General features: G+C 70.3%; 209 protein-coding genes and 6 pseudogenes (2 of these 215 only partly in view). 117 read left to right on the top strand and 98 right to left on the bottom strand.

The window, feature by feature from the left end:
• From OG302_RS10575 to OG302_RS10540, 8 genes are all read right to left on the bottom strand, one after another.
• Positions 1–1450: the 5' portion of a CotH kinase family protein gene (locus OG302_RS10575; protein ID WP_371526547.1), read on the bottom strand. 302 nt of this gene lie to the left of the window's left edge; only the first 1450 of its 1752 coding nucleotides appear in the window; its start codon is at positions 1448–1450; the stop codon falls past the left edge of the window.
• Between the two features lie 106 nt (positions 1451–1556).
• Positions 1557–2120: a hypothetical protein gene (locus OG302_RS10570; protein ID WP_371526546.1), complete on the bottom strand. Its 564-nt coding sequence runs from the start codon at positions 2118–2120 to the stop codon at positions 1557–1559.
• Between the two features lie 34 nt (positions 2121–2154).
• A complete protein-coding gene (locus tag OG302_RS10565) occupies positions 2155–2589 on the bottom strand; it encodes a hypothetical protein (protein ID WP_371526545.1) in 435 nt (144 codons plus the stop codon).
• Positions 2590–2622: 33 nt separating this feature from the next.
• On the bottom strand, positions 2623–3426 hold the full coding sequence (locus OG302_RS10560) for a hypothetical protein (protein WP_371526544.1): 804 nt from the start codon (positions 3424–3426) through the stop codon (positions 2623–2625).
• 66 nt (positions 3427–3492) lie between these two features.
• Positions 3493–3945: a hypothetical protein gene (locus OG302_RS10555; RefSeq protein WP_371526543.1), complete on the bottom strand. Its 453-nt coding sequence runs from the start codon at positions 3943–3945 to the stop codon at positions 3493–3495.
• A gap of 20 nt (positions 3946–3965) precedes the next feature.
• Complete coding sequence (locus OG302_RS10550; protein ID WP_371526542.1) at positions 3966–5279, bottom strand: hypothetical protein; 1314 nt, start codon at positions 5277–5279, stop codon at positions 3966–3968.
• Positions 5280–5552: 273 nt separating this feature from the next.
• Positions 5553–7079, bottom strand: coding sequence for an aspartate aminotransferase family protein (locus OG302_RS10545; RefSeq protein ID WP_371526541.1), 1527 nt, complete (start codon positions 7077–7079; stop codon positions 5553–5555).
• Positions 7080–7827: 748 nt separating this feature from the next.
• Positions 7828–9141 carry a phytase gene (locus OG302_RS10540; protein WP_371750086.1) on the bottom strand — a complete coding sequence of 438 codons (1314 nt, stop codon included), beginning with the start codon at positions 9139–9141 and terminating at the stop codon, positions 7828–7830.
• 315 nt (positions 9142–9456) lie between these two features.
• Between OG302_RS10540 and OG302_RS10535 the strand changes: the two genes are divergently transcribed.
• The 6 genes from OG302_RS10535 (at position 9457) to OG302_RS10510 (ending at position 16943) form a co-directional block, all read left to right on the top strand.
• Entirely contained in the window at positions 9457–11190 is a 1734-nt protein-coding gene (locus tag OG302_RS10535) for a PP2C family protein-serine/threonine phosphatase (RefSeq protein ID WP_371526540.1), read from the top strand.
• Complete coding sequence (locus OG302_RS10530; RefSeq protein ID WP_371526539.1) at positions 11187–12344, top strand: B12-binding domain-containing protein; 1158 nt, start codon at positions 11187–11189, stop codon at positions 12342–12344. Before OG302_RS10535 ends, OG302_RS10530 begins: the two co-directional genes overlap by 4 nt.
• A complete protein-coding gene (locus OG302_RS10525) occupies positions 12341–12709 on the top strand; it encodes an STAS domain-containing protein (RefSeq protein ID WP_371526538.1) in 369 nt (122 codons plus the stop codon). Before OG302_RS10530 ends, OG302_RS10525 begins: the two co-directional genes overlap by 4 nt.
• 480 nt (positions 12710–13189) lie before the next feature.
• A complete protein-coding gene (locus tag OG302_RS10520) occupies positions 13190–13597 on the top strand; it encodes a hypothetical protein (RefSeq protein WP_371526537.1) in 408 nt (135 codons plus the stop codon).
• Positions 13594–15735 (top strand): bifunctional polysaccharide deacetylase/glycosyltransferase family 2 protein, encoded by a 2142-nt coding sequence (locus tag OG302_RS10515; RefSeq protein WP_371526536.1) that lies wholly within the window; start codon positions 13594–13596, stop codon positions 15733–15735. The genes OG302_RS10520 and OG302_RS10515 overlap by 4 nt, the downstream gene beginning before the upstream one ends.
• A gap of 14 nt (positions 15736–15749) precedes the next feature.
• Complete coding sequence (locus OG302_RS10510) at positions 15750–16943, top strand: LCP family protein (protein WP_371526535.1); 1194 nt, start codon at positions 15750–15752, stop codon at positions 16941–16943.
• A gap of 30 nt (positions 16944–16973) precedes the next feature.
• On the opposite strand, the gene OG302_RS10505 is transcribed toward OG302_RS10510, so the two are convergent.
• Positions 16974–18269 carry a phosphatase PAP2 family protein gene (locus OG302_RS10505; protein ID WP_371750085.1) on the bottom strand — a complete coding sequence of 432 codons (1296 nt, stop codon included), beginning with the start codon at positions 18267–18269 and terminating at the stop codon, positions 16974–16976.
• A gap of 223 nt (positions 18270–18492) precedes the next feature.
• The gene (locus OG302_RS10500) at positions 18493–19332 is read right to left on the bottom strand and encodes an alpha/beta fold hydrolase (protein ID WP_371526534.1); all 840 of its coding nucleotides are present in this window, start codon (positions 19330–19332) and stop codon (positions 18493–18495) included.
• A 71-nt stretch (positions 19333–19403) separates the two neighbouring features.
• On the opposite strand from OG302_RS10500, the gene OG302_RS10495 reads away from it, so the two are divergent.
• On the top strand, positions 19404–20357 hold the full coding sequence (locus OG302_RS10495) for a GlxA family transcriptional regulator (RefSeq protein WP_371526533.1): 954 nt from the start codon (positions 19404–19406) through the stop codon (positions 20355–20357).
• Between the two features lie 92 nt (positions 20358–20449).
• Here the strand turns inward: OG302_RS10495 and OG302_RS10490 are convergent, their stop codons facing one another.
• The 8 genes and pseudogenes from OG302_RS10490 to OG302_RS10455 all read right to left on the bottom strand — a co-directional run bounded on the left by OG302_RS10490 (position 20450) and on the right by OG302_RS10455 (position 27415).
• The gene (locus OG302_RS10490) at positions 20450–21238 is read right to left on the bottom strand and encodes an ABC transporter permease (RefSeq protein WP_371526532.1); all 789 of its coding nucleotides are present in this window, start codon (positions 21236–21238) and stop codon (positions 20450–20452) included.
• Positions 21235–22233 carry an ATP-binding cassette domain-containing protein gene (locus OG302_RS10485; protein WP_371526531.1) on the bottom strand — a complete coding sequence of 333 codons (999 nt, stop codon included), beginning with the start codon at positions 22231–22233 and terminating at the stop codon, positions 21235–21237. Before OG302_RS10485 ends, OG302_RS10490 begins: the two co-directional genes overlap by 4 nt.
• Positions 22234–22454: 221 nt before the next feature.
• The gene (locus tag OG302_RS10480; RefSeq protein WP_371526530.1) at positions 22455–22844 is read right to left on the bottom strand and encodes a DUF1048 domain-containing protein; all 390 of its coding nucleotides are present in this window, start codon (positions 22842–22844) and stop codon (positions 22455–22457) included.
• 2 nt (positions 22845–22846) lie between these two features.
• The gene (locus OG302_RS10475) at positions 22847–23176 is read right to left on the bottom strand and encodes a PadR family transcriptional regulator (protein WP_371526529.1); all 330 of its coding nucleotides are present in this window, start codon (positions 23174–23176) and stop codon (positions 22847–22849) included.
• A 94-nt stretch (positions 23177–23270) separates the two neighbouring features.
• On the bottom strand, positions 23271–24947 hold the full coding sequence (locus tag OG302_RS10470) for an amidohydrolase (protein WP_371526528.1): 1677 nt from the start codon (positions 24945–24947) through the stop codon (positions 23271–23273).
• Between the two features lie 25 nt (positions 24948–24972).
• Positions 24973–25815, bottom strand: a complete 843-nt coding sequence (locus OG302_RS10465; protein ID WP_371526527.1) for a mycofactocin-coupled SDR family oxidoreductase — start codon at positions 25813–25815, stop codon at positions 24973–24975.
• A gap of 98 nt (positions 25816–25913) precedes the next feature.
• Positions 25914–26099: pseudogene (locus tag OG302_RS10460) on the bottom strand (CorA family divalent cation transporter); the annotation flags it as partial.
• Positions 26100–26641: 542 nt separating this feature from the next.
• On the bottom strand, positions 26642–27415 hold the full coding sequence (locus OG302_RS10455; protein WP_371526526.1) for an HNH endonuclease: 774 nt from the start codon (positions 27413–27415) through the stop codon (positions 26642–26644).
• 1203 nt (positions 27416–28618) lie between these two features.
• Between OG302_RS10455 and OG302_RS10450 the strand changes: the two genes are divergently transcribed.
• Together OG302_RS10450 and OG302_RS10445 are read left to right on the top strand one after the other, a co-directional pair.
• Complete coding sequence (locus tag OG302_RS10450; RefSeq protein WP_371526525.1) at positions 28619–29551, top strand: hypothetical protein; 933 nt, start codon at positions 28619–28621, stop codon at positions 29549–29551.
• A 102-nt stretch (positions 29552–29653) separates the two neighbouring features.
• A pseudogene (locus OG302_RS10445) lies at positions 29654–30271 on the top strand (ISKra4 family transposase); the annotation flags it as partial.
• Positions 30272–30439: 168 nt separating this feature from the next.
• Here the strand turns inward: OG302_RS10445 and OG302_RS10440 are convergent.
• Positions 30440–31612 carry a magnesium and cobalt transport protein CorA gene (locus tag OG302_RS10440; RefSeq protein WP_371526524.1) on the bottom strand — a complete coding sequence of 391 codons (1173 nt, stop codon included), beginning with the start codon at positions 31610–31612 and terminating at the stop codon, positions 30440–30442.
• 225 nt (positions 31613–31837) lie between these two features.
• On the opposite strand from OG302_RS10440, the gene OG302_RS10435 reads away from it, so the two are divergent.
• Positions 31838–33079, top strand: coding sequence for a winged helix DNA-binding domain-containing protein (locus OG302_RS10435; RefSeq protein ID WP_371526523.1), 1242 nt, complete (start codon positions 31838–31840; stop codon positions 33077–33079).
• A 51-nt stretch (positions 33080–33130) separates the two neighbouring features.
• On the opposite strand, the gene OG302_RS10430 is transcribed toward OG302_RS10435, so the two are convergent.
• Both OG302_RS10430 and OG302_RS10425 read right to left on the bottom strand, forming a co-directional pair.
• On the bottom strand, positions 33131–33778 hold the full coding sequence (locus tag OG302_RS10430; protein WP_371526522.1) for a LysE family translocator: 648 nt from the start codon (positions 33776–33778) through the stop codon (positions 33131–33133).
• 78 nt (positions 33779–33856) lie between these two features.
• Positions 33857–34693 (bottom strand): response regulator transcription factor, encoded by an 837-nt coding sequence (locus OG302_RS10425; protein WP_371526521.1) that lies wholly within the window; start codon positions 34691–34693, stop codon positions 33857–33859.
• A 149-nt stretch (positions 34694–34842) separates the two neighbouring features.
• On the opposite strand from OG302_RS10425, the gene OG302_RS10420 reads away from it, so the two are divergent.
• Both OG302_RS10420 and OG302_RS10415 read left to right on the top strand, forming a co-directional pair.
• Positions 34843–36552, top strand: a complete 1710-nt coding sequence (locus tag OG302_RS10420) for an AMP-binding protein (RefSeq protein WP_371526520.1) — start codon at positions 34843–34845, stop codon at positions 36550–36552.
• Between the two features lie 53 nt (positions 36553–36605).
• Positions 36606–38246 carry an AMP-binding protein gene (locus tag OG302_RS10415; RefSeq protein WP_371750084.1) on the top strand — a complete coding sequence of 547 codons (1641 nt, stop codon included), beginning with the start codon at positions 36606–36608 and terminating at the stop codon, positions 38244–38246.
• Here OG302_RS10415 and OG302_RS10410 read toward each other — a convergent pair.
• From OG302_RS10410 to OG302_RS10400, 3 genes are read right to left on the bottom strand one after another with little or no spacing between them, the layout of a single operon-like run.
• Entirely contained in the window at positions 38209–38763 is a 555-nt protein-coding gene (locus OG302_RS10410) for a GNAT family N-acetyltransferase (RefSeq protein WP_371526519.1), read from the bottom strand. The two genes, OG302_RS10415 and OG302_RS10410, sit on opposite strands and share 38 nt — an antisense overlap.
• An 18-nt stretch (positions 38764–38781) precedes the next feature.
• Positions 38782–39588, bottom strand: a complete 807-nt coding sequence (locus OG302_RS10405) for a hypothetical protein (protein ID WP_371526518.1) — start codon at positions 39586–39588, stop codon at positions 38782–38784.
• 24 nt (positions 39589–39612) lie between these two features.
• Complete coding sequence (locus OG302_RS10400) at positions 39613–40602, bottom strand: serine/threonine-protein kinase (protein ID WP_371526517.1); 990 nt, start codon at positions 40600–40602, stop codon at positions 39613–39615.
• 262 nt (positions 40603–40864) lie between these two features.
• Here OG302_RS10400 and gcl point away from each other — a divergent pair, with 262 nt between their 5' ends.
• Together gcl and OG302_RS10390 are read left to right on the top strand one after the other, a co-directional pair.
• Positions 40865–42652 (top strand): glyoxylate carboligase, encoded by a 1788-nt coding sequence (gene gcl / locus OG302_RS10395; protein WP_371750083.1) that lies wholly within the window; start codon positions 40865–40867, stop codon positions 42650–42652.
• Positions 42653–42757: 105 nt separating this feature from the next.
• Positions 42758–43966, top strand: a complete 1209-nt coding sequence (locus OG302_RS10390; RefSeq protein WP_371526516.1) for a Shedu anti-phage system protein SduA domain-containing protein — start codon at positions 42758–42760, stop codon at positions 43964–43966.
• A gap of 361 nt (positions 43967–44327) precedes the next feature.
• Here the strand turns inward: OG302_RS10390 and OG302_RS10385 are convergent, their stop codons facing one another.
• The 3 genes from OG302_RS10385 to OG302_RS10375 form a co-directional block, all read right to left on the bottom strand.
• Positions 44328–45785, bottom strand: coding sequence for a catalase (locus OG302_RS10385; protein WP_371526515.1), 1458 nt, complete (start codon positions 45783–45785; stop codon positions 44328–44330).
• Between the two features lie 212 nt (positions 45786–45997).
• Entirely contained in the window at positions 45998–46888 is an 891-nt protein-coding gene (locus OG302_RS10380) for a 2-hydroxy-3-oxopropionate reductase (protein ID WP_371526514.1), read from the bottom strand.
• A 75-nt stretch (positions 46889–46963) separates the two neighbouring features.
• Positions 46964–47791, bottom strand: coding sequence for a TIM barrel protein (locus tag OG302_RS10375; RefSeq protein WP_361838875.1), 828 nt, complete (start codon positions 47789–47791; stop codon positions 46964–46966).
• Between the two features lie 125 nt (positions 47792–47916).
• Between OG302_RS10375 and OG302_RS10370 the strand changes: the two genes are divergently transcribed.
• The 9 genes from OG302_RS10370 (at position 47917) to OG302_RS10330 (ending at position 56616) form a co-directional block, all read left to right on the top strand.
• The gene (locus OG302_RS10370; protein WP_249586930.1) at positions 47917–48177 is read left to right on the top strand and encodes a hypothetical protein; all 261 of its coding nucleotides are present in this window, start codon (positions 47917–47919) and stop codon (positions 48175–48177) included.
• On the top strand, positions 48174–48542 hold the full coding sequence (locus tag OG302_RS10365; RefSeq protein WP_371526513.1) for a helix-turn-helix domain-containing protein: 369 nt from the start codon (positions 48174–48176) through the stop codon (positions 48540–48542). The genes OG302_RS10370 and OG302_RS10365 overlap by 4 nt, the downstream gene beginning before the upstream one ends.
• Positions 48543–48699: 157 nt before the next feature.
• Positions 48700–49212, top strand: a complete 513-nt coding sequence (gene uraD, locus OG302_RS10360; RefSeq protein WP_371526512.1) for a 2-oxo-4-hydroxy-4-carboxy-5-ureidoimidazoline decarboxylase — start codon at positions 48700–48702, stop codon at positions 49210–49212.
• A complete protein-coding gene (uraH, locus tag OG302_RS10355) occupies positions 49212–49601 on the top strand; it encodes a hydroxyisourate hydrolase (RefSeq protein WP_160507956.1) in 390 nt (129 codons plus the stop codon). The genes uraD and uraH overlap by 1 nt, the downstream gene beginning before the upstream one ends.
• A gap of 5 nt (positions 49602–49606) precedes the next feature.
• On the top strand, positions 49607–50530 hold the full coding sequence (gene pucL, locus OG302_RS10350; protein ID WP_371526511.1) for a factor-independent urate hydroxylase: 924 nt from the start codon (positions 49607–49609) through the stop codon (positions 50528–50530).
• A 67-nt stretch (positions 50531–50597) separates the two neighbouring features.
• Complete coding sequence (locus tag OG302_RS10345; protein ID WP_371526510.1) at positions 50598–52010, top strand: nucleobase:cation symporter-2 family protein; 1413 nt, start codon at positions 50598–50600, stop codon at positions 52008–52010.
• Between the two features lie 48 nt (positions 52011–52058).
• Entirely contained in the window at positions 52059–53447 is a 1389-nt protein-coding gene (locus OG302_RS10340) for an 8-oxoguanine deaminase (protein ID WP_371526509.1), read from the top strand.
• Between the two features lie 371 nt (positions 53448–53818).
• The gene (locus OG302_RS10335; protein WP_371526508.1) at positions 53819–55177 is read left to right on the top strand and encodes a nucleobase:cation symporter-2 family protein; all 1359 of its coding nucleotides are present in this window, start codon (positions 53819–53821) and stop codon (positions 55175–55177) included.
• 233 nt (positions 55178–55410) lie between these two features.
• Positions 55411–56616 (top strand): MFS transporter, encoded by a 1206-nt coding sequence (locus OG302_RS10330; RefSeq protein WP_371526507.1) that lies wholly within the window; start codon positions 55411–55413, stop codon positions 56614–56616.
• A 136-nt stretch (positions 56617–56752) separates the two neighbouring features.
• On the opposite strand, the gene OG302_RS10325 is transcribed toward OG302_RS10330, so the two are convergent.
• The 3 genes from OG302_RS10325 to OG302_RS10315 form a co-directional block, all read right to left on the bottom strand.
• Positions 56753–57397: a LysE family translocator gene (locus OG302_RS10325; RefSeq protein ID WP_371526506.1), complete on the bottom strand. Its 645-nt coding sequence runs from the start codon at positions 57395–57397 to the stop codon at positions 56753–56755.
• Positions 57398–57541: 144 nt separating this feature from the next.
• Complete coding sequence (locus OG302_RS10320; RefSeq protein WP_371526505.1) at positions 57542–58387, bottom strand: chitosanase; 846 nt, start codon at positions 58385–58387, stop codon at positions 57542–57544.
• Positions 58388–58535: 148 nt separating this feature from the next.
• A complete protein-coding gene (locus OG302_RS10315) occupies positions 58536–60728 on the bottom strand; it encodes an alpha-N-acetylglucosaminidase (RefSeq protein ID WP_371526504.1) in 2193 nt (730 codons plus the stop codon).
• A 233-nt stretch (positions 60729–60961) separates the two neighbouring features.
• Between OG302_RS10315 and OG302_RS10310 the strand changes: the two genes are divergently transcribed.
• Positions 60962–61315 (top strand): winged helix-turn-helix transcriptional regulator, encoded by a 354-nt coding sequence (locus OG302_RS10310; RefSeq protein ID WP_371526503.1) that lies wholly within the window; start codon positions 60962–60964, stop codon positions 61313–61315.
• Here the strand turns inward: OG302_RS10310 and OG302_RS10305 are convergent.
• Complete coding sequence (locus tag OG302_RS10305; RefSeq protein WP_371526502.1) at positions 61284–61703, bottom strand: hypothetical protein; 420 nt, start codon at positions 61701–61703, stop codon at positions 61284–61286. The genes OG302_RS10310 and OG302_RS10305 overlap by 32 nt on opposite strands.
• A 278-nt stretch (positions 61704–61981) precedes the next feature.
• Between OG302_RS10305 and OG302_RS10300 the strand changes: the two genes are divergently transcribed.
• The 9 genes from OG302_RS10300 (at position 61982) to OG302_RS10260 (ending at position 69175) form a co-directional block, all read left to right on the top strand.
• Positions 61982–62416: a cupin domain-containing protein gene (locus tag OG302_RS10300; protein WP_371526501.1), complete on the top strand. Its 435-nt coding sequence runs from the start codon at positions 61982–61984 to the stop codon at positions 62414–62416.
• A complete protein-coding gene (locus OG302_RS10295; protein WP_371526500.1) occupies positions 62413–63480 on the top strand; it encodes a methyltransferase domain-containing protein in 1068 nt (355 codons plus the stop codon). Before OG302_RS10300 ends, OG302_RS10295 begins: the two co-directional genes overlap by 4 nt.
• A 50-nt stretch (positions 63481–63530) precedes the next feature.
• On the top strand, positions 63531–64835 hold the full coding sequence (locus tag OG302_RS10290) for a beta-ketoacyl-[acyl-carrier-protein] synthase family protein (RefSeq protein WP_371526499.1): 1305 nt from the start codon (positions 63531–63533) through the stop codon (positions 64833–64835).
• Positions 64832–66073 carry a beta-ketoacyl synthase gene (locus OG302_RS10285; protein WP_371526498.1) on the top strand — a complete coding sequence of 414 codons (1242 nt, stop codon included), beginning with the start codon at positions 64832–64834 and terminating at the stop codon, positions 66071–66073. The genes OG302_RS10290 and OG302_RS10285 overlap by 4 nt, the downstream gene beginning before the upstream one ends.
• Entirely contained in the window at positions 66052–66480 is a 429-nt protein-coding gene (gene acpS / locus OG302_RS10280; protein WP_371526497.1) for a holo-ACP synthase, read from the top strand. The genes OG302_RS10285 and acpS overlap by 22 nt, the downstream gene beginning before the upstream one ends.
• A gap of 50 nt (positions 66481–66530) precedes the next feature.
• Entirely contained in the window at positions 66531–66788 is a 258-nt protein-coding gene (locus tag OG302_RS10275) for an acyl carrier protein (RefSeq protein ID WP_371526496.1), read from the top strand.
• 5 nt (positions 66789–66793) lie between these two features.
• Positions 66794–67237, top strand: a complete 444-nt coding sequence (locus OG302_RS10270; RefSeq protein WP_371526495.1) for an SRPBCC family protein — start codon at positions 66794–66796, stop codon at positions 67235–67237.
• 7 nt (positions 67238–67244) lie between these two features.
• Positions 67245–68258: a PfkB family carbohydrate kinase gene (locus OG302_RS10265; RefSeq protein WP_371526494.1), complete on the top strand. Its 1014-nt coding sequence runs from the start codon at positions 67245–67247 to the stop codon at positions 68256–68258.
• A gap of 71 nt (positions 68259–68329) precedes the next feature.
• Positions 68330–69175, top strand: coding sequence for a cyclase family protein (locus OG302_RS10260; RefSeq protein WP_371526493.1), 846 nt, complete (start codon positions 68330–68332; stop codon positions 69173–69175).
• Between the two features lie 96 nt (positions 69176–69271).
• Here OG302_RS10260 and OG302_RS10255 read toward each other — a convergent pair whose 3' ends face one another.
• Positions 69272–69937 carry a response regulator gene (locus OG302_RS10255; RefSeq protein ID WP_371526492.1) on the bottom strand — a complete coding sequence of 222 codons (666 nt, stop codon included), beginning with the start codon at positions 69935–69937 and terminating at the stop codon, positions 69272–69274.
• Between the two features lie 374 nt (positions 69938–70311).
• On the opposite strand from OG302_RS10255, the gene OG302_RS10250 reads away from it, so the two are divergent.
• Together OG302_RS10250 and proP are read left to right on the top strand one after the other, a co-directional pair.
• Complete coding sequence (locus OG302_RS10250) at positions 70312–72192, top strand: alpha-L-fucosidase (RefSeq protein WP_371526491.1); 1881 nt, start codon at positions 70312–70314, stop codon at positions 72190–72192.
• Between the two features lie 182 nt (positions 72193–72374).
• Positions 72375–73898 carry a glycine betaine/L-proline transporter ProP gene (gene proP, locus OG302_RS10245; RefSeq protein ID WP_371526490.1) on the top strand — a complete coding sequence of 508 codons (1524 nt, stop codon included), beginning with the start codon at positions 72375–72377 and terminating at the stop codon, positions 73896–73898.
• A 6-nt stretch (positions 73899–73904) separates the two neighbouring features.
• Here proP and OG302_RS10240 read toward each other — a convergent pair whose 3' ends face one another.
• Positions 73905–74150: a DUF397 domain-containing protein gene (locus tag OG302_RS10240; RefSeq protein ID WP_371526489.1), complete on the bottom strand. Its 246-nt coding sequence runs from the start codon at positions 74148–74150 to the stop codon at positions 73905–73907.
• Positions 74147–74971, bottom strand: coding sequence for a Scr1 family TA system antitoxin-like transcriptional regulator (locus OG302_RS10235; protein ID WP_371526488.1), 825 nt, complete (start codon positions 74969–74971; stop codon positions 74147–74149). Before OG302_RS10235 ends, OG302_RS10240 begins: the two co-directional genes overlap by 4 nt.
• Positions 74972–75127: 156 nt before the next feature.
• On the opposite strand from OG302_RS10235, the gene OG302_RS10230 reads away from it, so the two are divergent.
• The gene (locus tag OG302_RS10230) at positions 75128–75562 is read left to right on the top strand and encodes an ATP-binding protein (RefSeq protein ID WP_371526487.1); all 435 of its coding nucleotides are present in this window, start codon (positions 75128–75130) and stop codon (positions 75560–75562) included.
• A gap of 20 nt (positions 75563–75582) precedes the next feature.
• Here OG302_RS10230 and OG302_RS10225 read toward each other — a convergent pair whose 3' ends face one another.
• Positions 75583–76515 (bottom strand): hypothetical protein, encoded by a 933-nt coding sequence (locus OG302_RS10225; protein WP_371526486.1) that lies wholly within the window; start codon positions 76513–76515, stop codon positions 75583–75585.
• A gap of 114 nt (positions 76516–76629) precedes the next feature.
• Complete coding sequence (locus tag OG302_RS10220; protein WP_371526485.1) at positions 76630–78135, bottom strand: MFS transporter; 1506 nt, start codon at positions 78133–78135, stop codon at positions 76630–76632.
• 75 nt (positions 78136–78210) lie between these two features.
• Between OG302_RS10220 and OG302_RS10215 the strand changes: the two genes are divergently transcribed.
• On the top strand, positions 78211–78606 hold the full coding sequence (locus tag OG302_RS10215; protein ID WP_371526484.1) for a winged helix-turn-helix transcriptional regulator: 396 nt from the start codon (positions 78211–78213) through the stop codon (positions 78604–78606).
• A 47-nt stretch (positions 78607–78653) separates the two neighbouring features.
• On the opposite strand, the gene OG302_RS10210 is transcribed toward OG302_RS10215, so the two are convergent.
• From OG302_RS10210 to OG302_RS10160, 11 genes are all read right to left on the bottom strand, one after another.
• The gene (locus tag OG302_RS10210; protein ID WP_371526483.1) at positions 78654–79466 is read right to left on the bottom strand and encodes an SAM-dependent methyltransferase; all 813 of its coding nucleotides are present in this window, start codon (positions 79464–79466) and stop codon (positions 78654–78656) included.
• Between the two features lie 103 nt (positions 79467–79569).
• On the bottom strand, positions 79570–79992 hold the full coding sequence (locus OG302_RS10205) for an acyl-CoA thioesterase (RefSeq protein WP_371526482.1): 423 nt from the start codon (positions 79990–79992) through the stop codon (positions 79570–79572).
• Positions 79993–80034: 42 nt separating this feature from the next.
• Positions 80035–80682 carry a hypothetical protein gene (locus tag OG302_RS10200; RefSeq protein ID WP_371526481.1) on the bottom strand — a complete coding sequence of 216 codons (648 nt, stop codon included), beginning with the start codon at positions 80680–80682 and terminating at the stop codon, positions 80035–80037.
• A 103-nt stretch (positions 80683–80785) separates the two neighbouring features.
• On the bottom strand, positions 80786–81691 hold the full coding sequence (locus tag OG302_RS10195) for a TIGR03619 family F420-dependent LLM class oxidoreductase (protein WP_371526480.1): 906 nt from the start codon (positions 81689–81691) through the stop codon (positions 80786–80788).
• Between the two features lie 120 nt (positions 81692–81811).
• Positions 81812–82396, bottom strand: a complete 585-nt coding sequence (locus tag OG302_RS10190) for a TerD family protein (protein WP_371526479.1) — start codon at positions 82394–82396, stop codon at positions 81812–81814.
• Positions 82397–82449: 53 nt separating this feature from the next.
• On the bottom strand, positions 82450–83043 hold the full coding sequence (locus OG302_RS10185) for a histidine phosphatase family protein (protein WP_361838809.1): 594 nt from the start codon (positions 83041–83043) through the stop codon (positions 82450–82452).
• Positions 83044–83120: 77 nt separating this feature from the next.
• Positions 83121–83915, bottom strand: coding sequence for a hypothetical protein (locus OG302_RS10180; RefSeq protein ID WP_371526478.1), 795 nt, complete (start codon positions 83913–83915; stop codon positions 83121–83123).
• On the bottom strand, positions 83915–85222 hold the full coding sequence (locus OG302_RS10175) for a VWA domain-containing protein (protein WP_371526477.1): 1308 nt from the start codon (positions 85220–85222) through the stop codon (positions 83915–83917). Before OG302_RS10175 ends, OG302_RS10180 begins: the two co-directional genes overlap by 1 nt.
• 84 nt (positions 85223–85306) lie before the next feature.
• On the bottom strand, positions 85307–86542 hold the full coding sequence (locus OG302_RS10170; protein WP_371750082.1) for an FAD-dependent monooxygenase: 1236 nt from the start codon (positions 86540–86542) through the stop codon (positions 85307–85309).
• A 35-nt stretch (positions 86543–86577) separates the two neighbouring features.
• The gene (locus tag OG302_RS10165) at positions 86578–87186 is read right to left on the bottom strand and encodes a peptidase (protein WP_371526476.1); all 609 of its coding nucleotides are present in this window, start codon (positions 87184–87186) and stop codon (positions 86578–86580) included.
• Positions 87187–87209: 23 nt separating this feature from the next.
• Positions 87210–88421 carry a pyridoxal phosphate-dependent aminotransferase gene (locus tag OG302_RS10160; RefSeq protein WP_371526475.1) on the bottom strand — a complete coding sequence of 404 codons (1212 nt, stop codon included), beginning with the start codon at positions 88419–88421 and terminating at the stop codon, positions 87210–87212.
• Positions 88422–88505: 84 nt separating this feature from the next.
• Between OG302_RS10160 and OG302_RS10155 the strand changes: the two genes are divergently transcribed.
• The 15 genes from OG302_RS10155 to OG302_RS10085 all read left to right on the top strand — a co-directional run bounded on the left by OG302_RS10155 (position 88506) and on the right by OG302_RS10085 (position 111415).
• Positions 88506–89159: a winged helix-turn-helix transcriptional regulator gene (locus tag OG302_RS10155; RefSeq protein ID WP_371526474.1), complete on the top strand. Its 654-nt coding sequence runs from the start codon at positions 88506–88508 to the stop codon at positions 89157–89159.
• Between the two features lie 260 nt (positions 89160–89419).
• Positions 89420–90241 (top strand): IclR family transcriptional regulator, encoded by an 822-nt coding sequence (locus OG302_RS10150; protein ID WP_371526473.1) that lies wholly within the window; start codon positions 89420–89422, stop codon positions 90239–90241.
• A 303-nt stretch (positions 90242–90544) separates the two neighbouring features.
• The gene (locus OG302_RS10145; protein WP_371526472.1) at positions 90545–90925 is read left to right on the top strand and encodes a LuxR C-terminal-related transcriptional regulator; all 381 of its coding nucleotides are present in this window, start codon (positions 90545–90547) and stop codon (positions 90923–90925) included.
• A 226-nt stretch (positions 90926–91151) separates the two neighbouring features.
• Complete coding sequence (locus tag OG302_RS10140; protein WP_371750081.1) at positions 91152–92696, top strand: acyl-CoA carboxylase subunit beta; 1545 nt, start codon at positions 91152–91154, stop codon at positions 92694–92696.
• Positions 92693–92941 (top strand): acyl-CoA carboxylase epsilon subunit, encoded by a 249-nt coding sequence (locus OG302_RS10135; RefSeq protein ID WP_371526471.1) that lies wholly within the window; start codon positions 92693–92695, stop codon positions 92939–92941. The genes OG302_RS10140 and OG302_RS10135 overlap by 4 nt, the downstream gene beginning before the upstream one ends.
• 67 nt (positions 92942–93008) lie before the next feature.
• Positions 93009–94298 carry a wax ester/triacylglycerol synthase domain-containing protein gene (locus tag OG302_RS10130; protein WP_371526470.1) on the top strand — a complete coding sequence of 430 codons (1290 nt, stop codon included), beginning with the start codon at positions 93009–93011 and terminating at the stop codon, positions 94296–94298.
• A 48-nt stretch (positions 94299–94346) separates the two neighbouring features.
• A complete protein-coding gene (locus OG302_RS10125; RefSeq protein ID WP_371526469.1) occupies positions 94347–95810 on the top strand; it encodes an MFS transporter in 1464 nt (487 codons plus the stop codon).
• Between the two features lie 61 nt (positions 95811–95871).
• Complete coding sequence (locus tag OG302_RS10120) at positions 95872–97224, top strand: NAD(P)/FAD-dependent oxidoreductase (RefSeq protein WP_371526468.1); 1353 nt, start codon at positions 95872–95874, stop codon at positions 97222–97224.
• 104 nt (positions 97225–97328) lie between these two features.
• Positions 97329–98819, top strand: coding sequence for an acyltransferase domain-containing protein (locus OG302_RS10115; protein WP_371526467.1), 1491 nt, complete (start codon positions 97329–97331; stop codon positions 98817–98819).
• 54 nt (positions 98820–98873) lie between these two features.
• Entirely contained in the window at positions 98874–104960 is a 6087-nt protein-coding gene (locus OG302_RS10110; RefSeq protein WP_371526466.1) for an SDR family oxidoreductase, read from the top strand.
• Between the two features lie 19 nt (positions 104961–104979).
• A complete protein-coding gene (locus tag OG302_RS10105; RefSeq protein WP_371526465.1) occupies positions 104980–107394 on the top strand; it encodes a KR domain-containing protein in 2415 nt (804 codons plus the stop codon).
• Between the two features lie 73 nt (positions 107395–107467).
• Positions 107468–107887, top strand: coding sequence for an ester cyclase (locus OG302_RS10100; RefSeq protein WP_371526464.1), 420 nt, complete (start codon positions 107468–107470; stop codon positions 107885–107887).
• A gap of 177 nt (positions 107888–108064) precedes the next feature.
• Positions 108065–108988 (top strand): SDR family NAD(P)-dependent oxidoreductase, encoded by a 924-nt coding sequence (locus OG302_RS10095; protein ID WP_371526463.1) that lies wholly within the window; start codon positions 108065–108067, stop codon positions 108986–108988.
• Positions 108985–110484: a cytochrome P450 gene (locus OG302_RS10090; RefSeq protein ID WP_371526462.1), complete on the top strand. Its 1500-nt coding sequence runs from the start codon at positions 108985–108987 to the stop codon at positions 110482–110484. The genes OG302_RS10095 and OG302_RS10090 overlap by 4 nt, the downstream gene beginning before the upstream one ends.
• Before the next feature lie 25 nt (positions 110485–110509).
• Positions 110510–111415, top strand: coding sequence for a HipA family kinase (locus tag OG302_RS10085; protein ID WP_371526461.1), 906 nt, complete (start codon positions 110510–110512; stop codon positions 111413–111415).
• A gap of 114 nt (positions 111416–111529) precedes the next feature.
• On the opposite strand, the gene aceB is transcribed toward OG302_RS10085, so the two are convergent.
• Positions 111530–113149: a malate synthase A gene (aceB, locus tag OG302_RS10080; RefSeq protein ID WP_371526460.1), complete on the bottom strand. Its 1620-nt coding sequence runs from the start codon at positions 113147–113149 to the stop codon at positions 111530–111532.
• Between the two features lie 226 nt (positions 113150–113375).
• On the bottom strand, positions 113376–113987 hold the full coding sequence (locus tag OG302_RS10075) for an NTP transferase domain-containing protein (protein WP_371526459.1): 612 nt from the start codon (positions 113985–113987) through the stop codon (positions 113376–113378).
• A 198-nt stretch (positions 113988–114185) separates the two neighbouring features.
• On the opposite strand from OG302_RS10075, the gene OG302_RS10070 reads away from it, so the two are divergent.
• Entirely contained in the window at positions 114186–114500 is a 315-nt protein-coding gene (locus OG302_RS10070; protein WP_371526458.1) for a DUF5955 family protein, read from the top strand.
• 402 nt (positions 114501–114902) lie between these two features.
• Here the strand turns inward: OG302_RS10070 and OG302_RS10065 are convergent, their stop codons facing one another.
• Both OG302_RS10065 and OG302_RS10060 read right to left on the bottom strand, forming a co-directional pair.
• Complete coding sequence (locus OG302_RS10065) at positions 114903–115604, bottom strand: ABC transporter ATP-binding protein (protein ID WP_371526457.1); 702 nt, start codon at positions 115602–115604, stop codon at positions 114903–114905.
• On the bottom strand, positions 115601–116692 hold the full coding sequence (locus OG302_RS10060; protein WP_371526456.1) for an ABC transporter permease: 1092 nt from the start codon (positions 116690–116692) through the stop codon (positions 115601–115603). The genes OG302_RS10065 and OG302_RS10060 overlap by 4 nt, the downstream gene beginning before the upstream one ends.
• Before the next feature lie 219 nt (positions 116693–116911).
• Here OG302_RS10060 and OG302_RS10055 point away from each other — a divergent pair, with 219 nt between their 5' ends.
• The gene (locus OG302_RS10055) at positions 116912–118138 is read left to right on the top strand and encodes a sensor histidine kinase (RefSeq protein WP_371526455.1); all 1227 of its coding nucleotides are present in this window, start codon (positions 116912–116914) and stop codon (positions 118136–118138) included.
• Between the two features lie 8 nt (positions 118139–118146).
• Complete coding sequence (locus tag OG302_RS10050; protein ID WP_371526454.1) at positions 118147–118788, top strand: response regulator; 642 nt, start codon at positions 118147–118149, stop codon at positions 118786–118788.
• 63 nt (positions 118789–118851) lie between these two features.
• On the opposite strand, the gene OG302_RS10045 is transcribed toward OG302_RS10050, so the two are convergent.
• Positions 118852–119667 carry an IclR family transcriptional regulator gene (locus tag OG302_RS10045; protein ID WP_361838737.1) on the bottom strand — a complete coding sequence of 272 codons (816 nt, stop codon included), beginning with the start codon at positions 119665–119667 and terminating at the stop codon, positions 118852–118854.
• Positions 119668–120073: 406 nt separating this feature from the next.
• Here OG302_RS10045 and allB point away from each other — a divergent pair, with 406 nt between their 5' ends.
• Together allB and alc are read left to right on the top strand one after the other, a co-directional pair.
• Positions 120074–121408, top strand: a complete 1335-nt coding sequence (allB, locus tag OG302_RS10040; RefSeq protein ID WP_371526453.1) for an allantoinase AllB — start codon at positions 120074–120076, stop codon at positions 121406–121408.
• A gap of 5 nt (positions 121409–121413) precedes the next feature.
• Entirely contained in the window at positions 121414–122529 is a 1116-nt protein-coding gene (gene alc / locus OG302_RS10035; protein ID WP_371526452.1) for an allantoicase, read from the top strand.
• An 85-nt stretch (positions 122530–122614) separates the two neighbouring features.
• Here alc and OG302_RS10030 read toward each other — a convergent pair whose 3' ends face one another.
• Positions 122615–123355, bottom strand: a complete 741-nt coding sequence (locus OG302_RS10030) for an SDR family oxidoreductase (protein WP_361838729.1) — start codon at positions 123353–123355, stop codon at positions 122615–122617.
• A 200-nt stretch (positions 123356–123555) separates the two neighbouring features.
• Here OG302_RS10030 and OG302_RS10025 point away from each other — a divergent pair, with 200 nt between their 5' ends.
• The 3 genes from OG302_RS10025 (at position 123556) to OG302_RS10015 (ending at position 125470) form a co-directional block, all read left to right on the top strand.
• Entirely contained in the window at positions 123556–124470 is a 915-nt protein-coding gene (locus tag OG302_RS10025) for a DMT family transporter (protein ID WP_371526451.1), read from the top strand.
• Between the two features lie 44 nt (positions 124471–124514).
• Entirely contained in the window at positions 124515–124949 is a 435-nt protein-coding gene (locus OG302_RS10020; RefSeq protein WP_371526450.1) for a hypothetical protein, read from the top strand.
• A 92-nt stretch (positions 124950–125041) separates the two neighbouring features.
• Positions 125042–125470: a ribonuclease domain-containing protein gene (locus tag OG302_RS10015; protein ID WP_371526449.1), complete on the top strand. Its 429-nt coding sequence runs from the start codon at positions 125042–125044 to the stop codon at positions 125468–125470.
• 28 nt (positions 125471–125498) lie between these two features.
• On the opposite strand, the gene OG302_RS10010 is transcribed toward OG302_RS10015, so the two are convergent.
• Positions 125499–125705, bottom strand: coding sequence for a hypothetical protein (locus tag OG302_RS10010; RefSeq protein WP_371526448.1), 207 nt, complete (start codon positions 125703–125705; stop codon positions 125499–125501).
• A gap of 159 nt (positions 125706–125864) precedes the next feature.
• Between OG302_RS10010 and OG302_RS10005 the strand changes: the two genes are divergently transcribed.
• A complete protein-coding gene (locus tag OG302_RS10005) occupies positions 125865–127073 on the top strand; it encodes a sensor histidine kinase (RefSeq protein WP_371526447.1) in 1209 nt (402 codons plus the stop codon).
• Here OG302_RS10005 and OG302_RS10000 read toward each other — a convergent pair.
• Positions 127044–127808 carry a thioesterase II family protein gene (locus OG302_RS10000; protein ID WP_371526446.1) on the bottom strand — a complete coding sequence of 255 codons (765 nt, stop codon included), beginning with the start codon at positions 127806–127808 and terminating at the stop codon, positions 127044–127046. The two genes, OG302_RS10005 and OG302_RS10000, sit on opposite strands and share 30 nt — an antisense overlap.
• A gap of 238 nt (positions 127809–128046) precedes the next feature.
• On the opposite strand from OG302_RS10000, the gene OG302_RS09995 reads away from it, so the two are divergent.
• Positions 128047–128718, top strand: coding sequence for a response regulator (locus OG302_RS09995; protein ID WP_371526445.1), 672 nt, complete (start codon positions 128047–128049; stop codon positions 128716–128718).
• 36 nt (positions 128719–128754) lie between these two features.
• Here OG302_RS09995 and OG302_RS09990 read toward each other — a convergent pair whose 3' ends face one another.
• Positions 128755–129798: a Gfo/Idh/MocA family oxidoreductase gene (locus tag OG302_RS09990; protein ID WP_371526444.1), complete on the bottom strand. Its 1044-nt coding sequence runs from the start codon at positions 129796–129798 to the stop codon at positions 128755–128757.
• Positions 129799–129925: 127 nt separating this feature from the next.
• Between OG302_RS09990 and OG302_RS09985 the strand changes: the two genes are divergently transcribed.
• A complete protein-coding gene (locus tag OG302_RS09985; RefSeq protein WP_371750080.1) occupies positions 129926–130675 on the top strand; it encodes a GntR family transcriptional regulator in 750 nt (249 codons plus the stop codon).
• Between the two features lie 40 nt (positions 130676–130715).
• Here the strand turns inward: OG302_RS09985 and OG302_RS09980 are convergent, their stop codons facing one another.
• Positions 130716–131276 (bottom strand): Dps family protein, encoded by a 561-nt coding sequence (locus OG302_RS09980; protein ID WP_371526443.1) that lies wholly within the window; start codon positions 131274–131276, stop codon positions 130716–130718.
• A gap of 102 nt (positions 131277–131378) precedes the next feature.
• Positions 131379–132245 (bottom strand): SigB/SigF/SigG family RNA polymerase sigma factor, encoded by an 867-nt coding sequence (locus OG302_RS09975; RefSeq protein ID WP_371526442.1) that lies wholly within the window; start codon positions 132243–132245, stop codon positions 131379–131381.
• Between the two features lie 172 nt (positions 132246–132417).
• On the opposite strand from OG302_RS09975, the gene OG302_RS09970 reads away from it, so the two are divergent.
• From OG302_RS09970 to OG302_RS09935, 8 genes are all read left to right on the top strand, one after another.
• Positions 132418–132591: a CsbD family protein gene (locus tag OG302_RS09970; RefSeq protein WP_361838700.1), complete on the top strand. Its 174-nt coding sequence runs from the start codon at positions 132418–132420 to the stop codon at positions 132589–132591.
• A 191-nt stretch (positions 132592–132782) separates the two neighbouring features.
• Positions 132783–133784 (top strand): sugar ABC transporter substrate-binding protein, encoded by a 1002-nt coding sequence (locus tag OG302_RS09965; protein ID WP_371526441.1) that lies wholly within the window; start codon positions 132783–132785, stop codon positions 133782–133784.
• A gap of 95 nt (positions 133785–133879) precedes the next feature.
• Positions 133880–134893 (top strand): sugar ABC transporter substrate-binding protein, encoded by a 1014-nt coding sequence (locus tag OG302_RS09960; protein ID WP_371526440.1) that lies wholly within the window; start codon positions 133880–133882, stop codon positions 134891–134893.
• Complete coding sequence (locus tag OG302_RS09955; RefSeq protein ID WP_371526439.1) at positions 134890–135960, top strand: ABC transporter permease; 1071 nt, start codon at positions 134890–134892, stop codon at positions 135958–135960. The genes OG302_RS09960 and OG302_RS09955 overlap by 4 nt, the downstream gene beginning before the upstream one ends.
• Positions 135957–136778, top strand: coding sequence for an ATP-binding cassette domain-containing protein (locus tag OG302_RS09950; protein ID WP_371526438.1), 822 nt, complete (start codon positions 135957–135959; stop codon positions 136776–136778). The genes OG302_RS09955 and OG302_RS09950 overlap by 4 nt, the downstream gene beginning before the upstream one ends.
• Before the next feature lie 213 nt (positions 136779–136991).
• A complete protein-coding gene (locus OG302_RS09945; RefSeq protein ID WP_361838686.1) occupies positions 136992–138149 on the top strand; it encodes an ROK family glucokinase in 1158 nt (385 codons plus the stop codon).
• Between the two features lie 3 nt (positions 138150–138152).
• Positions 138153–138770: a sugar kinase gene (locus tag OG302_RS09940; protein WP_371526437.1), complete on the top strand. Its 618-nt coding sequence runs from the start codon at positions 138153–138155 to the stop codon at positions 138768–138770.
• A 53-nt stretch (positions 138771–138823) separates the two neighbouring features.
• Complete coding sequence (locus OG302_RS09935) at positions 138824–140122, top strand: sulfite oxidase (RefSeq protein WP_371526436.1); 1299 nt, start codon at positions 138824–138826, stop codon at positions 140120–140122.
• Positions 140123–140126: 4 nt separating this feature from the next.
• Here OG302_RS09935 and OG302_RS09930 read toward each other — a convergent pair whose 3' ends face one another.
• From OG302_RS09930 to OG302_RS09920, 3 genes are all read right to left on the bottom strand, one after another.
• Entirely contained in the window at positions 140127–141062 is a 936-nt protein-coding gene (locus tag OG302_RS09930) for an ornithine cyclodeaminase family protein (protein ID WP_371526435.1), read from the bottom strand.
• Positions 141063–141121: 59 nt separating this feature from the next.
• The gene (locus OG302_RS09925) at positions 141122–143197 is read right to left on the bottom strand and encodes a TerD family protein (protein WP_371750079.1); all 2076 of its coding nucleotides are present in this window, start codon (positions 143195–143197) and stop codon (positions 141122–141124) included.
• A 144-nt stretch (positions 143198–143341) separates the two neighbouring features.
• Positions 143342–144181 carry a helix-turn-helix transcriptional regulator gene (locus OG302_RS09920; protein WP_371526434.1) on the bottom strand — a complete coding sequence of 280 codons (840 nt, stop codon included), beginning with the start codon at positions 144179–144181 and terminating at the stop codon, positions 143342–143344.
• A 196-nt stretch (positions 144182–144377) separates the two neighbouring features.
• Here OG302_RS09920 and OG302_RS09915 point away from each other — a divergent pair, with 196 nt between their 5' ends.
• On the top strand, positions 144378–145442 hold the full coding sequence (locus tag OG302_RS09915; RefSeq protein WP_371526433.1) for an aldo/keto reductase: 1065 nt from the start codon (positions 144378–144380) through the stop codon (positions 145440–145442).
• Positions 145443–145723: 281 nt separating this feature from the next.
• Positions 145724–145933 carry a DUF6243 family protein gene (locus OG302_RS09910; RefSeq protein WP_371526432.1) on the top strand — a complete coding sequence of 70 codons (210 nt, stop codon included), beginning with the start codon at positions 145724–145726 and terminating at the stop codon, positions 145931–145933.
• A 178-nt stretch (positions 145934–146111) separates the two neighbouring features.
• On the opposite strand, the gene OG302_RS09905 is transcribed toward OG302_RS09910, so the two are convergent.
• Together OG302_RS09905 and OG302_RS09900 are read right to left on the bottom strand one after the other, a co-directional pair.
• The gene (locus tag OG302_RS09905; protein WP_371750078.1) at positions 146112–146387 is read right to left on the bottom strand and encodes a hypothetical protein; all 276 of its coding nucleotides are present in this window, start codon (positions 146385–146387) and stop codon (positions 146112–146114) included.
• 5 nt (positions 146388–146392) lie between these two features.
• A complete protein-coding gene (locus tag OG302_RS09900) occupies positions 146393–146944 on the bottom strand; it encodes a DUF5994 family protein (RefSeq protein ID WP_371526431.1) in 552 nt (183 codons plus the stop codon).
• 663 nt (positions 146945–147607) lie between these two features.
• Between OG302_RS09900 and OG302_RS09895 the strand changes: the two genes are divergently transcribed.
• Positions 147608–148594 carry an acyl-CoA desaturase gene (locus tag OG302_RS09895; RefSeq protein WP_371526430.1) on the top strand — a complete coding sequence of 329 codons (987 nt, stop codon included), beginning with the start codon at positions 147608–147610 and terminating at the stop codon, positions 148592–148594.
• Positions 148595–148668: 74 nt separating this feature from the next.
• Positions 148669–149082, top strand: a complete 414-nt coding sequence (locus tag OG302_RS09890; RefSeq protein ID WP_371526429.1) for a DUF5994 family protein — start codon at positions 148669–148671, stop codon at positions 149080–149082.
• 23 nt (positions 149083–149105) lie between these two features.
• Here OG302_RS09890 and OG302_RS09885 read toward each other — a convergent pair whose 3' ends face one another.
• Positions 149106–149972: a helix-turn-helix transcriptional regulator gene (locus tag OG302_RS09885; protein ID WP_371526428.1), complete on the bottom strand. Its 867-nt coding sequence runs from the start codon at positions 149970–149972 to the stop codon at positions 149106–149108.
• Positions 149973–150158: 186 nt separating this feature from the next.
• Between OG302_RS09885 and OG302_RS09880 the strand changes: the two are divergent.
• A pseudogene (locus OG302_RS09880) lies at positions 150159–150930 on the top strand (SDR family oxidoreductase).
• 38 nt (positions 150931–150968) lie between these two features.
• On the opposite strand, the gene OG302_RS09875 reads toward OG302_RS09880, so the two are convergent.
• Complete coding sequence (locus OG302_RS09875) at positions 150969–151328, bottom strand: hypothetical protein (protein ID WP_361838653.1); 360 nt, start codon at positions 151326–151328, stop codon at positions 150969–150971.
• A 508-nt stretch (positions 151329–151836) separates the two neighbouring features.
• On the opposite strand from OG302_RS09875, the gene OG302_RS09870 reads away from it, so the two are divergent.
• On the top strand, positions 151837–152238 hold the full coding sequence (locus OG302_RS09870; protein WP_371526427.1) for an STAS domain-containing protein: 402 nt from the start codon (positions 151837–151839) through the stop codon (positions 152236–152238).
• Positions 152239–152902: 664 nt separating this feature from the next.
• On the opposite strand, the gene OG302_RS09865 is transcribed toward OG302_RS09870, so the two are convergent.
• The 7 genes from OG302_RS09865 to OG302_RS09835 all read right to left on the bottom strand — a co-directional run bounded on the left by OG302_RS09865 (position 152903) and on the right by OG302_RS09835 (position 159372).
• Complete coding sequence (locus tag OG302_RS09865) at positions 152903–153472, bottom strand: hypothetical protein (protein WP_371526426.1); 570 nt, start codon at positions 153470–153472, stop codon at positions 152903–152905.
• A gap of 162 nt (positions 153473–153634) precedes the next feature.
• A complete protein-coding gene (locus tag OG302_RS09860; protein ID WP_371526425.1) occupies positions 153635–153991 on the bottom strand; it encodes an ANTAR domain-containing protein in 357 nt (118 codons plus the stop codon).
• Between the two features lie 554 nt (positions 153992–154545).
• Entirely contained in the window at positions 154546–155769 is a 1224-nt protein-coding gene (locus OG302_RS09855) for an MFS transporter (RefSeq protein WP_371526424.1), read from the bottom strand.
• 385 nt (positions 155770–156154) lie between these two features.
• Positions 156155–157066, bottom strand: coding sequence for an NAD-dependent epimerase/dehydratase family protein (locus OG302_RS09850; RefSeq protein ID WP_371526423.1), 912 nt, complete (start codon positions 157064–157066; stop codon positions 156155–156157).
• 189 nt (positions 157067–157255) lie between these two features.
• A complete protein-coding gene (locus OG302_RS09845; RefSeq protein ID WP_371526422.1) occupies positions 157256–157702 on the bottom strand; it encodes a carboxymuconolactone decarboxylase family protein in 447 nt (148 codons plus the stop codon).
• Between the two features lie 42 nt (positions 157703–157744).
• Positions 157745–158362: a Type 1 glutamine amidotransferase-like domain-containing protein gene (locus OG302_RS09840; RefSeq protein WP_371526421.1), complete on the bottom strand. Its 618-nt coding sequence runs from the start codon at positions 158360–158362 to the stop codon at positions 157745–157747.
• Between the two features lie 74 nt (positions 158363–158436).
• On the bottom strand, positions 158437–159372 hold the full coding sequence (locus OG302_RS09835; protein WP_371526420.1) for an NADP-dependent oxidoreductase: 936 nt from the start codon (positions 159370–159372) through the stop codon (positions 158437–158439).
• Positions 159373–159610: 238 nt separating this feature from the next.
• Between OG302_RS09835 and OG302_RS09830 the strand changes: the two genes are divergently transcribed.
• Positions 159611–160522, top strand: a complete 912-nt coding sequence (locus tag OG302_RS09830; RefSeq protein WP_371526419.1) for a LysR family transcriptional regulator — start codon at positions 159611–159613, stop codon at positions 160520–160522.
• Here the strand turns inward: OG302_RS09830 and OG302_RS09825 are convergent.
• On the bottom strand, positions 160467–160982 hold the full coding sequence (locus OG302_RS09825; RefSeq protein ID WP_371526418.1) for a DUF2871 domain-containing protein: 516 nt from the start codon (positions 160980–160982) through the stop codon (positions 160467–160469). The two genes, OG302_RS09830 and OG302_RS09825, sit on opposite strands and share 56 nt — an antisense overlap.
• 47 nt (positions 160983–161029) lie before the next feature.
• A pseudogene (locus OG302_RS09820) lies at positions 161030–161263 on the bottom strand (cupin); the annotation flags it as partial.
• 58 nt (positions 161264–161321) lie between these two features.
• On the opposite strand from OG302_RS09820, the pseudogene OG302_RS09815 reads away from it, so the two are divergent.
• Positions 161322–161528, top strand: a pseudogene (locus OG302_RS09815) (response regulator transcription factor); the annotation flags it as partial.
• 5 nt (positions 161529–161533) lie between these two features.
• Here the strand turns inward: OG302_RS09815 and OG302_RS09810 are convergent.
• Together OG302_RS09810 and OG302_RS09805 are read right to left on the bottom strand one after the other, a co-directional pair.
• The gene (locus OG302_RS09810; protein WP_371750077.1) at positions 161534–162259 is read right to left on the bottom strand and encodes a response regulator; all 726 of its coding nucleotides are present in this window, start codon (positions 162257–162259) and stop codon (positions 161534–161536) included.
• A complete protein-coding gene (locus tag OG302_RS09805) occupies positions 162259–163107 on the bottom strand; it encodes a sensor histidine kinase (protein ID WP_371526417.1) in 849 nt (282 codons plus the stop codon). Before OG302_RS09805 ends, OG302_RS09810 begins: the two co-directional genes overlap by 1 nt.
• Positions 163108–163260: 153 nt before the next feature.
• On the opposite strand from OG302_RS09805, the gene OG302_RS09800 reads away from it, so the two are divergent.
• The 7 genes from OG302_RS09800 (at position 163261) to OG302_RS09770 (ending at position 170441) form a co-directional block, all read left to right on the top strand.
• Positions 163261–163971: an ABC transporter ATP-binding protein gene (locus tag OG302_RS09800; protein ID WP_371526416.1), complete on the top strand. Its 711-nt coding sequence runs from the start codon at positions 163261–163263 to the stop codon at positions 163969–163971.
• A gap of 29 nt (positions 163972–164000) precedes the next feature.
• Positions 164001–166280 (top strand): FtsX-like permease family protein, encoded by a 2280-nt coding sequence (locus tag OG302_RS09795; protein ID WP_371526415.1) that lies wholly within the window; start codon positions 164001–164003, stop codon positions 166278–166280.
• Positions 166281–166493: 213 nt separating this feature from the next.
• On the top strand, positions 166494–167138 hold the full coding sequence (locus OG302_RS09790; RefSeq protein WP_371526414.1) for a LysE family translocator: 645 nt from the start codon (positions 166494–166496) through the stop codon (positions 167136–167138).
• Between the two features lie 69 nt (positions 167139–167207).
• Positions 167208–167417 carry a hypothetical protein gene (locus tag OG302_RS09785; RefSeq protein ID WP_371526413.1) on the top strand — a complete coding sequence of 70 codons (210 nt, stop codon included), beginning with the start codon at positions 167208–167210 and terminating at the stop codon, positions 167415–167417.
• A gap of 231 nt (positions 167418–167648) precedes the next feature.
• Complete coding sequence (gene pcaC, locus OG302_RS09780; protein ID WP_371526412.1) at positions 167649–168947, top strand: 4-carboxymuconolactone decarboxylase; 1299 nt, start codon at positions 167649–167651, stop codon at positions 168945–168947.
• Positions 168948–168980: 33 nt separating this feature from the next.
• Positions 168981–169613, top strand: coding sequence for an MBL fold metallo-hydrolase (locus tag OG302_RS09775; protein ID WP_371750076.1), 633 nt, complete (start codon positions 168981–168983; stop codon positions 169611–169613).
• 45 nt (positions 169614–169658) lie between these two features.
• Positions 169659–170441, top strand: coding sequence for an exodeoxyribonuclease III (locus OG302_RS09770; protein ID WP_371526411.1), 783 nt, complete (start codon positions 169659–169661; stop codon positions 170439–170441).
• Between the two features lie 63 nt (positions 170442–170504).
• Here OG302_RS09770 and OG302_RS09765 read toward each other — a convergent pair whose 3' ends face one another.
• A complete protein-coding gene (locus OG302_RS09765; RefSeq protein ID WP_371526410.1) occupies positions 170505–172271 on the bottom strand; it encodes an SGNH/GDSL hydrolase family protein in 1767 nt (588 codons plus the stop codon).
• Between the two features lie 332 nt (positions 172272–172603).
• Here OG302_RS09765 and OG302_RS09760 point away from each other — a divergent pair, with 332 nt between their 5' ends.
• The 5 genes from OG302_RS09760 (at position 172604) to OG302_RS09740 (ending at position 176351) form a co-directional block, all read left to right on the top strand.
• The gene (locus tag OG302_RS09760) at positions 172604–173044 is read left to right on the top strand and encodes a DUF6278 family protein (protein ID WP_361838573.1); all 441 of its coding nucleotides are present in this window, start codon (positions 172604–172606) and stop codon (positions 173042–173044) included.
• A gap of 121 nt (positions 173045–173165) precedes the next feature.
• Positions 173166–173909, top strand: coding sequence for an amino acid ABC transporter ATP-binding protein (locus OG302_RS09755; protein WP_371526409.1), 744 nt, complete (start codon positions 173166–173168; stop codon positions 173907–173909).
• 13 nt (positions 173910–173922) lie between these two features.
• Positions 173923–174831: a glutamate ABC transporter substrate-binding protein gene (locus OG302_RS09750; RefSeq protein WP_371526408.1), complete on the top strand. Its 909-nt coding sequence runs from the start codon at positions 173923–173925 to the stop codon at positions 174829–174831.
• 9 nt (positions 174832–174840) lie between these two features.
• The gene (locus OG302_RS09745; protein WP_371526407.1) at positions 174841–175485 is read left to right on the top strand and encodes an amino acid ABC transporter permease; all 645 of its coding nucleotides are present in this window, start codon (positions 174841–174843) and stop codon (positions 175483–175485) included.
• Positions 175482–176351 carry an amino acid ABC transporter permease gene (locus OG302_RS09740; RefSeq protein WP_371526406.1) on the top strand — a complete coding sequence of 290 codons (870 nt, stop codon included), beginning with the start codon at positions 175482–175484 and terminating at the stop codon, positions 176349–176351. Before OG302_RS09745 ends, OG302_RS09740 begins: the two co-directional genes overlap by 4 nt.
• Positions 176352–176388: 37 nt before the next feature.
• Here the strand turns inward: OG302_RS09740 and OG302_RS09735 are convergent, their stop codons facing one another.
• From OG302_RS09735 to OG302_RS09725, 3 genes are all read right to left on the bottom strand, one after another.
• The gene (locus OG302_RS09735; protein WP_371526405.1) at positions 176389–177993 is read right to left on the bottom strand and encodes a CocE/NonD family hydrolase; all 1605 of its coding nucleotides are present in this window, start codon (positions 177991–177993) and stop codon (positions 176389–176391) included.
• Between the two features lie 127 nt (positions 177994–178120).
• Entirely contained in the window at positions 178121–179320 is a 1200-nt protein-coding gene (locus tag OG302_RS09730) for an Ig-like domain-containing protein (RefSeq protein ID WP_371526404.1), read from the bottom strand.
• 126 nt (positions 179321–179446) lie between these two features.
• Positions 179447–180205, bottom strand: coding sequence for a hypothetical protein (locus OG302_RS09725; protein WP_371526403.1), 759 nt, complete (start codon positions 180203–180205; stop codon positions 179447–179449).
• Between the two features lie 104 nt (positions 180206–180309).
• On the opposite strand from OG302_RS09725, the gene ggt reads away from it, so the two are divergent.
• Positions 180310–182121, top strand: coding sequence for a gamma-glutamyltransferase (gene ggt, locus OG302_RS09720; RefSeq protein WP_371526402.1), 1812 nt, complete (start codon positions 180310–180312; stop codon positions 182119–182121).
• Positions 182122–182221: 100 nt separating this feature from the next.
• On the top strand, positions 182222–182482 hold the full coding sequence (locus tag OG302_RS09715; protein WP_371526401.1) for a helix-turn-helix domain-containing protein: 261 nt from the start codon (positions 182222–182224) through the stop codon (positions 182480–182482).
• A gap of 27 nt (positions 182483–182509) precedes the next feature.
• Here the strand turns inward: OG302_RS09715 and OG302_RS09710 are convergent, their stop codons facing one another.
• Positions 182510–183361: an NAD(P)H-binding protein gene (locus tag OG302_RS09710; RefSeq protein WP_371526400.1), complete on the bottom strand. Its 852-nt coding sequence runs from the start codon at positions 183359–183361 to the stop codon at positions 182510–182512.
• Entirely contained in the window at positions 183358–183825 is a 468-nt protein-coding gene (locus OG302_RS09705) for a nuclear transport factor 2 family protein (RefSeq protein ID WP_371526399.1), read from the bottom strand. The genes OG302_RS09710 and OG302_RS09705 overlap by 4 nt, the downstream gene beginning before the upstream one ends.
• Positions 183826–183943: 118 nt before the next feature.
• Here OG302_RS09705 and OG302_RS09700 point away from each other — a divergent pair, with 118 nt between their 5' ends.
• From OG302_RS09700 to OG302_RS09675, 6 genes are all read left to right on the top strand, one after another.
• Positions 183944–184537: a TetR/AcrR family transcriptional regulator gene (locus tag OG302_RS09700; RefSeq protein WP_371750075.1), complete on the top strand. Its 594-nt coding sequence runs from the start codon at positions 183944–183946 to the stop codon at positions 184535–184537.
• A 106-nt stretch (positions 184538–184643) separates the two neighbouring features.
• A complete protein-coding gene (locus OG302_RS09695) occupies positions 184644–186341 on the top strand; it encodes a hypothetical protein (protein WP_371526398.1) in 1698 nt (565 codons plus the stop codon).
• Between the two features lie 191 nt (positions 186342–186532).
• Complete coding sequence (locus OG302_RS09690) at positions 186533–187375, top strand: nitrilase-related carbon-nitrogen hydrolase (RefSeq protein WP_371526397.1); 843 nt, start codon at positions 186533–186535, stop codon at positions 187373–187375.
• Positions 187372–188655 carry an aspartate aminotransferase family protein gene (locus OG302_RS09685; RefSeq protein ID WP_371526396.1) on the top strand — a complete coding sequence of 428 codons (1284 nt, stop codon included), beginning with the start codon at positions 187372–187374 and terminating at the stop codon, positions 188653–188655. The genes OG302_RS09690 and OG302_RS09685 overlap by 4 nt, the downstream gene beginning before the upstream one ends.
• An 81-nt stretch (positions 188656–188736) precedes the next feature.
• Positions 188737–190140 (top strand): dihydropyrimidinase, encoded by a 1404-nt coding sequence (gene hydA, locus OG302_RS09680; protein WP_371526395.1) that lies wholly within the window; start codon positions 188737–188739, stop codon positions 190138–190140.
• 11 nt (positions 190141–190151) lie between these two features.
• Positions 190152–191168, top strand: coding sequence for a TIGR03842 family LLM class F420-dependent oxidoreductase (locus tag OG302_RS09675; protein ID WP_371526394.1), 1017 nt, complete (start codon positions 190152–190154; stop codon positions 191166–191168).
• Between the two features lie 28 nt (positions 191169–191196).
• On the opposite strand, the gene OG302_RS09670 is transcribed toward OG302_RS09675, so the two are convergent.
• A complete protein-coding gene (locus OG302_RS09670; RefSeq protein WP_371526393.1) occupies positions 191197–191742 on the bottom strand; it encodes a YceI family protein in 546 nt (181 codons plus the stop codon).
• Positions 191743–191829: 87 nt separating this feature from the next.
• Entirely contained in the window at positions 191830–192303 is a 474-nt protein-coding gene (locus OG302_RS09665) for a carboxymuconolactone decarboxylase family protein (protein WP_371526392.1), read from the bottom strand.
• A gap of 221 nt (positions 192304–192524) precedes the next feature.
• Between OG302_RS09665 and sigJ the strand changes: the two genes are divergently transcribed.
• Positions 192525–193484, top strand: coding sequence for an RNA polymerase sigma factor SigJ (gene sigJ / locus OG302_RS09660; RefSeq protein ID WP_371526391.1), 960 nt, complete (start codon positions 192525–192527; stop codon positions 193482–193484).
• A gap of 70 nt (positions 193485–193554) precedes the next feature.
• Positions 193555–193608: pseudogene (locus OG302_RS09655) on the top strand (twin-arginine translocase TatA/TatE family subunit); the annotation flags it as partial.
• 58 nt (positions 193609–193666) lie between these two features.
• Here the strand turns inward: OG302_RS09655 and OG302_RS09650 are convergent.
• Positions 193667–194515, bottom strand: coding sequence for a class I SAM-dependent methyltransferase (locus OG302_RS09650; protein ID WP_371526390.1), 849 nt, complete (start codon positions 194513–194515; stop codon positions 193667–193669).
• On the bottom strand, positions 194512–195549 hold the full coding sequence (locus OG302_RS09645; RefSeq protein WP_371526389.1) for a carboxymuconolactone decarboxylase family protein: 1038 nt from the start codon (positions 195547–195549) through the stop codon (positions 194512–194514). Before OG302_RS09645 ends, OG302_RS09650 begins: the two co-directional genes overlap by 4 nt.
• A gap of 309 nt (positions 195550–195858) precedes the next feature.
• On the opposite strand from OG302_RS09645, the gene OG302_RS09640 reads away from it, so the two are divergent.
• From OG302_RS09640 to OG302_RS09630, 3 genes are all read left to right on the top strand, one after another.
• Positions 195859–196983: a sensor histidine kinase gene (locus OG302_RS09640; RefSeq protein WP_371750074.1), complete on the top strand. Its 1125-nt coding sequence runs from the start codon at positions 195859–195861 to the stop codon at positions 196981–196983.
• The gene (locus OG302_RS09635) at positions 196980–197648 is read left to right on the top strand and encodes a response regulator (protein WP_371526388.1); all 669 of its coding nucleotides are present in this window, start codon (positions 196980–196982) and stop codon (positions 197646–197648) included. Before OG302_RS09640 ends, OG302_RS09635 begins: the two co-directional genes overlap by 4 nt.
• 85 nt (positions 197649–197733) lie before the next feature.
• Positions 197734–198492 (top strand): DUF4232 domain-containing protein, encoded by a 759-nt coding sequence (locus OG302_RS09630; protein WP_371526387.1) that lies wholly within the window; start codon positions 197734–197736, stop codon positions 198490–198492.
• On the opposite strand, the gene OG302_RS09625 is transcribed toward OG302_RS09630, so the two are convergent.
• Positions 198458–199513: a biotin/lipoate A/B protein ligase family protein gene (locus OG302_RS09625; protein ID WP_371526386.1), complete on the bottom strand. Its 1056-nt coding sequence runs from the start codon at positions 199511–199513 to the stop codon at positions 198458–198460. The genes OG302_RS09630 and OG302_RS09625 overlap by 35 nt on opposite strands.
• Before the next feature lie 161 nt (positions 199514–199674).
• Between OG302_RS09625 and OG302_RS09620 the strand changes: the two genes are divergently transcribed.
• Both OG302_RS09620 and arcA read left to right on the top strand, forming a co-directional pair.
• Positions 199675–201132, top strand: a complete 1458-nt coding sequence (locus tag OG302_RS09620) for a basic amino acid/polyamine antiporter (protein WP_371526385.1) — start codon at positions 199675–199677, stop codon at positions 201130–201132.
• A 39-nt stretch (positions 201133–201171) separates the two neighbouring features.
• Complete coding sequence (arcA, locus tag OG302_RS09615) at positions 201172–202434, top strand: arginine deiminase (protein ID WP_371526384.1); 1263 nt, start codon at positions 201172–201174, stop codon at positions 202432–202434.
• Positions 202435–202449: 15 nt separating this feature from the next.
• Here the strand turns inward: arcA and OG302_RS09610 are convergent, their stop codons facing one another.
• Complete coding sequence (locus tag OG302_RS09610; protein ID WP_371526383.1) at positions 202450–203115, bottom strand: hypothetical protein; 666 nt, start codon at positions 203113–203115, stop codon at positions 202450–202452.
• Between the two features lie 44 nt (positions 203116–203159).
• On the bottom strand, positions 203160–204254 hold the full coding sequence (locus OG302_RS09605; RefSeq protein WP_371526382.1) for a chemotaxis protein: 1095 nt from the start codon (positions 204252–204254) through the stop codon (positions 203160–203162).
• Between the two features lie 229 nt (positions 204255–204483).
• Here OG302_RS09605 and OG302_RS09600 point away from each other — a divergent pair, with 229 nt between their 5' ends.
• The 5 genes from OG302_RS09600 (at position 204484) to OG302_RS09580 (ending at position 211030) form a co-directional block, all read left to right on the top strand.
• Positions 204484–206265 carry an alpha/beta hydrolase gene (locus OG302_RS09600; protein WP_371526381.1) on the top strand — a complete coding sequence of 594 codons (1782 nt, stop codon included), beginning with the start codon at positions 204484–204486 and terminating at the stop codon, positions 206263–206265.
• Between the two features lie 161 nt (positions 206266–206426).
• Positions 206427–207257 carry an inositol monophosphatase gene (locus tag OG302_RS09595; protein WP_371526380.1) on the top strand — a complete coding sequence of 277 codons (831 nt, stop codon included), beginning with the start codon at positions 206427–206429 and terminating at the stop codon, positions 207255–207257.
• A 236-nt stretch (positions 207258–207493) separates the two neighbouring features.
• Positions 207494–208903 carry a phytoene desaturase family protein gene (locus OG302_RS09590; protein ID WP_371526379.1) on the top strand — a complete coding sequence of 470 codons (1410 nt, stop codon included), beginning with the start codon at positions 207494–207496 and terminating at the stop codon, positions 208901–208903.
• A 138-nt stretch (positions 208904–209041) separates the two neighbouring features.
• A complete protein-coding gene (locus OG302_RS09585; protein WP_371750073.1) occupies positions 209042–210514 on the top strand; it encodes an AlkA N-terminal domain-containing protein in 1473 nt (490 codons plus the stop codon).
• Between the two features lie 12 nt (positions 210515–210526).
• Positions 210527–211030, top strand: coding sequence for a methylated-DNA--[protein]-cysteine S-methyltransferase (locus tag OG302_RS09580; protein WP_371526378.1), 504 nt, complete (start codon positions 210527–210529; stop codon positions 211028–211030).
• 31 nt (positions 211031–211061) lie between these two features.
• Here the strand turns inward: OG302_RS09580 and OG302_RS09575 are convergent, their stop codons facing one another.
• Complete coding sequence (locus OG302_RS09575; RefSeq protein WP_371526377.1) at positions 211062–211553, bottom strand: NUDIX domain-containing protein; 492 nt, start codon at positions 211551–211553, stop codon at positions 211062–211064.
• 42 nt (positions 211554–211595) lie between these two features.
• Positions 211596–212657: an ADP-ribosylglycohydrolase family protein gene (locus OG302_RS09570; protein ID WP_371526376.1), complete on the bottom strand. Its 1062-nt coding sequence runs from the start codon at positions 212655–212657 to the stop codon at positions 211596–211598.
• A gap of 304 nt (positions 212658–212961) precedes the next feature.
• Between OG302_RS09570 and OG302_RS09565 the strand changes: the two genes are divergently transcribed.
• Positions 212962–214113 carry a glycerate kinase gene (locus OG302_RS09565; RefSeq protein WP_371526375.1) on the top strand — a complete coding sequence of 384 codons (1152 nt, stop codon included), beginning with the start codon at positions 212962–212964 and terminating at the stop codon, positions 214111–214113.
• A 111-nt stretch (positions 214114–214224) separates the two neighbouring features.
• Here the strand turns inward: OG302_RS09565 and OG302_RS09560 are convergent, their stop codons facing one another.
• The gene (locus tag OG302_RS09560) at positions 214225–215451 is read right to left on the bottom strand and encodes a PucR family transcriptional regulator (RefSeq protein ID WP_371526374.1); all 1227 of its coding nucleotides are present in this window, start codon (positions 215449–215451) and stop codon (positions 214225–214227) included.
• Between the two features lie 272 nt (positions 215452–215723).
• On the opposite strand from OG302_RS09560, the gene OG302_RS09555 reads away from it, so the two are divergent.
• The 5 genes from OG302_RS09555 to OG302_RS09535 are packed head-to-tail and all read left to right on the top strand — an operon-like array spanning position 215724 to position 220608.
• The gene (locus OG302_RS09555) at positions 215724–216536 is read left to right on the top strand and encodes an ABC transporter ATP-binding protein (RefSeq protein ID WP_371526373.1); all 813 of its coding nucleotides are present in this window, start codon (positions 215724–215726) and stop codon (positions 216534–216536) included.
• Positions 216533–217351 (top strand): ABC transporter ATP-binding protein, encoded by an 819-nt coding sequence (locus OG302_RS09550; RefSeq protein WP_371526372.1) that lies wholly within the window; start codon positions 216533–216535, stop codon positions 217349–217351. The genes OG302_RS09555 and OG302_RS09550 overlap by 4 nt, the downstream gene beginning before the upstream one ends.
• On the top strand, positions 217348–218238 hold the full coding sequence (locus tag OG302_RS09545) for a branched-chain amino acid ABC transporter permease (RefSeq protein WP_371526371.1): 891 nt from the start codon (positions 217348–217350) through the stop codon (positions 218236–218238). The genes OG302_RS09550 and OG302_RS09545 overlap by 4 nt, the downstream gene beginning before the upstream one ends.
• A gap of 43 nt (positions 218239–218281) precedes the next feature.
• On the top strand, positions 218282–219346 hold the full coding sequence (locus OG302_RS09540; RefSeq protein ID WP_371750072.1) for a branched-chain amino acid ABC transporter permease: 1065 nt from the start codon (positions 218282–218284) through the stop codon (positions 219344–219346).
• Positions 219343–220608 (top strand): ABC transporter substrate-binding protein, encoded by a 1266-nt coding sequence (locus tag OG302_RS09535; RefSeq protein WP_371526370.1) that lies wholly within the window; start codon positions 219343–219345, stop codon positions 220606–220608. Before OG302_RS09540 ends, OG302_RS09535 begins: the two co-directional genes overlap by 4 nt.
• A 68-nt stretch (positions 220609–220676) precedes the next feature.
• On the opposite strand, the gene pssA is transcribed toward OG302_RS09535, so the two are convergent.
• From pssA to OG302_RS09505, 6 genes are all read right to left on the bottom strand, one after another.
• Positions 220677–221531 (bottom strand): CDP-diacylglycerol--serine O-phosphatidyltransferase, encoded by an 855-nt coding sequence (pssA, locus tag OG302_RS09530; RefSeq protein WP_361830357.1) that lies wholly within the window; start codon positions 221529–221531, stop codon positions 220677–220679.
• On the bottom strand, positions 221518–222174 hold the full coding sequence (locus OG302_RS09525) for a phosphatidylserine decarboxylase (RefSeq protein WP_160508247.1): 657 nt from the start codon (positions 222172–222174) through the stop codon (positions 221518–221520). Before OG302_RS09525 ends, pssA begins: the two co-directional genes overlap by 14 nt.
• Before the next feature lie 169 nt (positions 222175–222343).
• Positions 222344–223549 (bottom strand): acyl-CoA dehydrogenase family protein, encoded by a 1206-nt coding sequence (locus tag OG302_RS09520; protein ID WP_371526369.1) that lies wholly within the window; start codon positions 223547–223549, stop codon positions 222344–222346.
• A gap of 4 nt (positions 223550–223553) precedes the next feature.
• Positions 223554–224066, bottom strand: coding sequence for a MaoC family dehydratase (locus tag OG302_RS09515; RefSeq protein WP_361830356.1), 513 nt, complete (start codon positions 224064–224066; stop codon positions 223554–223556).
• A 1-nt stretch (position 224067) separates the two neighbouring features.
• A complete protein-coding gene (locus OG302_RS09510) occupies positions 224068–225033 on the bottom strand; it encodes a CoA ester lyase (protein WP_363209448.1) in 966 nt (321 codons plus the stop codon).
• Positions 225030–226458: the 3' portion of a protein meaA gene (locus tag OG302_RS09505; RefSeq protein WP_371526368.1), read on the bottom strand. It continues 599 nt past the right edge of the window; the window shows 1429 of its 2028 coding nt (coding positions 600–2028); its start codon lies beyond the right edge, outside the window; the stop codon is at positions 225030–225032. The genes OG302_RS09510 and OG302_RS09505 overlap by 4 nt, the downstream gene beginning before the upstream one ends.

The following is a 226458-nucleotide window of genomic DNA, read 5'->3' as shown; positions in this document are numbered from 1 at the left end:
CGCCGAGGAGCTCGGCGACCCGCTCGGGGCCGAACTCCGTGTCCAGGAGGTACTCGAGGTGGTCGAGGTAGTACTGGCAGAAGTCGTGGTTCCGCAGCAGGTTGGTGAACAGCGGCAGTTGGGACACCTCGTGCGGCGCGTGCGTGATCCGGCAGTAGTCGCGGCTCATCGCGGGCCAGTCGAGCAGATCCGTGTACTGCCACGGCGTCGAGAAGAAGTCGATGCCCGAGCTGTTGTCGTAGTCCCACGGGACGAACGTGAAGTACGGGCGTGCCATGAAGCCCGTCGGGTCGCCGAGCCGGCCCGAGTTGTAGAGGTAGTAGTTCGACGGCGTCGCGAAGTAGTTGTCCCAGCTGCCCAGGAGGACGTTGGCGCCCGCCCAGCGCAGGAAAGCGGCCACGTTCAGCACCCGCTCGACCGCGTCACGGAAGGCGTCGGACGTGAACCGGTCGCCGCGTCCCGCCAGTTCGACGCCGTTGATGGCCCGGACGAGCGTGGCGAGGTCGTCATAGGTGTTGGCGGACGGATTGTCCTCGTTCGTCTTCAGGCGGTAGGTACGGTCGTCCTCCCGGCTGCCCGCGGTGAAGTAGTGCCGTCCGCCGTCGCTGCCGTCCGTGCCGGAGCGGTGCTCCAGGGTCGCGCAGCCGACGTCGCCGCAGTACGCCTTGTAGAGGTTGCCCTCGGAGTTCTTGCCGAAGTGGTCCTTCAGGAACTTCTTGTCGACCTGCTCGATGACCGAGTAGAGGCCCATGTAGCGGTCGTTGATCGAGAACGTCGCGTACGTGTGCTGTGCCGCCGGGATGCCCGCGCGTTCCAGGAGCCGCCAGGCGACGGCCTCGCGCATCTGCGACGGGTCGTTGTACATCGCCTTGAGGTTGATCCGCTCCATGCCGTAGAGCCGGTCCTCGCTCTCGCCGACCTCGAAGTTGATCTTCCAGGAGCGCTTGGGGGCGTGCGCGGTCATGTTGCCGCTGTTGACCATCGAGAACGACGGCGTCGCCAGCAGCGTGTCGTCCGGGGTGTCGTTCCTCGCCAGGGTCAGCCGGGCACCCTGCGGCGCCTCCATCACCTCGTCGGCCGTCAGGACGCCGGGCGGCCAGCCGGTGACCTTGACCTGATACATGTCCTGAGCGAAGAACTCCGTTTTGCTCTGGGCCGAGTTGAGGAGCTCGTCGACGATCCGCCCGATCTCGGTGAGCTGCCCGTCCGCGTCCAGGAGCACCAGGCTGCCGTCGGCCGAAGCGCCCGACAGGTCCCCCTGCTCGGCGAGCAACAGGTCGTACAACGTGCTGAACTCGGCCTTCGTCCGCAGCGCGGCATCCGTCGGACCCGACGCCGCGTTGGCCCGCTCGGCGAGCCGCCGCCCGATGCCCGGCGGCAGCGCGGAGACCGCGATGACCTGGTTCTTGAACGCGTCCCGGAACGTGCCCTTGCCGATGGTCCTGTCCACGGTGGCCTCCCTGGGATCCCTGGCGTGAACTTTCCTCTCTACGCCCGGTGCCACATGACCGCCAGGCCGATATCCGGCCTGGCGGTCACGCGTCGCGGGCTCTGCGTCAGACCCCGAGGATCCTGATCGACGGGTGGATGGCCGTGTTCAGGTACAGCTTCTCCTTCTTGCGGTCCTGCTCCAGCTCCATCACGAGCCGGTACCGGTGCACGCCCGGCTTGGCGTTGCTCAGGACCGTGCCCGCCCAGTAGTAGTAGACCGGCGTGAACTTGTCCCGCATGCGGTCCGGCATCCCGTAGATCTTCAGCTCGGTGAAGATCTTCCGCTCGGCCACGTCCTCCTCGTCACCCAGCTCGGTGTCGAGGAACGTGATGTTGTTGATCTTCGGCATGGGAGGCCAGGTGCCGTCCGGGCGCTTCTCCATGTCGAGCGGGCGCACGATCCAGTTCAGGACCTGGCCCTGCTTGCAGACCGTCTCCAGGGACGACGTCCCCTGTCCCTTGCCGCCGATGCTGTTGTCCATCATGTACATCGAGTCGCTCAGCGAGCCCGTCTCCACGGCCCGCTCCATGTTGATGAGCGTCACGATGTTCAGCTGGACCGAGTTGAGCTGGCCGGGATTCTGCTTCTGGTGCTCGGTGCTGGTCGACTTCTGCGCGGTGCTGGTCAACGCTCCTCCTTCTCGTACGCCGTCATGCCGGGCCCTAGCCGACGAGGGACGACGACAGGGTGGTGGCGATCGGCTCGTCCCTCGTGCCCAGCTTGAAGTTGATCTGGTACGTGACGTTCGTGACGTCCCGCTTCACGGTCCCGATCCAGTAGGCGACGTCGGTGCCCGGATAGACCTTCCGCTCCGGCACGCAGATGGAGCTGTCGATCACGATGCTGTCGATGGCCACGAAGGCCTCGCACTCCAACGCGAGCGCGTTCCACAGGAGTTGGTCGCCCTTGCGGGCGCGCGTCTGCAGTTCCTCGGTGCCGAAGCCGGTGGAACCCGCTGACTTGTTCGTGTCGTACATGTACAGGTGGCCCTGCATGTTGCCGGCTGCCAGGGCGCCCACACAGTCCACTACGGCGGTGATCGAGACGGGCCGCTTCGCGGCACCGGTCTCACGCCGCCTGGGCGTGGTGGTCGTCATCTGCTCCTCCTTCTGGCTGAAGTCCGTGCGGGATCAGCGGGTGCCGGCGTCCGGAGGGATGGGCAGCATGCCCACGCCCGCCTTGGTGAAGGCGTTCCGCCGTGGCTCCGAGGTGATCTTGAGGGTCGAGGGACAGGTCAGGTCGACCGCCTCCCAGCGCAGTTCGCCGTTGAGACCCACCAGCTTGTGCAGCTGGATCCGCATCACGTACGAGTAGGTTCCGGGCCGCGAGGTGTCGACGGACGCCGACCAGTACCAGCCGTCGGTGACCAGGTCCGGGGAGCCGTACTCCGCCGGATACATGATCTTCGAGTCCACGGCCTCGCCGTAGATGTCGGTGATCACCGGGGCGGGGTAGGTGTACGCGGCCGTGTTGTCCTCGGTGACGACCTTGCCGGTGACGTCCAGGATCTTCTGCCCGGACAGCCGCCCGCGCGTGCGCCGCGTGGTCTTGACGCGGGCACCGACGGTCTTGCGGACCTGGCTGAGCTGCTCGGTCTGGTCCGTGCCGGCGACCGAGGACTTGCTCGCGAGATCCTGCAGGTCGGCCAGGGCCTGCTCGTCGGTCTGCCGGGCGCGGTCGAACTCGTAGCCGCGGGGCACGGTCGGCGGGATGGAACCGAGGCTGTACGGCAGCCAGTTGAGCACCTGCTCACTGGCCTGCGATCCATCCCTCCAGTAGGAACCGTTGATCGCGGTCACGAGCTCGCCGGTTCCCTGGTTCGTCGAGCCCTGCAGCTTCATGTTGTCGAACAGGTAGGTGTTGCCTTCGAGTGACTCGGACTCCAGCGCACTGCCGACGTCCACGAGCACGATGATCGCCAATTGTTGGGGCATGATTCCGCCTTTGTCGCCGTTACTGGATTCCCGTCCCTTGCCGTCGCGCTCCGGCCGGCACTGGTGCTACTGGCACATCAACGCGGGGGTGTCGATGTGCATGACGCTGTTCTCGCCCTCGTACATCTGGAGTTCCAGGCGGTAGCGGTAGGCCACTCCGGGCGTCAGCCAGTTGGGCACGATGCCCGTCCAGACGTCGAGGTCGAGCTTGTCGCCCTCGGTGTGGTTGCCGTTCTGGACGCCCTGCGCCTGGCCCTGAGTCTGGCCTGAGCTGTGGCTCCCGTTCTCGGGCACGAACGAGATGTTCTTGATCTCGACGGGGGTCTGCAGGTCCACGGCGAGGGCGGACCACGAGACGACCTGCCCCGGCCTGACCACGGTGCACAGGTCCGGCGTCCCCTGGTGGGCGCTGTTCTCCCCGCCGTCGTCCATCATGCAGAGGTTGCCGTTGAGCAGCGTGCTGCCCGAGAGCGCTCCGATGACGTCGACGACCGCGACGATGTTCACTTGCGGCTTCATCCTCACTCCTCCTGTAGGCGCTAGCCCCGGTCCCGCACCAGCGGGACCTTGCCGACGGCCGTCCGCTCGATCTCGGCCGAGAGGCGGGGCACGAACTTGAGCTGGAAGGTGTAACCGGTCTTCTCGATCGACGCGGGGTTCGCTTCTCCGTGGTTGAAGAGCGACAGGGAACGCGGCAGGGCGTTCACGAACACCTGCTGCACCCCGTAGGGCCCAAGAGCCGTGTCCGCCCGGTAGGTCAGGCCGAGCACGTCGTCGACCGAGACGACGAGCGTGATGACCTTGCCCTCGCGGTAGTTCACGAACTGGACCTCGTGCGCCACCTCGTCCAGGTCCACCGCCTCGGCGGCCTTCAGCTCGTCCCGCACCGCGTCGTAGGCGCGAGCCGCCGAGTACTGGCTGTCGTTGATGTGGAGCACGTCGCCGGTGCGGCCCGCGAACTCGAACTGCTGGGTCTTCGGGCCGGGGCCCTCGGTCCTCGGCCGCCGGATCATCCGGTCGCCCAGCTTGAGCCGCAGGAGCGGTGCCTCGTGGGCGTGCAGGCGGGTGACGACGAGTTCGCCCTCCTCGCCCTCGGGGACCCAGCGCCCGTTCTCGTCGACGATCTCGATGAAGTGCAGGCCGGGCACCGCCGAGAGGTGGGGTGAGTCGGGGTCCAGCTGCAGGCCGATGGTCTCGGCCTGGGTGGCGGCGAAGTAGCTGAGGATCGACAGGTTCGGGTACAGCGCCTTTAGCTCCACCCGCTTGCGCTGCGAGAGCACCCCGCTGCCGTACAGGGCGACACGGAAGCTCTCCCTGGACTCCTGGCGCATGCCCACGCCGAGCTCGCTCAGGATCCCGATGCCCGCCGAGATCCCCATCAGGGCCTTGGGGCCCCGGTAGGAGAACATGTGCTCCAGGACCGGGGCGGTGACGGGGCCCGCGCCGACGTAGTTGACGCCGGGCACGTGCTGCAGCACACCGCCCACCATCGTGCCGCTGCTCCACATCTGGTAGTCGGCCAGCGTGGTGAACAGCCACTTGGGGTCGGTGCCCGCGAGGTATGCGGCGAGCTGATAGGCGCCCATGAAGCGGCCCGCGATCTCGTACGTGTCCTTCAACTCCCGCAGGGAGTAAACGACTTCGAGCGGCCGGCCACCGCTGGTGCCGCCGCTGGCCACGATCTCGAACTCGCCGCGGGTGAGGGGTACCACCATGCCGGGCCGTGACTCCATGAAGAAGTCGCGCTGGATGTCCTTGTCCGAGAGCGGGATCTGCTGCCACGCCTCGTACGTCTCGGGGGCGCGCACGGTGCCCGCGTTGCGCAGCCGGTCGCGCCACAGGGGATTGAGCATCGCCGTGTTCACCATTTGCTGCAGGCGACGCAGTACGACGGCTTCCTGAACCTCGTGCGACACCTCGCTGTACGGCGTCTGACAGACCCGTTCGCATTCACGTAACTTGCTCGCGAACGAGGGGAGTGCGGTTACGGCGTCAACTGATTCCGGGTGTAACTCCCGATCGGGGATGAGCCAGTTGGCCAGTTCACGGGTGCCACTGGGCACCGGTGCGATCGGCGGAACGTGTGCGGCCTGTGGAACTTGCGATGTACTCAACATCCGTCCCCTCTAAGCTGTTTCTGTTCCCGCTTCGCTGCTGAGCAGGTCCTGGCCGGTCCTTCTGATTTCGGAGATCAGCATCCGGAAGTGCTCGGCGGTTATCTGATGGTTCATCATGACCACGCGCAGTGCGGCCACCCCATTGACGTTCACCTTGGAGATGAAGAAGTTTCCCCGGAGCTTCACGCTGTTGCGGATGGCGATCTGGAGGCGGTGGACGTCCGCTTTCCTGATCCCGGCCGGGTGATATCGGAAGCACAGGATGTTCGCTTCCGGACGGTGCAGTGTCTCGAAGTCGGGATCGGTCCTGACGATTCCGTGGGCCTCCTCCGTCAACCGGCAGAGATATTCGATCTTCTCCGCGAACAAGGCCCTTCCGAACATGGCCCAGAGCGACCACAGGGTCATGATCATCGGCCGTTTCGTACATTCGAAGTTCTTGCCACCGCTGTCGTACGCGGTGTATATGTCCGGCTCCTCGTCGAACACATAACTGGCCTTCTGCCGGAAGGCGGTGCGGCTCGCCTCCTTGTCCCGGTAGAAGAGCATCGTGCAGGGCGCGGGCACGAACATCAATTTGTGCGCGTCCCAGGTCAGGGAATCCGCCTTGTCGATGCCGCGCAGTTTCTCGCGGAGCGTGTCCGACACCAGGAGGCTCGCTCCGTGGGCACCGTCGACGTGCAGCCAGAGATCCCTCTCCCCGGCCAGGGCGGCGAGTTCGTCGAGCGGGTCGAAGGCGCCCACCGACGTGCTGCCGGCCGACGCGACGAGGCAGAACACCTTGAGGTTCTGCCGCTCAGCCGCCTCCAGGGCGGGCCGCGCGTCCGCCACGGAGATCTGCCCCCGGCTGTTCAGCGGCAGCCGTACGAGCTGGGCCTCGCCGATGCCCATCACACCGGCCGCCCGCGCGACGCTGTAGTGCACGTCCGCGCCCACCGCGATGGCGGGCCGTGGCTGGCCGCGCAAGGAGGAGCCGCCCTCCGACCAGTAGCCGGGCAGCTTCTGGTTACGGGCGGCCAGGAGTGCGGTGAGATTGGCCAGGGACCCTCCTGAGGTGGTCACCATGGTGAACCGCGCCGGATCCCAGCCGATGAAGCGGTTCAGTTCATCGGCCATGATCCGTTCCACCGCGTTGGGCAACTGGGCCGCCTCGTAGAACGAGGCCGGCTGGTTGACCACCGAGCTGACGAAGTCGATGACGCCGGCGAGCGGTACGACGCCCGAGAACTGGCGGCCCATGTAGCCAGGTGAGTGCACCTGGATGCCGGTCCTGATGTACAGGTCGATGATCCCTGCCAGCTTCTCCTCGTCGAACGCCGCCACCTGCTCGCGCTCCGTCGTCATCAGGGCTTTCGCCGCATCCGACAACGTCGCGGGATCGGTCAGTTCGAGCCCCCTGATGGAGAGATCGGAAAGGTGCTTCTCCAGCTTCGCGAGAGCGGTTTCGGAAGTCGCCCGGAACAGCTGGGCGTCGAAGGCCTCAAGAAGTAGTCCGCTCCCGTCGGAAGCGGGGTGGTGCGGTCGAGATTCCGTCACGGGGGTCTCCTTCGGAAAGTCCCTGTGTTGCCCGACATGTAGGTGTGGGGCGGACGCGACCTGCGCAGACTTCTGTTTTTTGAGCATGCCGATGGGCAGTTGGAATTCGAATGCAGATTCGATAGCGACGAGGCGGTCCGGCTGGTCGAGCCGGGCTCCTTCATCTGTTCCGGCGGCGCCCGGTCAGTGGCCTGCCGCACGGATCCCCCTGGAAAAAGCAGCCTTTGGTGTTACAGGCGGCACGGACCCCCCGGTTCTCGCGCCACACCCACACGACCGGCGTCTCCCCCCTGGTGCCCCTCGTGTTTCCCCCCACATGGAGCACCGTAGAGCCAAATGTTTCCAAGAGGTGATCCCTTTCAATGGTCTGTCCAAAAAATGTGCGCACGACCTGATGAGCCGTCAATGACTCTTGGCCACATCTGTATTCACACGCACCTCAGATGTCGGACGGTGCCCTCAACTTTCGGACAGGGGCCCGGTGTTCCGGTTCCAGGCCGCGCAAGGGGTGAAAGAGGAATTCGCCGACGGGATCCCGTCACCGGCGAAGTCTTCTTGCCAGCGTCATGTGACCGACGAGTACGTCGCGTTCCTGGCGGGAGGAGGGTCTTATTCCTGGCGGGTGAAATTCTGGCCATGGTCGCGCCCGCTCACCCCAGGCCAATTAATCGCCTTGGTCGCCATTTACTTGAGCGGGAAAAGAAAAGGGTGGCAGCCCGAGGGGCCGCCACCCTGACCTGCTGCCGCGTCAGTCGTCGACGGCGTCGAGCACGTCGCCCAGATCCACGAACTTGAAGTCGGTGGAGGGGCGTTCGGGGTCGCCGGGCGCGTCGTGACCGTCCTGCACCACGAGCAGCCCGTGCGGATACTTCGCGCCCAGCGGCTTGTTGAGGACCGCGGCACCGTCGCATTCCTCGGAGCCGTCGAGCGTGGCGGAGGCGGCCGTGACGCGGAAGCCGCCCTCGTACTCGTTGCGGTCGGACACCTCGCGGTCGTAGGCGGCGAAGGTGTTGTCGCCCTGGCTGGAGGCCAGCAGATAGCCGTCGCCGTTGCCCTCCTCAAGCAGCGTCAGGCCCTCGACGTCGGCCTTGAGGCGCTTGCCGCCGTAGCCCGGGTCGGTGCCCGCGGTGCACTCCTCGGTCGAGGGGTCGTACGTCCCGGGTATTCCGTACTCGCGCACCTTGTCGACCAGTTGGGGCTTGCCCGTCAGGTCGGCGCGCAGCCGCCAGATGCCGACGTCCTCCTGGCCCGCGTAGAGCGTGCCGTTGGCCGGATCCACGACCATGCCCTCCACCTGCGGCCGTTCGCCCGGTTCGCCGCACGGCGACCACGAAGTACCGTCCGGCAGGCGGAAGTCGGCGGGCAGGTCGAGTGTGCGGACCTTGCGGTAGCCGACCGTTCCGTCGCTCTTCGGGGTCAGTTCGAGGAGCGCGATGCGGGTCCGCTCCCGCTGGCTGACCAGTGCGTACGACCGGCCCGTCGACGGGTCCGTCCACGTCGCGAGGCCGTAGGCGGTGCGCTGCTCGTTGATCTCCTCCTGCGAGGTCGAGAAGACGGGCGGCGCCGACGGGTCGGTCACGTCGGTGAGCGGGCCGCCGGAGCGGTCGCGGTCGATGCGGTAGACGCGCAGCCGGTCGTTGCCGCGGTCGCTGGTGACCGCGAGGTCGGCGCGGCCGGACGGCAGGCGCAGGCCGTGCACCAGGTCGACGTTGTTGAAGCGGCCGGGCGCGTCGTCCGGTCCGGGCGCCGCGGGTGCCGGAACGGACTGCACCTCGCGCGCCGACAGGTCGTACACGCGCAGCCCGCCCTGCTTGGCGGTGGCGACGACCAGACTGCGGCCCGGGTCGGCGGAGTTGCGCCAGATCGCCGGGTCGTCGGCGTCGGCGTTGCCGCCCGCGTCGTCGTCGTGCACGGCGGGGGTCTCGGAGCGCGGTTCGACGGCGGGCAGCGGCGAGGCCGCTACGGCGCCGGAGCCCAGGGGCGCGGTCGCGGCGACCGCCGCGAGGGCCGCGACGAGGGCGACGCGGGTAACGCCGGAACGGGGTCTGCGGGGCTTGGCCATGAAGGGATCCCTTTCTGTCATGGGTACTGCATGACGAATCCACTCTGTGATCTTGCCGTGAAGACTTTCCGTCAAGTGGTGCGACGGGGGGCGGTCCGTGCGGTGAACGGAGGATGTCCGTGCCGATGTGGTGAGTTTGGCCGAACGCGCGCGTGGTACTCGTGCGTCTGGCGGGCCCAGTGCCATAAATCCACGTCAATGAGGTGGAATCCCCGCAAATGGTTTGCTTCCGTCGTGCTCAAGGGAGACGGTCGGCATACGTCCACTGACACGCTTCGGAAGGGAGGTGGGGGTTCGCATCGCGTGCCCAACGCCATGAGCGCACCGAGACAGTTGGAACAGTCGGAAACGAAGACGCGCCTCGCACCACCGGTGCTGGCCGACGCCTGGGTCACCGCGCCGCACCCCGTGGTCGTCGCCGACCGCGCGGGCCGGGTGGCGGCCGCGAACGAGGCCGGAAGGCTTCTTCTGCCGGCTGCGCTGGGCGGCACGGACCTGCGCGAGGCCGTCCCGGAATGGCTGGCCGACGCGCACGCCCGGCTTGCCGCCGCGGACAATCCACCTGCCGATGCGGACACCCCACCTGCCGGCGCGGACATTCCACCTGCCGATGCCCAGGCGCGGCGGGAGCCGGACGTCGTGCGCGGCGAGATCGGTGAGTCGAGCTTCGAGGCCCGCCCGGCCCGCCTCGACGACGGTCACTGGGCATGGTGGCTGGCCGAGGACACGTACCGGCGCAGGGCGGAGGACGACCTCCGCGCCGAACGAAGACGTACGGCCCTGCTCGCCGACGCCTCCCAGCAGTTGCTGGCCTCCCTCAACGTCGAACGCTGCATGGAGGTGACGGCCGCCATGGCGGCAGGGCACCTCTGCGACGCGGCCATAGTGATCGCGCCGGGCCGCGGAAACGTGTACCCCGTGACCCACACCGGACCGGCGGGGGAGGTCACGCACGCCACCCTGGAGGTGGACCTGACGGAGGTGCCCGGCCTCGGCGAGGCGATGCAGGGCTTCCCGCCGGTGCCCTCGCGCTGGATCGACCCCGCCACGCTGCCCGACTGGGCCGTGCCCGCGCACTTCGCCGGCCCGGTGTGCTCGGTGGTGATCACCCCGCTGCCCGGCCATGGTGTGCCCGCGGGTGTCCTGATACTGCTGAGGTCCACCGAGCGCAGTGCGTTCAGCGAGGCCGAGGAGGTCTTCGCCCGGATCTTCGCCGCCCGCGCCGGAGCGGCGGTCTCGGCGGCGCAGCTCTACGCCGAACAGAGCGCCATCTCCCGCACGCTCATGCGTGACCTGCTGCCGCCCGAGCTGCGGCCGGTGAACGGCGTGGAGTTCGCGGGAGGCTATATCGCCGCGGGCGCGGGGGAGTACGTCGGCGGTGACTTCTACGACGTACACGAGGGCCGGACCCCGGAGGACGAGACACTCGCCGTCCTCGGAGACGTCTGCGGCAAGGGCCTGGAGGCGGCGGCACTCACCGGCAAGATCCGCAATACGGTGCAGGCGCTGCGGCCGATGGGCCACGACCACCAGCAGCTGCTGACCCTGCTCAACGAATCGCTGCTGCAGGCCGAGCACACCCGGTTCGCCACGCTGGCCCTCGCCTCCGTGACCCGCCGCGGCAACTCCGTGGACCTGCGGCTCACCAGTGCGGGACACCCGCCGCCGCTGATCGCCCGCGCGGACGGCACCGTCGACGAGGCCGAGACGAGGGGCACCCTGATCGGCGCCCTGCCGCAGGTCACGTCGAATACCGCACATGTCCGCCTCAAGCCCGGGGAGGTGTGCCTCATGTTCAGTGACGGCATCGTCGAGGCCAAGGGAGGGCCGCTGGGAACGGAGTTGTTCGGCGAGGAGCGGCTTTCGTGGGCGCTCTCCGAGTGCTTCGGCATGGTGGCCGAAGCCGTCGTCGAGCGGGTGCAGATGCTGGCCACGCAGTGGGTGGGCCGCGGCCCCCACGACGACATGGCCGTGGTCGCCATAGCCGCACCGCGCCATCAGCACCTCAGCGCCGTGGACGGGCACACCCGAGGCAGGTACACCGGATGACCGCTCCCCTTCGCGATCTGACCGGGAGCCGTGACCAGACCGGCAGCAATGACCTGACCGAGACCCCTGGGGCGCCCGGAGCCTCTGATCCGCTCGGATCCGCTCGTGCACAGCTGTGGAACGACGTGCGCGACGGCGACGAGATCGGCGCCATCCGCACGGTGCGGGCCGCGGTCGAGGCGGGCAACGCGTTCGAGAGCGTCCTGTTGGACCTCATCGCCCCCGTGCAGGCGCGGGTCGGCGTCGAATGGGCGGCGAACCGCATCAGCGTGGCCCAGGAACACGCGGCGACGGCCATCAACGACCGGGTCATCACCCTCACGGCGGACGTCGGCGTGCCTGACCCGGACCCGGCACAGCGGCGCGGACGGATCACCGTCGCCTGTGTGGACGGCGAGTGGCACGCCCTGCCCGCGCGGCTGCTCGCCGAGGTGCTGCGGCTGCGCGGCTGGCAGGTCGACTTCCTCGGCGCCCACACCCCCACCCCGCACCTCGTACGGCATCTGCATCAGCAGGTGCCCGACGTGGTGGCACTCTCCTCGTCGATCCCCACGCACCTCCCGGTCGCCCATGCCGCGCTCACCGCCTGCCAGGCCGTCGGGACACCGGTCCTCGTCGGTGGCGCGGCCTTCGGTCCGGGCGGGCGGTACGCCAAGGTCCTCGGCGCCGACGCCTGGGCGGCCGACGCGCGGGACGCGGCCGATCTGCTGGACCAGGGCCTCGCCCGCCCGGACGTGATGCTCCACCAGGCGGTGGACGACCTGCCCCACCTCATCGACCAGGAGTACTCGATGGTCGCCCGCACGCGGGGCGAGCTGGTCAAGGAGGTGCTCGGCGAACTGGAGCAGCTCTTCCCGCCGATGGCCCGCTACACGGTGCAGCAGCGCCGGCACACCGCGGAGGACATCGCGCACATCGTGGACTACCTGGCCACGGCGCTCTATCTCGACGACGCCGGGCTCTTCACCCGCTTCCTCGACTGGACCGCGGACATACTCTCCGCGCGGCACGTCCCCGCCCACAGCCTTCTCCTCGCCCTGGACGTCCTGGGCCGCAGGCTGTCCGACTTCCCGCGCGCCACGCGCGTGCTGAACACGGCCCGCGAAGCCCTGGCCGCGCGGCCGGAGAGCAACAGGACCGGAGAATCCGTATGACCCGCCCCGTCTCCCGCCTCAGCCTGCGCACCGAGTTCCAGCAGGGCGTCGTGACCGTCCACGTCGGTGGAAGCCTGGAGTTCGGGGTGACGGAGAGCTTCGTCGCCACCGTCACCGAACAACTCGACCGAGCCCTGGCGGGCAGCCGTCCCGTACGGCAACTTCAGGTCAATTGTGCCGAGTTGACGTTCGTGGACTCCATGGGCCTGGCCGCCCTGCTGATGGCCCGCCGCGTCACGGACGCCCGCGGGGTCGCCCTCGTGCTCAGCCGCCGCCCCGAATGCCTGGACCGACTGCTGCGCCTCACCTGCACCTTCGACCACCTCACGGCCTCCACCGCGACCAGGGAGATGCAGGGGGAGTGACGAGGGCCTGACCGCCGGGCATGGCATATCTCACGTCCCGGTGGGAGACCCGCCCAGTCAGGCCTTTTCCCGGCTTCCGGACCAGGGCCGCCTGTTGCCGTGGCACCCGGGTGCCCGAGTAGGGTCAGGGGCTGCGTGACGGCTGACGGCCGCATTCCGGCCTTCCGGTCCTTGTCAGGGCCATGCGTACGTGGTCTGCCCGGCCCCACCCGGCAGAGCGCGCGGCATGTGTGCGTACGGGGAATCCCCGGTGCGCGCCGGGCACCGGGATGCGACTCCTGACGTCTCACGGGCAGTACGGCGGGCCTCCGGGTCCGTTACCCCCCACATAAAGAGCCGCGCGTGCGCGGCCGCAGATCAGGAGCACCAGTGCAGGGCATCCCCCACATAGCCAGCACACCGCACGACGGGCGATCGTCGCCCGCACCACCCCCTGCGCCGATCCCCCCTGCGCACAGATCGAGGCAGCCGGGACGGGACGTGGCGCAGCACGTGCCGCGCCGGGCCACGGCGCCGCACGTGCCCCCGGCAGCCCGGCGTCCCCCGGCCGCCGCCCCCCAACTCCCCGTCTTCATCGACCAGTCGGGCTGGCGCAGGCGGACGCTGCAAGGCATGGCCCTGGTCGTGGGCTGCGCCTGCCTCGGGTATCTGCTGTTCGTCGGCACGCTGCTCAGCGGACTCCTGCGGCCCGTCAGCACGCAGCCGCCGACCACGAACGCGCCGACGTCCTCCGTCCCGGACACCGGAGAGGCGGCCCGCGGCACCGGCGCACCGGCCCGCGCCGAGGCCCACCCGTCGCCCGCCACGGCCCACGCGGACCGCCACGACCGCCACCGCCCGCCGGCCGCCAGATCAGCCCCGCCGCCGACCGGAGACCCGAAGCAGTGAGCCGGCGCACCGCCGCTGTCCGCCGCCCGCCGCGCGGTCACTGGCTCGTGCTCCTGCTGGTCCTCCTGGTGGTCGCCGTCGCCCTCCTCTTCGAGGGCTGGACGACCCACCAGGTCGACGCCGCGCGCACCAAGCCGCTCTGCACGCGGCCGATACCGCGCGCGGCGGACGACGGGAAGCCGCTGCTGCGGTTCGGCCCGAAGGGGGTGACCACCGCGTCCATGCCGCCGGGCACCGTCGCGCTCACCTTCGACGGCGGGCCCGACCCGGAGTGGACGCCGCGCCTGCTCGACCTGCTGCGCAGACACCACGCGCCGGCGACCTTCTTCGTCTACGGGAAGGACGCGGCCCGGCATCCGGCGCTGATGCGACGGATCCTGCGCGAGGGCCACGAGATCGGCTCGTACACGTACAGCGGCGGTGACCTCGGGGTCGCGTCGCCGCTGCGCGCGCGTCTCGAACTGTCCCTCACGCAGACCGCTTTCGCGGGTGCGGCCGGCATCAACACCTCTCTGCTGCGGCTGCCGCACACCACGGCCGCGGACACGCTCTGCGGCCCGCAGTGGCCGGCCGCGAAGCGCGCGGCGGAGCAGGGGTATCTGGTGGTCGCGTCGGACTACAAGTCCCGCAAGCCGTGGCGCGGTCTGGTGTCGCAGCACAGCCAGACCGACCTCGGCTACCGCGAGGCCGAGGCGCTGCTGGAGGACCGCAGGGTCAAGTCGTTCACCACCGTCAGCGGCGGCCTCGGCCGCCCCTCGCTCAACGACGGGGTCCCCGTCGCCCAGGAGGTCGAGGGCGAGGGCCTGATCTGGTCGCAGCGGCTCGGGCGCGCCTTCCTCACCGTGATGGTGTGGACCCTGACCCTCGCGGGTGTGCTCGGCGTCCTGCGGATGCTCCTGTTCGCGCTCTTCGCCCGGCTGCACGTGCGCAGGCTGCACCGGTTCCGGCCGGGCGCGCCACGGCTGCGCGAGGTGCGGGACCCGGTGACGGTGCTGGTGCCCGCGTACAACGAGGAGGCCGGCATCGCCTCCACGGTGTACTCGCTGCTCGCCTCCACCCACCCGGACTTCCAGATCATCGTGATCGACGACGGCTCGACCGATGCCACCGCCGACATCGCCGAGGACATCGACGACCCCCGGGTGACGGTGATCCGGCAGCCCAACGGCGGCAAGCCGAGCGCCCTCAACACCGGTCTGGCGCACGCCAGGCACGACATCGTGGTGATGGTCGACGCGGACACCATCTTCGAGCCCGAGGCGCTGGCCCGCCTGATCCAGCCGCTCGCCCACCCGGCGGTCGGCGCGGTCAGCGGCAACACCAAGGTCGGCAACAGGCGCACCCTGATGGGCAAGTGGCAGCACCTGGAGTACGTGCTCGGATTCAACCTCGACCGGCGGATGTTCGAGGTCCTGGAGTGCATGCCGACGGTGCCGGGGGCGATCGGGGCGTTCCGCAGGGACGCGCTGATGGGTGTCGGCGGTGTCAGCGACGAGACCCTGGCCGAGGACACCGACCTCACGATGGCGCTCTGGCGGGCCGGCTGGCGTGTCGTCTACGAGGAGTCGGCGGTCGCCTGGACCGAAGTGCCGGTCAGCGTGCGGCAGTTGTGGCGCCAGCGCTACCGCTGGTGCTATGGCACGCTCCAGTCGATGTGGAAGCACCGGCACGCGGTGACGGAGGTCGGCCCCGCCGGACGCTTCGGCCGTCGCGTGCTGCTCTACGTCACGCTGTTCCAGATCGTGCTTCCGCTGTGCGCACCGGTCGTGGACATGTTCGCCCTGTTCGGGGCGTTCTTCCGCGACCCGCTGGAGGCGGCGCTCGTCTGGTTCGGTTTCCTCTCCGTCCAGTTGGTGACCGCCGCCTACGCGCTGCGGCTCGACCGCGAACGGCTGAGCGTGCTGTGGGTGCTGCCGCTCCAGCAGTTCGTGTACCGGCAGTTGATGTATCTGGTGGTCATCCACTCCGTGATCACGGCGCTGCTCGGCACCCGTCTGAAGTGGCACAGCATGAAACGGACCGGCACCGCCGACCCGTACCTGCTGCAGGCGCCGACCGGAGAGATGTCCGCCGGGACATCCGCACCCGGAGATCCCCTCGACGGCCCGCCCTCGCGGCGGAGCCTGTCGTCGCCATGACGTGACCAAGGGAGTTGACCATGACAGACCCGCTTGACCAGCGGGCCGGACACACCATGCCCCTGGGGGAGCACGGCTGGGACGGCGACAGCGGCGACAGCGGCGACAGCGGTGCGGCCGTGGCACCGGAGGACGACTCCGCCACGCGTGAGCGTTTCGCCGAACGCCCCAGCTCCCGCTACGGACCCCGGCGGGCCCACGCCCGGCAGTCGAAGAAGCGCAGGAAGCTGCGGCGGGCGGTGCTCGTCCTGCTGACCGGCGTGATCGTCGCGGCGGGCGGCACGTACGGCTGGGCGGAGACGCGGCTCCAGCGTGACGTCGACCTCGGCGCGTACGGGGACCGCCCGGCACCCGGCGAGGGCACCAACTACCTCATCGTGGGCTCCGACAGCCGCGACGGGCTCTCGGAGGACGCCGTGAAGGACCTGCGCGCGGGCGGGGGCGGCGGGCGGCGCACCGACTCGATGATGCTGCTGCACACCGGGGCCAACGGAACCAGCATGGTCAGCCTGCCGCGTGACTCCTGGGTCACCGTGCCAGGCCGCCTGGACACGACGACGGGCAAGACCAAGCGGCCCGAGGGGGACAAACTGAACGCCGCCTTCGCCTACGGCGGCCCCGAACTGCTCGTGCACACCGTCGAGCGGAACACCGGGCTGCGCATCGACCACTACGCGGAGATCGGCTTCGCCGGATTCGTGAACATCGTCGACGCCATCGGCGGTGTCCGGATGTGCCTGGACCGCGACATCAAGGACAAGAAGTCGGGCGCCGACCTGCACAAGGGCTGTCACGTCCTGGACGGCAAGCAGGCGCTCGCCTTCGTCCGCCAGCGGCACCAGGAGAGGGAGGGCGATCTGGGCCGTTCGAAGAACCAGCAGAAGTTCCTGTCGACCCTGGCCCACCAGGCGGCCCGCCCCGACACCCTCTTCGACCCGACGGAGATGGGCCCGGCCATGCAGGCGGGCCTGGACACCCTCATCGTCGACGAGGACATGAGCCTGCGCGACCTCAGCAAGATGTTCCGCGCCGTGCAGAGCGTCTCGGGCGGAAAGGGCAAGCGGATCAACGTGCCCGTGTCCGGCTTCGGCGTCCCCACCTCCAAGGGCAACGTCCTGAAGTGGGACGCCGAGGCGTCGGCCCGGCTCTTCTCCGAGCTGCGGCAGGACAGGCCCGTGACGGAGACAAGGAGCCGGACACGCCGTTGAGGTTCTTGGGATCCGTGAGCCCTTTGAGGCTCACACCATTTCGGGCTGTGGTTCCGGCCGGAGCGCCGGTGGGGGCTTCGGCTCCCACGATCCGGTGGTCCGTACGTAGCCGTAGATCACCGAGGCCGTCGACAGCATGACGAGAGGGCCGTACACCCACGGGTGTGCGGCCATCTCCATGGGCAGGTAGCGGTACGACAGCAGGAGCGCGCCGAAGACCGCCGTGCCGTAGCCGACCAGTTGGACGCCCGACCGGTGCCAGCCGTGGTCGTACGTGCGCAGGGCCGCCTCGATGGTGAGCGCGAACACCACACCGGCAAGGAGATCCACGCCGTAGTGGTAGCCGAAGCCCAGCGTCGCGCCGAGCGTGGCGGTCAGCCAGAACGTCCCCGCGTACCGCAGCAGGCGCGGTCCCTTGCGGGAGTGGATGAAGATCGTGGTGGCCCACGCCGTGTGCAGGCTGGGCATGCAGTTGCGCGGGGTGATCCCGTCGTACGGAACCGGGTGCGGCACGGTGATGGGCGGCGGCGTGTGCGGCCACAGATTTGCCACCGCCCACTGGACGCCGCCGGTGCCGGAGGTGCCGGGACCGTAGGCGAAGATCGGGCCCACCACCGGGAAGATCATGTAGAAGGCCGGCCCGACGAGCCCGATCAGCAGGAAGGTCCGCACCAGATGGTGGCGCGGGAAACGGCGCTCGGTCGCCACGTTGCGCAGCTGGTAGAGGGCGACGGCGACGGCGGCCACCGCGAGCTGGGCGTAGACCAGGTCGAGTACGGGGCTGACCGGGCCGGAGGCCTCAAGGAGCCGGCCCGCCAGCCACGAGGGGTTGCCGAGCGCGTGATCGGCCATCGCCACGTAGGGGTCGAGTACGGTCGGCCGGGTCTTCGCCGTGATGAGCAGCCAGGTGTCACCGGTCTTGCGGCCGGCCACCAGCAGCAGGCCGAGGCCGACGCCCTTGAGGAGCAGAACACGTTGCTCGCCGGTGCGACGCGTGATCGCGAAGACCGCGCAGCCCAGCATCGCCCACAACGCGCCGTTGCCGAAGAACTGCCCCTCGGGCACATCGGCATCGACCAACCACCGCACCAGCACGAAGACCGCGTCGACGCCGACCGCGAAACCGGCGGCGATGAACCGCTGCCGCCAGGTCAGCACCACCATCATCAAGGCCAGACCGCCGTACAGCGGGCCCGGTTTGGGCGGGAAGAGCACTTCCCGCGCCTGGTTGGTGATCGGTCCGGGCACACCGCCGTAGTGACGCGCGGCGATCTCCAGGGCGACGAGGAACCCGAGGGCCACCAGACCTGCCGTGGCCCAGAGGATCACGCGCTGCCGACTCCACGCGGCGGCCTGGATGCTGCCCGAGCTATCCGCACTGTCTGCTTTGTCAACTCTGCGGCTTATTCGCGGAATTATCCGCGAAAATATAGGTATCAATTGTTTGGCCGATTTGGTAGGTGCTGTTGGAGCACATCACCCTTCAGATGACACTGCGTCGTTTCCGGCGAAGGAGGGTGATGGGGCATTCGTCGAGAGGCCGATCATGCTACGCCGTGAGGAAGTCGCCCAGCGCGCGGGCGATCCGGCCCGGGGCGTTCTCCGTGGGGATGTGATCCGCGTCGGGGACGCGGATGAGCGTCGTCCGCGGGATCTCGGAGGCGAACCGCTCGGCGTACTCCACCTTCTCGAAGCCGTCGTCCTCGCCCCAGATCAGCAGCTTCGGCGTCATGGACCGCCGCAGCGCGGGAACGAGACCGAGGGTGTAGCGGCTGTCGGCCGCGCCCGCCATGGCCAGCCAGGAGCGGCGGACCCGCGCCATGGTCCACGGATCCAGGTAGTCAGCGATCCGCTCCTCGGTGGCGGCATCGCCCAGCGCCGCCGTCACCGCTCGACGGCGGGCGGCGAGGACGTCGTCGGCGGTGCTCCCCGCGACGTCCCCCGGGTCCCGGAAGCGAGCCACGTGGGGCGCGGGCCAGGAGTCGTACGTGACGGAGTTGACCAAGGCGAGCCGGGACACCTCAAGGCGGCCGTGGACGAGGAGGTGCTGGGCGACGGCTCCGCCGATGTCGTGACCCGCCACGGCGACCGGCCCGGAGATGCCCAGGGCGGACGCGAAGCGCGCCACCCAGTCCGCGAGGGCAGGGACCGTGGCCGTCTCCGGGGTGAGCTCGCCTCCCGAGCGCCCGAGTCCGGGCAGATCGACCGCTAGAGGCCGCAGCCCCGCGTCGGCGAGACCGCCGAGGACCGGGAGCCAGACCCGGCTCCAGTACGTTCCGTGCAGCAGCAACACGGCCGGGCCGTCCCGCTCCACGGTCAGATAGCTCGCCGTTTCGCCGTCGACCCGGACCGAGGTTCGCAGCACTCCCGCATCGGTGATCCCACTCATGGGTCCACCGTGCCCCGGGCCCGCCACCCGGGCCGAGAGTCCGGAAAGACACCCATGGGTACATTCCTGCCATGAACCTCCATCGGGTGGTGGCGCTGCTCAATCCGCCCCAGTCGCCCTTCGAGCTCGCCTGCGCGGCCGAGGTCTTCGGCACCGTCCCGCAGGGAGTACCGGTCCGCTACAGCTTCCGGACCTGCACCGAGCACCCCGGCCCCCTGCCGACCACGATCGGCTTCGCGATGCTCATCGACGCGGGTCTTGCGGCCCTGCGGGAGGCGGACACCGTGGTCGTCCCCGGCTGGCAGCCGCCCGGCGCACCGGCGCCGCCCGCCGTCATCGAGGCGCTACGGGCCGCCCACCGGCGCGGGGCGCGGATCGTCGCCATCTGCACCGGGGCGTTCGTCCTCGCCCAGGCAGGGCTGCTCGACGGCCGCAGCGCCACCACCCACTGGCGCGACACCGCCCGGCTCGCCGCCGCCTTCCCCGAGGTGCGGGTGGACCCGGACGTGCTCTTCGTCGACCACGGCGACGTGGCGACCAGCGCCGGTACCGGCGCCGGCATCGACCTGTGCCTGCACCTGGTGCGCTCGGACCACGGCGCGGCGTACGCCGCCCAGATCGCCCGGAACATGGTCCTGCCGCCGCGCCGCGAGGGCAGCCAACTCCAGTACGCCGTACGGCCCGTACCGGTCAGGGCGGCGGACGATTCGCTGGCGCCGCTCCTGGACTGGGCCACCTCCCGGCTCCACACCCGGCTGACCCTAGGCAGCCTCGCCGAACAAGCCGGCCTGTCCGGCCGCACCCTCGCCCGGCGGTTCGGCGACCAACTGGGCACCAGCCCGGGACAGTGGCTGCTCGCCCGCCGCATCGACGCGGCACGCGTACTCCTCGAACAGACCGACCTGCCGGTCGAGGCCATCGCGACCCGGGTCGGCCTGGCATCGGCGGTCAACCTGCGCCGCCGTTTCCGCGCGCAGCTGGGCACCACACCCGGCGCGTACCGGCGGACGTTCGGCGAAGCGTGACGGCGGGCCGGCGCACTGCGCGGTGATGCGTCGCCCGGCGCAGCCACGCGCCGCGCCGGGCCGGTTTTCCGGCGTGCGAGCGGTCGCCCCGGTTACTTCAGGGCGCGGTTGAACTGGGAGATGGACCAGCGGTAGCCGAGCGCGATCAGGCCGACGCACCAGGCGATCGCGATCCATCCGTTGTTGCCGATCTCGGTACCGAGGAGCAGCCCGCGCAGGGTCTCGATGGCGGGGGTGAACGGCTGGTACTCGGCGATGGGCTGGAACCAGCCCGGCATCGTGTCCGCCGGGATGAAGGCGCTGGAGATGAGGGGCAGAAGGATCAGCGGCATCGCGCTGTTGCTGGCCGCCCCGGGGCTCGGGCTTGCCAGGCCCATGCCGATCGCGATCCAGGTGAGGGCGAGGGAGAAGAGCACGATCAGACCGAACGCCGCGAGCCACTCCAGGGCGCTGGCGTCGGTGGAGCGGAAACCGATGGCCACGCCGACGGCGCCGACGAGGATCACGCTCAGGACCGACTGCAGCACGCTGCCGATGACGTGCCCGACGAGCAGGGAGCCCCGGTAGATCGCCATCGTGCGGAAGCGGGCGATGAGGCCCTCGGCCATGTCCATGGACATGTACACCGCGGCCCCGATCACGGTGCTGCCGATGGTCATCAGGAGCAGGCCCGGGACGACATAGGCGATGTAGTCGGAGCGGTCCGCGCCGCCGCCGATGCCCGAGCTCATCACGTCGCCGAAGATGTAGACGAAGAGCAGCAGCAGCATGATCGGCGTGAGCAGCAGGTTCAGCGTCCCGGACGGGTAGCGCCAGGCGTGCAGGAGGTTGCGGCGCAGCATCGTGTTCGAGTCACGCAGCGCGGGGGAGAGGGAACTCATCGGACGTTCTCCTTGGACTGGTTGGGGACGTCGGGGCCGGTCAGGGCGAAGAACACGTCGTCGAGGTCGGGGGTGTGCATGCTGAGTTCGTCGGCCTCGATGCCGGTGGAGTCCAGCCAGTCGAGGAGGGAGCGCAGCTCGCCCTGGCTGCCGTTGCTGGGGATGGTCAGCACCAGCGCCTCGTCGTCCGTGGTGACCTCGGTCAGCGACAGGGCGGCGGACTGGTAGGCGTCCGGGTCGGTGAAGCGGAGGCGTACGTGTCCGCCGGGGATGAGCCGTTTGAGTTCTTCGGCGGTGCCTTCGGCGGCGATCTTTCCGTCGTTGAGTACGGCGATGTGGTCGGCGAGTTCGTCGGCCTCTTCGAGGTACTGGGTGGTGAGGAAGACGGTGACGCCGTCCGTGACGAGCTCGCGGATGATGGTCCACATGTTGTGCCGGGAGCGGGGGTCCAGGCCGGTGGTGGGCTCGTCGAGGAAGATGATGCGCGGGCTGCCGACCAGGGTCATGGCGATGTCGAGGCGGCGCTTCATGCCGCCGGAGTAGGTGACGGCAGGCTTCTTCGCGGCTACCACCAGGTCGAACCGCTGGAGGAGTTCGGCGGTGACGCGCTGCCCCTCGCTCTTGGGCAGGTGGTGCAGGTCGGCCATGAGGAGCATGTTCTCCTCGCCGGTGATCAGACCGTCGACGGCGGAGAACTGCCCGGTGACGCCGATCGCGGCGCGCACGGCCTGCGGGTCCTTGGCGAGATCGTGGCCGTTGACGTGCAGCTCGCCGGCGTCGGCGTCGATGAGCGTCGAGAGGATCTTGACGGCGGTGGTCTTGCCGGCGCCGTTCGGGCCGAGCAGCGCGTACACGGAACCGGTGGGGATGCGGATGTCGACGCCGTCGAGCACGGTCCTGTCGCCGTAGGCCTTGCGCAGACCGATGGCGGAGATCGCGGTCTGCGACGCGTCGCGGTCACCCTGACTGGATGTGGACATGACAGATGAAGGCATGGGGGTATCCCGTTTCGGAAGGCGAAGTGGTGAGGGAAGGGAAGTGGGGGAGCCGGGGGACGGCGTCTGAGATGTCCGCGGGCTCTCGGCACCCGCGGGCTCTCGGCACCCGCGGGTCCGCTGTGTGGCTGCGGGGGCGCGGGGATGCGGGGGCGCGGGGGTGCAGGAGGGGAGGGATACGGGGGATAGGGATGTGCGGGTTGGGGTGCGGGATTGTCTGGCTAGGAGGCCTTGCCGCCCGTGCCGTCGTCTTCTCCCGCGGCACGCTCGAGGCTCTTGACCAGCCGCTCCCGCTCCCGGTCGGGGACGTATCCGCCCCTCGTGTAGTTCTCGGCGAACGCCGAGACGAACTCCACGGGGTCATCCCCGACGACGTCGCGGATGGGCGTTCCGTCCGCCGCGGCCTGCTCGAACAGATCCGCAAGGTCCTCGAACGCCGCCGACGCGCTGTCGCCGTCCGCCGGTACGAACAGCATCAGATACCGCTCGATCGCCTCGGCAGCCGTGCGGTGGCCCTCGGGAAGCTTCTTGACACGTGCCCGATACGCCCACCAGCGCTTCTTCGGTCCGATCACCTTCGAGAGGAAACCGTTCTCTTCTGTCTCGGACATGGTCATCTGCCTCCTTCATGAAGCTGTTCCAGTCGTTCTGCGAGGAAGCTCCATGTCCTCCAGAACTCGTCGAGGTACTCCCGGCCCGTCGCGTTCAGGGAATACACCTTGCGCGGCGGTCCCTTCTCCGACGGGACCTTCTCCACGTCGACCAGGCCGTTCTTCTCCACCCTGACCAGCAGCGCGTACACGGTGCCCTCGGAGATGTCGGAGAAGCCCTGCTCCCGAAGCCACGAGGTGATCTCGTAGCCGTAGGCCGACCGTGCGGACAGGACCTCCAGGACGATGCCTTCCAGGATGCCCTTGAGCATCTCCGTTGCCTGCTTGCCCATGGGCACCCTCACCTACTCAGTGTCATTGACTACCGGTACACGGTAACGCTGACTACCGGTACTTGGCAACACTGAATAGCGAGGGTTTCCGGGCTCAGTCCTCCACTGCCTCCGACCGTGGCCGCCGCGCCCCCGCGTCGAAGACCAGTTCACCTTCGACGAACGTCATCTGGACCTCGGTGGCGTGGACTTGGGTGATCGGCACCTCGAAGGGGTTCTGGTCGACGACGATGACGTCGGCGAGCATGCCGGGCTCGATGCGTCCGACGCGGTGCGCCATACGTGCCTGGCGCGCGGAGTTGACCGTGAACAGGTCGAAGGCCTGATCCAGCGTGATGGCCTGGGGCGCCCCGAAGCGTTCGGCGCTGCCCCCTGGCTGCTGCCGCGTGACGAGCGTTTCGATGGCGGACCACGGGTTGACCGACGGCACGACGCACCAGTCCGACCCCGCCACGACCAGTGCGCCGCCGTCCAGCATCTCTCGCACCGGCCAGACGCGTTCGATCGCTGCCGGGCCGACGGCGGTCGCTATGTCGGAGCAGATGGGAGAGGGCTGCCACAGGTAGGGAGAGACCTCGAACGTCGCGCCGATCCGTGACGCACGCTCGATGTCGGCCTTCGCCACGAACGTGCAGTGTCCTACGTTGTGCATGCACGGGCCGGGCCCGTTGGCCGCGCGGGCGGCCTCGATGGCGTCCAGTGCGGCCCTGACCGCCGCGTCGCCGGCCGCGTGGAACTTGACGGTGATGCCCATCCGGTCGAACCGGGTGACCGCCTGCTCCAGGACCGCGGGTGCGATCGCGAGCAGCCCGTGCCGCCGGGCCTCGTCGTCCCGCCCCTCCACCGTGTCCTGGTACGGCTCGATCATCGCCGCCGTATGGCTGTCGGTCGGTACCCCGTCGAGGAAGATCTTCACGCAGTCGGGCGCGATATGGCCGCTCGCGTGCAGGTTGCGGGCCGCGATCACGTCTTCGCAGACGGGATCTACGGGGGACCACACCAGACAGAGGCGTACGCGCTGCCGGACGGCTCCGGCAGCGGCGAGGCGGGTGTAGGCGCGCAGCTCGGCCCGCGGCCCGGCGGTGAATCCGACCGCGGCCTCGGTGAACGACGTGATCCCGTAGGAGAGCATTTCTCCGAGGGCCCACTCCAGAGCCGCCTCGACCTCTACATCGGACGGCTTGGGGGCGGATGCGGCGAGGAGATCGGCGGCGGTCTCGCGCTGGATGCCGCTCGGATGTCCCGCGGTGTCCCGCTCGAAGATGCCACCGGGCGGGTCGGGTGTGCCGGGGCCGATTCCGGTGGCCGCGAGGGCCGCGCTGTTCACCCATGAGCTGTGCCCGCTGGTGTCCTCGAGGAGGACGGGGTTATGGGGGGCGACGGCGTCCAGCATGGTCCGATCCGGGGTGACACCGAGCGCGGACGTGTCCCACTGCCCGCCGAGGACCCACGCGCCCGGGGCGGCCCGGGACACGTGCTCGGCCACGATGCGGAGGGTGGCTGCCAGTGTCGAACCCTGCGGGACCTTGCAGCGGCGTTCGCGGATCCCGGCGTAGATCGGATGCACATGCAGGTCGTGCAGCCCCGGCAGAACGGTCCCGCCACCGAGATCCAGCACCCGCGTGCCCGGCCCGCGCCGCCGCAGCACGTCCTCACGGTCGCCGACCACCTCGATGACACCGGCGCGCACGCTGAGCCCCTTGGCCCAGCCCGACGAGGTCCTGACCTGTCCACCCACCAATATCGTGTCCGCGTACTGATGATCGGTCATGGCGCTCCATCCCCGGCTCGGTGAGTCAGCGGCGGTTGATGAATCCGGCGTCGACGGGCAACGTGACACCGGTGACGTAGCGGGCCTCGTCCGAGGCCAGCCACAAGACGGCATTCGATACATCGACCGCCTCAACCACCGCTACGGGCAAGGCATTTGGCGCCGTCTCGGAGAGAATCGGGTCCTGGGCGACGAACTCGACGATGGCGGGGTCGGTGACCATGGGGGTCGCCACGCCGGTGGGGTGCACGGAGTTCACCCTGATGCTGTGCGGGGCGAGATTGTTGGCGTAGGTGCGCATCAGCCCGACGGCGCCGTGCTTGGAGGCGGCGTAACCGAGCCCGCCGTTGCTCGCCCCACCGATGCCGACGAGCCCGGCGGTGGAACTGACGATCACGATCGAGCCGCCCCGCTCGGCGGCGACCATCGACGGGATGGCCACCTCGACGGTGTGGAAGGTTCCGGTGAGGTTGACATCAAGGGCGTCATGCCACGCCTGCACCCTGTCCTCCACGAGCAGCGGTGCAATCCCGGCATTGGCAACAACGATGTCGATCTGCCCGAACTCATCGAGCCCGGCGTCGTACGCCGCCTGGAGCGCGGCCCGGTCGCGCACATCCGTCTGCCGCGCCACGACACGGCGCCCCAGGGCCCGCACTTCCTCGACGGCGTCGTCCAACTCCTCCGGAGTCGACAGGGGATAAGGCACGGTGTCGACCGACCGGCAGATGTCCACGACGACCAGGTCGGCGCCTTCCTCGGCCATCCGCCGCACATGACTCCGCCCGAGCCCTCCGGCGGCCCCGGTGACGAAGGCGACTTTGCCCTCAAGCCGCCGCGCCCCTAACCGAGTTCCCTCATCGCGCATGACGCGGCTCCCTGCGGCTCCCTGCGGCACCTCGCTATGTCCCAGCGATAGCAGCGCGGACGCGAGGGCGGCAATGGCCCCGGATCGAGATCTCCCGCCTACAGCCAGTCCCGCCGCTTGAAGATGAAGTACAGGCTCACGCAGACCACGGCCATCAGCAGGATCGCGAAGGGATACCCCGCCGCCCACTTCAGCTCGGGCATCGTCTCGAAGTTCATGCCGTAGATCGTGCCGACGAGGGTGGGGGCGAAGAGGATGGCTGCCCACGAGGAGATCTTCTTGAAGACGTCGTCCGCAGGGCGCTGACCTGCGAAGATTGGCCGAACCCCTGCTCTGGCCTGGGGCGATGGGTATTTCCAGCTCTTTCGCCGTGCTGCCCGCTTGCGCGGTCGATTCTCCCCGGGCGCTCCCCAACTGGGCTTGGTATTCCCCGGATCCTCCCCAGCGAGGGCCAGGAGGTCACGAGGGAGGACTAAATCTGAGGGGTTGTTCGGACATGGCTTGGCCGTTACCCAGAGTACTGGGCAGGCCGTCGCAGTCGCTGGGGATAGGGGTTGAACGCTTGGCTCAAGCGAGTTGGGTTCCCAGCGGAGATAGTCCTGGCGCGTACGCTTCGGCCTTCTCGATTCGCTCCTGCTTGCCTGTCTGCATCGCCTTGTCCGTCTGTGTATGCGCTCTCTGGCGTACGCCGGAACCTCAGCCGGACCAGGAACTGGCTGGCTAGCGCTGCACCGCTCCCCCCGCAGCGCTACGTACTGAGCGTCGGCTGTCGAGTCGGAGCGATTCCCGTAGGAGGGTGTGCTGCTCAGTGCGCGGAAGGAGTGCGTCACCGCGCAGCGAGGCCGGTCTCGATGGTCTGTTGCGTGCTGGTCGGAAGGCGAGCCGCGCCTTGGCGGTCGGGCCGTGTGACGTAGCGAGGGGACTTCTTTCTGAGGCGCCACTCCATGACGGTCCGGTCGCCTTTCGACAGGTTGCAGTCGGGGCAGGCCGGGACCAGGTTTCCGATGCCGTCGACTCCGCCCCGGGAGATCGGGACGATGTGCTCCTGATGCAGGGAGGGGGTTCTCTCGCCGCAATAGGCGCAACTTTCCTCGTACTGATTCCACAGCCGTGAGAGATCTCGTTCGGTCACGCTGTACCTTTTGACACGGGCGAGCATCGCCCGGCGCTGGTGGTTCCCGCGACGCTTTGCGGCTCGCACTCTTTCCTGGTTTGCCTCGAAGTAGGCGCGGCGGGAGCACCGGCCCGAGCAGAAGACACGGTGCGCGGTGCTGAGGGGCATCCATTGCCCGCAGTAGCTGCAGGGACGTGAACGAAGAGCGGTACCGACCTGGCGTTTGTACTGGGCCTTCGAATGGCATGACTGCCCGCAGAACTTGGCGTCACCCCGGCGGTGGGCCATGGAGCCACCGCACCACGCGCAGGCATCAGCTTTCGATCTGGGCACGTAGTTGGCGCGATACCAGCAGCCATGACCGCAATACTTGCGAAGCCCGTGCTCCCGCATCTCGATCGGCTGACCGCAGACCGCGCACTCCCGCTCTCGCTTCGCTTCCGCACGCTCGACCTTGCGCCGCTTCGCCTGTGCCCGGTTGTTCATGGTGACCTGGCAGTCGACGGAGCAGTAGAGAGCGAGAACGCCTCGCTCGGCCGGAACGGCCAGACCACAGCCTTTGCAGGCATGGGGTCCTGGGCGCACCTGCGGCTTGTCGAGATCCCGGCATGGCTGGCAGCGCCGAGGCTTGCGCCCCGGCTTGTCGCCGGGTACTTCGAAGGGGATCCCACAGCTCTCACACTGGAGAGTGATCGATACCGGCCGCGCGGAGGCCCTCCGCCTGCGGCGCCTGAGAAGTAGCTCCTCGCGTGACACGGCCGGTTGATGCGGAACATGCCCCTGGTCGTCATAGCGGCACTGCCAGCCGCAGTACCTCGCGCGGGGATGGCGGCTATCGATGTCAGCCCCGCAGACCATGCACGTTCTGTTCCCCCGCAGTAAGCGAATCAGTTCCATGCGGGCCTCGTGATGGGCCCGGGCCTTGCGGGCCGCCGCGGTGGCCCGGTGCTCGTCGGAGCAGTAGCGGGGAGGCGCACCAATACGGTTCGGCCGAACGAACGAGGCCGCGCACTCCTCGCAGATGAGCATGGTGGGGCGGCGTGCTTCCAGGGCACATGTGTCGGAGCAGTACTTCGCAAGTCCATGCCGGTGACTGATGTCCGCCATACATACAGCGCATCTCCTCACGGGGCGTACCTCGTTCTACGTGCATGGCCTGTACGGCACCTGATCCTGACTGGACCGCAAGGTAGACCACGGCACTGACAGTTGTTGTGGGACCAGCGAGTTCTCGGCCTGCCATGTTCATGTGAGCTGTCCTCCGAGTTCGGCCAGGGCTTGGGCGGTTGCGGACAGGGGGGAGCGGGCCGCGTTCGCGTAGCCCGACCGACGCAGAGCGGGCAGCAGGCCAGCAGCGGTTGGAAACGGCGAAGGGTGTAGCTCTCTTCCGGGGACGGCCCCGATGGTTTGAGCTGGGAGATCGTGGTTGTGGGTGATGGCGGCGTGGTCGGGTCTCTACCGGGTGGGTGGAGGAGGCGACGCTGATGGGGTCGTTGATCGGGGAGTTGGAGGCGCGGGAGGCGGCGGCCCGGGTGCGGTCGCCGCCGTCGTCGACGAGTGACGGAACCACCGGGGCCGCACCGTGCCGGGGGTCGAGCGGGGCGGGCCGCCCACCGACTAGCATCGCCGAGTTCGTGCCACCCACCGGCCCGGGCATCGCGGCACGGCGTACAGGGGAGCTGACACGGCATGAGAACGAAGAGCGCAGCGGCGTGGGCGGTAGCGGTGCTGATGCTCGGCGCAGCCTTCAGCGGCTGCGCCGAGCAATCGGTCAGGGGACCGTCCGGCAGCAGCGCGAAGCACACGAAGTCCCACCGCGAACCGGAGGACAAGCCTGATTCACGGGTCGTCGAGGACGACGACGACCACACCGTCCTCGAACTGTCCGACGGCAGGCAGGTGTCCCTCCGCTTCACTCGCCGCGGCCTGGAGGCACAGCATCGCCACGCCTCTGACGACGCCTGGTCCGCCCGGAAGACGGTCTATGAGACCGGCACCAAACCGTGCCACGGCATCAGGGCAAAGGCGTACCGGGACACCGTGTGGCTCGCGGCCGGCTTCGGCGCGTACTGCAGGGACGGCGAAGAACCGCAAGAGGTGATCGCGGCCGTCGCCACCGGGGACCTCTCCTCCTGGACCACCGACCCGACCAAAAACACCATCGCCTGGCCGAAGGCCCGCATCCGCGACGGTGGCGCCCGAGTGGACTTCGTCGATCCCAGCATGCTGGAAACCACCACGCTGACCTGGCGCAAAGGCTCCGGATTCGCCGGGGTGGCCACGAAGTACAAGCCCATCCACCCCTGGTTCGTGGGCCGGTGGCGAGCCAGGGACGGCAGCCAGCAGCTGACCCTCCACCAGGTCGAGCCGGGCAGACGCGCACGCGTGGTCATCGAGTCCCGCACCGGCCCGCGATGCAAGGGCAGCGCCACTGTCTCCGGCATCGACCAGCACGATCTGTCCATGAGCAACTTCAAGCTCGATCAGGGCACCAGGACCGTCAACTGCCCGCCGGAGGAGACCGAGTACTCCTTCGACGTGAAGTCCTCGGACGGCCCGCTGCGCCTACGCAAGATCGGCAACCACCCGAAGACCGTCCTTACCTATGAGCGGGCGGGCTGACGTACGACTGCGCATGAGGGGCGGCGGCGTGGTCGGGTCTCTACCGTGTGGGTGGAGGAGGCGACGCTGATGGGGTCGTTGATCGGGGAGTTGGAGGCGCGGGAGGCGGCGGCCCAGGCCCGCGACCGCGACCGCGACCACGTGCGGACCTGGGTCGTCCTGGTCGACGGCGCCCGCCACCAACTCGACCCGATCCGCGCCGAAGCCGACCGGCGCGGGATCACCGTGTAGGTCCTGCTCGACATCGTGCACGTCAGCGAGTACGTCTGGGCTGCCGCGCACAGCTTCCACCGGCCCGGCACCCCGGCAGCCGAAGCCTGGGTCGCCGGGCATCTGACCACGATCCTCCACGGCCGGCCAGCCGCGGAGATCACCGCGCAGGCGGAGCGGGCCGGCCTGCGCGGAGCGAAACGCGAAGCCGCAGCCACCTGCGTCCGCTACCTGGGCGGCCACCTTGACCAACTCTGCTACGAGACCGCGTTGGCCGAGGGCTGGCCGATCGCCACCGGCCCGATCGAGGGCGCATGCAGGCATCTCATCGGCGACCGTCTGGAGATCACCGGGGCAAGGTGGGGGCTGAGCGGCGCCGAGGCCGTCCTCAAACTCCGGGCGGTGAAGGACAACGGTGACCTCGACGCCTACTTCGCCTTCCATCTCGCCCGCGAGCACGAACGGCTCTATTCCACCTCTGACCAGCACGACTACGACCTCACGGTCTGAACCGCAGGCGTCTCCCGGGGAGAGCTACACCCAACGGCGAATGACGTGCGGCGGGTGATGGCCCGCTCCCCAGCGCCGCGCATTCTCCCCAGATTCTCCCCAGGAGGCCGGGAGAGCCCTTCTGAAAACTTCGCGTACGCGAAGTCGATCAAGCCTACTGGCTCCCCGCTACAGCCAGTCCCGCCGCTTGAAGATGAAGTACAGGCTCACGCACACCACTGCCATCAGCCCGATCGCGAACGGATAGCCGAACGTCCAGTGCAGCTCCGGCATCTCGTCGAAGTTCATCCCGTAGATCGTTCCCACCAACGTGGGTGCAAACAGAATGGCCGCCCACGACGAGATCTTCTTGATCTCCTCGTTCTGTTCGAAGCCCGCCTCCGCGAGCGCTCGCATCTCCGCGTTCTGTTGCTGGGTGACGAGGGTGGAGTTGACCGTGAGGATGTCGGTGAGGGCCTGGCGGAAGCCGTCGACGCGTTCGCTGGTGTGCGTGACGTGGTCGGCGACGTCGCGCAGGTAGCGCTGGAGTTCCTCGTCGGTGCGGTACTTCGCGAAGCCCGCCATCAAGGAGTGCAGCATGGCGACCAGAGGGCGGGTCGCTCGCTGGAACTCGACCATTTCGCGGGAGAGTTCGTAGATGCGGCGGGAGACCGCCGGGTCGCCGCCGAAGACCTCGGTCTCGATCTCGTCGATGTCGTTCTGGACTCCGGCCACGACCGGGGCGTACCCGTCGACCACCGCGTCCAGGATCGCGTAGAGGACCGCCTCGGGGCCGAGCTTGAGGAGTTCGGGGCTCTCCTCCATGCGGCGGCGTACGGCGGTCAGGTCCGGGGCGGCGCCGTGGCGCACCGTGATGACGAAGTCGGGGCCCACGAACACGTGCAGTTCGCCGAAGTCGACTTCCTCCGGAGCGTCCAGATAGCGGGCCGCGCGCAGGACGACGAAGAGGGTCTCGCCGTAGCGCTCCAGCTTCGGGCGCTGGTGCGCCTCCATCGCGTCCTCGACGGCGAGCTCGTGCAGGTCGAACTCGGCGGCCAGGGAGAGGAGTTCGGTCTCCGTCGGCCGGGCGAGGCCGATCCATGCCATGCCGTCGTGCTGCTCGCGCAGCTCCCGGAAGGTGTCGGCGAGCGTGGCCGGCGTCGCGACGCGGACCCCGTCCCGGTAGAGCGCGGCCTGTACGACGCTCGCGGCGTCCTGCGGTCCGGGGGAGGGGGACGCGGGCGTGCCCTCGGGATTTCCGGAGTCCCCGTTCCCTGAGGCCGAGGAGGCCTTGGCCGGGGCGGTGCGCCGCCAGCCGTGCCTCTTCGTGCTCGGTACGGGCCGGGCCCGGCGCTCCGCCATGCTGACTGCCTCCGAATGGCTGTGTGTCGGTGTCGAACGTGCGTCTTGCCAGCTCGAAGCAGGATATACGTGCCAAAAGTCGCGGGCGTGGCGCCATCTCGACCATCTCGACGCCATCCGGTGCACTCCCGATGCACTCCCGATGCGCCCTCTACGCATGCCGCGCGCATCTCCCGGCGCGCTTGCGGACAGAAGATGTCCGCAAGTCCCGCTAGCGTGCGGAGCATGACGAACACGCCGAGTACGCCCAGCAGACCGAGTACGTCGAGTACGTCGCGTTCTCCGAAGACAGGGCGGGCCCAGCACACCGACCCCGTACTCGGCACGCGCGCCCTCAACCGTGCCACCCTCGGCCGTCAGCTGCTCCTGGATCGCTCGGCCGGCCTCTCCGTCGAGGGCGCCGTCGCCCACCTCCTCGGCCTCCAGGCGCAGAACGTGAAGCCGCCCTACTACGCCCTCGCGGCCCGCCTTGAGGGGTTCGACCCGGAGGTGTTGTCCGGGCTTCTCGCCTCGCGCGATCTCGTACGCATCGTCACGATGCGCTCGACCATCCACCTGCACACCGCCGACGACGCCCTCACCCTGCGCCCGCTGGTGCAAGGCGCCCGCGACCGTGAGCTGCACGCCTTCCGCAAGGGGCTGACCGGCGTCGACCTGGAGGAGCTCGCCTCACTCGCCCGCGCCGCCGTCGAGGAGGAGCCCCGCACGATGAAGCAGTTGCGGGAGGTCCTGCTGCCCCGCTGGCCCGACGCCGATCCGCAGTCCCTTGCCGTCGCCGCCCGCTGTTCGCTGCCGCTCGTCCAGGTCACCCCGCGCGGCCTGTGGCGGCGCAGCGGGCAGGTCGCACTCACCACCGCCGAGCACTGGCTCGGCCGCCCGAGCGGGCCGGTGCCCGCGCCCGACGCCACCGTCCTGCGCTACCTCGCCGCCTTCGGGCCCGCATCCGTCAAGGACATGCAGACCTGGGCGGGGCTCACGCGGCTGCGGGAGGCCTTCGAGCGGCTGCGGCCCCAACTGCGTACGTTCCGCGACGAGAACGGCGTCGAGCTCTTCGACCTCCCCGACGCGCCCCGCCCGGACGCGGACACCCCGGCCCCGGCGCGCTTCCTGCCCGAGTTCGACAACCTCCTCCTCTCGCACGCCGACCGCGGCAGAGTCGTGCCGCAGGAGTACAAGGGCCGCACCTGGAAGGGCAACTTCGCCTACAGCGTCTTCCTGGTCGACGGCTTCCTGGCGGGCGTGTGGCGCGTCGAAGAGGGCGGAGGAAAGGGTGGGGGGCGGGGTGCGGGAGCGGCCAAGGAATCCCGCGACTCCGCCGACTCCGCCGTCCTCACCATCGAGCCGTTCGGCACCCTGACCAAGGCCCAGCGGCACGAACTGACCGAAGAGGCGGAGCGGCTCCTTCGCGGCCCCCTGCACCAGGCCGCCACGTACGACATCCGGTTCGGCACGGTCATCGAGCGCTGAACGGCGAAGGCCTCAGTGCTCCACTGGTCCCAGTCCGGCCGGCCGCAGACCTCAGTCCGCCCGGCCCGTAGCCGCGACGGTCACGCCGAGTCCGATCATCGTGACGCCCCCGGCCCCGCCGATCAGCGAAAGGCGCCGCTCCGAGCGTGCGAACCAGGTGCGGGCCGCGGATGCCGTCAGGCCCCACAGGGTGTCCGTGACGAGCCCGATGCTGATCGGGACCAGGCCCAGGATCAGCATCTGCGCGGGCAGATGACCCGCCGCGTGGTCGACGAACTGGGGGAGCACCGCCGCGAAGAACACGATGCCCTTCGGATTCGTCACTCCGACGAGCGCGCCGTCCAGGACCGTACGCAGGTCGGTGCGCGGCTCCCCGGTGGAGGCCGTGCCCATGGACTCGGCCCGCATCTCCTTGCGGTGCCGGAAGGCCTGCACGCCGAGGAAGACCAGGTAGGCGGCCCCCGCCAGCTTCACCGCCATGAACACCGCGGCCGAACGCTCCACGAGCGATCCGACGCCGAACGCGACCGCGAGGACCAGGACGTACGAGCCGAGGAGGTTGCCGAGCGCCGTCGCCACGGCGGTCCGCCTGCCATGGGCCAGGGCCCGGCCGATCACGAACAGGACGCTTGGTCCCGGGATCACGATCACCAACAGCGACATCGCCGCGAAGGCCAGAAAACGGTCCGTGGACACCATGCCCATCACCCCCTTCACGATCCATTGGGTCCATTCCATCCGACACCGGCGAAACCGTCGGTCAACGCTGCCCGCGGCTCACGGCAGCAGCCCCGCCCGGCGGGCCGCCACCACCGCCTCCAGCCTCGTGTGCGCGCCCAACTTCCGCATGGCCGCCCGCAGATACCCCTTCACCGTCTCCGGCCGCAGCCCGAGCCGCTCCGCCGCCACCGCGTTCGTCACGCCCCCGGCCACGCACACGAGGACGTCCACCTCGCGCGGCGCCAGGGACACCGAACGCTCCCGTCCCTGCGGCACAGTCGCCGCCGAGGCCAACCGGCCGCACACCGCCAATATGTCCGCCCGCAATGCCGGGTCGGCGATCCGCGGCGCCAGTTCCCGGAGCGCGCCGTGCGCCTCGCGGACCTGTTCCCAGGCGGCCCCGGCACCGGCCTGCGGCTCCCGCGCCGCCGCGATGAGCGCGTGCACCTCGTCCCGTACGACAAGGGCCTGCTCCACGTCGCGCGCCGCCGCCACCGCCGCCGAGAGCGTCCGGTCGCCCAGCGGCTGGGCCGAGCGCAGGGCCCCGTACAGGACGCCCCGGACCCTGCGCCGTACCACCACCGGCACCGCGAGCACCGAACGCAGGCCCTCCGCGGCCACCGCGACGTCGTACTCATGGCTGATGTGGCGCGAGTCGTGGTAGTCGGTGACCGCGCAGGGACGCGAGAGCGCGACCGCCTTGCCGCCGAGTCCGTTCCCGGACGACACCGCGAGACCGCACAGCGCACGCGTCCCCGTGCCCGTCAGCTCGGCGATCCGCACCTGCCGCTGCCCCTCGACGAGCCCGCCGAAGGCCACGGGCAGCCCCGTGCCGCGCCGCAGCCGCAGCAGCGCGGACCGCATCTCGACCGCCTCGCCTCCGTCAGCCGTCACGCGCAAGACCTTTCGCTTCGGGACACCCCCGTCCGGGGGTGGTGAGACCTGCATCACGAATTACACGATGTTACGTAGCGTCCGGCAATGACTCACGCGATGGGTCCGGCAAAGGTGCCGGGCATCGGACCGGCGACGAGGAGAGCGCAATGACGACGACGGGCACCAGCGGCACGGAACAGTTCCGCACGGCTCGGGACTTCCTGCTGCGGCATCGCGAGGACTACGCCGCCGCCTACGAGGGTTTCGCCTGGCCACGGCCCGAGCGGTTCAACTGGGCGCTCGACTGGTTCGACGTCATCGCCCGGGACAACGACAGGACCGCTCTCCACATCGTCGAGGAGGACGGGCCCGCCACCCGCTTCTCCTTCGCGCACCTGTCCGCCCGCTCCAACCAGGTGGCCAACTGGCTGCGCGACCGGGGCGTCCGTGCCGGTGACCGCGTCGTGGTGATGCTCGGCAACCAGGTCGAGCTCTGGGAGATCGCCCTCGCCGCGATGAAGCTGCGCGCCGTCGTCATCCCGGCGACGCCCCTGCTCGGCCCCGTCGACCTGCGGGACCGCATCCGGCGCGGGCGCGCCCGCCACGTGGTCGTACGCTCCGAGGACACGGCGAAGTTCGACGATGTGCCCGGCGACTACACACGCATCGTCGTGGGCGGCGACCGGCCCGGCTGGATCTCGTACGACGGTGGGGACGGGGTCAGCGCAACCGAATCCGTCTCCGAGGCCTCCCCCGTCTTCGAGCCCGACGGCGTCACCCACGCCGACGACCCCCTGATGCTCTACTTCACCTCGGGCACGACGGCCCGCCCGAAGCTGGTCGAGCACACCCATGTGTCGTACCCCGTAGGGCACTTGGCGACGATGTACTGGATCGGCCTCAAGCCCGGCGACGTCCACCTCAACATCTCGTCGCCCGGCTGGGCCAAGCACGCCTGGTCGAACCTCTTCGCGCCCTGGAACGCCGAGGCGACCGTCTTCATCCACAACTACGCGCGCTTCGACGCGGGCCGTCTGATGGCCGAGATGGACCGGGCCGGGGTCACGTCCTTCTGCGCCCCGCCGACCGTCTGGCGCATGCTCATCCAGGCCGACCTGACCCAGCTCCGGACACCGCCGCGCGAGGTCGTCGCCGCGGGGGAGCCGCTCAACCCCGAGGTCATCGACCAGGTGCGGCGCGACTGGGGTGTCACCATCAGGGACGGCTTCGGGCAGACCGAGACCGCCGTACAGGTCGCCAACTCGCCCGGCCAGAAGCTGAAGGCGGGCTCGATGGGGCGGCCGACGCCCGGCTTCGCCGTCGAACTCCTCGACCCGGTCACCGGAGAGCCGGGAGCGCAGGAGGGCGAGATCTCCCTCGACCTCGCGGCGAACCCGGTCGGCCTGATGGCCGGCTACCACGGCGACCCGGAGCGCACCGCGGAGTCGATGGCCGGCGGCTACTACCGCACCGGCGACATCGGCTCCCGCGACGCCGACGGCTACATCACCTACGTCGGCCGGTCCGACGACGTCTTCAAGGCATCCGACTACAAGATCTCCCCGTTCGAGCTGGAGAGCGCGCTCCTGGAGCACGAGGCGGTGGCGGAGGCGGCGGTCGTCCCCGCGCCCGACGCGCTGCGGCTCTCCGTCCCGAAGGCGTACGTCGTCCTCGCCGCCGGACATGAACCAGGACCGGACACCGCGAAGTTGCTCTTCGAGCATTCACGCGCGGTCCTCGCCCCCTACAAGCGGCTGCGCCGCATCGAGTTCGGCCCGCTCCCCAAGACCGTCTCCGGCAAGATCCGCCGGATCGAGCTGCGCGAGGCCACGGCCGCGGGCTCCGACGCCGAGTACCGCGAGGAGGACTTCCGGTGAGTGAGCGGCCGATGAACGAGGCGATGAACGGGTCGTCGATGGGCGAGCTTCCGATGGGTGAGCTGCCGCACGCCCACGACCTCTCGTACGCCCACGGTGTCAGCACGACGCCGCTGCTCGGTGACACCATCGGGCGCAACCTCGACCGGGCGATCGAGGCCTGGCCCGAGCGGGACGCGCTGGTGGACGTGGCGGCGGGGACACGCTGGACGTACGCCGAGTTCGGCTCGGCCGTTGCGCAGTTGGCGCGCGGCTTCATGGGGGCCGGGGTCGCCAAGGGTGATCGTGTCGGCATCTGGGCCGTGAACTGTGCCGAGTGGGTGCTCGTGCAGTACGCCACCGCGCGGATCGGCGCGATCCTCGTCAACATCAACCCGGCATATCGCGCGCATGAGTTGGAGTACGTGCTCAAGCAGGCCGGGGTGACGATCCTGGTGGCCTCGCAGGCGCACAAGTCGAGCGACTACCGGGCGCTGGTGGACCAGGTGCGGCCCGGCTGCCCCGAGCTGAGGTCCGTTCACTACATCGGGGACGGCTCGTGGGACGAGCTGCTCGATGCGGCCGGAGCGGTGACGGAGAAGGAACTCGCTTCCCGTGAGGGCGAGTTGAGCTGCGATGACCCGGTCAACATCCAGTACACCTCGGGTACCACCGGCTTCCCCAAGGGGGCGACGCTCTCCCACCACAACATCCTCAACAACGGCTACTGGGTGGGCCGGACGGTCGGTTACACGGAACAGGACCGGGTGTGCCTGCCGGTGCCGTTCTACCACTGCTTCGGCATGGTCATGGGGAATCTCGGGGCCACCTCCCACGGCGCCTGCGTCGTCATCCCCGCCCCGTCCTTCGACCCGGTCGCCACGCTGCACGCGGTGGAGCGCGAGCGCTGTACGTCGCTGTACGGCGTGCCGACGATGTTCATCGCCGAGCTGAACCTCTCCGACTTCGCGACGTACGACCTGAGTTCACTGCGCACCGGCATCATGGCGGGCTCACCCTGCCCGGTCGAGGTGATGAAACGGGTGGTCGCGGAGATGCACATGGAGGAGGTCTCCATCTGTTACGGCATGACGGAGACGTCCCCGGTCTCGACGCAGACCCGCCGCACGGACGACCTGGAGCGGCGCACCGGAACGGTGGGGCGCGTGCTGCCGCACATCGAGGTGAAGGTGGTCGACCCGGCCAGCGGCGTGACAGTGCCGCGCGGCACCTCCGGCGAGCTGTGCACCCGGGGCTACGGCGTGATGCTCGGCTACTGGAACGAGCCGTCACGGACGGCCGAGGTGATCGACGCCGGGCGCTGGATGCACACCGGCGACCTGGCGGTCATGCGGGAGGACGGCTACGTCCAGATCGTCGGCCGCATCAAGGACATGATCATCCGTGGTGGCGAGAACATCTACCCGCGCGAGATCGAGGAGTTCCTGTACGGCCACCCGAAGATCTCGGACGTCCAGGTGGTGGGCGTCCCCGACGAGCGCTACGGAGAGGTGCCGCTGGCCTGCGTGATCCTGCGGGACGCGGCGGATCCGCTGACGGTCGAGGAGCTTCGGGCCTTCTGCGAGGGGCAGTTGGCGCACTACAAGATCCCGGCCGGGCTGCGGATCCTGGAGAGCTTCCCCATGACGGTGTCCGGGAAGGTGCGGAAGATCGAGCTCAGGGAGCGGTACGGGGACGGGCCCCACCCCGGGTGAGCTCGCGGCGCATGGCCACGCGCGGCCAGCGGTCGAGGCCGAGCTCGGCCTCGCGGGCGCGGATCCTCCGCAGCCCCGGGGTGAGTTCGGCCTCGCCGAGCACACGGAAGCCGATGCGGGCGTAGTACGGGGCGTTCCACGGGATGTCCGTGAACGTGGTCAGGGTGAGGGCTTCCCTGCCTGCCTCGCGGGCGAGCCCGGCGGTGTGCTCGATCAGGGCCTGGCCGATGCGGCGGTGGGCCGCCCGGGGGTGCACGGTCACCTGCTCGATGTGTTCCGCGGCGTCCACGGGCTCGTGGATGAGGTACGCCAGGAGCAGGGGTGCCGGGGTGGTGCCGTCCGCCTCGGTGGCCACCCAGGCCCGGCCCGCGGTGCGGAAGCTCTCCAGGGTTTCGATGGCGGGGGGCTCGTCGTCCGCGATCGCCGCCATGTCCAGGGTGCGGAAGGGTGCACCGGCGGCGCGTTCGATGTCCTGGAGGGCGGGGAGGTCGGCCTGCGTGGCCGGGCGGATGCGCATCCGGCGAGTATGCCTCGGTCACCCCGAGGCGATCAGCTCGTCCGCCGCGCTGTTCACCGGCTGGGGTATTCCCGCGAGGTCGATGACGAACAGGGGGATGGACAGCGCGTCCGCCCGTGCGCGGGCCGCCCCCTCGTACCCCGCGAGGGAGAAGCAGACGCAGCTCACGGCGTCGGACATCGCGCTGAGCCACACGCACTCCACGTCACGCAGTGACGTCGGCTGCACGGACGGCTCGATCAGGGCGATCACACCCCGCGCCGACACCCGCACCCCGGAAGGCGCCCGCCTGACCGCGCCGCGGACCTCCCCGTACCCGAGCCAGCGCAGATACAGCCCCGCCACCGTCACCGCGTCCCGTGCCGTGCGGACCGGCACCGGCTGGAACGCGGGCCGAGGCGTCGGAGCCGTCCGGGGGAGCGGTATGTGCGCCGGAGCGGCCGGCTGCGCGGGAGCGGTCGGAGCCGCCGGTTCGGTGGGCGGCACCTGAGCGCCCGGGGGCACCTGAGCGGCGGGAGTCGCCGGTGGGGCCGGAGTGGTCGGAGCCTCCGAAGGCGCCTGCACCGCCCGTACCGGAATACGCAGCACCGCCCCGCACCCGCACCCCAGCTCGGGCTGCGGCCACTGGTCGCGGCGCCCGCACGTCCGGCACCGCACGGTCACCCACTCGTCCGCCCACGACCGGTCGGTCACCGGAGCCACCGTCGCGCCGCGCGCGATCGGCGGCACCACGGGGGCGCCGCACGCGCAGGGGTAGGACGGCGGGGCGTACAGATGCTCACGCCGGCAGACCGGGCACCGTACCGGGACGCCGCTGTCCGTCATTACTCTCACCCGTCACCATTGCCGTCACCGCTCGCCGGTTCGTGACGCCCATCGTCCACCAAGTGGGCCCGCCACGGCAGCCGGTTGAGCCAGGAGCAGGGTGCCCGTCAGGGTCAGGGTGCCCGCCAGCGTCAGGGCCCGGCGCCGACTGCCCGGCAGGGGGAGGCCCGCCATGCGCGCGACGGTGCGCGGGGCGGGCCTGGCCGTGGGATGCCGGGCGAGGCAGGCGGTGATGAGGGGCCGCAGTTCCTCCGGCACGTCCGCCATGTCGGCGGCCTCGCCTCGGGCGTCGTAGCCCGCGGCGTCGTAGCCCGCGGAGTCGTAGTGCGCGGCATCGAAGGGCCCGCGCCCCGCCGCCGCGAAGGCGAGGACCGCGCCGAGCGAGAAGACGTCGGACGGCGGCCTCGTCTCACCCCGGGGCGAGGCAAGGACCTCGGGTGCCGTATATCCCCGCGCCTCCGTGAGCCCGGCAGGCGCCCCGCACCCGGCCTGCCCCGTGTCACCGGCCCGCTCCGCGCACCCCGCCACACCGAAGTCGACGACGCGGGGTCCGCCGGTGGCCAGGAGCACGTTCGACGGCCGCAGGCCACCGTGCACGAGCCCCGCCCGGTGGATGTCGTTCAGCGCCCCGGCGAGGGCGTTCGCCAGGACCCGCAGGTCCGGCGTACCGAGGGGCCCGCCCAGATCCCGTACCCACGTGGCGAGCGTCGGTCCGGGGACGTACTCCGTGGCGAGCCAGGGCACCGCGCCGTGCGGGTCGGCGTCGACGAGGGCGGCGACCCGGCGCCCCCGGACCGCGCCGAGCGCCCGGACCTCGCGGGCGAAGCGGGCGCGGAACTCCTGGTCGCGGGCGAGGGAGGCGTGCACGACCCGCAGGGCGGCGGCGCGTCCCGTCCCGTCGTGCGCGAGGAAGACCCGCCCGAGGCGTCCCTGTCCCAGCAGGGGCCCGGCCGTCCAGCGGCCGTGGCTCGGCGGGTCCTGCCCGGCGGGCAGCGTGTCCGGTGCACTGGCCACGGTCGACCCCCCGGTGGTGTGGCCCGAATTCAATGCGAATTCAACGACTGGGACGCGCCCTTCAGGCGGCCCGGTTCCCGGACATCTCTTGACGGTCTCCACCGCACCCCCCTACATTGCTTCCATATAGCAGAACATAATTTCCACAATGCGGAAACAGAAGCTCACCGCGGGGCGCGACGGGAGCCGGATCCGCCAGCCGAACACGCCGGCCGAGAGGTCGGCGCAGCTGTCGAAGCTGTTGTCGAAGCAGGAGAACCCCATGGCTCGTATGACCGCTGTCCGCGCGGCAGTTGAGATCCTCAAGCGCGAGGGCGTCACCAACGCGTTCGGAGTCCCCGGCGCCGCGATCAACCCCTTCTACAAGGCGCTCCAGCAGGGCGGTGGCATCGACCACACGCTCGCCCGCCACGTCGAGGGCGCCTCGCACATGGCCGAGGGGTACACCCGCGCCAACCCGGGCAACATCGGCGTCTGCATCGGTACGTCGGGCCCGGCGGGCACCGACATGATCACCGGTCTGTACTCGGCGATCGGTGACTCGATCCCGATCCTCTGCATCACGGGTCAGGCGCCGACGCACCTGCTCCACAAGGAGGACTTCCAGGCCGTCGACATCGCGACGATCGCCAAGCCGGTCACCAAGATGGCCGTCACGGTCCTGGAGGCCGCGCAGGTCCCCGGCATCTTCCAGCAGGCGTTCCACCTGATGCGCTCGGGCCGCCCGGGCCCGGTCCTCATCGACCTGCCGATCGACGTCCAGCAGACCGAGATCGAGTTCGACATCGACACGTACGAGCCGCTGCCGGTCTACAAGCCGTCCGCGACCCGTGCCCAGATCGAGAAGGCGATCACCTACCTGGTCGAGTCCGAGCGTCCGCTGATCGTCGCCGGCGGCGGCATCATCAACGCCGACGCCTCCGACCTGCTGGTCGAGTTCGCCGAGATCACCAACACCCCTGTCGTCCCGACCCTGATGGGCTGGGGCACGATCCCCGACGACCACGACCTGAACGCGGGCATGGTCGGCCAGCAGACCGGCCACCGCTACGGCAACGCGACGTTCCTGGAGTCGGACTTCGTCCTGGGCATCGGCAACCGCTGGGCCAACCGTCACACCGGCTACAAGCTGGACGTGTACACCCAGGGCCGCAAGTTCGTCCACGTCGACATCGAGCCGACCCAGATCGGCAAGATCTTCGCGCCGGACTACGGAATCGCCTCCGACGCCAAGGTCGCCCTCGAACTCTTCGTCGAGGTCGCCAAGGAGCTCAAGGCCGCCGGCAAGCTGCCCGACCGCTCGGCGTGGGTCGCCTCCCACCTGGAGCGCAAGGAAACCCTCCAGCGCCGCACGCACTTCGACAACATCCCCATGAAGCCGCAGCGCGTCTACGAGGAGATGAACAAGGCCTTCGGCCCGGAGACGCGTTACGTCACCACCATCGGCCTCTCGCAGATCGCGGGCGCCCAGATGCTGCACGTCTACAAGCCGCGGCACTGGATCAACTGCGGCCAGGCGGGCCCGCTCGGCTGGACGATCCCGGCCGCGCTGGGTGTCGCCACCGCGGACCGCGACACCCCGGTCGTCGCGCTGTCCGGCGACTACGACTTCCAGTTCATGATCGAGGAGCTGGCGGTCGGCGCGCAGCACCGCATCCCGTACGTCCACGTCCTGGTGAACAACGCCTACCTGGGTCTGATCCGCCAGGCGCAGATCGGTCTGGACATCAACTTCCAGGTCAACCTGGAATTTGAGAACCAGAACAGCCCGGAGCTGGGCGTCTACGGCGTCGACCACGTCAAGGTCGCCGAGGGTCTGGGCTGCAAGGCCATCCGCGTCACCGACCCGAATGAACTGGGCACGGCCTTCGAGCAGGCCAAGAAGCTGGCCCAGGAGCACCAGGTCCCGGTCGTCGTCGAGGCCATCCTGGAGCGCATCACGAACATCTCCATGAGCCCCACGGCCGACATCAGCGCGGTCAAGGAGTTCGAGGAACTCGCCACGGAGCCGGGCCACGCGCCCACCGCCATCCGGCCCCTGAAGGTCTGACGGCAGCGTCACACAGCTCACTGAAGGGGCGGTCCACCCGGCGGGGTGGACCGCCCCTTCGGCGTTCCCGGGGCATTGTCAGTGGCGCGCGGCACACTGCCCGGCATGGAACCGAGAGCGGACGCGACGCTTGAGCAGCAAGTGGAAGTCGCGGCAGGGGCCGCGCTGGACGCGGGCGTACGAGCCTGCCTGACGGCCGTGGCCGGGCATCTGCGTGGAGGGCCGGGCGGGAGGATCCGGGGTGGCAAGAAGCTCATGGGCCTGCTCGCCGAGGCGCGTGGCAGGGCCGCGGCGCTGGACGAGTGGGATGTCGTACGCCTCGTACAGGATGCCGTGGACTACGCCGATGGGCGCATCCTGAAGCCGGAACTGGACGACCGATTGCGGCTGTTCAAGGACGGCAATCGGCGGGTGAGCCACGAGGAGCCCCTCGGGAGGATCACGGCGGCGGGCTACGCTTACGCGGCGCACGCCGGCGAGGAATTCCTGGACGCGCATCCGGAGGCCGGCGCGCCGGAGCTCATCGGTCACCTACGAGACCTGGAGCGCGATGCGCGGTTTCTGCAGGCACCCCCCGACCGGCCGGGACGCTACGTCGTTCCGCGCGGAACGGCGGAGCTCGCGCTCTGGCTCGAGCGCATCCTGTGCGACGGCCGCATCGACATCGAGGACCCCGCCGAGGCCGCCCGGAAGATCGTCACCTCGCCTGACGCGCTGGCGCTGCTCGCAGCTGATGACGAAGGTCAACTACTGCTCCAGGCGGCGCAGTTGAAGCGACGGTCCGCGGGTCTGGAGGGGTTACGCGAGGTTGTCGAAGACCTTCGATCGTCCGAGCACGACCTCCAGCGAGCCCTGGAAGGCCAGCCCTGGATCTTCGGAGGCCGCTTCATAGGTGAGGCCGTTCAGCGCAGGCTGGTGCCGGGCGACGAAGTGGACATCCCCTTGATCCGCGGCGACGGCACTCTGCACATCGTGGAGCTCAAGCGCGCGATGAGTCTCAGGGGCGCGCTGGTCAAGAGGTACCGCAACGCCTGGGTGCCCACCGCCCAGGTACACGATGCCGTAGGGCAGGCCGTCAACTACCTCGTGGGTCTGGACGAGAACCGTGACCGCATCCGCGAGGAGTTCGGCATCGAGACCCGCAGGGCGAGCGCGCTGGTGCTGATCGGACACCCGGCACAGCAGCCCGATGTGCCGGAGGGCCGGATCAACGAGGCGCTGCGGACGTTCAACTCGCATGTCACCCGCGTCGAGGTGCTCACTTACAAGGAACTGGTCGACAACGCGCACCGCTCGCTCGCCGGGTCGCCGTAGACGGAAGAACGCCGAGTACGGGACCGTCCGTACTCGGCGCTCTGGCTGAGGAGTTGTAGCCGTCCGACCGCGCGCGACTGGCGGAACATGCATACGCGCTGCCGGACGGAGTCAGCGGGGGCCCAGGGGCCCGAGGACGGCTGGGACCGCGGCGGCTGCGAATGGCTCTGCGGGATCCTCTTCCCTCAGGTCGAGAAGGGGATCGCAGGGCCTTTACCACCGCACTGGCTCGCAGAGCCGCCGCGGTCCTCGTCCGGCCCGCTGTTCATCACGGGACCACCCCTCATCCGGGTCCGTGATGGCGCGGGCGCAGCACCGGGGAACTGACCTCCCGTCAATTCCCCGGCGCAGTCGGGGGGTTCTAATCCTCGCGCAGGGCGCGGACAGCCTCCTCCACGCGCTTGCCGTACTCGGCGTCGGCGGCGTGGAAGTGGGCCAGGTTCTTCTCGATGACGTCGTCACGGGTGACCTGCGAGAGGCCGCCCGCGATGTTCGCCACCAGACGGGCCTGCTCCTCGGCCGACATCAGGCGGTACAGCTCGCCCGCCTGGAAGAAGTGGTCGTCCTTGGTGTGCAGCGGCGCCTCGTGCGTGCCCGTGTGGCCGTTGACGGCCAGCGGGGCGGACAGCGGCCGGCCGGTCTCGACCGGGCCGTCGTACGAGTTGGGCTCGTAGTTTTTGCGGTCGCGGCCGTAGGCATTGGACGCCATCAGACCGTCACGGCCGTAGTTGTCCGCGGTGGTCGCCTTCGGCGCGTTCACCGCGAGCAGCGTGTGGTTGACGCCCAGGCGGTAGCGGTGGGCGTCCGCGTAGGCGAACAGGCGGCCCTGGAGCATCTTGTCGGGCGATGGACCGATGCCCGGAACGAAGTTGTTCGGGGAGAAGGCGGCCTGCTCGACCTCGGCGAAGACGTTGTCGGGGTTGCGGTCAAGGACCAGACGGCCCACGCGCTGCAGCGGGTAGTCGCTGTGCGGCCACACCTTCGTCAGGTCGAAGGGGTTGAAGCGGTAGTCCGCCGCCTCCGCCGCCGGCATGATCTGCACGTGCAGCGTCCAGGACGGGTTCACGCCGCGCTCGATGGCCTGCAGGAGGTCCGTCTGGTGCGAGTTGGCGTCCTTGCCCGCGAGCTCGGCGGCCTGCTCCGACGACAGGCTGCGTACACCCTGGTTCGTCTTGAAGTGGTACTTCACGAAGAAGGCCTCGCCGGCCTCGTTCGTCCACTGGTAGGTGTGCGAGCCGTAGCCGTTCATGTGGCGGTACGACGCGGGGATGCCGCGGTCACCCATCAGCCACGTCACCTGGTGCGTCGCCTCGGGGGCGTGCGCCCAGAAGTCCCAGACGTTGTCCGGCTCCTGCTTGCCCGTGAAGGGGTCGCGCTTCTGGGAGTGGATGAAGTCGGGGAACTTGATCGGGTCCTTGATGAAGAACACCGGGGTGTTGTTGCCGACGAGGTCGTAGTTCCCCTCCTCGGTGTAGAACTTCAGCGCGAAGCCGCGCGGGTCACGGACCGCGTCCGCGCCGCCGAGGCTGTCCGCCACCGTGGAGAAGCGCAGGAAGGTCTCGGTGCGCTTGCCGACGGTGTTCAGGAAGTCGGCCGAGGTGTACGCGGTGACGTCGTCGGTCACCTCGAAGTAGCCGTAGGCACCGGAACCACGCGCGTGCACCACACGCTCCGGGATGCGCTCGCGGTTGAAGCGGGCGAGCTTCTCAAGGAGGTGCTGGTCCTGGAGGAGGAGCGGGCCACCGACGCCGGCGGTGGCTGAGTTCTGGTTGTCGGCGACAGGGGCGCCGGACTCGGTCGTGAGCACACGCTTCGACATGGTGGCGGAGTTGACCTTCCGTACGGACTGCTGAAACTGCTGAGGTGACGTGAGCGTAAGTACGCCTGAACAGCTACGTCAACAGTTTGTTGAAGTTTTGGGTGGGGCTTGTCGCGGCTTGCTGATGTGGCTTGGGTTCCGGGCCGCGGCGACGCCTGGGCGCGACAGGACAGGTGTCAGCGCCGCCGCGACCCGGAAGTTTTGAGGAGCTCTTAGAGCTCGGCGCCCGACAGGCGCTCCACGCCGCGCAGCAGCGCGGAGTGGTCGAGGCCGCCGTCACCCTGCGTGCGCAGCGAGGCGACGAGCTGGGCGACCACGGCGCCGACCGGGAGCGAGGCACCGACATTGCGGGCGGCGTCGGTGACGATGCCCATGTCCTTGTGGTGCAGGTCGATCCGGAAGCCGGGCTTGAAGTCGCGGTTGAGGAAGTTGTCCTTCTTGCGTGTCAGGACGGTCGAGCCGGCGAGCCCCCCGTTCAGGACGTCGAGGGCGGCGGTCAGGTCCACCCCGGACTTCTCCAGGAAGACGACGGCCTCGGCGCACGCCTGGATGTTCACGGCGACGATGAGCTGGTTGGCGGCCTTCACGGTCTGACCAGAGCCGTGCGGACCGCACAGCACGATGGTCTTGCCGAGGGCGTCGAGGAGGGGCTTGGCCTCGTCGAAGTCGGCCTGCTCGCCGCCGACCATGATGGAGAGCACGGCCTCGATGGCGCCGGCCTCGCCACCGGAGACGGGGGCGTCCAGGACGCGGATGCCCTTCTCCTTGGCGGCCTTGGCCAGGTCCACGGAGGTCTGCGGGGTGATCGACGACATGTCGACGATCAGCGCGCCGGACCTCGCGTTCTCCAGGATGCCGTTCTCGCCGTACGCGATGGCCTCGACCTGCGGGGACGCGGGCACCATCGTGACGATGACGTCGGCGTCCTTGACGGCCTCGGCGATCGACTTGGCGACGGTTCCGCCGGCGGCCGCGAGGCGGTCCAGCTTGTCCTGCTCAAGGGTGAAGCCGGTGACGGAGTAACCAGCCTTGATCAGGTTCTCGGACATGGGGGACCCCATGATGCCGAGTCCGATCCACGCGATCTTGGGAAGGTTGCTCATGAGGGAGCCTTTCTAGCTACGGGGTGATGCGGGGCAATCGGTGGGTGGGCGGGAAAATCCGCCGCGAAGCGGCGTCTAGTCCGCTGCGGGCAGCCAGCCGAAGGCCTCGGCGCTAGGCCGGTCCCCAGCCTTGTACTCCAGCCCGACGTACCCCTCGTAACCCGCCTTCCGGAGCTGATCCAGCAGCTCCTCCAGCGGCAGCGACCCCGTCCCCGGGGCGCCACGGCCAGGGTTGTCGGCGATCTGCACGTGCCCGGTCTGGGCCACGTACTGATCGATGACGGCCGGCAGGTCCTCACCGTTCATGGACAGGTGGTACAGGTCCATCAGGAACTTGGCGTTGCCGAGCCCGGTGGCCGAGTTCACCTTGTCCACCACGGCGATCGCCGCGGGTGCGCTGACGATCGGGCAGCGCGGCGACTCGGGCTTGTTGAGGGCCTCGATCAGCAGGATCGCGCCGACGCGGTCGGCCTCGCGGGCCGCCGCCGCCAGGTTCTCCAGGGCGAGTTCGTCCTGGACCGCGGGGTCCACGCCCTCCACCCGGTTGCCGTACAGCGCGTTGAGCGCCTTGCAGCCGAGGGACTGGGCGAAGTCCGCCGCCACCGAGAGGTTCGCGCGGAACTTCTCGCTCTCCTCGCCCGGAATCGACAGGGCGCCGCGGTCCGGTCCGGGCAGCTGCCCGGCGTAGAAGTTCAGGCCCACCAGCTGTACGCCGGCGTCCGTGATCGCGGCCCGAAGGGCATCGAGCTCGGACTGCTCGGGGGTGGGGGCGTCGACCCAGGGCCACCACAGCTCGACCGCCGTGAAGCCCGCCGCGGCGGCAGCCGCGGGGCGCTCCAGGAGCGGGAGTTCCGTGAAGAGGATCGACAGGTTCACATTGAAGCGCTGGTCGGAGTATCCCATGGGGCTTCCGCGCTCCTTCCGTATTGCGGAAGTTAATTTCTGTCTGATGGAAGATTGCCGTCGAGGATCCGCCCTTGTCAAGAGGGGGCTGCCGGAAAATCACCACGCGGCAGTAGGTTGTGCGCGTGCGATTGAGAGTGGAGTTCACGACCGAACCCTTCGACCTGGACGAGGCGCCCGCCCATGCGGTGGTGGCCCGTGACGTCATCCAGGGGGCCGAGCTCGACGCCGTGGACGTCGGCCCCTTCGGCAACACCGCGGAAGGCGGCGCGGACGAGGTCCTGACCGCCGTCGACGCGCTGCTGCGCAAGGCCCTGGAGGCGGGCGCGACGCGCGTCTCGCTCCAGGTGAACGTGCTCGGAGAGTCGGGGGAGGCCATCGAATGACCGGTGTCAGAGGCGATCACGGCCCCTTCGTGGCCGCCGTCAAGCCGCTCGTGGACGCCATGGGCGGCGAGATCGTGCCCCCCGACGAGGCGGGCGCCGACGACGTCGTCCTCGCCTGGGAGGGGCAGGACGTGCTGGCCGTGCGGCTTCCGCAGCTCGCTGACTCCCTGGACCACATCCTGCTGGCCCTGGAGCGCAAGCGCGGCGTACCCCTGTCGGAGCTGGACCGCAAGGCGAAGCAGGAGGTCGTACGGATACTTGAGGCGCGAGGCGCCTTCGCCGTGCGGCACGGGGTGGAGACGGTGGCCGGCGCGCTCGGTGTCTCCCGCTTCACCGTGTACAACTACCTCAACCGCTCCACCTGACGTCGCAGGTCGGAGCACCCCTGAAGGCCGCCGTCCGTTAACCGGACGGCGGCCTTTGTTACTCGAAGTTTTCAACAAAGTGTTGACGTGGTGTTTCGGCTGGCGTTAGCTATCCGCAGCCCGTCCAGCACAAGGCCCTATGGCCACGGAGGCACCCGTGACTTCGAGCTCGACGCCGGGCCTTGCCCGGTTCAACGCCTTGCCGGAGAGTGCGGCCACCGCCGCCCTCCACGAGGCCTGCGCCTCATCGGCCTGGGGAAGCAAACTGCTCTCCCAGCGCCCTTTCCCCACCGTCGAAGCCCTCTTCGCCGCCAGTGACGCCGCCACGGCCGAGCTGACCGACGAGGATCTGGCCGAGGCGATGGCCGGGCACCCGCCGATCGGCCGCCCGAAGCCCGGGGACCCCACGTCGTCGCGTGAACAGCGCGGCATGGCGGGGGCCTCCGAAGAGCTCAAGGCAGAGATGCTCGAACTGAACCTGGCCTACCAGGAGAAGTTCGGTCACGTCTTTCTGATCTGCGCCACCGGCGCGACCGGCGAGCAGATGCGCGATGCGGTGAAGACCCGGATCGGCAACACCGCCGAGGAGGAGCGCGGAAACGTGCGCACCGAACTCGGGAAGATCAACCGAATCCGGCTGACCCGTCTCGTAGAAGAGGACAAGGACTGATGAGCACTGACACCACCGCCTCGGTGTCCACGCACATCCTGGACACCAGCGTCGGCCGCCCCGCCGAGGGCGTCGCCATCTCGCTCACGGCCCGCAGCGGCCGTGACGCCGAGTGGGTGGCGCTCGGCGGCTCCGCGACCGACGCGGACGGGCGCTGCAAGGACCTCCCGGCCCTGCCGGAGGGCACGACCCACGTACGACTCGACTTCGAGGTCGAGACCTACTTCTCAAAGAAGCAAGCCGAGGCGCAGCAGGACGCCCCCCGCGTAAGGGACAGCGGTGCGTTCTTCCCGGAGGTGGCGATCACGTTCGCCGTCACGCCGGGCGAGCACTATCACGTACCGCTGCTGCTCAACCCGTTCGGCTACTCCGTTTACCGAGGGAGCTAGCAGACATGCCCACGATTCTCGGCCAGAACCAGTACGGCAAAGCAGAGAACCGCGTCGTCAAGATCACGCGGGACGGCGACACCCACCACATCAAGGACCTGAACGTCTCGGTCGCGCTCTCCGGCGACATGGACGACGTGCACTACTCCGGCTCGAACGCCAACGTCCTGCCGACGGACACCACCAAGAACACGGTGTTCGCCTTCGCCAAGGAGTACGGCATCGAGTCCGCCGAGCAGTTCGGCATCCACCTCGCCCGTCACTTCGTGACGTCGCAGGAGCCGATCAAGGTCGCCCGGATCCGCATCCAGGAGTACTCCTGGGAGCGCATCGCGACCTCGGACAACAACTCCAAGTTCATCGGCTCGGACGAGGTGAACCACTCCTTCGCCCGCAAGGGCCAGGAGCTGCGCACGACGCAGATCACCTTCGACGGCGAGAACTGGGAGATCATCTCCGGGCTCAAGGACCTCACGGTCATGAACTCCACCAACTCGGAGTTCTGGGGCTACGTCAAGGACAAGTACACGACGCTGAAGGAGGCGTACGACCGCATCCTGTGCACCGACGTCTCCGCCGCCTGGCGTTACAACTGGACCAGCGACGCCGACCGGATGCCCAACTGGGAGAAGTCGTACGAGCAGGCCAAGAAGCACATCCTGCAGGCCTTCGCCGAGACGTACTCCCTCTCACTGCAGCAGACCCTCTACCAAATGGGTTCGCGCGTCATCAACAGCCGGAGCGAGATCGACGAGATCCGCTTCTCGCTGCCGAACAACCACCACTTCCTGGTGGACCTCGAGCCCTTCGGGCTGAAGAACGACAACGAGGTCTACTTCGCGGCGGACCGCCCCTACGGCCTGATCGAGGCCACGGTTCTCAGGGACGGCGTCCAGCCGAAGATCCCGGTCGACATGACCAACCTCTGACGCGGGACGCGCGCCCCCGCCCGTCCGCAGCGGACGGGGGCGCGCCACACCGGAGGGAACAGCAGCAATGGCACAGCCTGCAGGAGGGCCTTCCAAAGGTCCGTGTTCCACCCCATCGGACATAGCCGGCGGAGAGTCAACTCCCGCCTGTCACCCGGTGGACGAGAAGCTCCACCCCTCGCGGCTGGTCCCCGCCGCGCTCCAGCACATCGCCGCCATGTACGCGGGCGTCGTCACTCCGCCGCTGATCATCGGGCAGGCCTGCGGCCTCGACACCGTGGCCCAGACCCGGCTCATCGCGGCGGGACTGCTGATCGCCGGACTCGCCACCATCCTCCAGACGCTCGGCGTCAAGGGATTCGTCGGCAACCGGCTCCCCTTCGTCAACGCCGCCTCGTCGGCCGGCATCGCGCCCATCCTCGCCATCGCCGAGACCAACGCCAAAGGCGACCAACTCCCGGCCATCTACGGCGCGGTGATGGTCGCGGGCGTCTTCTGCCTCGCCATCGGCCCGTTCTTCGGCAGGCTGCTGCGCTTCTTCCCACCCCTGGTCACCGGGGTCGTCATCACCCTCATCGGCGTCACGCTGATGCCCGTGCCCGTGAAGTGGGCGCAGGGCGGGGACGACACCGACCCGACGTTCGGCGACATGAAGTATCTGGCGCTCGCCGCCTTCACCCTCGTCGTGATCCTGCTCTTCCAGCGCTTCGGGCGCGGCTTCCTCAAGCAAGTCGCCCTGCTGGCAGGCATGTTCATCGGAACGCTCGCCGCGATCCCGTTCGGCATGGCCGATTTCACCTCCGTGCAGAGCGCCCCGCTCGCCGCGCTGCCGACGCCGTTCGCCGCCGGTGCCCCCACCTTCCAGCCCGCCGCGATCCTCTCGCTCTGCATCGTCATGCTGGTCCTGATGACCGAGTCGGCGGCCGGCATGCTCGCCCTCGGCGAGATCTGCGACCGCGAGACCGACGGGAAGACCATCACCCGCGGCCTGCGCACCGACGGCATCGCGACGCTGCTGGGCCCCGTCTTCGGCGGCTTCCCGACCTCCGCCTTCGCGCAGAACGTCGGTGTCGTCTCCCTGACACGTGTACGCAGTCGCTATGTCGTCGCCGTCGCCGGTGGCGCGCTCATCGTGCTCGGCGCCTTCCCCGTGCTCGGCGCCGTCGTCAACGTGGTCCCCATGCCGGTACTCGGCGGCGCGGGCATCGTCCTCTTCGGCTCCATCGCGGTGAGCGGCATCCGTACGCTCTCCGAGGCGGGCCTGGACGACAGCTCCAACATCATCCTGGTGGCGGTCGCGCTCGGAGCGGGCATCATCCCGCTCGCCGCGCCCACCTTCTACGCCGAATTCCCGGCCTGGGCGCAGACCGTCCTGGGCTCCGGAATCAGTGCGGGAGCGCTGACCGCGGTCCTGCTCAACCTGTTCTTCAACCATCTCGGCACCCGCAGCCCCGCGGCCGCGGCACTCAAATCTTCCTAGGGTCATGCCGTGCCCACATCGCCACCCGTAACAGAAGGAAGAAGCACCATGGCAGCACCGGCAGACCTGCAGCGCATCGTCATCGAGAACTGCGCGATCGCGACCGTCGACGCCGACGACACCGAGTACGCATCGGGATACGTCGTCGTCGCGGGCAACAAGATCGAGTCCATCGGCGCGGGAAAGGCCCCCGAGGGCCTGGAGAACGTCGTACGCCGCGTGGACGGGACCGGTCACCTCGTGACCCCCGGCCTGGTCAACACGCACCACCACTTCTACCAGTGGATCACCCGCGGCCTGGCCACCGACCACAACCTCTTCAACTGGCTCGTCGCGCTCTACCCCACCTGGGCGCGCATCGACGAGCAGATGGTGAAGGCCGCGGCCCAGGGCTCGCTCGGCATGATGGCCCGCGGCGGTGTCACCACCGCGATGGACCACCACTACGTGTTCCCGAAGAACTCCGGCGACCTGTCCGGCGCCATCATCGGCGCCGCGAGCGACATGGGGGTGCGCTTCACCCTCGCCCGCGGCTCCATGGACCGCAGCGAGAAGGACGGCGGCCTGCCGCCGGACTTCGCCGTCGAGACCCTCGAAGGCGCGCTCGCCGCGACCGCCGCCACGGTCGACAAGCACCACGACGCCTCCTTCGACGCGATGACCCAGGTCGCCGTCGCCCCCTGCTCACCGTTCTCGGTCTCGACCGAACTCATGAAGCAGGGCGCAGAGTTGGCGCGCGCCAAGGGTGTACGCCTGCACACCCACGGCAGCGAGACGGTCGAGGAGGAGAAGTTCTGCCACGAGCTCTTCGGCATGGGCCCCACCGACTACTTCGAGTCGACGGGCTGGCTCGGTGACGACGTGTGGATGGCGCACTGCGTCCACATGAACGACTCCGACATCGCCGCGTTCGCCCGCACGGGTACGGGCGTCGCGCACTGCCCCTCCTCCAACGCCCGCCTCGCCGCAGGCATCGCCCGCGTCCCCGACATGCTCAAGGCAGGCGTCCCGGTCGGTCTCGGTGTCGACGGCACCGCGTCCAACGAGTCCGGCGAACTCCACACCGAGCTGCGCAACGCGCTCCTCATCAACCGCCTCGGCGCGCACCGCGAGGCCGCCCTGAACGCACGTCAGGCGCTGCGTCTTGGCACCTTCGGCGGCGCCCAGGTCCTGGGCCGCTCCACGCAGATCGGCTCCCTGGAGGCCGGCAAGCTCGCCGACCTCGTCCTCTGGAAGATCGACGGCATCGGGCACTCCTCGATCGCCGACCCGGTGACCGCCATCGTCTTCGGCGCGGCGGCCCCGGTCACGCTCTCCCTCGTCAACGGCAAGCCGATCGTCGAGGACGGCCGTCTGCTGAACGTCGACGAGGACGCCATCGCCCGCTCCGCGCGGGACGAGGCGCAGCGCCTCGCGCGGATCGCCGCCGAGGCCTGAACCCAAGAACTCCGGTCAGGGGGGACGGCCCCTGACCGGACTTGAGCAGCCGAGCGGGTTGCTCAAGTGCCGCCCCGGAACGTGGCCCAAAGCTTCACGTTCCCGGGGCGGTCAGTACTACCTGGGCGCACCACCACAACTTCATACCGAGCAAGTCCTTGCATCACGCACCACCTCCCAGAAGCGAAAAGTGCCGGCACCGCCCGTACTGGAAAACAACCGGAGGAGCCACAGTGGCCACTCAGCCCAGGTTCACCAAGCAAGGCACCACCCCAGGCACCACTCCAGACCCATCCGAAGTCGACGGCGAGAGCGCCATATCAGGGACACCTGAGATACATCCCGTCGACCAGAAGCTTCCACCGCTCAAGATGGCGACGACCGGCCTCCAGCACGTGGCCGCCATGTACGCGGGCGTCGTCGCCCCGCCGCTCATCGTCGGCGCGGCGATCGGCCTCTCCGCGAAGGAACTCACCTTCCTGACCGGCGCGTGTCTGTTCACCGCGGGCCTCGCCACCTTCCTCCAGACGCTCGGCATCTGGAAGATCGGCGCCCGCCTGCCCTTCGTCAACGGCGTCACCTTCGCCGGCGTCGCCCCCATGATCGCGGTCGTCGAATCGACCGACAACAAGGACGACGCGCTCCCGATCATCTTCGGCGCGGTCATCGTCGCGGGTGTACTCGGCTTCATCGCGGCGCCGTTCTTCTCGAAGCTGGTCCGCTTCTTCCCGCCGGTGGTGACCGGCACGGTCATCACGCTCATCGGCATCTCGCTCATGCCCGTCGCCTTCGGCTGGGCGCAGGGTCCCGTGCCGGGCGCCGACGACTACGGCTCGATGAAGAACCTCGGTCTCGCGGGCATCACCCTCGTGATCGTGCTGCTGCTGCGCCGGTTCACCACCGGCTTCGTCAAGCAGATCGCCGTGCTCCTCGGCCTCGTCATCGGCACGGTCATCGCGATCCCGTTCGGCGTCACGGACTTCAGCCCGATCGGCGACGCGGACATCGTCGGCTTCCCGACGCCGTTCCACTTCGGCGCACCGCAGTTCGCGGCGGCGGCGATCGTCTCCCTCTGTGTCGTCATGGTCGTCTCGATGACCGAGTCCACCGCGGACATGCTGGCGCTCGGTGAGATCGTGGACCGTCCCGCCGACGAGAAGACCATCGCGGCAGGTCTGCGCGCCGACACCCTCGGCTCGGCGATCAGCCCGCTCTTCAACGGCTTCATGTGCAGTGCGTTCGCGCAGAACATCGGCCTCGTCGCGATGACGAAGATCCGCAGCCGGTACGTCGTCGCCGTGGGCGGCGGCTTCCTGGTCCTGATGGGCCTGTGCCCGATGGCCGCCTCGCTCATCGCCGTCGTACCGCGTCCGGTGCTCGGCGGCGCGGGTGTCGTCCTCTTCGGTTCGGTCGCGGCGAGCGGCATCCAGACGCTGGTCAAGGCGAACCTGGAGCGCGACAACAACGTCCTGATCGTGGCGGTCTCGCTGGCCGTCGGCCTCATCCCGATCGCGGCGCCGGAGTTCTACCACGCGTTCCCGGAGACCGCGAAGATCATCCTCGACTCGGGCATCTCCACGGGCTGTGTCGCGGCCGTGCTGCTCAATCTCGTCTTCAACCACATCGGCAAGCGCGGTGAGGACGACGACGTGACCAATCCGATGGAGCCCGGGGGAGAAATCGCTGAACAGAGGGTGCACGAAGGTTCTTCCCCGGCGGCGGCCCACTGACGTAACGTGCGTGACGCCGCCCGCATCACGGAAGTTACTTTCCGGTCGGATTGAGGTCGGTCCCGCCACACGCCTCGTGAACTCCCGCGCGGCAGGGCCGACTTCCGGCGTCACGCACTGAGCCGAGTCGCCGACGGGGTGGCGCGCGGAAATCCGACATCACCCTCGCCGTGGCACGTTGACGTCGGATACGTGCCAGACCGGGACCCGGCGGCGCTGCTGAACTCGGCAGCATGCCCGCACCCACCACGTCACCCCCGTTCACCGAGGCCACCTCCGCCCGCCCAGGTAGGGGCGGTTGGCCGGCCGTCATCGCCGTGACGCTGGGGATCTTCTCCATCGTCACCACCGAGATCCTGCCGATCGGCCTGCTGACCCCCATCGGCGACAGCTTCGGCATCTCGGACGGCACGGCCGGCCTGATGATGACCCTGCCCGGCATCATCGCCGCCGTCGCCGCACCGACAGTGACGGTCACGACCGGACGCGTCGACCGGCGCCGCATGCTCTGTGCCCTGATCCTGGTGCTCGCCCTCGCGAACTTCCTCGCCGCACTCGCGCCCGGCTACTGGCTGATGATGGTCTCCCGGGTCCTGGTCGGACTCGTCATCGGCGCCTTCTGGTCCATCGGCGCGAGCCTCGCCTCCCGGCTGGTCCCCGAGGCACAGGCGGGCCGGGCGACCGCCGTGATCTTCTCCGCCGTGCCGCTCGGCTCGGTGCTGGGCGTGCCCGCCGGCACGCTGCTGGGCCAACTCGTCGGCTGGCACGTCGTGTTCGTCGTCATGGGCGTCCTGACGCTGGCCGTTCTGGCCGCGCTCGTGGTGACCGTGCCGCCCCTGCCCCCACAGCACGTCACCCAGATCGCGGTGCTGCGCGCTCTGCTCGGTGCCCCCCGCGTCCGGGTCGGCCTCGCCGCGACCTTCCTCATCGTGACAGCCCACTTCGGCACGTACACGTACGTCACCCCGTTCCTGGCGGAGGTGACCCACGCGGGCCCCCGGACGGTCACCCTGTTCCTGCTGGCCTACGGAGCCGCGGGCGTGCTCGGCAACTTCCTCGCCGGAGCCTGGGCGCGCCGCGCGCCGCGCGCCACCTTCGCCACGGCCGCCGGCCTGCTCGCCACCGCGACGCTGCTGCTGCCCGCCCTCGGCACGGGGAAGCCGGGCGCGCTCGCGCTGCTCCTGCTCTGGGGCATCGCGTACGGGGCGGTGCCGGTCTGCTCACAGACATGGTTCGTGACGGCGGCGCCGCACGCGCCCGAGGCGGCGTCCGTGCTGTTCACCTCGTCGTTCCAGGCGACGATCTCGCTCGGCGCGCTGGCGGGCGGCATGGTCGTGGACGCCGCTTCCACCACCACGGTCATGACGGTCGGCGGAGTGGCAGCGGTCCTGGCGGCTCTGACCGTCACGCCCGCAGGCCGCAGGCCGCCTTCGGCGTAACGGGCGGGGGGGATGGGCCGGGTCGGGTGGGGGCCGATTGCACAGAAGTCCCGCCTCGGGCCCGCTGCGGGCGCTTTCCGTGGGACTTTCTCGCAATCTCCGGCGGTACGCCCGCGACTCTCCGCCCGCCCCCGTCTCAGGCCGCCGCGGCCGGCGTTCGGTCCGTCGCGAGTTTGATCGCGAGGGCGCCGAGGACCGTTCCCATCACGTAGCGCTGGGCCTTGAGCCACGACGGTCGGCCCGCCAGGAACACCGCGATCGTGCCCGCCGCCATGACGATGGCGAGGTTCACGCCCAGGCTGATGGAGATCTGTATGCCGCCGAGCGCGAAGCCCTGCGCCAGGGTGTGGCCGGCCGTCGGGTCGATGAACTGCGGGATCAGCGAGACGTACATGATGGCGATCTTCGGGTTCAGGAGGTTCGTGAGGACTCCCATGGTGAACAGCCGCCACGGCGAGTCGGGGGCGAGCTCCTGATGGCTGAAGACCGAGGTGCCGCCCGGCTTCAGGGCCTTCCAGGCCAGCCACGCCAGGTATCCGGCACCCGCCAGCTTCACGGCCAGGTACAGCTGGGGTACCGCCAGGAAGACCACGGACAGGCCGAGGTTGGCCGCCGTCAGGTAGATGAGGAAGCCGACGGCCACCCCGGCCAGGGACACCGCCCCGGCGCGCCGGCCCTGGGTGATGCTCCGCGAGACGAGGTACATCATGTTGGGCCCGGGTGTGAGCACCATGCCGAGGGAGACCACTGCGACGCCGAGGACCGCGTTCATTCCGATCATTGGGCAAGCATCGGACGGCCGCACCGTCCGGCACCAGCGAGGAATTCTTCACGCAACTCGTAAGCGCTCCTACATCGGCGCGGGCACCGGGAGGCGGGGTGCCGGTGTGGCGGGGTGCCCGCGCCGATGCGGACGGCGGACGGCTCAGCCGATGCGGTACGGGTCTCCGTACACCTTCCACTCCAGCGGCGTGTTCAGGTTCAGGTTGCCCTTCTTCAGGAACACCCGCTGGGCCGTGTCGACGCGGCTGGTGTCCTCGTGTGCCTCTTCCTGCTTCATCGCCCAGACGCGCGCGTCCAGATAAGCGTTGAGGTAGGTGACCTCGTCGCCGCCCTGGGCCGGTGTCTTGGCCGAACGCAGGGCGCGCTTGCGGATGTTGGCGAAGCTGGTGCTGTCGCCGCCGTTGCCGTGCATGACGATCGCGTCGTAGTACGCGAACTGCCCGAGGACACCGATGCCGTCGGCCTTGCCCTGCTTGACGGCAGGGTTGAAGTAGACGCGGTCACGCTCGTCGTTCTGCGCCTTCTGGAACTCGGAATCCTGGGCGGCCTTCTCCCAGTCGCGCTTGAAGTTGGGGTCGAGGCCGTCGTGGGAGTCGGTGCCGTCCACCTCGCGCAGCGCGGGCAGGTACTTGGCGAGGATGTTGTTCGGCTTGCGCTGGGTGTAGAGCTCGACGAGGTCGAGCATGTCGCCGGTGCCCGAGCAGAAGCCGATGATCCCGGCGGTGTAGCCGCGGCCGTCGTCTATGTCCTCGCAGTAGCGGTAGTAGTCCTTCCACTTGAGGTCGGAGTTCTCGGCGCTGCACACGATCTGCATGGCGATCTCCTTCTTCGCCGGATCGTCGAGTCCGCCCGCCTTGGCGGTGGGCGCGGCGCCCGCCGTCTGCGAGGCGATGACGGGGCCCGCGACGAGCGAGGCGCCGATGAAGCCGAGCAGGGTGCGGCGTGAGGTGTGCAGGCGGGGCGTGGGGGCGCGATGGGGGGTGGGCACGGGACCTCCAAGGTGGGGGAGTTCGTCGATCCGATGACGCTTGGGCTCTTCCGCGTACTGTTAGGAAGGTTTCCTACCAGAGTTCGAGGATGACGTATACCCGTCAAGGGAGGGCGAGTTGGTGATCTTGGAGGCCGTGTCCGCCCGGTCAGCGCGTCCCGGTCAGCCGTTCGCGCACCTGAACAGCGACTTTGTACGTGTCTCCGGTCGGCCGGGCCGCGAGGCGCCCCGGGTCACGAATCCATCCGTCTTCGAGCGCGAACCAGTCCACGGCCTTCGGCTCGCGTCCTTCGCCGAGTGCCGCCCGCAACTCCTTGAAGTACGTGTCCCAGCGCAGCCGGTAGAGCCCGCCGACCAGTCCGGCCCACTCCCGGTTGGCGTAGTCGCGCAGCCCCGCGTCCGCCCCGGCCCGCGTGCCCCACACGGTGAGGAGCGAGAGCTGGTCGTACGCGAGGTGCTCCCGTTCCTCGGCGTCGGCACCCCACGAGCGGGCGTCCGCGACCCAACGCCCCAGGAGGTGACGGGAGTCGGTGGCCACCAGCTTGTCGAGCAGGTCCATGTGACCGAGCCAGGTCCGGGTCAGCCGGTCGAAGCGGGCGGTGTCCCGGTCGTCGTACGCCTGCTTGATCTGGGGGAGGAGGGTGCGGCTGCGGTTGGAGAGCGCTTGGCGGGCCACGTCGAGGAGGTCGCGGCGGTAGGCGGAAGAGGCCCTCAACTCGACGTGGACTGAGGTGAGTTCCCTGAGTGCGGGTTCGAAGTCGGCGAGTGGGTACCGCATCGCCATCGGTGACCAGGCGGCGGCCGACTTCGCCGCGAGGTCGGGGCGTGCGCCGAAGAGGCCGTCCGCGCCCTCGGACCACTCGTCGGCGCGGGTCGTGCCGTACGCGGTGCGGCGCAGGATGTCCCAGGCGGCGGACGCGTGCGGATCGGCGGCGCCGTAGCGGGACACGGCCCAGTCGGCGAACCACTGCTTGAGGTCCAAGTCACCTGTTCGCCAAGCCAGTTCGGAGAAGAGCTCGAAGGCGGCGGGGTTGTTGTCGGCGGCTTCCGGCATCAGGGAGATGCCGCGCTGCGTGCTGCCTTCCTCGGTGCGCCACTTTTCGTAGAGCGCGGCCCAGTCGGGGGTGTTGGCGCCGAGTGTCGTGTGTCCGCCGAAGTTCCAGATCGAGCCGAAGGTGTACGGGGTGTCGTTCCAGTCGGACTCGCGGTCGGTGATCTTCGGGAAGCGGTCGGAGAGGCCGTCGACCACCAGCATCCTCGACTTGTCGACGGCGTCGACGATGGCCTTGGGCGGGTTGCTCTGCCAGCCGAGGATCACCCAGGTGGCGCCGGGATGCGCGTCCTGGAGGGCCGCCTCGACGGCCTTCGCGGCCTCCGGGACCGGCACGTCACCCGGCTTCCCGCCCTCATGGAGAAGATCCATCTTGTACATGGTCGAGGTGCCGAACAGCTCGTCCTGCCGGCGGTAGAAGGCGGCGGCCACCCGGCCGAAGTGTTCGGTGCGCGGGTCGAGCCAGTCGGGCCGCGCGAAGCCGACCCAGTCGCCCTGCGGCACGGTTTTCGCGCCGGGATTCTTCGCTTCGAAGCCGGGCGGGACCGTCCCGAAGTATCCGGGGAGGACGGGGGTCATGCCGAGCTCGCGCAGCCGGTCGGTGATGCGCCGCCCCAACGCGGCTCTCCTGTCCAGGAGTTGACGCGAAACGGGATGCGGGAAGGCGGACATGTTCTGCAGCAGCCACCACGGCTGGTGAGCCGGGGCCGGGATCCACTCGCGCATCTCCTCGTCGGAGTAGCCGAACTCCTGGAACACGCGGTGGTAGAGCGCGTCGGCGCCGACGTACACGAGTACTTCGTTGTAGCCGTGCAGTGCGAGCACGTCGATCTCGCGCTCCCAGTACGACCAGTCGTGGTACGCCCCCGTGTAGCCGTCGTTCGTGTCGTTGAGGACGAAGCGGTGCGGGGCGTTGGCGGTCCTGGTCACGGCCTTGTCGAGGCCGGGAAGCAGGTCGGGCAGGTCGAGCTGAGAGCCCGCCCACGTGATGCTGGCGTGAGCGGAATGTTTCAAGTAGTGACGCAGCCCGGTGAGTTGGACGGCGGGAGTCGGTCCGGCGACGACGATGTGCCCGCGCCGCCCGGAGATCCGAAAGGTGTCGGCGGCACCCGCGGTCGTGAACGTCAGCTGCTGCCAGTGACGGGGCAGCAGCCGCCGGGCGGCATCAACTGCGGCTGCCGCCCCGGAGGCCGGGGTCGCGGCCCCGTCGGCGACGGACCCGGAACAGGCGACGGCGGCGCCGGTGGTTCCGGCAAGAGCGGTGAGGAAGGTGCGGCGGGCCAGGGGCATGACGTAGGGATACCCTCCCGTTTCGACGAAGCCCGCGCGGACGCGGCGGGCAGTGCGAGACGGCGCCACGATGAACCGCGCATGGACCATGGTCAAGATACGGAGAGAGGCCATTGGGCCTACAGAAACGAAAGCGGGGCCTGTCGTGTGTCCGAGGACGGCCCGCTCCGCCGCGCGCCCGCCGACGGCCGCTCTCGCGGCAAAGGTCCATGTGGCAGTGCTAGCGTCGGCGGATGAGTGCTCCCCTGCCCGGTAAGCCGACCCGCGCCTCCACCACCGGGCGGCCTCTGATGGCTGCCCTGGATCTGTTCGGGCGGCGTTGGAGTCTGCGGGTCGTGTGGGAGTTGCGGGGCGAGCCGTTGGGGTTTCGTGCGTTGCAGGAGCGGTGTGACGCCATGTCGTCCAGCGTGTTGCGGCAGCGGCTGACCGAGCTGCTCGAAGCGCGGCTCGTGCGGCAGCTGCCCGACAGTTCCTACGTCCTTACCGCGCTCGGGCGCGATGCCCACCAAGCCCTGCGCCCTCTCGACGCGTGGGCCGAGCGCTGGGCCACCGAGGTCAGCGCCGACTCGGCAGAGGGTCGGCGCTGAGCGCTTCACCCATCCGGGAGACCGCCGCCTTCAGTGCGCTCAGCGGTCGGAGTAGTAGCGTTGCCTCCGTCAACTGGCCGCCCGCGTCTGTCCGTTGGACGAGCGCGCCGTACGCTGACTCCTCACCGACCCTGGCCGTGAAGGTCGTCACGCTCTCCCGGCCATCCCCGCCCGCCGCCCCGGGCTCGGTGAACTCCTGAAGAGGTTCCAGCCCCGCCAGGCACTGCCCGATCTTCGCGAACAGGTGCGCCACGTCGTCCCGCCCGCCGTAGTCGGCCACCGGGCTGTGGAAGACGACGTCCCGCGCGAGTAGAAGCCGGGTCCGGTCGAGCGCGCTCGGTGCGTCCGGTGCGTCCGGTGCCAGCACTTCACGTATGTCTACGCCCATCTGGTTCGCTCCTCCTGGCCGTGTAGAGCTGCATGACCGCCGTCGCTGCTTCGGATTTCGAAGCGGTGGCCTCAGGAGCGTAGCCCCCCAGCCGGGACTTTGTCCCACCCCCGTGGGCCTGCGTCCCCGTCAAGTCCGGTTCCATGTCCCGGTGTTGGCGGCGGTCCCTGCCCATAGATGCGCTCGCCGACGCTGACTTACGTTCGATTTGCGGCGCCCCCAAGGACATGGCGGGAGCGCCCGATCGCCCAGCCACCCCCTTCGAAGAAAGGCAGCACATGAAGCGCGTGCACAGGACCGCGGTCAAGGCCGAAATAGTCCGCGAACCGGGAGCGAAGGAAACCACCCACCGGAAACTCATCGACACACCGGACGGCGCCGACCGCTTCGTCCTCACCGAATTCGAGGTCTCGCCGAACGGCTCCACACCGCCGCATTACCACGAGTGGGAGCACGAGATCTATGTGCTCGAAGGCTCGATGGGGCTCGTCATGCCCGAGCTCGGAAAGACCGAGGAAGTCGGCCCCGGCGACGCCATCTTCATCCCCCGCAACGAACCCCACGGCTTCGTCACGGGACCGGACCAGACCTGCCGGTTCCTGGTCGTCGCACCCTGCGAGCGGCCCCCGGTACGGAACGTCTTCCTCTCCGAGGACCCGTACGAGTACACGCACAACCCCGAGTACGTGAGCCTTCTGGAGGGCGGCAAGTGATTGCCCCGACGGCCGCGGCCCACAGCCGCGCGCTCGCTCCGTACGAGGAAGCGCCGGACCCCGGCCCCCTCCTCGCCCTGAACTTCGGCTTCGCCCGATCCAGGGTGCTCGGCACGGCCCTGGACCTGGGCGTCTTCACCGGCCTCGCCCGGGGCACGCGCGGCACCCGGGGTCTCGCCGCCGAGCTGGGCTGCGACACCGACGCGCTGCGCGCACTGCTCGCCGCCCTGGAGGAGCTCGGCCTGGTCGCGGGCGGCGCGGAGGAGAACTGGGCCCTCACCGCAGCCTCCCGCGCCTACCTCGTCGAGGGTGCCCGGGGCTACCTCGGCGACCACTTCGCCGACGTACTCGCGGAGTGGGACCAGTGGAGCACCCTCACCGAACTGGTGCGGGCCGGCGGGCACGGTGGCGGTGAACTGGGCGAGCCCGAGAACCGGGGCCTGTACCCGGGGATGTTCGCCGGGATCTTCCCGGTGGGCGTGCGCACCGCCTTCCGCGTGGTGCGGGAGCTCGCCCTGCCGGAGGCGGGCCACGTCCTGGACCTCGCGTCCGGCGCGGGGGAGTGGGGCATCGCCCTGGCCGCCGCCGACCCTGAGGCACGGGTGGTGGCCCACGACGCCCCGGAGCTGCTCACCGCCGCGCGGGAACGGGCGGCGGAGTTCGGCGTGAAGGAGCGGTTCCGGTTCGTCCCCGCCGACTTCACCAGGGACTACGCGGGCGACTTCCCCAAGGCGCCCTTCCCCGGCGGCTGCTTCGACACCGTCGTCCTCGCCCACCTGAGCCGCTTCGCGGGCCCGGACGCCACCGAGGGCCTCGTCCAGGAGTGCGCGCGGCTGCTGCGGCCCGGCGGCACCCTCCTGATCGTCGAGGTCATGCGCCAGCAGCCGGGGCTGCCCGCCCTGCACCGCCCGATGATCGCGCTCAGCCTCCTGGTGAACACCGAGGCGGGCGGGGTCCGGGAGGAATCCGCGTATCGCGCGGTCATGGAGAAATGCGGAGTGACGGCAAAGGAGTCCGTCACACCCGGCCTCATCACCGTCCTGACAGGAGAAAGGCGGCAGTGATTCACGTGCGAGAAGTGCCTGAAGCGCGAGAAGTACAAGAACCGCGAGAAGTGAGCGAAGCGCCAGAAGCGCGAGAAGTGGTCGTCACCGGTCTTGGCGTGGTCAGCCCGGCCGGCATCGGCACAGAAGCATTATGGGAAACGATCTCCGCGGGAAAGAGCGTCACCAAACCCCTTTCCGACGTCACGAGTTCGGCGCTCTTCGGCGACTTCGACTTCGTGTCGGACTCGATCGCCGAGGTCCCCGGATTCGAGGACCAGATACCGGCCCTGCCGCCCGAGGTGCGGCGCCTCGACCGGTACACGCAGTTCGCCGTCGCGGCCGTGCTCCAGGCCGTACGCGACGCCGGACTCACCCAGGGCACCTACGACCCGGAACGCGCCGGACTCTCGCTGTCCACGGCGGTCTGCGGCACCCCGAAGATGGAGGAGGAGTTCCTGCGGGTCACCGACGGGGGCCGGGGGCCCATAGACCCGGCCAAGGCGGGCCGCGACCTCTACCTCGCGTCCATGTCGAACACCCCCGGCACGATCCTCTCGGCGCTGCTCGGCATGCAGGGCCCGTGCGTGACCCTGTCGACGGGTTGCATCGGCGGCGTCGACGCGATCGGCCACGCCTACGACGCGATCCGCCACGGGGACGCGGACGTGATGATCGCGGGGGCCACGGAGGCGCCCATCACCCCGGTGACGGTGGCGTCCTTCGAGATCATCAACTGCCTCTCGCGCGCGCACGCCGACCGCCCCGAGGCCGCGTCACGTCCGTACGACGCGGGCCGCGACGGCTTCGTGCTCGGCGAGGGCTGCGGCATCGTCGTACTGGAGTCGCGCGAGCACGCCGAACGCCGGGGCGCAGCCCCCTACTTGACGGTCGACGGCTTCTCGCACACCTCCAACGCCGCGCACATGACCGATCTGCTGTCCGACGGCGAGGATCTGACCCGCGCCATGACACAGGCCGTAGCGGAGGCCGGCCTGCGTCCCCAGGACATCGATCACGTCAGCTCGCACGGCAGCTCGACCCCGCAGAACGACACCTGCGAGACCAGCGCACTCAAGCTCGCCCTCGGTGAGCGCGCCCGGCAGATCCCGGTGAACTCGGCGAAGTCGATGGTCGGCCACGCGCTGGCCGCCGCGAGCGCCATGGAGATCGTGCTCTGCGCTCTCGCGGGCAAGCACTCCTTCGTCCACCCGACCGCCAACTACGAGAACCCCGATCCGACCTGCGACCTCGACTACGTCCCGGGCGAAGGCCGCCCCTGGCACGGCGAGGCGATCCTCAAGGGCGCCAGCGGATTCGCGGGGCTGCACGCCGCGCTCGTCACCCGGGCCGTACGGGAAGGGGCGCACCGATGAGCGTCGTCATCACCGGCATCGGCGCGGTCACGCCCGCGGGCACCGGCATCGACCCCCTCTGGGACAGCGCACGCGACGGCGTCCCGCAAGTCGCTGCCATCGACCGCTTCGACGCCTCGGGGTACGCCACATCGGCCGCGGGCCAGGCGGACTTCGACGCCGCGGCGGAACTCCCGTCCCGCTTCGTCAAGCGCACCGACCGCTTCACGCACCTGTCCGTGCACGCCGTGCGGCAGGCCCTCGCGGACGCCCGCGTCACCGTGGGCGAGGACGCGTCCGCCGAGCGCACCGGCGTCATGGTCGGCAACATCCTCGGCGGCTGGGAGTTCGCCGAGCGCGAGCTGCGCCACCTTTGGACAGACGGGCCGCGCGCGGTCAGCCCCTACCAGGCGACCGCCTGGTTCCCGGCGGCGCCGCAGGGCAACATCTGCATCGACCAGGGCATCAAGGGCCCGGCGCGCACGTTCGTCGCCGACCGGGCCAGCGGCGCGTACGCGCTGATCGGCGGAGCCGAGACACTGCTGCGCGACCGCGCGGACATCGTGATCGCGGGCGGCGTGGAGGCGCCCCTGTCGCCGTACGGCTGGCTCTGCATGGAGACCAGCGGGCTCGGCGCCAAGTCGCGCGGCTCGCTCGGGCCGCACGAGCTGTACCGGCCGTTCGACGCGGGCCACGGCGGCAGCGTCTTCGGCGAGGGCGCGGTGTTCCTGGTCATGGAGCGCCGCGAGCACGCCGAGCGGCGCGGGGCGCGGATCCTGGGCGAGCTGGCGGGCTGGGGCGTGAGCACCGACGGCTACATGCCGTACTACACGGTCGAGCCGACCGGGCAGGTCCTGGGCCGCGCCATGCGGACCGCGACGGAACGCGCCGGGATCTCCGGCAGCGACATCGGAGCGGTCTTCGCGCACGGCTCGGGCATCCCCTTCGAGGACGTGACGGAGGGGTACGCGCTGCACGAGGCCTTCGGCCCGTACGTCGCACGCCAACTCCCCGTGACCGCGCCCAAGTCGGGCTTCGGTCACCTCCTGGGAGCCGCGGCACCCGCCGACGCGGCGCTCGCCCTGCGGGCCATGCGCGACGGCGTGCTTCCGCCGACCGTGAACCTGGACCGCCCCGCACCCGGCATCGACCTCGACCTCGTCGCGGGACAGGCGCGCCCCATGGCCGACTGCGCGCACACGCTCGTGGTCTCGCGCGGCCTGGGAGGTGTCAACGCATGTCTGTTGCTGAGGCGTTGACCGCGCGGGGCGTCCTGCCCCGGTCGTCCGGCATCCGCGCGGTCGGCATCGACATCGTCGACGTCGAGCGCCTGCGCGCGATGGCCGAGCGGCGCGGGCAGCGGCTCGTGGAGCGGTTCTTCACCGTCAACGAACTGGCCCTGTGCGAGGGCACATCGCCGCGCCACCGTGCCTCCTGCATGGCGGGCCGCATCGCCGCCAAGGAGGCCGTGCGCAAGGCACTCGGCGGCCACGGCGAAGGACTGGGCTGGCGGGACGTCGAGATCGGCCGCGAGGCGTCGGGCGCACCGGTGCCCCGGCTGACCGGCCGGGCGGGCGAGGCCTTCCGGCTCGCCGGGTACAGCGGGCTGCACGTGAGCATCTCGCACGAGGCGGGCGTGGCCGTGGCGATCGCGGTCGCCGACTGACCCCCGGCCCGTCATCCCATCCGAACCACCTCAAAGAGCAAGGGAGTTCCATGAACATCCGAGAGAACGTGGTCACCGTCCTGCGCGGTGCGGGCTTCGAGAGCGAGGAGCTGACCGACGACCAGCGCCTGGCCGAGGACCTCGACATCGACTCGACCGAGCTGGTCGAGATCGTCGTCGCCCTCGAACAGCACTTCGGCGTCAGCATCGACGCCGACGCCGAGGGCGGCTTCCGTACCCTCGGTGACCTCGTCGACTGCGTGGAGCGCCTGCTGTCGGCCGGCGTCGCCGCGGCGGTGGGGAGCTGAGGACGATGCCCAGGATCGAGAACAGCGTCGTCATCGAGGCCGACGCCCCGCGCGTCTTCGAGATCACCAACGACATCGGCCGCTGGCCCGACCTCTTCGACGAGTACCGACACGCCAAGGTGGTCTCGGAGGAGCGGGACGGCCGCTGGACCGAGATCCACTTCGAACTGACCAACCCCGAGGGCTCGACGTGGAGTTCCTGGCGGCTCCTGGACCACCGCGAGCTCACGGCGGTAGCCGAGCGGCGCGATCCGCTCTTTCCGTTCCGCTACATGCACCTCAGGTGGAGCTATCGGCAGGTGCCCGAGGGGACCCTGATGACCTGGGTCCAGGACTTCGAGGTCGATGACGCCTTTGATGTCCCGCTGCCGACCGTCGTGGAGCGCATGCAGGTGCACACCCGGCAGAACCAGGCGGGCATCAAGCGGAAGATCGAGTCCGGGATCTGAGGTCACCGTGTCCGTCGCCGCCACCAAGGGCATCGCCAAGCGCATCGCCGTCTCGGGGGTCATCGCGATGGACCACCTCATGACCTTCCCCGGCCGTTTCCCGGAGCGGCCGGCGGCGGACCGGCCGCACGTCGCGTCCCTGGCGTTCCTCGCCGAGCGGCTCGGGATACGCCGGGGCGGTGCCGCCGCCAACATCGCCTTCGGCCTCGGCCGCCTCGGCCTCGACCCGGTCCTGGTCGGCGCGGTCGGCTCCGACTTCGCCGACTACCAGGTGTGGCTCAAGCAGCACGGGGTCGACACCGAGTCCGTCCTCGTCGTGCCGGGCGAGCACACCGCGCGCCACGTGTGCACGACCGACACGGAGGGGGAGCGATTCAGCACCTTCCGGCCGGGGGCCATGGGGGCGTCGTCCGCCCTCTCGCTGCGTTCCGTCGCCGGGCGCACGGGCGGTCTCGGCCTGGTGGTGGTCGCGCCGGGCGACCCGGCCGCGATGCTCCGGCACACCGAGGAGTGCCGGGCGCTGGGGCTGCCGTTCGTGGCCCACCCTTCGTGGCAGATCGGAGGGATGGGCCGCGCGGACCTCAAGTACCTGATCTCGGGGGCGAGTTGCGTCGTCACCGACGAGGGTGATGCGGCGCGGTTGAGGGAAGCCACCGGCTGGAGCGGTCCGCGGATTCTCGAACGGGTCGGGGCGTGGGTGACCACGCTCGGCGCCGCCGGGGTGCGGATCGAGCGCGCCGGTCACACGCCGTCCCTGGTGCCCGGCATCGGCTCGGTCGCCGTGGCCGAGCCGAGCGGGGCGGGGGACGCGCTCCGGGCGGGCCTCATCGCCGGGGTCGCCCAGGGCGCACCGATCGAGCGGGCCGCTCAACTGGGCTGCGTGCTCGCCTCGTTCGCTCTGGAGGCGACCGGAGCACAGGAGTACGCGATGGACGTACGCCGCCTCCTCAACCGGGCCAGGGAGGCCTACGGGCACACGACGGCGGCCGCGATCCGCCGCCTGCTCACCTACGCCGCGTGAGGCGTCACCGGCACGGCAACCGCGTCACCGGCACAGCAACCGACAGAGAAAGAGCGAGGTGCGTTCGGACGATGTACGTGGACCTGAGCATCCCCATCAGCCGCCGGGCACCCGGCGTGGAGTTCGAGCAGTGGCTGCACCAGGACGGCATCCGTCACCTGTCACGCAGGATCAGGGCGCTGCCGGGGGACAGCCGCAAGGACCGGCGGCGCAACTATTGGCGCTGGCTGACCGGAGCCCGCAGGCTGCGCGCAAGTGACCTGCCCGACGGCTGCTTCCTCTCCAACGAGTTCTACCGGATGTCCGTGCACCAGGGCACACACGTGGACGCGCCCTTCCACTACGGCCCCGAGTGCGCGGGCAGTCCCGCCAAGAAGGTTCTCGACCTGCCGCTGGAGTGGTTCCGCGGGCCCGGTGTCGTCCTCGACGTACGGGAGTGCGGCGGGCGCGTCACGGCATCGGACGTCAAGGAGGCGCTGCACGCGGCCGGTTCACGGGTGGGCCCGGGGACGGTGGTGCTCTTCCGCACCGACTTGGATCTGCGCCTGGGCACTCCCGCGTACTACACGGAGTCCACCGCCATCACCCCCGAGGCCGTCGACCATCTCCTTGATCTCGGCGTGAAGGTGCTCGGCACGGACTGCTGGAGTTTCGACGGCCCCGCACGCGCGATGGTGGAATCCTTCTACGGAACCGGGGATCGCGCGGCTCTCTGGCCCACGCATATCCATGGCAGGAAACGCGAGTTCATCCAGATCGAGGGACTGACCCGATTGCGGGACATCCCGCAGGGCGGCGAGTTCACCTTCATGGCCTTCCCCATCGCGCTTGCCGATGCGGGCGCGGCATGGTGCAGGGCGGTCGCCGACGTACCGGAACGTGAAGTACGGGAACGTGAAGTACGGCAACCGCATTGAACGCGCCAATTGCTCCGGCAATTGAGGAAAATCCCGAAGCACTGTAAGGGAGATGCGCCTCCGATGCGTCACGCCCTACGTTTCACGCCCTATGCGTCACGGGTCCGTCGCGAGTCCTCCCTGGCGGCCCAACGAGCGTTTCGCGTACAGGACTGTCTGGACGCGGTTGGGGGTGCCCAACTTGGCGTAGATACGGCTCAGGTAGTTGCGCACGGTCTTCGGGCGGATGCCCAGGGCGGTGGCGATGCAGGCGGTCTCATGGTCCTCGGCGACCAGGGACAGGATCTGCCGCTCGCGCTCGGTCAGCGTCGACAGGGCCGCGTCCTCCCCGCGGTGGCGGCCCGCCATGAGCTGCAGGATCGGGCCCGCCGTGGCCGCGGAGAACGCCGCGCCGTCGCGGTGCACGGCGAGGAGCGTCGCGCGCAGTTCGTCCGCGTCGATGCTGCGGGAGAGATAGGCGTTGGCGCCGGCCACGAAGGCTTCCCGCATATAGACCGGCTGCTGGTTGGAGGAGAGGATGACGATGCGCACGTGGCCGGACTCGCGGCGAATGGCCCGGATCGCGTCCACGCCGCCCGTACCGGGAACGCCGAGTCCCATCACGACGATCTGCGGGCGGCGCCTGTGCAACTCCCTGAGTGCGGCGGCGGCGTCATGGGCGATGGACACCACGCAGAATTCCGTAAACCCGTCGAGAAGCTTTCGGAAGCCTTCGAGGACGAGTTGTTCGCTGTCGACAAGCAGGATCTTTATCGATGACACTGATGGCCCCCCTGGCCCCCGTTGGCCGATTTTCATCGTAGAAGAATTATCTGCCTGATCCGATGCTACACCACACTTACAAAGCCGCTTCCGGTTAATAGTCAATAGTTAGAACACGTGCGGACGACATCGCGCGGCTGTTTGTCGGAGTCACAGATTCCTTTAGCGCATTGATCGGAATTCGCCTGAAATCCTTATGGGGATGAGGGTGAGGGCGAGGGGGTGGACGGGCGGTGGCGTGATCGCCAGTCATCGGAGCGATGGTGTGCGATCACGCCAACATCCGGCCCATCGGGCTCAGTTGGGCGCATTGACATCCGATGTATTCGACCCTACGTTCCCGAGCGACCCCTCAACCTCAGGGAGCCGCCCCCATGCGCACACAGCTCAGCCGCACTCGGCGAAGAGTCGCCGGGATCGCCCTGCTCCTCGCGTCGGCCCTCGCCGCGACCGCCGTCCCCGCGGCGGTCGCGGCCTCGACGGACCCCCCGGCCAGAACGGCAGCAACGGCAGAGACGCCCGCGAAGGCCACGCCGGCCACCGGCCCGGGAACCGACCACGCCACCGACGACCCCTTCACCGCCGACCGCACCAACTGGTGGCGGCAGGACCGCTTCGGCATGTTCATCCACTTCGGCGCGTACTCCAACCTGGAGGGCGAGTACAAGAAGGCCGACGGTTCGGCCTGCCGCGACGCCGAGTGGATCCAGCGCCAGTGCGACATCCCGAAGGCCGAGTACGAGAAGCGGGCCGCGACGTTCAACCCGGCCGACTTCGACGCCAAGGCAGTGGTGAAGGCGGCCAAGGACGCCGGAATGCGCTACATCGTCATCACCTCGAAGCACCACGAGGGCTACGCGATGTGGCCCACGAAGGTCAACGACTGGAACCTGCGCGACCACTCGTCCTTCGACAAGAACCGCGACATCCTCGCCGAGCTGAAGAAGGCATCCGACGACGCGGGCATCAAGCTCGGCTTCTACTACTCGATCTGGGACTGGCACGACCCGGACTTCCCCGACCCGGCCACCTTCCCGAAGTACGAGAAGCGGATGCGCGCCCAGCTCAAGGAGCTGGTCGACAACTACGACCCGGCCCTGCTCTGGTTCGACGGCGAGTGGGACACCGACAAGCCCCACAACCCCTGGACGTCACGGGACGGCGAGAAACTGGAGGCCTACCTCCGTGACCTCGACCCGGACCTGATCATCAACAACCGCGTCGGCAAGCGCCGCGTCGTGGACGGTGACTACGGCACCCCCGAGCAGGAGATCCCCGGCGCCCCGGTCGACGGTCAGCTCTGGGAATCCTGCATGACCCTCAACGACCACTGGGGCTTCGCGGGCTACGACACCCACTGGAAGTCGTCGTCCACCCTGGTCAAGAACCTCCTCTCCACGACGTCCCGCAGTGGCAACTACCTCCTGAACGTCGGCCCCGACGCCCGCGGCCGTGTCCCGCAGCCCTCCGTCGACCGCCTGAAGCAGATGGGCGACTGGCTGCGCACGTCGGGCCAGGGCAACGCGGTGTTCGGCGCCCGCTTCGGCGGACTCGTCGAGGAGCCGTCCTGGGGTTCGGTCAGCCGCAAGGGCGACAAGCTGTACGCGGCGGTCACCCAGTGGCCGGCGTCCGGCGCCGCCCTGCACCTGAAGGCGCGCACGGACTTCCGGGTCACGTCGGCGCGGGTGCTCGGCAGCGACCAGAGGGTGACGGTCACCAAGTCCGGCGACGGTTTCGACCTGAAGCCGTCCGGCGCGGCGACCAACGACACCGCCACGGTCATCGAGCTGAAGGTCGACCCGGGCCCCACGGCCCGCCCCGGCAAGGGAACGGGCCTGAAGCAGGAGATCTTCGACAACGCCGACCTGACCGGCACCCCGAAGATCACCCGCACCGACGCCACCGTCAACCACGCCTGGAAGTACGAGGGCTCACCGGCCGCGAGCATCCCCTCCGACAAGTTCAGCGTCCGCTGGACCGGCACCCTGGAGCCGCGCCGCTCGGAGACGTACACGCTGACGACCGTCTCGGACGACATGGCGCGGGTGTGGGTCGACGGCAAGCTGGTCATCGACTCGTGGTCGCCGCACGAGGCGAAGATCGACAAGGCGCAGGTCGCGCTCACCGCGGGGAAGCGGCACTCGATCAGGATCGAGTACGCGGAACAGACCGGCGAGGCCCACATGAAACTGCTCTGGTCCAGCCCGGGACAGGAGCAGCAGATCGTGCCGTCGGCGCAGTTGTACGCCCGCTGAGCGGCCCGCGGGCCCCTCGCTGAGCGATTCGGGCCCCAAGTCCTGAGGAGTCGGGACTTGGGGCCCCCGCCCCGAGGACCAATGGCGGGCATCTTCCGTTCTCCGAAATAGGCAGTGTGGATCGACGCCCAACTGGGCAGGCGATCGTCCGTCGATCTTTGACCACCCAGGTCAGGCGGTCGATGACAGCCATTGCCGACCGAGAGAGTGACTGCACCGTGAGCGCGCCCGAAGCCCCCGAAATACCTGCACCGCCAGCTCCGGAGGCCGTGGCACGACACCGCACCCTCTTCCGCGCGATCCACCGCCGCAAGAACCCGCGCCTGCGCCAGTCCGACATCACGGTCACCGAGGAAGCCCAGGTCAAGCGGGCGGTCAAGGCGACCGCGCTGGGCAACGCCATGGAGTGGTACGACTTCGGCGTCTACGCCTACCTCGCCGTGATCATCGGCAAGGAGTTCTTCCCCTCGGGCAACGACACCGCGCAGACCCTCTCCTCCCTGGCGACCTTCGCCGCGGCCTTCCTGGTGCGCCCCATCGGCGGCATGTTCTTCGGCCCGCTCGGCGACCGCGTCGGCCGCAAGAAGATCCTCGCGCTCACCATGATCATGATGTCGACGGCGACCCTCGCCATCGGCCTGATCCCCAGCTACGGCACCATCGGCGTCTGGGCGCCGATCCTGCTCGTCCTCTGCCGCATGGTGCAGGGCTTCTCCACGGGCGGTGAGTACGGCGGCGCCGCGACCTTCATCGCCGAGTACGCGCCCGACAAGCGCCGCGGATTCTGGGGTTCCTTCCTGGAATTCGGCACCCTGATCGGCTACACCGTCGCGGCGGTCCTGGTCACGGCCCTGACCATGGGCCTCAGTGATGACTCCATGCAGTCCTGGGGCTGGCGCATCCCGTTCCTGGTGGCGGCCCCGCTCGGCCTCATCGGCCTCTACCTGCGCCTCAAGCTCGACGAGTCGCCCGCCTTCCAGAAGATGGCGGAGGCGGAGAGCGGACCGGCCGCCGAGCGCCAGAAGAAGTCCTTCAAGGACTCGTTCGTCGGCCAGTGGCGGGCGATGGTGCTCTGCATCGCGCTGGTGGCCGCGTTCAACATCACCGACTACATGCTGCTTTCCTACATGCCGACGTATCTGACGGATCTCGGCTTCGGTGAGACCGGCGGCCTGATGTCCATCGTGATCGTCATGCTGATCCTGATGGCGCTCATCAACTCCTTCGGCCGGCTCTCCGACCGCATCGGCCGCAAGCCGGTCCTGATGGCGGGCTCGGTGGGCTTCTTCGTCCTGGCCCTCCCGGCGTTCCTCCTCATCAAGCAGGGCGGCACCGTCGCGGTCTTCTCCGGCCTGCTCATCCTGGGCCTTTGCCTGGTCTGCTACCTGGGCGTCATGTCCTCGTCGCTGCCGGCCCTCTTCCCGACGGACGTCCGCTACGGCTCGCTCTCCATCGGCTTCAACATCTCGGTCTCGCTCTTCGGCGGTACGACCCCGCTGGTGGTCGCCGCGCTGATCGGAGCCACCGGCAACGACCTGATGCCCGCCTTCTACACGATGCTGGCGGGCCTCGTCGGCATCATCGCGGTGGCCGCGATGAAGGAATCGGCCCGCCAGCCCCTGGAGGGCTCCCCGCCGTCCGTGGCCACGGACGAGGAGGCGCGGGAACTGGTGGAGGCACAGCCCTCGTCGCAGCCCCAGTACTGACGGCCGTCAGGCCTGGGCGGCGTACTCCGTGAACGCCGCCCAGGCCTGCGGCGCCAGGGCGAGTTGGGGGCCTGCGGGGTTCTTGGAGTCGCGTACGTGGATGGTGGTGGGGCAGGGGGCGATTTCTACGCAGTCGTCACCTGAGCCGCTGCTGTAGCTGGACTTGTGCCAGGTGAGGGCGACCTCTACACAGTCTCCGTCGCCGCTGCTGCTGTAGCTGCTTTTGAACCAAGCCAGTTCGGGGGTGCTCATGCTGCTCCTCGCATCCGCTGCAACAAGCTCACCGAGTCCTCGAACGAGAGAGCCTGTGGGCGCATCCTGGCATATCGCATCTGGAGCACGCTGATCTCTTTCGGGTCGGAGATGAACTGGCCGCTTCGTTGCCCTTCGGCGTAGGCGAGCCACTTGTTCTCCGGAGTCTCCAAAAGCTGGATGGGACCGGCCAGTCCCGCGTGGTTCTCCCTCACGACCGGCATGATCTGCACCTCGATGTTCCGCCGCTCGGCGAGGCCGAGGACGTGGTCGATGAGCTCCATGGTGACGTGATGCCCGCCCGTGCGGCGCAGGAACATGTGTTCCTCCAGGATGAAGCTGTACGCCGTGTTCGGTCGGTCCGTCAGCAGCTGTTGCCGTTCCATCCGTGCCGCCAGCTGCGCCTCGATCTGCTCGTCGCCCAGCGGCGGAAGCTGATTGACGAAGAGCGTGCGGGCGTAGGCCGCCGTCTGCAACAGGCCGGGGATCAACCGGCATTCGTACGTGTTGAGGGCCAGCGCCTCCTGCTCAAGCAGCGCCCACTGGCGGAACCAGGACGCGAGACCCGGCTTGCGCGACAGCTGGTTCGCGGCGAGCCGCAGGGTGCCGAACGCGTCGAGTGCGGCCTCGCACTGATCGATGAAGCCGACCGGCGGAAGCCGCCTGCCCTGCTCGATCGAGGCCAGGAAGTGCGAGGAGCACCCGACCTCCTCGGCCAGCCCCTCCTGGGTCGCCCCGGCGCGTTTGCGGAAGCTCTTGAGTACCGCGCCGAAGGTCTTCATGCCGTCCGACGGCACAGGCTCTTTGCTGCTTGACGACATCACGGGTAACCCCCGACGCTCGTGTGCTGATCCCCGCCAACAGCCCCATGGTCACGGTCCGTTACCCCACCTGTCCACCCTTTGTACTCGTACGCTGACGGAGCGTACGAGTTTGGTTGCTGGTGCACGGCCACCGGTACGGCCACGGTGGCTGCCATGCCGACCCAAGCCCAACCCGCCACGCCCCTGCGGGAACTCACCCAGCGCCTGAGTTCCACGCCCCGCGGCGCTCGCCTCGCACGCAGGCTGACCAGGTATCACCTGGACAGCTGGGGCATCCCGTACGACAGTGAGCTGTCCGACGCCGTCGAGGCGATCGTCGCCGAGCTCGCGGCGAACGCCGTGACCCACGGCCGCGTGCCCGGCCGTGACTTCGAGCTCCGCCTGGCGCTCCACGCGCACACGCTGCGTATCGAGGTGTCGGACACCCTGAGCGAGCGCAGGCCGTCCGGGGTGACCGAACTACCCGTGCCCGAGGCTGCTTCGGGCCGGGGGCTCGTCATCGTGGCGGCGCTGGCCGACGTGTGGGGCGTGGTCGGGCGGGACGTCGGCAAGACGGTGTGGGCCGACGTCACCGCTCCAGGGCGCTGACCGCCTCGTCCATGCGGGTGTCAGTCGCAGAGGTGGCGCGTGGTGAGGGAGCCGCCCGCGTTCTCGTCGTCCGTGCCGAGGGCCGCGAGGTCGGAGCCGGGGACACAGTGCAGGGCCTCGATCTTGTAACCCTTGAACGTGCCGAGGAGTTCGGGCGACCTGTCGACGGACAGCCGCACCTTTCCGGCGGAGGTGACGGTCAGCTTGCCCGCGTCGCTGACGGCGGAGTCGAACGGCCCGTCGTCACCGGCGTCGGACGCCGAACTGACCAGGATGCGGCCCGACTTGGTTACCTCGATGTCGGAGGCGTGGCGCACGTTCCCCGTCGGGTACGGCGCGCGGAGGGTCGCCTTGTGCACCGCGCCGAACTTCGACTCACCGTAGGAGTTGACCGAGAACCGCGCCGCGTAGAGCGTCGCGGGGCGGTCCGCGCCCTCGCCCCGGTCCGCCCAGACCGCCGCCGTCTTCCCGTGCCGTGAGGTCAGCGTGAAACTCTCGAAGTTGTCGCCCGATCCGATCGACGGCAGCGGTGTGATGTCCAGGACCTCCGCGCTCTCCCCGGCGTCGGTCAGCTTGACGTGGTAGGCGAGCCCGCGGCTGGCCACGGCCACGTACTCGTCGGACGTCCCCGGCACCGCGTCGACCGCCTCCAGGTCGACCGGCTCGATGCCGTCCTGCCAGGTGATCGCCGCGACCTCGGCGGGCCGGCCGGCGCGGTGGGTCACCTCGGCGATGCGGTTCTCGCCGGGCCGCTTGTTGTCGCGTACGACGAGGGCGCGAAGATCGTCACCCGAACGAGAGGTGACGGCGAGCCCGCTGATACCGGACTTCATGTCGTCCCCGACCTGGTGCCACCGTCCTGACTCCGGCTGCGCCGCTGACAGGCCGGTGCTGAGCGCGAGGGCAATTCCCGCGCCCAGTGCGGTCATTGCGGACAGAACGGTCTTACGCATGGTCAGGGACCTCTCGATTGGTGCACGACGCGCGTAGATTCACGGCTGGCCGGACCGTAATGGCCCGGCCATCCGTGAGGCAAGGGGCGTACCCGGATCGGTCTAACAGGCGCTTCACGCCGCCACGTGCTCGCGGTGTTCCTGCTCGACCGCGGCGGTGGCGGGGGTGTGCGCATCGGAGGAGGCGGTCGTCCCGCGCTCCGGGCGGAGCAGTACGGCGGCCAGGGCGAGGCCCGCGGTCGCGATGCCCGTGGCCACCCAGAAGGCGAGGCGGTAGCCGTCGGCCGTGGCCGCCACGGTCTGCCCGCCGTCCGCGAGGAGGGTTTCCGTGCGGCCGGCCGCCAGCGTGGTCAGCACCGCGAGACCCAGTGAACCGCCCACCACCTGCGTGGTGTTGAAGAGCCCGGATGCCAGACCCGCGTCCTCCTCGCGTGCCCCGGACATCGCGAGCCCCGTCACCGCGGGCATCGCCGCCGCGAACCCGGCGCCGAGCAGCAGCATCGCGGGGAGCACGTCGACGACGTACGAACCGTCGGCGGGCAGCCGGCCGAGCAGGGCGAGACCGGCCGTGATGAGGACGAGCCCCGCGAGCAGCGAACGGTACGGGCCGAAGCGGCCGATCACCCTGGCGGACAGGCCCACCATCAGGACACCGATGACCACGGGTGCGGGAAGGAACGCGAATCCGGTCTTCAACTCGCCGTATCCGAGCACCCGTTGGAAGTAGAGCGCGCCGATGTACTGGAAGCCGAACATCCCGGCGATCATCAGGATCTGCACGGCGTTGGCGCCGGTCAGGATGCGGGAGCGGAAGACGCGCAGGCGCAGCAGGGGGCGGGCCGTGCGGGTCTGGCGCACGGCGAAGGCGGCGTACAGGGCGAGGGAGAGTGCGGCGAGCGCGAGCGTGGCGGGCGTCCCGTGCTCCGCGGAGCCGACGATGGTGTAGACGGTGAGCATCAGCGCTCCGGTGACGAGCGCCGCGCCCGGGTAGTCGGCGCCCCCTGCCAGACCCGTGCCGCGGTCGTTGGCCAGGACGCGTACCGCCGCGACGAACGCGACGGCCCCGATCGGCAGATTGATCAGGAAGATCCAGTGCCAGGTGAGGAGTTCGGTGAGCGCACCGCCCAGGAACGTGCCGAGCGCGCCGCCCGCCGCGCCGACCGCGCTGAACACCGCGATGGCCCTGGCCTGTTCGCGCGGCTCGGGGAAGAGCGCCACCAGCATGCCGAGTACGACCGCCGAGGTCATCGCCCCGCCTACGCCCTGCACGGCGCGTGCCGCGATGAGCAGGCCCTGGTCGGTGGCGACTCCGCACAGCACCGATGCCGCGGTGAACACGGCGAGGCCCGAGACGAACATCCGCTTGCGGCCGATGAGATCACCGAGCCGGCCCGCGAGGAGGAGCAGACCGCCGAAGGCGATGAGGTAGGCGTTCACGACCCAGGCGAGGCCCGGCGCCGAGAAGCCGAGGTCGCTCTGGATGGCCGGCATCGCGACGGTGACGATGTTGCCGTCGATGATCGTCATCAGAAGACCCGAGGACAGCACGGCGAGCGAAGCCCGGCGGGAGCGTGGTGCGGTGGGACGTTCCTTGGCCTCGGACACGATGAGAACCTCCATGAACTGCATAGGTGCACGACTTGTAACGGGGTTCATCGTGCGTGACCATGGAGGCCGGGTGAAGGAGGAACTTTGATGTCCCAAGGGAACACCGGTGTTACGGCGCAGGTGGTGAACGCCGAGGCGTGCCCGCTGCGGGAAGTTCTTGACAGGGTGGTGGGAAAATGGAGCATCTCGATCCTGGTCGCGGCGGCCCACGGCCCCATCCGCTTCACCGAGCTGGAGCGCAGCATCGAGGGCATCAGCCGCCGCATGCTGACCCTGACCCTGCGGAACCTGGAGCGCGACGGCCTGCTCACGCGCACGGTATACCCGACGGTTCCGCCGAAGGTCGAGTATGAACTGACGACGATCGCCCAGGAGTTGCACGGCACGCTGCTGACCCTGACGGGGTGGGCGGAGCGGCACCGGGTGACGATCGCGGAGTCGCGCGCGGACTACGACGAGAAGCGGGGGCTGGTGGACGCGTAGCCCCCGCCGCTCGTGGGCGCGCTGCGGGTGGCGAGGTGGCGATGTGGCTACGGCTTGCGGGCCACCGCGCCGTACGCGTCGACCGGTGTGGCGTCCTCGGAGTCGGGGCGCCACCGGGTGACCTGGGAGACGCCGGGATCCACCAGGTCGAGGCCGTCGAAGAAGCCGCCGATCTCCTCCACGCTGCGTACGTGGTAGGGAATCGCGCCGCTCTTGTTGTAAGCGTTCGACGCCGCGATCATGCCCTCGCTGGTGGCGGTGCTGTCGCTGATCACCAGATAGCTGCCGGACGGCAGGCCCGCCATGAGCCGGGACACCAGCTCGCGCGCCTCCTTGTAATCGCCCACGTGGCCAAGGGTGTTGAGGATCATCAGGGCGACCGGCCGGGAGAGGTCGAGGGTCGCGCTCGCCGACTCCAGGATGGCCTCGGGGGAGTAGAGGTCGGCGTCGATGTACGAGGTCTGGCCCTCGGGCGTGCTGGTGAGCAGCGCGCGGGCGTGGGCGAGGACGAGCGGGTCGTTGTCGACGTACACGATCCGGGAGTCCGGGGCCACGCGCTGGGCGACCTCGTGCGTGTTGTCGGCGGTCGGCAGGCCCGTGCCGATGTCGAGGAACTGGCGGATGCCCTGCTCCGTCGCCAGATGCCGGACCGCGCGGCCGAGGAACTGCCGGCTCAGACGCGCCACGTCGACCAGGCCGGGGTGGATCCCCTTGATGTGGTCGCCCAGTTCGCGGTCCTTCTCGTAGTTGTCCTTGCCGCCCACGAAGTAGTTCCAGAAGCGCGCGGAGTGCGGCGTGCTGGTGTCGATGCGCGCGCGTATCTCCGCGGCTGCTTCGGCTTGGGGGTCGCGGTCCGACACGGGGGCCTCCGGTAAGTGATCGGGCTCTGCTGGTACTTGAAAGAACGATCACCCGCCAATCGAGTTCCCGGATTCCCGGATTCCCGGGTTTTCGGGGTGCCGGTCAGAGGCCGATCACCGTCGGGTCGTCCGCCAGCGCCCTGAAGTACTCGCGCGGATCGGTCACCATCTGGCGTTCGGCCAGGTCCAGGAGGCCACCGACGGCGTGCACCTCCGCGGCCTGGGTGCCGTCCGTCTTGCGGATCGACTGCTCGATACGGAACGTCTTGCGCTCGCCCCACACGAAGGTGCAGGTCACCTCCACCTCGTCGCCCGCGCGCAGCTCGCTGAAGTAGCGGATGGTGTTCTCCAGGGCGACCGGGCCCACCCCCTTGGCGAGCAGATCGGCCTGCTCGATGCCCGCCGCGCGCAGCACCGACCAGCGGGCGTGCTCGGCGTACTGGAGGTAGACGGCTTGGTTCAGGTGGCCCTGCGAGTCCGTCTCGTACCCACGGACGCTGATGCTCACGGAAAACTGCTCGGACACGGCATTCCTTTCGACGGTTCCCATCAATGGTTCCAAGATCGCCTAGCTTCTGCGGGGCGAGGCCAGGAGATAGCGCGCGCCATGAGGCCGCTCCGTGTGTTCGCTGACCTGCCAGCCCGCGGCCTCCAGGGCGGTCGCGCACGCCCGCAGTCTCTCGGCTGCCGAATCGCGTACGGCGACGGCCTCGGGCTGCGGTGTCTCGCCCACCCGGTAGCCGTCGGGACCCGGCGGGCAGCCCGCCGCCTCCAGGGCCAGCGCCGCGGCCTGCACCAGATGCGTCCGCTCCCAGGCGCAGGGACGGCCCCGCGCACCGTCCGGATTGGTCATGCGGCGCATCTCCAGGAGGCCCTCCCAGGCGCTGCGTACGTCACGGGCGCGGGCCGCCGGGTTGACCGCGGCGCCCGGCGGCGGCTCGGGCTCGGCGCCGGTGCGGGCGGCGAAGAGACCGGACGCCACGGGAGCCGCCGGGGGAGGGCCGGGAGCTTCGGCGGCGGGAGAGCTCTCCGTGCCCTCCCGTATGCGATGACCCGTGGGCGTCAGGAAATAGGCGTGCGGCGGACGGGGGTGCCGGAAGGCGAGGCGGTGGCGCACGAGTCCCGCGAGCAGTGCCTCGCTCCCGGCCAGCCGTCCCGTCGCCGGGTCGGCGGCCTCGATGATGCGCCGCTGAGCGGCCGTCGGAGGCTTCGTCATGAGCCCACCTCTTCCCCAGGTCCATCTGCCTGGTTCCGATAGTGCCTCGCACCACTGACAACGACCGCCGGACGTCACCTGTCGGTGGATGACGGCTGCCGGCTCAGCGAACCGTTCCCGTGGCGGGGTCGACCACCTTGTCGGCGACGAGCTCCAGCGTGCGCCGGTCGTCGTCTGCGGTGCCGCGCTCGCCGGGCGTGCCGGGGTAGGTGTCGAGCAGCACGTCCGTGGCGCCGAGCCCGGCCAGGGCCTCCAGGTCGGCGCGGAGCTGGTCGACGCTGCCGTGCCCGAGGGGGCGGTCCGCCGTGTCCGGCTGCGGGGTGAGCTTGAGCTGCAGGCGGGGCACCAGGTCCGGGGCGGGGCGCCCGGCGGCCTCGGCCTCCGCCGCGATCCGGGGCAGCGCCGTGCGCACGGCTTCGAGCGTCGGCATGAACGGGTGCCAGCCCTCGCCGAGCCGGGCGGCGCGGCGCTGGGCGGCGGGGGAGTTGCCGCCGACCCAGACGGGCAGGGGCGTCGCGGGGGCGGGGGCGTTGCGGATGTCCTCGTAGGCGACGTACCGGCCCTGGAAGGAGGTCGTCTCCTCGGCCCACGCGGCGCGGATCGCGGTGAGGTACTCGTCGGTGATGGCGCCGCGCTCCTCGAACGGGACACCCAGCGCCTCGTACTCGGCGCGGGACCAGCCGACACCGGCGCCGAGGATGAAGCCCGCTTCGTTGAGCTGGTCGATGTTGGCGGCCAGGCGGGCGGTCTGGAGCGGGTGGCGGTAGGGGATCACGGTGATCGTCGTGCCGAGCCGCAGCCCCGGTACGCGGCCCGCGAGATGCGCGGCGAGCACGAACTGGTCGTAGAACGGGGCCGGATAGACCGCGTGCACGTCGGGGGTGACCGTTATGTGGTCGGAGATCATCGCAAAGCCGAAGCCCAGTTCGCGGGCGTCGGTCGCCTGCCGGACGAGGGAGTCGGGGGTGGTGCCGGAGCCGAAGTTGAGGAGGTTCACGCCGTATCGCATGACGGCAAGTCTTGATGATCTTGGGGGTGCGTGTCGAACCGGGCCGTGTTCGCAGCCGGGCTGGGTCCGCAACCGGGCCGGCCGCGGTGGTGCGACCGGCCCGGACTCCCGCTACGTGCGCTACTTGCTCATCGCGAAGCGCATCAGGGCCTGCTCGTCGCCCTGCTTGATCTTGCCGGTCTCGTTGATGACCTGGAGCTTCCAGGCCGAACCTTCGCGGATCGCCTTGGCCACGGCGCAGCCGTTGTCGTTCGTGAGCAGGCTCGGCCAGATGTCGGCGACCTGCTGGGTGCTGCCGCCCGTGGCGTCGTACACCTTGAAGCTGATGTTGCGCGCGTTCTGGAAGGCGCTGCGCTTCTTGTACGCGGCGGCGACGAACACGATGGACGTGATGTTGTCCGGGACGCGCTCGAACTCGACGGTGACCGTCTCGTCGTCGCCGTCGCCCTTGCCCGTCTGGTTGTCGCCGCTGTGCACCAGCGAGCCGTTGCCCAGCGGGTCAAGGGAGTCGAGGCCCGCGAGGCGCACCGGGTCCGCCCCCGCCATCGCGATGGCGATCAGGTCGAGGTCGGTGCCGGCCTTCTGACGGAGCTTGCCCAGCAGACCGCCGCTGCTGCCGACGGTCGGGTCCCAGGACACCCCTATGGACAGACGGGTCACGCCGCCCAGATCCGCCGGTCCGTCTTCCTTCTTGAGCGTGATCATTCGCGATCCTTCATGGTGGAGAGAGTGCTATATGAGACAGAGTCTGCCTGTTTTCATGGCCGAATGTTCCAGCTCGCCACCACCGGGCGGCCGTGCTCCGTGCTGAGGCGGCAGACCGTTCCCGTGGCCAGCTGGAACAACGACCCACCGGACACCGGCAGTCCGAGGCGCCGGGCCGTCAGCACCCGGAGGAAGTGGGAGTGCGCGAAGAGGACCACGCTGCTCTCGTAGTTGGCGAGCGCGGCGTCGACCTTCGCCAGCATCCGGTCGGCCCGCTCACCGACCTGCTCCGGGGTCTCACCGGGGTGTTCGGCGGGACCCGGCGCCACTCCGTCCGTGAACAGATACCAGTCGGGGCGGGTGCGGTGGATCTCCACCGTCGTGACCCCCTCGTACGCCCCGTAGTCCCACTCGCCCAGGTCGGGGTCCACCCGGGCATCCGGGAACCCGGCCAGCTCCGCCGTCTCCCTGGCACGCGTCCGGGGGCTCGTGAACGCCGCCCCGATCCGGAACCGCCCCACCAGCGATGCGAGCCCCCGCGCCTGCTCCTTGCCGTTCTCGGTGAGCGGGATGTCCGTCCAGCTGGTGTGCCGGCCGTTCATCGACCACTCGGTCTCGCCGTGCCGGACGAGGAGCAGGTCACCCATGGTGCGGAACTTCCTGTCTGTCGAGTCTGTCGGTGGTGGCCGGACCGGCGAGAAGCCCGGTCCGGCCACCACCGAGATTAGATCCCCGCAGGTACGCGCGCCGGGCGGCCCGAGCCGCGCGTCAGGCAGTAGCCCCCGATGCCCGCGAGGGCGCCGAGAACGCCGCCGCCCGCGGTCCACAGCCAGCGGGACGACCACCGGCCCGAGGCCCAGCCGTCCTCCGGCTCACCGGACTCCGCCGCCATCTTCGTGCCGATGCCCGGAACCAAGGGCTCCGCGAGCGCGCCGTCCACCGCTTGCGCACCGCCCGCGTCGCTCGACGTGACCTTCGTCGCTGCCCGCATCGGAAGCCCCAGGTCGTCCGCCTTGAGGCCGGTGACCGTCAGGCGCGCGTAGTACGTGCCGGGCAGCGGGTCGTTGGCCCACGGCTCGGCCAAGGCGCGCACGGTGCGCAGCGTGCAGGACAGCTCGACCGTGGCGGCGTCCTGCGCGGCCGTCTTCGTCTGCGCCCCGAACCGGCACGCCTGGCGGCGCCGCAGCCCGTCGTAGACATCGACCTGCCAGGTGGAGTCGCCGTGCCGGGCGGCGTCCTTCGGCAGCTTCACCGTGGCGTGCACGGTGGGGCGCTGTCCGATGTCCGCGGGGAACGACCAGTACAGGTAGTCGCCGGTGGACGCCTCCGCCGTCGCCTCCTGGTCGGGACGGATCGCCGTCGCCGTACGGAAGGACGTACCGGCCTCGGTCGGCGCGGCGGACTTGTCGCCCGAGTCGTCGGAGTCGTCGGCGAAAGCCGCGCCCGCGGCCCCCGAGAGGGCGAGCAGCGCGGCGCCGGCCAGTAGGCCGGCCCGGCTCAGCACACGTGTCGTACGCATCAGTTGGTCCTCCAGACCGCGAAGCGCCAGCGCGAGACCCAGCCCCAGACCAGACCGGCGACGAAGCCGGTGAGGATCAGTACGCCGAGCAGCCACCAGCCGTTGCCCAGGCCGAAGGACGCCACGTCCGACGCCTCGTCGGGCGCGTCCACCAGGTCGACGGCCAGCTCCACGGGCAGACCCGGGGTCGTCTTGACCGAGGAGGGCGCCGAGAAGGAGTTGCTGACCTGGAGACACACGGTCTCGGCGGCGGGCTCATCGCCGTCACCGCCGTCACCGGCCTCGTCGTCCGACTCCGGCTTCGGATAGCGCAGACCGGTCGAGATCACGTCCGTGCGTCCGTCGCCCGCCTCGGAGCCGCGCACGATCTCGCGCCCGTGCGTCGTCGAGGCGCGCAGCAGCACGCCGTAGTCCTGGTTCACCGCGCGGTCGGCGCCGACGCTGACGGAAGCGCGCAACTCCTGGCCGGGCTTGACGTCGACGCGGTACCAGCGGTGCTCGCCGAACTTCTCCCGGTCGGTGTAGACGCCCGCCTTGAGCTGCGGGGCCTCGGAGCACTGGGCGGCGCCCTCGGCCGCCACCGGAGTGGCGACGGGGTCAGCCGCGCGGTCGACCAACTGCTTGACGCGGCCCGAGAGTTCATCGGTGTGCCGCACCGACGTGTACGTACCGCCGGTGGCCTCCGCGATGCAGCTCAGCTGGTCGCGGGTCTTGGCGTCCGGCACCAGGCCGAGCGTGTCGACCGTGAGGTGGATGCCCTCGGCGGCGATCTTGCGGGCCACCTCGCAGGGGTCGAGCGGCTGGCACGTGTCCTCGCCGTCGGAGATGAGGACGATGCGGCGGCTGCGCTCCTTGTCCTCGTCCTTGAGGTCGTCGGCGGCCTTCAGGAGCGAGGGGCCGATCGGCGTCCAGCCGGTGGGCGCCAGCGTGGCCACCGCGGTCTTCGCGTCGGTGCGCCCCGCCTGGTCGAGCTCCGCGACCGGATAGAGGAGCTCGGTGTCCTTGCAGCCCGTCTTGCGGTCGTCGCCGTGGTAGTTGGCGCCCAACGTCCGTATGCCCAGCTGGACTTCGTCCGGCGTGGCGTCGAGCACCTCGTTGAACGCCTGCTTCGCCGCGGCCATCCGGGACTTGCCGTCGATGTCGCGGGCCCGCATCGAACCGCTGACGTCGAGGAGCAGCTCGACCTTGGGGGAGGGCTGTGCCGGTTCTTCGCCGTCGGCCGCGGCGGGGCCCGCGGTGCCGAGCCCGGCGCTCAGGGCGGCGAGCAGGGCGAGGGCCCCGGCCGCCAGCCGTTGTCTTGTGATCATCGCCGGATCTTATTGATCTTGGCGGTGCATACCCAAACCGGCAGGTGGGTATCGTCCTTCACCGCTTCGGCTCGGGAGCGCGGATCACCGCCTCAGCTCACGGCCTCCGAACGCCCCGCCCCCGTCGGCCTGCTTCCACCACGTCTCCAGCGCCGTCTGGTCCATCGACCGCCACGGCGGCGTCTCCTCGACGAGCGCGCGGCCCAGGCGCCGCCCGAGGTCGACCATGGCGGCCCCGGCGACGGTGCGGTCCGTGTCGTACGTGTCGAGCGCGTCCGGCCAGGTCGTGGCCGTGGCGAAGGCGGACTCCAGGACCGTCGCGTCCTGCAGCGCCTTGACCGCGCCCGCCCCGGTGTGCGGCCGGGCGACGGTGGCCGCGTCGCCCATCAGGAGCACACGGCCCGAGGTGTAGCGGGGCGCCGTGAAGTCGTACATCGGCTGGAGGAAGAGCTCGTCGGGAGTGGTCGCACGCACGAGGTCGCCCCAGTAGGGAGGCAGCAACTCGTCGCACACATACGTGAGATGAGAGGAGAGGGCCTCCGTGAGCCCGCCGGGCGGCAGGCTGGTGGGCGCGGTGAGCCGCAGGTCGAGGCCGAGCCCCAGATCGAGGTCCGGCGGCGGTGCCGTGTACAGGACCCAGTTGACGCGGTGCCCGCCGACTCCGTCGGGGATGCGGTAGACGATGACGTGGCCGCCGGGGAAGACGACGTAGGCGCAGTCCTCCTTCGCCCACAGCTCCGGGTCGGCAAGGCGGTCGACCGGGAAGGCGCCCCGCCAGGCGAGATAACCCGCGTACGCGGGACGCACGGTGGGGAACGCCGCCCCGCGGACCACGGAGCGGTAGCCATCGGCACCGATCACCAGGTCGACCCGCTCGGCGCCCTCGGCTGTGACCACCTCGGCGCCCTCCGTGCCCTCGGCCCCCGGGCGTACGTCCTCCACCGTCACACCCGTCCGGAAGGCCACGGACTCGGGTACACGGCCGCGCAACTCACGCCACAGGGGACCCCAGTTGTAAGTACGGAAAGGGAACGGCATCGCCCCGACCTCGTGCCCCAGCGGCCCGGCCGCCGTCCCGTCCCGCACGTACCAGCGGCGCCGCTCCAGCTGCACCCACGGCATGTCCGCGTCCAGATACCCGGCGGAATCGAGCTCCGCGTAACGGGAGTTGTGCACCGCGAGCCCGACACCGCGGTCCGCCAGATGTCCCGCGGCCCGCTCGTACACCGTGATCTCATCGGCGCCACCGCGGTACGCGGCGAGTGCGGCGGCGCATCCGGCGATGCTTCCACCCACGACGGCGACCTTGCCTCCACGCATCATCGCGCCATCCTGGCAGCAAGGATGACCCTCTGTCAGGGCAAGGACACCCCGCGTCCGGCGAAGAACGGTTCGAAGGCCGAAAGTGACATGTCCGCCATCCGCGTCCCCGCGTCGATCCCGGACGGGTTGTGCAGGTGCAGACCGCCGTCCGCGGAACGTCCCGTGACCAGCACCAGATGGCCGCCCCGGCCGGGCGAGGGCCGGTGCGGGCGGCGGATCTCGTAGTGCACCGAGACCATGACCGAGCGGCCCTCGTCGAGCAGGCCGGTGATCTCGTCCACCGTGAGATGCCGGTGCACCGTGGCGTTGACGCCGTGCACCTCCCGCACGTACTCCGCGAACGGGGCGTAGATCAGCCCGCGGATCGTGCCGTCGGCATCCTCCGTGTACCCGCCGTACTTCAGCGCGCCGTCCCGCAGCTCGAAGAGCGGGGGCGCGGACGGGCCGAGCGCCATCCGCAGGCACGTCAGACCGCACAGATGGCCGCACCAGCGGGCGTAGTCGTCGAGGGTGGCGGCGCCCGATTCGGCCCAGGCCGGGTCGGCGGCCCGGTCGTGGCCGCCGTACACGATCCGCTCGACGAGGTCGGGCGAGGCGAACTGGGTGAGCGAAGGGACCTGGCAGGTGGAGCAGAGAGACACGCGACCCCCGTCGTCATGCGTTCTTACTGGCGGTAGCCGCTGAGGAAGCGGCCGATGCGGCTGATCGCCGCGTCGAGGTCGTCAGCGTAAGGGAGCGTCAGGATGCGGAAGTGGTCGGGGCGCGGCCAGTTGAAGCCCGTGCCCTGGACGACCTGGATCTTCTCCTGGAGGAGCAGGTCCAGGACGAACTTCTCGTCGTCGTGGATGGCGTGCACCTTGGGGTCCAGGCGCGCGAAGGCGTAGAGGGCGCCCTTGGGCTTCACACAGGAGACGCCGGGGATCTCGTTCAGCTTCCGCCACGCCATGTCGCGCTGCTCGTACAGCCTGCCGCCCGGAGCGGTGAGCTCGCGGATGGACTGGCGGCCGCCGAGCGCGGCCTGGATGGCGTACTGGGCGGGGGCGTTCGGGCACAGCCGCATGGAGGCGAGCATGGTCAGCCCCTCCAGGTAGCTCTTCGCGTGCTGCCGCGGGCCCGTGACGACCAGCCAGCCCGAGCGGAAGCCCGCCACGCGGTACGTCTTGGAGAGCCCGCAGAAGGTCAGGACGACGAGGTCGGGGGCGAGGGCCGCGACGCTGTGGTGGACGGCGTCGTCGTACAGGATCTGGTCGTAGATCTCGTCGGCGAAGACCATCAGGCCGTGGCGGCGCGCGAGGTCGAGGATGCCCTCCAGGATCTCCTTCGGATACACCGCGCCCGTCGGGTTGTTCGGGTTGATGATCACGACGGCCTTCGTGCGGTCGGTGATCTTCGACGCCATGTCGTCCAGGTCCGGGTACCAGTCCGCGGACTCGTCGCACGTGTAGTGGACGGCCTTGCCCCCGGAGAGGGTCGTCACGGCGGTCCACAGCGGGAAGTCCGGCGCGGGGACGAGGACCTCGTCGCCGTCCTCCAAAAGCGCCTGGACGGCCATGGTGACCAGCTCGGAGACGCCGTTGCCCAGGAAGACGTCGTCCACGGAGACCTCGTCGAGGCCGAGCGCCTGGTAGCGCTGGGCGACGGCGCGGCGGGCCGAGAGGATGCCGCGCGAGTCCGTGTAGCCGTGTGCCCGGGGGAGCATCCGGATCATGTCCTGGACGATCTCCTCGGGCGCCTCGAAGCCGAAGAGCGCGGGGTTTCCGGTGTTCAGGCGCAGGACGCTGTGGCCCGCCTCCTCCAGGGCGTTGGCGTGCTCGATGACCGGGCCCCGGATCTCGTAACAGACCTCGCTGAGCTTGCTGGACTGCCGGAACTCCATGCGCTGTGCCTCCCGTGACGTGAGTTACTTGGTTTTACCAAGCGGGAGCTTGGAAAGTCCAACAACTTGCATAGACTGTGCCGCATGGGTCGCACGCCACCTGTCACCAGGTCCCGCCGAAGCTATGACCAGTACTGCGCCGCCGCCCGGGCCCTCGACGCCGTCGGCGACCGCTGGACCCTGCTGATCGTCCGTGAGCTCCTGGTCGGGCCGCGCCGCTACACCGACCTGCACGCCGACCTGCCGGGCGTGAGCACGGACGTCCTGGCGTCGCGGCTCAAGGACATGGAGCGCGAGGGTCTGACGACGCGCCGCCGCCTTCCCCCGCCCTCGGCCGCGTACGTCTATGAACTGACCGAGCGGGGGCGTGCCTTGCTGCCGGTGCTCCAGGCGCTGGCGACCTGGGGTGCGCCCGCCCTCCAGGAGCGGGCTCCGACGGACGCGGTCCGTGCCCACTGGTTCGCGCTCCCCCTGTTGCGCGGCCTGGCGGGGCTCGGCGCCGAAGGAGTGGTGGAAGTGTGCCTGGACGAGGGCGCGTTCCACCTGCGGGTCGGGGGCGGGGCGGAGTCCTGTGGTGACGGACCCTCACTCGCGGCGCCCGACGTCCGCCTGGTGCTGGACTCGGAGACCTGCGTGGAGGTGAGCCGGGGCGCGCTGACCGTGGGGGAGGGGGTGCGGGCCGGCCGCATCGAGCTGTCGGGCGACGGCGTGCTCGCGAAGGTGCTCCGGGAATCCTGAGGGGCGCTCGTGACCCGGCGCGGGCGGTAGTGATTATGGCCACTTCCCGACCCTGAATGATCCTCTCCAACTGCGTCCGGGCAGCGCTCCGTTGGGCTTTCGCTCCCCACCCGTAAACGTCCCGCCCCGCGTGTCGCAATGTTCATGATCACACAGTCGGCATACCGGGCAGGCGACGTTAGGGTCGTAGGGGTCCGTGTCGTTTTGTCGGGCACGGGCGGTTGGCGCCGGCGAGGGCGCCCAACAGGGGAACGGGGAACATGGTCAAGAACGGTAATCAGGGAAGCAATCACGCCGTCCGGGTCTTCCGGGTCCAGAGTGCCTTCACCGAGCTCGAAGGGCAGGTGCACGGTCCCGGGGAGCTGGCCGAGACGACCGGCCTCGACGACTCGACGGTCCATCGCATTCTGCAGTCCGGCATCCATGACGGGATATTCGTACGAGAGGGGCGCGGCCTCTACCGGCTCGGCCCCGGCGCCGCGCGGCTCGGCCTGAAGGCCCTCACGCACGCGCCCAACACCGATGTGGCGCACGAGGTGCTGGAGGACCTGCGGAAGGCGACCGACGGGGGACTCGTTTTCCTCTTCGGTCTCGCCCCGTTCGGCGGGGCCAGGAAACAGTGCCTGGACATGGCCGTCGGCGACTCCGACCTGGCGGAACTCGGCATCAGCAGGCGCGCGCTCCTGCTGGTCTTCCAGTCGTTGCGCACGGGGGCCTGTGGGCGGGCGATCCTCGCCCACCTGCCGGAGGTCATCCAGGAGGGCGTGCTCGCGGAACCGCCTCCCGTGGAGGCGGGACCGGGGGCGTTCCGGGACCAAGGTGCCCTGCTCACCTCCCTCAAGGCGGTGCGCGAGCAAGGGGTGGCCGTCGACTCGGAGGAGTGTGCCGCGGGCTGGAACGGCCTTGCGGCGCCCGTCCGCTGGGACGGGCTGATCATGGGCTCCGTCTCGGTGCTCAAGCCCAAGCACGCCATGCCGCAGTGGCCGGCCAGTGTGCTGCGGGCCATGAAGGAGGCCGCCGACGCGTTCACCGAGACCGGTGGGCCCGGCGCCTGGTCGGCGGAGACCGCCAGCTCTTTCTGACCTGACTTCACTTCCGCAGGCGTGAGTTCCGCGGAATCGAAGCCGAAATCGCGATTTAATGTCGCTGTCATAATACCGCCTCCAGATGGCATGCTGAGTCGGTCGGCCTTCACACAATGTTTGCTTCTCGGCACGTGAGAAACGACTGCCGTTTCTCACGTGCCGGGATTGGCGGCGCCCGGATTCTCGTCCTGCGGGAGAGCGTTGGCGTTTCTTGACAAACCCAGGTGCGGGTGGCCAATACTCGTAGGCAGGAAAGCCGGAGTTCTGAAGCTCCGGATTCGCTGTCATGGGGGAGTTGCCTTGGTCCGCGCTGTGGTTGCCCGTTCGCACACACCGAAGGACGGGACGGGGAAAGAGCGGGTGAGCTGCACCGCGCAGGACGCGGACGCCAGCGGTTCCGTCGGCCGGAGTGGTCTTCAGCACACATCATGGGAAGCCGAGTTGGCCCGGGTGCCGCTGCTCTCCGTACGAGAGCGGGAAGTGTTCGAACTGCTCGGTGAGGGCTATTCCAACCGCAGTATCTCGCGGCGGCTCGACATCGCCGAACGCACGGTCAAGTTTCATGTGGCGCAGGTGCTCAGTAAATTGGGTGTTGAATCCAGGTTACAGGCAGGCCTTGTCGCCCACTCCGACCGCCGCCTGTACCAAAGTGCAGTTCCCTGCCGAAGGAACGCCAGATAGTTTTATTTCTGGAAAGGGAGACGCGAGGCCAGGGGCCCGGTCTTCTTCAGGACTTCCCGGAAAGCGCATCCAGCAGGCCCGCCGACTGCGGCGGACCCGCTGCTTTCCCCTTCCATTTTCGCGGTGACGGAGAAAGGACACGCCCATGCCGGCCAAGCCCGCGGCTCTCGCCGGGAGCCCGACGCAGCACCGTACGGCGCATCCGCCCGAGCCCGGCCCGCCCGGCATGCGGGACAGCATCGGCAACCTGCACGCCATCCGCCGGTCCGCCGAAGAGGGGCCCGGCGCACGCGCCACCGAGGCGCAGCACGCCCGCGGCAAGCTGACCGCCCGTGAACGCCTGGAACTCCTCTTCGACGAGGGTTCGTTCACCGAGGTCGAGCAGCTGCGCAGACACCGAGCCACCGGCTTCGGCCTGGAGGACCGCAGGCCCCACACCGACGGTGTGGTCACCGGCTGGGGCACCGTCCACGGCCGCACGGTCTTCGCCTACGCCCACGACTTCCGCATCTTCGGCGGCTCCCTCGGCGAGGCCCACGCCACGAAGATCCACAAGATCATGGACATGGCCGTCAAGGCCGGTGCCCCGCTGGTGTCGCTCAACGACGGTGCGGGAGCCCGCATCCAGGAGGGCGTCTCCGCGCTCGCCGGATACGGCGGCATCTTCCAGCGCAACACCAGGGCATCGGGCGTCATCCCGCAGATATCGGTGATGCTCGGCCCGTGCGCGGGCGGCGCGGCCTACTCGCCGGCCCTCACCGACTTCGTCTTCATGGTCCGTGAGACCTCCCAGATGTTCATCACCGGACCCGACGTGGTCCAGGCGGTGACGGGCGAGAAGATCACCCAGAACGGCCTGGGCGGCGCCGACGTCCACGGCACGGTCTCCGGCGTCGCCGCCTTCGTCTACGACGACGAGGCCGAGTGCCTGGAGGAAGTGCGCTACCTCCTCTCGCTGCTGCCCTCCAACAACCGGGAGATGCCGCCGGTCCTCGAATCGGATGACCCGGCCGAGCGCAGGACCGACGGGCTCGCCGACCTCGTCCCCGCCGAGGGCAACCGGCCGTACGACATGCGCACGGTGATCCAGGAGATCGTCGACGACGGCGAACTCCTGGAGACGCACGCGGGCTGGGCGGGCAACATCATCTGCGCGCTGGCCCGGATGGACGGGCGGACCGTCGGCGTGATCGCCAACCAGCCGTCCCAACTGGCCGGCGCCCTGGACATCCACGCCTCGGAGAAGGCCGCCAGGTTCATCACCACCTGCGACGCCTTCAACATCCCCCTGGTCACCCTCGTCGACGTGCCGGGGTTCCTGCCCGGCGTGGACCAGGAGCACAACGGCATCATCCGGCACGGCGCGAAGCTGCTCTACGCGTACTGCAACGCCACCGTGCCGCGCATCTCCCTGGTGCTGCGCAAGGCCTACGGCGGGGCGTACATCGTCATGGACTCACAGTCCATCGGCGCCGATCTGACGTACGCCTGGCCGACGAACGAGATCGCGGTGATGGGCGCGGAGGGAGCGGCGAACGTCGTCTTCCGCCGGGAGATCGCCGCCGCGGACGACCCGGAGGCGACCCGGGCCCAGCTGGTCAAGGAGTACAAGACGGAGCTGATGCACCCCTATTACGCCGCCGAGCGCGGACTCATCGATGATGTCATCGATCCGGCGCAGACCCGCTCCTCGCTCATAGAGGCGCTGCGTGTCCTGCGCAGCAAGGACGTCGACCTGCCGTCGCGCAAGCACGGCAACCCGCCCGCGTGACGGCCCCGGCGGACACCGCGCTCACGGTGCTGCGCGGACGCCCCGACGACGTCGAACTGGCCGCCGTCACCGCCGTCCTGCGGGCGCTGGCCCAGCGGGCGGACGCGGCAGCGCCGCAGGCGGCACCGGGCCCGGCGCACGCGCGCTGGGCGGGCGGCGACGGCCGTACCCGGCCCGCCGGATCGTGGCGCTCCGGCGGCAGTCACCGGCCCGGCCCCGCGGGCCGCGCCCGGGGCACGGCATGAGCCGCCGCCCGGGCGGCCTCGCCGTACCGACGCCGGATTCCCCCACACAATCGACTGGGAGCGGATAGTGAAACATCCACTCAACCCGATCGACGAGGTATTCCTCGCGATGGACCGGGAACTCGGCCTGCTCCAGGGGCAGTTCCTGCGCTTCCGCGGGACGGCGCCCTCGCTGGACCAGCTCCACGACCACCTGGCGAAGCGGCTGCCCGGCCTGCCCCGGCTGACCCACCGCGCGGTGACCGGACGGCGCGGCGCGTTCCGCGCCCCCTGCTCCGGCTTCGACCTGCGCGACCACGTGCAGGAACTGAAGCTGCCGGCCGGCACCTCGCTGGACGAGGTGCTCAGCGCACTGGCCGGCCGGCCGCTGTGCGAGAGCGGCCCCCTGTGGACGATCCACCTCGTGCACGGTTACGCCGACGACGAGTACGCCGTCTGCTACCGCGTCCACCACGCCCTGGAGGACGGGATGGGCGCGGCCCACGTCGCCGCCGTCCTGTTCGGCACCCCGATCCCGGACCGGACCTCCCGGGGCGGTGAGCGCGACGGACGGCGCACCGGACCGCTGTTCACCTCCGGTCCCGTCGAGCTGCTGCACGGCGCGCTCAGCGTGGGCGCCGGAATGCTGCGAGGGCTCGCACCCGGCAGGCTCTGGCCCAAGGCGCCGTGCCCCTCCGCGGAGAACCTGGCCGTGTGCAGCACGAGCGCGACCCGGCGTGAACTGAGCGAACTGGGCCGCGGGTTCGGCGGCACCGTCAATGACGCCTTCCTCATGGCGCTGTGGGGCGCACTGTCCGCCTGGAGCGCGACCGGCGACGGCCGCCGCGACGCGCGCTCGGTGTTCCGGGCGTCACCCGTGCCCGTCCGCATGCCGCTGAGCACCCGGTACACGGGCGAGGAGGACGCCGTCGGCAACCACCTCACCACGGCCGTCGTCACCCTGCCCGGCCGCAAGGTGCCGCCCGCCGAGGCGTTCGCGCAACTCGTCGCCAGCACCCAGCGCATGCGCTCCAACGGCCTGCGCCCCGCCAGCAGGGCCCTGATCGCGCTGCTGCCCGCGTCCCTGATCCGCTGGACGGTCAAGCGCCTGCTCAGCCCCCGCGCCTCACCGCTCTACGCCTCCAACTACACGCTCCCCGCCTGTCTTTCCTTCCGCGAGGACCCGGTGGTGGACGTCATCCCGCTCGGCGTGCTGCTGCCGGGCAACGCCCTGTCCGTGACGCTGCTGTCCTGCGGCTCACGGGTACAGGTGAGCTTCCTGTACGACCGCAGGCTGCCGGGTGCCCACCGGCTGGCGGCGCTGTGGCGCGAGGCCCTCGACGAGCTCGACGGGATGGACGCACGGCCGGCGGCCTAGCCGGTTGCCCTTCCCCCCACCCGCCACCCACCTTCCGGAAGGTTCCCCATGCCCAGTCGGTCCAGTTCACGCGGTCATTCCGTGTGGACCCTGATCGTCACCGGCCTCGCCGTCTTCATGGCGGCGCTCGACAACCTGGTCGTCATCACCGCCCTGCCCGCCATCCAGGAGTCCCTCGACACGAGCCTCCAGGACCTCGAATGGACGGTGAACGCCTACACCCTGTCCTTCGCGGTCTTCCTGATGGCCGGTGCGGCGGCCGGTGACCGCTTCGGCCGCCGCCGGATGTTCGTGGTGGGCCTCGTCGTCTTCACCGCGGCATCGGCGGCGTGCGCGCTCTCCGACACCTCCCAGCAGCTGATCATCGCCCGCGCCGTGCAGGGCTTCGGCGCCGCCATCGTCATGCCGCTGACCCTGACCCTCCTGACGGTCGCCGTGCCGGCCCGCCGACGCGCACTCGCCCTGGGCGTCTGGGGTGCGCTGAGCGGACTCGCCGTCGCGCTCGGACCGCTCATCGGCGGCGCCGTCGTCGAGAAGATCTCCTGGGAGTGGATCTTCTGGGTCAACGTGCCGATCGGCGTGCTGGTACTGGCCCTCAGCCTGTGGAAGCTCGCCGAGAGCAAGCACCCGGAGAGCACGCTCGACCCGGTGGGCACGATCCTGGTGTGCCTCGGCATGTTCGGCGTGGTGTTCGCCCTCGTCCGGACCACCGAGTACGGCTGGGCCGACAGCCATGTGCTGATCTACCTGATCGCCGGAGCGGTGATCCTCGCGGCCTTCGTCCTCTGGGAGCTGCGCGCCCGCCACCCGATGCTGCCGATGCGGCTGTTCCGCAACCGGTCGTTCAGCGCGGTCAACTCGGCCAGCCTGCTGATGTTCGCCGCCATGTTCGGCCTGGTGTTCCTGTTGACCCAGTTCATGCAGAACATCCAGGGCTTCTCGCCGCTCGAAGCGGGTGTGCGGATGCTGCCGTGGACCGCGATGCCCGTCCTCGTCGCCCCGCTCACCGCGCTGCTCTCCGCCCGGTTCGGCAACCGTCTCGTGGTCGCCGCGGGTCTGCTGTTCGAGGCCGTCGGCCTCGGCTGGCTCGCCCTGGTGACCGAGGTGCACACCGCGTACGCCGACCAGGTCCCCGGCCTCGTGCTCGGCGGCATCGGGCTCGGACTGTTCTTCGCGCCCGTCGCCGAGATGGCCATGAACATCGTCGCCCCGCGCGACCAGGGCATCGCCTCCGGCGCCAACAACACCTTCCGTGAGCTCGGCGGTGTGCTCGGCGTTGCGGTGCTGACGTCGGTGTTCACCGCGCAGGGCGGATACGCCTCGCCGCAGGACTTCGTGGACGGCCTGGTGCCTGCCACCTGGATCGGCGCCGGAATCGCGGCCCTCGGCTGCGTCGCCATCCTCGTCGCACCGCGCCGCTCCAAGGAGAACGGCGCCGCGTGGCAGGAAGAGGAGCGCCCGGACACCAGCGGCGCCGAGCCCGCGGACCGTCTTGAGCCCTCGCGGCACTGACGGCCCCGGACACCCCCGTACGCAATCGCCCGCAGACGACCAGCCAGTGGCAGGAGTCGAGATGTACGACGCAATCATTGTCGGCGCACGGATCAGCGGCGCCTCCACGGCCATGCTGCTCTCCCGGGCCGGCCACAAGGTGCTCCTCCTCGACCGGGCCGTGTTCCCCGGCGGCAAGGCGGCGGCGACCAACCTGGTCCACCCGCCGGGCATCCTGCGCCTCAAACGGTGGGGCCTGCTCGACGAGTTGAAGGCCACCGGCTGCCCGCCCATCACCGAGTACGGGCTGCGCAGCGGCCCGGTGGAGCTGATGGCCAGGCTGCCCGCCGAGGACGGGGTGGACGAGGCGTACTCGCCGGAGCGCAGCAAGCTCGACCAGATCCTGCTGGACGCCGCGGTCAAGTCCGGGGCGGAACTGCGCGCGGGCGTCTCCGTCCGTGAGCTGATCACCGACGACGACGGCACGGTCACCGGTATACGCGGCGAGACGGCGGACCGTACCCCCGTCGTCGAACACGCCCGCGTCGTCGTCGGCGCCGACGGCTCCAACTCGACCCTGGCCCGGCTCCTGGACGCACCGAAGTACGACGCGCACCCGGTCCTCAACAAGAGCCACTGGTCCTACTGGGAGGGCCTGCCGCACGACGGGCGGGTCCGCACCTACCGCCACAACGGCAAGCACGCGTTCACCTGGCCGACCCACGACGGGCTCACCATCGTGGGAGTGGCCCTGCCGGTGGCCGACTTCAAGGCCACCAGCGACGAGGACCGCGACCGTACGGTCATCTCCGCGTTCGAGGAGGTGGACCCGGAGCGGGCCCAGCTGCTGCGCGAGACCAAGCGCGTCGACCGCTGGATGACCGGGTCCGTGCCCAACTTCCTGCGCCTCTCGCACGGCCCCGGCTGGGCCCTCGCCGGAGACGCCGGTTACACCCGTGACCCGATCACCGCCGCCGGGATCACCGACGGACTGCGCGGCGCCGAACTCCTCGCCGCCGCCATCGGATCGGGCCTGGGCGGCAGCGAATCGCTGTCGTCCGCCCTCGCCGGTTACGCCCGTGACCGCGACGCCCTGGTCACCGGCCACTACCGCTACACCCGCGACCACGCGACGATCGCGAACCACTCGCGGGAGGAACTGGCGTTCATCCAGGCCATGCACCGCAGCCCCACGCACGGCCGCGCGATGGTCGGCATGTTCGCCACGATGGTCCACCCGGCGGAGTTCTACTCACCGGACAGCATCCACGCCCTGCTCGACCACCTGGAGCCCGGCGCCGCGCCGGGCTGGAAGCTGCGCATGGTGCGCTGGCTGGCCCGTGGGACGCCCCGGCACATCCCCGGCGCGACCCGCACCGCCGACCGGCTCGTGGCGAAGAACCTCGGGCCCATGGGCCAGTACCTGGCCGCCTGAGCCACCGCCTCGCGCGCGCACCCCGCGTCACGCACACACCTGACGTACCTCACGCATCTCACGTACTCATCCCGATACCGCACTACCAGCCTGGAGGCACGACCATGACCGTCCACACCTCGGCGGACCTGCGCACCACCTTCCTCTTCCCTGGCCAAGGCGGCTTCGACGGCGAAGCCCTGCGCCGCGCCGCGCAGAAGTACCCGCAGGTCAAGCGCGTCTTCGAGCGCATTGATGCGGAGACCATGAACCTGTTCTCGCGTCGAATAACCGACCTGGTCCTCGGGGACCACAGCGCCGAACTGCGCGGACTCCTCGACGACGACGCCTGGGCCTCCCAGGTGGCCATCTACGCCGCCGGTCTGGCCTCGTACGAGATCCTGAACGCCCAGGGCGTGCGCCCGGACGTCCTCGCCGGGCACAGCCTCGGCGAGATCACCGCACTGGTCGCCGCCGGAGCGTTCTCCGTCGAGGACGGCGTGCGGATCGTCGCCCAGCGCGTGGCGGTCATCCAGCGGCAGAAGGGCATCGAGGGCCGCATGGTGGCGCTGTCGGCCGGCGCCGACCGGGCCCGCCGCCTCCTTGACCTGCTCGACGACCCGCTGCTCGCCGTCGCCACCGAGAACCACGACGAGCAGACCGTGGTGAGCGGTCCCGGCGAGGTCCTCGACCGGGTCATCGCGATCGCCGGACAGCTCGGCATCGGCGCCATCGAGATCGACACCCCCTTCCCCTTCCACACCCCGGCGCTCGCCCCCGCCGTCCCCGAATTCGCCGCGTACGTCGGCAAGCTGGACCAGCACCCGCTGCAGCGCCTGGTGTACTCGCCGATCCTCCAGCGCTACTACGAGCCCGACGACGCCCTGGCCGACCGCCTCGCCGAGCACTTCGTCACCCCCGTGCGGTTCGCCGCCGCGGTGCGCCACCTTCAGGCCGCCGGTGTCACCACGTTCGTGGAGGCGGGCGGGCGTGCCGCGCTGACCAAGCTCGTCGCCCGGCTGACCAAGGGCTCGGACATCCGCGCCCTGCCGTCCCTCGCGATCGACGGCGACGGCGGCCTCGCGCTGGACGCCACCCTGCGGATCCTGCGCGACGCGGGCCTCGCCGGTGAGGTCGAGGCCCCGGGCCTCGCCGAGCTGCTCGCCCCCACTGTGCCCGCCGACGTCTTCGAGGCGTACTGGGCCGAGCACGGCGACGAGGTGCTCCGCCGCATCGCCGACGACATCGGCGCCTTCACCCCGAAGAAGGCCGTGCAGGCACCGGCGCCCGCCGCCGCACCTGCCGCCTCCGCTCCCGCCGCGTCCGCTCCGGCCGCGGGCGCCCCGGACCGCGCCGAGATCCACGCCGAGCTGCGGACCCTGTACGCGGAGGCCCTGGAGTACCCCGAGGAGGTCTTCGAGGACGGCGTGCAGCTGGAGGCCGAGCTGGGCGTCGACTCGGTGAAGCAGGTCGAGCTGCTCGCCCGCGCCTCCAAGCGGTACGGCCTGCCCACCCGGGAGGCCGGGTTCCGCCTGGAGAACTACAACACCATGGACAAGATCGTCGACTTCGTGGTCTCGGAGCTGTCCGGCCGGGAGCCCGTCGCGGCGGGCTGACCGCCCGCTCCCGGCTTCCGCTCGTCCAACCGGCTCCAGAAGGGCACGTGTTCCATGAAAGACCTGACAGGCAAGGTGGCTCTGGTCACCGGCGGATCGAAGGGTGTGGGCAAGGCCATCGCGCGTGAACTGGCCTCGCGCGGCGCCTCGATCGTCCTCAACTACTTCCATTCGCACGACCAGGCCAAGGCGACCCGCGACGAGCTGACCGCCGACGGCCACCGCGTCGACCTGATCCGCGCATCGGTGGCCAGGCAGGAGCAGGTCGACCGGATGTTCGCGGAGATCGACCGGCTGCACGGCCGGCTCGACATCCTCGTCAACAGCGCCGCCGACGGCGCGCTGCTGCCGGTGGACGAGGTCACCGACGCACACCTCGACAAGGCCATCGAGACCAACTACAAGGGCGGGCTGCGCGTCGCGCGCGGCGCCGCACCGCTGATGGCCAGGGGCGGCGGCGGCTCGATCGTCACCGTCTCCGCCCTCGGCGGCTCCCAGATGGTGATGGCCAACTACCTGGCCTGCGCCCCGGCGAAGGCCGCGGCCGAGGCCGCGTCGCGCTACCTGGCCGTGGAGCTCGCGCCGCTGGGCATCCGGGTCAACACGGCGTCCGCCGCCATGCTGACCAGCGAGGTGGCGGACAAGTTCCCCGACGCGGACCGGATGCAGGACGTCATCGCCCGGGCCACCCCCTTCGGGCGGCTCGGCACACCGGAGGAGTTCGCCACCGTGGTGGCCTTCCTCGCCTCCGACGACGCCCGCTGGATCACCGGCCAGGTCGTCCTCGCCGACGGCGGCCTCACGCTGGGCGCGGCGCTGCTGTCGCCTCCGGCGGAGGCGGCGCCGGCTGCGGAGCCGGTCGTGGCGCCGGTGGCCTCGGCGCCGGTGACCTCGTCGCCCGTGGCCTCGTCGCCCGTGGCCGAGGCGCCCCAGGCCGACGTGGCCCAGGACGATGCGCCCGTGCAGGTCGTGGGGTCCGAAGTGCCCCTCACCGAGGCGGAGTTCGGGGACGATTCGATCGCCGTCGTCGGTATGGGTCTCGCCGTCGCGGGGGCGAACAGCCCCGAGGAGTTCTGGAAGCTCCGCATGACGGGGGACGAACTGTTCGTCAAGGTCCCCGCCGACCGCTGGGAACACGAGCGCTTCCACTCGCCGGACACCGCCGCCGAGGACAAGGCGTACGCCGACCACTGTGTGTTCATCACCGGGTTTGAGCCCGCCGAAGGCTCCCTCGACGGCATGGAGGGAGGCCCCGACGACCAGGAGTTCACCACCCAGTGGCTCCGCCACAGCCTGGTCCAGGCGCTCGACGGGGTCCGCCGCAGCGACACCGACAACTGCTCCTTCGTCGTCGGCTACACCCCGGACGGCAGCCAGCACCTGGAGGAGGCCGGGGTCCTCGACAGCGTCACCAGGATGACGCACGACATCATCGACGACCTGGCCATGACCGACGCCGAACGGCAGGCGCTGCGCGGGGGCATCGACACCTCCCTCACCGACCGCTACCGGCGCCGCGGCGAGAACCCCTCCCGGTTCCTGCCGCACCGCGTCGGTGAGCTCGCCATGGAGGGCATCCTGCCCTCGTCCACCGAGCTGCACATGGTCGACACCGCGTGCTCCTCGTCGCTGTACGCCATCGACATCGCGGCCAAGGGCCTGCTGATGGGCAAGCAGGACATCGCGGTGTGCGGCGGCGCCTTCGCCCTTGCGCCGCGCGGCACCGTCCTCTTCTCCAAGCTCCAGGGACTGTCCAAGAGCGGCAAGGTGCACGCCCTGGACGAGGCCGCCGACGGCGTGATCTTCGCCGACGGCGCCGCCCTGGTCGTACTGAAGCGGCTGAGCAAGGCCCAGGCGGACGGCGACCAGGTCCTCGGCGTGCTGCGGGCGTTCGGCTCCTCGTCGGACGGCAAGGGCAAGGCGATCTACGCGCCGAACTCGGCCGGGCAGAGCCTCGCCGTGCAGCGCGCGCTGGAGAACGGCGACGTCAACGGCGACGACGTCGACTGGATCAACGCGCACGCGACCGGCACCCCCGCCGGTGACCTCGCCGAGTTCTCCACCCTGCGGGAGCACTTCGGCACCTCGCGGGCGACCGCGGTCACCTCCAACAAGTCCCTGATCGGACACACCGGTTGGGCGGCGGGCGTCGTCTCGCTCATCGAGAACCTCAAGGGCCTCGAGAAGCAGACCGTGCCGGGCCAGTTCCGCTTCACCAACCCCCGCGAGGACTTCCGTCTCGCCGACACCCAGCTGGACATCCCGGCCGAGGCGGCGCAGTGGTCCGAGCACGGCGACAGGCCCCGGCTCGCCGCCGTGTCCGGCTTCGGTTTCGGCGGCACCAACGCGCATCTGATCGTCGCCGAGAACCAGCCGCGCCTTGAGACACCTCGCGTGCAGGCACAGGCACAGGCACCGGAGGCCCCCGCCGAGACGATCCCCGCCACCAAGAAGCCCGACCCCGACAGCCGCGTCGTCATCGTCGGCTGGTCCTCGCACCTGCCCGGCCTCGCCGACCGTGACGAGGTCTCGGACTGGCTGGCCGGCGGCAAGCCGCCGCTGGACACCTTCGGCGCCGACTATCCGTCGCCGCCGTTCAACGAGGTGCGGCTGCCCCCCAAGACCATCAGGGCCCTGGACCGCTGCCAGCTGATGATCCTGCAGTGCGCCCACCGCCTCCGCGACCAGATGCCCGACTTCTGGGGCAAGCAGGCCGCCAAGACCGGTGTGTTCGTCGGGCACATGGGCCCGACCCGGGCCGCCATGCTGTACGCGAACCGCTGCTACCTCGACGACATCGGGCAGGCCGTCGCCGACTCGCCGCTGGCCGGTTCACCGGCCGCCGGGCAGGTACTCGACCGGCTGCGCGAGCAGGTCAAGGCGATGATCCCGGAGTCCAACGAGGACGCGTTCCCCGGCCAGATGCCCAACATCATCTCCGCCCGGGTCGCGAACTACTTCGACCTCAACGGCCCGAACATGACCATGGACTCGGGCTTCGCCTCCGCGCTGTCGTCGATCACCTCGGCCGGACGCTACCTGCGCACCGGCGAGCTGGACTTCGCACTGGCCGGCGGCATCAACGGCAACAGCCTCCCCGCGTACCGCTCCCTGATCGGCGGCCTGCTCCCCGAGCAGGAGGAGGAACTCGCCGAGGGCGCCTTCCTGTTCGCCCTCGCCACCGAGGAGCGGGCCGTGGCCGAGGGCCTGCCGATCCTGGCGTACGTCGACGAGCCGCTCGGCAGCGCCGCCGAGCAGCCCGGCGCCGCACCCGAGCGGGAGTCCGTGCGGTGCACGGAGCCCGCGCACGCCCGCTATCTGGGCGCGGCCGGTGGCCTCGCCGTGCTGAAGGCCCTGCACGGGCCCGCCGGCACGGTGGAGGTCTCCTGCGACCAGACCGGCGGCGCACCGGGCGCCCGGCTGCGGCTGACCGTCCCCGGTCCCGTCGAACCCGCCCCCGCACAGGGCGGGGAGCACGGGTCCTCCGTCACCGGCACCCTGCCGCCGAGCTTCGTGTCGGACACGCACACCGGGGAGGGCGTTCCCCTGCGGGTGCGCCGCCAGGTTCCGGTGTTCGAGGCGATCCCGGCCCGGCAGGTGCGGGAGCCCATCGCGTTCCTGCCGGACGGCGCACTCGTCGTCACCGACATACCCGGCCCGCTGGCCGACGCGGTGGGCCCCGACAGCGCGCTGACCGTGCTGTCCACCACCCCGCTGAAGGCCCCGAGGCCCGGCTGGCACCACCTGCCCGAGGTCACCCCCGACACGGTCCGCGCGGCCCTGGCGGACGCCGGGCAACCGGTCACGCACCTGCGGGTCCTCGCGGGCCTGGGGAGCTCCGCGCCCGCCGGGCAGCCGCTCACCGAGGGCTCGGCGCCGGTACTCGCCCTGCACGACGCGACGTACCTGGCACTCCAGAACACCCACGCCGGTCTCTCCACCGCCGAGTCCACCCTCGTCATGCTGTTCCTCGACGCGGTGCCCGGCGGCACCCCGCACCCCTTCTCCGGGCTCTTCACCGGCCTGCTCAAGAGCGCGGGACGCGAGCTCACCGACAGCACCAGCTTCGCGCTCCTCACCTCGGCCACCGAAGTGGCCGACGGAGTGCGGCGCGTGGAGGAGGAGAGCCGGGCGCACCGCACCTTCCCCGTCGTCGTCGACGCCGACGGGGTGCGCCGCACCCCCCGGCTGCACGACGAGCCGATCGCCCTCGACGCCTCCGCACCGGCGGCGCTCGACCGGGACTCCGTGGTCGTCGTCGCGGGCGGCGCCCGTGGCATCACCGCCGAGGTGCTCAAGGAGGTCGCCGCCGAGTTCGGCCCCCGTATCCACGTCTTCGGCAGCAACGACCTGGACAGCTACCCTCCGTCGGTCTTCGAGGGCAGCGACGAGGAGTTCGCGGCGGGCCGGGCGGCGTACATCAAGACGGAACTCGCCAAGGCCAAGTCCAAGAACAAGGGCAAGGCGAGGGGCAAGGGCAAGGGCGCGGCCAAGGGCCCGTCGGTCGCGGACCTCAACAAGTCCTTCGACCGGATGCTCAACGCCCGGGACGCCCGCCACAACCTCGACACGATGACGGAACACAGCGGCGCGGGCCGGGTCACCTACGTGCAGTGCGACATGCGCGACGGCGCCCAGGTGGAGAAGGCCATCGGCGCGGTGCTCCAGGAGCACGGGCGCATCGACCTGCTGGTCAACGCCGCGGGTCTGCAGCGCTCGGCACTCATCAAGGACAAGGACTTCGGGGAGTTCACCTCGATCCGTGACCTGAAGGTCGAGTCGTACCTGAACCTCAAGTACGCGCTGCGCGACGCACCGCCCCGCATGTGGTGCAACTTCGGTTCGCTGCTCGGGTACTTCGGGCAGCTCGGCGAGTCCGACTACGCATCGGCCAACGACTTCCTGGGCACCGCGGCGACCTATGCGGCGGCCACCTCGGAACTCGACGAGTTCACCATCGGGTGGACGCTGTGGGCCGGTGTCGGCATGGGGGCCAACGAACTGACCAAGGCGTACTACGAACGGGCCGGCTCCTACAGCAGCATGGCCGTGCCCGAGGGCGTGCACCACTTCGTACAGGAACTGCACGCGCCCGTCAGGCGGCCCTCCCTCGTGCACCTGGGAGAGGCCGAACGCGCCACCGTCGAGGAGTTCTACCCCGGTTACCTCACGGAGGACCCGGCCGCCGGTGAGGCGGAGCCCACGCAGCCAGGCTTCTTCCTGCGCCGCCTCGTCGAGTCGACGGCCACGTCCGCCGAGTTCGAGTGCCGCTTCGACCTGGACACCGACGGCTATCTGGAGCACCACACGGTGCGCGGCGAGCCGACCCTGCCCGGTACGTTCGTCACCGAACTGGCCGCGGAGGCCGCCCGGTACCTGGTCCCCGACCAGCACGTCGTCGCCTTCGAGGACCTGCGGTTCGAGCACTTCCTGCGGGTCTACCGCGACCTGCCGACGGCCCCCAAGCGGCTGTACGCGCGGATCGCGTCGACCGACGGCTCCACGACCGCCGTCGAGGTGCGGATCACCGAGGACGTGGTCTCCCCGACAGGTGTCGTGCTCATCAAGGACCGGGTGCACTTCACGGCCCGCGTCCTGCTCGCCGACTCCTACTCCACCGCCCCGCGGTGGGAGGCGTGGGACACCGCGGACGACACCCCGGTACCGGACCCGTACCACCAGCCGGGCTCACCGGTGCAGCTCACCGGTCCCTTCGTGTCGACCACCGACACCCGTATCCACCCCAACGGCAAGCGGGGCCGCTACGCCCTGTCGCTGCCCGACGGCGACCCGACGTGGCCCCGGTTCACGGTCCCGAGCATCCTGCTCGACGGCCTGGCCCGGGTCGGGGTCCTCGACCTCGTCGACGGCCATCTGATCCCCGTCGCCGCGCCGCTGTCGATCCGCCGCATCGACCTGTACGAGGACACGAACGACCTGTCCCTGTCCCGGTCCGGCGACGACATCGAGCTGTACGCCACGCCGCCCGGCTTCGACCTGACGGCGGACCTGATCGACAACCGGTTCGTCGCGACCCGGCCCGACGGCCGGATGCTCCTGCAGATGAAGGACATGCAGGCGACGCTGATCGGCTACGTCGACGCCCGCACGGGCGAAGCCGTCTCGGCCGACCGTGACTGACGAGGGAGGAGACCGCAGCATGACGACATCCGTACGCGAACGGCCGCCCTCGCCGGTGGCCGCCGACAGCGCGGGAGGCGCCCCGGCCTCCGTGCAGGCGGTGAGCCGGATGGAGTGGCACCTCACCGCTCTGCCGGCGCCCCCCGCCGACCCCGCGCGCCTCGCGGGGATGCGGGTCCTGATCGTCGGCGGCGACGACGGGACCGCCGCGGCCGTGGAACGTGAACTGACCGGGTACGGCGCCCTGGTGCGCCGCCACCCGGCGGCTCCCGGGGGAGCCGTGGACGCGATCGTCGACCTCACGGTGGGCGGCGGCGCGTCCGGCCCCGGCGACCTGGGCGAGGCCTGGCGCGAGCCGCTCCTCCAGACGGTGGCCGCGCTGCGCGAGCACTACGACGACTGGTCCGCCGAGACCTCGGCACGGCGCCTGTACTACCTGGCCGTGACCTACCTGGGCGGCGGCATGGGCCACCACCCCGATGACGACCTGACGCAGCCGCTCGGCGGCATCTGGGCGGGGCTCGCGAAGACGCTGCACCGCGAACTGCCGAACTGCAACGCACGCGTCGTCGACACCGGCCTGGACGCCCTCGCCGACCTGCCGGGCATCGTCGCCGCCGAACTGGGCAGGCCCGGCGAGCTGGAGGTCGGGCACCGCGACGGACAGCGGCTGACCCTCACCCCCGTCGCCCGGCCCGCCGGGCGGCCCACCGTCCCGCTGGGCCCGGACGACTGCGTGCTGATCTCGGGCGGCGGGCGGGGCATCGGCTGGGAGCTGGCCCGCTCGCTGGCCGCCACCCACGGCCTGCGGGTCGTGGTGACGGGCCGGGAGGAGTTCCCCACCGGCGACGAACCGTGGTTCGGCGCCGCGGAGAGCGAACTCAAGGCGTACGAGAAGGAGTTGTGGGCCCGGCTGCGGCAGGGGGCGACGCCGGTGGAGATCCGGCGGGACATCGCCCGCACCCGCCGCCTGTGGGAACTCTCGACGAACATCACCGAAGCCAGGGCAGGCGGGCTGCGCGTCGACTACGCCCGCTGCGACTTCACCGACCTGGAGCAGGTGCGCGCCCTCGTGGAGCGCGAGGGCGACGCGCTGACCGGAGTCGTGCACAACGCGGGCGTGGACACCGCGGCCAGGCTGCCCAAGAAGAGCGACGAGGAGATCCTGCGGACCGTCCGCACGAAGATCGGGGGTTTCCTCAACCTCTTCGACCAACTGCAGGGCCACCGGCTCAAGTTCTTCTGCAGCGTCGGCTCCCTCACCGGGCGGCTCGGCGGCATGGTCGGCCAGCTCGAATACGCGGCGGCCAACGAAGGCCTGGCCCGCCTCGGCCGGTGGGCGAGCCGCCGCGCGGACTTCCCCGTGATGACTCTGGCCTGGCCGACCTGGGACCGCATCGGCCTCATCTCCAACTTCTCGGCGACGCTGCGCTACATGGCGGCCATCGACATCACCGAGGGCCTCGCCAAGTGGCAGGCGGAGCTGCGGGCCGGATCCGACGGGGAGGTCACCTTCGTGGGGCCGCTGGGCAGGGCGATGAGCCCCGGCCAGGCCACCGACTACCCCGTCGTGCCCGACCTGCCCGGCTTCACCGACACCTACCCGCGGATCTTCCACCTGGGGGAGGTGACGACGTATCAGCCGCACGCGCGCATGGTGTCGCGGGTGACGTTCGACCGTCACCGGGCGCCGGTCCTCGGCGACTTCCAGGTGGACGGCACGGCGGCCGTCCCCGTGAGCATCCTCCTGGAGAGCGCGGTACGCGGCGCGGAGTGGATCGTCCCCGAGGACTTCCCGGCGCTGCGGGCGGGCTCCCTGGAGGAGGTCGTCGTACCGCTCGACCTGCTGCGGCTCGACGCGGGAGCGACCGTGTGGGAGCGGGAGGTGACCGGTGCGCACGAAGGGGACACCTGGGTGGTCACCGTGCGCTTCCGGCGGGCTTCGGACGCCGCCGGGGACGGTCCCGAGGCGAGCCTGCGGGTCGTCCACGAGCCGGGAGGCACCCGCTCTCCCGTCCTGGCGCGGCCTGACGTGAAGCCGACGACCGTCTGGCGCTCCGGCCCGCCGCTGCTGAGCTGGCGCGGCTCGGTGGTGCCCGCCGCCGACTGGTCCGAAGGGCCGGACGGCCTCCTGACCGCCGTGGTGCGGCCGTGCGTCCCCAACGACCTGTGGGCGACGCTCCACGCGCCGCGCACCGTACTGCCCGTCTCCGCGCTGGAGAACGTGGTCCGGGCCGGCGCCAGCCAGGGCGAAGGCGTCTCGGTCGCGAGGGACCCGCTGGTCTTCGGCCGCATCACGCTCCATTCCGAGGAGCACGGGAATTCCCTCGTCGAGGGCGACACGGCCCTTGGGGTGTGGAAAGTGAAGAACGCGGAATCCGGGACCCCCGTCATGAGCGTCTCGGGCCCGCGCGGGCCGGTCGGAAACGGCTGACCGCCACCCCTGTACCAACGCTCCAAATATCACCGCACGAAATATCACCGCACGGAAATAAGGAAAGGTAGACATGTCGAATCTGCAGGAGAACAAGGCCGTACTGGAGCGCTACTACGAGGAGTGCCTCAACAAGGGCAACCTCGACGTGATCTACGAGGGCGCCGGTGACGACCACATCAGCCACGGCACGGCCCCGAACGGCAAGGAAGGCGTCGAGCACCTCAAGGAGTGGGTGCGCCTCCAGCGCGCTTCCTTCCCCGACCTGCACGTGACGGTCGACGACTGGATCCTGGAGGGCGAGAAGGTCGTCAGCCGGTTCACCGCGCGCGGCACCCACACCGGTGAGCCCTACGAGGGCGTGCCGGCCATCGGCCGCGAATTCGCCGTCAGCGGCATCGTGATCGACGAATTCAAGGACGGAAAGATCGTCGAGAGCTGGTTCTCGCTGGACGGCCTCGAACTCGCCAAGCAGCTCGGCGCCCTGGGCTGAAAAGGACCGGCCCCGGCGCCCTCGGGTGCCGGGGCCGGCGCGCGACCCCAAGCCCCGAACTCCAAGAAGCCTGAATCTCAAGTAACCCGAATTCCAAGAGACCCGAATTCCCCTTGCTGCCGCGGTACCCCGCACAGGGACATCCCCGATGATCGGGGCAGAGAATAGGAGAGTGGGATGACGACATCCCTGCCCGTGCTCATCACCGGCTGTTCCTCCGGGATCGGCCGCGCCTGCGCCCTGCGGATGCACCGGTCCGGCCTGATCGTGTACGCCACGGCACGCAGGCCGGAGACCCTCGCCCCACTGGCGGCCGAAGGCATCCGGACGCTCCGCCTGGACGTCACCGACGAGAAGAGCATGCGTGAGGTCGTCGACCTCATCGAGGCCGAGCACGGCTCGGTCGGCGCCCTCGTCAACAGCGCCGGATACGCCACGTCGGGCGTCGTGGAGGAGGTCGGAATCGAGGACATGCGGCAGCAGTTCGAGACCAACGTGTTCGGACTCGCCCGCCTCAGCCAGCTCGTGCTGCCCGCCATGCGTGCCGCGCGGCGCGGGACCATCATCAACATCTCGTCGATCTTCGGCCGTTACGCGGTCCCCGGCGGCGGCTTCTACCAGGCGTCCAAGCACGCGGTCGAGGCACTGAGCGACGCCCTGCGCCTGGAGGTCGCGGACTTCGGCGTCCGGGTCGTCCTCATCGAGCCGGGCCCGGTGCGTACGACCGACTTCGGCGCCACCTACGTGGCCAACTTCAAGCCCGTGAGCCAGGACTACGAAGCGTTCCGCCGGCGCACGGCCGACTACTTCGACGCCATCTACACGGGCAGCCGCCGCTCCCTGGCCGGCACCTTCGCCATCCAGTCCGACGACGTCGCCAAGGTGGTGGAGCGCACGGTCCGCAGCCCACGCCCGAGCGCCCGCTACCCCGTCGGATTCCTCGCCCGCAGCACCCTCGCCCTGCGCCGCCTCGCCCCGGACGTCGTCTTCGACAACCTTTTCGTGCGGCGGGTGTTCCCGGTGCCCCGCGACGAGACCCGCCGGGCGACACCGAGCCCGCAGTCCCGACCGCAGCCCCGCCACGAAGGAGACCGCCGATGACCGCCACCACAGCCCCCGCCACCACACCCAGCGGCGCCGCCCGTGCTCCCGGCCCCAAGGGAGTCCCGCTGCTCGGCAGCCTCGGTTCCTGGCGGCGCAACACCGCCGAGTTCCTCCTCGGCCTGCAGCGCGACTACGGCGAGACCGTACGCATGCGGCTCGGACCGATGACGGTCCACCAGATCACCGGCCCCGAAGCGGTGCAGCAGGTCCTGGTGAAGAACAACAGCAACTACGTACGCGGCCCGCTGTACGAGCAGTTCAGCGTCGTCATGGGCAAGGGTCTGCTCACCACGGACGGCGAGTACTGGCGCGGGCACCGCCGTGCGGTCCAGCCCGCGTTCCAGAAGAACACCATCCTCGACATCGTCCCGAACATCGTCACCGCGACGAACGAGATGCTCGACGATTGGGAGGCCAAGGCCGCCCGCGACGAGCCCGTCGACCTGATGACGGAGATGCTCAAGCTCACCCTGATCACGCTCAGCCGCTCGCTGTTCGCCTACGACATCAAGCCCTCGTCCAAGGTGCTCAAGCACATCGTCGACGACGTGGTCGAGGTGATGTTCCGGCGCGGTACGCCGTCCGAGATGATGCCGTCCTGGCTGCCGACCGACCGCAAGCACAAGATCGCCCGCATCCACCGGGTCTTCGACAAGATCGTCGCCGATGTCCGCGAGAGCTACGCGCGCACCGGCGAGGGCTCGCTGATATCCCTGATGGAAGAGGCCAAGGACCCCGTCACGGGTGAGCCCTGGACCGACCAGGAACTGCGCGACGAACTCCTGACCATCTACCTGGCGGGACACGAGACGACCGCGGTGTCGCTCTGCTGGACCCTGCTCTCGATCGCCAACCACCCCCCGGTGCAGGAGGAGTTGGACGCGGAGATCGCCCAGGTCCTGGGCGGCGGCCTGCCGGACACGCAGAACACCGACGCGCTGACGTACACCAAGATGGTGGTGGACGAGAGCCTGCGGATGCACCCGCCGATCTGGATCTTCCCCCGCGCGGCCGTCGGCCCGGACAGCCTGGGCGGCTACGACATCGAGGCGGGCTCGTCGATCCTGCTCTCACCCCTCGTGTCCCACCACAACCCGCTCCACTGGGACAACCCGCTGGCCTTCGACCCGTACCGCTTCACCCCGGAGGCGGTGAAGGAGCGCCCGCGCATGGCCTACTTCCCGTTCGGCGCGGGCCCGCGGCAGTGCATCGGCAACACCATGGCGCTGCTCGAACTGCGGACGATCGTGACGATGATCAACCAGCGGTTCAAGCTGAGCATGATCCCGGGCCACTCCCTGCAGTACGGCTCACCGGTGATCTCGCTGCGCCCCTTGCAGGACGTCATGGTGCGCGTGAAGGCACGCGAGGGCGCGGCAGCGGTCAGCCGCACGGTGGCCGCACCCGCACCCGCACCCGCACCCGCGTCCACCTCCACGGCGCCGGTTACGGCGGCGCAGAAGTGCCCGGTCACCGGCACCTCGGGATCATGAGGTGAGGGCCGTATAGCCTGGAGAGGTGCTCAGAGAAGTCATCGCGACCCGGTACGTGAACCCCTTGCACACCGGGGGCTCCGTGCCCGGCGTGGTCGAGGCCGACGATTCCGGCACCTACGTGGTGAAGTTCACCGGGTCCGCGCAGGGCCGCAAGGCGCTGGTCGCCGAGATCATCGTCGGCGAACTGGCCCGTCGGCTCGGCCTGCGCTTCCCCGAGCTCGTCCTGGTCGACTTCGACCCGGCGGTGGCGACGGACGAACCGCACCAGGAGGTGCGGGACCTGCTGGACGCCAGCGCCGGAATCAACCTCGGCATGGACCTCCTGCCGGGCGCCGTGGACTTCACCCCCGAGGCGCTGGACGTGGACCCGCTGGAGGCGGGCAAGGTGGTCTGGCTCGACGCCCTCACGGCCAACGTCGACCGCACGGTGCACAGTTCGAACCTGATGATCTGGCCCACGTTCGGCATCCACGAGCCGAAGCTGTGGCTCATCGACCACGGCGCGGCACTGGTCTTCCACCACCGCTGGGGCGCGTCGGCACCGGACAAGGTCTACGACTTCCGCCACCACGCCCTCGGGGGGTACGGGCCCGATACGGCCGCCGCTGATGCCGAGCTGGCGCCTCTCGTCACGGAGACCGTTCTCCGTGACATCGCCGCCCTGGTGCCTGACGCGTGGCTGGCGGATGAGCCGGGGTTCTCGTCGCCTGACGAGGTGCGGGAGGCGTACGTTGCCTTCTTGCTGGCCCGGGCGCGGGCCTCGGCGGCCTGGCTGCCGGTGGATTTCCCGTCCCGGGGTGAGCTTGCCGCCGCCGATGCCCGGCGTGCTGCGGCTACTGAGAAGGGGCGGCCCGCCTGGCTCAAGCGGGTGCCTGATCTGCACGGGAAGCCTGCGGCTGAACAGGACTGGTCCTCGCATCTCGGTTAGCCGCGGGCCGTTTGTGTCTGGGCGCGCAGTTCCCCACACCCCTTGAGGGGCCCACGACTGAGCCCCCGGCGCTGTGCGGTGCCGGGGGCTCAGCCATGAACTGCGTACGAGAAATCAGCGAAGCTGCTCGTAGGCCGGGAGGGTCAGGAAGTCGGCGTAGTCCGCGTCCAGGGAGACCTGGAGGAGGAGGTCGTGGGCCTGCTGCCACTTGCCGGCCTCGAAGGCCTCCTCGCCGATCTCGGCGCGGATGGCGGCCAGTTCACCGGCGGCCACCTCGCGGGCGAGGTCGGCGGTGGCGGTCTGGCCGTTCTCGAAGACGACGCCCGCGTTGATCCACTGCCAGATCTGCGAGCGCGAGATCTCGGCGGTGGCCGCGTCCTCCATGAGGTTGAAGATGGCGACGGCGCCCAGGCCGCGCAGCCACGCCTCGATGTAACGGATGCCGACCTGGACGGCGTTGACCAGGCCGTCGTACGTGGGCTTCGCGTCGAGGGAGTCGATGGCGATCAGGTCGCCGGGTGCGACCTTCACGTCCTCGCGCAGGCGGTCCTTCTGGTTGGGCTTCTCGCCGAGGACGGCGTCGAAGGACTTCATCGCGATCGGGACCAGGTCCGGGTGCGCGACCCAGGAGCCGTCGAAGCCGTCGCCCGCCTCGCGGTCCTTGTCGTTCTTGACCTTCTCGAACGCGACCTTGTTCACCTCGGCGTCCTTGCGGGACGGGATGAACGCGGCCATGCCGCCGATCGCGTGCGCGCCGCGCTTGTGGCAGGTGCGGACGAGGAGTTCGGTGTACGCCCGCATGAAGGGGGCGGTCATCGTCACGAGGTTGCGGTCCGGCAGGACGAACTTGGAGCCGCCGTCACGGAAGTTCTTGACGATGGAGAAGAGGTAGTCCCAGCGGCCGGCGTTCAGGCCCGACGCGTGGTCGCGGAGCTCGTAGAGGATCTCCTCCATCTCGTACGCGGCCGTGATCGTCTCGATGAGGACCGTGGCGCGGACGGTGCCCTGCGGGATGCCGACGTAGTCCTGCGCGAAGACGAAGATGTCGTTCCAGAGACGGGCCTCCAGGTACGACTCCGTCTTCGGGAGGTAGAAGTACGGCCCCTTGCCGAGCTCGATGAGGCGCTTGGCGTTGTGGAAGAAGTACAGGCCGAAGTCGACGAGCGCGCCGGGCACCGGCTGCCCCTCGAACTGCAGGTGGCGCTCGTCCAGGTGCCAGCCGCGCGGGCGCATCACGACGGTGGCGAGCTCGCCGGCGTCCTTGAGGGAGTACGACTTGCCGCTGCGGTCGTCGGTGAAGTCGATGCGGCGCTCGTAGGCGTCGGTGAGGTTGAGCTGGCCGAGGACCACGTTCTCCCAGGTGGGCGCCGAGGCGTCCTCGAAGTCCGCGAGCCAGACCTTGGCGCCCGAGTTCAGGGCGTTGATGGTCATCTTCCGGTCGGTCGGACCGGTGATCTCGACGCGGCGGTCGTTCAGGGCGTCCGGGGCCGGCGCCACCTTCCACGAGTCGTCCGCGCGGATCGCCGCGGTCTCGGGCAGGAAGTCGAGCGTGGAGGTGCGGGCGATCTCGGCGCGGCGCTCGGCGCGGCGGCTGAGGAGCTCGTCACGGCGGGGCGTGAAGAGCCGGTGCAGCTCGGCCACAAAGGCGAGGGCCGCATCGGTGAGGACCTCCTCCTGCCGCGGCAGAGGCTCCGCGTCGACGATGGCCAGCGGGGACTGCGCTGGTGCGGACATGAGCTGTCACTTCCTTCAGCGAGCTTCACAGGTGGTGCCGCGGCGGCCGCCGGGCAGTCTCAGTGACACTCAGTGCCACAGGAGCCGAGATACGGCCGTGGACCCCACTTGAGGGAACGGGTGCTTCTGAACAGTGGATACTAGTTTCCTCATAGTGGAAGTTCAATCGTCTGTTGATGTCGAGATTCTCTTCATCGACAGAACGTGTCGCTGAGTGCCATCCCGGTCACTCAAGGTGGAACAGGTCAGCGGGGGTGTCGATGTCGTACGCCTCGGCCACGTCCCCGCACTCGACGAGTGTGATTTCTCCCGCGTGTTCCTTCAGATAGGCGCGCGCCCCGCGGTCGCCGACCGCGCTCGCCGCGATGCCCGCCCAGTGGTCGGCGCCGAAGAGCACCGGGTGGCCGCGCTCCCCGTCGTACGCGGCGGCCGCGAGGGTGGCGGGGGAGCGGTACGCGGCGTGCACGCGGGCGATCGCGGCCGGGCCGATGCCGGGCTGGTCGACGAGCGAGACGAGTGCGGCGCTCGCCGCGCCCCCCTCTTCGGCTCCGCTCCGGAGCAGGGAGTCGAGCCCCGCCCGCAGCGAGGAACCCATACCCTCTGCCCACTCGGGGTTGTCGATCAGTACGCACCCGGGGAGCGAGGCCTTCTCCCGTACGACATCGGCGTCCGCGCCAAGCACCACGTGCACGCGCGTGCAGCCGCCCTCGCGCAGGACGCGGACCGCGTGTTCCACCAGTGGGCGCCCCTGGTGGTCGAGGAGCGCCTTCGGCCGGCCGCCGAGGCGTCGCCCGCCGCCCGCGGCGAGGAGGAGACCGGCGATCATCGGGTTCGTCATGGCTCCTGCATACCGCACCCGGACCGCGCGGTCGCGGGCTCCCGGCGCCGGAGGCGGTGTCTTCCGGCCACAAAGTGGCGCGTCCTGCGCCCTGTGGCGTTTACTGGCCCGCGTCCCTCTGGCGTCTGACCAACGCCGCGTGGGGACGGCAAGATCTGCACGAGAACATACGCACGAGTCGTGCGAGGGGGGAGAGCTGTGTTGCGGAGCGTGGGGCAGAGGCGAGTGACCGGCAGCGATGAGGATCCGCGAGTTGCGGAGTTGGGCACGGCGGTGTCGAGGCTGCGCCGTGAGCTCGCCGCGCATCCGGTCGAGTTTCCCGACCGGGGCATCGCCGAGGAAGAGCTGGCGGCGCTGGCCTCGATGGCACTGAGTGGCGCGCCGGAGGTGCCTCGGCTGCGGCGCTCGCTGCTCCTCGTCGCCGGAGCGATCGGCTCCGTCAGCGCCCTCGCCACGGGGCTCGCGGCGGTCCGCGGAGCGGTGGACCTCTTCGGGGAGCCGGGAGCCAGGTAGGGCTTACACCTGCTGCGGGTGGTGGGGCGAGGCACGAAACCCCGCCCCGCCAACCTTCGGGCACCGTCGCTCACCGGCTCCGCCGAGCTCGTCCTCAATCGCCGGACGGGCTGAGATCCACCGTCCCGACGGTCTCAAGCGCTGGCCGGGCTCAATCCCCGCCTCGGCCCGGCGGCTTCAAGCGTCAGGCGGGCTGGAATTCTCCCGCCGCCTGGCGGGCTCGCGTGCCGGACGGCTGAAATCCTTCGCCACGGCTCGGCGGGCTCTCACGCGCCGGACGGCTGAAATCCCCCCGCCTCGGCCGGCGATCTCACGCGCCGGACGGGCTGAGATCCCCTCGCCACGGTCCGGTGGCCTCATGTACCGGACGTGCTGAAGTTCCCCCACCACCGCCCAGCGGCCTCACGCCCCCGAAGCGCTGAAAGCGCCCATCCTTCCGTCCGTCATCTCCACTACCCGGTCGGCGACACCCAGGCGCGCGCGGTCGTGGGTGACCAGGACCGTTGCCGTGGCCCACTCGCGCGTGAGGCGGCCCAGCAGGTCCAGGACCGCCGCGCCCCGTTCGTGGTCCAGCGCGCTGGTCGGCTCGTCGACCAGGAGAACCGCGGGTGCGTTCATCAACGCCCTTGCGATGCCGACCCGTTGGCGTTGGCCGCCCGAGAGCTGGTGCGGGCGCCGGTGTGCGAGGTCCGCCAGGCCCACGGTGTCGAGGAGTTCCCGTGACCTCGCCCGGATCGCGCCGGCGCCGGAACGGCCGCCGGCACCGCCGTCCAGGCGTGCCATCAGTTCCACCTGTTCCAGCGCCGTCAGCGACGCCAGCAGATTCGGCTGCTGGAAGACGATTCCCATCCTCCTGCGCCGCAGCTCCGCCCGTTCCGCCGCCGACAGCGGACCCGTCTCCGTGCCGCCGACGACCACCCGCCCCCGGTCGGGCGTCACCAGCGTCGCCGCCACCGCCAGCAGGCTGGACTTCCCGGAGCCGGACGGGCCGACGACCGCCGTCAGTGTTCCGGCGGGGACATCGAGGCCGACGCCGTCGAGTGCCGTGAGCCTCCCTTCCCCGTCCGGGTACGTCAGCGTGATGTCGTGGAGGGACAGACTCATCGGGCACTCCCCAGCGCGGTCAGCGGATCAACGGCGGTGATCCGCCGGACGGACAGGCCCGCGCCCAGCGCCCCGAGGGCGATCATCACGGCGGCGGGCCACAGCACGGTCGGCGGATCGAGCACGAAGGGGACGTCGCCGCCGCTGATCGCGGCACCGACCAATGCCGCGATCCCCGTCCCCAGGGCGGTCCCGGCGGCCAGCATCAGCACGGCCTGTCCGAGAGCGTCCCTGAGCAGATACGGAGTGGACGCGCCCAGCGCCTTCAGCACCGCGATGTCACCGGCGCGCTGAATCGTCCACACCGTGAAGAACGCTCCTATGACGAGCGCCGAGATGACGAAGAGGAAGCCGCGCATGAGCTGCAGCGAACCGTTCTCCGCCTGGTAGGAGCCGATGGCCGTGAGCGCGCCGTCGAGGGACTTCGTCTCCGTGCCCGCCGCCTCGTCCCCGGCCGCGAGATCCACCCCGCCACCGGTCCGCAGCGCGATGACCGTGGCCTGGTCGTCCATCGACGTACCCCGGTGGCCGAGCCCCTGCCAGTCGTCGAGCGCGGTCCACACGACAGGCGTATGGCTGTACGAGGCGTCCGACGCGACCCGAGCGACCCGCTCCTCGCCCCGGCCTCCGCCCCCGCCCAGGCGCACCGCGTCCCCGGGGCCGACGCCGAGGTCGGCCGCGGCCTTCTCCGAGAGCACGACCTCACCCGGTGCGATGCCGGACGGCGCGATCGCTGAGTCCGGCTCGACGCCGAACGCGGACACCGCGGCCGAGCGGTCGCCCGCCGCGGCGTTGAGAGTGCTGATGCCGACCGGCTCGGCGGACCGTACGCCGGGCTGATCCGCCCAGCTCTCCCAGGCGCGCTGTTCCACCTGGGACGCGGTGAACGAGACCGACTGGCCGGACGGCGGCGCGGCGAAGGCCAGATGGTCGGCGGGCAGGCCGGTGATCGCGGAGGTGTTCTCCCTGGCGAGCCCGGCGGTGAGACCGGAAAGCAGCCCCACGAGCAGAGTGATGAGCACGACGACGGCTCCCATCAGGGCGAACCGCCCCTTGGCGAACCGAAGGTCTCTCCATGCGACGAACATGTCCCCACCCTCCGTCCGCGCACGCCCCCACGGCATCGCGCCACAGCACGCTTCACCCGAATCGAAGGGGGGAGCCCGCGATCAACCTTTCGGTTGACGGAAGCGTGGGCGGCTGCGCCTACGCTGGAGGGTCCGATGAACACCTCCACCGCGCCTTGGCCCCGGCCCGTGGGGAGCGCCGGACCCCCGACTCCGCCCTCATCCCCGACCGAGGCCCCAATGCTCTCCGCCGACCCCCTGACGCCCTCCCGGACCACCCCCGTCGCCCTGACCCTGCGCCTCTGCCTGCACGCGCTGCTCGCCGGGCTGCTCGCGCTCGCCGCGGTGCGGGCCCTCGCAGACGGCGGACCGCGGGGCGCTGCCGTCGTGGGCGCCGCGCTGGTCATGGGGGCGGTCTACGCGGCGGGCACGCTCGGTCCGGCCGTGGCGCGCTCGCAGCGCGCGGCAGCGGTGTGGCTCGCGGCGCTCGGCGTGTGCTGGGTGGTGCTGCTCGTCCTGTCCCCGGACGGGCTGTGGACGGCCTTCCCCCTGTACTTCCTGCAACTGCACCTGCTGCCGTTGCGCTGGGCCCTGCCCTCCGTAGCACTCACCGCCGCTGCTGCCATCGCCAGCTTCCTGCTGCACGGCTCGCCCATCTCGCCGGGCAGCTTCATCGGGCCGCTGCTCGGCGCGGCCATGGCGGTCGCCACCGTCCTCGGGTACGAGGCGCTGTACCGGGAGAGCGAGCGGCGCCGTGAGCTGATCGACGAGCTCATGGCCACGCGCGCCGAGCTCGCCGCCGCCGAGCGGACCGCGGGCACCCTCGCCGAGCGTGAGCGTCTCGCGCGCGAGATCCACGACACGCTCGCACAGGGGCTCTCCTCCATCCAGCTTCTGCTGCGTGCCGCGCAGCGTGCCCTGCCGACTGGATCGCCCGCCGCCGCGCACATCGAGCAGGCCCGCGCCGCCGCCCAGGACAACCTCGCGGAGGCGCGCCGCTTCGTACGGGCCCTCAGCCCGCCCGACCTGGAGCACGGCTCGCTGGCCGGAGCGCTGGAGCGGCTCTCCGCGTCCGCGCCGCCCGGCGCCGAGGACACCGCGTCCACCGAGGTCCAGGTCAAGTTCAGCGTGAGCGGTACGCCCGCCGAGCTGCCCACCCCGTACGAGGTCGCCCTGCTCCGCACCGCACAGTCCGCCCTCGCCAACACGTTCCAGCACGCGGGCGCCGGGCGCGCCGAGATCACGCTGAGCTTCATGGACACGTCGGTGTCCCTGGACGTGGTCGACGACGGGCGCGGTTTCGACCCGGCGTCCGCGCCCCGGGAGACCGGGGACGACGGGGGGTTCGGGCTGCCCGCGATGCGGGCACGGGCGCGTTCGCTGGGCGGGACGCTGAGCGTGGAGTCGGCGCCGGGGCAGGGAACGGCCGTCGCGGTCACGCTGCCGCTCCCGACGGCGGCGCTGTGAGCGCCGGGGTGCCGGAGCCCATCCGGCTGCTCCTCGCCGACGACCACCCCGTCGTACGGGCCGGGCTGCGCGCCGTGCTCGACACCGAGCCGGACTTCGCTGTCGCGGGTGAGGCGGCGACGGCCGAGGCCGCGGTGTCGCTCGCCGCGACCGGCGGGTTCGACGTCGTCCTGATGGATCTTCAGTTCGGTACGGGGATGCACGGGGCGCGGGCCACGGCGGCGATCACCGCCGAGCCGGGAGCGCCGCGGGTGCTCATCCTGACGACGTACGACACCGACGCCGACATCCTCGCCGCGGTCGAGGCGGGAGCCGCGGGCTACCTCCTGAAGGACGCGCCGCCGGAAGAGCTGGCAGCGGCGGTACGGACCGCCGCCGCTGGGCAGTCCGCGCTGGCTCCCGCGATCGCCCACCGCCTGATGGACCGGATGCGGGCGCCGGGGGAGGCGCTGACCGGGCGGGAGCTCGAGGTGTTGCGGCTGGTGCGGGAGGGCCTCTCGAACCTTCAGATCAGCCGCCAACTCTTCCTGAGCCAGGCGACGGTCAAGTCCCACCTGGTGCACATCTACGCGAAGCTCGGCGTCGACTCCCGCACGGCGGCGGTGGCGGTGGCGACGGCGCGGGGGCTGATCAGGGCCGGGGCGGGGTGACGAAACGCCGGACGGGCTGGAGATCTCCAGCCCGTCCGGCGTTTCGTCACCCCGCCCCGGGGGCTAAGCCGCCGGCCCCGAGCTGGCCAGCGCGGCGGAAAGCTCCACCGCCACCTCCTGCAGCACCGGCACGATCTTCTCCACCGCGGCCTCGGTCACGCGGCCCGCCGGGCCGGAGATCGAGATGGCCGCCGACGTGGGGGAGTTGGGGACCGACACCGCGAGGCAGCGCACCCCGATCTCCTGCTCGTTGTCGTCGACCGCGAAGCCCGCCCTGCGGACCTCCTCCAGCGCGTCGAGGAAACCCTCCGGCGTGGTGATCGTCTTCTCCGTGGCGGCGGGCATCCCGGTGCGGGCGAGCAGAGCCCGTACCTCCTCCGGCGGGGTGTGGGCGAGAAGTGCCTTGCCGACGCCCGTGGAGTGGGGGAGGACCCTGCGGCCCACCTCGGTGAACATCCGCATGGAGTGCTTGGACGGCACCTGCGCGACGTAGACGATCTCGTCCCCGTCGAGCAGCGCCATGTTCGCGGTCTCGCCGGTCTCCTCGACAAGGCGTGCGAGGTAGGGGCGGGCCCAGGTGCCGAGGAGGCGCGAGGCCGATTCGCCGAGGCGGATCAGGCGCGGGCCGAGCGAGTAGCGGCGGTTGGGCTGCTGGCGTACGTAGCCGCAGGCGACCAGGGTGCGCATCAGGCGGTGGATCGTGGGCAGCGGGAGGCCGCTGCTGGCGGAGAGCTCGCTCAGGCCGACCTCGCCTCCGGCGTCCGCCATCCGTTCGAGGAGGTCGAAGGCGCGCTCAAGGGACTGGACACCACCGCTGGCAGCGGGCGGCTTGGAGGCGGCGACTTCGGTGGAGGCGTCGCTGGCGCTTGACGTCGGCACGGCGCAGTCCTTTCGGGGCTGACGGGCAAGGCAGCAGCCTACCGGGCGGTTCCTCGACGGCTCCCTTTGCGGCCTTGGCGTCAGTGCCTGTCAGGGCCGGTCAGAGACCGGTCCGGGACCGGTCGGGGAGCCTTTGTCCGCTTCTCCGCCGTCACGCCTCGTGATCGTTTGACGGCCCGGTTGTGCGTAGCTACGTTCTGGCCTGCGGAATTCTAATTCCACTTTGTGGAAACGTCCAGAGTGCTTCAGGTGGCCTCTTGACGGCTCGGGGTCGGCCGTGAAGACTCATTCAACAGAACGTTGAATTCCGTTTAGCGGAATCGAATGGTCTGTGTAGCGGAAAAGAACGAACAGCCAAGCAACAGAAGCAGCTGCCAAGCAACAGCGAAGAGAGGGCGTTGAGGACGTGGACGTAGAACTGGTGCTGCGCTCGACTCGCGTGATCACCCCGCAGGGAACGCGCCCCGCGTCGGTCACGGTCTCCGGCGGGAAGATCGCGGCCGTGCTCGCGCATGACGCCGACGTACCGGCGGGAGCCCGCGTCGAGGACTTCGGCGACGACGTCCTGCTGCCCGGACTCGTCGACACGCACGTCCATGTGAACGACCCGGGCCGCACGGAGTGGGAGGGCTTCTGGACCGCCACCCGCGCCGCTGCCGCCGGTGGCATCACCACCCTCGTCGACATGCCGCTCAACTCCCTGCCGCCGACCACGACGGTCGACAACCTGCGCACGAAGCAGGACGTCGCCCGCACCAAGGCGCACATCGACGTCGGCTTCTGGGGCGGCGCCCTGCCCGACAACGTCGGCGACCTCAAGCCCCTGCACGACGCCGGTGTCTACGGCTTCAAGTGCTTCCTCTCGCCGTCGGGCGTGGACGAGTTCCCGCACCTGGACCAGGACCGCCTCGCCACCTCCATGGCGGAGATCGCCGGCTTCGGCGGCCTGCTCATCGTGCACGCGGAGGACCCGCACGAGCTGGACGCGGCCCCGCACAAGAGCGGCCCCAAGTACACGGATTACCTCGAGACCCGCCCGCGCGTCTCCGAGGACGTCGCGATCGAGGGACTCATCGGGCTCGCCAAGCGGCTCGGCGCCCGTGTCCACGTACTGCACCTGTCGTCGTCGGACGCGCTGCCCCTGATCGCCGCCGCCAAGCGCGAAGGTGTCAAGCTCACCGTCGAGACGTGCCCGCACTACCTCACGCTCACCGCCGAGGAAGTCCCGGACGGCGCGAGCGAGTTCAAGTGCTGCCCGCCCATCCGCGAGGCCGCCAACCAGGACCTGCTCTGGGACGCGCTCGCCGAGGGCACCATCGACTGCATCGTGACGGACCACTCGCCGTCCACCGCGGACCTCAAGACCGACGACTTCGCGACCGCGTGGGGCGGCATCTCCGGGCTCCAGCTCAGCCTCCCCGCGATCTGGACCGAGGCCCGCAAGCGCGGCCACAGCCTCGAGGACGTGGTGCGCTGGATGTCGACGCGCACCTCCGAACTGGTCGGACTCGACCAGAAGGGCGCCATCGAGGCCGGCCGCGACGCCGACTTCGCGGTCCTCGCGCCCGACGAGACCTTCACCGTGGACCCCGCGGAGCTGCAGCACCGGAACCGAGTCACGGCGTACGCGGGCAAGACCCTCAGCGGCGTCGTGAAGTCCACCTGGCTGCGCGGCGAACGCATCCTGCACGGCGGCGAGTTCAGCGAACCCGCAGGCCGACTTCTGGAAAGGAACAACTGATCACTGTGACGGCGATACCGACCTTCACCGGCGACGCGAGCCCCTACGGCGGCGGCGACCCCTACGCGGACTACCGCACCGCGGACTTCCCCTTCACCCAGTACGCCAACCTCGCCGACCGGCAGCTCGGCGCCGGTGTGATCGCCGCCAACGACGAGTTCTTCGCGATGCGCGAGAACCTCCTCCTCGCGCACCCGGCCGTCTTCGACCCGGAGCACTTCGGGCACAAGGGCAAGGTCATGGACGGCTGGGAGACCCGCCGCCGCCGCGGCGTCTCCGGCGAGCACCCGTGGCCCACCGCCGACGACCACGACTGGGCGCTCGTACGCCTCGGCGCCCCCGGCGTCGTGCGCGGCATCGTCATCGACACCGCCCACTTCCGCGGCAACTACCCGCAGGCCGTGTCCGTCGAGGGCACCAGCGTCGACGGTTCGCCGACCCCCGAGGAACTCCTCTCGGACGACGTGAAGTGGACGACTCTCGTGCCCCGCACGGCGGTCGGCGGCCACGCGGCCAACGGCTTCGCCGTCGACCTGGAGCAGCGCTTCACGCACCTGCGCGTCAACCAGCACCCGGACGGCGGCGTCGCCCGCCTGCGCGTCTACGGCGAGGTCGTCGCCGACCCCAAGTGGCTCGCGGCACTCGGCACGTTCGACGTCGCCGCCCTGGAGAACGGCGGCCAGGTCGAGGACGCGTCCGACCGCTTCTACTCCCCGGCCACCAACACCATCCAGCCGGGCCGCTCCCGCAAGATGGACGACGGCTGGGAGACCCGGCGCCGCCGCGACAACGGCAACGACTGGATCCGCTACCAGCTGGTGGCCCAGTCCGAGATCCGCTCCGTCGAGATCGACACCGCCTACCTCAAGGGCAACTCGGCGGGCTGGGCCGCGCTTTCGGTCCGTGACGGCGAGGACGGCGAGTGGTTCGAGGCCCTGCCCCGAACCCGCCTGCAGCCCGACACCAACCACCGCTTCGTCCTGGACGCCCCGGTCGTCGGCACGCACGTGCGCATCGACATCTTCCCGGACGGCGGCATCTCCCGCCTGCACCTCTTCGGTTCGCTCACCGAGGCGGGACAGAGCCGCCTGACGGCGCGTCACCAGGAGCTGGGCGGCTGAACCGGAGCCGCTGAGGCCCCCTGAAGAACGTGGGGCGCACCGGGTGGACAGCCCCGGTGCGCCCCATCACCATGCCCGCGCGCGGTTACGCGGTGTACCCGCCGTCGGCCACGAGCTCCGCGCCCGTGATGAACGCGGCGTCCTCACCGGCGAGATAGGCGACGAGCGAGGCCACCTCGTCGGCGGAGCCGAAGCGGGCCAGCGCCGTCCCCGCCTTCTGCGGCTCGGCGAACGGGCCGTCGGCCGGGTTCATGTCCGTGTCGATCGCGCCCGGGTGGATCACGTTCACGGTGATCCCGCGCCCGGCGAGCTCCCGGGCCAGGGGCTTCGTCATGCCGGTCAGCGCCGCCTTGCTCATCGCGTAGAGCGTGCCGCCGCCACCACCGGAGTACCGGGTGAGCGCCGATCCGGTGGAGATGATCCGGCCCCCGTCGGCCAGACGTCCGGCGGCGGCCTGCGAGGCCAGGAAGACCGAACGTACGTTGATGTCGAGCACCCGGTCGACGTCGGAGAGCGCCAGGTCCCCGATGGGGGCGAGGACCCCGATGCCCGCGTTGTTCACCAGGATGTCCAGGCGGCCCAGGTCGTCGGCGGCGCGCTCCACCGCGCCCGCGGCGTCACCGGGGTCGGCCGCGTCGGCCTTGATGGCGAACCCGCGCCGTCCGGCCGACTCGATCTTGGCGACGACGTCGAGAGCGGCCGACTCCTCCTTGACGTACGTGATCGCGACATCGGCTCCCTCCTGTGCGAGCCGCAGGGCGATCGCCGCCCCGATGCCGCGGCTGCCACCGGTGACGAGAGCGGTCTTGCCGGTTAGAGAAGACATTTCTTGAACCTCATTCGCGTGGGTATGCGGGGTAATGCCTGAGAAGTGCTTGCGGGTTCAATGAAAGCGGTCGGCGTGCACAGGGGCTGGCGGGAAATGGACACCGCCTTCCCGGCCCGATCTCCGCCGGATACGGTGATCGACCCACGTGAGAGCCGCCGAAGTCTCCACACCGCCGCATCCGTTGGAGACCGCGCCCCGTGTCGACGCTCGCCGTTCCCGCCGCGCCCGCAGCGCGCCGCGCCTGGCTCACCGATCTGCCCGTCCTGCTCGTGGCCGTGGTCTGGGGCGCCAGCTATCTCGCCGCGAAGGGCATCACGACGACGCACACGGTCGTCGCCGTCCTGGTGCTGAGGTTCGCCGTCGTGCTGCCCGCGCTCGTGGTGGCCGGATGGCGCGGCCTGCGCGCGCTGACCGCGCCGCAGTGGCGCGGGGCGGCGGTGCTCGGGCTGATCCTGAGCGGGATCTTCCTCCTGGAGACGTACGGCGTCGTCCGCACATCGGCGACCAACGCCGGCCTCATCATCAGCCTCACCATGATCTTCACCCCGCTCGCCGAGGCCGCCGTGACACGGCAGCGGCCGCCGCGCGCCTTCCTCGCAGCGGCGGGGCTGTCCGTGCTCGGCGTGGTCCTGCTGACCCAGGGCGGCGGCTTCACGCGACCGTCGGCGGGCGACGGCCTGATCCTCCTGGCGGCGCTCGCGCGCACGGTGCACGTCCTGGCGATGTCGCGCATCAAGGCCGTGCGGGCCGCCCAAGACGCAGACTCGCTCTCGCTCACCACCGTCCAACTGGGCTCTGCCGTCGCCGTGTTCGCGGTCCTTGCCGCCGCGGGCACGGGGGAGGCGCCTTGGTCCGTCGCCGGTGGATTCGGGGCGCGCGAGTGGGCCGGGCTGCTCTTCCTCTCGGTGTTCTGCACGCTCTTCGCCTTCTTCGTGCAGATGTGGGCGGTGCGCAGGACGTCTCCCTCGCGCGTGAGCCTGCTGCTCGGGACGGAGCCGCTGTGGGCCGCCGCGGTGGGGATCGCGGTGGGCGGGGAGCGGCTGGGTGTGGTGGGTCTGGTGGGAGGTGTGCTGGTTCTGGTGGGGACCAGCTGGGGCCGTGGAGTGCGGTGATACCTTCCGTGGCCAGTCCAACAGGGGGAACGCAGGGGGAGCCCATGAGTGAGCACTTCGAGCAGGACTTCGCCACGAGCGCGCAGCGGCGCCGGGCCTGGGGCGGCGCGCTGCTCGGCGCTGCGGGCCTCATCTGGCTCGTGCTCGCCTACCAGCTGATCGCGCCGTTCAGCGAAGGCGACGACTCCTCCGGCAGCCGCAAGTGCCAGTCGATGCTGTTCTACGAGGATGAGGGCGACGACGCCCCGACCTGGGCGGACGCCACGTGGGACGACTGCCGCGCGGAGCGCCGGTGGCCGGAGATGCTGGGCTGGCTGGGGCTTTCGGTGCCGCTCTCGGTGGGCGGCGCGGTGCTCTACACCAGCGGGGCCACCAGCCTGCGGATGCGCGAGTACATGGCGGAGCACCGCATCGCCGCCCGTGTCGCCGCCGAGAAGGACGCGGCCCGAGCCGAGAAGGACGCGGCCCGGAAGGACTGACGGCGGCGGACCGGGGGCGCTTGGTTAACTCCCGGAAAATTCACCGTACTTGACGTTGACACGGCAACCTCTACGCGCGTCACACTGGTCGCATGCGAATCCCCCCACGAATCGTGAGCGTCACAGCCCTCGCCGCCGCCCTCCTCCTCGGCGGCCCCGTCACCGCCTCCGCGAGCGCGGTCCCGGACCACCACGCCCCCGCGTCGACGGCGTACTCCGTCACTTCCGCCGCCGCCGTCGGCGACATCTGCTACTCCAAGCTGCCCGACCAGGCCCACGACACCCTGGACCTGATCGAGGCGGGCGGTCCCTACCCGTACCCGCAGGACGGCACCGTCTTCCAGAACAGGGAAGGCGTCCTGCCCGCGCAGAGCTCCAGCTACTACCACGAGTACACCGTGGTCACCCCTGGCTCACCGGACCGCGGCGCGCGCCGCATCGTGACCGGTGAGAAGACCAAGGAGGACTACTACACCGCCGATCACTACGAGTCCTTCGACCTGGTCGACCACACCTGCTGAGCCACGCACCTGATTCCGCGGCACGGTACTAACGGGCCCTGCGGCTCTCCGCGACGCCGAACAGCGCGAGCGCCAGCACGATCAGCGTGACGCCCGCGTAGATCTCGTGGCCGTCAAGGAACCCGATCCGCTGCACGACGCCCCAGCCGCGCAGCCGGCCGGTCAGCTCGTGCACCAGGGCGGCCACGCCCTGGATCAGGAGAAGGACGCCGAGGACCTCAAGTACCTGCTTCATGCCGAAGAGCCTCGCCCCGTGGACCCCCCACGCACATCGGCCACGGGGTGAGGCTTCTTCACCTCGGCCCCCTCCCAAAGTCTCCGCCCGTGCGACTTTGGTAGGTGATCGTGTCCGGGCCGCGCCCGACGGCCCCGGCAGTGCGTAGATTTGTCGACCATGAGCGGCAACGAGACCCCGGCTGTCCCCGGCCAGCGCAGGCCCCGGCGGACCCTGCGTGACTGGGGCGTCGACTTCGCCTGCTTCTTCGTCGCCGTCGCCATCGGCATGGTGGGCGCGGACGCCGTCGGCGACAACCCGCACGTCTCGCCCGGCCTCGCGGAGGCCGACCAGGTCATCGGCGCACTCGCCTGCGCCGCCGTCTGGCTGCGCAGGCGCTGGCCGGTCGGTCTCGCCGTCGCCATGGTGCTGGTCAGCGTGGTCTCGGACACCGCGGGCGGCGCGTCCGCCGTGGCGCTGTTCACCCTCGCCGTGCACCGGCCCTTCCGGTACGTCGGCTGGATCGGCGGGGTCTCGATCTGTCTGATGCCGTTCATCTACTGGGTGCGGCCCGACGCCGACGTGCCCTTCCTGGTCGCCGTCCTGTTCGGGGTGCTGGTCAACGCCTCCGTCATCGGCTGGGGCATGTTCGTGCGCTCGCGCCGCCACCTCCTGCTCAGCCTGCGCGACCGCGCGATCCGCGCCGAGAACGAGGCCACGCTCCGTGCCGCACAGGCCCAGCGCCTGGCCCGCGAGTCGATCGCCCGCGAGATGCACGACGTGCTCGCCCACCGCCTCACCCTGCTCAGCGTGCACGCGGGGGCCCTGGAGTTCCGCCCGGACGCGCCCCAACAGGAGATCGTCCGCGCCGCCGGTGTCATCCGGGAAAGCGCGCACGAAGCGCTGCAGGACCTGCGCGAGGTGATCGGCGTCCTGCGTGGTGGCGGCGACGGCGAGGCGTCGGGACGGCCGCAGCCCACCCTCGCCGCCCTGGAGACCCTGGTCGCCGAGTCGCGCGAGGCGGGCATGAAGGTCGCGCTCGACCACCGCGTCCCCGACTCGGCCGCCGTGCCCGCCGCCGTCGGCCGCACCGCGTACCGCATCGCACAGGAGGGCCTGACCAACGCCCGCAAGCACGCCCCGGGCGCCGAGGTGACCGTCGCGGTCTCCGGCGCCCCGGGCGAGGGCCTCACCCTGTCGGTGCGCAACCCGCCGCCGCCCGGAGAGGTGCCGAAGGTCCCCGGTTCCGGGCAGGGGCTGATCGGCCTGACGGAACGGGCCACGCTTGCGGGCGGCCGCATCGAGCACGGGGCCGCGGACGACGGCGGCTTCCGCGTCGACGCCTGGCTGCCGTGGGACTCAGCCCCCGGTCGCGGCGGTGAGGTGTGAGCGCAGCAACGCGGCCACGGCCGCCATCTCGTCGGTGAGGTAGAAGTGGCCGCCGGGGAACACCTCCATCGCGAACTCCCGGGTGGTGTGCTCGCCCCAGGCCCGTACGTCGTCGAGCGGTGCCTTCGGGTCGTCCGCGCCGGCCAGCGCGAGCACCGGACAGTCGAGGCGCTTGCCACCGGTGTGCCGGTAGGTCTCGACAGCGCGGTAGTCGGCGCGCAGCGACGGCAGGATCATCCGCCGCATATCCGGGTCGGCCAACAGCGCGCTGTCGGTGCCCGCGAGGCTCGCCACCTCCCTCAGCAGGCCGTCGTCGTCCCGCAGGTGCACGTTCTCCTCGCGGAAGCGCGAGGGGGCCCGGCGCCCCGAGGGGAAGAGCCGCAGCGGCACGGTGCCGTCGGCCGCGAGCCGCAGAGCCACCTCGAAGGCCACGACCGCGCCCATGCTGTGGCCGAACAGCGCGAGCGGCTTGCCGGTCCACGGCTTCAGCGCCTCGTACGCCTGGTCGGCGAGGTCGGCGATGTTCTCCAGGGACGGCTCCGAGATGCGGTCCTGACGGCCGGGGTACTGCACCGCAAGGACGTCGACGTCCGGGGCCAGGCGTTGCGTGAGGCCGTGGAAGTAGCTGGCCGAACCTCCCGCGTGCGGGAAGCAGACCAGTCGGCGGTCCGCCTCCTCCGCCGGCGTGTAGCGCCGTATCCAGGCGCTCCGGCCGCTCCCCTGTCCACCACTCACAGCACACCGTCCTGTCCGGTCAGCGGAACGCCCCGCGGTTCGCGCGCAACGAACCAGTCGTGTCCTGGCCGCCCTCCGGCCGACATCCCGGCGATCGTACCCAGGAGGCTCGCTCCAGGCCTCAGTGCCGATGAACCACAGGGCAGTTGACCGGCCGGGACAGATGCGGGCGGGCCTCCCGCGGGCCCTCGCGCGACACGCGTGATCGGCGGTCCCGGGAGCTCGTTACTGTGGGTCCATGAACCCGATCCGCGTGCTTCTCGTCGACGACGACCCGCTGGTCCGCGCCGGTCTGTCCTTCATGATGGGCGGCGCGGACGACATCGAGATCGTCGGCGAGGCGGCGGACGGCTCCCAGGTGGCCCCGCTGGTCGGCGAGCTCCGCCCCGACGTCGTGCTGATGGACATCCGGATGCCCACGATGGACGGTCTCGCGGCGACGGAGGCCCTGCGCAAGCGCCCCGACGCCCCCGAGGTCATCGTCCTCACCACCTTCCACGCCGACGAACAGGTGCTGCGGGCCCTGCGGGCCGGGGCGGCCGGATTCGTCCTCAAGGACACCCCGCCCGCCGAGATCGTCGCGGCGGTACGGGCGGTCGCGGCGGGGGAGCCGGTGCTCTCGCCCACGGTGACACAGCAGTTGATCACGCAGGTGACGGGCGTGGACCCCCAACAGGGCCGTCGTGAAAGAGCGTTGGAGCGGCTGGCGCTGCTGGGGGAGCGGGAGAGGGAGGTGGCGGTCGCGGTCGGGCGGGGCGCGTCGAACGCGGACATCGCGGCGGAGCTCTATCTGAGCGTGGCCACCGTCAAGGCCCACGTCTCCCGCGTCCTGACGAAGCTGGACCTCAACAACCGGGTGCAGGTCGCCCTGTTGGCGCATGACGCGGGGCTGCTGGACGGGGCGGAGTAGCACGCGCCCCGTAAAGGGACCCGACCGGGCAGGTGATCAGGCCCCGGCGATCTCCGCTGATCGGACCCCGGCGATCTCCGCCAAAGGCACCAACCGCCGCTCCCGCCGCGACAGTTCACACGCCTCGGCGATCCGCAGCGCCTCCAGAGCCTCGCGGCCGTCGCAGGGGTTGATCCGCTCGCCGCGCACGACATCCACGAATGCCGCGAGCTCCGCCTCGTACGCCGGAGTGAACCGCTCCAGGAAGCCGGGCCACGGCTTGTCGGGCGGCGGCGGGCCCGCGGGTTCCACGGACGACAGGGGTGTGCGGTCGTCGAAGCCGACCGCGATCTGGTCGTCCTCTCCGGCCAGTTCCATCCGTACGTCGTAGCCCGCGCCGTTGCACCGCGTGGCCGTCGCCGTGGCGAGCGTGCCGTCGTCCAGGGTGAGGACCGCCGCGGCCGTGTCGACGTCGCCCGCGTCGCGGAACATCGAGGGCCCGGCGTCCGACCCGGTCGCGTACACCTCCGTCACCTCACGGCCCGTCACCCAGCGCAGCATGTCGAAGTCGTGGACCAGGCAGTCGCGGTAGAGCCCGCCGGAGAGCGGGAGATACGCGGCCGGCGGCGGCGCCGGGTCGGAGGTCATCGCGCGGACCGTGTGCAGCCGCCCGAGCCGCCCCGACCGCACGGCCTCGCGCGCCGCCACGTACCCCGCGTCGAATCGCCGCTGGAAGCCGAGCTGGAGCACCGTGCCCGCGGCCTCCACCTCCCGGAGCGCGGCGAGCGTACCGGGCAGATCGAGGGCGATGGGCTTCTCGCAGAACACCGGCAGTCCGGCGCGCGCCGCCTTGCCGATCAGCTCGGCGTGCGCGGCGGTCGCCGCGGTGATCACCACCGCGTCCACGGCACCCGACCGGCCCCTTCCGGTGAAGACGTCGTCCACCGAGGACGCCGATGCCGCACCGATCCGCGCCGCGAGCCCCGCCGCACGCCCGGCGTCGGCGTCCGCGACGACCAGCGAATGCACCTCCGGATGCCGCTGAAGGGCCGCGGAGTGAAATGTGCCGATACGACCCGTTCCGATCAGTCCGATGCGCATGGACCCACCCTCGCCACGCGCCGCGATCCTGTCAATCCTTTGTCCGGACAACAGAACTTCAGAACTTCCCGTCATCATTCCCTGCGACTACGCTCGCCACGTGCCCACATCAGCCGACAAACCAGCCGTGGACCCGACCGTCTCGCTCCAGCTCGGCGTCGACCGCAGCAGCCCGGTCCCGCTGTACTTCCAGCTGTCGCAGCAGCTGGAGGCGGCGATCGAGCGCGGGGCCCTGACGCCGGGCACCCTGCTCGGCAACGAGATCGAGCTGGCGGGCCGCCTCGGCCTCTCCAGGCCGACCGTCCGCCAGGCCATCCAGTCGCTCGTCGACAAGGGGCTGCTCGTGCGCCGCAGGGGCATCGGCACCCAGGTCGTGCACAGCCAGGTCAAGCGCCCCCTTGAGCTCAGCAGCCTCTACGACGACCTGGAGGCCGCGGGGCAGCGCCCCGAGACCCGCGTCCTGCGCAACACCGTCGAGCCCGCGTCCGCCGAGGTCGCCGCCGCGCTCGGTGTCGCGGAGGGCGACGACGTCCACCTGATCGAGCGGCTCCGACTGGCCCACGGGGAACCCATGGCCTGTCTCCGCAACCACATCCCGTCCGGGCTGATCGACCTCGACACCGCACGCCTGGAGGCCACCGGCCTCTACCGCCTGATGCGCGCCGCGGGCATCACCCTGCACAGCGCGCGCCAGTCCGTGGGTGCCCGCGCGGCCGCCACCGACGAGGGCGAGCGGCTTGGCGAGCCCGCGGGCGCCCCGCTGCTCACGATGCAGCGCACGACCTTCGACGACACCGGCCGCGCGGTCGAGTTCGGGTCGCACATCTACCGCGCCACGCGCTACTCCTTCGAGTTCCAGCTCCTCGTACGCCCCTAGGACCGTACGAGGAGCCGGAACGGCGGAGCCGCGAGGGGAGTCACTCGCCCGAAGACTTCTCGGCGGCCTCCGCCTCGGTCGTGGCGCCGTCCGTGGTGAGCGTGCCGCCCGCCGTCTCCAGGTGAGCCCGCACGAACCACTGGAACTGTTCGAGGGCCCGCAGCTGCTCGATCAGCAGATCCTCGGTGGCGGGGTCGATGGACCCCACCTTCTTGATGGCCGCGCGCACGTCCTGGATGACCCCGGTGTAGACGAGGTCGAGGGCGCCGAGGTGGGCGATGGCGTCGGCGCGGCCCACGCTGTAGTCGTCCCACGTGCGCTCCTTGACCAGGGCGCCGGGGGTGCCGTGCGCGATGCCGCCCAGGGCCGCGAGCCGCTCGGCCGCGTCGTCGGCCAGGTCACGCACGCGGTCGACCTGCGGGTCGAGCATCTGGTGCACGGCGATGAAGTGCGGGCCGACCACGTTCCAGTGCACGTGCTTGAGCGTGAGGTGGAGATCGTTGAGCGCGTGCAGACGCTGCTGCAGCAGCTCGATGACCGTGCCGGCCTCCCGGACCGTGAGGCCGGGGACGGTGTACTTGGGGGTGGCCTCGGAAGTCAACGGACTGCCTCCTGTCTCGTATGTTCTGTACGGGTTTGCGGTCTCCTGGTGCCCCAGGAGACCGCCGTTACACCCGCCACCGCCCGGACGGTTCGCGCGGGGCTAGTCGGTGGCCAGCAGGCCGGCGCGGAGCTTGCCCACGAGACGGGTGATCAGCCGGGAGACGTGCATCTGCGAGCAGCCGAGCGCGTCGGCGATCTGCTGCTGGGTCTGCTCCTCGACGAAGCGGAGATGGATGAGGGTGCGTTCCCGTTCGTCGAGTCCGGCGATCAGCGGGGCGAGCGAGTGGAAGTTCTCGACGAGTTCGAAGGACTGCTCGTCGATGCCGATGAAGTCCGCGAGCATCGTGTCGGATTCGTCATCGGCGCCGTTGACGGCCGCGTTCAGGGAGACGGCGTTGTAGCCGTTGGACGCCTTCTGCGCCTCGGCTACCTCAGAGGGCTTGAGCTGCATCAGTTCCGCCAGCTCGGCCGTGGAGGGCATCCGGCCCAGACGGGTGCGCAGCTCCTCGGTGGCCTTGGACAGTTCGATGCGTGCTTCCTGCAGGCGGCGCGGCACGTGCACGGCCCAGGAGGTGTCGCGGAAGAACCGCTTGATCTCCCCGGTGATGTAAGGGACGGCGAAGGACGTGAACTCGACCTCGCGGGAGAGCTCGAACCGGTCGATGGCCTTGATCAGGCCTATGGTGCCGACCTGGATGATGTCTTCCATCTCCTGGTGGCCGCGGTGCTTGAACCGGGAGGCCGCGTACTGCACGAGGGAGAGGTTCATCTCGATCAGGGCGTTGCGCACGTACTGGTACTCGTGCGTGCCCTCTTCGAGTTGGGTGAGGCGGTCGAAGAAACGCTTGCCGACCTCCCGCGCGTCCCTCGGCGCGATGGAGGAGGGGTCCGTGTACGCGCGTTCAGCGAGTTCGTCCCCGGCTCGGGTGGCCGGGTCCTGCGTCTGCTCCAGCGCCGCGGTGCTCATGCGTTCCGCTCCTTCTTAGGATCGAATCTTCCTTCGGCGAGCGCCCGTGTACCCCGCCGTCCGACGCCCACACACACGCAATTCCGAGCATTGCGGTGATGTTTGACGGGCGGCTGAGCGGTCATTCGGAGTGGCAGCACATGATGTCGATGCCAAGGAGCGTGAGCGGACCATGACCGCCAACGAGAAGGCCAAGGCGAAGACCGAGCAGGCCACCGGTGCCGCGAAGGAAGCCGCCGGACGCGCCGTGGGCAACGAACGCCTCACCGCCGAGGGCCGCGCCCAGCAGATGAAGGGCGACGCGCGGCAGGCGAAGGAGAAGACCAAGGACATCGGCAAGCACTGATCTCGCACAGCACTGTTGGGGCGGTCCCGTCTTCCGGGGCCGCCCCGACGGCGTTGTGCGCGCGCCGCCGCAGATACCAACTCGCCAACGGTCGTCAGAATGTTCTGACAAAGCCATTGACGCTGCCGCGCGGCCGCCGCTAGAACTCCTCCAGCCGCACTCGGGCGGCCGGAAGAAGAGGTGGTCCCACCATGCGTACAGCCCGCAGGGCAGCAGGCATCACCGTTTGCATGGCCGTCATCGCGCTCGCCGCCGGGTGCAGCAGCTCCGGCGGCAAGGACGACGAGGACACGTCGGGTGACGGCGGGGGAGGCGGCAAGGGCGTGAACACGCCCCGCCTCAAGATCTCGATGGTCACGCACTCCGGCGAGGGCGACACCTTCTGGGACATCGTCCAGAGCGGTGCGAAGCAGGCGGCCCGCAAGGACAACGTCGAGTTCCTCTACTCCAACGACAAAGAGGCCAAGGGGCAGGCCGAGCTCGTCCAGTCGGCGATCGACAAGAAGGTCGACGGCATCGTCGTGACCCTGGCCAAGCCCGAGGCGATGAAGGCGGTCCTCGGCAAGGCCGAGGCAGCCGGGATACCGGTCGTCACGATCAACTCCGGCGGCGAGTTCTCCGCGGACTTCGGCGCGCTCAGCCACATCGGCCAGGACGAGTCCGTGGCGGGCGAGGCGGTCGGCGACGAGCTGACCAAGCGCGGCAAGAAGAAGGCGCTCTGCGTCATCCACGAGCAGGGCAACGTCTCCCTGGAGCAGCGCTGCGCGGGCGTCAAGAAGACCTTCAAGGGCTCGGTCGAGAATCTCAACGTCGAAGGCACCAACGCGCCCGGAGCCCAGTCCTCCATCAGCGCGAAACTCCAGGCGACCAAGAGCATCGACGCCGTCGTCACCCTCGGCGCGCCGATCGCCGCCATCTCGGTGAAGGCCAAGGAGGACGCGAAGAGCACGGCGGAGGTCGACACGTTCGACCTGAACGCCGAGGTCGTCAAGCGCCTCAAGGCCAAGGAGGTCGGCTTCGCCGTCGACCAGCAGCCCTACCTGCAGGGCTACCTCGCCATCGACGAGCTGTGGCTCTACAAGACCAACGCGAACGTCCTCGGCGGCGGCAAGCCCGTCCTCACCGGACCCGCGATCGTCACCGAGAAGGACGTGCCGAAGCTGGAGAAGTACACCGCCCGCGGTACCCGATGAACACATGCGTGATCCGCGTGACCGATACTTGGGCGGCTGGGGCCGGGGATCCGGACCGGCCTCACCGAGGAGCAGAGCTAGAAGGGCACGGCGTCGTGGCAAGGGTTCAGACAGGGGTACGTGCGGTGGGCGCCGTGCTGGTCGCGGTGCTCGGGGTATCCCTCGCGGGGTGCAGCAGCACCGGTGGCAAGCGCGCCGAGGACGCACGCAAGGCGGCAACGGCACAGGGCAAGGCCGCGGTGAACACGCCGAACTGGACGTTCGGAATGGTGACCCACTCGGGTGACGGCGACACGTTCTGGGACATCGTCCAGGAGGGCGCCGAGCAGGCGGCCCGCAAGGACAACATCAAGTTCCTGTACTCCCACAACGCCGAGGCCCAGCAGCAGGCCCAGCTGGTGGACTCGTACATCGACAAGAAGGTCGACGGCATCATCGTCAGCCTCGCCAAGCCCGCGGCGATGAAGGGCGCCCTGGCCCGCGCGAAGAAGGCCGGTATCCCGGTGATCACGGTGAACTCAGGCTCCGCGGAGTCCAAGGAGTTCGGTGCGCTCACCCACATCGGCCAGGACGAGACGATCGCGGGCGAGGCCGTCGGCGAGGAGCTCAACAAGCGCGGCAAGAAGAAGGCGCTCTGCATCCTGCACGAGCAGGGCAACGTCGGCCACGAGCAGCGCTGCGAGGGCGCCAAGAAGACCTTCGACGGCAAGATGCAGAACCTGTACGTGACCGGCACGAACATGCCCGACGTGCAGTCCTCCATCGAGGCCAGGCTCCAGTCCGACAAGTCCATCGACTCGGTCGTCACGCTCGGCGCGCCCTTCGCGGACACCGCGGTGAAGGCCGCGGACAGCGCCGGCAGCAAGGCCGAGGTCGACACCTTCGACCTGAACGAGAAGGTCGCGGCGGGCCTGAAGGACGGCACGCTCGGCTTCGCCGTCGACCAGCAGCCCTACCTCCAGGGCTACGAGGCCGTGGACCTGCTCTGGCTCTACAAGTACAACGACGACGTGCTCGGCGGCGGCAAGCCGGTCCTCACCGGACCGCAGATCATCACCAAGGACCAGGCCGCCAAGCTGGAGGATTACGCGAAGCGAGGGACCCGATGACAGCGACAGCGCCGGCGCCCGCCCCTTCCCCCGGCTCTCCGGGCACGAAGACGGACGAGCGCCTCCTGAAGGCCTCGCCGCTGAAGAAGCTGATGGGCCGCCCCGAGCTCGGTTCCGTCGTCGGCGCCATCGCCGTCTTCATCTTCTTCGCGGTCGCCGCGGACAGTTTCCTGCAGGCCACCAGCCTCGCCACGGTCCTCTACGCGGCATCGACCCTCGGCATCATGGCGGTGCCGGTGGCGCTCCTGATGATCGGCGGCGAGTTCGACCTGTCGGCGGGCGTCATGGTGACGACGTCCGCGCTGATCTCGTCGATGTTCAGCTACCAGATGACGGCGAACGTCTGGGTCGGCGTGCTCGTCTCGCTGATCGCCACCCTCGGGGTCGGCGTCTTCAACGGCGTGATGCTGACGCGCACCGACCCGCCGAGCTTCATCATCACGCTCGGCACGTTCCTGATGCTGACCGGCATGAACCTCGGCTTCACCAAGCTGATCAGCGGCACGGTCTCCACGAAGTCGATCGCCGACATGGAGGGCTTCACCTCCGCCAGGAACGTCTTCGCCTCGACGATCACCATCGGCGGCGTCGACTTCAAGATCACGATCGTCTGGTGGCTGGCCCTGATCGCGGTCGCCACCTGGGTTCTGCTCCGTACCCGCGTCGGCAACTGGATCTTCGCGGTCGGCGGCGGCGAGGACGCGGCCCGCGCGGTCGGCGTCCCGGTCGCGGCAACCAAGATCGGCCTCTACATGGGCGTCGCCTTCGGCGCCTGGATCTCGGGCCAGCACCTGCTGTTCTCGTACGACGTCGTGCAGTCCGGCGAGGGCGTCGGCAACGAACTGGTCTACATCATCGCGGCCGTCATCGGCGGCTGCCTGATCACCGGCGGCTACGGCTCCGCGGTCGGCGCGGCCGTGGGTGCCCTCATCTTCGGCATGGTCAGCAAGGGCATCGTGTTCGCCGAGTGGAACCCGGACTGGTTCAAGTTCTTCCTCGGAGTGATGCTGCTCCTGGCGACCCTGCTCAACCACTGGGTCCGCAAGCGCGCGGAGGCGACGAAGTGACCACCGAACCGACCGACGTCACCGATGCGGTACCGGGACCGGACCGCACCCCGCTCGTCGAGCTCGACGACGTCAGTAAGTACTACGGCAACATCCGCGCCCTCGAAGGCGTCTCCCTGGAGGTCCACGCGGGCGAGATCTCCTGCGTCCTGGGCGACAACGGCGCGGGCAAGTCGACCCTCATCAAGATCATCGCGGGTCTGCACCGGCACGACGCGGGAGAATTCCGCATCGACGGCGAGGACGCGAAGCTCGGCTCGCCGCGCGAGGCCCTGGACCGCGGAATCGCCACGGTCTACCAGGACCTCGCCGTGGTCCCGCTGATGCCGGTCTGGCGCAACTTCTTCCTCGGCTCCGAGCCGACGAAGGGCGTGGGTCCCTTCAAGCGCCTGGACGTCGACCTGATGCGCGAGACGACCCGCGCCGAGCTGCTCCGCATGGGCATCGACCTGCGCGACGTCGACCAGCCCATCGGCACCCTGTCGGGCGGCGAGCGCCAGTGCGTGGCGATCGCGCGGGCCGTCTACTTCGGCGCCAAGGTCCTCGTGCTCGACGAGCCGACGGCGGCGCTCGGCGTGAAGCAGTCGGGCGTCGTCCTGAAGTACGTCGCGGCGGCGCGGGACGCGGGACTCGGAGTGGTCTTGATCACCCACAACCCGCACCACGCGTACCTGGTCGGCAACCGCTTCGTCCTCCTGAAGCGCGGCGCGATGTTCGGCAGCTACGCCCGCGACGAGGTCACCCTGGACGAACTGACCCGCCAGATGGCGGGCGGATCAGAGCTGGACGACTTGCGCCACGAGCTGGAGAAGCGCTGAGCAGCGCCCCGTCAGGGGCGCGGGGCTGTGTCATCAGCGGCTCCGCCGCGAGGCGCGAGCAACCACGAAAAAGCCGCAGTCGCGTCTGCTCGGTCACCCAGCAGACGCGACTGCGGCTTTTCGACGGCTGAGCGCGCAGTTCCCCGCGTCCCTACGGGGGCACCCCGAGTCCCGTTGTGCGCGCCCCCGCGAGTGTGAGGCAGAATCGCCGCAATGAGCACCTACCGCGACCTCGCGCACCGCGGCTCCGCCCGGGCCACCGTTCTGCGTACCGTGGGCACGCGGGAGCGCCGATCACATCTGACGGCGCCCCGTGTGCCCACCGTCGGCATCGACATCGGCGGCACGAAGGTGATGGCGGGCGTCGTCGACGCCGACGGCAACATCCTGGAGACGCTCCGTACGGAGACCCCGGACAAGTCCAAGAGCCCCAAGGTCGTCGAGGACACCATCGTCGAGCTGGTCCTCGACCTCTCCGACCGGCACGACGTGCACGCGGTGGGCATCGGCGCGGCGGGCTGGGTCGACGCGGACCGCAACCGCGTCCTGTTCGCCCCGCACCTGTCATGGCGCAACGAACCCCTCCGCGACCGCATCTCGGGCCGCCTCGCGGTTCCCGTGCTCGTCGACAACGACGCGAACACCGCCGCGTGGGCGGAGTGGCGCTTTGGAGCGGCCCGCGGCGAGGACCACCTGGTCATGATCACGCTCGGCACCGGCATCGGCGGCGCGATCCTGGAGGACGGCCAGGTCAAGCGCGGCAAGTTCGGCGTGGCCGGGGAGTTCGGCCATATGCAGGTCGTCCCCGGCGGCCACCGCTGCCCGTGCGGCAACCGCGGCTGCTGGGAGCAGTACAGCTCCGGCAACGCGCTGGTCAGGGAGGCCCGCGAGCTCGCCGCGGCCGACTCCCCGGTCGCGTACGGGATCATCGAGCGGGTCAAGGGCAACATCCCCGACATCACCGGCCCCCTCATCACGGAGCTGGCCCGCGAGGGCGACGCGATGTGCGTGGAGCTGCTCCAGGACATCGGCCAGTGGCTCGGCGTCGGCATCGCGAACCTCGCCGCCGCCCTCGACCCGTCCTGCTTCGTGATCGGCGGCGGCGTCTCGGCCGCCGACGACCTCCTCATCGGCCCGGCCCGCGACGCCTTCCGCCGCCAGCTCACGGGCCGCGGCTACCGCCCCGAGGCCCGTATCGCCCGCGCCCAGCTCGGCCCCGAGGCGGGCATGGTGGGCGCCGCCGACCTGGCACGACTGGTGGCCCGCCGCTTCCGCAGGGCGAACCGCCGCCGCGTGGAGCGCCACGAACGCTACGAGCGGTACGTGGAAGCGCGCCGCACCAACGACCGCACCTCGCAGGGAACCCAGTAAGTGATGACCGTGCCGCGCCAGCCCTCGTCCCCGGACTCGCCCGACTCCCCGGAATCCTCGGGCTCCCCTGAGTCCGCAGGCGGGGGCGGCCCCCGCGAGGACCACCGCCACATGATCCGCCGCCGCTGGCTGACGGCCACGATCATCGTGCTCCTGATCGGCGTGCCGGCCGGCTATCTGGTGATCTCCGCGAACCAGAGTCGCAACAGCGGCCGCGACAAGGAGGCCAAGTACTCCGCGACGGGTCTCACCGCGGGCTGGCCCTCCAGGGTGCAGCGCCGTCTCTACGACGTGCCGATCCCCCCGTACTCCCGGGAAGTCGCCTACTACGAGACGAACAACTGGCGCACCAGCCGGCTGTACGCCCAGTTCCTCACGAGCAACAAGGGCCTGGACAAGTTCCTCAAGCGGATCGGCACGAGCACCGACAAGCTGAAGAAGAACGACATCACCATCAGCAAGCGCGACCGCAAGGTGGTCGGCTGGGAGTTCACGGACCCGGGCCCCTGGCTCGGCCTCACCCATGTGCAGAAGGACCCGGTGCCGACCCTCGACGTGGTGGTGAACCGCGCCAACCCGGAGCACCCGATGGTCTATGTAGTGTCTACGACAACCCCGTAACTGGCGTGTTTCATCGGTGAGTTGACCGACGGTCGGCTCGTACGATGACGCTCATGATCTCCAGAGAGACGTCCGCGGGGCCATCCGAAGAGGCGTATGACGAACGGCGGCACGCCCAGTGGCTCGTGGGGGAGGCGCGGGCGGACGGAGTGGCACGCAGGGACATGCTGCGACTCCTCGCGGCGGCCGGGGCCGCTGGTGCGGTGGCGTCCCTGGGAGCACCGACGGCAGTGGCGGCCGACCCCGCCGACTCCGTACCCAAGGCCGCCGCCGGGATCGTGAAACCGCTTCCCGAGGACCGCTTCACGATCCGCGGCACGAACGCGGAAACGAAGTTCGAGGCGCTGGCAGGGACGGGTTACTACACCCCCGCCTCCCACTTCTTCGTCCGAAACCACACGGCGACACCACGCCTGGACGCTAAGACGTGGAGCCTGAAGATCTGGGGCGACGGCCTGAAGGGCGGCGGGGCAAGGGAGTTCACGCTCGCCGACCTCGAACGCCTCCCGTCGACGTCACGCACCGCCTTCGTCGAATGCGCGGGCAACGGCAGAAGCTTCTTCACGACCCAGCAGGGACAGCCGGCCTCCGGCACGCCCTGGACCCTGGGAGCGATCGGAAACGCGCGCTGGCGCGGCGTACGCCTCTCCGACGTCCTCCGGCTGGCAGGCGTGTCGCGCCATGCCGTGGACGTCATGCCGAGTGGCCTGGACGCGGAGTACGTCGCGGACGACGGCACGAACCTGGGCCGGGTCCGCCGCCCGCTGCCGCTCGCCAAGGCGATGGACGACGTGATCCTGGCGTACGAGATGAACGGCGCCCCGCTCCCCGCGGACCACGGCTACCCGGTGCGGCTCCTGGTCCCGGCGTGGGTGGGCATCGCGTCGATCAAATGGGTGGGCGACATCGAGGTCTCGTCGACGCCGCTCTACTCCCCCTGGAACACGCGCTTCTACCGCCTGTTCGGCGAGGCCTACCCGCCGGAGGGCAGCACCCCGCTGACCCACCAGACCCTGAAGTCGGCCTTCGAGCTCCCCTGGAACGCGGCCCTTCCAGCAGGACGGACCCACCACCTCACGGGCCGCTCATGGTCGGCGAAGGGCGCGATTGCGCACGTGGACATCAGCACGGACGCGGGCCGCACCTGGCACAAGGCCCACCTCAAGGACAAGCCCCGGCAGGGCAGTTGGACCCGCTGGACCACGCCTTGGCACCCCAGCACCCCCGGCCCGGCCACGCTCCTGGCCCGCACGACGGACACCACGGGCCACACCCAGCCGACCACGACGACACACAACACACAGGGCTACTTGTTCGACGCGGTGGTACGACATGCGGTACGGGTGGTGTGAGCTCCTAGCCGGCCTTCACTCCCTCGTAGACAGCCGCCGCCACCGCCAGGTCCTCCCAGGCCATCCCCGCCGACTTGAACAGCCGCGGTTGTCCATCGGGCAGCTTTACCTCGCCCCGTACCAACTCGTCCAGCGTCCGCAAGGTGTTCATGTCGAAGGCGCCCGATGCCGTCGCGAGGACGATGTCTCCGCACTCCCGCATCGCCACCTCGTGCGACTCGGCCACCACCAGGCCGCGTCGCAGGAGCTTTTCGTCGACCTCGCGTGCGTCCGGTTCGTGTGAGCCCACCGCCGCCACCGTCGCGTGGGACGGGAGCAGTGCGCTGTCGAAGAGCGGTTCGCGGGCCGTCGTGCAGCAGCAGACCACGTCGGCCGTGGCGACGTCCGCCGGAGTCGCGGGCGCCGCCGACAGGCCCGCGTCGCGGCACCGCTCGACGAAGGCCGCCACCCGTTCCGGGTTCCGTGCCACCACGTCCACGTGCGCCAGGGTCGGGCGCACCGCGCGTACCGCCTCCACATGGCCCCAGGCCTGAGGGCCGGTGCCGAAGACCAGGAGACGGCCGGCCTCCGGGACCGCCAGATGCCTGATCGCCGCGCCCGACACCGCGGGGGTGCGCAGCGACGTCAGCGCGATGCCGTCCAGCAGGGCGACGGGCGTGTGGGTCGTTCCGTCCAGGAGGAGGTACACGCCCTGGACGCGGGGCAGGTCGCGGGCCGCGTTCCGCGGGGTGACCGTGGCGATCTTCACCCCCGTGTACGACCGCGTGGACGACGGCATCATCAAGAGCTGGCCGCCCGGTACGTCCACCACTCCCCGCGGCGGTTCCTTCTCCGGGTCCAGGCCCGTCCCAAGGGCGGCCTCCACCGCCTCGATCGCCGTGGACATCGGGACGAGCCGGGCCATCGCCTCGGCGTCGACGTAGGGCGGGGCCTCGCTCATGCCTGGTCCTTTCGGGGTTGCTGTCTGCCCGGGGCTCTCTGCTCGCATCCCTGCTCGCATCACATCACGTTCATGATCACTCCCTTATAGAACATCTCCACCGCCTGGTCGACACTGCGGATGAAACCCGACTCCCCGTTGCCGCGCGTGCTGCCGAGGCCGCAGGAGAGGGACAGGCGTAATCCGGTGATCGGGCTGCCGGGGGCGGGGAGCAGATCCGCCGGTTCCGGGCGGAGCCTGTCCAGGGTGCCGCGCGGGCCCGGCACCTCGCCGCGGATCAGCGTCTGGACATGGAGGTCGGCGGGGGCGTCGGACAGCTGCTTCATCAGGCGCTTCACCCAGGGGAGCGGGTAGCCCTGCTCGGGCGCGGGGACCGCCATCGACGTACGGAGGCGGCTCAGGCGCAGATCCGCGGTGATCCGCAGGGTGCCGGGTGCGCCGTCGATCCTGATCTCGGCGTGCAGCCTGCCCTCCTCGCAGAGGGACCTGGCCAGCGCCAGACGCCGTGAGTGGGGATCCGTGCCGCGCTTGGCCCGCTGGACGGGGGTCACCTTCTCGCCGAGCTCGCCGCCCAGCCGCAGGCACACCTGGCGGATCAGGCGCTCCCAGCTCTCGACGACGAGGACCGCGCGTGAGTCGCCGGGGACCAGGGTCTCGTCGTCGATGCCGTTGCGGACCGGGACCCAGGCGGGGCCCATGTTCTGGAAGCCGTGGCAACCCGAGTTCTCGTGCTGGAGGTAGTGCAGGAGCTCGCGCAGCAGCCAGGCGTGCGGCTCCTGGCGTACGCCCTCGTGGAGGAGCAGGAGCTGCGCCTGGTGCGTCACGTCCGCCCACGCCAGATGCCAGAGCGCGACCTTGTTCCGGCGGCGGCCGTCGGCCTTCGTGTCGACCGGCGGGCTGCCGTCCAGCGCCACGTCGTTGGAGAGCGTGACGACCGCCTCGTAGCCACGCCGGGCGGCTATGTCCACGTAGTCCTGGACCTGTTCGGGCCTGAGCGGGTTGCCGTTGGTCTTCGTCTCCACCAGCGCCGTCCAGAGCTTTCCCGCACGCTCCACCCTGATGACGCCGTCGGGGCGCCGCGGCCGGTCCGCGTTCGGCAGCGCGACCTCGGTGAAGGTCTCCATGCGGCCCGCGGGGGCTCCGAACGCGGCGGTCAGCCGCCGCCCGAACTCCGGCACCTGGGCCATCACCGCGAGGAGGATCGACGTCGCCCGGACCTCGCGGTCCCTGTCGCTCTTCAGCGTCGGCACGGGGAAGAGGCGCGCCTGCCGCCATGCATCGTTCTCCGCCAGGGACGGCTTGGGCGTGCTTCTGGGGAGGGTGGTCCGCTTCTTCGTGGTCGTACGTGGTCGGCGCGGCGGGGGCTGCGCGGGGGACACCGCATTTTGCACGGGGGGCGGTGCGGGCCGTGCGGGAGGCGGTGCGGGCTGCCCGGGGGGCGACGGGGTGGGCTGTCCGGGGGACGGTGCGGGCGGCGCCGCCTGGGGCGGGACGGCTGCCGCCGCGCACGAGACCGCCACCGCCCCGGCCCCTGGCACCGCCACCGTCCGCGAAGGCACGTCCTCCCCGCCACCCGCTGTGTCCGCGTCGTTTTCGTCGTCCTCGTCGATCTCGATCCCGTAGTCCGTCGCCAGGCCCGCGAGCCCGGAATCGTAGCCCTGGCCCACTGCCCGGAACTTCCACGTGCCCTGTCGCCGGTAGATCTCCCCGAAGACGAACGCGCTCTCCTGGGACGCCCCGCCGATGGAGAAGCCGATGATGTCCTCGCCGGTCCGGTCGGTGAGCGTGAGCCGGAGGTTCTCGAGTTCGCCGAACCCGGCGCGCCGGTAGCGGCTCGCCGCGACGACCGCGCATCCCACGTCGGCGGGCAGCGCCGACAGATCGAGCTTGATCCGGTCCTCGCTGCCGTTGTCTGTAGGGGTCTGGCCGAGCAGCTCCACGGAACCGTCCGCCGCCGTCGGGTTGTTGTAGAAGAAGAAGTCGCCGTTGCCGCCCACCCGGCCGTTCGCACGGAGCAGCAGTACCGACACGTCGGCGTCGCCCTCACCGCTGGGACTGCTCCAGCTCAGCCGCACGATCACGGCACCGGCGTCCTCGCCGAGCGCAGTCAGGGCGACATTCGCGCCCTTGGTCATCTCGCGCACACGCGCCCCCCAGGAAACGGGAAGGGCAGTGCGGTCGGAGGCCGAACGGCCCTCCTTAGAGCGGAAGTTGAATACTCCTCTGTCATAGGAGCTTGCTGCGGAAACAGTCACCCTGACAAGAGCTCCGGCGCCCTCTTACCCACGCGCCCCGGGCAACCGGTCCAATGCCGACCGGCTCTCTTCGTCCGCGGCACGGTAGATGACCAACTGCTGGTCCGGGTCCTGGAGCGGCACGAGCACCTCGAACCGCACCGCCACCTCACCGATGACGGGATGCCGCAGCACCTTGCGCCCGCGGCCGTTGACCTTGATGTCCCGCTCGGCCCACAACCGCGCGAAGTCCGCGTCATGCGCGGCGAATTCGGTGATGCGATCGGCCAGCTCCTGATCCTCCGGATGCGCGGCCCACGCGGCGCGCAAGTGGGCGATCCCCTCCTGCACGACGCGTTCGCGGTCGACATAGACCTCACGCATCCCCGGATGCATCAGGCACAGCCACATCACGTTGCGCCGCGACGGCGGCAGGGTGTCGAAATCCAGGAGCAGCCTCGCCATCGCGGTGTTCCAGGCCAGGATGTCGTAGCGGTGGTTCAGCAGCATGGCGGGCAGCGGCGACAGGTCGTCGACCAGCCGGGCCAGCTGCGGCGCCGCCGTGGTGGCGGGCTCGGCCGCCCTGCGGGGGCGCCGCTGGGCCAGGTCGAAGAGGTAGGCGCGTTCGTCGGGGGCCAGGCGCAGCGCCCGGGACAGCGCCTCCACCACGTCCGCCGATGGCCGCAGCCCCCGGCCCTGTTCCAGCCGCACGACGTAGTCGATGCTCACCCCGGCCAGTTCGGCGACCTCCTCGCGGCGCAGCCCCTGGGTCCGCCGGGACCGCCGGCGCGGCGGCAGGCCGACATCGTGCGGGTCCAGGCGTTCGCGCCGGGCCCGCAGGAACGCGGCCAGCTCCTGTATCGGGTCGACGGTGTCCGTCGTCATGGGCGGTCCAGCAGCCAGGTCGTCATGGCCGGTCCAACAGCCGGGGTGGGACTGCTGTTCCCAGGAACTTCCTTCCCTTACCCCCGGCTCCCGGCGGTCACAGACTCGACGTCGGAAGGGGCCACAAGCGCGACGAAGCACCCCGGGCACCCCAAGCACGACGAGCACCCAAGCACCACAGACACAGGAGCACACGATGTCTCTCACCCTCGACAGCTACCGGCTCCTCGGCCGCTCCGGACTGCGGGTCTCCCCGCTGGCGCTGGGCGCGGCGACCTTCGGCACCGAATGGGGGTGGGGCGCCGAGCAGGACGAGGCGCGCAAGCTGTTCGACCTCTACGTCGAGCGCGGCGGCAACTTCATCGACACCGCCACCACCTACACCGACGGCAGCTCCGAGCGCCTGCTGGGCGAGTTCACCCGTGACAACCGCGAGAGCCTGGTGCTGGCGACGAAGTACACGACGCTGCGCAGGCCCGGCGACCCCAATTCCGGGGGGAGCCACCGAAAGAGCATGTTCGCGTCCGTGGAGGCCAGCCTGCGGAGGCTGCGGACGGACTACATCGACCTGCTCTACCTGCACGTGTGGGACTTCACGACGCCGGTCGAGGAGATCCTGCGCGGCATGGACGACCTGGTCCGCCAGGGCAAGGTCCTGTACGTGGCGATCTCCAACGCCCCGGCCTGGCAGGTGTCGCGCATGCAGGCCATCGCCGACCTGCGCGGCTGGTCGCCGCTGGTGGCGCTGCAGATCGAGTACAGCCTGATCGAGCGCACCGGGGAACGTGACCTGATCCCCATGGCACGTGAGCTGGGGCTCGGGGTGCTGCCGTACTCGCCGCTGGCGGGCGGGGTGCTCACCGGAAAGTACGGCCGCGACGACCTGACCGCGGCGAACGCCGCGGTCGACGACGGCACCCGCAGGCGCGTCACCGTCGCGGGCGGAGCGCTCACCGAACGCAACTTCGCCGTCGTGGACGTCGTGAAGGAGGTCGCCGCGGAGCTGGGCCGCACACCCGCCCAGGTCGGTCTTGCCTGGACCCTGCGGAACCCGGGCGTGACGGCACCGGTCATCGGAGCGCGCACCCCCGCCCAACTGGAGGACAACCTGGGCGCCCTGGAGGTCGACTTCACCGCCGCGCAGCTGGCCCGCCTCGACGAGGTGAGCGCGCTCACCCTGGGCATCCCGCACGACCTGCTCGCCGGTGACTTCGGCCGCACGCTGACCCGTGGCGACATGTCGATCGAGGCCCGCCGCTGATGCCCGGTCGGCCGACGCGGCCTGCGGCACCCTGCCCGGCGCCTCTCCCGCCGGCCGCGCCGCGGCCCCGCCCCTGGCCAGGCCGCCGCGTATGAGATGACCGCGGAGTGGAAAATTGGTGTGAGAGGGTGACGGGACCGGGTAACGTCGTGGTCATGTTCTTCCAGACGCCGATTTACGAGTGAGAGCGTGATGGGCCCCAGCTGACGTCCTCCGACGTCGCCGCGCCCGTCCCCCACCGATGAATCCGTAGATCACTTCACACCATTCCGGGAGAACCCGTGAGCAAGAACATCAACAACCCCGTGGGCATGGGCGGCGGCAAGCGCAAGAAGCTGTCCCGCGCGGAGCGCCAGAACAACGGTCCGCACCGCAACCTCGACCGCAAGGGCGCCGCCGACCAGAAGGCGGAGCTGGTGCGCAAGATGCGCGAGAAGACAGCCCAGGCCGAGAACGCCGGCCAGCCGAGCGACGACACCACCCAGAGCTGACGCAGCGCCGCCGCAGGGCGGCACATCACGAGGCAGGGCCCGGACCGCATCACGCGCTCCGGGCCCTGCCGCCGTACCGGCGGTGTGGCCCTTGTGGTCCCGGTGCGTCGAAGGTCTTGGTGACAGCAAGGTGACACGACCGTCCGGTGCGGTGGCGGCACCTACGGCGCGGACCGGCTCAGCGGGCCCGCTTGTGCGTGGTGCGGTCACGGCGGCGGCGCGCCCCGAAGCGTCCTCGGCCGCCGTCGCGGTGATCGTGCCGGTCGGCCGGCGGAGCGGGCCGGGGAAGAGTCCCGCCGCCGCTCGGACCGGCGGGGGTCCTGCCACCGGGCAGGGCTCGGCCGTAGGTGTGCATGGCCATCCCTTCGGCGTGGCGGGCGTCGCGGCAGTGCATCGCGTACGCGGCGACGGTGATCGGGAGCAGGAAGGCGGCTGTGGTGAGTGCGGCGTCCATCGTGGTCACCGCCTGGTGTCTGTGTGGACGGCGTGGGCGGAGGCGGCGCCGCCCTCGTACTCCCAGGACTCCTGCGCGCTCTGCGGCCGGTCGCCCGCGGCCATGTCGCGCGCGGTTTCGGCGGCGATGAGATCGGTGGCGGTCAGCGGGGGCCCGTCCGGGGCGCAGGCGGCGCTCATGAGCCGGGCGGCGCTCGCGTCATCCGTCTCGGGCGGGATCACCAGCAGATCCCATCGGTCGGCCCCGTAGGAAAGCAACAGCAGCTTGTGGGGGTCGAGTTCAGGGGTGAACCAGCCGATCTTGAGCACGCGGTCGTGGACGGTCACCTTGTGCGGGACGACGGGCCAGAGCATTGGATTCACGGCGACCCGGGTGATGCGGCCCCACCGCGGATCGAGTTCGTCCGCCAGGGCGGGGAGTTCGGTGGTCAGGTCGCGCGAGCGGGGCCACCAGGCGCCGTCGAGGAGGCCGCGGCCCGTCGGGGACTTCAGCGCCACACGGGCGGTGGGTGCCGGAAGAGGCAGGGTGGTGCGGGAGGGCGTGAAGGTCGCGATCATGGGGCGAACCCGTCTTCGGAGCGGCGCGACGGCTGCTCTCGATGCCAGATGGTCACCGAGGACGAGACCCGCGTGGATGCCGGAGTGCGAAGTGCCCTTGGTGCCTACACGGTACTCCTGCAGGCCGGCTCGGTGACGAGTCCGTCGCCGTCCGTTGTCGGCTTCCCTGCCGGCGCGGTGCCGCGGACGCCGTCAGCGCGGGCCCGGTGGGGCGGAGAGCGGAGTCGACCGGCGTGCTCATCGGCCGGATGGCCGCGTCGGTCTCGCTGTGCGGTGGCACGACAAGCAGGTCCCAGCGGCCCGGACCGCGGGTCGAGCGGCGGGTGCTACTCGGACCCGCCGGAGACGGTTGAACTCGATGGGGCGGTAGGTGCGTTCATGGCGCACGCCCTGTTGCGGGGCCGCGTGGTGGGGCCCCGGGGCCTCGGGGCGTGGTGCGCCGGCAGTGACGGCGAACGGAGTCGGCGTACGAGGACCACCCGGTGGACTCCGGCGTACGTCCAGTCCGTTTCTGGGCGAGCAGGAGTACGGTGGAGGGTGCGAGGGCGTGCATATAACCGCTGCCCGATCACTCCGGAGCACCCACCTTCACCCTTGCCACCCGTTCAGAGCCAGCCCCCGACCCCGGCCGCGCCATCCGCAACCAGGCCGAGGAGTCCGTAGATGTCCTTGAACTCCACCGCAGATGTCACCACACTCCCGCCGGACCGGACGTACGACGGCAACTCGCCGTTTCCTGAGGGGAGTTCGGCGCCTCCGCGGGAAGGCGGGGATCGCCTGTACGTGGCGGTGACGGCGGTGATCGTCGCGCTGCCCTTCGTGGCGCTCGGCGCTGCCGTATGGCTGTTGTGGGGGCGTCTGATCCATCCCGGGGACGTGGTGCTCGGGATCGCCCTGTACGTGGTCACGGGTCTCGGTGTCACGGTCGGCTTCCACCGCGGTCTCACGCACGGCAGCTTCCGGGCCGTCCGCCCCGTGCGCGTCGCGCTCGCGGTGGCCGGGTCGATGAGCTTCCAGGGCGATGTCATCGGGTGGGTCGCCACGCACCGCCGCCACCACGCGTTCACCGACCGCCCGGGCGACCCGCACTCCCCGTACCGCTACGGCACCCATCTGCGCGGCCAGTTGCGCGGACTGCTGCACGCGCACGTCGGCTGGCTGTTCCGCAACGACCCTACGTCGTCCGAGCGTTACGCCCCGGACCTGCTGGCCGACCGCGGCATCCGCGCGGTCTCCCGCGCCTTTCCGGCGCTGTGCGTCATCACCCTCGCCCTGCCGTTCGGCCTGGGCTGGGTGATCGGCGGCAGCTGGCTCCACGGAGTGACCGGACTGCTGTGGGGGGGACTTGTCCGTATCGCGTTGCTGCATCACGTCACCTGGAGCGTGAACTCGCTGTGCCACATGATCGGTGAGCGCCCGTTCCGTACCCGGAGCCACGACCGGGCCACCAACCTGTGGCCACTCGCCCTGCTCTCCTTCGGCGAGAGCTGGCACAACCTCCACCACGCCGACCCGACCAGCGCCCGGCACGGGGTGGGGCGATGCCAGCTCGACCCGTCGGCCGCGGTCATCCGCCTCCTCGAACGCCTCGGCCTCGTGCGTGACGTGCGCTGGCCGACGCCGGCCCGTGTCGCCGCCCGCCGCGCCTGACGGCTTCCTCCGGGACGTCCCCGAGCATCCGCAACCCCGCCTCCACGCACAGCAGTCGGCAGGAGCCACACCCCATGACACTCGCACCGATCTCCCCGCTTCCCTCCCAGCCCCTGCTCCGCCTGCGCCTGGCACCCCAAGCCGGCGGGCCCCGCGCGATCGACGGGGCGTGGTGGCCGCGCTCGTACGACCTGCTCGCCGAACTCCCCGCGCTGATCGCCGGGTTGCCCCACAGCTGGGGTCACATCGCCAGCGTCGTACTCAACGGCGCGCCATGGTCGCCCACGCCAGGACGCATGTTCGTCGCCGGTCAGGTTGTCTGCCTGCGAAGGCGCCGGACCGCCGCCGCCGCGCACACCGTCGTCCTCACCGCCCCCGGCCAAGGGCGCTGGGACCTGATCGTCGTCCCTCCGGATACGGCCGAGGAGGCCGCGGAGCCGATCATGGCGCGAGCGGCGCGGGCGAGCGGCACCCTTCGCCACGCGTGACGGGCCGGGTGCCTCGGTCGCCCTCAACCGCCCGGTTCAGAAGGCCACTCGACCCCACCCCGGGCGCGGTCCCGTTCGGTCTGTGAGAGTGCGCCCAGGAGTTGCAGCTTCTCCTCGCTGTCGCTGTCCTTGTCGGGGTAGTAGACAACGAGGATGACGTCGTCGATGGGGAGTTTGTCGCGGTGGAGCCGCAGTTCACCGACGACGGGATGGTGGACGGTGGCGGTGCCTCCGTCGAGGTTGCGGACGTCGTGTCGGGCCCACAGCGTGCGGAACCGCTGACTGGACAGTGCGAGTTCTCCGACGAGTTCGACGAACCGGGGGTTGTCGGTGTCGTCCCCGATGGTGGTGCGAAGAGCGGCGACGAAGCTGGCTGCGGCTTCCGTCCAGTCCTGGTGAAAGGCTTGTTCCTCGGGATCGAGAAAGAGGGAAAGAAGCCGGTTCTGGCCCGGCCGCAGGCGCGGGGAGAGCGTGACGGCCATGGGGTTGGAGGCCAGGACGTCGAAAGCGCGCCCTTCGACGAACGCGGGGATCTGAAGGTGGGCGAGGAGCTGGTGCACCCGTGCCGGTACGCGCTCGGGTCGCTTGCGGCGTGGCGCCCTGGGGCGTGCAGCCGCCAGGCCGAGGAGATACGTCCGCTCGACGTCGTCGAGACGCAGGACGCGCGCGAGTGATTCGAGGACCTGAGGTGAGGGGTTCTTGTCGCGGCCGCGTTCCAGTCGCAGGTAGTAGTCGGGGCTGATTCCGGCGAGCAGGGCGACTTCCTCACGGCGCAGTCCGGGCACGCGGCGGTTGCCGCCGGGCGGGATCCCTGCCTGCGCCGGGGAGACCAGCTCACGCCGGGCGCGTAGGTAGCTGCCGAGCCGATTGCCGGATTCATCGTCCCTCATGGCGTCACCGTAACGCGGTGCGGGTGTGTCGGAGGGGGCCCTGGCAGGACCAGGGAACACAGGGGCTCTCCCGCGCCCAGCACACTCTGTCGAGACTGCGAGAACAGCGTTCTGTGAGGACCACAGAACATCACCGAGGGCGCCGCGCCCGAACGCCGCCGACGCCTGGACTGAAGGGAAGATCTCGTGGATCTCTCCAACCGCACCGTTCTCATCGTCGGTGGGACCTCAGGTATCGGGCGCGAGCTGGCTCGCCGGTTCGCCGCGGCGGGCAGCACCGTGACCGTCGGTGGCCGCAGCGAGGAGGCGCTGTCGGAACTCGCCCGAGAGGGCTTCGGCACTATCAGCATCAATGTCACCGACGATGCCTCCGTCACGTCAGCCCGTGACGCCGTGCTCGCCCGGCACCCCGAGCTGGACACCGTGGTGACGATGCCGGGCGTCATGCTCCTGGAGGACCTGCGCGATCCCGCGCACTTCGAGACGGCCGAGACGACGATCGACACCAACCTGATGGGCACCATCCGGGTCATCGACGCCTTCACCCCGCACCTGGTCCGGCGGGGTGCCGGCACCTTCATCACCGTCACCTCCGGCATCGCCTTCCTGCCGTTCCCGCCCATGCCCACCTACGCCGCCTCGAAGGCCGCGGTGCACGCCTACTCCGAGGCACTACGCGCGCAACTCGGCGGCACCGGCGTCGGCGTCGTCGAACTCGTCCCCCCGGCCGTCGCCACAGCGGGCCAGGAAAAGGTGAACCCGCACGCGCTGCCGCTCGACGACTTCGCCACCGAGGTCATGCACCTGCTCTCAGCGGACCCCACCCCCCCCCCGCGAAATCGTCGTGAAGGCGGCCCTCATGCACCGCTGGGCCGAGCGCGACGGCACCTATGACGACCTCGTCGCACAGCGCTCCCGAGCCCTGACCATGCTCCCCAGCCGCGAAGGAGCGGGGTGATCTCGTCCTCGCGTGGAGCGTTCCTGCCGAGTGGCCGCTCAGTGGTCGGAATAGCTGAAGTCACCCACGGTCCAGGTGTTGATGTCCTCGATCGCCACGCGGTACATCCCGCCCGTCTCGGGAATCCCTACCGTGCCCTGCAGGATCCGCGCGACATGGAAGTGCAGGTGTGTGGGTGGCCCGTCCTTCTTCGCGGGGGTATCGAAGATGGCGGAGAACTCTGCAAGGCGGTCCGAGGCCGTGAGTACCTCCGACACCCTCTGCCTCCACACCGCTTCGGGAGCAAGGCGGCCGGTGATGACAGCACCACCGGTGACCACGGTCAGGGACATCTGGTTGCTCTGCCCGGATTCCACCAGGGCGGCGACGTCAACGAGCAGCTCGTCAGGGTTCGACATGCGCAAGATTATATTCGGGCTCGGAACGGCGGTCGCCGGGTCGGCGATGTTGCGGCCGATGGGTATAGACAGGCGCCCTGCCCACTCTTCTCTCGCGTGAGGGAGAGGTCTTGCGTGAGGGAGAGGTCTCGCGTGGGAGAGGACCGATCAGTCCTCTGCGGTTCCGCCTTCGACCTCGTCTGACCGCAGAGTGCGAAGAATCCACGGGTGCGCCGTAGCCTCGTCGAGATCAATTCCGCCGGGGCGAGCGCCGACGCCTGGATGCCCGGCGCTGTCGTCGCTGTCGTCGCCTTCGTCGCTGGGGCGCCGTCCGTCGTCCTGATCCGACCTCTGGCCGGCGAGCTGAGGACCCGCTGGATTCATCCTTTGGGTGCTCCTCTGGCCAACAGGCGCGTTTCTTCGCCGAGTCGCTCCCTACGCTGGGAGCCAGCACCCCGGACCCCGGTGACCGCTTGCCCCGCCCGTGCGCTTGCTGCGCGCGCGAGGCTCATGCACCAGGGGGAACCCTATGGGAATCACTGACCGAGAACCGACGGTCACCCACCAGGCCCACGCCCAGGACATACCGTCACCGGGCCCGCGTGTCCGCACCGTGCACCTGCCGGGCGTCACCGTCGTCGAACTCCACGGAGAGATCGACCTCGCCTCCGCCCCCGAAGTCCAGCAGCACCTCGACGCCGCGACCATCCCCGTCGGCGCCCAGGTGATCGTGGACCTGCGGTCCACCGACTTCCTGGACTGCACCGTACTCGCCTTGCTCTGCCGCGCCCACCGCCAGGCCCGCCGGCACCAAGGCCAACTGCACCTCGTCTGTATCCGCCCCTGGCACCTCAAAATCCTCGACACTGCGGGCCTGCGTACCCGCCTTCACCCCCTTACCAGCCTCGAAGAAGCCGCCACCCCCGAATGATCCCCGAAAGGCAGGCCGGCCTCGACGAGGGAGACCGCGACACCCCACCAGGCCAGTCGTTGCGCCCGCTCTCGAACGGCCCGCGTCCGAGGGCGACATGATGGCTTGGCCGGTAGCCGTGCCAGCAGGGAGGGAACCCGGTGCGGGAGGCACCCATGGAGGAGAGGTACCGGAACCACGGCACAGGACGAGCCGAGCCCTGAGTCCCTGAGCAGATGCAGGCGAGCGCGCCGCGCGCTGAGGCGCTCTTGCGGCGGGTGTGGTGACGGCGTGCGCGTGTTGCGGGCGGCACCGGGAGCTGTGTCCCCAACCCTCCGGCGCCTTCGCCCGGGTCGACCGTCGGACGCCCCGCTCGGGTAGCCCGCCGCTCGGATCCCAAACAAGGGCCCCGCAGTATCTCTGCACGCTCCGCGTGCGGCTGCCGGATGCGGAGCCATGTACGTACGGTGATATGCGGCGGCGTCGAAACGTATTCGCGATCTTGACAGGGCCAGGCTGCGAAATGCGGCCCCAGTCCCCGGCAGCGACAATCCGGTGACCGCCAAAACCGCTGGGATCGCCGCTACCGACGCCACCGTCAGGGCCGCCGGGACGAACGGCATCACCGGTGACGGTTACCGGCATCCGATCCCCGAGCGTCTCAGGGTGAGGCAGGTTTCATGGGTCAGGTGTTGGCGCTGCGGGGGTGAGTGGAGTCCGTACCCAGGGTGAAGGTCCGGGGCGGCAACGGCTTCAGCCACGGGTCGCTGGTCTTCTCCTGGATCTCCAGGCCGAAGATGAGATCGGTGAAGTCGGCCTGCCCCGTGCCGTCGCTGCAGCTGAAGCGGTATGAGGCGCCGGGGTTGAGGTCGACGAGCAGACCGGCGTTGCCCCTCCACATCTGGGGCTCCCCGTCCCCGCCTCGCCAGCAGTTCCAGACCTGCAGCGTCGACGTGGCGGTGGGTTTGATCAGCGGCTCCAAGTACACCACCGGCGGCGCCGAGTCGGCCCACAGGCAGACCCCCGACGAGCGGGAGCCGTTGACGAGCAGATCGCCCTCGGACAGTTCCAGACACACGCCCTGGGGCGGCTTGCTCACGGACGAGGTGAAGGCGATCGCCAGCCTGGACGTCGCCCACTTCATGGAAATACCGAAGGCAAGGTGCACTGTCTTGCCCTCGAACTCCACCGGTTGACCGTCCGAAACGCGGAACGCCCGGTCGATCTTCGGCTTACGGACATGGTCCTCAGGCATGCGAACCTCCCGTGGTTCAAGTCTCCGCTTCCAACAGCGGATGCGGCCTCTGCGCGTCGGCGTGTGTCCGTGTGACGCAGGGGCGTGGTGTCTGATCCATGTCGTGCGTCTTCGGCCGAGGGAACAGGAGCGCGCGGCCGGAAGGAGGAGCGGCTCACCCGCTCAGGCCGGAGCGCCAGCCTTGAGGCGCACCACTGCGCTGCCGAGCTCGCGCTGCATCTTCGCCGTGAGTGGACGGCCCTCGAACGTGCCGACGAGGGCCCGGGCGACGTCGCGCACCGTGAGGCCGCAATGATCGGCCAGATCAGCGAGAAAGTCCTTGGCGTGTTCGCTGGAACAGGGCACGAGCGCCATGACCACGCCCTGAGCCCGCGTGGTGACCGCACGCCTGCGCAGCCGTCGGCGAAGTTCCACGTTCTCCGAGCGAAGAGTCTGGACCTCGCCGGAAGGACTGCTCTGCCAGACGAGCGACTCTTTTCGAGACCAGCGCTCCTCGTACGTCCTCAATGTGCGTTGCATGACACGCCTTGCTCGCTCATTTTCGCGGAGCCGGGGGCTGGGGCCAGTCCTCCCACCGTAGTCCTGTCGTCACTCAGCGGCTACCTTCGGGCAGGGATCCTACGAGGGAACCACCGAACGGGCCCTCAGTGCCACCGGATTGAGCCCGGCCGGCTTCCCAGTTGCCGCGTACGCGGGTGTAGTGGCAGAGAAGCGGCCCGGTCGTGAGCAACCTGAACGAACGTGCCGACCCCTGTGCCGTCAGAAGGTCGGAGTCAGATCCGGGGTGTCCCCAGGGCTGTGACAGGTAGTCAGGGCCATGCCGACCAGGTGCTGCTCATGCGGATGCGGCGCGGACGATCTCCAGCCCGTCGTTCGATCGTAGTGGCTCCAGCAGGCGGATCAGCTGATCGTGGTCAGGGCCAGCCACCGTGCATCTCCGGGTCGAATTCAGCGTCTACCGCGAGGCGTTGCCCGGCGACTGCACCACATCGAGCGACGCCACCGTGGCCTTCACCTGCAGAGCCGACTTGCTGGCTTGGGAGGCGAGGATGCTCGCGTTCCAGAGACCAGGTTCAGGCCGCTTCGATCATTGCGGGCGCCGGGAGCGGGCGGGTTCCGGCCGCCCGGCGGGCCGTCGGGCCCATGGCACAGGAAGCAGCCAGGAAGAGAGAGCCGAGCAGGAGCCAGCCCATGGTTCCCACGGACATCAGCAGAGTGGTGAGCGCCAGTGGGCCGAGGGTACGGGCGACGGTGACGCCGGTGCCGAAGAAGCCCTGGTACTCGCCGATCCGGTCGGGCGGGGCCAGGTCGAAGCCGAGTTGCCAGGAACCCGCGGACTGGAGCATTTCCCCAGCGACCAGCAGTACCGAGCCCGCGATCAGGGCGGCGACGGCCGCCCAGGTCGGCGTTCCCGCGGAGAGGGCGAAGACCGCGCAGGTGAGGAGCATGAGGGAGCCGGAGCGGCGGAGGGCCTTGACCGCGCTGGGTGTGCTGGTGACGGAGCGGGCAGTGCGGACCTGGAAGAACATGACCGCGACGGTATTGAGGACGAAGAGCGCGGAGACCAGCCAGGCGGGGGCGGTGGTGCGTTCGGTGATCCACAGCGGCAGGCCGAGGCTGAGCAGGGGCATCCGCAGCAGCAGCACCGTGTTGAGGAGGGTGAGGACGGTGTACGGGCGGTCGCGCAGCACCGCGAGCTTGGCACCCTTCGGCGCGGGAAGAGGGGCCACCGTCGGCAGGCGCAGCAGGACGAGGGCGCAGAGCAGGAAACTCACCGCGTCGACTGCGAAAACGGCCAGGTAGGCGCTGCGGGTACCGGCGGAGAGGGCAAGTCCGCCGAGGGCCGCGCCGATGGCAAGGCCCGCGTTGAGGGTGGACTGGAGGTGGGCGAGTGCGCCGGTGCGTTCTTCCCTGGCGATCAGGCCGGCAAGGAGTGCCTGCCTGGCGGCGGCCAGGCCGGACTGCGCGGTGGCGTACAGACAGGCGGCCAGCAGGAACGGCAGGAAGTCCCGTACGACGAGGAACGCAGCGACGGAGGCACTGGTCGTGAGGGCGAGCAGCGCGGCCGTACCGCGCGGGCCCCTGCGGTCCGCGAGGCGCCCGAGCGGTACTCCGACGATCGAGCCGACGGCCCAGGCCACTGCGAGGCCGAGACCGATGCTCGCGGGGGCGAGGCCGACGACCTGGGTGAAGTAGAGCGCGGAGGTCACGTAGAACGCACCGTCGCCGACGGAGTTGCTCAACTGGGCCAGAGCGAGAGTGCGCGGGGGCCCTGCGGGCGGTAGTAGCTTCATCATGTCCCTGACCGTGAGTGGGTGTGGGGCTGAACCACGGGGCCCATGGGTGGCGCGGTGAGCGAGCCACTTCGACTGCGGAACCGTGGGCGCATTGGTTCTGCGGCGGGGCTGTGCCGGCGGGAGGCAGGAGTTGCTTCGGAACCGACAGAACCGGAGCCTGTGTCGGGGCGCGGCCGGCGCGAGGAAGGGTTCCGCGCATGCCGGAGGCACTGACCTTGTAGGCGTGGCGCAGTAGGTCCCGCTGTGGAGCCGAGGCAGTACACCGGCCGGCAGCTCACGTGCTGCGGGGTTGTCGGGCAGGGCCGGCCGGGGGCAAGTCGGACAGCCCGCGCCGTCTCCTCCTGCACCGACCACACGGTCGGATGTCAGCGGGGGGGCAAGGGGGTCAGGGGGAGTGCGGGTAATCCTTCTTGATCCAGTCGAGGGCGGAGGAGTGGGCCGGACGCCAGCCCAGCTGGGCGCCGCCGCTTCGTACTCGGCTGTTGGACGCGAGTACGTACGAGGCGAGTTCGCGCCCCCAGAAGGCGACGGCGGTGTCCGCGTCCCAGGACTCGGCGGGGCCGAGGCCGAGTGCTGAGGCGATCGCGGCGCAGATGTCGGAGAACGAGGCTTCGCCGTTCTCGACGAAGTGGAAGGATCCGGGCGCGGCGTGCGTGAGGGCGCGCAGGTAGAGGTCGGCCATGTCGTCGATGTGCACGGTCGACCAGATGTTGCGGCCCCTTCCCACGTACCGCACGACTCCACTGTCGCGGGCCTGTTGCGCGAGCACGGGAATCTGCACGCTGTCGCGGGCCATCCCCCGGCCGTGCCCGTAGATGAGGGAGTTGCACAGCACGACCGAACGCACGCCTCTGTGTGCCGCGTCCAGGACGTAACGGTCGAGGGCGACGCGGGCGGCCTTCTCCTTGACGGGCTGCCAGCCCGACCCGGGGGCGACGATCGCCTCGTTGAAGATCTCGTCCGCGGCTTCACCTCGGGAGTCGGTGCTGACGATGCTGGAGCCGCTGGTGTGCACCAGGGGGCGGCCGGTTCCCGCCAGCCCTTCGACGAGCGCTTCGACGGCTCCCTTGTGGTCGCTGTCGGCCGCGTTGACGACGGCGTCGGCCGCGCGGGCCCGCGCGGTGAGCAGTGCGCCGTCGTCGAGGGTGCCGAGGACGGGGGTGATGCCTCGGCGCTCCAGTTCGTGGGCCTTGTCCTGGTTGCGGACGAGACCTTCGACCTGGTGTCCGGAGTGCAGGAGCAGATCGGCGACCGTTCCTCCGATGTAGCCGGTGGCTCCGGTGACGAAGACGCGCATGGGAGGGCTCCAATTCGAGGGCGGGGAAAGGGGCGGTGCGTTCTGTCCGGGTCAGGTCATGGGCCGGCGGGCCCGGCCGCCCTCCGGGCGATACGTAGAGGAGGGCGGCCGGGACCCGGCCGACGACCCAGGGGCAGGCTGGCCCGTGGGGTCGGCGTAGGTTGCCCGCGGGCCCGGTCGTGTCGTCGGTCAGTCGAGCGGCCAGGGCCGGGCGGTGGCGCCGAGCCGGTTCCAGGCGTTGATCACGGTGATGGTCCAGATCAGCTCGGCGAGTTCGACCTCGGTGAACTCGCCGGCCGCCCGGTCGTACACCTCGTCGGTCACGGGGCCGCCGGTGAGACGGGTCGCCGCCTCGGCCGCCAGCTCCAGGGCGGCCCGCTCGCGGTCGGTGAAGAAGGGCGTCTCGCGCCACACGGGCAGTGCGTAGAGGCGCTGCTCGCTCTCGCCTCCCGTACGCGCGTCCCGGGTGTGCATATCGACGCAGTAGGCGCAGCCGTTGAGCTGGGAGACGCGAGCCCGCACCAGTTCCAGCAGCGCGGGCTCCAGGCTGACCTTCCGGGAGGCGGCGTCGAGCGCATTGAGGGCGCGGTTGATGTGCGGGGCCAGCTTGTCCACCGGCAGTCGTACGGACGTCACGGAATTCTCCTTCGAGGGCGATCGGATTGCAGGGGTCGGCGGTCAGGAGACGAGGGTGACCTCGCCGTCGCGGAAAACGCGGTAGAGCACTCCTTCGCGGTCGTAGCGCTCCACGACGCGCTCGATCGACTCGCTCTCGGGGATCGGTGAGCGGTAGTGGGGAACGAAGGCGTAGCTAAGGAGGCCGAGCCCCTCCCAGAGCACCTGCCGGTCGTAGGCGGTGACGGCGTCGGCGGGATCGTCCACGAGTTCGAGGCCGCGCAGGCTGGGCGACAGGACGCAGGCGCCGGCACTCCAGCCTGCGTAGACGAGGGCGTCGCGATACAGCAGGTCGGTCAGGATCCGGTCGGCGCCGCTGAGGGCCATCGCCAGCCGCAGGACGAACGGATTGCCGCCGTGGACCCAGACGACGTCGAAGCCGGCCAGCCGCTCGGCGAGCGTGCCCGCGTCACCGAAGTGGTCCCGCAGATCCACCTCGGTCGCCAGGTAGCCGCGATCGCACAGCATCGCGGTCTCCCGGCCGGTGGCCTGCTGCCTCTGCGGGGCGGGGAGGGCGTCCAGCGCGTTGCCGATGACAGCTGCGTTCCGGGCACCGTTGGCGAGGTCGTCAAGCAGTTCGGGGGCGTCCCCCAGTTTCCAGGAGGAAAGGAACAAACGCATGGTCCTGCTCTCGTGACAAGGGTTTCAGGGCAAGGGGCTTCGGGACTCCGTGCTCCCTCGCGGTGAGGGGAGGGTCAGCCGGAGACGGTGAGCACGATCTTTCCGGTGGTACGGCCTGTCTCGCCGATCTCGTGGGCCTTGGCCGCCTGTTCGAGCGGCAGGGCCGTGTCGACGCGCACCCGCAGCCGGTGGGACGCGGCGAGGGAGGCGATCTCCTTCAACCCCGCCTGGTCGGCTTCGGTGATCATGAAGATGGAGCGCAGTCCGAGCGCTCGGGCCCGGTCCGCCAGGTGCGCCTCGGCGGGGGAGGCGAGCGAGACGACGATGCCTCCCGGGCGCAGGGTCTTGAGGGAGCGCGGCCCGTAGTCGCCACCGATGGTGTCGATCACGACGTCGACGTCCCGGGCGGCGGTGGTGAAGTCGGCGCGGGTGTAGTCGATGACCTCGTCGGCCCCCAGTCCTCGTACGAAGTCGTGGTTGGCGGTACGAGCGGTGCCGATGACGTGGGCGCCGCGCGCCTTGGCGATCTGTACGGCCAGGTGCCCGACGCCACCGGCCGCGGCGTGGATCAGGACCCTGTGCCCGGGGCGGACATCGGCCGTGTCGACCAGGGCCTGCCACGCGGTGAGCGCGGCCAGGGGGAGGGCCGCGGCCTCCACGTGGGAGAGCACCGGCGGCTTGGCGGCCAAGTGCCGCGCGGGAGAGACCACGTACTCGGCGTAGGTACCCGCAGGAGCCGGCTGGCGCGGCATGCCGAACACCTCGTCGCCCGGCCCGAACAGGGTGACACCCGGCCCGACGGCTTCGACCACACCGGATACGTCCCACCCCAGGCGGATCGGGACATCGCCCGCAAGTCCTCCGGTGGCCCGGTGCCACCAGTCGGTCGGGTTCACTCCCGCCGCACGCACCCGGACGAGCACTTCGGCGGGGCCGGGCACCGGCCGCGGTACCTCAATGATCTTCAGGACGTCAGGTCCGCCGAAGGAGTCCTGCCCGATGGCGCGCATAGTGAGGTTCCTTTTGTGTCCGGCACGCCGTCCATGGTGGTCCGGCCATGCGGGTGGAAAGAGCGGAGGTCTCGCGTCCGGAGGGGCGGGCCCGGTCGGAGAGACAGGGCGGGAGCCTCGGGCGAGGGGCGCAAGTGCCGGGTGAAGTCGGCCCGTTCAGACTCCTACGGGTCCGATGCGCCAACAAGCTGGCATAGTGCAACGGTCGTTAAGGTGGATTTAACGTTCGGAGGCACGAGTGCTGGAGCGGCTTGAGCTGGAGGCGTTCCTGACGCTGGCCGAGGAGTTGCACTTCGGCCGCACGGCCGAACGCCTGCACGTGAGCACCGCCCGGATCAGCCAGACGATCAAGAGGCTGGAACGTCACATCGGTACACCGCTGTTCGAACGCAACAGTCGTCATGTCTGCCTCACCGAGGCCGGCCGACTGCTGCACGAGGACGTGCGCCCGGCCTACGACCAGATCGAGGCCGGGGTGGAGAAGGCGATCAACGCCGCGCGCGGCATCGATCGCCTTCTCCGGGTCGGGTTCCTCGGCGCCGCCGCAGGACAGCTCATGGCACAGGCCGCCAGGCTTTTCGACCAAGGTCACCCCGGCTGGCGAGCCCGGCTCAGGGAAATGCAGATCGTCGACGGCCTCCGGCGGTTGCGGGAAGGCGATGTCGACCTGTTGGTCGTGAGCCTTCCGCACCACGAACCCGACATGGTCACCGGACCGGTCCTGTTCTCCGAACCCCGGGTGCTGGGGGTCTCGTCCGGCCACCCGCTCGCCCGCCGTGACAGCGTTTCGCTGGAAGACCTGGCTGCGGTCAAGATGCTGCAGGTGGCCGAAGCCTTTCCCGAATACTGGCGCGCAGACCGCACACCCCGCCTGACGCCCGCGGGCCGCCCCATCGCACAGGGCCCCCAGTTCGAAACGCTCCAGGAGGCCCTGGCGCTGATCGACGCCGACGAGGGCGCCTTCGTCATGGGCGCCCAGGTGTCACGGTTCTACGCGCGCCCCGGCGTGACCTATCTGCCGCTGAGTGACGCAGCGCCCCTGGAATGGGCACCCACCTGGCTCGTCACCAACACCACACCTGAGATCCACGCCTTCAACCGGGCCGCCCAGAACGTCGCCGTTCGGCTTTCTCCTCCTGTCCGGAGCTGATGCCGGTCCGTGCACCGGCTCTGAACGGGCGTACGGGGTTCGGGCCGTGAGCCGGAGCACTTTCCTTGAGGCGTCTGCCGAGGAGGACGAACAGCAGGACGAGCCCGGCCGTGAGCAGGATGTGGCCGAGGCCGGCGGGCAGTGATACTCCCACCGGAACGGGACGGCCGAGAACCGTCCGGCTGCCGTGGACGAACATCATGGCGGCGGACAGGACGAGGCCCGCGTTGCAGACCCAGAAGAACGTGGTGAACAGCCTGCTCCCGGACAGGCGGAACAGCTTGTCGAGGGCCAGGACGACAAGGAAGGCCAGCATGCCAAGCGCCAGCAGATGCGTGTGGACGAGGGCGAGCTGAGTACGCCCGTCGAAGTCGTGGAGCTTGGTGAACTCCCGGTAGTACAGCCCGGATACCACTCCCAGGATCATGTAAAGGTGTGCTGCGTGATAGGACTTCCGCATTCCCGTCTCATCTCGACCGACAGTTGGAGGGGGCCAGGGGCGGACGCTCACGGCCTGATGTCGGTCCAGGCGGGGCTGGTCAGGAAGTAGGTGTCGTAGAGCTCCTGGACCTCCCGCAGGCTCTCCGGGGGCACGTTGCCGTAGGCGATGCGCGCCAAGTGGCGGAAATACTCGAAGCGTTCGACGCCGGGAGTGATGACGATGAGAAGGTCCGCGTCGTGTCCCGGTGCGGCGGCGAAGGCGTGGGCGAGGCCGGGCGGAACGACGACCAGGTCGCCGCGTTCGATCGCGGACTTCGTCGAACACCGCGAAGGCATTCCGCGGCGCCCCCTGCGGCCGGTCGAGGGCATCACCGAACGCGAGCAGGAGGTACTCACTCTGATCGGGCAGGGCCGGTCGAACACCGAGATCGCGGACGACCTGTTCATCACGGTGGCCACCGCCAAGTCCCACGTGTCGCGGCTGTTCACCAAGCTCGGCGCCCGGGACCGGGTCCAGCTCGTGATCACGGCGTACGAGTGGGGACTCGTCGTTCCGCCGCACTGAGCACGTCACGCGGGGCCGACGATCTCCTCGGCGTCACCCGGGGAGACGAGCCCGGTCTCGTAGGCGACGACGACCGCCTGGGCGCGGTCGCGCAGGGTCAGCTTGGAGAAGATCCGCGCGACATGGGTCTTCACGGTCGCTTCGCTGAGCGTCAGTCGACCGGCCAGTTCGGTGTTGGACAGGCCCCGGCCCATCCACGCCAGCACCTCCCGTTCCCGTGGTGTCAGCGCGGCCAGATCCCGGTGGACCGCCGGGACGGCGCGGTGGGGGCCCTGGCCGGTACCCCGCGTCGGGTCGTCCGCAGCGAAGCGTTCCACGAGGCGGCGGGTGATCGCGGGGGCGAGGAGGGCGTCGCCGGTGTCGACGAGGCGTACGGCGGCGGCCAGGTGCGCGGGGGTGACGTCCTTGAGGAGGAACCCGCTTGCTCCGGCGGCAAGGGCGGCATACACGTACTTGTCGAGGTCGAAGGTGGTCAGCATGATCACCCGGCAGTCCGGGGCCTGGGCGAGGATGTGGCGGGTGGCCTCCAGGCCGTCCATGTTGGGCATGCGAATGTCCATGAGGACGACATCGGGCCGCAGTTCCCGAACCGCGCTCACAGCCTCCACGCCATCGGAGGCTTCGGCCACCACGTCGATGCCGCGGGCGGTGAGGATCATCCGGAAGCCGGCGCGCAGCAGTTCCTGGTCATCGGCGATCACCACACGCGGGGCGGGCGCGGCGGGGGTGATCACGGGCGGTCCAGGGGGATGCGGGCGCGAACGCGGTAGCCGCCGCCGAGGCGACGGCGTGCGTCGAGGTCGCCGCCGTAGACGGAGACCCGCTCGCGCAGGCCCAGCAGCCCGCGTCCCGTGCCGTCCGCCTTTTCCCGGTCCGGCGCCGTCCGACCGGGTGTGCCGCCCGACAGGACGCTCGGCCCGCTGTTGAGTACTTCGACGCGCAGGTGGTTGTCCGCGTACCGCACCGTCACTTCGGCTTTCGCCCCGTCTCCGTGTTTGAGTGCATTGGTCAGGCCCTCCTGGATGATCCGGTAGGCGGTGACGTCGATCCCGGTCGGCAGTGGGCGAGGTTCGCCCGAGACCCGCATCTCGACGGGCAGGCCGGCGAAGGCGATCTTGTCGATGAGCGGACCGAGCCGGCTCAGGCTCGGTTGCGGTGACAGGTCCACGTGGTCGGGGTCGTAGGGAGCGTCCTCGCCGTTCTGCGCGGGGGCGAGCAGGCCGAGCAGGTGCCGCAGCTCGGTCATCGTGTTCCGGCCCGCGGTTTCCACGGCGCTCAGCGCAGCCGCGGCTTCTTCGGGCAGAGTGGTCAGTACTTCGCGGGCAGCACCGGCCTGTACCACCATGACGCTGACGTTGTGGCTGACGATGTCGTGCAACTCCGAGGCGATCCTTGCCCGTTCGGCATCGACCGCAGCCCGTGTCGCGCCCTCTCGCTCACGTTCCAGCAGCCAGCCACGCTCCTCGATGGCCTTGCGGTGGCGGCGCCGCCACCGCGCCGCTGCCACAGCCAGCCATCCGGCGGCGCCCATGGCCACAGTCAGCGCGACGAACAGCAAGGTCGTCCATGATTCCCCCATGCGGTCATCTTCCCAGGAGCGCGATGGTGCGGTGCGCCTGCCTTCTGGACGCGACCCCCTGCATCCCCCGCGTACATCCCCAGGATGACCTGCGCATACGGATACACCCGGGGGGCGACGCACCACGATCCCGCCGGGCCTAGGTTTCGGGGCATGACAAACGATCACGAGGGTGCCCGGCAGGCAGTGGTACGGCTGGACGGCGTACACAAGGAGTACGGCGACGCGAAGGCCCTGGACGGGCTGTCGCTGGAGATCAAGGCGGGCGACGCGGTGGCGGTGATGGGGCCTTCCGGCTGCGGCAAGTCCACGCTGCTCAACATGGTGGCCGGGCTGGACCGGCCGACCTCGGGCACGGTCGAGGTACAGGGCCACGACCTGGGCAAGCTGAACGAAACGGGGCTTGCACTGTTTCGACGCCGCCACGTCGGCATGATCTTCCAGTTCTTCAACCTCATCGACGACCTGCCCGTCCTGGACAACGTGGCACTGGCCGCGCAGCTGACCGGCACCTCGGCCAGGCAGGCGCGCCGCCGAGCCCTGGAGCTGCTGGACGAACTCGGTGTCGCCAAGCGCCGCAACAACTACCCGGCGACGCTGAGCGGCGGCGAGCGTCAACGCGTCGCCGTGGCAAGGGCGTTGATGAACCGCCCGGCACTGCTCCTCGCGGACGAGCCGACCGGCGCCCTCGACAGCCGGTCGGGCGAACAGGTGATGGACCTGCTGATCGACCTGAACCAGATCGGCCAGACCCTGTTGATCGTCACCCACGACCCGCAGCTGGCCACCCGCTGCGCCAGCCGCCTGGTCGAGGTCGCCGACGGCCGGGTCGCCCGCGAGCGCACGCTGGAGGTGTCGGCGTGAGGGCCGTGTGGAGAGCCTCGCGTGCAGCAGTGAAGCGGCGCCGGGTCCAGACCTTCGTCATCGGTCTTGTGGTGCTCTGCTCCACCACCACGGTCCTGCTCGCGCTGACCCTGTTGACCGCGGCGTCCAGCCCCTTCGACAAGGCGTACGCCGAACAGCGCGGCGCGCACACGGCCGCTTCCTTCGACACCACGAAGGTCACCCCGGAACAACTGGCCCGTACCGCGAAGCAGCCCGGAGTGGAAGCGGCTGCGGGACCCTTCGGACAGGCAGTCGTCGGCATACCCAAGAACTGGCTGTGGATGGCAGGCGGCACCCTCAGCGTCGTGGGCCGGGCCGACCCGGCGGGCCCCGTGGACCGGATCGACCTGCTGGAGGGCCGGTGGGCCACCGGCACCGGCGAGATCGTCGTCAACTGGTCCGTACAGGGCTCTCCCGGCACCGAATTCCTCGGTACGAAGCTGAAGACACCGAGCGGAGCGACGCTGACCGTCGTCGGGTTCGCCACCAGCATGAGCAAGTCGGCAAGCGCCTGGGTCTCACCCGCGCAGATGACCGCCCTGCACCCCACCTCCGCCCAGATGCTCTACCGCTTCACGAAATCCGACACCGAAGCACAGCTGAGCACTTCGCTGGAGCGGGCCACCGAGGGACTGCCCAAGGACGCACTCACCGGCGCGCAGACCTACCTCACCCTCAAGCAGGCGTTCTCCGCACTGGTCGACTCCTACCTCCCCTTCATGACCCTCTTCGGCATCCTCGGCCTGCTGGTCTCCGTCCTGATCGTCGGCAACGTGGTCAGCGGGGCGGTCGTCTCCGGATACCGGCACATCGGCGTCCTCAAGGCGCTGGGGTTCACCCCCAACCAAGTCGTTGCCGTCTACCTGACCATGCTCTCCGTACCGGCCCTGGCAGGCTGCGTGCTGGGCACGCTGGTCGGTAACGCACTGGCCGGGCCGATGATGAAGGTCGCCTTCACCGGCATCGACGTCGGCCGGGCCACGGTCGGAGAGGTCAGCCCGTGGGTGACCGTGGCCTGCCTGCTGGGCATGCCCGCCCTCGTCCTGTTCACCGCACTGATCCCCGCCCTGCGGGCCCACCGGCTGCCCGCCGCACAGGCCATCAGCGCCGGCGGCGCGCCCCGGACCGGACATGGACTGCGCGTCCAGCGGATGCTCGGTGCCACCCGCCTGCCACGCCCGGTCAGTCTGGGCATGGGCCAGCCCTTCGCCCGCCCCGCCCGCACCCTGCTGACCCTGGCCGCCATCGTCCTCGGCGTCACCACCGTCACCCTGTCCACCGGCCTGACCAGCACCCTGGTCGCGTACGGCAACGTCGGCAAGGAGGACGGCAGCGCCCGAGTCCAGGTCACCACCGGGGGCTCCGGTGACGGCGGCCGTACGGCGCCCCGACTCAGCGACCAGCAGATCGAGGCGCGGCTTAGCGCCCTGCCGGGTGCGAAGGGGGTACGGGCCCGCGCGTTTTCCCAGGCGAGCATGACCGGCCAGCACCAGTCCGTCTTCGCCGACTTCTACCGCGGCGACAACTCCCTCTACGAGCACACCATCGTCAAGGGCCGAGCCCCGAAGGCGGCCGGCGAGATCGTGGCCGGACCGGCCTTCCTCACCCAACGCGGCCTGAAGATCGGCGACCGGACCACTCTGGAACTGAACGGAAAGAAGATCACCGCAACTGTCGTGGGCCAGGTCATCGAAGGCAATGCCCGTGCGCTGGAGGCCACGTGGGACACTTTGACCCACCTCGCACCCAACGCCCACGCCACCGAGTACACGGTCCGTCTCGCCCCCGACGCCGACGCCCGCGCCTACGCCGAGGCTGCCGGGAAGCTCGACCCGGCCGTGCACGCCTCCGTACTGGACCCCGGCAACGCCGGGACCGCCACCGTCATCACCTTCTCCACCGTCTTCACCGTGCTGCTCACCCTGGTGTCCTCGCTCGGCGTCTTCAACACCGTCCTGCTCAACACCCGTGAACGGCGCAGGGACCTGGGCATGCTCAAGTCCATCGGCATGACACCCCGTCAAGTGATCCTGATGACGGTCACCTCGGTCGCCGGGCTCGGCGCCGTCGGCGCACTGCTCGGCATCCCCCTCGGGATCGCGGCCCACCGCCTCGTCGTGGACAACGTCGGCGTAGTCGACTTCCCCGAGTACATGAAGGACGTATGGCACGCGCCCCAACTGGCCGCGATGCTCCTGGCCGGAGTGACGATCGCCGTGCTCGGTGCCTTGATCCCCGCCCGCACGGCGGCCCGCACCACCATCGCCACGGTTCTGCATACGGAATAGTCGCCCCGGTGGTGCTCGCGCACTGCTCAGTCTTGTCGCAGGTGAGAGCCCGGCACCTGATGTCGGGCCAGGAACAGGGCGCATAAAGATACCGAGCGGCGAAGTCATATGCTGAGCCGGACGAGGCGGGCGCAGCTCGTGCGCTACCCCCGGCCCTCTGCGGCCGGGCGCCCCTCCGTACGAGGCTCCCGACGGACAACGGAAGGTTGACCGGTGATCGCTCTGACCGCAGTCGGAGGAGTGGCCCTAGTCGAACTGGGCATGGCGTTGACTCCCGGACCGAACATGATTCACCTCGCCTCCAGGGCAATCACCCAAGGCCGCAGGGCGGGCCTGGTCAGCCTCAGTGGGACCGCCGTGGGATTCGTGTGCTACCTGCTGGCTGCGGCTGCGGGCCTGTCCGCGATGTTCGCCGCCGTGCCGGTGACCTTCACGGTGGTCAAGCTCGCCGGGGCCGCCTACCTGGCGTACCTCGCCTGGGACATGATCAAGCCCGGCGGTCGTTCGCCCTTCGCCCCGGCCCGGGACCTGCCTCCGGTCTCCGACGCCCGCCTGTTCTCGATGGGGCTGCTGACCAACCTGCTGAACCCCAAGATCGCCCTGATGTATGCCGCACTGCTGCCCCAGTTTCTGGACCCGCAGGCAGGCCCGGCCTGGGGACAGCTGCTTCAGCTCGGGGCGGTGCAGATCGTCGTGGGAATCTCCGTGAACGCCCTGATCATGCTGGGCGCGGCACGCATGTCGAAGTTCCTGGCCACCCGGCCCCGCGTCCTGACCGCCCAACGCTTCACGGCAGGCGGTCTGCTCGGTGCTTTCGCCCTGCATACGGCGCTGTCCCGCGACGTTGTCTCCACGTGAGTCGGGCCCACGGCGCTACCGGCGCCTCCGCCTTCTCCGATAGACGTCCCAGACCTGGACGAGCCTCGGGTGACCGTTGCGCTGTGGACCGGTCCCGCGGCGCGCGAGAAGAGGAACCTCTTCCTCTCCATCCCGCTGGTGTCCGACGGCAAGCGCGTCCTTGACGGCAGCGCGCCGGTCAAGGGTGTCGCGGCGGCTCCACCACCTGGGGAGAGCGGTGAACGGCAGGGGCCCAGAGGTTTCTACTTCGAGCGGCCCGGACGGTTGACGAAGTACTGAGCAGAGCCGACCCAGAGCCCGCGCTCGCCGTGCGGCGCTGCTCTGTTGTGTTCGCCACGACCCGCGCACCCAGGCGTACTACGAACGCCGCACCCAGGAGGGCGAAACCCGGCGTGAGATCATGCGATGCCTCAAGCGATATGCCGCCCGGGAGGTATTCAACCCAGTCAAAACGGCATCCAGCGACCCCCTGTTATAGGGGCGTGCGTGACAGATGAGAGGGTCGGGCGAGTGAGCGAGACACCGAAGAACACCCTGCAGTACCGCTTTGACGGGCCGGAAGATGCTCCTGTCCTGATTCTGGGTCCCTCGCTGGGTACCACGTGGCACATGTGGGACAGGCAAGTACCCGAGCTGGTCAAGCAGTGGCGCGTGTTCCGCTTCGACATGCCCGGACACGGGGGCGCCCCGGCCCACCCGGCAGGCTCCGTCGCCGAGATATCCCAGCGGCTGCTCGCCACCCTCGACGAGGTCGGCGTGCAGCGCTTCGGGTACGCCGGCTGCGCGTTCGGCGGCGCGATCGGTGCCGAGCTCGCCCTGCGCCACCCGCAGCGCGTCGCCTCCCTGGCCCTGATCTCCGCGTCGCCGCGCTTCGGCAGCGCCGACGAGTTCCGCCAGCGCGGGGTCATCGTGCGGAGCAACGGCCTCGACCCCATCGCGCGTACGTCCCCCGAGCGCTGGTTCACGCCCGGCTTCGCCGCCGCGCAGCCCGCGATCACCGACTGGGCCGTCCAGATGGTGCGGACGACCGACCCGGGCTGCTACATCGCGGCCTGCGAGGCCCTCGCCGCCTTCGACGTGCGCGCCGAGCTCGGGCGGATAGGCGTGCCCACGCTCGTCCTGGTCGGGTCGGAGGACCAGGTCACCGGGCAGGGCGAGGCCCGCACCCTCGTCGCCGGCATCCCGGACGCCCGCCTCGCCGTGGTGCCCGGCGCCTCCCACCTCGCCCCGGTCGAGCAGCCCGCGGCCGTCACCGACCTCCTCGTACGCCACTTCTCCACCGCCTGGCAGCTCGGGCCCGACGCCACCGGGACGCACGCGGCGATCAGCGCACCGCCCGTCAAGCCGGTGCTCGCCCCGCCGACGCCCGTCTTCCCCGTCGCCGAGATCGGCCCCACGGAGCAGCCCGAGGCCGTGGGCGGCGGACGCCCCGACCCGTACGAAGCGGGGATCAAGGTCCGCCGCGAGGTGCTCGGCGACGCCCACGTCGACCGGGCGCTCGCCGCCGCCGACGACTTCTCCACGGACTTCCAGGAGCTCATCACGCGCTACGCGTGGGGCGAGGTCTGGAACCGGCCCGGCCTGGACCGGCGCTCCCGCAGTTGCGTCACCCTCACCGCGCTGGTCGCGGGCGGCCACCTCGACGAGCTGGCGTTCCACACCCGCGCGGCCCTGCGCAACGGCCTCACCCCGCAGGAGATCAAGGAAGTGCTGCTCCAGGCGGCCGTCTACTGCGGAGTACCCGCGGCGAACTCCGCCTTCAAGGTCGCCCAGGCCGTGATCCGTGAGGAAACCACGCCGCAGGAGTAGCAGGATGGGGGCATGACGACTGCCGCGAAGCGCATCAAGCTCACGAAGAAGACACACGCCTGTGTCCGCCTGGAGCGGGACGGCCGGAGTCTCGTCATCGACCCGGGCGCCTTCAGCGAGGAGGACGCGGCGCTCGGCGCCGACGCGATCCTCGTCACGCACGAGCACCCCGACCACTTCAGCGAGGACCGGCTGCGGGCCGGCATGGAGGCCAACCCCGGCGCCGAGATCTGGACCCTGCGCTCCGTCGCGGAGAAGATCTCGGCGGCCTTCCCGGGGCGCGTGCACACGGTCGGGCACGGCGACACCTTCGAGGCCGCCGGGTTCTCCGTACAGGTGCACGGCGAGCTGCACGCCGTGATCCACCCGGACATCCCGCGCATCACCAATGTCGGCTATCTGGTGGACGGTTCGGTCTTCCATCCGGGCGACGCGCTGACCGTCCCCGAGCAGCCCGTGGACACGCTGATGCTGCCGGTGATGGCGCCCTGGAGCAAGATCTCCGAGGTCATCGACTACGTGCGCGAGCTCAAGCCGCAGCGTGCCTACGACATCCATGACGCCCTGCTCACGGACCTCGCCCGGCCCATCTACGACTCGCAGATCGGGTCCCTCGGTGGCGCGGAGCACCTGCGGCTCACACCGGGGGAGTCCGCACAGCTGTGACCGGCGGACCCGGGGCTGTCAGTGGCGCCCGGTAGGTTGTGAGGCATGCGCATTGCCACCTGGAACGTGAACTCGATCACCGCTCGGCTGCCGAGGCTGCTCGCCTGGCTGGAGAGCAGCGGTACGGATGTGCTGTGCATCCAGGAGACCAAGACCACCGCGGAGCAGTTCCCCGCCGACGAGTTGCGCGAGCTCGGCTACGAGTCGGCGGTGAACGCGACAGGCCGGTGGAACGGCGTCGCACTCGTCTCCCGGGTGGGCCTCGAGGACGTGACGACCGGGCTGCCCGGCGGTCCCGATTACGACGGGGTCCAGGAGCCCCGCGCGATCTCCGCCACCTGCGGCCCCGCGCGCGTCTGGTCGGTGTACGTGCCGAACGGCCGCGAGGTCGACCACGCGCACTTCGCGTACAAGCTGGAGTGGTTCGAGGCGCTGAAGGGCGCGGTCGCCGCCGACGCGGCGGGCGCGCGGCCGTTCGCGGTCCTCGGCGACTTCAACGTGGCGCCGACCGACGCGGACGTGTGGGACCCCTCCCTGTTCGAGGGCGCCACGCATGTGACGCCCGCCGAGCGCGCGGCGCTCGCCGCGCTGCGGGAGGCGGGGCTCTCGGACGTCGTGCCGCGGCCCCTGAAGTACGACCACCCCTTCACGTACTGGGACTACCGCCAGCTCGGCTTCCCCAAGAACAGGGGGATGCGCATCGACCTGGTGTACGGGAACGAGGCGTTCACGAAGGCCGTGTCGGACTCGTACGTGGACCGTGAGGAGCGCAAGGGCAAGGGCGCGTCCGACCACGCGCCGGTCGTGGTCGACCTCGACGTGAAGTGAAGTAGTACGGGGTACGGAGCGGCGGCCGGGCGGAAGCCCTTCCCGGCCGCCGCCCCCCCCGTCCTACGGCTCCAGCTCCCGCAGATCCACCGACTCCGCGAGCGCGGCGAGCCCCGCGTCCCCCGGATGCAGATGGTCCCCGCTGTCGTACGCGGCCAGCATCCGCGACGGATTCGCCGGGTCCCGCAGCACCGCGTCGAAGTCCAGGACGGCGTCGAAGTCGCCGCCGCCCCGCAGGTAGTCGTTGACCTTCACGCGCTCCGCGTCCGCCGCGGCCGTGCACAGGGACTCGCCCTGGCAGGGTGCGATCGTCGCCGCCACCACCCGCAGGCCCCGCACGCGGGCCCGCTCGGCGATCTCGCGCATCCCGGCGGTGACTTGATCCGCCGACGCGCCCCACCGCACGTCATTGACGCCTTCGAAGACGACGACCGTACGGGCCGAGGTCTGGGCGAACACATCACGGTCCAGGCGGTGCAGCGCGCTCACGCCGCCCGTGTCGGTGGAGACGCCGTCGCCGGGGTAGCGGTCCGCGACCACGCGATTCGCCGAGATCCCCTGGTTGAGGACGCCGAAGCGCGGGACCTCGTCCTGCTGGAGCAGCCGCGTGGCAAGGATGTTGGGCCAGCGGTGGTTCGCGTCCTGCGTCGACTTCACGCCGTCCGTGATGGAGTCGCCGAGCAGCACCACCGATCCCGGCCCGCCGGCCACGTCGACCCCCGTGAGCAGCGGCCATGTGGTGATCGTCGAGGTGTACGCCGCCGGGGAGCCCTCCGCCGCGTGGTCGCCGGGGCCGCTCACGTACGAGCGCTGGATGGCCTGGCTGTGCACGGGCGCCGTCGTCACCGCCTCCGGGAGGTGGAAGCTCACGAGGAGATTCGTGTCCTCGGGCACGTCGAAGTCGAGCGGGTCGCTGAACGCCTGCGCCCCCGCCGGGACTTCGGTGCCGGCCCCGCCCCGGAAGGACAGCGGCTGCGGCTCGCCCCGCGCCCCCGCCCCGGACTCCTGCACCGCCACCGTCGCGCTCCCGATCCGCACCGGCGCCGAGGCGAACGTGTTGTCGAGCCGGATCCGCACCCGCGGCCCACCCGTGCTGGTGTGGACGACCAGCCGCACGGTCCGGTCGGCCCATGGGCCCACCGCCGTGTACCCGGCCGTCGACGCCGACCAGCTGCCGGTCCACCCCTTGGCCGGCTGCCGCACGGAGAGCGCGAAGACGTGCAGATCCGGGGTGCCCGGGTCCTTCGGCAGGGTCAGCGACGCGATCTCGCGCCCGCGCGCCACCGGCACGGTCACGACGTACAGCCGCGCCTTCTCGGCGAGTTGGCCGCCCGGAGTGTTCACGTGCGGCAGCGCGACCGCCTTCGTGGTGAGCGGTCCCGAGCGCCAGTCCGGTGCCGTCAGGCGGTACGTCCCCTTCGAGCCGTCCCGGTAGCGCACCGTTCCCGCGCCGCTCGCATCGCCGCCCGTGCCCGCGACCAGGAACGCCAGGGCGTCCCCGCGCCCGCGCACCCGCACGGGCTGCCCGTCGGCGCGCACGTTGTCGGCGCGGCCCGGCTGTGTGCGGGGCCAGCTGAGCCGCGCCCCGTCCATGGCGAGCGAGCGGCCCGGCGTCCAGCCCGCCGCCGTCAGGTCCCGCGCCGAGAGGGAGCGTCCCGAACCGTCGAAGTCCGCGTCGCCGGGCCGCGCGTCGTCGCTGATCCCCCGGTTGTCGAAGAGCCGCTCCAGGGGGAGCGGCTCGGGTCTGTGCGGGGCGGCCTGCGCCGCCGCCACGGGTACGGCGCTCGTGAGGACCGCGAGTACGGCGGCCGCTCCCCAGACACGTGACATGCGCGAGGTACGCGAGCTGTGTGGGTGCACACCAGACCCCTCCCCTTGGCTGAAGCTGACGTGACGACAGGTGCGCCATGAAGCTAAGGAGGCGAGGAAGAAGCGTCAATGAGGTGCGCGTGAACATGACCCGAACTCGCTGGGATGCCGTAGCCCACCGGGTGGCGTCCGCCCGAATGCCGACCGGGGCCCCGATGGGAGCGCGTGCTACTCACCGACGCGCTCCGGCAGTTCGCCCCCGCGTGGCGCCATTCGCATGATTCCGTGATCAACTTACGCAAGTTACATTCGTTGGACCGGGGAGCAGACACACCCTTACGGAGAGGCCGATCATGAACATCTCCTTCTTCGGCAGGTGGCGCAGGGAGCAGTCCGCCGACCGGAGCCCAGGACTCGCCTCGGCGTTCGACCGGGACCCGGCCGGAGTGGCCGAGCTCCTCGCCGAATGCGAGCTGCTGCGCTCGCAGGCAGCCTCCGCCGGGCTCGAACTCGACGACTCCCCGGGCTCGTTGACCGCGCTCGATCAGCTACTGCCGCGCTGGCGCGACGACCCCGAGCTCCTTCCGTGGCTCGGCAACGACGCGGGCCTGTACCTGGGTTCGGTCATCGTCCGTACGGTGCCCGGCACGACCTGGCACGTCTGGCCCGGCGGCAGCCCCGTCGTGCGGCTCGCCTCGGGGCGGGAGATCCAGGTGGTGGAGGCGGGGCTCGACTGGGCGGTGACGGGTGCTCCCGAGCTGTCCCAGGTCTACGCGGAGGCGTCGGAGGCGTAGCCGCAGGATGAAGTAACTGCAAATACGGTTAATGCCCATAAGTGCGTGTCGTCCAGTAAGTCCCGTTTTTACGTGGATAGTTTGCGCGGACCGACACCGCCGAGAGTGGGCAGGGCAGGGCATGGCCGTCGATCCTCTGATCGAGCTGCGTGATGTGAACAAGTACTACGGGGAGCTGCATGTCCTGCGGGACATCAACCTCACCGTCGGCAAGGGGGAGGTGGTCGTGGTCATCGGCCCGTCTGGGTCGGGGAAATCGACGCTCTGCAGGACGATCAACCGTCTTGAGACGATCCAGTCGGGAGCCATCGCACTGGACGGGCAGCCGCTTCCGGAAGAGGGCAAGGCGCTGGCCTCCCTCCGTGCCGACGTGGGCATGGTGTTCCAGTCCTTCAACCTCTTCGCGCACAAGACGGTGCTGCAGAACGTCTCCATCGCGCCGGTCAAGGTGCGGGGCAAGAAGAAGGACGACGCCACGCGGCGCTCCCGCGAGCTCCTGGAACGGGTGGGCCTCGCGACACAGGCCGACAAGTACCCGGCACAGCTCTCGGGCGGCCAGCAGCAGCGCGTGGCCATCGCACGCGCGCTCGCCATGGAGCCCAAGGTGATGCTCTTCGACGAGCCGACATCGGCCCTCGACCCCGAGATGATCAATGAAGTGCTCGAGGTCATGCAGGGACTCGCCCGCGACGGCATGACCATGGTCGTCGTCACCCACGAGATGGGCTTCGCCCGGTCGGCCGCCAACCGGGTGGTCTTCATGGACGCCGGCCGCATCGTCGAGGACCGGGCCCCCGAGGACTTCTTCAGCAACCCGGAGAGCGACCGCGCCAAGGACTTCCTCTCCAAGATCCTGAAGCACTGACGGGGGGCCGGCCATGATGCGTACGACACGTCTGTTCGCGGCGCTCGTCCTCGCCGCCTGTGCCGCGACCGCCTGCGGCAAGGAGGGCAGCCCACCGGTGAAGGGGCCGCAGCCCGACGAACTGCCCAAGTACCAGGTAGCGACGGGGTTCCAGCTGCCGGACTCCGGCACCTGGAAGAAGGCGAAACGGCGCGGTCACCTCGTCGTCGGCGCCAAGGAGGACCAGCCCTTCCTCGGCGAGAAGAACCCCGCCACGGGGGCCTACTCGGGCTTCGACATCGAGATCGCCAAGATGATCTCGGCCTCGCTCGGCTTCGCACCCGAGTCGATCACCTTCAAGACGATCGCGTCGGCGAACCGCGAGACCGCCCTGCAGAACGGGCAGATCGACTACTACGTCGGCACCTACACCATCAACGACCTCCGCAAGAAGCTCGTCGGCTTCGGCGGCCCCTACTACATGGCGGGCCAGGGCCTCCTCGTGCGCAGCGACGAGGACGACATCAAGGGGCCGCAGGACCTGAACGGCAAGAAGGTCTGCTCGGCCGCCGGTTCGACCCCCTACCAGCGCATCCAGAAGGACTACCCGAAGGCGACGCTCGTCGCGTACGACACCTACTCGGTCTGTGTCGACAACCTGCTGACCTACCAGGTCGACGCCGTCACCACCGACGACGCGATCCTGATCGGGTACGCGGCCAAGGTGCCCGACGAGCTCAAGGTGGTCGGCAAGCCGTTCTCCGAGGAGCCCTACGGCATCGGCGTCCCCAAGGGCGACAACGCGCTGCGGTTCGCCGTCGACGACGCCCTCGCCGCACGGGAGAAGAACGGCGACTGGAAGAAGGCCTACGACGCCACCCTCGGACTCTCCGGGGTCCCGGCGCCGAAGCCGCCCGCCATCGACCGCTACCCGGCGAGCTGAGGAGGCGTCGTGGACGTACTGACAGACAACTTCTCCACCTTCGGCAAGGGGTTCGTCGGCACCGTCGAACTCACCGTCTACGCCTCGATCCTGGCCCTCGTGCTCGGCTTCGTGATGGCGTCCTGCCGGGTGGCACCGGTCGGCTCCTTCCGGGCGTTCGGCACCGCCTGGGTGACGGTCCTGCGCAACACCCCGCTCACCCTGCTCTTCTTCGCGGTGCTGCTCGGGCTGCCGCGCTTCGGACTCGTCCTGCCCTTCAAGGTGTTCGCCGTCCTCGCGCTCGGCTGCTACACCTCCGCCTTCATCTGTGAGGCACTGCGCTCGGGCATCAACACCGTCCCCAAGGGCCAGGGCGAGGCCGCCCGCAGCCTGGGGATGAGCTTCGGACAGACACTGTCCATGGTCGTGCTCCCGCAGGCCTTCCGGTCCGTCATCCCGCCGGTCGGCTCCACCCTCATCGCCCTCGCCAAGAACTCGGCCATCGCGGGCGCGTTCAGCGTCACCGAACTGCTCGGCACGTACAAGACGCTCAGTGAGCTCGGCTACAACATCATCTGGACGTTCGTCTGGATCGCCGTCGGCTACCTGATCATCACCCTCGCCATCAGCGCCGTCTTCAATGTCCTCGAGAAGCGCTGGGGAGTCGCCCGATGAAAGCCCTCTCCCACGAATCCACCGCCCTCTACGACGTTCCGGGCCCCAAGACCGAGCGGAGGCACAGGCTCTACGGGCTCCTCTCCACCGTGGTGTTCCTCGCCCTGGCAGGCTGGCTCGTCTATCTGCTCTTCGACACCGACCAGTTCACCGCGACCAAGTGGACGCCCTTCGAGTACAAGGGCATCCAGGAACTCCTCCTGAAGGGTCTGGGCAACACGCTCAAGGCCTTCGCCATCTCCGCGGTGCTCGCGCTCGCGCTCGGCGGACTGCTCGCGATGGGGCGGCTCTCCGACCACCGGCCGGTGCGCTGGCTCGCCACGCTCCTCGTGGAGTTCTTCCGCGCGATGCCGGTCCTGGTGATGATCTTCTTCGTCTTCGTGGCGCTGAAGGTCCAGCCGCTGCCGGCCCTGGTCACCGGGCTCACGCTCTACAACGGCTCGGTGCTCGCCGAGGTCTTCCGTTCGGGCGTGAACTCCGTGGAGCGCGGCCAGCGGGAGGCGGCGTACGCGCTCGGGATGCGCAAGACGCAGGTGATGACGCACGTCCTCGTACCGCAGGCCGTGCGCGCCATGCTGCCCGCCATCATCAGCCAGTTGGTGGTGGCACTGAAGGACACGTCGCTCGGCTATCTGATCACCTATGAGGAGTTCCTCCACGCCGGGAAGCTGATCGCGTCGAACCTCGACTACGATCTACCTTTCATCCCCGTGGTTCTGGTGATCTCGCCGATCTACATCGGGATGTGCATGCTGCTCTCGTGGTTCGCCCAGTGGGTGTCCAAACGACAGCGGCGCAATCCCAAGACCGAGGCCGCGGAAGTGGCCTCGGCCGAACCAGGGACGCTGCTGCCGGGTCCGCAGTAGCTAAAGGGGCCAGGGCCCACCCGGCAGCAGCCGGTGATCACTGTTCGCGCAGCGGGACCGACACGTACGACGGGTCGGACGCCGGCGAGGAGAAGGTCAGCTGTGCGCCGGTCGGGTTGTGCTCGATGTAGAGCGGGTCGACCGTGTCGACCACCAGGGCGAGTCTGTGGCCTGCCGGTACGTCGTAGGCCGTGGAGAACAACTCCAGGTCCACGCCGAACGGCCGGCCGGGAGTCTTGCCGTGGAAGGTGTACGGCGCGTTGCTGACCAGCTTGCCGAGGCCGAGCGGGCCCACGTCGTAGAGGTACGCGACGAGGGTGCCGCTCTCCTTGGTGCTGGTGAGCGTCGTGTGCAGCTTCGCCGTACCGCGCACCCGCTGGGCCGTGTCGTACTTCTCGGACTGCCAGACGCCCGCGTAGCGCCGCGGGAGCAGCGGCATCGAGGCCACCGGCGGGATCTTGAGGAACTGGTCCAGGGCGTTCGAGAGCAGCACGGTGCCGCCGTTGGCGCCCGAGTCGACGTTCGTGCGGAGCGTGGTGGAGCCCGCAAGGTCGATCTTCTTCTTCGTCGCGCCGACGGACTTCCAGTCGGGATAGCCCTCGTAGCCGCCGGTGGATCGGGACTTGAGCTGGACGGGCTGTTCGCTGTCGACGCCGTTCTTCTCGCCCTTGAGATAGCGGTCGAACCACCGCTGGGTCGAGGTCCAGGTGTCGTTCGGCAGCCCGAGCAGGCCGGTCAGCTCGGCGGTCGCGTGGTCGCCCGGACGGAATTCGAGGCGCTTGGGTCCGGTCAACTGCTCGTAGAACGCGGCGTATTGGTTGGGCGGGAAGATCGTGTCGCCCCAGGCGTTGCCGAGCATGACGGCCGCGCCGTTCTTGTTGATCTGGTCGATGTACGTCGCGGGGGAGCGCTTCTTGCCCCACGCGATCATCTCGTCCTCCTTGTCCAGGTCGGACGCGAGGAAGTCGTCGAGGGTCTGCTGGAGTTCGGGGCTGGGGCGGCCGGTGAGGGCGCCGGCGCCGCCGAGCAGCCCGGCGGCCTGGCGGTGCTGGGTGCGGCCGCTGTAGATCGAGTCGATGAGGTTGCCCCAGCCGCTGAGGGCGGCCACGGCCTTGATCCGCTTGTCGTGCCCCGCGGCGAGCAGACTGATGCCCGCGCCGTACGAGACACCGCCCATGCCCACCTTCGCGGGGTCGGCCGGGGTGTTCGCCAGGGTCCAGTCGATGACCTTGGAGGCGTCCGCGATGTCCTCGGGGCCGCCGGTCTCGATCTCGCCGCCGGACTGCCAGAAGCCGCGCGAGTTGTAACTGACCACGACATAGCCGGAGTTCGCGAGCTTCTGGGCCTGCGCGACGTACTCGACCTGCGGCATGGCCCAGCTGGTGGGCAGCACGATCGCGGGGTACTTGGCGCCGGCCGCGGCGCCCTCGGGGGTGAAGACGTTCGCCTTGAGGATCGTGCCGCCGTCGCCGGGGATGTCGACGAAGCGCACGTCCGTGGAGCTCGCCGCCCGTGGAGCGGCCGACGGGTTTCCACCGGCCGCCTGGGCCGCCGGGGCGAGGCCGAAGGCGGCGCCGGCGACGAGCGCCGCCGACGCGGCGCCCACGGTGGTCGTGCGCAGAGCCTTGCGGGGTTGTCCCACGGGTCACTCCTTACTCGTGCAAGCAAAGTGACCCGACGGTAACCTCGGGGCTTTACCGGGGGTAACCCGTCGGTAAGTTACGCCCCGGTAACGATTGTTGAGCTGTCTACTTCAGTGCGGCGGAGCTTCAGCCCAGCGCGCTCTTCGCCTGCCAGTCGGCCCAGGAGATGTTCCACTCGCCGTAACCGTTGCCCGGGTCCGGCACGCCCTTCGAGCCGCTGCCGGAGACCTCGAAGGGGTCGCCGACCCGGACCTGGCCGTAGAGCCAGGAGGCGTCGCCGTCGCTCATGCCGATGCAGCCCGAGCTGTGGTTGGTGTTGCCGAAGTACGAGGCGTTCCACGGGGCCGCGTGCGCGTACATGCCCGACCAGGTCAGACGCATCGAGTTGTCGACCATCTTGTCGTAGGCGTCGCCGAGCCCGACCGTCTCGGAGCGCATGTTGATCGTGCCCTCCTTGGCCATCAGGACGGACGTGCCGCCCCAGGACGCCTTGTCGCCGCCGGGCGTGCCCGCCGACATCGGGACGGTCTTCACGCTCTTGCCGTCGCGCACGAGCGTGGCCTGCTTGCTGTCGAGGTCGACCTTGACCTTCTGGCTCTTGCCGACCGTGAAGCCGGTGACGTAGTCACGGACGAACCAGCCGCCGCCGGTGCCCGAGTCGATGCCGCCGAGGCGGGCGTCGAGCTTCACCTTCGTGCCGGACTCCCAGTACTCCTTGGGGCGCCAGTCGACGCGGTCCTTGCCGTCGTAGTTCTTGATCCAGCCCCAGGATCCGGTCGTGTCGTTCGAGGTCGTCACCTTCAGGTGCTTCTCGACCTCGGCCTTGTTCTTCACCGGGTGGTCGAAGACGACGGAGAGGGGCTGCGCGACGCCGACCGTGGTGCCCTTGCCGGGCGTCAGGGACAGCTTGTTCACCTGCTCCGGGGCGGCCGTCCTGAAGGAGGTCCGCGCGCTGCCGCCCTTGTCCGTGGTCGCCTCGACCTTGTACGACGTGCCGGGCACCGCCTTGCGGTCCGAGGTCCAGGTGGTGCCGTTCGCGGCGACCTTGCCGCTGAGCTTCGCGCCCTCGGAATCGGTGACCTCGACCTGCTTCAGCCTGCCGTCGGCCAGCCTCACCTTCACCGGGGAGCCCGCCTTGGCCTGCTTGCCCTGGAGGTTGACCGATATGTCCGGCTTCTTCATCGAGGTGTCGGCGGATGCCGGGGTGCTGCCCGAACAGGCGGTCAGCGCGGCGGCAAGGGCCGCGAGACCCGCGGCCGTGACCGCGGCCCCGGTGTGGCGGGTGCGTATGGGGCGTCGGCGACTCGTCGAGCTCAGGAGCCTCAAGGGAACGTACCTCCGTGCGAATGTGGAACTGCACGGAGAGAGGGTCAAAGGTCCCGGTGGGTTGCCTCTTGCCCTGAATTGCCGAATAGGTCACAGAGGCCGGATGTGCGCCAAGCGGCCAGGTGCCTACTTCGCGCGGTGGGAGTTGCGCGGCAGTGCGGCAGCCGGGGCCGGGGTCTGGGCCGCGCGTGTGACGTCCCCGACGAGCTCGACGACGTCGGCGCCGTACGCCTGGGAGTTGACGACCTTCAGGAGCAGCACGAACGTGTTGGCGCCATGCTTGCGGGCGAGGCGCTCGTGGTGGCGGGCGAGGTAGCGGGTGGCCGCCTGGTTGGTGATCGCGCGCTGGCCGCAGAAGACGAAGACGGGTCTCGCCTCCTGCCCCTGCCCCGCGGTGAGCCGCGCGAGGATCACGTACTCCGTGATGCCGCCCTCCATGCGGTACCGCTCGCTGCCGATCTGGAAGGCGCCGCGGTCCGGGCCCGGCTCCGGTTCGGTGTTGATGCGGACGCCGGGCAGCAGGGAGTGCATGTGCGCGGCCATCCGGCGGTTCGCGGCCGGGGAGCCGACGCAGAATTCCGTGCGCTCGCCGAAGCTCTGCTGGGCGGCGTCATGGGCGACGAGCTGGGCGTGCGCGCCGCAGTCCTTGATCAGCGCGGCGAGTTCGAGGAGCGCGAACACGTCGTGGCGTACGACGGTCAGCTCGGGGCCGCCCGCCTCGCGGTTCACCACGAGCAGCGACTCGGAGTTGTCGGGCAGCCCGAAGAAGGCCTGCTTGCGGCGGAGCTTGCGCCGCCAGAGGTAGGTACGGGCGAGCCAGCCCAGCACGGCGCCGAGGCCGGCCGCGACCAGGCCGAGGACGATGGTGCGCACGTCGTCAGTCATGGGGGCGCATGCTAGCGGGCTCTAGGACCCGTGTTCGAGGGGGTCCTGACGTGGCGGGGGGACCGAAGTTACGCTGCGCGGACGGTTGTTGACTGGAGGTACGAATGCGTCGTGCTGTCGTACGGAATCTGACGCTATTGGCGGTCGGAGGGGTGTTGGTGTCGGTCGGTGCGGCCGCGCCCCCTTCGTCTCCGCGCTCGGCTGAACAGGCTTCGCAGTCCCCGCCGAAGGTGCCGGTGGCCGTCGGCTACGGCGGTGCCGTCTCCAGCGTCGACGCGGACGCGTCGGCCGCCGGGATCGAGGTCCTGAAGAAGGGCGGCAACGCGGTGGACGCGGCGGTCGCCACGGCGGCGGCCCTCGGCGTGACCGAGCCCTACTCCGCGGGCGTCGGGGGCGGCGGCTACTTCGTCCACTACGACGCCAAGAGCGGCAAGGTGAGCACGATCGACGGCCGCGAGACGGCCCCGCGGACCGCCGATTCCGGCCTCTTCCTGGAGGACGGCAAACCGATCCCCTTCGCGGACGCCGTCACCAGTGGCCTGGGCGTGGGCACCCCCGGCACCCCCGCGACCTGGCAGTCCGCCCTCGACAAATGGGGCAGCAAGCGGCTCGGCACGCTCCTGAAGCCCGCGGAGCGGCTCGCGCGCGACGGGTTCACCGTGGACGGCACCTTCCGCTCGCAGACCGAGTCGAACCAGGCCCGGTTCGCCGACTTCCCGGACACGGCGAAGCTGTTCCTGCCCGGTGGCGCGCTGCCCGTGGTCGGCTCGACCTTCAAGAACCCCGATCTCGCGCGGACGTACGAGGAGCTGGGGCGCAAGGGTGTCGGGGCGATGTACCGGGGCGACATCGGCAAGGACGTCGTACGGACCGTGAACAAGCCGCCGGTGGATCCTGCGTCGGGGCGGGTGGCCCGGCGCGGCGACCTGTCGGCGAAGGACCTGAAGGCGTACGCGGTGAAGCGGCAGGCGCCGACGAAGACCTCCTACCGCGGGCTCGACGTCTACTCGATGGCTCCCTCGTCCTCCGGCGGCACGACGGTCGGCGAGGCGCTCAACATCCTTGAGCGGACCGACCTCTCGAAGGCCTCCAAGAAGAAGTACCTGCACCGGTACATCGAGGCGAGCCGCGTCGCCTTCGCCGACCGCGGGCGGTGGGTGGGCGACCCCGCCTTCGAGGACGTACCGACGAAGGAACTGCTCTCGCAGCGGTTCGCCGACTCGCGGGAGTGCCTGATCCGCGACGACGCGGTCCTCAAGAGCCCGCTCGCGCCGGGCGACCCGCGGGACCCGGCGGACTGCGGGTCCGGTGACAAGGCGGCCCCGACCACGTACGAGGGCGAGAACACGACGCACCTCACGGCTGCCGACAAGTGGGGCAACGTCGTCGCCTACACCCTGACCATCGAGTCGACGGGCGGCAGCGGGATCACCGTGCCGGGGCGCGGGTTCCTGCTCAACAACGAACTGACCGACTTCTCCTTCGCGCCGGCCGACCCGGCCGTGCACGACCCGAACCTGCCGGGTCCGGGCAAGCGGCCCCGGTCCTCGATCGCGCCGACGATCGTCCTGGAGAAGGGGAAGCCGCTGGTCGCCCTGGGCTCGCCCGGCGGTGCCACGATCATCACCACCGTGCTGCAGACCCTGACCGGGTTCGTGGACCGGGGCCTGCCGCTCGTCGACGCGATCGCCGCGCCGCGCGCGAGTCAGCGCAACGCCGCGCAGACCGAGCTGGAGCCGGGGCTCTGGGACAGCCCGTTGCGGGCCGACCTCGAAGCGATCGGCCACTCCTTCAAGCAGAACCCGGAGATCGGGGCCGCGACGGGCGTGCAGCGGCTGCCTGGCGGCAAGTGGCTGGCCGCGGCGGAGAAGACGCGTCGCGGTGGCGGGTCGGCGATGGTGGTGCACCCCGGCTGAGCCGGGGCCGGGCGGGCCCTCCGGCCCGCCCGGCGGTTGCGCCAATAACTATACCGGTATGAGAATGGTCTTCTGGGTGGTGGCGGACTAGACTGACCGCATGGTGCGGACCCCCCTGACCCTTGAAGAGCGCGAACGCGGCGAGCGGCTCGGCCGGCTCCTGCGTGCCGCGCGTGGTGAGCGGAGCATGGTGGAGGTGGCCGCGAGCGCCGGGCTCTCCGCCGAGACGCTCCGCAAGATCGAGACGGGGCGGGCGCCCACGCCCGCGTTCTTCACCGTGTCGGCGCTGGCCGTCGCGCTCGGCCTCTCGCTGGACGAGGTCGCCCGGGCCTGTGCGCTGGTTCCGCTCGCACCGGTGTGAGTGACACCGCGCCGCGGGCCTTCGCGGTTACGGCGCGGGAGCCCACGCGGCGGCGTTCTCCACGGCGAAGTCCGCGAAGCTGCGGGCCGCCCGGCCGGTGATCCGCTCGACGGTGGGGTCCACGCGGTCCTCCGACCCGTGCGCGATGCCGTCGTCCATGGCCGCCAGTACATGAGTGAACGCCTCGGGCATCCCGGTGGCCGAGAGCCGCTCGCGGAACTCCGCGACCGGGACGGAGCGATGCCGGATCTCGCGCCCTGAGACCTTGGAGACGGCCTCCGCGACATCCGAGTAGCCGAGCGCCTGTGGCCCGGTGATCAGATGTGCCGCGTTGTGCGGCCGCTCGTCCGTCAGGGCCCGTACGGCGACGGCCGCGATGTCGTCCGCGTCGACGAACGCCACGCGTCCGCGCCCGGTGGCCGTCACGATCTCATCCGCGGTGCGGATGCTCTCGACGTGCGGATGGCCCGGGGTGACGAAGTTCTGCATGAACCACGAGGGGCGCAACACCGCCCACTCCGGGGCCAGTTGGCGCAGCGCCCGGTGGACTTCGCCCGCCCCTGGGTCGCCCTCGGCGATGGCTGAGGAACTCAGCAGCACGAAGCGGCGGACGCCCGCGTCGAGCGCACGCTCCAGGAACGGCACCATCAGCCGGGCCGGGGCGGCGTCCCCGATGGGCGGCACCAGATAGACGCCGTCCGCGCCGGTGAGGGCGGGGCCGTGCGTGGCGGGGTCGGCCCAGTCGAAGCGGACCTGGTCGGTGTCCGGCGCCGGGGTGCGGCTGCCGGGGCGTACGGACATGCCCCGGCCGGCCAGGGCTGCCGCCACGCGGCGGCCGGTGGTTCCCGTACCGCCGGTGATCAGGAAGCGCATCGTCATCGGTCCTCTCCGGGGCGAGCGGCGCCCACGGGGATCTCCCCGTCGAAGACGTCGGCCGCCAGCGCGCCGTTCCAGTAGTCGCGGAAGCGCGTGATCCGGCCCTCCTGAACCGTGACGACCTGGATGTACGGCATGTCGAAGGGGCGTCCGGTGGCGACCGCCCGGCCGGTGCCGCGCAGCTCCACGACGATCGTCTCGGGGTCGTCGGTGCGGTGGACGGTCAGGTCCTCGAAGCTCCGCAGGTCGATGTGGTCGGGATAGTCGGCCATGTAGTCGCGTACCGCCTCGCGGCCCACGAGTCGCCGCGGAGCTCCGGGGAGCGCGAAGGGGAACTCGAAGATTCCGTCCGGCGCCCACAGGCCGACCCAGCCGTCGATGTCCTTGGCGAGCAGGAGGTCGAGGGAGCGGGTGAACACGTCGGTCGCCGATGTGTGCGGCGTCCCGGTGGCGGGGTGTGTCGTCATGGCGGCGACGTTAACCTGACCCCGGGTCCGTTTACAAGTACCGGACCCGGGGTCGACTTATGCTGGGGTCTGCTCGCCCCGCCCGCCCTGCCCATGGGGCACTCATCGAGGAGGAACCATCGCCGCCCGCAAGGAGAGAGCCGACTCCGTCCGCAACAGGGCCGCGCTGCTGGCCGCCGCCGCCCGGCTGTTCAAGGACGCCGACGACCCCGACAGCGTCAAGATGGCCGACATCGCCCAGGCCGCCGGTGCCGGAAAGGGCACGGTCTTCCGGCACTTCTCCGACCGCATCGGCCTGATCGGCGCGCTGGTCGTCGAGGAGACGCAGCAGCTGCGCGAACAGGTCACCGACGGTCCGCCGCCGCTCGGTCCCGGCACACCGGTGGCCGAGCGGGTGCCCGCGCTCATGGCCGCACTCCTCGACCTCAAGCTGAACCAGCGCGCACTGATGCTGGCCCTGGAGCGGGCGGGGGCCGGCAGTCCCTACCTCAATCCGGCGTACGGACTCTGGCACTCCGAAGTCGCCGGAATGCTGTCCGCCGTACACGGGCGCGAGGATGCCGACTACCTCGCGCACGCCCTGCTCGCCGCCGTTCGCAGCGACCTGGTCGAGCACCTGACCAGCCAGGGCGCCGGTCCCGCGCAACTGCACGCGGGCCTGCGGACGCTCTGCGCCTCCGTCCTCGCTCACGGCGCGGGCAGCGGCGTGTGAGGTGCTGCCGGGCGGCCGGAAAACTGCGTGTAGCCGTCCCGTAACACGACTGGTGTTATCTTCCGGACCAGAACACTTCCGGCTCCATGGGGCGGTGCTGGCTCGAATGGCAGTTGGACAACTCCCGGAACAGGTCAGGGAGTTCGCGAGGTACCTGCGTGACCTCCTGGCGCGGCTCGATCCGGGCGCCGGGTGGTGCGGCGTGTTCTGGTCCCGGGACCCCGAGGGGATGCAGGCCTGCCTGGATGGCTCGGAAGTGCCCCCCTGGGACGTGGTGGAGGCGCTGCTGCACGATCTGGCCGCCGGGTACGGGGCGCAGGCCGCCGAGCGCGAGACGGAGCGGGCGCGGGCGCTGCACACGGCCTCGCTCACCGCGTACGACGCGCGGGCCGGGGGGCGCGGGCTGCTCGGCGAGCGCCTCGACATGATGCTCACCGAGCAGCGGTTCGCCGTGGAACGGCAGGTGGAACTGGGCTACTCGCTCGCGGCGGCCGCCACGCAGGACGAGGTGGAGCGGCTCAACCGCGATCTGGCCTGGGTCCGCGACGACCACGAGCGGGCGACCGCGCGGTGCGCGGAACTCCGGGAGCGCATCGAGCGGTTGGACCGGGCGGACCGCCCGCAGTGGGTCGACCTCGGCACTCCGGTCTCGGACGACTTCGCGGCCGTGGGGGCGGACGACTTCGAGGACGGGACGGCGGCGGGTCCTGACGCAGGGGCGGGCGGTTTCCGGAGCAGACCGGCGGCTTTCGGTGCCGGAGCTGCTCTCGGGGCCGAGGAGTTCGACGACTTCGGGGAGCAGACGCGGAACGCCTTCGGGGCCCGGACCGCGGACGGGTTCGGGGCCGCGGACGGGTTCGGCACGACGGCGGGTGACCTCGACGCGGGTTCGCCGCATCCCGGCACCCGCACGCCCGAGTTCGGCACCTTCCCGGACGAGGGCGCCCCGGCCCCCGACGCCCGCACTCTGTCGGCCGACCCATCAGGCCCATCCGACTCATCCGGCGCAGCCGCCCCCGAAGCACCCCGCGTCCCCAAGCAGGGCCGCAAGTCGCGTGACACGTCCCGTCGCCCGCGCCGCCCCCGTGGCGCCCGTTTCGCGGGGTTCGCCGGGCAGAGCGACGACGAGGGCGGGTCCGAGGCCGTCGCCGTACCGGAGTCGGCCGCGCAGTCGCCCGCCGCGAACACCCCGCGCGGCGCGCGGTTCGCGCACGCCGCCGAGGGGCTGGGCGGCACCGGTGAAGGCGGGCGCGGTGATTCCGCGGGGCCGGACCGCGACGCCGAGCGGGCCACCGCCGAAGCCGTCGCCGCGCTCATCAAGCTCCGGGGCGAGGGCCGCAGCGGCGAGGCGCACGGCGTACTCGTCGAGGCCGCGGGCTGGCCCGCGGCACGCCTGCCCGTGTTCGCCGGTGAGCTGCACCGCGCGGGCCTCGGCGCCGACTGGTCGACACTGCTCTGGGAGGCCGCGTCGCTGCCGCCCGACCGGCTCGTCGCGCTCGCCGACGCCCTCGCCGGGGCGGGCCGCGCCGACGACTGCCGCAAGCTGCTGCGGCAGGGCGTCTCCCGGCCCGCCCCGGAGATCGCCGAGGCGGTGCTCGCGCTGATCGACGCGGGCCGTGAGCGCGAGGCCCGTGCCCTGCTCGACGCCTACATCCGCGTCCGTACCCCCGAGGACGCGGCCGCGTGCGCGCACACCGATCCCTACCGCCTCATCCCGCAGCTCCTCCGGGCGGCCCAGGGAGTGTCGGACGAGCGCCACTGGGATCTCGTGCACGCGCTGCGCGTTGCCGGATTCAGCGCCTGACACGCCTGACGCACCCGTTGTGCGTGCGCGTTGTCTTCCGCTTCTCGTCCGCTTGGGTGCGAAACATGATCGACTCCGCCGGTTCACGGCGATGGTCTTGCCCAGCCCGTCGGGGAGGCTTACGTTTTCCTGTCTACGCACCAAGTCTACGGGCGTAGAAGCTCTCTGACGTCCCGTCGAAGGAGCAGCTCATGGCCAACGTCGTACGCGCCGCACTGGTCCAGGCAACCTGGACAGGCGACACCGAATCCATGATTGCCAAGCACGAGGAGCACGCCCGCGAGGCGGCCCGCCAGGGTGCGCAGATCATCGGCTTCCAGGAAGTGTTCAACGCCCCCTACTTCTGCCAGGTGCAGGAGCCCGAGCACTACCGCTGGGCCGAGCCCGTGCCGGACGGACCCACCGTCACGCGGATGCGGGAGCTGGCCCGCGAGACCGGCATGGTCGTAGTCGTCCCGGTCTTCGAGGTCGAGCAGTCCGGGTTCTACTACAACACCGCCGCCGTGATCGACTCCGACGGCTCGTATCTCGGCAAGTACCGCAAGCACCACATCCCCCAGGTCAAGGGCTTCTGGGAGAAGTACTACTTCAAGCCGGGGAACGCGGGCTGGCCCGTCTTCGACACGGCGGTCGGCAAGGTCGGCGTCTACATCTGCTACGACCGCCACTTCCCCGAGGGCTGGCGCCAGCTCGGCCTGAACGGCGCCCAGATCGTCTACAACCCCTCCGCCACCTCCCGCGGCCTCTCCGCCTACCTCTGGCAGCTGGAACAGCCCGCCGCGGCCGTCGCCAACGAGTACTTCATCGCCGCGATCAACCGCGTCGGCGTCGAGGAGTACGGCGACAACGACTTCTACGGGACGTCGTACTTCGTCGACCCGCGCGGCCAGTTCGTCGGCGAGACCGCGAGCGACAAGGCCGAGGAACTCGTCGTCAGGGACCTGGACCTGGGGCTCATCGAGGAAGTACGCCAGCAGTGGGCGTTCTACCGCGACCGCCGCCCCGACGCGTACGAAGGACTGGTACAGCCGTGAAGGACCTCCACACCCGCCACCGGGCCGTGCTGCCCGAGTGGCTCGCCCTCTACTACGCTGACCCGCTGGAGATCACCCACGGCGAGGGCCGCCGCGTCTGGGACGCGGAGGGCAAGCAGTACCTCGACTTCTTCGGCGGCATCCTCACCACCATGACCGCCCACGCGCTGCCCGAGGTCACCAAGGCGGTCAGCGAGCAGGCCGGACGGATCATCCACTCGTCCACGCTCTACCTCAACCGGCCGATGATCGACCTCGCCGAGCGGGTCGCGGGCCTCTCCGGCATCCCGGACGCCCGGGTCTTCTTCACCACATCGGGGACCGAGGCCAACGACACGGCCCTGCTCCTGGCCACCTCGCACCGCCGCTCGAACCAGATCCTGGCGATGCGCAACAGCTACCACGGCCGTTCCTTCACGGCAGTCGGCATCACCGGCAACAACGCCTGGTCGCCGACCAGCCTCTCGCCGCTCCAGACGCTGTACGTGCACGGCGGCGTCCGCAGCCGGGGGCCGTACGCCGCGCTCAGCGACGCCGAGTTCATCGAGGCCTGCGTCGCCGACCTGAAGGACATGCTCGGGCAGGCGCGCGGGGGAGTGGCGGCGCTGATCGCCGAGCCCATCCAGGGCGTCGGCGGCTTCACCTCACCACCGGACGGACTGTACGCCGCCTTCCGCGAAGTCCTGTGGGAGCACGGCGTCCTGTGGATCTCGGACGAGGTGCAGACCGGCTGGGGCCGCACCGGCGAGCACTTCTGGGGCTGGCAGGCGCATGCCGCGAGCGGTCCGCCGGACATCCTGACCTTCGCCAAGGGCATCGGCAACGGCATGTCCATCGGCGGTGTGGTCGCGAGCGCCGAGGTCATGAACTCCCTGGACTCCAACTCCATCTCGACCTTCGGCGGCTCACCGGTCACCATGGCGGCCGGCCTCGCCAACCTCACGTATCTCCTGGAACACGACCTCCAGGGCAACGCGCGGCGCGTCGGCGGTCTGCTCATCGAGCGGCTGCGCGCCATCTGCGCCCAGCTGCCCGTCGTACGCGAGGTGCGCGGCCGGGGCCTGATGATCGGCATCGAGCTGATCAACCCCGAGACGGGCGAGGCCCATCCGCAGGCGGCGTCCGCCGTCCTCGAAGCGGCCCGCGAGGGAGGACTCCTCATCGGCAAGGGCGGCGGCCACGACACCAGCGTCCTGCGCATCGCCCCGCCGCTCTCGCTGACCGTGGCGGAGGCGGAAGAAGGCGCGGCGATCCTCGAACAGGCCCTGCGGAGCGTCTAGTTCAGGCACCCGCACGCACCCGCACGTATCAGCACGTACCTGCGCGCACGAACGTACGAGCATGAAAGGGAGCGCCCCATCATGAGTACCCGCACCCTGATCCGCGGCGGACTGGTCATCACCGCCGCCGAAGAGACCCACGCCGACGTGCTGATCGAGGACGGCAGGATCGCGGCCCTCGCGGCACACGGCTCGGGCGCCGCCGAGGCGTGGACCGCGGACCGCGTCATAGACGCCTCCCACAAGTACGTGATCCCGGGGGGAGTCGACGCGCACACGCACATGGACTTCCCCTTCGGCGGCACGTTCTCGTCCGACGACTTCGAGACGGGCACCCGGGCCGCGGCCTGGGGCGGCACCACCACCATCGTGGACTTCGCGGTGCAGACCCGGGGACAGGCGCTGCGCGCGGGCCTCGACGCCTGGTACGCGAAGGCGGACGGCAAGTGCGCGATCGACTACGGCTTCCACATGATCCTCTCGGACGTCAACGAGCGGACCCTGAAGGAAATGGACCACCTCATCGAGGAAGGGGTCAGCTCCTTCAAGCTCTTCACCGCGTACCCCGGAGTCTTCTTCAGCGACGACGGCCAGATCCTGCGGGCGATGCAGCGGGCCGCCGTCAACGGCGGGCTGATCATGACGCACGCGGAGAACGGCCTCGCCATCGACGTCCTGGTGGAGCAGGCCCTCGCCCGCGGCGAGACGGATCCGCGCTACCACGGCGAGGTGCGCAAGACGCTCCTGGAGGCGGAGGCGACGCACCGGGTGATCAAGCTCGCCCAGGTGGCGGGCGCGCCGGTGTACGTGGTGCACGTGTCGGCGCAGGAGGCGGTGGCCGAGCTGGCCAAGGCCCGCGACGAGGGCCTGCCGGTGTTCGGGGAGACCTGCCCGCAGTATCTGTTCCTCTCCACGGACAATCTCGCGGAGCCCGACTTCGAGGGTTCCAAGTACGTCTGCTCGACCCCGCTGCGACCGCGCGAGCACCAGGCCGCGCTCTGGCGCGGGCTGCGCACGAACGACCTCCAGGTGGTCTCCACGGACCACTGCCCGTTCTGCTTCGTGGGGCAGAAGGAACTGGGCCGCGGGGACTTCTCCAAGATCCCGAACGGTCTTCCGGGGGTCGAGAACCGCATGGACCTCCTCCACCAGGCCGTGGTGGACGGGCACATCGGCCGCCGCCGCTGGATCGAGATCGCCTGCGCGAGCCCGGCCCGGATGTTCGGCCTGTACGGCAAGAAGGGCACGATCGCGCCGGGCGCGGACGCGGACGTCGTCATCTACGACCCGGCCGCCGAGCAGGTCATGTCGGCGGACACGCACCACATGAACGTGGACTACTCCGCGTACGAGGGCAAGCGCGTCACGGGCCAGGTGGAGACGGTCCTGTCGCGGGGCGAAGTGGTCATCGACCAGCGGAAGTTCACCGGCCACGCCGGGCACGGCGCGTACGTCCCGCGCTCCACCACCCAGTACCTCGGCTAGGAGACGCGACCATGGACTTCGGACTCGTCCTGCAGACCGATCCGCCGGCCGCGCAGGTCATCAGCCTGATGAAGCGCGCCGAGCGGAACGGCTTCAGCTACGGCTGGACCTTCGACTCGGCCGTGCTGTGGCAGGAACCCTTCGTCATCTACAGCCAGATCCTGGCCCACACGGAACGGCTGATCGTCGGCCCGATGGTCACCAACCCGGGCACGCGCACCTGGGAGGTGACGGCCTCCACGTTCGCCACGCTCAACGACATGTACGGCAACCGCACCGTCTGCGGCATCGGCCGCGGCGACAGCGCGATGCGGGTGGCGGGCCGCACCCCGAACACCCTCGCCCGGATCAGCGAGGCGATGAAGGTCATCCGCGCGCTGGCCTCGGGCGAGGAGGCGGACCTGGGCGGCACCACGATCCGCTTCCCGTGGATCGGCGAGGGCGCCGAACTCCCGGTGTGGATGGCCGCGTACGGGCCCAAGGCGCTGAAGATGGCGGGCGAGGAGGCGGACGGCTTCATCCTCCAGCTCGCCGACCCGTATCTGACGGAGACCATGGTGAAGGCGGTCCGCTACGCCGCCGCGGCGGCGGGCCGCGACCCGGCATCGGTGAAGATCTGCGTCGCGGCCCCCGCGTACCTCACGCAGGACGACTCACCTGCCGCGCTCGCCCACGCCCGCGAGCAGTGCCGCTGGTTCGGGGGGATGGTCGGCAACCACGTGGCCGACCTGGTGGCGAAGTACGGCGAACACTCGGACCTGGTCCCCGAGGCTCTCACCGAGTACATCAAGGCCCGCGAGGGTTACGACTACTCCCACCACGGCCGGGCCGACAACCCCGACACGGCCTTCGTCCCCGACGACATCGTGGACCGCTTCTGCCTCATCGGCACGGCACAGCAGCACATCGCCAAGCTGGAGGAGCTGAAGCGCCTGGGAGTCGACCAGTTCGCGCTGTACGCGATGCACGACGCCCGCGAGGAGGTCATCGACGGCTACGGCACCACGGTCATCCCCGCCCTGTCGTGAGAGCAGCGATCGCCGGGCCGTCGGGCGGTCAGGGCTGCCGGACGGCGATGAGGTCGAACTCCAGCGTCACCTTCGGGCTCACGAGGACGGAGGTCGCGGCGTTCCAGTTCAGGTCCCAGTCCTTGCGGTCGATGGTGGCGCTGCCCAGGAGGCCGATCCGGATGTCGCCCCGCGCGTCCGACTCGGCGGCGGTCAGCTCGACGTGGAAGGTGACCGGCTTGGTCACGCCGCGCATCGTCAGGTCGCCGGTGACCTCGTAGGTGGTCGCGTCGACCGGCCGTACCGCGGTCGAGGCGAAGCTGATGGAGGGGTGGTGGTCCGTGTCCAGGAACGTGCCGCGCAGCTGTTCGTCACGCTGCCGGTGGTGCGTCTGGAGGCTCGACGCCCGGATGGTGAGGCGTGCGCTGGACTTCGACGGGTGGTCGCCGAACAGGTAGCCGCTGCCCTCGTACTCCTCGAACTCCCCGCGGACCCGGGTGGACATGGTGTGCCGGCCGACGAAACCGACCCGGGAGCGGGCGGCGTCGAGTGCATAGGCGCCGGTCAGTTCGCCGGCGCTGAGGGTGGTGGGCATGGTGCCTCCTGCCTCTTCTCTCGTCATCGCGCGTGGACGGCTGGGCCCGGCCGCTCGGGCCGGGGCTCCAGCCGTGGTGGATCCGGGTCAGCCGAACTGGCCGACCTTGTAGTCGCCCGCCGGGTGCTGGGTGAGGACGTTCAGGCGGTTGAAGGCGTTGATGAGGGCGACGGTCGACACCAGGGCGGCGAGCTGGTCCTCGTCGTGGTGCTTGGCTGCGTTCGCCCACACCTCGTCCGGGACGCCACCGGCGGCGTCCGCGATCCGCGTGCCCTCTTCCGCCAGCTCCAGGGCGGCCCGTTCGGCGTCGGTGAACACCGTGGCCTCGCGCCAGGCGGCGACCAGGTGAAGGCGTTGCTGGGTCTCTCCTGCGTGCGCGGCTTCTTTGGTGTGTATGTCGACGCAGAATCCGCAGCCGTTGATCTGGCTGACGCGGAGCTCGACCAGCTCCCGCGTCGCGGCCGGCAGCGTCGACTCCAGGAGCGACCTGCCCGCGAGGGCGATGTGCTTGACGGCACCGGCCGAGACCGGATTGGTGAGGAAGTCGAGACGGGCCTGCATGGTGATCTCCCTTTTCTTGGCTGTCCGGCCGGTCCACCCCGTGGACGGGCGGACCGGCCGGTGGCGGGATCGTTGTCGTCCCTGCAGCACCGACGGGACAGCCCCTCGAAATGTGAGGTGCGGGGGGGCGACGTCACATTCCGAGGGGCTGTCCCGTCGGGAGTGGGAGAGGCTGTCGCGTCGGACGCGGGACGGCTGACGCGGCAAGGGAGCGGCGACACATGGGGACCCAGTTCGAGCCCGGCGACGGACAGATCGACGGACAGATCGACGCGAGCCTGAGTGCGGTCATGGGCGAACGGCGCCAGTTGATCAATCTCGCGTACCGGCTCCTCGGCTCCCTGGCGGATGCCGAGGACGTCGTACAGGAGGCCTACGTCCGCTGGTACGCGATGTCCCCGCGGCAGCAGCAGGCCATCGAATCCCCCGGCGGCTGGCTGACGAGGGTCGCCGGGCGCATCTGCCTCGACCAGCTCCGCTCGGCGCGGGTCCGGCGCGAGAGCTACGTGGGCGAATGGATCCCGGAGCCGCTGCCCGATCGCACGGAGTGGGCCGACGGGCGGCAGGGCGGCGCGACCGCCGACCCGGCCGACCGGGTCACTCTCGACGAGTCGGTCAGCATGGCTTTCCTCGTCGTGCTCGAATCGATGACCCCGGCCGAGCGCGTCGCGTTCATCCTGCACGACGTCTTCCGCTACTCCTTCGCGGAAGTGGCCGAGATCGTCGGACGCAGCCCGGCGGCGTGCCGCCGGCTCGCCTCGTCGGCGCGCCGCCGTACCCGTGCCTCGGACGTACCCGCCCCGTCGGCTGCCCGGCGCGCCGCCGTCGTCAGAGACTTCAGGCACGCCTGGGAAACCAAGGACATCGCCGCGCTCATCGGTATCCTCGACCCCGACGCCACGGCACTCGCCGACGGCGGAGGGCTGGTCGACTCCGCGCCCCGCCCCCTCGTGGGAAGCGAGGAGATCGCGCGTTACCTGGTCGCCGTCTCCGCCGTCATCGACGAGCAGGCGTTCGATCAGACGATCCTGGAACGCACGGTGAACGGCCAGCCCGGACTGGTGGTCCAGCACGACGGCGTCACCACGTCCGTGCTGGCCTTCGACATCGAGGGCGACCGGATCACGCGCATGTGGGCGGTACGGAACCCCGAGAAACTACGGCCCTGGACGTCGTATTGATGAATCGAGCCAAGGCGCCCGCGCCGCTGATGTGACGTGACCGGGGCAACAACTCCGGCCTCCCCGCGCCGTGCTGTTCGGCTCGAAGAAGCTGCCGGACACGGCCCGCGCGGTGGGCAAGTCACGGCGGATCCTCAAGAGTGAGACCAGGGCGATGCAGGAGAACGGGGAGCGGGGAAAAGCTAGGCCGTGGCCCTGCGGGTCCGGGCCGGGCGCACCGCGGTCACCAGCCACACCCCCGCCCGCAGCCGCACGCCGTGCTCGGTGGCATGCGGCCGGAACACCTCCTCCATGGAGACCCGTGTCGCCTCGGTGACCGTCCGGTCCGGGGTGCGCGAGAGCATGAAGTCGACGGCGTCCGCCGGGGTCCGGCCCCACACGGTCTCCACCGGTACGGGGGTCACCGTCACGTCCTCGTAGGCGGCGAGGACCTCGTGGATGCGGGCCGGGTCGGAGAGCGAGGCCATGGCGTCGTGCGCCGCGGGGACGCTCTCCTGTGCCAGGAGCTCGGCGAAGAGGCCGAGCGTCCGGGCCTCCTCGCTCTCCGCGCCGACGGGCTGCGGACAGACGAACACCAGCCGCCCGCCGGGGCGCAGCGCACGGGCGATGTTCGTGAACGCGGCGGTGTGGTCGGCGAAGAACATCACCCCGCCCCGGCTGATCGCGACGTCGTACCCGGCCGCGGGGAAGGGGTGGAGCTGGGCGTCGGCCTGTTCGTACGCCGCGTTCGTGATGCCGTCGGACGCCGTGCTCGCGCGGGCGCGGTCGAGGAGCGGCGCCGAGATGTCGACCCCCACCGCGTGGCCGTGCGCGGCGAGGCGGGCCGCGATGCGGGTGGTGGCGCCGGCGCCGCAGCCGACGTCCAGGACGCGGTCTCCGGCGCCGATGGCGGCGGCGTCGAAGAGGGCGTCGTTCACGCCGGACAGCATCGTGTCGTAGCGGTCGTGGTGGCCGGCCCAGTGGGTGCCCAGGGGGCCGTTCCAGGCCTTGCCCTGACGGGAGTTGGGGCCCGCGGTCGCCTCTGTCGTCATGCTGTCTCCTCGGCCTGGTGGGCCGCGTGCTGCGCCGCGAGCGCGGTCTCGATGCGGTCGACCGCCGTGAACGCGCCGAACGCGATCAGGTGTACGAGGCAGTGGTCGCTGAACGGCGGCTTCTTCCAGGCCGCCACGTCCTCGTCGGTGATGCGGTACGGGGCGAGCGCGGCGAGCAGCGCGAGCCGTGCCCCCGGGCGGGACGCGCGGTCGGGCAGGGCCTCCCAGGCCAGCGGCGGATGCGTGCCGTCCCATGCGGCCACCGTCGCCCGCACGAGGGCCAGGTCGGCCTCGTCCAGGAGGCCCGCGCCCGTCGTCGCCGCGGTACGCAGCGCGGCGTAGGCGGTGCCGATGGGTGTGCCCGCGGCCCAGGAAGGCCCGGGCTGCGGGTCGTCGAGCAGGGACAGCGAGTCGCCGGGGGTGAAGGAGCGGCGCACTGCCTTGTGGAGGGTCCGGCCGCCGATCGAGCGCACCGCCCGGAAGCGCTGCGCGTTGCACGGCAGGATGGCCTCGGTGATCAGCGCGGACGCGACGCGGTTGATGAAGTGGAAGGTGAGCGCGGTGCCGATGTGGGCGGGGGCGTGGGCGCGCGGGAAGGGCGGCGGGCCGAGCTCCGGCACCTGGGGTGTCCGGGTGGCCTTGCCCCAGGCGAGCAGTCGCGCCTGCGCCGGGTCCTCGGGCTCCTCGCCGCGCAGCACCCGCTCGGCGACGCGGTGGTCGCCGGTGGCGTGCAGCATCATCGTGTGCGCGTTCACGCAGAACGGGCAGCGGTTGGCGAGCGAGACACCCACGGCGACCAGTTCGCGGTCGGTGCGGGTCGTGCCGCCGCTGCCGAAAGTGTCGTCGCCGGCGGCCAGCAGGGACTCGCGGAGCAAGGACCAGGCGGCGGTGAGCAGTTCGGGCGCCGGGCTGAGGGCGACGAGCGGCGCGGGCTCGGCGATGCCGAAGTCGGCGGCCATCTGCGCGTAGGCCTCGGCGGTCCTGCCGGACGCGGACTTCGGGAGTACGGGATCGGTGTATCGGTAGGTTGCCATGGCCCGATGCTGGCGGCACCCGATGCCTCGGGTCGTCGTCCGCCGGAAGGCAGTTCGGGCTGAGCCGCCGGGGTTCGTGCGGGCCCACGACTACTGCGCGGGGAGTAGTGCGAGAGCAGTCTGTTGGGGTGACGCGCTCGTCCGTGGCGGCACCTATCGTTTCTGAACACGGCGGGGGATACGCCGCAGCGCGGGAGGCTGGTGAGGCGGGTGAGTGTGCGGGAGTGGGTTAGGGAGCGGGTGCGGCAGGAGTGGGTCGGGGATCTGGTGCTCGCCGTTGTGGTGGGCGTGATCGTCTCGGTCGCGGTGATGCTGGGTGACGGTGGTGCGGGGTTACTCGACTACGCCCTGATCGCCGGTGGTTCGCTGGCCCTGGCCGTGCATCGCAGGGTGCCACGCACCGTGCTCGCCTTCACCACGGCCTGCCTGCTCGGCGAGGTGGTGTACGGGGGCGCGGGCAGCGTCGCGGCGATTCCGGTGGTCGCGGCCGTGCACACGGCCGCTCGCGCCGCCCACCGGGGCCTCGCCGCCCTCGCCGCCGGGGTGTTCCTCGTGGGCTTCACGGTGGCGGGGGAGGCGTCGGACGACGTCATGCAACGGACGCTGCTCCTGGCCGGCTGGTTCCTGTGCGCCCTGGTCACGGGGCTCGCCGACAAGAACTGGCAGGCGTATCTGCGCCAGACCGAGCAGCGGGCCATGGAGGCCGAGCGGACCCGCGAGGAGGCGGCGCTGCGCAGGGCGGGCGAGGAACGGCTGCGGATCGCACGCGAACTGCACGACTCGCTGACGCACAGCATCTCGATCGTCAAGCTCCAGGCGGGGGTGGCCGTCCACCTCGCCCGCAAGCGGGGCGAGGACGTACCGCCCGCGCTGCTCGCCATCCAGGAGGCGAGCGGCGAGGCGATGCGCGAACTGCGTTCCACGCTCACGGTGTTGCGCACGGACGAACCGGCGGGAAGCCCGGCACTGCTCGTCGAACGTGCGCGGGCGGCCGGGCTCGCGGTGGAGCTGACGGTGCGTGGCCGGGAGCGGCCGCTGGCCGGTGACCTGGAGCGGGCGGCGTACCGGATCGTGCAGGAAGGCCTCACCAACGCGGCACGCCATGCGGGGGGCTCCGCGGAGGTGACGGTCGGACTCGACTACGGGGAGCGGGTGTTGGGGGTCCGGGTGGAGGACGACGGGGTCGCCGAAGCGGACCGGCCGCCGGTGGAAGGCACCGGACTCACGGGGATGCGGGAGCGGGTCGCCTCCTTGGGCGGGACGCTGCGGGCGGGGCCGAGGAGCGAGGGGGGATTCCTGGTGCGGGCCGAACTGCCTTTGGAATACGAGACGTTGGTGGGCGAGCCGTCGGTGAGGGGAGTCGACCGGGCCGAAGCGTCCGGGGGAGTGACGGTGGCCGCTGATGCCGGGTGGCATTCCGGGGAGGGCGCGTGATCCGGGTGGCGCTCGTCGACGACCAGGCGTTGATGCGCGCCGGGTTCCGTGCGCTGCTCGACGCCGAGGACGGCATCGAGGTGGTGGGGGAGGCCGCCGACGGGGAGCGTGGGGTCGCACTCGTGCGGGAGTGCGTGCCGGACGTGGCGCTCATCGACGTACAGATGCCGGTGATGACCGGCATCGAGGCGACGCGCCGGATCGCCGCCGACCCGCGCCTCGGCGGCGTACGCGTCGTGATCCTCACCAACTACGGCCTCGATGAGTACGTCTTCGACGCCCTGCGCGCCGGGGCCAGCGGCTTTCTGCTGAAGGACACGGAGCCCGCCGACCTGCTGCACGGCATCGAGATCGTCGCGCGCGGGGACTCCCTGCTCTCGCCCTCGGTGACCAGCAGGCTGATCGGCGAGTTCGTCTCCCGGCCGCCGGACCGGGCCACCGCGCCGGGTCTGGAGAACCTCACCCGCCGGGAGCGTGAGGTCACCGCGCTTGCCGCGCGCGGACTGACGAACGAGGAGATCGCCACGCACATGGTGATCAGCCCGTTCACGGCGAAGACGCATGTGAGCCGGGCGATGACGAAGCTCGGGGCGCGTGACCGGGCCCAACTGGTCGTCTTCGCCTACGAGTCGGGGCTCGTCGAGGCCCGCAACGCGAGTCAGTAGGTGCGTGATCGAGGCAGAGCTCTTAGGGCGTCGCGGTGCTCAGCACTCAACCAGGAGGAAACTCTGGCCATGGCATGATCTCCGCGTGACCGCCATACCGTTCAGACACGCCTCCGGACACGTCACCGGACGCATAGCCGTCCTCGCGGCCGTGGTCCTGCTCGCCTCCGGATGCGGGCTCTCGGAGGAGCTGGATCGGGAGCGGGATCCCGGGCGTACGGCGCCTGCCGAGGATGACCGGTCCACGGCGGAGGACGGCATGGCCGCCCCCACCGGCCCCGACTCGCCCACGGGGGACCCCGTACAGACCGCGCCGCCCGAGGTGCCCGAAGTGTCCGACGCGCCCTCGGCGTCCTGCCCCACGTCCGGGGTCCGCATCGAGGCGGGCATCGTCAGCGCCGCCATGGGCCTGCGCGCGATGAGCGTGACGCTGACCAACTGCGGCAAGGACACCTACCGCCTGAAGGGCTACCCGAAGCTGCGGGTCCTCGACGAGCACCGCGAGCCCCTCGACGTACAGATCCTCGAAGGCACCGAGCCCATCATGACGAGGGACGACGACCCCGGCGCGCACCACTCCGTCTCGCTCAAACACGGGCAGCAGGCCTACACCGTCCTCGCCTGGCGCAACACCGTCACCGACACGACGACGACCGCCGTCAGCGGCACCTATCTCAAGGTCACCCCGGCCCCCGGCGCCGGCCCGGCAACCGTGACCCCGGAAGGCCGCATCGACCTCGGCAACACCGGCCGCATCGGCACCACCGCCTGGCAGCGGAGCCCGTCGGACGAGATGAACCCGTCCCGGCCTACGGCACCCGCGCCGTCCACTCCGGCGAGCTGAACTTCGTACGGGCCAGCTCCCGCGCCCTGGCCATCTCCTCGTCCGTGGCCTTGCCCGCCGTCAGGCCGTACCGCGTGCGGAAGGAGTCGAGCATCCGCTCGATCACGGCCTCCCGGGGCAGACCCGTCTGGCGGCGCAGCGGATCCACACGCTTCTTCGCGCTCCTCGTGCCCTTGTCCGAGAGCTTCTCGCGGCCGATGCGGAGCACCTCGACCATCTTGTCCGCGTCGATGTCGTACGACATGGTCACGTGGTGCAGCACGGCGCCGTGCCCGCCCGCGACCCGCTTCTGGGCGGCGCCCGCGACCTTCCCCGCGTCGGTGGCGATGTCGTTCAGCGGTTGGTACCACGCCTTGATGCCCATGTCGCCGAGGGCTTCCAGCACCCAGTCGTCCAGATAGGCGTAACTGTCGGCGAAGGACAGGCCCTGCACGAGGGAGTCGGGCACCGAGAGCGAGTACGTGATGGCGTTGCCCGGCTCGCAGAACATGGCGCCGCCGCCACTGATCCGGCGCACCACCTCGATGCCGTGCCGCTCGGCGCCCGCCGGGTCCACTTCGTTGCGCAGGGACTGGAAGCTGCCGATGACGACCGCCGGGGACGCCCACTCCCACACCCGCAGCGTCGGCGGGCGGCGCCCGGCGGCGACCTCCTCGGTGAGCACCTCGTCCAGGGCCATGAGCAGAGCGGGCGACTCGGGGGCCTCGTGGATCAGCTGCCAGTCGTAGTCGGTCCAGTCGGTGGCGTGCGCGAGGGCGCGGCGCACCGCGACGCCCACCCCCTCCGAAGTGAGTCCGTACAGCACCGTGCCCTCGGGGAGCGCCGCGTCGACGCGGGCGGCGAGGCCCGCCGCGTCGGTGTCGGCGGGTGCGCCCTCCAGGGCGCGGCTCAGGGCATCGAACGCCTCGTCGGGCTCCAGGAAGAAGTCCCCCGCCACCCGCACGTGCCGCAGCACGCCGTCCTCGACCTCCAGATCCACGACGACGAGCTTGCCGCCGGGGACCTTGTACTCACCGTGCACTCTGCATCCTCCGGGGGCTGCTGCTGGGTCAGGCCGGATCGCGGACACCGTCGGCCTGCGATTTCATATCAGGACAACTCGGTCCACTGGGGATAGATTCCCGCACAGGGTGGTCAGTCGTTCCCCCGGCGCCCGCCCCGACGGGAGCTGACGAGGAGTCCATGAGCCACGCAGAGACGAGTGACCGGGCCACCGCCGGAGCATCACCGGCCGTCAAGCTGACCCTCACCACGCTGACGATGATGGTCGTCGGCTCCATGGTCGGCGCGGGCGTGTTCTCGCTGCCACGACGGTTCGCGCAGGAGACCGGTGTCGCGGGCGCCCTGATCGCCTGGGCGATCGCCGGTACGGGCATGCTGATGCTCGCGTTCGTCTTCCAGACCCTCGCCGTCCGCAGACCGGACCTCGACGCCGGTGTCTACGCCTACGCGAAGGCCGGGTTCGGCGAGTACCTCGGCTTCTTCTCCGCCTTCGGTTACTGGGCCAGCGCGTGCGTCGGCAACGTCACCTACTGGGTGCTCATCATGTCGACCGTCGGGGCCATCTGGCCGACCCTCGGCGACGGCGACACCCTGCTCGCCGTCGTCCTGTCGTCGTTCGGACTGTGGGGGTTCTTCCTGCTGATCCGGCGCGGGGTCAAGGAAGCGGCGGCGATCAACCGGATCGTCACCGTCGCCAAGATCGTGCCGATCATCGTCTTCGTGATCCTGGCGCTCTTCTTCTTCGACGCGTCCGTGTTCGCGGACAACTTCGGCGGCGCCGACTACGCGGGATCACTCTTCAACCAGGTGCGCGGCACCATGCTGGCCACCGTCTTCGTCTTCCTCGGGGTCGAGGGCGCCAGCGTCTACTCCCGGCACGCCAAACGCCGCGAGGACGTCGGCAGGGCCACGATCCTGGGCTTCCTCAGCGTCTTCGCCGTCTTCGCCTCCGTCACCATCGTGTCGTACGGGATCATGCCGATGGCGGAGATCGCCGAGCTGCGCCAGCCCTCCATGGCGGGCGTCCTGGAGGAGGCCGTCGGTACCTGGGGCAAGGTCTTCGTCAGCGTCGGGCTCATCGTCTCCGTGCTCGGCGCCTACCTCGCCTGGACGCTGATGGCCGCGGAAGTGCTCTTCGTCGCCGCGAAGGACGACGACATGCCCCGCTTCCTGCGCAAGGCCACATCGCAGGACGTGCCGGTCCCCGCGCTCCTGATGACCACCGCACTGAGCCAGGTGGTCCTGGTCGTCACGATGTTCTCCGACGACGCGTTCAACTTCGCGCTCGACCTGACCAGCGCGCTCAGCCTCATCCCGTTCCTGCTCGCGGCCTGCTTCGCCGTCAAGATCGCGCTCGGCCCCGGCAGCGAGCAGGTCGCCGGGCGGAGCACCCGCAAGGAACTCGTGGTCGCGGTGATCGCCACGCTGTACACGGCGTTCCTGCTGTACGCCGCCGGGCTCAAGTTCGTCCTGGTCTCCTTCCTCCTCTACGCCCCCGCGACGCTCCTGTTCATCAAGGCCCGGCGGGAACAGAACCGGCGTCTGTTCTCCCCGCGCGAGGCCGTCATCTGCGCCGTCTCGATCGCGGGCGCCGTCGTGGGAGTGATCGCCCTCGCGGCCGGCTGGATCGAACTCTGACCGTCCCGACCTTTGCCGCCACCGACCGAAAGGCGCCCCGTGACCAGCCACGACACCCCCGCCACCCCGAACTTCGGCGTCCACTCCGAGGTCGGCAGGCTGCGCAAGGTACTGGTCTGCGCGCCCGGACTCGCGCACCGCAGGCTGACCCCCACCAACGCCGACGACCTGCTCTTCGACGACGTCATGTGGGTGGAGAACGCCCAGCGCGACCACGCCGACTTCGTCATCAAGCTGCAGCAGCGCGGCGTCGAGGTCGTCGAACTGCACGACCTGCTGGCCCGGACCATGGCGATCCCCGAGGCGAAGTCCTGGCTCCTCGAACGGAAGATCACCGCGAACGAGGTCGGCCTCGGACTCACCGACGACACCCGTGCCTTCCTGGAGACACTGGAGCCCCGGCAGCTCACCGAGTACCTCATCGGCGGCCTGGCCACCGCGGACCTGCCGGACGAGTTCCGCTCCGACTACGTCTCCCTCGTGCGCGAATCCACCGGCGTACGCGAATACCTGATGCCCCCGCTGCCCAACACCCTCTACACCCGCGACACGACGTGCTGGCTGTACGGAGGTGTCACGCTCAACCCGCTGTACTGGCCCGCCCGGCACGACGAGACGCTCCTGATGAAGGCCGTCTACCAGTTCCACCCCGACTTCACCGGCGCCACGGTGTGGTGGGGCGACCCCGAACTCGACTGGGGCCAGGCGACGTTCGAGGGCGGCGACATCATGCCCGTCGGCAACGGCGTCGTCCTGATGGGCATGAGCGAGCGCACCTCACGCCAGGCCATCACCCAGGTCGCCGCCTCGCTGTTCAAGAACGGCGCGGCCGAGCAGGTCATCGTCGCGGGCATGCCCAAGCTGCGCTCCGCGATGCACCTCGACACCGTGTTCACCTTCGCCGACCGCGACATCGTCACGCTCTACCCGAAGATCATGGATGCCGTGCACTCCTTCACGCTGCGCCCGAGCGACAAGGCGGCGGGCGTCGAGATCACGGACGAGGGCTCGCGCCCCTTCGTCGACGTCGTCGCCAGGTCGCTGGGCCTGCGCGAGCTGCGCGTCATCGAGACGGGCGGGGACGTCTACGCCTCCGAGCGGCAGCAGTGGGACAGCGGCAACAACGCCGTCGCCCTGGAACCCGGCGTGGTCTTCACGTACGACCGCAACACCCAGACCAACACACTGCTGCGCAAGGCCGGGGTCGAGGTCATCACCATCGTCGGCGCCGAACTCGGGCGCGGTCGCGGTGGCGGGCACTGCATGACGTGCCCGCTCGTCCGCGACGCCGTGGACTTCTGAACCGGCCGGCCGGGCTCAGTACCGCTGTGCCTTGACCAGCTTCGCGGTGAGCTTCGGCTCCGGGGGTTCGTGGCTGATGGCGTACCGCTGGGCCCGCTTGCCCGGTTCGAGGTCCTGCGTGCCGACGTAGCGGGTCTCCACGGTCTTGCCCGAGGAGTCGACGAAGTCGACCTGCACGGCGAAGTCCGCCTTCTTGTCGGTCCGGTTGGTGAAGGTGACCACGGAGGCGAGCACACCGCCGGTGTCGGCGCGCGGCTTCCCCGTCATGGAGACGTCGGCCGTCGCGTTGCCCCGCCCGTCGACGCCCTTGAGGGCGTCCTCGGCGGCCTGGTTGGCCCGTTCCGTGTCGGCGGACACCGACGCCTCGAACTCGTCCGCGCGCTCCGACGCGGAGGCCTCGGCGGCGGACGCCGAGGCGCGGGCGGACTCGGCCGCCTCCGAGGCCTGCGACTTCAGCGGCGACGCGGTCTTCTCCGAGAAGGACGACGCGTCGGGGGCCGTCGGCCGTTCGCTGACCGAGCCGCTGCTCTCGGCCGAGGGGGAGTCGTCGTCGGAGCCGCACGAGACGAGGGCGGCGGCGGCCGTCACCGTGGCGGCGAGCGTGAGGGCGGCGGACACCACGGGCCCGCGGCGCGCGCGGCGCGTGGTGCGTCGTTTCCCGAGGGGTGGCAGGGGATTCATTCGCTGCGGTCCTTTCCCTGATCTCTGAAACGGTGGGGCTGACGTCAGTACCGCAGGACGCAGGCGATCCGGCCCCGGTCGGTGAGCCTGCCTTCGGGTACGAAGCGGACCTGCGCGCCGGTGTCCAGGGCCCGCTCGACGATGTCGTCGACCACGTCGTCCACCGCGTCGAGATCGTCGTCGCCGGCCGGGACGAGATGCCCGCCGTCGTCGCGCACGGTCGCCTGGTAGCTGTCCTCCACGGCGAGGAGGCGCACCCGGTCCGTGGTCACGTTCTGCCAGACCTCGTCGAGGCCCGCGGCGTACTGATGCCGTCCCTGCGCCGCGTCCAACTCGTGCACCACGGAGTCGAGTTCGGACTTCTCCCGGGTGGCGAGGAAGGGGCGCACCGCTTGCCACACCGCGTCCACCGGGCCGTGCGCGAGGCCTCCGTGCGGCACCGCAGTGGCCCCTCTGATGACCGCGCCGACGTCGTCGAGGAGGGAGAGCGCCGCGGCCTCACCGGCCACGAACAGGGGGCGCGGATGCGCGTGCAGCACACGGGCCGCGGCCAGGTCCGCCTCGCGCAGGAACTTGCGGGTGTGCTCGTCGCGGAAGGTGCTCGGCACGTCGCCGATCCGCTCCTTGCGCTCGGCGTCGGGGTCGTCGAGGCTCCGGGTCAGCGGGAACCCGTCCGCCGTGTGCTCGACGACCCGCTCCGGGGTGCCGCTCCACAGCGAGACGCGGTCGGCCGAGACAGCGAGGACCCAGTAGGGGCGCTCGGCGGCCTGGGCCGCGACGACGTTGCGGGTCAGGAAGGTGTCCGAGAAGACCACGCGCGATGGCACGGTCCTGGCCAGCGACCACACCTGGTGCTCTCCGGGGGCGGCGAAGACGGCGAGCCCGTCCCCGGCGTGCACGAGGTCGATCTCCGCCACCGCCCGGTCCAGCTGCGCGGCCACCTCGATCCGCTGTTCCCTGGCCACGGCGGGGTCGGACTTCAGGCGCTCCTTGGCCTCGGCGACGAGGTTGCGCAGCCGCACGGGATCCTGCGCGTTGTCCGGCTCTCTGCGGTGGGTCGGCAGCAGGACCGTGACGGCGGGATAGGGGCGCGGCCGACGCAGCCCGGCCAGCGTGGCCGGGTTGAGGGAGGGATGCATGGGTGACCCTTTCGGGGCGGGGCGGCGGGCGAGGAGCCTCCCGGAGGGGCATGCCTCACGCCTCAGGGAGGGCGTTACGCCATGAAACGCACCCTATGCCGGTTCCGGGGCTGTGGCATGTCCCCGAGACGCTTCGACCACGTGGTGACGGCCCGAAATGAAGCCCTGCGTCGCGTCGTCTACATATGGTTTGCGAACTATGCGTGGGATCGGCGGGGCGGCGAACAGCATGACCGGAAGAGCGGACACCTGGCGCGAGACCGTGCGGCGGGGCGTGCGGGGCGTCGCGCGGCGGGCCGGGGCGGTCGCCAGGAAGCCGTACTGGGAGCGGCCCGACCCCACCCACCTCGTCCGGCGCTGGCCCGACCTCACCGCCGCCTGCTTCGCCACCGTCTTCTTCTGGCTCTCGCTCACGCCGTCCCTCGTGCCCCGCCCCTGGCTGCTCCAGGGCGTCGTCGGAGGGATCACCGCGGCCATCGGCTACGGCCTCGGCTCGGTGGTCGCCACCGCGTGCCGCGCGCTGTTCCGGTGGCGGCCGGGCGAGAAGGCGCGGGCCCGCCTCTGGCAGGCGTACTGGGTGCTCGGGCTCGTCCTCACCGTCCGGCTGATCACCGAGAGCGACCACGCGCAGCGCCGCCTGCGCGAGCTCCAGGGGCTGCCGCCGACGACGGCCTGGCGCACGCCGGTCATCATGCTGATCGCCGTCCTGCTCTGGGCCCTGCTCCTGCTCGCGGCCCGTGGCAACCGGCTGGGGTCGCGCAGGCTGATCCGCGCCCTGCACCGGTTCGTGCCGCTGCCCCTGGCCATCGGGCTCGGCCTCACGCTGAGCGCGCTGATCGTCACGATCGGACTGCGGGACGTCGTCTTCCAGCGCGGCGTCATCGACCTCGCGGACCGCATCGCGTACGCGACGAACGGCGGCACCGAGAAGGGCGTCCGGCGGCCGGACTCACCGCTGGTCTCGGGCGGGCCAGGCTCTCTCCTGCGCTGGGAGGACCTCGGGTTCCAGGGCCGCAACTTCGCGGGGTCCACGCCGACGAAGCAGCAGATCACCTCGTACACGGGCCGACCCGCGAAGGACCCCGTCCGGGTCTACGTCAGCGCGTCGGCGCCGGAGGTCTTCAGCAGCCGGGACCCCTTCGAGGCCAAGGCGCACCTTGCCGTGGAGGAACTCGAGCGGACCGGCGCCTTCGACCGGGACGTCCTGGCCATCGCGGGGACGACGGGGACCGGCTGGGTCAACGCCGACATCACCGAACCCCTTGAGTACATGCACGACGGCGACACCGCCGTCGTCGCCGTCCAGTACTCCTACCTGCCCAGCTGGGTCTCCTTCCTCGTCGACAAGGAACGGGCGGCGCAGGCCACCCGCCGGCTCGTCGACGCGGTCCTCGCGAAGTGGTCCGCCCTGCCCGCGGACGACCGGCCCAGGCTCGTGGTCACGGGGGAGAGCCTGGGCGGGTTCGCGATCGAGTCGTCGTTCGACGGCGTGGACGACGTGCTCGCGCGGACGGACGGAGCGCTCATCGTCGGCACGCCCGACTTCGCGCCGATGTCGCGGGAGATCCGGGACCACCGGGACGCCGGGAGCCCCGTCTGGCGACCGCTGTACGAGGGCGGCAAGAACGTGCGGTTCGCCCAGTTCCCGGAGCGTGACCTCAGACGGCCCGGTCCCTCCGCCGCCTGGAACCACCCGCGGGTCGTCTACCTGCAGAACGCGTCCGACCCGGTCGTCTGGTGGTCGCCCGACCTGTTCCTGCACCGCCCGGAGTGGCTCGACAAGCCGCTCGGCCCGGACGTCACCCCGGCGATCCGCTGGTTCCCCGTCGTCAGCTTCTGGCAGACGTCGGTGGACATGGCGGTGTCGTACGGGGTGGAGGCCCCCCACGGCCACCGCTACGGAACGGCCCCGGTGGACGGCTGGGCGGCGATCGTCCCCCGGGACGGCTGGACTCCCCAGGACACGCAACGCCTGCGCACGCACATGCAGACCAGGGAGTCCCCCTACTGACCGTCGGGGGTGGGGCCGTCGGGACACGTTCTGCCTGGTGGGACGGCAGGGAAGCGTGAAAAGCAAGGACCGGGGGCCAGGTCACGTGGGATTCATCTCGAATCCATGCCCCCTTCTCCCGACCCGTACGGATTGTCAGTCCGGCGTGCTCTCATGGATGCATGATCGAAGCGATCGAAGACTTTCTTGTACGTGGCGTTCCCGATGTCGAAGAAGCCCTCCGCAAGGCCGCCGCGGCCGAGGTCATGCCGAGGTTCCGGCAGCTCGCCGAGGGCGATGTCGTCCAGAAGAGCGGCCCGCACGACCTCGTGACGGTGGCCGACCGCCTCGCCGAGGAGCAGCTGACGGAGGCCCTCACCGCCCTGCTCCCGGGATCGGTGGTCGTGGGCGAGGAAGCGGTGCACGCGGACCCCTCGGTATACGAGGCGATACGCACCGACGCACCGGTGTGGATCGTCGACCCCGTGGACGGCACACGCCAGTTCGTGCACGGCGACCCCGGATTCTGCATGCTGATCGCCCTGGCATGGCGCGGCGAGGTGATCGCCTCCTGGACGTACGCCCCCGCGCTCGACGAGATGGCGGTCGCCGTGCGCGGCAAGGGCGCCTGGCTCGACGGAGAGCGTCTTGTGGCCGGGTCTCCGCAGGAGGCGATCGAGGTGGCGACCTCGCACCCGGACTTCACCACGCCCGAGCAGAAGCAGGCACTGCTCGGCCTGCGCGGGGAGGGCGTCGTGCCCAGGCCCTGCGGTTCGGCGGGACTGGAGTATCTGGCCATCGCCAAGGGCGAGTTGGACGCGGTCGCCTTCTCCTGGGAGCTCGCCTGGGACCACGCGGCGGGACTGCTCCTCGTGGCCGAGGCCGGCGGCAGCAACCTGACCATCGCCGGTGAGCCCTTCCGCATAGAGGGCGGGAACGCGCTGCCGTTCACGGCAGGCCGGGACGCCGCCACCGTCGACCGGGTGGTGGAGCTGCTGTCGGCCGCGGCCTGATCTGCGGGGTGCTGTCGGAGTCTCGAACTTGCCGTGGGCGCAGGCCGGTTCGTCCGGCGATCCCGTCGTGCCCCGTCTCGGAGCAGCCGTCGGTCCGGTCGTCGGAGCCCGCGTCAGCGCGGCGCAGGCGATACGTCACCCGCCGGAGGCCCCCGCGCTCACGGCGCTGTCGGTGGCCCGGCCTATCCTGGGCGGCAGAGGCCATCGGCTGACAAAGGAGTCCGAAGGTGCCGTCGATGCTTGATGCCGTCATCGTGGGGGCGGGACCGAACGGTCTGACCGCTGCCGTCGAGCTGGCCCGTCGCGGCTTCTCGGTGGCCGTGTTCGAGGCCAAGGAAACCGTCGGCGGCGGGGCGAGGACCGAGGAGCTGACGCTTCCCGGGTTCCGGCACGATCCCTGTTCCGCCGCACACCCGCTGGGCATCAACTCGCCCGTGTTCCGGACCATGCCCCTCGACCGGTACGGCCTTGACTGGCTCCAGCCGCAGCTGCCCATGGCGCACCCCTTCACGGACGGCACCGCCGCCGTGCTGTCCCGCTCCGTCGCCGAGACCGCCGCCTCGTTCGGGCCGCGTGACGCGGGGGCGTACAGAAGGCTCGTCGACCCCTTCGTCGGCAAGTGGGACAACCTCCTGCGGGACTTCATGGCGCTGCCGTCGACCGCGCTGCCCCGCGACCCCGTGGCCCTCGCGCGCTTCGGCCTCACGGGCCTGCCGCCCTCCACCTGGCTGATGCGCCGCTTCCGCGACGACCGGGCCCGCGCCCTGTTCTCCGGCCTGGTCGCCCACGTCATCGCGCCGCTCGGCGGGCTCGCCACCGGCGCCGTCGGCCTGGTCTTCGCGCTCGCCGCACACGCCCGCGGCTGGCCGGTCGCCCGGGGCGGTTCACAGTCGATCTCGGACGCGCTCACCGCGTATCTGAAGGACCTCGGCGGCACTGTCCACACGGACTACGAGGTCAAGCGGCTGGACGACCTCCCGCCGGCGCGCGCGTACATCTTCGACACCTCGCCCACCGCGCTGGCCCGGATCGCGGGCCTGGGCCGCAGCTATCAGAACTATCGGTACGGCGCGAGCGTCTTCAAGATCGATTACGCCCTCGACGGCCCCGTCCCGTGGACGGCGAAGGAGGCCCGCACGGCGGGCACCGTGCAGGTCGGCGGCGGCAGCGCCGAGATCAGCGCCGCGCTGAACGCCGCGTCGCGCGAGAACCGCGCGCCCGACCCGCCGTTCCTGATCACCGTGCAGCCCAGCCTCGTCGACCCGTCCCGCGCCCCCGAGGGCAAGCAGGTCTTCTGGGCGTACGGCCATGTGCCGAACGGCTGGGACGGCGACCTCACCGACGCGATCGAGCGCCAGCTGGAGCGCTTCGCCCCCGGCTTCCGCGACCGCGTCCTGGCCCGCGCCACCGCGGGCCCGCCCGAGCTGGCCGCCTGCAACGCCAACTACGTGGGCGGTGACATCGCCTGCGGCGCCGCCAGCGGCCTCCAGCTGCTGCTCCGCCCCAAGCCCTCCCTTTTTCCGTACGGCACCGCGCACCCGGCCGTGTTCATCTGCTCCTCCGCGACCCCGCCCGGACCCGGCGTGCACGGCATGTCCGGGCACAACGCGGCGAAGGCGGTGTGGCGCAAGCTCCGCGCGTCATGACGTGACCCGGCCGACCGCGGCTCCGAGGCGCCCCGCGGGACCCACGCCGTACCCCCAAGGGCCATGTCGGATTCTCGCCAGCCACCCGCACCCCCCGTGCCCGATCCTTGAGGCATGACCACCACCCCGCCCCCCTCGATGCACACCGACGCCGACCGTTGCGTACGGGCCGTGCAGTCGAAGGACGCCCGGTTCGACGGATGGTTCTTCACGGCGGTCCTGACCACCCGCATCTACTGCCGCCCCAGCTGTCCCGTGGTCCCCCCGAAGCCCGAGAACATGAGCTTCTACCCGAGCGCGGCAGCCTGCCAGCAGGAAGGGTTCCGGGCCTGCAAGCGGTGCCGGCCCGACAGCAGCCCCGGCTCGCCCGAGTGGAACCAGCGCGCCGACCTCGTGGCCCGCGCGATGCGCCTCATCGGGGACGGCGTGGTGGACCGCGACGGAGTACCAGGCCTCGCCACCCGCCTCGGCTACAGCACCCGCCAGGTGGAACGCCAGCTCCTCGCGGAACTCGGCGCGGGACCCCTCGCCCTGGCCAGGGCCCAGCGCGCCCAGACCGCCCGCCTGCTCATCGAGACGACGCCCCTGCCCATGGCGGAGATCGCCTTCGCCGCCGGCTTCTCCTCGATCCGCACGTTCAACGACACCGTCCGGGAGGTCTTCGCCCTGGCCCCCGGCGAACTGCGGGCCCGCGCCCCGAAGTCCCACCGGAGGGCAGCCGCCCCCGGCGCGCTCTCGCTCCGGCTCCCCTTCCGCGCCCCGCTCAACCCCGACAACCTCTTCGGCCACCTCATCGCCACCGCCGTACCCGGCGTCGAGGAGTGGCGCGACGGCGCGTACCGCCGCACGCTCCGCCTCCCCTACGGCCACGGAGTCGTCGCACTCATCCCCGCCCCGGACCACATCGCCTGCCGCCTCAGCCTCACCGACCTGCGCGACCTCACGATCGCCATCAGCCGCTGCCGCCGCATGCTCGACCTGGACGCGGACCCGGTCGCGGTGGACGGCCAGCTGAGCACCGACCCGCTCCTCGCACCCCTGGTGGCCAAGGCGCCCGGCCGCCGCGTGCCGCGCACGGTCGACGAGGCGGAGTTCGCCGTGCGCGCGGTACTGGGCCAGCAGGTCTCCACCGCCGCCGCCCGCACCCACGCCGCCCGCCTGGTCACCGCGCACGGCGAGCCTGTCGACGATCCCGAGGGCGGCCTCACCCACCTCTTCCCGGCGCCGGAGGCCCTGGCCGCGCTCGACCCCGAGTCACTCGCGCTGCCGCGCAGCCGCCGCACCACCCTGACCACGCTCGTACGCCACCTCGCCGACGGGTCACTCCGGCTCGGTGTGGAGAGCGGCTGGGAGGAGGCCCGCGCCCGGCTCACCGCACTGCCCGGCTTCGGCCCCTGGACGGTCGAGGTCATCGCGATGCGGGCGCTCGGCGACCCCGACGCCTTCCTCCCCACCGACCTCGGGATCCGGCGCGCGGCCCAGGAGCTCGGCCTGCCGCACACCCCGGCGGCGCTCACCGGACGGGCCGCGGCCTGGCGCCCCTGGCGGGCGTACGCGGTCCAGTACCTGTGGGCCACCGACGCCCACCCCATCAACCGCATCCCGGCCTGAGAGGCAGCACCCGTGCACCGCCAACACACCCTCATCGACAGCCCCTACGGCCCCCTGACCCTCGTCGCCACCGAGGGCACCCTCAGCGGGCTCTACATGACGGAACAGCGCCACCGCCCGCCCGAGGAATCCTTCGGCGACCGCGACGCCGAACCCTTCGGCGGGGCGATCGAGCAGCTCGATGCCTACTTCGCGGGCGAGCTGACGGAGTTCGACCTGCCGATGCGCCTCGACGGCACTCCGTTCCAGCGCACCGTCTGGGAGCAGCTTCAGCTCATCCCGTACGGGGAGACCCGTACGTACGGCGAGCTCGCCACCCTGCTGGGCAAGCCCAACGCGTCACGCGCGGTCGGGCTCGCCAACGGAAAGAACCCGATCGGGGTCATCGTGCCCTGCCACCGGGTGATCGGCGCGGGCGGCTCCCTGACCGGTTACGGCGGCGGACTCGACCGCAAGCAGCGGCTGCTGGCCTTCGAGGGCGCGACGACACCACGCCAGGAGGATGCCCTCTTCTGAGCCGAAGGCAGGGTCGGTCGGAACACGGGGTTCAGCCGACCCGCAGGCCGTCCTCCAGCTCGACCGGCCCCGTTCCCGCATCGAGTGCCTCAAGTCCGGCCCGCACGCGCAGCCCCAGCTCGCCCGGCAGGAACTCCGGCAGATCCTCGCGGGCCACCAGACGCCAGGAGAGCAGCTCGTCCTCCTGGAGCCTGATCGACTTCAGCCGGTCGTCGCCGAGCACCCCGCCGTCGTACAGATAGGCGACCAGCGGAGGCCGCGCCACACCCCGCACCCAGTCCACCGCGAGCAGTGCCCCCAGCTCGACGTCCAGGCCGATCTCCTCGGCTGTCTCGCGGCGCGCCCCCTGCCGCGGTGTCTCGCCCTCGTCCGACTCGACGGTGCCGCCGGGCAGGGCCCACCCCTCGCGGTAGTTGGGCTCGACGAGCAGTACCCGCCCCTCGGTGTCGCGGAAGAGCGCGGCGGCCCCGGCGATGATGCGGGGCAGGCCTGCGATGTACGTGGCGTAATCCTGATTGGTCACGTGAAAAGGGTAGGGGCGGCGCACCCCCGCACTCCGCTTCCGTCACTCCTTCGCCAACTCAACGGTCCGCGCCGCCAGTTCACTGACCCTGGCCCCGTCAAAACCGAACACCGCACTCCGTACCCGGTCCTCCAGAGGGTCCCGCCACTGCGCGGGGATCGCCTTGGCCCCGCACAGCACCCCCGCGACGGACCCGGCGGTCGCGCCGTTCGAGTCGGTGTCGAGGCCGCCGCGCACCGTCAGGGCGATGGTCCGGGTGAAGTCGCCCTCGCCGTAGAGGAGTCCGGCGGCCAGGACGGCCGAGTTCGGCACCACGTGGATCCAGCTCATCCCGGAGCTCTCCGACTCGGCGGTGGCCAGCGTCTCCTCCCAGCTGAGTCCGGCCCCGTGGAGCGAGACGACCCGGCGCACCGTACGGGCGAGCCGGCAGCTCGACGGGATCACGCGGAACGCGGCGTCGAGCGCGGCGCGCGCCGTGGCCGCGGTGAACGCGGCCGAGACGAGCGCCGCCGCCCACATCGCCCCGTAGACACCGTTGCCGGTGTGCGAGAGCACGGCGTCGCGGCGGGCGAGGGAGGCCGCGCGGCGCGGCGCGCCGGGGTTCGTCCAGCCGAAGATGTCGGCACGGATGAGGGCACCGATCCACTCCTGGCAGGAGTTCTCGTACGTCGCGGTGAGCGGCGGCTTGAGCCCGTTCACGAGATTCCGGTACGCGGCGCGCTCGGCGGTGAACGTCTGCAGATAGGGAAGGCGCGTCAGCCACAGCTCGCCGACCTGTTCGGTGCTGAACGTGAATCCGTGGGTCTCCAGGAGGTGCAGTCCGAGGATCGCGTAGTCGACGTCGTCGTCGCGGCAGCTGCCGTGCACCTTGCCGCGTACGCAACTCTGCCACTCGGGCCGCAGCTGGAACTCCTCCACCCAGGAAGGGGGTTCGGGCAGATAGTCGGTGAGCGGCAGCGCGTCGGCCTGCCGCAGATAGCGCTCGATGCGCTCCCGCGTCCAGTAGTCGCCCCGCTCGATGGGTTTGCCGAGCATGTTGCCCGCGATCCGCCCGATCCACCCGCCGAGGACACGGTCGGCGAGTTCCGTATGCACTGGGGTCATGCGTCCGGTCTACCGAATTCGGGGCGCTCGTGCGCGGTCTACGTCACCGGTTCGGCGCGGAGCGTGAGAGGTTCGTCTGGTTTTCGTTCCACGTCCCCTGCTCCTGAGGCTCCCTTTGGAGCCCCTGATCGATCATTCCCATGATCATGTTGCGCTCTTATGGGTAGATTTAGAGCGATTTAAAGGGGAGGGCTGAGGCTCCGATATGCGGACGGCCATGGGCAGGCGGCCCTTCCTGCGGTTATGGTCGCAGCGGCGCGACTGCCTTGACGCGAGCAAGGCCCGGAAAGCAAGGGGATGCAAGGTGGCGGACGCTGCTGGGACGGCGGGGCATGTGCTCATCGCCGCGGACAAGTTCAAGGGCTCACTCACGGCCGTGCAGGTCGCGGAGCGGGTGACGGCCGGGCTCCACCGTGTCGCCCCGCAGGTGAAGGTCGAGGCCCTGCCGGTGGCCGACGGGGGCGACGGCACGGTCGCCGCGGCGGTCGCGGCCGGTTTCGAGCGCCGTGAGGTGCGGGTGACGGGACCGCTCGGCGACGAGGTCACCGCGGCCTACGCGCTGCGGGACGGCACCGCCGTGGTGGAGATGGCGGAGGCCTCGGGCCTCCAGCTCCTGCCCGAGGGAGTCTTCGCCCCGCTCACGTCCACGACGTACGGCTCCGGGGAACTGCTGCGCGCCGCGCTCGACGCGGGCGCGCGGACCATCGTCTTCGGCGTCGGAGGCAGCGCGACGACGGACGGCGGCGCCGGGATGCTGGCCGCGCTCGGCGCGGTCTTCCTGGACGCGGCGGGGGAGCCCGTGGCACCGGGAGGCGGCCCGCTGGCCTCGCTGGCCACGGCGGACCTGTCCGGCCTCGACAAGCGGTTCGCCTCGGTCGACCTGGTCCTGGCCAGCGACGTGGACAACCCGCTGACCGGCCCGAAGGGCGCTCCGGCGGTGTACGGGCCGCAGAAGGGGGCGACCCCGGAGGACGTCGCCGAGCTGGACGCGGCCCTCGCGCACTTCGCGCAGGTGCTCTCCCGTTCGGTGGGCTCCGCCGCCCTCGAGTACGCGGAGTCCCCGGGCGCCGGAGCGGCGGGCGGCATCGGCTACGGAGCCCTGGTCGGGCTCGGCGCGAGCTTCCGGCCCGGGATCGAGGTCATGCTGGACGTCCTCGGCTTCGCGCCCGCCCTCGCGCGGGCGTCGCTGGTGATCACGGGGGAGGGCTCGCTGGACGAGCAGACCCTCCACGGCAAGGCTCCCGCCGGTGTGGCGGCGGCGGCCCGCGAGGCGGGCGTCGAGGTCGTGGCGGTCTGCGGCCGCCTGGCACTCCCGGCGGAGGCCCTCGGCAAGGCGGGCATCCGCCGCGCGTACGCCCTCACTGACGTGGAGCCGGATGTCGCCCGGTGCATCGCCGAGGCGGGGCCCATCCTCGAAACGGTGGCGGAGGGCATCGCCCGGGACTTCCTGGCCTAGGCGCTGCGCTGCGCTGGGCTGGGCTGCACTGGGCAGGGGCGGTGACGGACTCGGGCGGGCTGGATCTTCAGCCCGTCCGGCGTTCGAGGACGAACTCGGCGGAGCCGGTGATCAGCGCGGCGCCCCCGGGACACCGCCCTGGCCCGGCGCCAGCCGATACGCGTCCAGGGCCAGCGTCATCTCCATCAGGTCCCGAGGCCTGGCCAGCGACCGCGAGGTCAGCTGCTCAAGCCGGCGCAAGCGGTTGAACACCGTGTTCCGGTGGCAGTAGAGCCGCCCCGCGGCCCGCCCCGCCGACCCCTCGCACAGCAGCCACGCGTCCAGCGTCTCCAGGAGCACCGCACGGTCCGCCGGTTCCAGCGCGAGCACCTCCCCGAAGACGTCCGACACAAGGCGCCCCGCCAGCTCCGGCTGGCTCACCACCAGCGCCGTCGGCATCCGCTCGTCGAGCCGTACGATCCCGGTCGCGTCCGGCGGACACGTACGCAGGGCCAGCTCGGCCAGGCGTCGCGCATGCCCGAGTTCGGAGAGCCCCGCCACCACCGGGCTGATCCCGCCGGGCCCGGGGCACCGACCCTCCAGCGCGGCGGCCAGCTCGTCCAGGCCCTCCTCCGTGCCGAGCGCCACCACGCCCACCTCCCGGTCCGTCCGCATGCGCCAGACGAAGCGGAACCCGGCCCGCTGGATCTGCCGGTGGAACGCGGCCCGCCCGTCCCGGCGCTCGGCGCGCAGCACCACCACCGCGTACGGCCCGCGCTCCGGCAGATCGAGCCCCGCGGCCACCTGCGCCACGAGTCCGGGCGCGGACTGGCCTTCGAGGAGGGCGTCGAGCAGCGCCTGCAACTGCTCGTCGGTGCGCTGCCGCAGCTCCAGCTCCGTCGCCCGGTACGCGTCGGACGCTGCCGCCGCCTGCGCGTCGACCGCCGACCACACCATCGTCGCCGACCGCATCAGGACCGCCAGCTTCTCCGGGTCCTGCCCCACCACGCCTTCGAGCAGCGAGTCCCAGACCAGATAGCCCGCGTTGCGGTACGAGTGCACCACCAGGTCGAGCGGCATCCCCTGCTGGGCACGGCGCCTGCCGGCCTCCTCCGCGTACTCCAGATCGCGGCGCGGTGACGCGCGCGGCGCCGAGATCGTCTCGATGCCGATGCGCATCGCCTCCTCCGCCTCCCGCCACTGCTGGTCGTACGGCAGCACGCGCGCGTACACCGGCGAGTGCTCGGAGAGCTGCCGCAGATGTTCGTCCACCAGCTCGGGAATGCGGGGCTTCAGCGCCACGCACGCCTTCTCGAGCACCTTCCAGTCATGGCCCGTCCGAGGCCTGCGCCCGCTCATGGATCCGCCCCCCATCGCCGCCGCCCGCCGTGCCTCCGTGCTGCGGAGGATGCCATCGCCCGGCCGCCCTGGCAGGCCCCTGACACGGGGTGTTGTGCCCGTGCACAAGCGGCGGCCGGTCCCGCTGGTCACCCGCAGCGATTCGGGGACAGGTCGTGGACGGCCGGGCGCGGCGGTGCTGGGCTGAGTGCCACGCGGAGGGCCCGGTAGCAGGGGGCGCCCCTGCGTGACGAGCAGGACAGGCACAGGACAGACAGGACAGGGGGTCCCAGGTGGGTGGTTCCGGACTGGTCGTACAGGACGCGTCCGTCGGATACGGGCCGGTGCGCGCGCTGCGCCAGGTGTCGCTCGAAGTACCGGACGGCGCCGTCGTCGCCGTCCTCGGCGGCAACGGCGCGGGCAAGTCGACGCTCCTGCGCGCCATTTCACGCACCCTCGCCTTTCACCGGGGGGCGCTGACCACCGGCTCCATCCACTTCGGCGGGCGGCGCATCGACGGTCTGCACCCGGACCGGGTGGTCGCCGCCGGAGTGTCCCAAGTGCCGGAAGGCAGACAGGTGTTCGCCCGGATGACCGTCGCGGACAATCTGCGGGCGGGCGCTCTCGGATCCGCGGGCAGCCGCGCCGTGAAGAGCACGGCCATGGACCGCGTCCACGAACTCTTCCCCGTGCTCCAGGAGCGCGCGGGCCAGCGGGCCGGGCTCCTCTCGGGCGGCGAGCAGCAGATGCTCGCGGTCGCGAGGGCGCTGATGGCCTCGCCGAAGTTGCTGCTCCTGGACGAACCCTCCCTGGGACTCGCCCCGTTGATGGCGGCACGCATCGCCGACACCATCCAGGAGATCAACGCCCAGGGCACCTCGGTACTCCTCGTCGAGCAGAACGCCGCCCTGGCGCTGCGCCTCGCGTCGAGTGCGTACGTCCTGGACGTGGGCGAAGTGGCCCTGTCCGGAGCCGCGGACGAGCTGGCCGCCTCCGACGAGGTGCGCCGCCGCTACCTCGGCGTGGTCGACGAGACCGCCGCTGCCGACGCCTCACGCGGCGTCAGTGTCCATCCGCAGCTAAGCCGTTGGGCGGGCCGACGATGACCGAGAACCCCTCGGCGGCCGACGCGCCGCCGCGCGCATTCGACGTACCCGCCCTGGAAGTAAGGGAGTTGACCGTCCGATTCGCGGGCCTCACCGCCCTCGACGCCGTCAGTTTCACCGTCAGGCCCGGCACTGTGCACGCCGTCATCGGACCCAACGGCGCCGGGAAGTCCACCTGCTTCAACGTCCTGTCCGGCGTGTACCGCGCCACCGGCGGCAGCGTCCGCTTCGGTGAACACGAGCTGACGGCGATGCCTCCGCACCGCATCGCGGGCCTCGGCGTCGCGCGGATCTTCCAGAACCTCGCCCTGCCGCCGCGCGCGACGGTCGCCGACAGCCTGATGCTCGGCCGCCACCGGCTGACCCGCACGGGATTCCTCGCCGCGGGACTCCGCCTCCCGTCGGCGGCCCGCGAGGAGCGGCTGCACCGCGAGCGGGTGCGGGAGATCGCCGCGTTCGTCGGCATCGAACATCAACTCCACGCGCCCGCGGGCTCTTTGCCGTACGGGCAGCAGAAACTCGCCGAGCTGGCGCGCGCCCTGTGCATGGAGCCCCGGCTGCTCCTGCTCGACGAGCCCGTCGCGGGCATGACCGCGGACGAGCGGCAACGCACCGCCGCCGTCATCGCGGGCGTCCGCGACAGCCTCGGAATCTCGATCGTCCTGGTGGAACACGACATGGGGGTGGTGATGCGGCTCGCGGACGCGGTGACCGTACTGGACTTCGGACGCCGGATAGCCGACGGAGCTCCGGCCGACGTACAGAACGACCCGGCGGTCGTGCGCGCGTACCTGGGAGAGGGGGCCACCTCGTGACCACCTTCGTCGAACTCCTCCTCAACGGCCTCTCGATGGGATCCGTCTACGCGCTCATCGCCCTCGGCTTCGTCGTCATCTTCCGGGCCACCGAAGTCGTGAACTTCGCGCACGCCTCGCTGCTCCTGGCCGGCGGCTACTTCACCGCGTCCCTCCACGACGACATCGGCTTCTGGCCGGCGCTGCTCGTCGGCATCGCGGGCGCCGCCGTCGTCGGCGCCGCCATCGAGTTCTTCGTCATGCGGCGCTACCGGGGCTCCGACCACAGCGTCCTGGCCATCGTCACCATCGGCGTCGACATCCTGCTCACCACCGAACTCACCCGCCGCCTCGGCACCGACGTGCTCGCCCTCGGCGACCCCTGGGGCGACTCGGTGCTCACCATCGGGTCGGTCTCCATCGCCCACACGCGGATCGCCGCGTTCGTCGCCGCCGCGCTCCTCATCACCGTCTTCCTGCTCGCCTTCCGCTACACCTCCTGGGGCGTGGCGATGCGCGCCGCCGCGGAGAGCCCCGAGACCGCCGCCCTGATGGGCGTGCGGCTCGGCCGGGTCTCGCTCGGCGCCTGGGCGGTGGCGGGAGGCCTCGCCGCCGTGGCCGCGCTCTTCCTCACCGTCTTCCCCACCCCGGGGCTCGAACGGGCCACCTCCCTGGCCGCGCTGAAGGCGTTCCCCGCCGCGATCCTCGGCGGCCTCGACTCCACCACGGGCGCGCTCGTCGGCGGGCTCGTGGTCGGGGTCACCGAATCCCTCGCCACCGGGTACCAGAGTGAACTCACCTTCCTGGGCAGAGGGCTCGGCGACCTCGCGCCCTACCTCGTGATGACCGTCATCCTCCTCGTCCGGCCCGCCGGACTCTTCGGCACGAAGGAGCTCGCCCGTGTCTGAAGTCCTGGCCCGCGGGAGGGAGTTGCGCTCCCGAGTCCGTACGATGCCGACCCGCCCCCGCATATACCTCTGGATCGCGGGCGCGGTGCTGCTGCTCGCCCTGCCCTTCTACCTCGACCGCTTCTGGCTCCAGGCCGGCCTCTTCGCCATGGCCGCCGCGATCGGCGCCATCGGCCTCAACCTCCTCACCGGCGCGACCGGCCAGCTCTCCATGGGCCACGCCTTCTTCCTCGCGATCGGCGCGTACGGATACTGCGTCTTCGCGGGGGACGGCAAGGACGGCCTCACCGGCCTGGGCCTGCCCACCTGGATCGCGGCCGCCCTGGCCGTCGGCGTCGCGGGGATCGCGGGCGGCCTCTTCAGCCCGATCGCCGGTCGCCTGCGCGGCGCCTACCTCGGCATCGCGACCCTCGCCCTGATCTTCATCGGGCAGCACGTGCTCTTCAACGCCCATGACCTGACGGGCGGCTCCAACGGACGCGACGTACCGCCCCTGAACGTCTTCGGCATCACCTTCGACGACAGCGAGCTCGTCGTGGCCGCCGTGCCGTTCGGGGCGTCGGAGAAGCTCTGGTACGCGGGGCTCGTCCTCCTCGTCGGCTGCGGGCTCTTCGCCCGCGGTGTGCTGCGCGGACGCCCCGGGCGCGCCATGAACGCCATCCGGGACCACCGCATCGCCGCCGGAGTCATCGGGGTGCCCGTCGCCCGCTACCGCGCGGGCGTCTTCGTCCTGTCGTCGATGTACGCGGGCCTGGCGGGCGTCCTGCTCGCCCTGGTCTTCCAGCGCACCGTGCCGGACTACTTCGGCATGACGCTGTCCCTCGAATACCTCGCCATGATCGTCATCGGCGGCCTCGGCTCGGTGGCGGGCGCGGTGGCCGGTGCCGCCGTGGTGTCCCTGCTGCCGCAGCTCCTGACCCGGTACAGCGACGCGCTGCCCCTGGTCTCGGCCCCCGGCAGTGGCGGAATCACACCGGGTGAGGCGTCCCGGTATCTGTACGGCGCCGCCGTCGTGGCGGTGGTGCTGTTCCTGCCCGGCGGCCTGGCCAGCATCGCCGCCCGGCGCTCCAGGCCGACGTCCGGCCCAACTCCAGGGGAGGAACGATGAGTTCACGCAGGTCGAAGAGGACCACCGCGACGGCGACGGCGCTCGCCGCGCTGCTGGCGGTGGCTGGTTGCAGCTCCAAGGCGGGGGACGACAAGGGAGACAAGGAGGGTGCGGGCGGGGTCAAGTCCGGCGTCGGTGTCTCCGCCAAGACGATCAACCTCGGTGTGCTCACCGACATGACGGGGGTCTACGCGACCCTCGGCAAGAGCGTCACGCAGGCCCAGCAGCTCTACGTCAAGCAGACCAACGCCGACGGCGGCATCTGCGGCCGCAAGCTGAAGCTGACCGTCCGCGACCACGGCTACGACCCCCAGAAGGCGGTCGCCGCGTACACCGAGCTGGAGCCGGACGTCCTCGGCTTCGCCCAGTTCATCGGCTCCCCGTTCGTCGCCGCGGTCAAGCAGCGGGTCGACGCCGACAAGGCGCTCGTCCTGCCGCAGGCCTGGTCGGCGAACCTCCTGGGCAGCTCGTACGTCCGGGTCGTCGGCTCGACGTACGACCTGGAGACGATCAACGCGATCGACTTCCTGATGAAGGAGAAGGGCCTCAAGAAGGGCGACAAGCTCGGCCACGTCTACTTCGAGGGCGACTACGGCGAGAACGCGCTGAAGGGCTCGCAGTACATGGCCAAGAAGGCGGGCCTCACCGTCGTCGAGCAGAAGATCAAGGCGACCGACAACGACATGACGGCGCAGGTCGCGGCCCTGAAGAAGGCGGGCGTGAAGGGCGTCGTCATCAGCGCGGGGCCCCGGCAGGCGGCCTCCCTGGTGGGCGTCGCGGCGGCCGGAAAGTTCGATGTCCCGATCATCGGCAACAACTCGGCGTTCGCCCCCCAGCTCCTGGGCACCCAGGCGGGCCCGGCCCTGGCCAAGAACTACTACGTGGCCTCACCGACCCTCCCGATCGGCGCGGACACCCCCGCGGCGAAGAAGCTGGTCACCGACTACAAGGCGGCCTATCCGAAGGACTCCCTGGACAACGGCGTGACGGCAGGCTGGACCGCGGCGTCCATCTTCGGCGAGGCGCTGAAGAAGGCCTGCGAGAGCAAGGACCTCACGCGTGACGGCGTCGACAAGGCGCTCCTGACCATCAGCGACTACGACACGGGCTTCGGCGTCTCGCAGGACTTCAGCGACCCCAAGGCCCCGTCGTCGAAGGAGAGCGTGATCCTGCGCCCCGACAAGAGCGCCACGGGCGGCATGAAGGTGGTCCGCGAGCCGGGAGCCGCCGACGCGGTGGAGGGCTACACACCGGGAGGCTGAGATCTCACGGCACGCGAAGGGGCCCGAACCAAGCGGTTCGGGCCCCTTCGCATGCCGTTCAAGTGCCGTTACGGCAACTGTGCCGCCCGTGCCTCACGCCGGTTGTCCCGGAAGTTGTTCACCCGGCGGGCCGTGGCGAACAGCGGGATGACCGCACCGAGCACCAGCTGCAGCGCGCAGCCGGTCTGCAGCAGGAGCTGGCCGCCCGGAGCCTCGAAGGCCCAGGCCGCGAGCAGCCCCATGGCCGCGACGATCCACGCGAGCATCGCCACCGCGAGGGGACCTCGCGGCTTGGGGTACTCGACCCGGCTGACCATGAGCCAGGCCGTACCGATGATCGCGAGGAGCGTCGCCACGAAGGGCAGCTCCAGGAGCACGATCGAGACGACCGTCAGCGCGCCGAACGGCGAGGGCATGCCCTGGAAGGTGCCGTCCTTCACGGTCACGCAGCTGAACCGCGCAAGCCGCAGCACCACCGCCAACAGCACGACGATCGCTCCGACCGCGGCCACTCTCTGGTGCGCGTCGTCGGCGACCATGCCGTAGACGAGCACGAAGTACGCGGGGGCCAGACCGAAGCTGATCAGGTCCGACAGGTTGTCGAGCTCGGCGCCCATCGGCGAGGACCGCAGCTTGCGCGCCACGAGCCCGTCGAAGAGGTCGAAGACGGCCGCGCAGAGCATCAGGATCACGGCGGTCGCGGCGGAGTGCCGCGCCATGCCGCTTTCGTTGCTGCCCTGCAGGTGCGGGATGAGGATGCCCGTGGTCGTGAAGTACACGGCCATGAACCCGCACGTGGCGTTGCCGAGGGTGAGGGTGTCCGCTATCGAGAGGCGGAGTGAGAGAGGCATCTCCTCGTCGGCCTCGTCATCAGCCGCCTCGGGCACCCAGCCCGCCTGTGTCTCAGGATCAACCACGGTCAATTCGAGTCACCCCAGCCACGGTCTTCTGACCGACCTCGACGTCCACGTCGACACCCTCGGGGAGATAGATGTCGACACGGGAGCCGAAGCGGATCAGGCCGATCCGTTCGCCTTGCTCCACCTTCGTGCCCTGCGGCACGTAAGGAACGATGCGCCGTGCGACCGCGCCCGCGATCTGGATCATCTCGATGTCGCCGAGCTCGGTGTCGAAGTGCCAGACAACGCGCTCGTTGTTCTCGCTCTCCTTGTTGAACGCCGGGACGAACCCGCCGGGGATGTGCTCCACGGACGTCACCGTGCCCGCGAGGGGCGCGCGGTTGACGTGGACGTTCAGCGGGCTCATGAAGATCGCGACGCGGGTGCGCCCGTCCTTCCACGGCATGATGCTCTGCACCACGCCGTCGGCCGGGGAGATGACCCGGCCCTGGGCGATGTCGCGCTCGGGGTCGCGGAAGAACCACAGCATGCCCGCCGCCAGAGCGGTAGCAGGTACAGCGACGGCCGCGGCGCCCTTGGAGCGACGCGCGCGGACGAGGCTGAGTGCCGCGGTGGCGACAGTCGGCAGGAGCCACGGCGATGCTCCGCGCGCAAGGCGTACGCCAGCGAGGCTGTCGCGTGGTGCAGAGGTTTGGCTGTGGGGCATGGATGACCTTCGTAGCGGATGATGCCGCGCACTAACGGGGGACGGCGGCTTTTTCCGGATGGTATCGGTTGCGAGCCACAACTGGGCAAGCCAGGAAGCGGAGTCGACGGCCGAAGAGTGTTGACAGGGTGTGACCTTCTTCTCGATGAAAACGCCCCAAATCGGGCATCTAGCCCTGGAGTCGATACTCTTCGAGCAGTCGCCGCCCAATGATCATTTTCTGGATCTCGGCGGTACCTTCGCCGATCAACAGCATGGGAGCTTCACGGTACAGGCGCTCGATCTCGTACTCCTTCGAGAAGCCGTAACCGCCATGAATCCGGAACGCGTCCTCTACGACTTCTTTGCAGTATTCGGATGCGAGGTACTTCGCCATCCCGGCTTCGAGGTCGTTTCGTTCCCCGGAGTCCTTTTTGCGTGCGGCATTCACCATCATCGCATGGGCGGCCTCGACCTTGGTAGCCATCTCGGCCAGCTTGAACTGGATCGCCTGGTGCTGGGCGATCGCCTTGCCGAAAGTGTGACGTTGCTGGGCATATGAGACACCGAGCTCAAATGCACGCTGAGCGACTCCGCAGCCACGCGCCGCGACATTTACCCTACCGACCTCGACGCCGTCCATCATTTGGTAAAAACCGCGTCCGGTGGTCCCGCCGAGCACGCGATTGGCCGGAATTCGTAGCCCGTCCATGATGAGTTCGGTCGTGTCGACGCCCTTGTAACCCATCTTGTCGATCTTGCCGGGGATGGTGAGGCCCGGCCGGACCTCTCCGAAGCCGGGCTCCTTCTCGACGAGGAAGGTCGTCATCGACTTGTGGGGCGCTGTGCCCTCCGGGTGTCCTTCGTCACTTCGGCACAGAACGGCCACCAGCGTGGACGTGCCGCCGTTCGTGAGCCACATCTTCTGACCGTTGAGGACGTACTCGTCGCCGTCCTTGACGCCCTTGGACGTGATCGCCGACACATCGGAGCCGAGGGAGGGCTCCGACATGGAGAACGCGCCGCGGACCTCGCCGGCCGCCATGCGCGGCAGGAAGGTGTCCTTCTGCTCCTGCGTCCCGTGCTGCTTGAGCATGTAGGCGACGATGAAGTGGGTGTTGATGATGCCTGAGACCGACATCCAGCCACGCGCTATTTCCTCGACGCACAGCGCGTACGTGAGCAGCGACTCGCCCAGACCGCCGTACTCCTCCGGGATCATGAGCCCGAAGAGGCCCAACTCCTTGAGACCGTCGACGATCTGCTGCGGGTACTCGTCACGGTGCTCAAGCTCCGTGGCGACCGGAATGATCTCCTTGTCGACGAAGTCCCGGACGGTGGACAGGATCTCCTGCTGGATGTCGGTGAGACCTGCGGTCTGCGCGAGTCGGCTCATGGCGTCACTTCTCCTGGGACTTGAGCTCCGGGCGGCCGGGCTGCTCGCCGCCGCGCTCCTTGATGTACGTCTCGGTGGGGACCATCACCTTGCGGCGGAACACGCAGACCAGCGTGCCGTCCTGCTTGTAGCCCTTGGTCTCCACGTAGACGATCCCGCGGTCCGACTTGGACTTCGACGGAGTCTTGTCCAGGACCGTGGTCTCGCCGTAGATCGTGTCGCCGTGGAAGGTCGGCGCCACGTGCTTGAGCGACTCGACCTCCAGGTTGGCGATCGCCTTGCCCGAGACGTCCGGCACGGACATGCCCAGGAGCAGCGAGTAGATGTAGTTCCCCACGACGACGTTCTTCCCGAAGTCCGTCGTCTTCTCCGCATAGTTGCTGTCCATGTGGAGGGGGTGGTGGTTCATCGTCAGGAGGCAGAAGAGGTGGTCGTCGTACTCCGTGACCGTCTTTCCGGGCCAGTGCTTGTACACGGCGCCGACTTCGAACTCTTCGTAGGTGCGGCCGAACTGCATCTCAGGCCTCCGGGATCTCGAACTTGGAGGTGCGGGTCATGCCGGCGGCACGGCCCTTGCCCGAGATGACGAGCGCCATCTTGCGGCTCGCCTCGTCGATCATCTCGTCGCCGAGCATCGCCGAGCCCTTCTTGCCGCCCGCCTCGGAGGTGCAGTAGTCGTAGGCGTCCAGGATCAGCTCGGCGTGGTCGAAGTCCTCCTGGGAGGGCGAGAAGACCTCGTTGGCGGCGTCGACCTGGCCGGGGTGCAGGACCCACTTGCCGTCGAAGCCGAGCGCGGCGGCGCGGTTGGCGACCTCGCGGTAGCCGTCGACGTTCTTGATCTGGAGGTAGGGGCCGTCGATCGCCTGGAGGTTGTTGGCGCGGGCGGCCATCAGGATCTTCATCAGGATGAAGTGGTAGGCGTCCGCCGGGTAGCCGGGCGGCTGCTCGCCGACGACCAGGGACTTCATGTTGATGGAGGCCATGAAGTCGGCCGGGCCGAAGATGATCGTCTCGACGCGCGGCGAGGCCTGCGCGATCGCGTTGACGTTGTTGAGGCCCTGCGCGTTCTCGATCTGCGCCTCGATGCCGATCTTGCCGACCTCGAAGCCCATCGTCTTCTCGATCTGCGTGAGCAGGAAGTCGAGGGCGACGACCTGGTCGGCCGTCTGCACCTTCGGCAGCATGATGCAGTCGAGGTTCTGGCCAGCGCCCTCGACGACCGTGACGACGTCGCGGTACGTCCACTCGGTCGTCCAGTCGTTGACGCGCACGACCCGCGTCTTGCCCGTCCAGTCACCCTCGTTGAGGAACTTGACGATGGTGTGCCGTGCCTCCGGCTTGGCGAGCGGCGCGCAGGCGTCCTCCAGGTCCAGGAAGACCTGGTCGGCGGGGAGGCCCTGGGCTTTCTCCAGGAAGCGCGGGTTCGAGCCGGGTACCGCCAGACACGAGCGGCGGGGGCGCAGGCGGTTGATGGGCGCGGTCATGCGGGGACCTCCAGAGGGTCGAGCTTGTTCGCTTTCCGGATCTCGTCGACGATACGGCCGATGATCTCGGTGATACCGAAGTCCTTGGGGGTGAACACGGCGGCCACACCCGCCGCCTTCAGGTCCTCGGCGTCGCTGTTGGGGATGATGCCGCCCGCGATGACGGGAATGTCGGGCGCGCCCGCCTCGCGCAGGCGCACCAGCACGTCCGGCACGAGCTGCGCGTGCGAGCCGGAGAGGATCGACAGGCCCACGGCGTGCACGTCCTCCGCGAGGGCGGCGTCGACGATCTGCTCGGGCGTGAGCCTGATGCCCTGGTAGACCACCTCGAAGCCGGCGTCGCGCGCACGCACGGCGATCTGCTCGGCCCCGTTGGAGTGTCCGTCGAGGCCCGGCTTGCCGACCAGGAAGCGCAGCTTGCCGGTGCCGAGGTCGGCAGCGGTCCTGGAGACCTTGTCGCGGACCAGGGCGAGCGGCGTGCCCGCCTCCGCGGTGACGGCCACCGGAGCGCTGGAGACGCCCGTGGGCGCCCGGAACTCCCCGAAGACCTCCCGCAGGGCGCCGGACCACTCCCCGGTCGTCACACCGGCGCGTGCGCACTCCAGGGTGGCCTCCATGAGGTTGCCCGTCCCTGCGGCGACCTCCTTGAGCTTCTCCAGGGCCTTGCAGGGGCGCGGGTGGTTGAACGGCGGCTGGTAGCGGGTGTCGCGCCAGACCCCCAGCGCCTTCACGACGCGGTTCTCGACGGCCGGGTCGACCGTCATGATCGCGGTGTCCAGGTCCGCGGTGAGCGGGTTCGGCTCGGTCGACTCGTAGGCGTTGACGCCGACGATCTTCTCCTCGCCCGACTCGATGCGCGCCCTGCGCTCGGCGTGCGAGGAGACCAGCTGCGACTTGAGGTAGCCGGACTCGACGGCGGCCATCGCGCCGCCCATCTGCTCGATGCGGTCCATCTCGGCGAGGGACTCCTCGACGAGGGACTCCACCTTGGCCTCGATGACGTGCGAGCCCTCGAAGATGTCCTCGTACTCCAGGAGGTCGCTCTCCAGGGCGAGCACCTGCTGGATGCGCAGCGACCACTGCTGGTCCCACGGCCGGGGGAGGCCCAGGGCCTCGTTCCAGGCGGGAAGCTGCACGGCACGCGCGCGTGCGTCCTTGGAGAGCGTGACGGCCAGCATCTCCAGGACGATGCGCTGGACGTTGTTCTCGGGCTGCGCCTCGGTCAGACCGAGGGAGTTGACCTGCACGCCGTAGCGGAAGCGGCGCTGCTTGGGGTTGGTGATGCCGTACCGCTCACGCGTGATGCGGTCCCAGATCCGGCCGAACGCCCGCATCTTGCACATCTCCTCGACGAAGCGGACGCCCGCGTTCACGAAGAAGGAGATACGGGCGACGACGTCACCGAACTTCTCCTCCGGCACCTGG

It is taken from the genome of Streptomyces sp. NBC_01283, from assembly GCF_041435335.1.
Taxonomy (GTDB): domain Bacteria; phylum Actinomycetota; class Actinomycetes; order Streptomycetales; family Streptomycetaceae; genus Streptomyces.
This window is presented reverse-complemented; position numbering and strand designations above follow the sequence as displayed.

What these genes read in the sequence shown, in the direction of transcription:
- OG302_RS09970 (WP_361838700.1), top strand. Translation starts at nt 132,418, where the DNA reads ATGACCGCCAACGAGAAGGCCAAGGCGAAGACCGAGCAGGCCACCGGT.
- OG302_RS10380 (WP_371526514.1), bottom strand. Translation starts at nt 46,888, where the DNA reads ATGAGCAACCTTCCCAAGATCGCGTGGATCGGACTCGGCATCATGGGG.
- OG302_RS10550 (WP_371526542.1), bottom strand. Translation starts at nt 5,279, where the DNA reads ATGCTCAATCCCCTGTGGCGCGACCGGCTGCGCAACGCGGGCACCGTG.
- OG302_RS10565 (WP_371526545.1), bottom strand. Translation starts at nt 2,589, where the DNA reads ATGACGACCACCACGCCCAGGCGGCGTGAGACCGGTGCCGCGAAGCGG.
- OG302_RS10170 (WP_371750082.1), bottom strand. Translation starts at nt 86,542, where the DNA reads ATGCGTGGAGGCAAGGTCGCCGTCGTGGGTGGAAGCATCGCCGGATGC.
- OG302_RS09995 (WP_371526445.1), top strand. Translation starts at nt 128,047, where the DNA reads ATGAACCCGATCCGCGTGCTTCTCGTCGACGACGACCCGCTGGTCCGC.
- OG302_RS10030 (WP_361838729.1), bottom strand. Translation starts at nt 123,355, where the DNA reads ATGTCTTCTCTAACCGGCAAGACCGCTCTCGTCACCGGTGGCAGCCGC.
- OG302_RS10525 (WP_371526538.1), top strand. Translation starts at nt 12,341, where the DNA reads ATGACCCGCCCCGTCTCCCGCCTCAGCCTGCGCACCGAGTTCCAGCAG.
- OG302_RS10305 (WP_371526502.1), bottom strand. Translation starts at nt 61,703, where the DNA reads ATGGGCGTAGACATACGTGAAGTGCTGGCACCGGACGCACCGGACGCA.
- OG302_RS09670 (WP_371526393.1), bottom strand. Translation starts at nt 191,742, where the DNA reads ATGCCCACCACCCTCAGCGCCGGCGAACTGACCGGCGCCTATGCACTC.
- OG302_RS09955 (WP_371526439.1), top strand. Translation starts at nt 134,890, where the DNA reads ATGACAGCGACAGCGCCGGCGCCCGCCCCTTCCCCCGGCTCTCCGGGC.
- OG302_RS09715 (WP_371526401.1), top strand. Translation starts at nt 182,222, where the DNA reads ATGGTGCGGACCCCCCTGACCCTTGAAGAGCGCGAACGCGGCGAGCGG.
- OG302_RS10530 (WP_371526539.1), top strand. Translation starts at nt 11,187, where the DNA reads ATGACCGCTCCCCTTCGCGATCTGACCGGGAGCCGTGACCAGACCGGC.
- OG302_RS10285 (WP_371526498.1), top strand. Translation starts at nt 64,832, where the DNA reads ATGAGCGTCGTCATCACCGGCATCGGCGCGGTCACGCCCGCGGGCACC.
- OG302_RS09945 (WP_361838686.1), top strand. Translation starts at nt 136,992, where the DNA reads ATGAGCACCTACCGCGACCTCGCGCACCGCGGCTCCGCCCGGGCCACC.
- OG302_RS10485 (WP_371526531.1), bottom strand. Translation starts at nt 22,233, where the DNA reads ATGCCTTCATCTGTCATGTCCACATCCAGTCAGGGTGACCGCGACGCG.
- OG302_RS10405 (WP_371526518.1), bottom strand. Translation starts at nt 39,588, where the DNA reads ATGACGGACAGCGGCGTCCCGGTACGGTGCCCGGTCTGCCGGCGTGAG.
- OG302_RS09760 (WP_361838573.1), top strand. Translation starts at nt 172,604, where the DNA reads ATGAACATCTCCTTCTTCGGCAGGTGGCGCAGGGAGCAGTCCGCCGAC.
- OG302_RS09860 (WP_371526425.1), bottom strand. Translation starts at nt 153,991, where the DNA reads ATGCAACGCACATTGAGGACGTACGAGGAGCGCTGGTCTCGAAAAGAG.
- OG302_RS09935 (WP_371526436.1), top strand. Translation starts at nt 138,824, where the DNA reads ATGATCTCCAGAGAGACGTCCGCGGGGCCATCCGAAGAGGCGTATGAC.
- OG302_RS09975 (WP_371526442.1), bottom strand. Translation starts at nt 132,245, where the DNA reads ATGAGCACCGCGGCGCTGGAGCAGACGCAGGACCCGGCCACCCGAGCC.
- OG302_RS09920 (WP_371526434.1), bottom strand. Translation starts at nt 144,181, where the DNA reads ATGACGACGGACACCGTCGACCCGATACAGGAGCTGGCCGCGTTCCTG.
- OG302_RS09835 (WP_371526420.1), bottom strand. Translation starts at nt 159,372, where the DNA reads ATGCGCGCCATCGGGCAGGACTCCTTCGGCGGACCTGACGTCCTGAAG.
- OG302_RS10555 (WP_371526543.1), bottom strand. Translation starts at nt 3,945, where the DNA reads ATGAAGCCGCAAGTGAACATCGTCGCGGTCGTCGACGTCATCGGAGCG.
- OG302_RS09605 (WP_371526382.1), bottom strand. Translation starts at nt 204,254, where the DNA reads ATGCATCCCTCCCTCAACCCGGCCACGCTGGCCGGGCTGCGTCGGCCG.
- OG302_RS09710 (WP_371526400.1), bottom strand. Translation starts at nt 183,361, where the DNA reads ATGACGATGCGCTTCCTGATCACCGGCGGTACGGGAACCACCGGCCGC.
- aceB (WP_371526460.1), bottom strand. Translation starts at nt 113,149, where the DNA reads ATGTCCGCACCAGCGCAGTCCCCGCTGGCCATCGTCGACGCGGAGCCT.
- OG302_RS10215 (WP_371526484.1), top strand. Translation starts at nt 78,211, where the DNA reads ATGTCCCAAGGGAACACCGGTGTTACGGCGCAGGTGGTGAACGCCGAG.
- OG302_RS10225 (WP_371526486.1), bottom strand. Translation starts at nt 76,515, where the DNA reads ATGCGTAAGACCGTTCTGTCCGCAATGACCGCACTGGGCGCGGGAATT.
- OG302_RS10420 (WP_371526520.1), top strand. Translation starts at nt 34,843, where the DNA reads ATGACGACGACGGGCACCAGCGGCACGGAACAGTTCCGCACGGCTCGG.
- OG302_RS10005 (WP_371526447.1), top strand. Translation starts at nt 125,865, where the DNA reads ATGAGCGGCAACGAGACCCCGGCTGTCCCCGGCCAGCGCAGGCCCCGG.
- OG302_RS10330 (WP_371526507.1), top strand. Translation starts at nt 55,411, where the DNA reads ATGCCCGCACCCACCACGTCACCCCCGTTCACCGAGGCCACCTCCGCC.
- sigJ (WP_371526391.1), top strand. Translation starts at nt 192,525, where the DNA reads ATGGGGACCCAGTTCGAGCCCGGCGACGGACAGATCGACGGACAGATC.
- OG302_RS10160 (WP_371526475.1), bottom strand. Translation starts at nt 88,421, where the DNA reads ATGGAGTTCCGGCAGTCCAGCAAGCTCAGCGAGGTCTGTTACGAGATC.
- OG302_RS10470 (WP_371526528.1), bottom strand. Translation starts at nt 24,947, where the DNA reads ATGACCGATCATCAGTACGCGGACACGATATTGGTGGGTGGACAGGTC.
- OG302_RS09650 (WP_371526390.1), bottom strand. Translation starts at nt 194,515, where the DNA reads ATGACGACAGAGGCGACCGCGGGCCCCAACTCCCGTCAGGGCAAGGCC.
- OG302_RS10560 (WP_371526544.1), bottom strand. Translation starts at nt 3,426, where the DNA reads ATGCCCCAACAATTGGCGATCATCGTGCTCGTGGACGTCGGCAGTGCG.
- OG302_RS10125 (WP_371526469.1), top strand. Translation starts at nt 94,347, where the DNA reads ATGCCCAGTCGGTCCAGTTCACGCGGTCATTCCGTGTGGACCCTGATC.
- OG302_RS10375 (WP_361838875.1), bottom strand. Translation starts at nt 47,791, where the DNA reads ATGGGATACTCCGACCAGCGCTTCAATGTGAACCTGTCGATCCTCTTC.
- OG302_RS09965 (WP_371526441.1), top strand. Translation starts at nt 132,783, where the DNA reads ATGCGTACAGCCCGCAGGGCAGCAGGCATCACCGTTTGCATGGCCGTC.
- OG302_RS10340 (WP_371526509.1), top strand. Translation starts at nt 52,059, where the DNA reads ATGGCAGCACCGGCAGACCTGCAGCGCATCGTCATCGAGAACTGCGCG.
- OG302_RS09595 (WP_371526380.1), top strand. Translation starts at nt 206,427, where the DNA reads ATGATCGAAGCGATCGAAGACTTTCTTGTACGTGGCGTTCCCGATGTC.
- OG302_RS09805 (WP_371526417.1), bottom strand. Translation starts at nt 163,107, where the DNA reads ATGGGGGAATCATGGACGACCTTGCTGTTCGTCGCGCTGACTGTGGCC.
- OG302_RS10240 (WP_371526489.1), bottom strand. Translation starts at nt 74,150, where the DNA reads ATGAGCACCCCCGAACTGGCTTGGTTCAAAAGCAGCTACAGCAGCAGC.
- OG302_RS09620 (WP_371526385.1), top strand. Translation starts at nt 199,675, where the DNA reads ATGAGCCACGCAGAGACGAGTGACCGGGCCACCGCCGGAGCATCACCG.
- OG302_RS10540 (WP_371750086.1), bottom strand. Translation starts at nt 9,141, where the DNA reads ATGGCCAAGCCCCGCAGACCCCGTTCCGGCGTTACCCGCGTCGCCCTC.
- OG302_RS09550 (WP_371526372.1), top strand. Translation starts at nt 216,533, where the DNA reads ATGACCGAGAACCCCTCGGCGGCCGACGCGCCGCCGCGCGCATTCGAC.
- OG302_RS10155 (WP_371526474.1), top strand. Translation starts at nt 88,506, where the DNA reads ATGGGTCGCACGCCACCTGTCACCAGGTCCCGCCGAAGCTATGACCAG.
- OG302_RS10500 (WP_371526534.1), bottom strand. Translation starts at nt 19,332, where the DNA reads ATGAGTGGGATCACCGATGCGGGAGTGCTGCGAACCTCGGTCCGGGTC.
- OG302_RS10120 (WP_371526468.1), top strand. Translation starts at nt 95,872, where the DNA reads ATGTACGACGCAATCATTGTCGGCGCACGGATCAGCGGCGCCTCCACG.
- OG302_RS10055 (WP_371526455.1), top strand. Translation starts at nt 116,912, where the DNA reads ATGCTCTCCGCCGACCCCCTGACGCCCTCCCGGACCACCCCCGTCGCC.
- OG302_RS09690 (WP_371526397.1), top strand. Translation starts at nt 186,533, where the DNA reads ATGGCCAACGTCGTACGCGCCGCACTGGTCCAGGCAACCTGGACAGGC.
- OG302_RS09645 (WP_371526389.1), bottom strand. Translation starts at nt 195,549, where the DNA reads ATGGCAACCTACCGATACACCGATCCCGTACTCCCGAAGTCCGCGTCC.
- OG302_RS09825 (WP_371526418.1), bottom strand. Translation starts at nt 160,982, where the DNA reads ATGCGGAAGTCCTATCACGCAGCACACCTTTACATGATCCTGGGAGTG.
- OG302_RS09890 (WP_371526429.1), top strand. Translation starts at nt 148,669, where the DNA reads ATGACACTCGCACCGATCTCCCCGCTTCCCTCCCAGCCCCTGCTCCGC.
- OG302_RS09800 (WP_371526416.1), top strand. Translation starts at nt 163,261, where the DNA reads ATGACAAACGATCACGAGGGTGCCCGGCAGGCAGTGGTACGGCTGGAC.
- OG302_RS10060 (WP_371526456.1), bottom strand. Translation starts at nt 116,692, where the DNA reads ATGTTCGTCGCATGGAGAGACCTTCGGTTCGCCAAGGGGCGGTTCGCC.
- OG302_RS09750 (WP_371526408.1), top strand. Translation starts at nt 173,923, where the DNA reads ATGATGCGTACGACACGTCTGTTCGCGGCGCTCGTCCTCGCCGCCTGT.
- OG302_RS09515 (WP_361830356.1), bottom strand. Translation starts at nt 224,066, where the DNA reads ATGCAGTTCGGCCGCACCTACGAAGAGTTCGAAGTCGGCGCCGTGTAC.
- OG302_RS10185 (WP_361838809.1), bottom strand. Translation starts at nt 83,043, where the DNA reads ATGGGTGACCTGCTCCTCGTCCGGCACGGCGAGACCGAGTGGTCGATG.
- OG302_RS10200 (WP_371526481.1), bottom strand. Translation starts at nt 80,682, where the DNA reads ATGACGAAGCCTCCGACGGCCGCTCAGCGGCGCATCATCGAGGCCGCC.
- OG302_RS09895 (WP_371526430.1), top strand. Translation starts at nt 147,608, where the DNA reads ATGTCCTTGAACTCCACCGCAGATGTCACCACACTCCCGCCGGACCGG.
- OG302_RS10195 (WP_371526480.1), bottom strand. Translation starts at nt 81,691, where the DNA reads ATGCGATACGGCGTGAACCTCCTCAACTTCGGCTCCGGCACCACCCCC.
- OG302_RS09520 (WP_371526369.1), bottom strand. Translation starts at nt 223,549, where the DNA reads ATGAGCCGACTCGCGCAGACCGCAGGTCTCACCGACATCCAGCAGGAG.
- pucL (WP_371526511.1), top strand. Translation starts at nt 49,607, where the DNA reads ATGCCCACGATTCTCGGCCAGAACCAGTACGGCAAAGCAGAGAACCGC.
- OG302_RS09535 (WP_371526370.1), top strand. Translation starts at nt 219,343, where the DNA reads ATGAGTTCACGCAGGTCGAAGAGGACCACCGCGACGGCGACGGCGCTC.
- OG302_RS10275 (WP_371526496.1), top strand. Translation starts at nt 66,531, where the DNA reads ATGAACATCCGAGAGAACGTGGTCACCGTCCTGCGCGGTGCGGGCTTC.
- OG302_RS10065 (WP_371526457.1), bottom strand. Translation starts at nt 115,604, where the DNA reads ATGAGTCTGTCCCTCCACGACATCACGCTGACGTACCCGGACGGGGAA.
- OG302_RS09570 (WP_371526376.1), bottom strand. Translation starts at nt 212,657, where the DNA reads ATGACCCCAGTGCATACGGAACTCGCCGACCGTGTCCTCGGCGGGTGG.
- OG302_RS10180 (WP_371526478.1), bottom strand. Translation starts at nt 83,915, where the DNA reads ATGCGTACGACACGTGTGCTGAGCCGGGCCGGCCTACTGGCCGGCGCC.
- OG302_RS09770 (WP_371526411.1), top strand. Translation starts at nt 169,659, where the DNA reads ATGCGCATTGCCACCTGGAACGTGAACTCGATCACCGCTCGGCTGCCG.
- hydA (WP_371526395.1), top strand. Translation starts at nt 188,737, where the DNA reads ATGAGTACCCGCACCCTGATCCGCGGCGGACTGGTCATCACCGCCGCC.
- OG302_RS09885 (WP_371526428.1), bottom strand. Translation starts at nt 149,972, where the DNA reads ATGAGGGACGATGAATCCGGCAATCGGCTCGGCAGCTACCTACGCGCC.
- OG302_RS09705 (WP_371526399.1), bottom strand. Translation starts at nt 183,825, where the DNA reads ATGACGACACACCCCGCCACCGGGACGCCGCACACATCGGCGACCGAC.
- OG302_RS09600 (WP_371526381.1), top strand. Translation starts at nt 204,484, where the DNA reads ATGACCGGAAGAGCGGACACCTGGCGCGAGACCGTGCGGCGGGGCGTG.
- OG302_RS10300 (WP_371526501.1), top strand. Translation starts at nt 61,982, where the DNA reads ATGAAGCGCGTGCACAGGACCGCGGTCAAGGCCGAAATAGTCCGCGAA.
- OG302_RS10435 (WP_371526523.1), top strand. Translation starts at nt 31,838, where the DNA reads ATGACGAACACGCCGAGTACGCCCAGCAGACCGAGTACGTCGAGTACG.
- OG302_RS09675 (WP_371526394.1), top strand. Translation starts at nt 190,152, where the DNA reads ATGGACTTCGGACTCGTCCTGCAGACCGATCCGCCGGCCGCGCAGGTC.
- OG302_RS10105 (WP_371526465.1), top strand. Translation starts at nt 104,980, where the DNA reads ATGACGACATCCGTACGCGAACGGCCGCCCTCGCCGGTGGCCGCCGAC.
- OG302_RS09665 (WP_371526392.1), bottom strand. Translation starts at nt 192,303, where the DNA reads ATGCAGGCCCGTCTCGACTTCCTCACCAATCCGGTCTCGGCCGGTGCC.
- OG302_RS10175 (WP_371526477.1), bottom strand. Translation starts at nt 85,222, where the DNA reads ATGATCACAAGACAACGGCTGGCGGCCGGGGCCCTCGCCCTGCTCGCC.
- proP (WP_371526490.1), top strand. Translation starts at nt 72,375, where the DNA reads ATGACAGCCATTGCCGACCGAGAGAGTGACTGCACCGTGAGCGCGCCC.
- OG302_RS10450 (WP_371526525.1), top strand. Translation starts at nt 28,619, where the DNA reads ATGAGAACGAAGAGCGCAGCGGCGTGGGCGGTAGCGGTGCTGATGCTC.
- OG302_RS10365 (WP_371526513.1), top strand. Translation starts at nt 48,174, where the DNA reads ATGACCGGTGTCAGAGGCGATCACGGCCCCTTCGTGGCCGCCGTCAAG.
- OG302_RS10140 (WP_371750081.1), top strand. Translation starts at nt 91,152, where the DNA reads ATGCGGGACAGCATCGGCAACCTGCACGCCATCCGCCGGTCCGCCGAA.
- OG302_RS10385 (WP_371526515.1), bottom strand. Translation starts at nt 45,785, where the DNA reads ATGTCGAAGCGTGTGCTCACGACCGAGTCCGGCGCCCCTGTCGCCGAC.
- OG302_RS10495 (WP_371526533.1), top strand. Translation starts at nt 19,404, where the DNA reads ATGAACCTCCATCGGGTGGTGGCGCTGCTCAATCCGCCCCAGTCGCCC.
- OG302_RS10335 (WP_371526508.1), top strand. Translation starts at nt 53,819, where the DNA reads ATGGCGACGACCGGCCTCCAGCACGTGGCCGCCATGTACGCGGGCGTC.
- OG302_RS10110 (WP_371526466.1), top strand. Translation starts at nt 98,874, where the DNA reads ATGAAAGACCTGACAGGCAAGGTGGCTCTGGTCACCGGCGGATCGAAG.
- OG302_RS10250 (WP_371526491.1), top strand. Translation starts at nt 70,312, where the DNA reads ATGCGCACACAGCTCAGCCGCACTCGGCGAAGAGTCGCCGGGATCGCC.
- OG302_RS09850 (WP_371526423.1), bottom strand. Translation starts at nt 157,066, where the DNA reads ATGCGCGTCTTCGTCACCGGAGCCACCGGCTACATCGGAGGAACGGTC.
- OG302_RS09585 (WP_371750073.1), top strand. Translation starts at nt 209,042, where the DNA reads ATGCACACCGACGCCGACCGTTGCGTACGGGCCGTGCAGTCGAAGGAC.
- OG302_RS09540 (WP_371750072.1), top strand. Translation starts at nt 218,282, where the DNA reads ATGCCGACCCGCCCCCGCATATACCTCTGGATCGCGGGCGCGGTGCTG.
- OG302_RS09940 (WP_371526437.1), top strand. Translation starts at nt 138,153, where the DNA reads ATGACCGTGCCGCGCCAGCCCTCGTCCCCGGACTCGCCCGACTCCCCG.
- OG302_RS10260 (WP_371526493.1), top strand. Translation starts at nt 68,330, where the DNA reads ATGTACGTGGACCTGAGCATCCCCATCAGCCGCCGGGCACCCGGCGTG.
- OG302_RS09765 (WP_371526410.1), bottom strand. Translation starts at nt 172,271, where the DNA reads ATGTCACGTGTCTGGGGAGCGGCCGCCGTACTCGCGGTCCTCACGAGC.
- OG302_RS10480 (WP_371526530.1), bottom strand. Translation starts at nt 22,844, where the DNA reads ATGTCCGAGACAGAAGAGAACGGTTTCCTCTCGAAGGTGATCGGACCG.
- OG302_RS09510 (WP_363209448.1), bottom strand. Translation starts at nt 225,033, where the DNA reads ATGACCGCGCCCATCAACCGCCTGCGCCCCCGCCGCTCGTGTCTGGCG.
- OG302_RS10220 (WP_371526485.1), bottom strand. Translation starts at nt 78,135, where the DNA reads ATGGAGGTTCTCATCGTGTCCGAGGCCAAGGAACGTCCCACCGCACCA.
- OG302_RS10325 (WP_371526506.1), bottom strand. Translation starts at nt 57,397, where the DNA reads ATGATCGGAATGAACGCGGTCCTCGGCGTCGCAGTGGTCTCCCTCGGC.
- OG302_RS10010 (WP_371526448.1), bottom strand. Translation starts at nt 125,705, where the DNA reads ATGAAGCAGGTACTTGAGGTCCTCGGCGTCCTTCTCCTGATCCAGGGC.
- OG302_RS10410 (WP_371526519.1), bottom strand. Translation starts at nt 38,763, where the DNA reads ATGCGCATCCGCCCGGCCACGCAGGCCGACCTCCCCGCCCTCCAGGAC.
- OG302_RS10190 (WP_371526479.1), bottom strand. Translation starts at nt 82,396, where the DNA reads ATGATCACGCTCAAGAAGGAAGACGGACCGGCGGATCTGGGCGGCGTG.
- OG302_RS09840 (WP_371526421.1), bottom strand. Translation starts at nt 158,362, where the DNA reads ATGCGTTTGTTCCTTTCCTCCTGGAAACTGGGGGACGCCCCCGAACTG.
- OG302_RS09725 (WP_371526403.1), bottom strand. Translation starts at nt 180,205, where the DNA reads ATGACTGACGACGTGCGCACCATCGTCCTCGGCCTGGTCGCGGCCGGC.
- OG302_RS09900 (WP_371526431.1), bottom strand. Translation starts at nt 146,944, where the DNA reads ATGATCGCGACCTTCACGCCCTCCCGCACCACCCTGCCTCTTCCGGCA.
- OG302_RS10020 (WP_371526450.1), top strand. Translation starts at nt 124,515, where the DNA reads ATGAGTGAGCACTTCGAGCAGGACTTCGCCACGAGCGCGCAGCGGCGC.
- OG302_RS10075 (WP_371526459.1), bottom strand. Translation starts at nt 113,987, where the DNA reads ATGACGAACCCGATGATCGCCGGTCTCCTCCTCGCCGCGGGCGGCGGG.
- OG302_RS10430 (WP_371526522.1), bottom strand. Translation starts at nt 33,778, where the DNA reads ATGGTGTCCACGGACCGTTTTCTGGCCTTCGCGGCGATGTCGCTGTTG.
- OG302_RS10235 (WP_371526488.1), bottom strand. Translation starts at nt 74,971, where the DNA reads ATGTCGTCAAGCAGCAAAGAGCCTGTGCCGTCGGACGGCATGAAGACC.
- OG302_RS09590 (WP_371526379.1), top strand. Translation starts at nt 207,494, where the DNA reads ATGCTTGATGCCGTCATCGTGGGGGCGGGACCGAACGGTCTGACCGCT.
- OG302_RS10230 (WP_371526487.1), top strand. Translation starts at nt 75,128, where the DNA reads ATGCCGACCCAAGCCCAACCCGCCACGCCCCTGCGGGAACTCACCCAG.
- OG302_RS10315 (WP_371526504.1), bottom strand. Translation starts at nt 60,728, where the DNA reads ATGCCCCTGGCCCGCCGCACCTTCCTCACCGCTCTTGCCGGAACCACC.
- OG302_RS09525 (WP_160508247.1), bottom strand. Translation starts at nt 222,174, where the DNA reads ATGCCCCACAGCCAAACCTCTGCACCACGCGACAGCCTCGCTGGCGTA.
- OG302_RS09870 (WP_371526427.1), top strand. Translation starts at nt 151,837, where the DNA reads ATGGGAATCACTGACCGAGAACCGACGGTCACCCACCAGGCCCACGCC.
- OG302_RS09560 (WP_371526374.1), bottom strand. Translation starts at nt 215,451, where the DNA reads ATGAGCGGGCGCAGGCCTCGGACGGGCCATGACTGGAAGGTGCTCGAG.
- OG302_RS09925 (WP_371750079.1), bottom strand. Translation starts at nt 143,197, where the DNA reads ATGACCAAGGGCGCGAATGTCGCCCTGACTGCGCTCGGCGAGGACGCC.
- OG302_RS09610 (WP_371526383.1), bottom strand. Translation starts at nt 203,115, where the DNA reads ATGAATCCCCTGCCACCCCTCGGGAAACGACGCACCACGCGCCGCGCG.
- OG302_RS09740 (WP_371526406.1), top strand. Translation starts at nt 175,482, where the DNA reads ATGAAAGCCCTCTCCCACGAATCCACCGCCCTCTACGACGTTCCGGGC.
- OG302_RS10015 (WP_371526449.1), top strand. Translation starts at nt 125,042, where the DNA reads ATGCGAATCCCCCCACGAATCGTGAGCGTCACAGCCCTCGCCGCCGCC.
- OG302_RS09695 (WP_371526398.1), top strand. Translation starts at nt 184,644, where the DNA reads ATGGCAGTTGGACAACTCCCGGAACAGGTCAGGGAGTTCGCGAGGTAC.
- OG302_RS10090 (WP_371526462.1), top strand. Translation starts at nt 108,985, where the DNA reads ATGACCGCCACCACAGCCCCCGCCACCACACCCAGCGGCGCCGCCCGT.
- OG302_RS10095 (WP_371526463.1), top strand. Translation starts at nt 108,065, where the DNA reads ATGACGACATCCCTGCCCGTGCTCATCACCGGCTGTTCCTCCGGGATC.
- OG302_RS09755 (WP_371526409.1), top strand. Translation starts at nt 173,166, where the DNA reads ATGGCCGTCGATCCTCTGATCGAGCTGCGTGATGTGAACAAGTACTAC.
- OG302_RS09640 (WP_371750074.1), top strand. Translation starts at nt 195,859, where the DNA reads ATGCTGGGTGACGGTGGTGCGGGGTTACTCGACTACGCCCTGATCGCC.
- ggt (WP_371526402.1), top strand. Translation starts at nt 180,310, where the DNA reads ATGCGTCGTGCTGTCGTACGGAATCTGACGCTATTGGCGGTCGGAGGG.
- OG302_RS10475 (WP_371526529.1), bottom strand. Translation starts at nt 23,176, where the DNA reads ATGGGCAAGCAGGCAACGGAGATGCTCAAGGGCATCCTGGAAGGCATC.
- OG302_RS10100 (WP_371526464.1), top strand. Translation starts at nt 107,468, where the DNA reads ATGTCGAATCTGCAGGAGAACAAGGCCGTACTGGAGCGCTACTACGAG.
- OG302_RS09930 (WP_371526435.1), bottom strand. Translation starts at nt 141,062, where the DNA reads ATGAGCGAGGCCCCGCCCTACGTCGACGCCGAGGCGATGGCCCGGCTC.
- OG302_RS10415 (WP_371750084.1), top strand. Translation starts at nt 36,606, where the DNA reads ATGGGTGAGCTGCCGCACGCCCACGACCTCTCGTACGCCCACGGTGTC.
- OG302_RS09855 (WP_371526424.1), bottom strand. Translation starts at nt 155,769, where the DNA reads ATGATGAAGCTACTACCGCCCGCAGGGCCCCCGCGCACTCTCGCTCTG.
- OG302_RS10390 (WP_371526516.1), top strand. Translation starts at nt 42,758, where the DNA reads ATGGAACCGAGAGCGGACGCGACGCTTGAGCAGCAAGTGGAAGTCGCG.
- OG302_RS10270 (WP_371526495.1), top strand. Translation starts at nt 66,794, where the DNA reads ATGCCCAGGATCGAGAACAGCGTCGTCATCGAGGCCGACGCCCCGCGC.
- OG302_RS09865 (WP_371526426.1), bottom strand. Translation starts at nt 153,472, where the DNA reads ATGCCTGAGGACCATGTCCGTAAGCCGAAGATCGACCGGGCGTTCCGC.
- OG302_RS10310 (WP_371526503.1), top strand. Translation starts at nt 60,962, where the DNA reads ATGAGTGCTCCCCTGCCCGGTAAGCCGACCCGCGCCTCCACCACCGGG.
- OG302_RS10465 (WP_371526527.1), bottom strand. Translation starts at nt 25,815, where the DNA reads ATGCGCGATGAGGGAACTCGGTTAGGGGCGCGGCGGCTTGAGGGCAAA.
- OG302_RS10345 (WP_371526510.1), top strand. Translation starts at nt 50,598, where the DNA reads ATGGCACAGCCTGCAGGAGGGCCTTCCAAAGGTCCGTGTTCCACCCCA.
- OG302_RS09990 (WP_371526444.1), bottom strand. Translation starts at nt 129,798, where the DNA reads ATGCGCATCGGACTGATCGGAACGGGTCGTATCGGCACATTTCACTCC.
- OG302_RS10440 (WP_371526524.1), bottom strand. Translation starts at nt 31,612, where the DNA reads ATGGCGGAGCGCCGGGCCCGGCCCGTACCGAGCACGAAGAGGCACGGC.
- uraH (WP_160507956.1), top strand. Translation starts at nt 49,212, where the DNA reads ATGAGCACTGACACCACCGCCTCGGTGTCCACGCACATCCTGGACACC.
- acpS (WP_371526497.1), top strand. Translation starts at nt 66,052, where the DNA reads ATGTCTGTTGCTGAGGCGTTGACCGCGCGGGGCGTCCTGCCCCGGTCG.
- OG302_RS10455 (WP_371526526.1), bottom strand. Translation starts at nt 27,415, where the DNA reads ATGAACAACCGGGCACAGGCGAAGCGGCGCAAGGTCGAGCGTGCGGAA.
- OG302_RS10535 (WP_371526540.1), top strand. Translation starts at nt 9,457, where the DNA reads ATGAGCGCACCGAGACAGTTGGAACAGTCGGAAACGAAGACGCGCCTC.
- OG302_RS10150 (WP_371526473.1), top strand. Translation starts at nt 89,420, where the DNA reads ATGGTCAAGAACGGTAATCAGGGAAGCAATCACGCCGTCCGGGTCTTC.
- OG302_RS09905 (WP_371750078.1), bottom strand. Translation starts at nt 146,387, where the DNA reads ATGGACGCCGCACTCACCACAGCCGCCTTCCTGCTCCCGATCACCGTC.
- OG302_RS10115 (WP_371526467.1), top strand. Translation starts at nt 97,329, where the DNA reads ATGACCGTCCACACCTCGGCGGACCTGCGCACCACCTTCCTCTTCCCT.
- OG302_RS09915 (WP_371526433.1), top strand. Translation starts at nt 144,378, where the DNA reads ATGTCTCTCACCCTCGACAGCTACCGGCTCCTCGGCCGCTCCGGACTG.
- gcl (WP_371750083.1), top strand. Translation starts at nt 40,865, where the DNA reads ATGGCTCGTATGACCGCTGTCCGCGCGGCAGTTGAGATCCTCAAGCGC.
- OG302_RS10490 (WP_371526532.1), bottom strand. Translation starts at nt 21,238, where the DNA reads ATGAGTTCCCTCTCCCCCGCGCTGCGTGACTCGAACACGATGCTGCGC.
- OG302_RS09875 (WP_361838653.1), bottom strand. Translation starts at nt 151,328, where the DNA reads ATGTCGAACCCTGACGAGCTGCTCGTTGACGTCGCCGCCCTGGTGGAA.